Genomic DNA, 230686 nt, shown 5'->3' on the forward strand with positions numbered 1-230686 from the left:
CGAAGCGGGCGTCGACAAGCGTCTCACCTGAAGCAACACAGTCGCCATACAACGAGGCGTGAGCAACCGGAGTCAGGCTGAATAAGGGTAAAGCGATGATCGCTAATTGCTTAAATTTGGCCATAAAGGTTTCCTTATAAAATAGGCGTGTTAACGCATCTTGAGGTTTTTCTGAATTACACAAACTTGGTGGATACCTTTAGAAAGTATGTTTACGCTAAATTATTATTATCTAATGTTATAATTATCTGACTGACATTGTTTGTGATAAATAAGGAAACTAATTGTCAGGTATGTATATTTACCTGTTCTAATAAAGGGGTTTATGTTTTGTTTGTTGTTTTTTTAGCGTATTGATCGCTGTTTTTTATTCTTTTGCTGAAATTATCAAAATGAAAAAATAAAGTCCATATAATTTTCGTTCGAGCGTGTTTTTATCTGATTGATGCTAATGTGAACAAAGGAAGTTAAATGAAACACCCGTTGATGAGTTGTTATGAATGCTAACGAAAGAGGCTTGCTATGGGGATAAACGGGCTATTAATGAAAACTGAGTTATTTAATTTATTATTATTTAGCGATAGCTAATGTTTTGGTAAATAAAACTATCGGCTTGGTTTTTATGTCATTAGGCGGATGGTGCCGATTGTCAGTGTTTAACGTTGTGTGAAAATCTTTTTCCTTCTGAATAACCTTACCTTATCCCTGATCCTGATACCGGATATTTTTACCATGGCTAATAATTGAAACGACTGAGTCATCAGTGAGTCACTACACTGTCTGTATTGTGTCGCTTGTATGCAGACTAATGACAGGTATCGGGCGTTGTGTCAGAACTAAGTGGACCTTACTGGCCTTAGTGCCGGTATGTATTGCTGCGCCTGTGACTCACTCGGCATGGCGCACTGTCGCCTCGGCAGGATTGCATGATACCCGGGTTGCCGAGGCAGATTCAGATACCCTGGGCGTAAATCTTGGTCTTCGTCTCTCCTATACCGGTGCTGAGCATCTGGCCGGGCAAACCGGGGTGATAGCTCATTATGATCACGATATTGATCATCTGGACCCGGATCACGACCCTTTTTGGTTTATGGCAAGCGGCTCGCTCTCTCAGCCCATGATTCGTCTGGGTCATTCTGGGGTAACAATCGGCTGGCGGACAGATGTCAGCTGGCTTCAGAATACGGTGTTCGGGTTGGAAGAGACGCTGCAGGCACAATTGGGGATCGGATTGGATTATCAGCGTCAGGCTGACGCTGTCGGACTGGCGCTGGGCGGTGGCTACTACGGGCTGGAATGGGATGATGATGTCCCTGAAGCCCGCGGCTATAGCCGCGAAGCACTGAAGCGCAGCAGTGACGCACTCGTCTGGAAGCTGTTTTTTCAGCGTTCAGTCAAGACGGAGCTCAGCTGGGACGGGTACTGGCAGCAGTGGCGGGATCAGGATGACTGGCTGGAAAATCAACTCTTTCTGGCAATTCATTACCCGGTAAACCATTCTGTAATGGACAGCCTGAATGTGTCAGTATCATACACCCGCTATAATCTGGCGCCTTACCGTCTCCAGGGTAAAGCGCCGATCCTGCCCTGGGACGAGAACCTTTTATTCAGGCTCTATGCCGAGATCCCGCTCGCTTGGTAAGATTTCGAATGGTGGTTCTGGCGTCACCGCTAAGGCTTGCAGCAGGTTGTTTGCCATGGCTTCAGACGCCAGCAAACCCCGGCAGTTGGCCCAGTGATTGCTGTCAACTTCAATCAGCTGCCCGCTGGAAACGGCCTTGAGCGATTGCCAGGCGGGTTGTTGCTGCCACTGATTCAGAAGACTGTCTGGCTGCAGATGGCCAGACAGCAGAATGTCGGGATCCATGCTGGTGATATCGTCAAAAGTCAGCTGTCTCAGCGCTCTGTCTTCTTCGCCGACTTTCTCGGGTACCGTCAGCTTGAGCGCTTTCAAGACGCCGCCAGGATAGGCGGCTCCGGAATAGGCATATAAGCCATTTTCGGATGCCACAGCGAAAAGCACACTTCTACCCTGATAGTCGCTGAGTGCGTCTGCCGCACCTTGCATGATGTTTTGGTGCTGCAGAAGCCGTGCCTGCATCACCTCGGAATGGCCTGCGATATCACCAATCTTCAATGCGACATCCAGATTTTCCTGATAGGTCTCACCGCGGGATGCCAGCAGTACAGTCGGGGCAATCTGGCTGAGTGCGGCATACATCGCCTGATGCCGGTTCACATCGGCGATAATCAAATCCGGCTTCAGCGCGGTGATTTTTTCCAGGTTCGGTGTCGCTCTGTCACCGACAGAGACCCAGCCCTGCAGCTTCGCCACGACCGCAGGGTGCAGATTGAGCGGATCATTGTCATCGGCAATCCCCACAGGACTGAGGTCAATCGCTGCCAGTGCATCAGCGAAGGCATATTCCAATGTGACAATTCGCTGGGGCGGTGTGTCCAGGGTAAACGGGTTCCCAAGACTGTCAGTGATGGTCGTGGAAAAAGCTGTGGGGCTGGTAAAAAGGAAAAGAGAAAAGGTTATCCAGCGCAAATATCCCAACAGTGACATGGTACTCCCTTAAAAGTCAGAGAAAAATTTTACTTTTACTTGATAATGAAGTGCTTTTCATTGCGCGTCATTCTAATGGCTTTTGTTGCCAGTACAAGGGGGAGTGGTGGGCCGGCCATGAGTATTGGATCGTGATCAATGCCTGTTGCGCATATTTTTCTGACAGCAGAGAAGTGAGAAATACACGACATTCCTGCGTATGAAAATGCGGCATACTCATGCTAACACATTGAATTTCAGCTCATCTTAGCTAGCTTTTACCTTACGGTCTGTCTTGGAGTGGCGTTAAATGAAATCTGTCTGGTCTTTACCCTTTCTGGTGCTGGCGCTCATGTTACTGGCCGGGTGCGATCATCGGCCATCGTCGCAGGCACTGGGGACTCTGGAGCGCGATCGTATTACATTGACGGCCACGGCAAATGAAATCATCCGCGAGATGCCCGTCGCAGAAGGTCAGCCAGTCACAGCCGGAGAGGTGCTGGTCAGGCTGGATACCACCCGGCAAGCCGCGACGCTGGCGCGAGCCAAGGCTGAGCAGGCCAAAGCAGCGGCCTACCTGCTTCGGCTCACCAATGGCGAGCGGGTAGAAGATATTGCAGCAGCAAAGGCGCAGCTTGAGCAGGCGAATGCCCGTTTGACGGACGCGGAAAAAACCTATGTGCGCCGTGAGAGTCTGGTGCGTCAGAAGTTGATCAGTGTGGCCGAGCGGGACACGGCAAAAGCTGAGCGGGACAGTGCCAGGGCGCAGGTGGCTGCGGCGCGGGAAAATTTCACCAAGCTGACCCGGGGCGAAAGAATTGAAGATATTCAGCAGGCGCAGGCGGAACTGGAAGCAGCAAAAGCCAATGTGGCTCTGCAACAGCGGATTTTCAATGATCTCACGGTCGTAGCAACCCGCGATGGTATTTTGGACAGCCTGCCCTATAACCTGGGCGAGCGGGTGCCCATGAGCGCTGTGGTTGCTGTCATTCAGGCCAGCAGTCAGCCTTACGCCAGAGTCTATGTCCCTGAACCTTACCGGGTTGCCTTGCAGCCGGGCAGTACGGCAAAGGTATATGTCGATGGCGTTTCAGAACCTTACGAAGGCACTTTGCGCTGGATAGCGACTGAGCCGGCCTTTACCCCTTACTACGCACTGAATGAAGATGACAGGGCGCGGCTGGTTTATCTGGCGGAGTTCGATTTGTCGGATGCCGGATCCTTACCTTCCGGCGTACCGGTTCAGGTGGAGATGTCTTTTGAGTGATCTGGCAATCAAGGCAACCGGTCTGACGCGGCGGTTCGGCGATTTTACCGCCGTGAACAAGCTGAACCTGCATGTTCCCAAAGGCAGTATTTATGGTTTTCTGGGGCCAAATGGTTGCGGTAAATCCACCACGCTGAGGATGTTAACCGGGCTGCTGAGTCCCAGTGAGGGAGACATAGATGTGCTTGGGTTGCGCATTCCCGAACAGGCGGAAGCGCTCCGGATGAAAATTGGTTACATGACGCAGAAATTTTCCTTGTACGAAGATTTGTCAGTCAAAGAAAACCTGCAGTTTATCGGCCAGATTTTTGGCTTGCCCGCCAGAGCGCTGAAACCCAGGGTGGCAGAGCTCGGCAGCGTTTATCACCTGAATGAATTGATGAAACAACGGGTGGGCAGCATGAGTGGCGGGCAGAAACAGCGGCTTGCCCTGGCAGCGGCTGTGATGCATAAACCCGATTTACTGTTTCTGGATGAACCGACCTCTGCGGTAGATCCCCAGTCGCGGCGTGATTTCTGGGAGCAGCTTTTTGACTTGTCTGACGCAGGCACCACCATTTTGGTGACCACTCATTACATGGACGAGGCTGAGCGCTGTCATGGCCTGGCAATTATGGAAGCCGGTGAAATCAAGGCAGACGGCCCGCCTGATGCCTTAATGGCGCAGATGGGGGTCAGTGTGGTGGAAATCAAAGCACCGGGACTTCGGCAGATCAAAGACAGGCTACTGGCTCTGCCGGCTGTGGTGTCTGCTGCCCAGTTAGGGATCCGCTTGCGTGTCTTGGTGCGCGCAGATGAGCCTGATCCTGTGGCCTGGCTGAAACGTCAGATTCCCGAGCTGGCGCAGGCTGAGCTGGATGCCGTTCGCCCCAGCCTGGAAGATGTATTCGTCACCAGCACGGGGCGCAAATGATGAATGCTGTCACCGCCAGTCTGATCAGAATGAAAGCAATTCTGGTGAAAGAGTTTCGCCAGCTGTCCCGGGATAAAATTACCTTCGGCATGGTGGTGATGATCCCCCTGATACAGCTGTTGTTGTTTGGTTTTGCCATTAATACGGATGTACGCAATATCCCCGTTGCGATTGTGGACCAAAGCCAGTCGCAGTATGGCAGGGTGATTACCGAAGCGGTGAAGGCCACTCAGGTGGTGACTGTAGTGGCCCGTTATGCCACACCCAAAGAAGGGGAGCGAGCCATTACCGCTGGGACAGTCCGGGGTGTACTGGTGCTGCCAAGGGATCTGGATCAGCGGCTGGCACAGCACAGAAAAGCCGGGCAATGGCTGGTGGATGGCTCAGATACCATGGTCAGTTCTGCCTTGCTGCAATTACAGAATATGCCGGTCGATCATCTGGTGTCGGATTACAAAGCGCAGCAGTCGAGTGTGATGACGCCGACCTTCGAAGTCGCGCTCTATTTCAACCCGGAGCGGCGAACGGCGGTCAACATTGTGCCGGGCCTGCTGGGCGTCATACTGACCATGACCATGATTTTGTTCACTTCTGCGGCGATCGTCCGCGAGCGGGAACGAGGCAACCTGGAGCTGCTGATCACCACGCCCGTGCATTCCCTTGAACTCATGATGGCAAAGATCGCGCCTTATATCGTGATCGGTCTGATTCAGGTGGTGATTATTCTTGGGCTGGGGCACTACATTTTTGCGGTGCCGATCAATGGTCCGGTCAGCCAGATTCTGTGGGGCACCTTGCTGTTTATTGCGGCCAGCCTGACCCTGGGACTGGTGATTTCGACCATTGCCCGGACTCAGCTGCAAGCCATGCAGATGACGGTGTTTATTCTGTTACCTTCGATTCTGTTATCCGGCTTTATGTTCCCGTATGAAGGAATGCCCGTGCCTGCTCAGTGGATTGCAGAGATACTGCCTGCAACCCATTTTATGCGGATGATCCGGGGGATCGTGCTGCGCGGCGCCGATGTGGCCGTCTTGTGGAAAGATGCGCTCTGGCTGCTGGGTTTTACCCTGTTCGGATTGCTGCTGGCTTCCTGGCGGTTTAAGAAAACGCTGGACTGACCCGGATCCCATATTCGCAACATCCTGAGTCTTTGGTGGAAAATGACATCGCCAGGAACGATGGCGGACTGATATCATCCTGTGCGTTGAGTCGGGTCGCCAAATATTCGGATATCAGGGGGTAATGTGGGTCGAGGCGTGTTTCTGTCAGTGATGTCTTCTTGTCTGTTCGGGGCGCTGTATTACTACTCAACCTTGCTCGATCCTCTCAATGGTGAAGCGATTTTCAGCTGGCGTCTGTTACTGACGTTACCTTTTCTCACCGCCTTTCTGCTGCTCAGTAAAGAATTGTCGCAGGTGGCTGCCATCGTGTCGGCCGTCCGCCAGCGTCCTCTGTTATGGCTGGGCTTACCCTTGTCGGCATTTTTGCTGGGTGTTCAGTTCTGGCTCTTCATGTGGGCCCCGATCAACGGGCGCGCGCTGCCGGTCTCCCTGGGCTATTTCATGATGCCGCTGGTGATGGTGGTACTGGGCCGCTTTGTCTATCAGGACAGACTGAGCGGCTGGCAGAAAATTGCAGTGGCTTTTGCTGCTGTTGGCGTTGCCTACAAGCTTTGGCTTTCAGGAGGTTTATACTGGGAAACCCTGGTGGTTGCGATAGGTTATCCCGGCTATTTTATGCTGCGGCGTAAACTCGGCACAGACAGCCTGGGGGGCCTGTGGTTTGATATGGCGATCATGATTCCGCCCGCCATCTGGTGGTTATTTGTCGAGCACGAAAGCCTGAGCGTTTTTGCTCAGCATTCGCAGCTGAGCTGGCTCATCATGGGGCTGGGTGTCATCAGTGCTTTTGCAGTCGGCAGTTACATTGTGGCGAGCAAACTGCTGAGCTTCAGCCTGTTCGGATTATTGAGCTATGTAGAGCCTGTGTTGCTGGTGGTGGTGTCACTGGTGCTTGGGGAAAGTATCGGCGAAGGAGAGTGGCCGACCTATCTCTTGATTTGGATGGCCGTTCTTTTTCTGATTCTGGATTGTGTGCGCCAGATCATGACCCAGAAACAGGTGCAATTGGCAGTAAAGGTGAAAGAGTGAGGCATGCCTGCGTATTGCAGGCATGCCGGGAAGGGATTAATGATCCAGATACAGGAAGTTCTGCCAGCTCTTCATGCGGATCAAAATCTTACGCATCACCGCCAGATGATGCGCGTGATCTGAATACACGGCGATTTCCATATTGGCCCCTAAAGGCAGTTGGTATTCACTGAGGTCGTCTATCATTTTAAACCTGACCAGCGGCCGGCCCTGACGCATTAACATATCGGTGCCAATCAGTGTGCCTTGCGCCTGTGCCTGACCTTCACCAATCGCGGGTAATACGTCGATAATTTCGGCTTTGAAGGTTTTCCCGGGAATGGCGCGGAAAATGATGTCGGCTTCATAGCCAGGTTTGAGGCGCAGCAGGGAGTTCTGACGGAAAGCACCTATGATGAAGTCATCGTTGGTGTTGATAAAGGTCATCACCGGACGCAGTGGCAGTGGCACCGCCATCATGCCAGGGCGCAGCAGCACCTGAGTAACAAAACCATCCGTAGGCGCGCGAACAGTCGTCGAATCCAGATTAAACCGGGCTTTGGTCAGCTGGGCCTGGATTTGAGCAACAGCCGTGTTCTCGCCATTGATGTTGGACTCATAAGCCAGCTTAGCCCGGCGCTCATCAGCTTGCGCGGCTTCCAGGGCGGCTTCGGCGCTGCGGTAGAATTGCTCACGGTTATCAACATCGGCTTTGGTGAAGGCGCCGCGTTTATAGCCTGTGGCATAACGCTGGTACTGCTGATAGGTGCGATCGCGTTCTGCCTGCGCTTTGATGCGGGTTGCCATTGCCGCTTTGTAGCTGGCTTCCTGTCCGAGTACGTTTTGCCGGGTTTCTGCAAGCTGGGCTTCCAGCCGGTCAACTTCGGCCTGGAAAGGCGTGGGATCAATTTTGAACAGTATGTCGCCTTGCTTGAGCGGGGCGTTCGGGGTGACAGGTACCTCAATCACCTTGCCGCGTACGTTCGGCATAATAGGTGTTGAGACAAAATATTCTCCGCCCAGGCTGGTATGCGGGTGATTATAGTTCATGAACAGAACCAGGGCACCGACAAGGACGATACCGCCAAGTACCGCAGTCGGCACTGTCCATTTATTTAGCGGAATACGGAAAACTTTGAAGATAAAAATACAGATGGCCGCGTAAGAGAGGACCAGTAACGTTTCCATTATTGATTACCCTCAGTGTTATTATTGCTGTTATTCATAGGCTGTTGTTGTTTTAACGCGGTAAGTTCTGATTGCAGTAGCTGGAGTTGCATTTCCATTTTGGTTAACTGGGTCTGAAGTAATACCTGCTCATCATGAACCTGTTTGAACCCCCAGCCTCTTTCTTTACGCCACAGGGTTGCCCATATCCATAAAAATGGCCACAGAGCATGTAATGTGAATAAACTTACCCAGCCAGCATAGTGAATGGCATCCTGATGAGGATGTTCTCGCTCTTTGGCAATCTCGTAAGGAATATCGTGAATAGCTATGATGCCGTAAAACAAAACAAGGGCTACAAAAATAAGTAATCCCAATGCAAAATAATCCAAGAACATATATTTACCGTCAAATTTGAACCATGATCTCAAGAATATAGCTAATAAATAAACTTAGCAATTATGAGGTTATTTGTCTTTCAGGTTTAATTCAGATTACATCAGGCCAGCATGAGAAGCTGGCCTGGAAATATAGTATCAGATTAATTGCATAGTTCAGCTATTAAGATGCATCTTCAGCGGCTTTTTTTGCCTGATTAATCCAACTGTTAAACTCTTGCTGGTGAGACTGAATCCAGCCGTTAACATGGTTTTCTATGTCTTTCTGGGAATTCTGGCCCTGACTCATACGCATATTCTGAGCACTGACATCATTGATATTCAGTGTCATCACTTCAAACAGTTTGGCCGCCGCCGGATTGTCTTCTGCGAACTGTTTGTTGGCCACAATGCGCATGCTGTTCATTTCAAAGCCGTAGTTTTTACCGTTCGGCAGGGCGGTATCCACGTTTTCCCGCTCGCCCGGTAATGACGAAAACGGCACTTCCAGCCATACCACATCTTTGCCCGGTACCAGCACACCGCTGACCCAGTAAGGGGTCCAGGTGTAGTACAAAATGGGCGAGCCATTGCGGTAGCGTGAGATGGTATCGGCAATGATGGCGGCGTAATTACCCTGGTTATGGGTGACTGTGTCGCGCAGCCCGTAAGCATCCAGTTGGTGTTCGATCACCCCTTCACATCCCCAGCCCGGGTTACAGCCGGTCAGATCGGCTTTGCCGTCTCCGTTGGCATCAAACAGCTTTGCCAGCTTAGGGTCTTTCAGCTGACTGATATTGGTGATGCCGTATTGTTCGGCGGTTTTTTTATCAATCAGGTAGCCCTGGGCGGCGCCGGTGATGTAATAGCCTTGGCGGTAGAATTTGTCGTCCCCGCCTGATTGGATGAACTTATCTTTATGGAGTGGTGCCCAGTTCACGGCCAGGAAAGTGGCGTCGCCATTGGCAATCGAGGTGTAACCCACGTTGTAATCCACCTCTTTGGTGGGTCTTACGTCGTAACCCAGCGCTTCCAGCGCTTTATTGACGATCAGTGTCTGGAAGGTTTCTTCCGCTACTGTACTTTGTACGGGCTGTACGGTAACGCCTTCGCCGGGTAAATCGGCTGCCATTGCAGGAAATGAAAAGGCACCGGCCAATATGGCCGCGCTTAGTGAAAGTGACTTCCGGGACCTTGTCATTGTCTTCTCCTTAGGGTTGTGAATGTGTTGTCAGGTTTGGAGCCTCGTCTTTTTTGAACCGACGGTATATGAACCCGATAGGGCCATGTTCATACCAGTGGCGGTAAGATCGGCCACGTTCGGATGCCCCCATCGCCTGTGTAAGCCGGTCGAGCAGGATAGCCAGAATGACAATACCCAGCCCGCCAATGGCTGCCAGGCCCATATCCAGACGACCAATACCGCGCAGTACCATCTGTCCCAGCCCGCCAACGGCTATCATGGAGGCAATCACGACCATGGACAGCGCCAGCATCAGGGTTTGGTTAACACCGGCCATAATAGTGGGCATAGCCAGCGGCAACTGAACCTTATAGAGCATTTGTTTCGGGTTCGCGCCAAAAGAATGGGCTGCTTCAATCAATTCTTCAGGCACCTGACGGATACCCAGAATCGTCAGCCGGATGATGGGGGGCAGGGCGAAAATGATGGTTACCACCACGCCGGGCACATTCCCGATACCAAATAACATCACTATAGGTACCAGATAGACGAAAGCCGGGGTTGTTTGCATCGCATCAAGGATCGGCCTGACAATTCTGGCGGCTTTTTCACTCCTGGCCAGCCAAATACCGGTCGGCAGTCCGATCAGTAAACAAAAGAAGACAGATGTCAGCACCAGCGCCAGCGTGACCATTGCCTGATCCCAGGCACCAATGGCACCAATCAGCAGCAGCGAGACGACACTGGCAATGCCCATACGCGGTCCGGCAATCTGCCAGGCCAGGATCATGATCAGAAAAATCATCAGAAGTGCCGGTGTGTTCTGTAACGTGGTCTGAAAGGCAGTGAGAATGTAATCAATCGGCACACTGATAGCCTGAAACGCTGGCCGGAAGTTAACAACCAGCCAGTTGATGCCGTCTTCGACCCATTGATCAAACGGGATCAGGGCATCCTGAAACGGATGTATCCAGTCGATGGAAGGGTCAACGGGTGTTGAATCTGTGGTATTGAGCCAGTCGGAACCTGAGTTAGGCGTCGAGGTCGCTGGATTGCCCCAGGGATCGGTATTGCTGGTGTCTGTACTGGACCAGGGGTCTTGTGAGGCAGGTGCTGACGGGGTATCCGTTACCGGCGCGGAGGGTTCTGGGCGATTTTCCTGGCTCATATCAGGCCTCCCGATCTAGAGTCTGTAACAGGCGAGCTTTTGTAATAACACCATGATAAACCTGGTTTTCATCGACAACGGGTACACCATAGGGCAGGTTGGCAACCCGACCTATCAGCTCACCCACAGGGGTTTCAGGCAGGAAAGTTACGGTATCGTCCAGCAGTGCCTGAGTCAGGGTTTGACCTGATTTACTGGCCGTTTGCAGTGTGTCTGTCGATACCAGTCCGACATACAGGTTGCGGCGGTCGACCACAATGCCGAACTCCCTGTCATTATCATTGAGCAGTTTCAATGCGGCGCGCGGGCCGTCCGTTTCAGTTTTTTTAATCACAGTGACCTGATGTTTGCGCGCGACGTCTTTGGCCGTAAAGACATGGGTGACATCGACGCCCTTAAAGAAAGATCGCACATAGTCATTGGCCGGGTGATGGAGGATTTCATCCGGTGTGCCTATCTGAACCACTTCACCATTTTGCATAATCGCAATCCGATCGCCTATCCGCATGGCTTCATCCAGATCGTGAGAAATAAAAACAACCGTGCGTTTGTCATCGCTTTGCAACCGGATGAGTTCGTCTTGCATTTCGGAGCGGATCAATGGGTCAAGAGCAGAAAAAGCCTCGTCCATCAGCAGGATGTCCGGATCATTGGCCAGTGCTCTTGCCAGACCGACCCTTTGCTTCATCCCCCCGGAGAGCTCGTCCGGATAGGAGGCTGCGTACGCCTCCAGCCCAACCCGTGCCAGCGCCTGGAGTGCGGTGTCGTAGCGGGTGGCTTTATCGACGCCTGCGAGATCCAGACCGAAGGCGGTATTGTCAATCACCGTCATATGGGGCATTAAGGCAAAGGACTGGAAGACCATGCTGATATTGTTGCGCCGCACGGTCCGTAATTCGTCCTCGGAGATGCTGGCGATGTCTTTGTTATCCAGCAGCACCTGGCCGCTGGTGGGTTCGATAAGGCGGTTCAGCAGGCGAACCAGCGTTGACTTTCCTGAGCCGGAGAGGCCCATGATGACGAAAATTTCGCCCTGATGAATCGTGAGCGTGGCATCTTTGACGCCGACAGTCAGGCCGGTTTTTTCAAAAATGGCGTCCTTATCGAATCCCTGTTCCAGTAACGGAAACGCCCTTTCCGGGGCGCGACCAAACACCTTGCAGAGATTTTTCACTTCCATTTTGACAGTCATAAATGAGGGGGTCCGCTATAAATTCCTTACAGATAAAATGTTTCGCTATCTAAGTAATTATGGCAGCTGATTGAGACAGGGTCGGGTTTAATTTGCCACGTACTGTGTAATCGCTCAGTGCGATTTATTCTTTTTATATTTTCAAAACAAATGAATATGGACGAATTGAGCCGTGCGCTGAGGGTTATTGTGTCTGGTTAGACAACGATTGAATCCGGCCGGTTTTGAGCGGAAGTGTCACCAGAAAACAGTTCTTTTCTGCCGAAGACTGCGATTCCAGTGAAATCGTGCCGCCATGCAGTTCAGCGATGTCGCGGATGATCGACATGCCCAGTCCGGCGCCATCGCCGCGTTCTGTGTTGGCCCGGAAGAATTTTTCGAAGATACGCTCGCGAATTGCTTCAGGAATGGGCTGACCTGAATCGCAGACACGAATCTGGACCTGATCTTCCCCCTGTGTCTGAACTCGGATATTGATGTCCGCATGCCCGCCGGCATAGCGGATGGCATTGTCGATCAGGTTGCTGAACAGGCTGCGCAGAAGCGGCAGATTGGCTTCAACCGTGAGCGAGGTCGGGCCATCAAGAGACAGGTTCTGTTCTTGCCTTAATGCGAAAGGCGCCAGCGAAGCAATCACATCACGCAGGCATGCCATCAGATCAAGCGGCTTGAACGAGAAGCTGTTGCCGCTTTCGACTCTGGCCAGCATCAGTAACTGCTGAATGAGGCGATCAGTTCTGTCGATCCCTTTGAGTATGTGACTGAGGTCATTTTGCAGCTCGGCCGGGTTCTCGCTGGACAGGGCGTTTTCCGCGTTGAGTCGCAGGACAGCCAGCGGTGTTTTCAGCTCGTGTGCGGCTGTGTGGGTAAAACGCTTTTCGCGCACCCAGGCTTTATCAAGCTCTGACAGCAGGTAATTGAGCTGATCAATCAGGGGTTTGAGCTCAACCGTGGGCTGTGACACTCTGATCGCATGCAATTTATTAATGGTTCTCTGTGAGAGGGCTTGCTGGAGTTCTCCGACGGGCTTCATGACATAGTTCACCAGCAGAATAATGGCCAGCGCCAGACAGGGAATCAGCAATAATTGCGGAATGCCGGTGGAAAAAGCAATTTCATCAATCAGCTCATCGCGGATTGCTTGTTTTTCAGCCACCACCAGAAAAGCCGCATCCTGGTTGTTGTCGTGAAATGGCAGACGAATCTGAAAACTTTGCCAGCGCTGGTCATCAAAGGTCATCGGGTGGTAACCAATGTTATCGGGAGTCGACAGCGGGTGCTCGGGTGCGCTGGGAGAGCGCAGTAAAACATTTCCCTGAGTGTCGAACAGCTGGAACATCAGCTTCTGTTCATAGGGGTGGCCGTATGGGGTCGGATCATCGTCACTGACATTGGAATGGGAATGGTTGCTGATGCCCTGATACCAGTCGTCATAAAACTGCGCCATTTGCTCCGGCGGCATTTTCAGCAGTTGCGGTGCACTGAGTGCCAGGAGTTTTGCCGATTGTCCCAGCCGGGCATCAAAGATCTCATCAATTTCATGTTTGGATTCAGCAAAGATCAGGCTCCATGAAATGGCAATCAGCACAGTGGCAGCCGCCACGGTCAGGGTGATCAGCCGTTTTTTGATGGAAAGCACAGGTTTGGTCTCAGCGGTTTTCAATGATATACCCTACGCCGCGAATATTTTTAATCACAGGACTGCCGAGTTTTTTACGGATGTTGTGAATATGCACTTCAATCGCATTATCGCTGGCCGTGTCATCCCAACCGTGCAGTGCTTGCTGGAGTTTGTCTTTACTCATCACCCGGCCCGCCTGTGTGACCAGCGTGCTGAGGATCTTGAATTCATTGCGGGTGAGTTTCACCGGCTGGCCACGAAAGCTGACGTCGTTATTGAGCAGGGATAAGGTGAGTTCCCCTAACTGGATTTCTGTTTCAGTGCTGCCAGACAGCCGACGGATCATGACCCGCAAGCGGGCCAGCAGTTCTTCCAGTGCGAAGGGTTTAACCAGGTAATCATCTGCGCCGCCGTCCAGTCCTTTGACGCGATCGTCTATCCCGTCGCGGGCGGTGAGTATCATCACAGGAAGCTGGTGGCCTGCGCGGCGAATCTGCCGTAATACCTGTAAACCGTCGATATCCGGCAGGGTTAAATCCAGAATCACGGCCAGAAAGTTCTCGGTTTTCAGGGCAAGTTCAACCCCAAGACCATGCTGTAACCAGTCAACGGTGTAACCACGGCGGCTCAGTGAGGCCACCATGGATTCACCCAGCATCATGTCATCTTCGATTAATAAGATGCGCATCGGTTATTGCAGCTCCTTCAGTTTTTGCCGGATTTCCAGTTGTCTTCCCGTATCGGCCAGTTTGCGACCGGGGCGAGGCTTGGCCTGACTGGCTTTCTTCAGATAGTGAATGGCATCATCACGGCGTCCGTTTTGGGCCAGAAAGTCGCCATAAAAGTAATTCGGATCGATACCGTTCGGGTTGATTGCCAGTGCTTTTTTCAGCAGCGCCTCAGCTTTGTCGTCATCACCAAAGCCAATCGGCCAGCCCGGTACCTGATAGTATAAGGTGCCCAGACTGGTGTAGGCCGAACCATCGAGCACATTCGGGTCGGTATGGATCACATCTTCTAACAATGACTTCGCTTTTTTTACCAGTGGCAGGGCACTCAGTCCACCTTTTACGCCGGCCAGGCTGCTCTGATTAATTGCCAGCCAGACTTTGAGATCGGCACGGGTTGGTGCCTGGCGCAGGGCTTGCTCATTTCTGATGATGACCTGATTGAGGCACTTCACTTTATTGTCTTTATTCAGGATATCGTACTGACATTTTGCCCACTGCTGCTGGATATCACTGAGTTCATCTGCAACCGCCAGGCTGCTGAAGCCCATTGACAGGCCGGCGAAACAAGCCATGGCCAGCAGGGATGCGACCGGTGAAAAGGTGAATGTTTTCATATTGCCTCCAATGAGATTAGATGACTTCGGCTTTGATGAGGTACTGGCGAATCGTTTTACTTTGTTTTCGGATGGCGCTGGCGACCGGCGCGGGAAAGATCTGGTTGACTCTGACCCAGAGTTTCTCCGGCCATCCCAGCCAGCGAACTTGTGTTTCTTTGATAAGACATTGCATCACCTGCTCAGCAACCCAGCGGGGATCATCAATTTGATTACCCAGTTGCTGATTAAGCTCAGTGACTGCGGCTGAATTGAGTGTGGTGTCAGTCGCACGGGGGGCGAGGTACAGCACTTGCACGCCGGTTCCGTCCAGCTCACGGTGCAGCGCTTCACTGAATCTTTGCAGTCCGGCTTTGCTGGCACAGTAAGTGGTGTAGCCGGGATAGCCGATTGCTGAAAATGTCGAGCCGATGTTGAGGATCAGCGCTGGACGGGAGAGCCAGTTCAGGGCCTGTTGGCACAGAAGAACCGGCACGGTCAGGTTCAGGTGAATCTCATTGCTGATGCTGGCTGGTTCACGTTGCGACAGACTGGCAAAGCAGTTACTGCCGGCATTATTAATCAGGCCGTGAATCGGCGTGCCTCCCCGTTTCCATTGCTGGCAGGTCTGGTGAATCGTTTCAATGCCTTGCGGTGTACTCAGGTCTGCCACAATCAGGCGATGTGAATCAGGCTGGTTCAGTGAAAGCTGCAAGGCTCTGAGTTTGCTTTCATTGCGACCAACCAGAATCAGGCTGGCGCCGGCGTCGGCCAATAGAGCGGCAATCTCAGCGCCGATCCCTCCACAAGCGCCGGTCAGCAGCAAGCGTTTATTGTTGATATCCATGCAAGATCTCCTGTGCACCTAAAGGTAACCTATGGTCTGATTCGTGCTGCTTGGGTAGGGGCAGGGAAGCCAGCATCTGGCCGTAAAGGTCATAGACCATATTGGCGCTTTCGATAATGGCGCGTTGATCTGCGGGATCGTCAATCCGGTTCATCAGGCTTTCAAAGGTCTGAATATGGCTCTGATCCAGCTCACTGTGTGACTTGAGATAGGTCATGGCATTATCAGGCAGGCCGAGTACTTGCTGGATCTGCTGAGCAATCTGACCCCCAATACTGACACTGGTCCCTTCCAGCACCCAGACCATGCCGAACAGTCCCATCGGATTACGACGGTCTATCTGGTGATAGAGGTAGGACACCATGAGTTCAATCGCGGCACTGACCCGGCCAACTCCCTGATTTTTGCGAACCGGGTCGGGATCTCCGCCGCAGGCTGCAATGTCGTTCAGAATCCAGGCCTGATGGCCCATTTCTTCTTCAATGTAATGCCCCAGGGCCTGACGAAGCCATTCGTCGTTTTCGGGTAATTTGCTGCCGCAAGCCATCAGCAGAGGCACCGTATGTTTGACGTGATGATAAGCCTGCGTCAGAAAAGCCAGATACGTCGTGTGATCAATCATCCCTTGCTGGCAGGCCGCAAAGATGGAGGCATTTGTCATGCGGCTGCGGGCGGCTTCTGTTTCTGTTCTCAGGGTCTGGAAAAATCCCGAATTCATAGGGGGGTCCTCATGGGTCTTGTACGAAGTGAGCGCAAGGCGGTCTGGCTGTGTGGCAGCGGTGTAAACGGACAATAACGGCCGGCGGTTGAGCGAGACCTGTGCCGCTTTCTGAGCGACGAGCAGGGCAGGCATAAAGGAACGATGCAGCGCATCGCGTTTGGGGCGGCCATTGGCCGTCATCAAGCCCGGGATATGAGACAGTGGCTGGTCTGTGATGATCAGATTGCCGATTCGGGCGTAATCCGGCAGCTGTTGATTCAGTGCTTGTATCGCTGGCAGCACCGAGTCCGGTGACTGACTGAAAAGGATGCCGCTCAGCGTGAGTTGTGCGTCACCAATCACCACCATGCCAAACAGCGAGGGAAATGCCTGGGCTTCCGATTCAATCCATTCTGGCGAGACATTCCGGCCAAAGCTGGTGATCAGCAGGTTCTTGCGCCGGCCGGTGATATGGAGAAATCCGTCGTCATCCAGATAGCCTGTGTCACCTGTGTTGATGAGGTCTGGGCTTGGTTCTTCCCCCAGGTATCCCAGCATACTGTTGCCGCTTACCTGAATGTCGCCCTCGGCCGTGACGCTGATTTTTGAATGGGGAAGGGGGCGGCCACAACTACCGGGTTTGCTGGCACCGGGCAAATTGAGACTGACGACAGAGCCGCACTCAGACAAACCATAGCCTTCATAAGCCGGGATATTCAGCGCATGTGCCTGTGCCATCAGGGCGGGGGCAACCCGCGCGCCACCGACCGCCACAAATTGCAGTGACCTGACCAGCGCCGGCTGCTGAGTGGCAATCTGACAAAGCGCCATCAGCAATGCCGGGGTCAGCACCAGACTCTCTGGCTGATGTTCGGCCAGCACCTGCGCGAAACGCACCGGATCAAAGGTACTGGATCCCGTCAGGCCAACCGACTCTCCCGGTAAAATCACCGAAGTTGCACCCAGCAGCAGTGGCACATACAGACCGGTAATGTTCTCCAGCAAGGTTGTCAGCGGCAGCATGACCAGATGTTTTCTGGGACGGACACTCGGGGTGATCGCATCGGCTAATGCCTGGCTGGTGGTCGCCAGATGATGCGGACTCAGGCAGACCCCCTTCGGCTGGGCGGTGGAGCCTGATGTAAAAGTGACTTTGCCGGTCTGAGCTGGGAATGCGGCTGACCGGCCGGGGGATGCAATCCGGTAAAACGGCAGACTGGCAATCTTAGCGGACCCGGTCTGATCGCCGGTGAACCAGTGTCCCCAAAGTCCATCAACCTGTGACGCAGTGAGCAGGTGCCGGATTTGTTGGTCAGAGAAAAAATCCGGCACAGGTATCAGCACTTTTTCTGCGGCCATGGCCGCCAGATCGGCAATCGCCCAGGCCGGTCCATTCTCGGTTTTGAGGGCCAGACAATGAACCTTTTGCTGGTTCAGCGAGTGGGCAGCCAGAGCAACCTCATCAGCCAGTTGACTGAAACTGAGGTGGGTGGCTTCACCGGTATCGGGATCGCGTCCCTGAAAAGCAATCTGCCGGGGCGAGGTGTCCGCGAGTTCAAACAAGCGACTCAGGATCAGGTTATTCATGCCTGTCCTCCCTGAGTGGAGCTGATCGCAGACAGGGATGTCTGCTGCCGTCGGGTCAGGGTTTGCAGGCCAGCTGCCAGATTGCCTCCCGAGACTCTGGGCTGGTGACAATAATAAGTGCCCCAGATTTTTTCCGCATCAGGAATGCGATCAGCTGATGCATCAGCAAGTATGTGAGGGGTTAATCCCAGCCGACGCATCATGGCCTGCAGTGGCCCGGTCGCGGTGAAAATACACCAGTGATAACCCAGGTTGACCAGATAGTGGGCTATCAGGGTGAAGTGCAGAGACGACATCCCGTTAGAGAATGCCGCAAGCTGTCCGAATTCAATCAATTCGCAACGGGAGACCGTCAGGCCCAGTTTTTCTGACATCAGCCGATCGGCAGGCTGATCCAGATACTGTTCCAGAAACAGCGGGCCTGTGCCGGCAGACTGGTAACCACACACGGACAGCAGTTGATTCTGTGCATCGACCAAGGCCAGAAAATCAGGCATAAAGGTGTTGATACGCGCCTGAAAGGCAGAAGCATAGCGCGAGGCGACATAAAATTCTGTTTTCTCACGCAAAGGATGATCTCTGTCAATATGCATCAGAGTGAGTTTGTTAGCATTATTCTGATTCATCGCACACTTCCCTTTAAGGTATGTATACACACCTTAGAAAGGGAAACTTAAGACAGACTTAAGACATAAAATTAATCATCGAATCTTTGCGCCTTTTCAGTCGCCATGAGGTGATAGATTGATTTTAGTTATGTTTCCTCTCTTTAATATTTGTGACCTTGCTCCTGATGATTCAAGTGGTACGTCCAGATTATTGAGGGATATGTCAATTTCTTACAGGAAATTAACGTTTAACATAAATGTCACATTGAGATTTATTCTTGTCATATTTTGTTGCGATGATGACCGCCAAGGAAAGGAGTGTAGAAGCGCAATGAACATGAAAATTCGAGCCAATCATCTGGAACCTATGGGATTTGAAGAGTTTTCCCGTTTAATCGATATGATGCCGGCTTCTCGCAGTCCTGTGAAAGTTGAGCCGCTGCTGGGCAAGGTGCTTACCCATCACTCGGGTGAAGCACGGGAAGGGAAGATTGTGATGCTGTCGTCCGGTACAACTCAGTGGCCGAAACGCCTGCGCACTGTGAACGGGTGTTAAGTCAGGCGTGTGACGCAGACAACGCTAGATCAGGGATGATTATTTCTTTTCCAGGCTTAACAGGTAATTCCTGAGATTTACCCCTCTGTTTGTGATTCCCAGTTTGTTGCGTAAGCTGTTTCTGTGGTTTTCTACTGTCTTGCGCGCCACATTCAGGGTACTTGCAATTTCCTTACTCGACATCCCGCCTCGAATAAATTCTGCAACCTGTAGCTCCGACGGGGTCAGCACCTCCAGCAAACGGCTGTTCATCCCCGGCACATCGCTGAGCAGGTTTTCCATATTGGATTTTACGATCTCAAGGCACATTTTCAGTCCGGGATCCTGCACCTGCTTCAGGCGGGCTTCTACTTCCGGTAAATGAATCTCGCGCACTTCCCGCTGTAAATGCTCAGGCAGATGCTGCTCCGATGCCGTGGTCAGGAAACTCAGGGAGCTGGCAAGCTCGTTGATGATCTTATAATCCTGCTCTATGGCTGACAGTTTCGGCTCGGCTGCATGGTCGTCCTTGGCTTTGATGTGCAGGCAATAGACAGCAGGCGCATTTCCCTCTTGCAGACACAGTGTTTCGAAGGTCAGGTTGGCGACAGAGAATCGGCATTGATCGGTTTGCTGCTGCAGTACCGCGCGGATCTGCGCAAGATTCGCCGGGCCGACCAGGAAAACGAGATCATCCAGCTGTTTGAGCGTGAGTGTGGCAACCGGGTAGTTACTGGCGATCACCTGCTCATTGCGATCAAAGGCAATGAAGTAGATATCGTGATGCGCCAGGATTTGCTGGTAAATGCCGGCTGTGACCTGGGCTGTGCTGTTGTTTTGATTCGCGGTGTGCTGACTCATGTTTCCTGGATACCTCGTCGGCGACTGACCGCGGCCTTGGTCAGTCTTACCCTGCCATGATACCCAGATTTTACCTATCAATCACCTGGCATTTTTGTTTATAGGTATTTAGTGAGTAATTTATCTCATTCCATTGTGTGTTCTCTCCTGCGATTGGCCTGATGAATGATTTATCTGTTGATTTTTCAATCATTAGTGTGATTGTTATCACTATGTAAAAACAATGTGTCGCGATCTTGATCGCATTAAATACCTAAAAAACACCTATATTAATACTCATGTAATACTCAACACACAGGTGGGACAGGGAATGAAACTGAAGAAAATCGCTCAGGTATGCCAAACCTTAGGCTTCTCAGCGCTTTTGGCGGTGGCTATGCCGTCATTAGCAGAAGTCACTTCAACGCAAGGGCCAAACGGAGAAACAGCCACGCCTTACACTGAGGTGACATTAAATGCCTCGCAAGAAAGTGCGATTAAAAGCAAGGATTACACTGCGGCGATTCTGATGCACAGCACCTCAGATTGGTCGAACGCCCTGATTGATGGTGCGAAAGACATGTTTGCCGAACTCAATATTGATGTCGTGGCCGTGACAGACGCGGAATTTGATGCCAACAAGCAAAAAACCGATGTCGAAACCACCATGGCCATGAAGCCTGACATTCTGATTGCGCTGGTGGTGGATCCGGTTTCCGGCGCGGCGGCCTTTAAGCCCGCGGTACAACAGGGCAGCAAGCTGGTGCTGATCAGTAACCTGCCCAGTGGTTTTGAGCACGGTAAAGATTATGCCGGTATCGTGACCGATGATTTGTTCCAGATGGGGAAACTGGCCGCCGACATGATTGCCAAAGCCGTGGGTGACAAAGGCAAAGTCGGGTTTATTTATCACGAAGCCAATTATTACGTGACGAATCAGCGTGATCAGGCGGTCCTGACCAATCTGCAGAAAAACTACCCGGGTATCGAGATTGTGGCAAAACGCGGGATTGCCAATGCGAATGACGGCGAGGTGGTTGCCTCGGCACTGATTACCCAGTACCCGGATATGACCGCCATTTATGCCCCCTGGGACAGCATCGCCGAAGGCGTAGTTGCGGCAACGCGCGCCGCAGGTCGTAAAGACATCAAAGTGGTGACCATGGATCTCGGTGCTGCCAACGCGCTGGATATGGCTAAAGGCCGAAACGTTGCCGGTATCGTGACCGATTTGCCTTATGACCTGGGCCAGACCCTGGCCCGCATGGGTGCGCTGGCAAAACTGGGTGAATACACGCCACCTTTTGTCACTGTCAGTGCCAGTGCCGTGACCCGCGACAATCTGGCGGATGCCTGGCAGCAGGCGCTGCGCCGAGAAGCACCGGCTTCCGTGCAAAAAGCCCTGCGTGACTAATTGGAATGACAGGTATGCCAGGGTGCAGTCGGCATACCGTTTGAAAGAGGTATTCAATGGAAGTGAATGCAATTGAAGCCCGTCGCCTGAAAAAAGGCTTTGATGGTAATCCGGTGCTTAAAGAGGTGAATTTCACCCTGAAAGCCGGAGAGGTCCATGCCCTGGTTGGCCAGAATGGCGCCGGTAAATCGACTCTGGTCAAACTGATCAATGGTTTCCATCAGCGGGACGGTGGTGAGATCCGTCTTTTTGGCGAAGCGAGTGCTTTCGCGACTCCGAAAGAAGCCCAGGCAAAAGGGATTGCGATGGTCTATCAGGACCTCAGTCTGATCCCCAGCCTGAGTGTGGCGGACAACATTTTTCTGACGCACTCAAAGCAGCGCTCTGCACTGATCTCCAACCGGGAGCGAGTACGCGAGGCCGAACCGATACTGGCAACACTCGGGGTCGATATCGATCCTCGGCAGAAAGTGGAGACCTTAAGCGTCGGGGAGCAGCAGTTTGTTGAGATCGCCAAAGCCATGGCGATGGATGCCCGCATCCTGGTGCTGGACGAACCGACGGCCTCCTTGTCGAACAATGAGATTAATGCGCTGTTTGCGGTGATTAAAAATCTGAAAAGCAGAGGCATTTCAATTATCTACATCACGCATTATATGAGCGACATTATGCGTATCTGTGATGCGGTGACTGTGCTCCGGGATGGTTATACGGTTCTGGAAACTCAGACCGCAGACACTTCAGTGGATGCGCTGGTCGAAGCCATGCTCGGCAGTAAGACAGACACGGAATTTGTCTGGGATCGGCCTGTCGCTTCGCACTCAGCAACCGTGCCCTTGTTAGAGTTGCGCGATGTGACAACTGCTGATCTTGATGCGGTCTCGCTCAAGGTGATGCCGGGTCAGGTGGTTGGTCTGGCTGGGTTACTGGGCAGCGGCAGAACAGAAATTCTGGAAGCCATTTATGGCTTAACGCCTGTTTTAAGTGGCGAAGTGCGGGTAAACGGTCAGCCGGTGAAGATTCACTCTCCCCGCCAGGCCATTGAAAACGGGATCAACATGGTGCCGGAAGAGCGCCGTTCGCAGGGGCTGGTGCTGGATTTCTCTGTCGAAGATAACGTTTTGATGGCGTCGTTTGACCGGATTTCCCGATCCATGGTGCTGGATAAAGCCAAAGGCCAGTCCATGGTGGAAGATACCATTCAAAAACTGGGGGTGAAGACCACAGGAGTGTCTCAGCCGGTGCGTTTTTTATCCGGCGGTAACCAGCAAAAAGTGGTCATTGGTAAGTGTCTGTCCACCGACGCGAAAGTCCTGCTGCTTGATGATCCGACCTTCGGCATAGATATCAATGCGAAGTACGAAATCATGAAAATTGTGAATCAGTATGTCGCTCAGGGGAATGGCGTGATTTTTGTGTCCAGTGAATATGCCGAAGTCGGCAGTTTCTGCGATGTAATTTATGTGGTCAACAAGGGGCGGATCGTTCGCCATTTCAGTGGCCAGCGGATGACGGAAGACGCACTGCTGGCAGCAGTGCAGTAAGGATAAGGAATTGCGTATGAACGAGAAAACACTTCAGCCGCCACGGACAAGCCGCATTAACTGGCGCGATTACATTATTTACTTTGTCTTTATCGGCATCTTCATCTTCTTTTCGGTGATGCTGCACGATAAAGGATTTCTCACCTCAGTGAACCTGATGAACATTGCTCGTCAGACCGCAACCATTGCCATTATGGCGGTCGGCATGACCTTTGTGCTGAGTGCGGCCGAAATTGACCTGTCGTTTGGTGCAACGGTTGCGTTAGCCGCCATTGTGTCAGCCCTGACACTGCAGGAAACCGACAGCATTTTGCTCGCGGTGTCTGCCGCCCTGATGGTGGGGACCATGATAGGTTTTGTGAACGGCGTCTTTGTGACTCAGGTGGGGATTCCATCTTTTCTGGTCACGCTCGGTACCACAGGTATTATCACGGGCATTGCCCGCTGGTCGACGTCGTTGCAGTCAATTCCGATTGACAATGATACCTATACCTTCATTTTTGGCTCCGGCGACATCGGCCCGTTTTCCATCCTGTTTATCTGGACCATTATCGTCACCGTCATCGGCGCCTTTGTGCTGCGCAATACCACTTTTGGTAAGCATGTGCTGGCGACGGGGGGCAACAAAGTTTCTGCCATGTATTCAGGGATCAATGTCAACCGTATCAAGCTGTATGTGCTGATGCTGAACGGTTTTCTTGCCGCGTTGGCCGGTATCTTGTACTCAGGTCGTCTTTACAGTGCCCGTTACACCTTAGGTGAAAACGATCTGATGCTGGTGATTGCTGCCGTGATCATCGGCGGTACCAACCTGTTTGGCGGTAAGGGGACTGTGATCGGCTCTGTGATTGGGGCGCTCATCATGGGCATGGTCAACAATGGCTTGATTCTGATGGGGCTGAATGTCGATCAGCAACTGATTCTGCGCGGCATTATTGTGATTGTGGCGGTGACTTTCACCATGGGCCAGATTCGCCAGTTACGTAAGAAATAACGTTTTTACTTTGATTAAGGATGATGGGGAGAGAAACATGGCTGCAGAAACACAAGTGGCGGAGCTGATTGCTGGCTGGACACTCAAGGAGAAAGTGGGTCAGTTGTTTATTCTGGCATTTCCCGGCAAGTCTGCCGAAGCGGCACGTAAGATGGTGGCCGAGTATAACCTGGGGGGATGTTACTTAAGCCAGGATAACGCGGAAACCTTCACTGAAGCGCATCAGCTGAATCAGTCGCTGGATGTCATCGTCAAGCACCACCACCGCTTACCTTTGTTACTGGGCGTGGATCAGGAAGGCGCCTGGGGCGTTCTGGTGGGTGAGTCGACGACCGGACCGGGCAATCTGGCGCTGGGAGTGCCGGACACGGTGACGGGTACAGAGCGCATGTATCAAGTGATCGGTGATGAAATGCGTTATGCCGGTTTTAACTGCATTCTTGGTCCCTGCTGTGATGTGAACTTTAATCCGGAATCGCCGATCATTGATACCCGTTCGTTTGGCGATCAGCCAAAGAAAGTCAGTGCCCATTCTGCTGCTGCGGTTCGCGGATTACACCAAGGCGATATCACCGCCTGTGCCAAGCATTTTCCCGGCCATGGTGACACGCAAGGGGACACCCACAGGGATATTCCCCGCGTCGATAAATCGTACGATGAGCTGAAAGCCAATGATCTGGCGCCGTTTCAGGCCGCGATCAATGCCGGCGTGGATCTGGTGATGACCAGCCACATTCTTTATCCGCAGCTCGATGACACTTACCCGGCGACACTGTCATCAGTGATCTTGCAGCAGGTGCTACGCAAGGATATGGGATTTGACGGCATTATTATTTCCGACAGCATGAACATGGGCGCCATCCAGCATCATTACACGCCGGTCGAAGCCGCCGTCCGGGCCATGCAGGCCGGGATTACCATGATCATGCTCTCAGAAGAGCATTATGATCATTCAGAGGCGTATCTGGATAAGCAACTGGCGATGATTCACGGTGTGATTGATGCCGTGAAATCTGGCGAACTGTCTGAGCAAGTGATTGATACCGCGTTACAAAAAGTGGTGCGCTTTAAACTGGATAAGCTGCTGCCCATGCCGTTGTTCCACAAAGTGTCGATGCCAGCCAGCCAGATCGTGGCCAGGAATGCGGCAGAAGCGGCGGTGACCTGGGTGCGTGGCGGCGTAGAGACCAGTGGCCAGAAACTGTACGTCATCAATGCCACGCCAGCGGCCAGTTACCATAACCTGATGAACCCCCGAGGGATTGGTCCGAATCAGTCTCAACCGGCTTATGAGGCATTCATCCAAACCCTGCGCCAGACCGAAGCAGTGTGGCAGGAGGTCAGTGTTGACCAACTCCCTGACAGCTGCAGCGATGGTTATCTGGTGGTGATTACAGAAAATCATCCGTTGCCCGGTGAAGACTTTGATCAGGTGCAGGCTCAGCAACTGGTTCAGCAACTCAGTCAGGACTTCAGCAATCTGATCGTTGTGGCATTGCGCAGCCCGTATGATCTGCTGCGCTATCCCAGCGTCTCTCACTACCTCTGTGCCCACTCGTCCCGTCCTGAAAGTGCTGCCGCGGCAGCCAGGGTGCTGGCAGGTGAGCACGCAGCCGGACATGGCTGTGCGGTGAGCCGGGTAGACTAGCGATATAAGAATAAAGATAAGCGGGTTGAACTCGCATTAGCAATCAAGGTTCCTTGAGATATCTCTCCCGGCACTCTGTGCCGGTTTTTTATGTCAGAGATAAAATCTTTCATTAAGAATTAATTGCGATACATCATCACGGGAAAACTCAGCTAAGCTTCTTTTGAACGTGGTCAATTCCGATGAGAGGAGTGAAAAATGGGTATTATTTCCTGGATTATTCTGGGCCTGATTGCGGGTGCACTGGCCAAATGGCTTATGCCGGGTGAAGATGGCGGCGGCTGGATTGTGACTATGGCTCTGGGGATTGTCGGTGCTTTTGTCGGGGGCTGGATTGGCAGCTTAATTGGCCTGGGGCCAGTTACCGGGGTGAATATTGGCAGCCTGATCACCGCAACCCTGGGGGCATTTATTGTCTTGCTTGTTTATAACAAGTTTATTCGTTCTTAGTTGTTTCTCTCCTGACCAATAAGCCGCTCGTGTTGAGCGGCTTATCCGTCATCGTGCAGGGTTACGCGGCAGGCTCGGCGGATGGCTCAGTAGGGTGTTCCTCCGGTGCTTGTGGCGCGGCTTCCGCTTGTATTATCGGTTGAATGAGCTCAATGGCGGTGGCCGGAGACTCGGGTGTCTGGCTTGATTTTTCCGCCGGATGGCTGTTAACGGTCAATTGGGCAATTTGCTGGATCAGCAGATTCTTTTCAGCCACATGCTGGCGCTCCAGTGCGGCAATCTGAGCTTTCGCTGCCACCAGTGAGGCAGCCAGCTCATCACCGCGCTGGGTCTGCTCTGCCAGCTGGTTTTTGGTTTGCGCAAAGCGGCTGGCTTCATCGCCTTGCTGATTCAGGGTTTCATGAATTGTGGTCACCAGTGTTTTACCCTGATCTGGAATGGGCTGATTACGCAGGTCATCTGTGCCCAGCGCCTGACTGATCGACAGCAGAATGTTTTCATAGCTCAGAATGTGGCGCTCATAATCACTGGTTTTCATCGCTTTCAGCTGTTTGACAACATGCGCGATATGCCGGGTGTGTGCCAGAGCGAAAGCCGTTGCGTCCGCTTTTTGCTGAATCAGGCTTTTTGCGCGGGGTTCAGCGTGAATGAACGCTTCTGTCGCCTTGAGCGTCGTCTCGGCATGCCTCAGAGTTTCGGGAGCATGCTGTCCGGCCTGTTCGTTCTTGAGGCGCTGGAGTGCTTTCTGACTGTCCGCCAGATAAATCGTTGTTACTGTATCCACTTCTAAAGCGCGCTGTTGTCGTAACAAATCCGCCTGACCTTGAATGGCGCTGTCATGGTCATTTTCAGCGATGTCATCCACGAGCTTTTTCAGCTCTTTTTCAGCTTGAGCCATGGCCTGAGGGAAATAAGCCGTGGCATTGATTCGGTTTAACTCGCTGCGGTTACTGAACGCTTCGCTCAGTATTTTCATGGCTTCTGCTTGCGTGTGTTTGGCAGATTCAATCTGCTGGCTGAACTGGGTTAAGGCTTCCTGGGTTGCTTCCAAATAGGTTTTCGACGAAAAAATCCCAATGGTGTCGTTCGCCTTACTGGAATCCAATTCATATTCACTGAAGTATTCCTGTGCATCGTTCAGCGACGTTCTGGCCTCATGCATGGTCTCTGTGGCAAACCAGGTCAGTTCGCCGCTTTGTGCAAAAGTCTGTTCGGCTGTGTTGATTTTTGCCTGCATGTCTTTTATCGGATCAATGCTGGTAGCAGTGGTGCCGGCATTTGTTTCAATGGTTGGACTGGCAACTGATGCTGAGTCTGAGGCGCAGCCGGCTAAGAGCAACAAGCTGGCAATACTGGTGAGTTTTATGCCGTTCACCACAGAAGGTTGGAATCGTTTGGTCATTCTTCTTTATCCCTGGAAAAGCAAACCACCATCAGGTATCCGTTCTGATACTGGCTGATTCATTATTCTTATCAATCTGAACCGGTATTTTAGAGAAGAACAGAATGAATCTGAATTGATATATTGCTTTTTAAGATAAATAAAAATCGCGATTATGAAACGACGGGGTTTATTTTATTTTTCGTCATTATTTTGACGGCCTAAGCTTATTCATCGCTTTTTCGTTGCAGTTTCGCTTGCAGATCGGTTTTGACGATTTCCAGCGCGGCCAGTGCCAGTTCGGGGTCAACCTTGTTGGTTTCCAGCAGATAGATCAAATCCACCGCCAACTGCACTTCTTTCGGGGCGTCGGTGAGAGAATGTTTCACTGTGTTTGGTTCGGTTGACTGTGTCGGTTGTTTTTTGTTCATCATGCATCCTGAAAGTCAAAAGCAATATCTGGTGCGGTGAATTGTTTATCGGGTTGATGGACGGCCAGCGCTGCCCAGAAGAGCTGGGCATGGATATGAACCAATTGCTGGTGATCGTCACGATATCCGCCTCCGACCACAGCGGCAAGCGGGATGTTGTTCTCGTGGCACTGGCTGATGACAAAATGATCCCGCTGAAAAATACCCTCAGTGGTGACGTTAAAATAGCCGAGTGCGTCGTGCTGGTGGATATCCACCCCGGCATCATAGATCACCAGATCAGGCTGATGCTGTGCCAGCGCCAGTGTCAGCACAGCTTTGAAGGCTGATAAATATTCATCGGTATTTGTGTCGCGCGGTAAGGCTAAGTCAATGTCAGAGTCAGGCTTGCGCGCCGGAAAGTTTTTGTCGCAATGGACGGAAAAGGTCAGGATATTGTCATCATTGGCCAGTAAGGTGGCGGTCCCATCTCCGTGATGGACATCGCAGTCAATGATCATGACCTTATCAATCTCAGGCCGCGTCAGGGCATGACGGGCCGCCAGAGCCAGATCATTAACCAGACAGAAACCACTGCCGAAGTCATAGTGTGCATGGTGATAACCGCCACTTAAATGCAGACTGATACCGTACTGACAGGCTAAATCTACAGTCATTCGTGTGCCGCCTGCCGAGGTCAGGGTCCGCTCGATCAGCTGCGGACTCCAGGGAAAACCAATCCGGCGCATTTTTGCTGCGGGCAAGGTGTTGTTGATCAGACTGTCAATATACTCGGCCTGATGCAAGGTTTTGAGGAGATCGGGCGTGACTGCTTCTGGCTGGAAAAAAGCCACATCAGCCCATGTTTCTATCTGTTTTTCCTGAGTGAGATGCAGGAACAAACGTTCATATTTGGTGATAGGGTATCTGTGCTTTTCTGGCAGAACCAGCTGAGAGTACACCGGGTGATAGACGAGTGGCAGCATAGTTACCCTTTGCGTTCAAGCTGTAGGATTGCCTTTTCAAGGCGGGTCATGGCCTGCTGGCAGCGGGCAAGCCGGCCTTCCAGTGCAAGCAGTTGTTGCTGCAAAGGCTGACGTGAACTGGCTTGCGGTGCCTGTTCCAGCGCAAATGCCTTGTCTTTCACCATCGCGGCAAGCCGCCTTTCCCAGTCCTGATGCTGCGCCAGTTCATCGTACAGCTCATGCAGGGTTTTCCGTTGTTTGACCTGGTATTTCGGCTCGGACTCACGAATCTGCTTGGTGGCCATTTCCCGCTGTACCGCTTGGATCTGGGCCAGAATTTTTTCGCAGACATAACGGGCTCTGGTAGCGTGTAACCGGCCGGATGCCTGCTCGTTTTTCAGTGCCGCAATTTCCTGCTGAATCTCGCGAACACAGGGGACCAGCAAGCGGGACTGGCCGTGAAATAATTGTTTGTCAAAAAGAGGTTTACTGCTTTCTTTGCGCTGATGATCCAGTGCTTCGGCAGGAGAGAGCAGCTTGTCAACCAGATCAGAAAGGCGATGGAGATCGTTCGTCATCGCTGTTTTTCCTCTTATCGTTTTCTTCGTTTAAAACCAGGCTTGCCAGGCCAGCCGGATGGCCAGAATAACCACCACGGTGACAAATACAGGTCGAATGAACTGACTGCCAAAGCGAATGGCAGAGTGCGCGCCAATGTAAGCGCCGAGCATCAGGCAGACGCCCATGGTCAATCCAAGGGCCACATTGATATGACCGAGTATGGCAAAGGTTATCAGCGAGGTCAGGTTGCTGGTGAAGTTCATGGCTTTGGCCAGGCCTGAGGCCAGCAAGATGTCCAGTCGATAGAGCGCCATGCTCGACACCGTCCAGAATGCTCCGGTTCCCGGCCCGGCTAAACCGTCATAAAACCCCAGCCCCGTGCCTTGCAGCCACTGTTTACGCTTCAGGCTGGCATTGGGCTCTGGCAACTTGTGACTGTCAGCTTTCGGGTGCGGATGCCAGATGGTATAAATTGCTGCTGCAAGAATGATCAGCGGGAGCACTTTCTCCAGCCAATCAGTACTGATGATATTTACAACCAGCGTACCTGTTACGGCGCCGATCAGGGTTGCCACAAACGAGGCTTTCCAGAACGCCGGGGAAAACAACTGCTTTTTATAGTAAGTCAGCGCGGCAGTGGAGGAGGCAAACGTCGCCGCCAGTTTGTTGGTGCCTAACGCGATGTGCGGTGGCAATCCTAACGACAACAAGGCCGGGACGGTCAGCATGCCGCCGCCGCCAGCGACCGCATCAATAAAACCGGCAGCCAGCGCTACCAGACCGAGAATGAGCCACATACCCGGATCTATCATTTCAATCATTAATTATTCATTTTTCTTTGATGGTGTGTTCAATTACGCGCTTAAATGGCGGCAATGAATCAAGCAGTGCTTTGCCGTAGCGCCGTGTGATGATCCGTCTGTCGAGCAGCACAACTCTACCAAAATCCTGCTCTTTGCGCAGCAGTCGGCCCACAGACTGGATCAGCTTCTTACTGGCTTCCGGTACGGCAATCTGTAAAAAGGGATTGCCGCCCCGGCTCTCTATGTATTCCGCATGCGCTTCCTCAACTGGTGAGGTCGGAACGCCAAACGGTATTTTTGTGATCACCAGATTTCTCAGAAGATGCCCGGGTAAATCGAGGCCTTCTGAAAAGCTGCCGGTGCCGAACAGAATGCTGGCTTTGCCTTGTTCACAATTACTCTTGTGTTTATCCAGCAGGATTGTACGTGACTCCTCGCCCTGTACCAGCAGTTCCCAGCGGTTTTTTTGACAAAGCGGCTTTAAGGCTTCGGCAACCTTGTTCATCTGCCAGTAGGAAGAGAACAGCACCAGGCTGGCCGTTTCGCCTTCAAAATACTCAGGTAAGGTTTCTATCAGTAAGTCAGTGAATTGCTCTGCCTGTGGCTCGCATTTCATCTGCGGGATCACCAACCGGCCGTTATTCTGGTAATCAAACGGCGAGGCGAGGGCGAGAAAGCGTGTTCCTTCCGTTTCGCTGATCCCGGCCTGGCGGCAGAAATAACTAAATTGATTCAGAGCCCTGAGTGTCGCTGACACTAAAATGGCACCTGCTGCCCGGCTCCACAGGAGCTGATCGAGACGATAGCCGATTTCCAGCGGGGAGACCTGAACGATAAAATCCCCGTCCTGCTCCGGGTTTTTTTCCAGCCAGCGCGCTAACGGGGCGCCCTGATCTTTGATGGGTTGCGCCATGAGCGACCAGACTTTCTCCAGATTTTCAAGCCGCTGCAGATAGTGGCCTGATTCTGCCAATGCCGGCTCTGCACTGCGCGCCGGTACTTCGTCATCTTTCAGGCGCTCCGTGATCATGTCATGCATTTTTGCCAGAGATTGCCTGGCTTTTTTGCTGGCATCACGGCAGCCCTGCGCCTCTTCTGCCAGCCAGGCAGGCAGTTCGCCGTGCGGAAAACGGTAACTGCCGTCTTTGCTGAAGACCGCTGGATCGACCTGACCAGCCAACTGGCGTAACGTCGGCACTAAGTGCTGGATGGATTCCTGCAGGGTATTCTGAAAACGGCCAGCCTTTTGGGCGTCAGCCAGATCAGCCAGCTTACTGACCGACTGATTGAGTTTTTCCAGCCAGTTGCTGGCACCTTTCAGGCTGGCGGCCGCAGCGGAAAAGTCCCTCGCCACTTGCGGCAGGTGGTGCGCTTCGTCAATGGCATAAATGGTGTGTTCAGGCTCTGACAGGATAATGCCACCGCCTAATTCCAGATCGGCCATCAGCAGCGCATGGTTGGCAATAATCACATCGGCTTTATCCATGTGCTCTCTGGCTTTCGCAAAAGGGCAGCTTCTGTGTTTGGCCATGCCGGAATTGCAACTGTGCTTATCCGAGACGATTTGCTGCCAGACACGATCCGGTACCACTGTGGGCCAGCCGTCTCTGTCACCATCCCACTTTCCCTGCTGCCAGGCAGCAAGCATCCGCTTGAGTAAACCGAGATCGGACTTTTTCGGCTTCTCCTGCCAGAGCGCCAGCTGACTGTCGTCCTGGCCGACACAGCTGGCTTCAAGGCGATGACTGCAACAGTACCGCTGACGCCCCTTCGCCAGAATAAAACTAAATTCTTTCGGAAAAATTTGCCTGAAAAGCGGTAAATCCTTATGCACCAGCTGCTCTTGTAAGGCAACGGTTGCCGTCGCGATCAGTACTTTTTTGTTATTGAACAACGCGAATGGGATACAGCCCATCAGATACGACAGAGACTTGCCGATACCTGTACCAGCCTCTGCAACCAGCATGCGCTGTTTATCATGGTATTCGCCCGAGAGCGTTTTCGCGATTTCAGCAACCAGATAGTTTTGCGCACGACGAGGTATAAAATGCTCAAGTTGTGCACTCAGGTTGGTATAGCACTGTTTAATATCAGTTTTTATCTGGTTGTGAAGCATGATTGAAACTTAATGTCGGCAGGGCCCGCCATTATAACACGAAGCTCTGAGCGTGGGCATCTTGGTGAGACTCGTGCATTTTTGACTTGAAATGGGATTCTCCTCACGAAATAAGATTGAACCCTGGTTGAACGACGTATTGTTAACTACTTGATTAATGTGATTATCTGTTTTTGTTGTTTTTAGTGGATTAATATTCTGTATTGTGTGTGTGTTCTATGTTTTTGTGGCTATAAATTCTTTTATTTGGCGCTATTAAGTAACCATTAAATTCCATGTGATAAGTGTGTGCTTGTTAAATTTCTGCTAAATTTTTCTCATAACTTATTGAAATTAAAGGATGTATGAAAAATTTGTTGTTACACAGTGAGAATTTGACATGGTAATAATTTCTCTGTCAGGATGAGTTCCGCAAGTTACGCCATCCCGGCATGGTTTTGCATGGTCAGGTTTTTCTGAACCGCACACAGGCTGCCGGGAAGGGATATAAAAAAACAATAGGGATTCTGGAAATAGGAATTCCATCCATAAGAAAAGGCAGTGGATATCATGAAAAAAACGCTAATTGCACTATCTGTACTGGCTGCAGGCTCTGCAAACGCCTCTGTAAACCTGTTGGATCAAGACGGTGTTCTGGTTGACTTGTCAGGTACTGCTGAAGTTCAGCTGTATCAAGGCATTCAGTCTAAAGATGCAGACGTTGATCCAACTGTTCGTCTGGACGACGGTGACATCACGCTGAACACAACTGTTCCAGTGAACAACAACCTGAACGTGGTTGCTGGCCTGAGCTTTGACCTGGCTGCAACTGACAAGTCTGGCGCAACAGGTGACTTCTTTGTTGACGAACTGTACGCTGGTTTCCAGGGCGCTAGCTTTGGTACGCTGACTTTCGGTCGTCAGTACCTGATCTCTGATGATGCTGGTATTGGTAAAGATTACGAGTTGGGTAAAGAACAACTGGGTCTGGGTCCAACTCAGGGCAGTGAAGTAATCAAGTACGTTTACGACAACGGTCAGTTCTACTTCGGTACGTCTTACGACATCAACGCTAGCGAAGAAGTTAAGACAGAAGTAAATGGTGTAGAAGTCGTTTCTTATCCGAAGAATGGCGGCATCTGGGATGCACGTCTGGGTGCCCGTTTCGGCGGTCTGGACGTTCGTGGCTACTACTACACATCTGAAGATGTAAACACCAATGGTGACGTAGACGGCTACAACATCGAAGCTGAATACGTATTTGGTGCTGTTGCTCTGGCAGCCTCTTTCGGTAACGTTGACATTGAGAATGTTGGCGATTCTGACGTAATCGAAGCCGCTGGTTCATACACCATGGGTAAAAACACTTTTGCCCTGGGTTATGTCTATGCCGATGCTGACGAAACTAACAACGTTTACGCTAACGTGACTCACCAACTGCACAGCAACGTGAAGTTGTACGGTGAGCTGGGTTGGGCTGACGGTGATATTAACGAATATGACCTGGGTTACGTTGCTGGTATCGAAGTACTGTTCTAAGAACGGTTTCTACTAGTACACAGATATTGCAAAAGCCGCCGTTTGGGCGGCTTTTTGTTTTGGCGAACAAGATAACAAGACTGATTGGCTATGAGAAAAATTCTATTGATCGCATCGCTTTTGGCGACGCATGTGCAGGCAGCAACTCTTTCGGTAAGCAATGGCATTGAGTTGTTAGTGGTGGACGGTAAAGAAGTGAGTACGTCGCTGTGGTCACGCGCGACAGAGGTGGAGCTGCCTGCGGGTAAGCATCAGGTGGTTTTACGTTATGATGCCGAACTGAAAAACGGCAGCAAGAACACCATGTATACCACCCGGCCTTACTTGTTTGAGTTAACGATGCCGGCGCAGGATGCCCGTATTGAGCTGCCAGCGATGGTTGCTCTGAGTCAGGCTCAGGCTTATTTTCAGCGCGGTCCGGAGTGGACGTTGGTGCTGGCCGATGGCAGCAAACGCGTTTTGCCATTTGTGGAATTACAGGGCGATGGCATTGCAGCCTTCAGTGATATGGAAAAGTTGGTTGCTGAATATAACCGCCAGCACGGGATTACCTTTGAGCAGGGCTATGCCGTTGATCTGCAGCAAGCGGCAGTGGCAGTCGGCCAAGACGGCAGAGTAGAAATTACCGGTGATTCGCTGGCGCAACTGAAGTTGTGGTACAGCAAAGCGAAACCTGAAGAAAAGGCCGCCTTCAAGGCATGGATGGCGAACCAGCCATAAAGGCGAGACGCTGTGGGACAATACCACGATCAGTTGAGGGGCTGGTTATGAGCGCTGATGGTGGTATTTACTGTGTGACTGGCACTGATGGCAGCGGGGCTGCGCGGGGTCCTGCGCAAGCGTGGCTTTATCAATCGGCTCTTCGCAGTCGGTACAAATGCCGTATAAATCTAGTCGTATCGCACAGAGTGCGGCATCAATGGCTTCCAGGCGCCGTGCTTTCGATCTCAGTTCTGGTTCGGCACTGTGCGTGGCCAGCGTCAGTAATTCGTTGATGGCTTTTTCGGGCTGTTCTTTTTCTGTACTGTCAGCACGAATCGCATTCAGCGCTGAATAGAGCTCCACTGACAGTGCCTCATATTCTTGCTCGAGTCGAGTGGACTGCTGTTGCAGGTAATCACGATTCATAGAGAGACTCCTAGGTAAACTGAATCACAGTGTATGCCTAAACGCCTCGCCAATACTGACTTAAGTCAAAGCAACGGCAGAATAACCCTTCTTTTTGTCGGTTTTTGTTATCAACAGAATGCTTTATAGTTCCTTGCTGTTTTTATGTGGCCACTTTGCCACTTTTTTCTATTTTTCAGTACGTTAAACTTTGGAAAAGGAAGATATAATGGAACATGATTTCAAAGAACCGTATAATCTGAATTACTTTATCGGTTTTCTGATTGCGATGCTGCTGCCAACATTGCCTGCGAGCCTGACTTGGCTGGGTATTCTGAGTAACTAATCCGTCAGCAGCGGAAAGCCTGAAACAGGCTGAAAGTAAAAGAGAGGGAATGTGAAACAACTGATCTGGCGAACCCTGTTGCTGGTTTCCGGCTGGTGTTTCGTAATCTTAGGTGTGTTGGGCATTTTCCTTCCTCTTTTACCGACCACTGTCTTTCTATTGTTAGCCAGCGCCTGCTTCATGCGTGGCTCCCCCCGAATCCACGCCTGGTTACACAGCCATCCGAAATTGGGACCCGTACTGGATAACTGGCATCAGCATCATGCCATCAGCCGGGCAGTCAAACGACGTGCTAACCTCACCATCACGCTCAGCTTCGCTTTCTCTATTTTTATCGTGCCGGTCGCCTGGGTGAAAGTTCTCCTGTTTGTGATTGCCATTGTGCTCTTGGTTTGGTTCAACCGTTTGCCTGTCAGGGAAATGGCATGTTCGGAACGCGGAGAAAGCCGTTAGCACCTGTGAGCTCTTACATTTCAGAGTGAAAGTTGCCCCTTCCTGTAAAAATCACTACTATTTGCGCCTAAACTGCCTGATCACAGGCGTCAAATACCTAAACAGACTGCTGTAAATATGCAGCCGGTGGAAAAGACTATGAGCCAAGATACCCTTGTTCAAGATGATTTCAGTTTGATCAAAAGCAGCATCAAGACGATTCCGGATTACCCTAAGCCAGGCATACTGTTTCGCGATGTGACCAGCCTGATGGAAGACCCGGCCGCATACGGTGCGACGATGCAAATTTTTCATCAGCAGTTCAGTGACAAAGGGATTACCAAAGTGGTTGGCACTGAGGCTCGGGGCTTTCTGTTTGGCGCTCCGCTGGCGCTTGCTCTGGGTGTCGGTTTTGTACCAGTGCGCAAGCCGGGTAAATTGCCGCGCAATGTGATCAGTGAAAGTTATGAGCTCGAATATGGTCAGGACACGCTGGAAATCCACGTAGATGCCATCGTTGAGGGCGATAAAGTACTGCTGGTTGACGATCTGCTGGCAACTGGCGGTACCATTGAAGCCACCACCAAACTGGTTCGCCGTTTGGGCGGCATTGTGGAAGATGCGGCTTTTGTGATTAATCTGCCTGAGATTGGTGGTCAGCAGCGTTTGCGTAATCTGGGTCTTAATGTCTTCAGTATCTGCGATTTTGACGGCCATTAATGCATCCGTTTTGTTGACAATCAGGGGATGTAGATTTTCAGGTTCATCTGTTGCCACTCACAATCTGGAATGAGAAACATCCCCTTGAGTTCTCTCGCGCCTTTTACCTCCCTGTGCTAGCATGGTCGACTGGATTCAGTCTGGCGGATCACCGTCACTGATTGATCGGATTCTGTAGGATTTATCACCATGAGTTACCAGGTTCTGGCTCGGAAATGGCGACCACATCGTTTTGACGATGTGGTGGGCCAATCCCATGTCCTGACAGCCCTGACCAATGCGCTGACACATAACCGACTTCATCATGCTTACCTGTTCAGCGGCACCCGCGGGGTGGGTAAAACGACCATTGCCCGTCTGTTCGCTAAGGGGCTGAACTGTGAACAGGGCATTACTGCATCCCCCTGTGGTCAGTGCCACACTTGCCTGGAAATTGAGCAAGGGCGTTTTGTTGATCTGCTGGAAATCGATGCCGCTTCCCGGACTAAGGTGGAAGACACCCGGGAACTGCTGGACAACGTGCAGTACAAACCGGCACGGGGGCGCTTCAAGATTTACCTGATCGATGAAGTGCACATGCTGTCTCGCCACAGCTTTAATGCTTTACTGAAAACGCTGGAAGAGCCGCCAGAGCACGTCAAATTTATTCTGGCGACCACAGATCCTCAAAAGCTGCCAGCGACCATTCTTTCCCGTTGCCTGCAGTTTCATCTCAAGCATCTGGATAATACGCAGATCCAACAGCAGTTGAGCCATGTCCTGACAGAAGAAGGATTAAGCTTCGACAGCAAAGCCTTAAGCCTGCTGGCTCGGGCTGCAGAAGGCAGTATGCGTGATGCCCTCAGCCTCACCGATCAGGCGATTGCGCTGGGCAATGGCCAGGTGCAGTCTGACACAGTGGCGGCTATGCTCGGCACGCTCAATACAGAACAAGCTCTGTATCTGCTGGAAGCGATGGCACAGGGACAGGCTGAGCCTGCGATGGCCTGCCTGGCAGAGCTGGCCGCTGTTGGTGTGGAATGGGATAGCTTGCTGAGTGAATTGGCAGCGCAACTCCATCGTGTGGCGATGTATCAGGTGTTACCGGCTGCGCTTGATTTGTCTGCACCCGATGCCGACAGAATCGTCCAGCTGAGTCAATCCATGCCGCCGCAAGATGTCCAGCTCCACTATCAGATTGCTTTGCAGGGACGTCAGGATCTGCCTTTAGCACCGGATGGCCGTACCGGGCTGGAAATGGTATTGCTGCGTATGCTGGCCTTTCGTCCCGTCACTGCAGGCGCATTAACCCCGCAGGCAGTGCCAGTACCGGCATCAGCCCCAGCGGGGCGTCCGGCTGCGCCTCAGACAAGAACGGCACCTCAAGGCATGCCACCGGTTCGACCGGCAGTGCAGCCAGAAGCGGCAAGGCCAGCACCTGAAGGTGACTCACGGCCGCAATCAGTTCCGGCACCTGCGCCTGAATTGCAACCGCCGTCTCAACCTGAGAGAACTGGACTGCCGCCTGAGCACAATCCGGCGCAATTGGCCACACCACAGGCTTCATCCCCGGCATCCGGGTTGCTGGCGGCAAGAAATCGCTTGCGCAGTCAGAGCCGGCGAGGCCAGGAACTCGCTGAACCAAAAAAGACTGAACCGGCGTCGGTGAAGAAACCTGCTTCCAGTGTGCTGGAGCGGATTTCGAACCAGCACGCCGGTCGTCGTTCTCAGCAGGCAGGAATGAATCACGGATCGCCGGTTGCTGAGTTGCCGGCGACAGAGCCGGCCAAAGCCGAAGATTATCAGTGGCAACCGACGAGTCAGCCTGAGCCTGAGATCCAGGCGCCAGCCGTGATCGCGCCCACCGAGCTCAAGCAAGCGCTGGAGCACGAAAAAACACCCGAGATGGCAGAACAGCTTGTCAGTGAAGCGGCAAAACAGGATAGTTGGTCAGAGTTGGTGACCCGGTTAAATACGGATCGTTTGGTACAGCAACTGGCATTAAATTCTGCGATGGAGCAGCAGGGGAGTGATCTGACACTGTATCTGCGTCCGTCTCAGCAACATCTGGATACACCAAAAGCCAGAGCTCAGTTAAGCACAGCGCTGGCTGAGATACTGGAACAAGAGATAGAATTACACATTAAGCCTGGTGATAATGGACGTACCCCCCTCGAATGGCGGGAGTTTATTTATCAGCAGAAACTGGATCAGGCGAAGACAAGTCTGCAGCAGGATCCTCACGTGACTTTCATCTGTCAGCGATTCAGTGCTGTTCTTGATGAAGAGAGCGTAAGACCCTTATAAATTAACCAGACCGATAGAGAGAGAAGATATGTTTGGTAAAGGTGGTATGGCGAACATGATGAAGCAGGCGCAGCAGATGCAAGAGCGTATGCAGCAAATGCAGGAAGAAATCGCCAACATGGAAGTGACAGGTGAAGCGGGTGCCGGTATGGTCAAAGTGACCCTGACCGGCAGTCACAGCGTTCGTCGCGTCGAGTTGGATGACAGCTTGATGGAAGACGATAAAGACATGCTGGAGGACTTGATTGCAGCGGCTTTTAACGATGCTGCCCGTCGTATCGAAGAAGCACAGAAAGAAAAAATGGCCAGTGTGACCGGCGGCATGAACCTGCCCGCTGGCTTTAAGATGCCATTTTAATCAATGCGTACCAGTCCGTTACTTGAGCAGTTGATGGACGCGCTGCGCTGCCTGCCCGGTGTTGGGCCAAAATCAGCGCAGCGTATGGCTTTCAGCCTGTTGCAACGCAACCGTCAGGGGGGCCTGCAACTGGCTGATGTGCTGGGGAAAGCCATGACGGAAATCGGTCATTGCCGCGACTGCCGCACGTTTACGGAAGAAGACGTGTGTGCGATTTGCGACAATCCCCGTCGCCTGGAAAATGGCCAGATTTGTGTGGTGGAAAGCCCGGCAGATATTATGGCCGTTGAAGCAACAGGGCAGTTTTCAGGCCGGTATTTTGTGCTGATGGGTCATCTGTCGCCTTTAGATGGCATCGGTCCGAGCGATATCGGGCTGGATGTGCTGGAATACCGCTTGCAGAATGAACCCATTGCTGAGCTGATCCTGGCCACCAATCCGACGGTTGAAGGTGAGGCCACGGCGCATTTCATTGCTGAGCTTTGTCAGGCCTACCAAGTACCTGCGACCCGGATCGCACATGGTGTGCCGGTTGGCGGCGAACTTGAGCTGGTGGATGGGACAACCCTGTCGCATTCTCTGGCTGGCCGGCAGAAGCTGTATTAACGCTTTTTTTCCGTATTCCGACGTACTATGAATAACCGACGCTCATCGTCGGTTTTTTTTCCTTACAGGTTGGCGTTCAGCACCTGAGATCGGGTATTCAGCCCGGTTAACAGTAAGGCTTTTTCACTCAGGATATCAATCCGGTTACTTTGCTCCGCATTGAGCTGAAAATACTGGTTGATGGCGGTAATTTGTTTCGGGGTGAATGCATTTTCATCGCCGGTTTTCAGCTCATTAAAGTGGGTCGGCCGAACCTGCAAATAACCCCCACTGACCTCCCACCGGCCGTATTCAGTAATCGTCAGGTGAAGCTGGTCTTGTGCTTCATTGAACAGCGTAACCCGCGTAACCCGGGAATATAACTGGTTGGGCATATACACAATATGGCTGGTTTCAGTGGTCTTTTTCAGATTTTCAAGCCCCGGTACTTCTGTTGAGGCTACCTCTGTGACTGTGTACGACTGCCAGTTGTGCGCAGTCAGAAAACGGGAGATTTTATGGTCACTGCTGAAGAAATAGTAAAGGCTGCTCAGAGTTACCAGACTGAGAATGGCAATCACAGTCAACACGGCATACCTGTATCGTTTACGCGGCTGGGTTAGTGGACTGAACATGGCAACTCCTTTTCTCTGTCGAGTGTCACGATTGTGAGTGTCATATTATTGCGGTAATCCGCAGGTCGATAAATCAGGTTCATCCACAACTGATTATGCGCGCCGCCGGTCACAATGATTTTGGTTGGCGCGGCAGATTGTGTGTCGCTGGATGTCTGGATGTGGGAAGAAACGCATTGCTTAATCAGGGGGTGCCATTCTTGAGCAATCTTAATCTTGTTGGGGATCAGAACGGGAATGTCGCGGATCATAAACGCATTGTAGAAGGCGCTGGATGAGGGAGGAGGAGCCAGGTAGGCCCAGAGCGGTACGGCAAGACACAATATCAATGCCGCCAGGGCGCTGATAAGGTAACTGGGATACCGGCGCGTCACTGCTGGGGGCGTTACAGGTCTTTCTGACGGGATAGACAGTGTGCCGGGCGCATCGTCAGGCTGATACTCAGTGACAGGGACAGTGGCGCGTGAATCTGTGATGTCATCTGGTGTTTCCGCCTGTATATCTGCGGGGATATCCGCAGTGACTGCAGCATCAATCCGGTCGACGCTGGCAATCATCTGATACCCGCGTTTGGGAATTGTTTTGATAAAAGCGGGTGAGCGTGTGGAGTCTTGCAGATATTTACGCAAAGTAGAAATCGATTGGGTCAGGCTTGAATCATCCACCTCAAACCCTTGCTCACGCCAGATAAAATCATGCATCCGCTGGCGGGAAATGATGGTTCCCGGCTCCTCAAGCAACAACTGTAATGCCCGGCTTTCATTGATACCTAAATAAATCGTTTCTTCCGGCTGAATCTCATCGGCCAGGCTATTGTGTTGGGGGGAGAAAGTAAATCTGTTGCCAATCAAAAATTTACAATGCGTATGATCCATTACCAGCCTTTTGGTGACTTGCGACTCGTATATCATAGACGTCTGTTAGTCTGTTGAATAGCGAAGCGGCTGACTTTAGAGCAGTCTTAGAATTTTTTACAGCAAGGCTTGATTTAAGCTGAACCGACCATATCTAGGTATCAGTAATGAGGTAAACCTGGATTACGGAGTTCAAATGAGCGAGCAAACCTTGCAAAAAAACAAAGAAACACGTGGCTTTCAATCTGAAGTAAAGCAATTGCTTCACTTAATGATCCATCAAATCACTAAATAATTACCAACTTAAACCAATACTAAAGATATCGATTGTTATTTACTGTTTTTAAAGCGCTTATTATCTCAATTTCAAACCGTGAACCTTTCATCAGATATCATCAAATAACCCCTTAAAACGCCTTCTATCATAGCGATTGTGTACCAATTTTTGTACCATGGTGGTAACTGGCATGAATTTGGTACACAGTATGGCGCTATCCGCACTCACGCTAAAGAATCTACATGGCAAAGAATACTCAGGCAAGCCTGAACTGGCCGACGAAGGCGGTTTGTCTATACGAGTTTCACCGAAAGGTAAGATCAGCTTTCAGGTACGTTATCGACTGAGTGGTAAACCCGTTCGGCAGAAAATTGGTGACTATCCAGCAATGAGTTTGCGGGAGGCTCGAAACGAACGTGACAGCGTTATGCAGCTAGTAAAGGAAAACCGAGATCCAAGGCGGGAAGCAGGGAGCAAGAAGCCGGAAACTCTAGGGCAGCTAATTGACTATTGGTACATAAACTACTGTGTACCAAACCGAGACAAGCCAGATAACATCCTACACCGCATTACTACTATGATTCCCTCCCACTGGATGAAGGGAAACGTGAACGGTTTCAGCATTGATGACTGGCGAGAATTGTTTAAGGACATGGCTGATACAAATTCTGAAAAAGGGAATGGTAGCGGCTACGCATTCAACTCAATCATTGAGTTGCGCTCAATCGCTCGATATGGTGTTCGCCAAGGCTTGATGCAAAACATACATTTTGAAACTTTAAGACCAGGTGATTTTGCCAAAGACTACATGCCTGTAGAGCGCTACCTGACACCGTTAGAAATAGGCAAAATATGGCGGAACATAGAAACACTATCGATGCAGATTCGTAACCAGGCAATCCTGCGGTGCTTAATCGTGTTTGGTTGTCGGGTGGGTGAAATTGCTCTGGCCGAAAAGAAAGAGTTCGATCTTGAAAACCTCATTTGGACGGTACCAAAAGAGCACGTAAAAGGAAAAAAACGCGGCGTTGTGAGGCCAATACCAGAGGGTTTGGTTCCATATTTAGAACAGTTACTGAACGAGACTGAAGGGAATCTGGTTTGCCCATCCAGAGTGAACCCATTAAAGCCAGCATCCGTTTCGTCACTTAGTAAGATAGCCGTTCGGACAGCGCATGATTTAGGGCTGGATGAGTTTGACAACCACGATTGGCGACGTACTCTGTCTACGCATTGGACAGATCTCGGAGCACCAATTTACCTATCTGAGAAAATGTTGGGCCACCACTTGCAAGGCGTAATGGCTGTTTACAATCGTTCTGAAATGCTCGAAGAAAGAAGAAAATGGGTCAATATTTGGTTTGAGGCTATTGAAGGGTGGGCTAGATTGTATTAACTCATATAATATCTCACAGCTTCGGTGGTGTAACTTGACCTAATCGTACAATCTGTATAACAGCACCATTAAACTCGCTTCTGGATATAAATGTGTTAGTGGTTTTACTAATTTAGAAACATATGAAATGTCTCAAGTAATATGAGCCTCTAGTCTGCTGATCAAATTCATCTTTCCACTCCATTTTCAGAAATCTCGACGATGAGTTGGTACGCGTCATGTATTTTCAGGCTTTTAAGTAGCAACGGCCAGCAAATAATTTTACTGGCGCGCTGGGAAGATACGTGAAACGTTGGTTGTGTTGGACAGGTTTAAGCGGGAATATCAGTGAATATGATCCGAACGATGTTGTGTGCGTTTAAGCCCCCCGATGACAGCCAGGACGATGACTAACATCAGTAACAAAGGCGGTTCAGAGATTTCCACTGAGGATGCAGACCAAACCGCAAAAACAATTGAGGGGCTCAAAGTGTAGTCGTTAGAATTCAGGGCATTCAGTGGGGGGACGATATTGTTATTCTGTAAATTGTTACCCACGGATACGTATTCGAAGATATGTGGGGAGAATGATGCAATCGTGAATGGGGTATAGATACGACACAGATCTGGGTCTTCACATCCTAACGTCAGATCAGGTGATGAGTCGAATTGTCCATCGATGCCATCAAGGAATACGGTGTCTAACAGGGCCTGAGAGGCGGCCGTTGCCGCAGAAGACGTTGTAAAATAAAAATCCGTGGAGGAATCGCAGCCGTTGAACAATTCAATACAAGTTCCATCCATGAACTTTACATCAAGTAGTGTTCCCTCGACCTCAACATTCCAAGCCCCGGTGAGTTGTCCCGCACCATTAATTTGCAGGATCGGTGTGGCTAGCACCGGTGTCACTATAAATGAAAATAACAAGAAAAAAAGTCCACGTATTTTACTCATCGTATTCACTCCAATCATGAATGGGAGTTCAAATGTATGCATAAATCGATCCATCACTTACAATCAATGAGTTATGGGGTTTTTGACTCATAAGTGTAAAAAAAATCGGCATTTTTGTTTTTTATTGTCGTTTTTGAATGTTGCTGTTGAGCTAATCGTTGCCTGGCGAAAGGGGCGAATTGAACATTGCGCCTACAACAAAAACAGAAGGTCAGCCGCTGGCTGACTTTCCGCAGTTGGAATAGAAAGAGAAAATGTATAGCTATATGGCATTATTAGGCTGGGAGTGAGCTTTAGCACTAACGTACAATAGGGCAGAACCGGCAGATTGAGTCCAGACTAATCTGGCGAATTAGCCCATTGAGTTCACATAATTTACTACATCAGGAATGAAGTAACGCCCAGGATTAGAATTCCCCTTTGGTGCCGGAAACCCCTTTTTACGCCAGCGCCATAGCGTCATGGTGCTAATTCCGAAGAAAGCTATTACCTGAACGCTGGTCACAAACATGCATTTCGGTGGTATGCCTAACGCTGTTTTGAAGTCAGCGATAGATATGTTCACATCAATTTTATCAGCGGTATTCATTGCACTAATCTCATTGCACGATTGGTTTGGAAAGCCGGTGGTCAATCCGGCTTCAGTTATTTATTTTGGTGTTTATTGCTAATCAGCCAGGCGAGGTAAAACACTGCGCAGCCCAAGCCATAAATTAGCGGGGACAGGTATTCCATCAGCCAGCCCTCTGCGTAATATCGTGGATGCGAACACGGTTCAGGGTGTGCCAGCAGCGGGCGTCGCCTTTGAACAGGCCGCCTTCACGCAGTTTGCCGCAGCCTTCAGGCAGGCATTCGCCGCAGTATTGGCAGTTGCCCAGTTTTTCGCGAATTCCCGCGATATCACTGTGAACACGGTGAATTAGCATTTGTAACCCTTCGGCGTGGCCGCAGGGTGGGTTAGGATGTGAGAAGAACTGGCAGATCGCATCTAGCTTTTCGACTTCCACTTTCTCTAAGGGCAGAGGAAAGGTTGTGATTCCGCTGGCCTTGCGGTTCTCGCGTAACTTCTGGGCGCGCTTTCTTCCTTGCTCGCGCTTTTTATCTTCAGCTTTCATGCGGCCTCCTTCTTTGCTTTTGGCTTAGATTTTTTGGCCGGAGACACCATAGCCTTGGCTTTCGCCAGGCAACTTTCGAAGACTTTGCCCTTTTTGAAAGTGCAGGTGGTGCGGTAAAAGCGAAGGGCTTCGTTTACACCTAAATCCACCTCGCTTGAACCGTAGCCTTCTTTATCTAAAGCAGCGGCAACGTTATTACAAATAAATGCTTCAATGCTGTTTCTTACTGGTTCTCTCATTGCACGATTCCTTATGGTTGAATACTGGCACTCAAGGGAGTGCCTTGCGGTGTGGTCAGCACTGCTGTATTCTTTGTCTTGAGCCTGAGGGTTCATTGCACGAATGGAAACCCCGCTTGGTTTGGTCACTGAGTGGGGTTTTCTGCTTAATGAAGCGCCATTTCCCGCTTAAAGGCTTCGTCAATGCTAGCGGCCATGTGGCCAATCTTTTCAAACTGACGAATGCAAGATTCATCAACGCTTACGTGGAAGCCATAAAAGAAGCTCTCTAACTGCTTATCCATTTCTTGTATCTTGAGTTTTAGTTCGTCATTGGCAGGTAGACGGGATTCAATGATTTGCATTTCTGCCCGAGCCTGAGCAAGTTTGTTTATTCCGCTGGCAAGCTGAATAAATTTGGCGGTATTTAGTGTTTTCATTTGTTTTTCCTTTCTGATTGGGGTGGTCAGCCCTGATTTAATGTAAATTTCTCATTGCACGAGATGGTTAATTTTTTGTGAGGCGCTATTTCAAACTAGTTTTTATTTTCGATGACTTGTGACTGAGTATTGTCATGGTGTTATTCCCAAATTGATGCCCGTTTTTAACCACGTTTTTTTTCGTGCTATCCTTTTGAATTCAAACTAACAAAAGGGAATAAAATGTTAGGGACAATTGTGTACATCATTCCACGTCGCGGGATGTTTGCCATCAAGTCAGACGATGGATCCTTCACGGTTTCTGAGCACATTGATACGTGCAACCTGGAAGTTGGCCAGCGGGTTCGTGGCCCTCTGGATTCTCTTGGTTGTGAGACGCTGTACAACATTGATGAGCAGGAGCACTTTGAGGTTTGCAACGAGTGGTGTCAGCTTTCAGAAGCTCAGGCTCGTAGTGCGCTTGCTCAATTTCTTTGATCTTCCGAAGGATTGCCCCGCAAGCATTTTGAGCACCGGCTCGGAACTGAGGATGCATTTGTTGGTGCTCTGACAATTCAGGATTGTTTGGATACTTTTTAGGGCAGAAGGCTTGATTCACCTGCTCAACATGGTGACGAAGTTTATCTAGCTCCGGTGTTGATGACGGTATTGCAATATCGGACCCGAATGATAGATCTACGATTACTTCGCATGAGCAGCTACTGTTTAATTGAGCCTGCGTTTTATATGCCTCATCAATTGCGAGTACATAGCCCCAAATACCGGATGATTTGATATCTTTCTCCCGGTACAGGATGGTGTTATCCCGTTGTACATTAATTACATTGATCAACTCCGATAAAGCCAGGTGCATGCCATGAAGACTTAAGCGGACGGTACGGCCGTTCGTTGGACTAGGGCATTGCTGTGCTGCTTCGAATTCATTCCGTGCGTTCATTTCGGTCTCCTAATTTGAAGCGGGTGGTCAGCCCGCGAGTTCATTACACGATTGCAAAATTATGCTGCGAGACGTCTCGCAAATGTCTACCTAATCAGTAACTTCCGTTTGTATCCGATAAATCAATCGTTTAACTTTCATCCCGCACATAATTCCTAAGTGTGTATTCTTCGCTATCAATGTCCTTGCTGTTTGGCAAGGCACGACACTTCGGTGTCGTTCTTAAGCCGCTGGGAGAGTAATCGCTCTCAGTGGCTTTGTTTTATTCCGAACTAATCCAGAGATAATCAAAACTTTAAGTTATAAAAAGACTATAACCTAAAGTTGTTTTGGTCAATACTTAAAGTTATATTTTGGTGCTTAACAACAGTCGAACTGCGCTTATATATATGAAAAAAAAGAGTTTTCTTGGTCTTGATTTTTTGGTATGAAGTTGATTTGAGTGATCAAGGGGAGTTGCGAAATAATGAAAACAGCTGAAGAGAATAGAGTGGCAAACTCACGTAAACTTGCTGCAACTGTTGGGAGCTTGGCGAATTTTTCCGATAAGATAGACAGGTCTGCAACTCAAGCAAGTCGATTTATGGGTAAAAACCCTACGACAATAATTGGCCCGAAAATGGCACGACACATAGAGACTTGCTTCGGTAAGCCTGAAGGTTGGTTAGATGTAGATCATTCTCACACTTTTGATTTTAATGATATTTTTGCCAAACGGCTCAATGCTGCCTGTGATAGGGCTGAAATTCCAATAAGAGGAAGAGCAAGATATTTTCAAGATCGGTTGTCTGAAAAAATTACGATAGTCGCAATTCGCAGATGGTTTCTGGGGGAAAGTACTCCAGATACAAAGCGGCTTCCTGAGGTTGCGTTGATCGCTTCCACAACCGTTGAAAACCTTTTAGGCTTGGAAGCTGTTAGTCATTCTCATCAGGAAATTGTTACTATTCACCGAATACCTGTTATCCAGTGGAAAGATATTGAAGATTTTTGCAACTTTGGGACGAAAGCAGTTGAGCCTATTGAGGAGTTGTATTACCCCAAATCTAATATTTCTTTAAAAACTTTTGCGCTAAAAGTTATTGGTGACACAATGAGTAGCCCTCATGGTAAAAGTTTTATTGAGGGCGATATTATTTTCGTCGACCCTCAAATTGTGCCGAAGGTAGGTATGAGAGTAATAGCAAAAATAAAGAAAGGCTTTACATTCAGAGAGTTGGCTCATGATGAGCTTGGTCAAAAATACTTGAAACCACTAAATTCACATCATCAACCTATATTCGAAGAGTCGCTAGACATACAGGGAGTTGTTATCGGAAGCTTCTATTTTGAGCCACCTTACTCTTTGAAATAACTACCAATTACAACACCACAAATTTCTATGCCTTCTTCAATTATTAATTCATGAGAAGGGTTTGGATTGAGTGGTTTAAGATAGAATTCACCAAAATCATTCTGGGCTAGTTCTTTAAATGTATGTCCTTTTGAAGTTCTGGCAACAACTCTATCGCCAGGCGCAGCAGTTTTCAGTGGATCTACAAAAATAATCGTTCCTTCTGGATAGCTACGTCCATAAGGGTTTGTCATTGAATCGCCAACTACTCTTAGAGCAAACGTTTTTTCTGATGCGTTTTTCTCTGGGCAGATGATTAACTCAAAATCATCAATATTCATTTGTGTTTCAGTATTACAAAAATCGCCAGCTCGTACCCAAGAAACAATCGGCACTTCCCGAACGTGCGGTATAACTACATAGTTTACACCAGGTTCACGAACTACATTTTCTTCATTCGGAGCCCAATGTGGTGGGTTTATTCCATAGATTAACCATTCGGGAGACACTCCCAAAAGCCCTGCGAACATCTCAAGCCTTCTAGGTTGAAGTGTTTTACCAAGTTCAATCTTGGAAACCATTACTTGAGAGGTATGCGCCTTCTCTGCCAACTCTAGCTGTGACAGTCCTTTGTGGATGCGCGCTTGCTTAAATCTATCTTTTAGTTCCATTTACTCATCATACAACATTAAGTTTTGAAATGAGCAATAGCAAAAAGTTTTGAAAGAGCTAAAACTTTAAGTTATATTTCATTTCAGAAGGAGGTGTCTATGTATGCTAATGCCTTAAGAAAAGCCATTGGTAACTGCAATGGTCAAAGCCAATTGGCAGAAAAGGTTAACCAAGTGACTGATAAAGATAAGTATTTGAAGCAATTCAATATCAGTAAGTGGATACAGATGGGGCGAGTTCCGTCTGAATGGGTATTGGATGTAGAAAATGCATCCGGTGTTCCATGCTGGGAACTCAGGCCAGATCTTTATCCGCCAAGTCGCTTTGCTAATGCAGCCTAGGTTAAGAATAGAACATTAAGTAATCAAAAGCATGAATGCTGTATTTCAACCAGTAAGGAGAACAACATGCAGAGCTTAAAAAGCGTTACACGTAACGCTGTGGAAGGATGGCGCACAGAGGTGTCGAAAAACTTCATTGCCTCGAAAATTGCGCATTTCTATCACAAATTTGATTTGGCTTCGGAATCCGACGCGCAACGCAAAGTGCTGCTGAAAGTGCCGGGGGCCGACGACAAAAACAACGAGCAAAATTTCTGGCGTTATCTGGAAAAGCCAAGCGATGAAGCCAAAGCAACCATCATGGATTTGCTGCCTGCCATTCTGGCTGCGCTACCCAAAGCTCGCGGCTGCCAAATGCTGAACACCTTTCTGAACCCGTTAGGGTTTTCTGTCGCGGTGATTGGCGCCAATGAACATACCGTTAACCGGGATAACCTGCTGGCCGCGCTGAGCAAAGAAAGCTCCGAGGCACTGGTATCTGTGTTGAAACTGCCTGAGAACGCATCGCTTGACCAACTCCGCACCGCTTACAAAGAAGTGCAGGAGAGCGCCGGTTCTCATGAGCCACTGCTTCAGTACCTTGAAGCGGAAATGACCCGTAAAGCTGCCTGATTACAGGAATTCGTGCAATGAATCTTTTATTTAAAACCATTAACGGACAGTCGTGCTGGGTGCTGACCACACCGCGTGCCGCTGTCATTATCAGCCGGGCCGAGGCTGAACATATCTACCGTACCAAAGTGCAGCAGGCGAGGTTAGCCAATGTCCATTAAAGTGATGACCATGGTGTGGGACTCGCCGGCCTTTTCTGGCAACACCAAGTTGATCATGTTGTGCCTGGCAGACTACGCGAACGATGAAGGGCTGTGCTGGCCCAGCATCGATTCCGTGGCCCGCAAATGTTCTCTTTCCCGTTCAACGGTAAAAGCCCAGCTGAAGAAGCTGGGCGAACAGGGCGTGCTATCTGCGCAACGCAGAAAGAAAACCACTGAAGAGGGTACGAAAACCAACGACACCAACCTGTATCAAATTCACATTTCGGTACTGAAAAACACCTTGGAAGAGGGGGGCGAATTTAACCCTAGGTCGAAATCTGACCTAGGTCAGAATAGCGCAGGGGGTAGGTCGAAATCTGACCCCAAACCGTCATTAGATCCATCAGATATTAAAGATCCCCCTAAAGCCCCCCTTAGCGAACATTCTGAATCGAATTCAGAACCAACCGCTGAAGGCAAAAAACGAAAGCGATCGGCAATCAGCCTGCCGGATGATTTCACTGTGACCGACGCCATGCAGCATTGGTATGCCGAGCAGGGTTTCACTCTGAGCATTCAGGCAGCCACACAGCAATGGCGAGATGCCATGCTGGCGCGGGGCCAGAAGTATTCCGACTGGATTGCCGCCTGGCGGAACGGTATGCGCAATGCCAACAAATGGGCCAGTGAACGCGGAGGCAGCCAGCAGCAGGGCATGTTCAGCCGTATGGGCCGCAGCGATGGAAACTATGGACCACCGGAGGGTTACCGATGAACGCATTTCAACGCCTGCAGGCCCGGGTGCCTGCGCACATCAAACCGTATACCGCTGAGCAAATGGCGGCGATTCGTCAGCAGGAGGCCGAGAAAACGGCCAGTAAAATTCGTAACGAACACCTTGCCGCAGTGGCAGCGAAAGCCGTTGGCCGTAGTGGTATTCGTAAAAAACACATCCACTGCCGGTTTGAAAATTACTACACCCACACACCGCAGCAGCGGCAGACGTTTGCTGAGGTTCGCCGCTGGTTTGATGGTTTTCTTGCTGGGAAATCAGGCGGGTTTATTTTTGCGGGTACCAGTGGCACTGGCAAAAACCACCTGGCTTGTGCCATGGGTAACGAGCTGTTGAGCCGTAAGCGTTCGGTGTTGGTGATCACTGTGGCAGAGCTGATGAGCAAATTCCACGAAGCCTACAGCACCAAGAACACCACCGAGGCCGCGATTATCCGGTACCTTTCGGGCGTGCATTACCTGGTGATTGACGAAGTGGGCCGCCAGCGCATGAGCGTGAATGAGCAGGTATTGCTGGGCCGGATCATTGATGGCCGTTACCAGAACGAACTGCCAACCGGCATTCTGACCAACCTTGAACAAAACGACCTGATCGCTGTGCTGGGCGAGGCATCGGTTGATCGCATTATGGAAGACGGCGGCGCGTGGCTGAGCTTCAACTGGCCCAGCTACCGCCGCAACAAACACATGGAGAAAGCAGCATGAACGAGCAGCAAGAAGCAATGTTACTGGAACTTCGCGGGCTGGCCGTTCGTGCCGCCATTCGCCATGTGGTTATGTTTGAAGGTATTGAATACCGTTCGGCCATTAAGCTGATCGCCGAGCACTGCAATGTGCTGTCAATGGATGTGGTGAAGTGGCGGGAATTCGGTGTGCCATCAGACAAGGTTGATTTGTTGTTGGAACTGTTGAACCGGTATTCACCATGGGCACGCCATCAGCTGCGGCCACGGGTACGCGAAGCGGATATCTGGCTACGTGTGGAAGCGGCACAGGAAGAACAGGCGAGGGCAGCGTAATGGCTATTCTGATTCGGTCCCGTACTACCGTGGACGATAAAAACCGCTGGGGCACGCAGTGGAAATGCTTTTGGGATGCAAAAGCCCTGTATGGCCGTGAGTTCAACCTTGATGTGTGCGCGGAACCGGAAACCGCCAAGGTTAACCGGTTCTATACATCGCTGGAATGGTTGGAAGAAAAGGCCGGAAACTATTTCAAACGTGGGACAGGTTTTGGAAATACCTTCTTTAACCCGCACGCTAAAATTGTGGGGTTCGATGCCTTGCAGCAAGCATGGGAGCCGCACTGGTGGTGTAACCCGCCGTTTGATATGAAGATGCAGTTTGTTGCTAAAGCAGCCGCTGAGGCCAGAGCCGGAAACCCGGGCATGATGTTGTTGCCCTATGAGCCGTTAACCGGATGGTGGCAACAGGGCATAGAAGGTGTGGCGGCAGCTGTGTACGAGCCAGACGGGCGTTATAACTTCCTGAGAACAGACGGCGTAACCCAAAAGAAAGGCGCGAACTTCGGTAGTGTGTTTGTGCTGTTTACTCCTGGTTATTTCCCTATCACACAGCGGATTCGGTTTAAACGCGGGATAGCGGAAGATTTAACGATCAACTTTCGGGAAAAGCTGGAGGTAGCAGCATGAGAATTGAAAAACTCATAGGGAAGTTTGGCCTGAAAGGCATTAACTATGCCCCCAGTACCGGAGGCAGGGCGCTGTTAACGCTAGAAGAACAACTGGCGATTGTAGGGTTGCAATGGCGGGTTTCGCCTGCAGGCTGGTTGCTGCTGTTTGAAGAAGTGCAGAGCGATGAAGCTTCACGCAAGCAGCTGATTCAGATTCTGATGGGCGAAGCGAACCGGCTGATGGAAAACTGGCGCGGCACCTACCCGGATAAGGCACTGATTGCGTTAGCCGTAACGGCGATTGCTGAGTGTTCACAACAGTTCGGAGCGCTCTGCCCCGAATGCAACGGCACTGTCTATACCAAAAACAAACGCCGGATCACCCGCAAGTGTCCAGCCTGCAAAGACGGTCGTGTACCCTGGACCAACGAAACCCGCTTCGCCAAATTTGCGCAGGTATTACCCGTTCCCTTCAGCCGGTTCAACCGTTACAAGCCGATACTGGAAGAGTTAGTGCGTTGGTTGAACGACGGGAGGACAGCTGCCTTGCTATCGGTTCAGCAACAGATTGAGCTGGAGGAAAGGGAGGCGAGGAAAGTGGCTTGAGGCCAAATAAGGCTTAGCGGGGCTAAGCCTTATCCTTTCTGTTTGGCATTCGCATATCCATTGAAACTAACTGTAGGTTTGACTGAATTTGATGGCGATGGTTCTCTGTATCGTTCAGCTAGAGTCATTTTCCGACCGATGACACATCCACCTCCCCAGCCAGCTGAAGACCGTTTGAGGCGCTGTGTCCAACCTCGTTCAAAGTCGTCGTACTCTCGGCTGTTTGGAGGGTATGGATTGTGATAGTGAGGGCCGGAATTAAATCCTTCATCATACGCATCGCTGTGGCTGCTCATGAAATTCAATCATTATGCAATTTGTTGATTTAGGGTGAGTATCGTTAATCGTATTAGAAATTGGCGTATCAATTAGAATTGAATGCGGAATTCCCTGTTGAATCATCATAGCACCTTTAATTCTGTACTTTTTGATTATGGATATGCTACAGGCATAGTAAAAGAATAATCACCCGTATGGGTGAAGATTAGGTGCGGAGTTCTTTGTAAGATAACACTGTAAAAACGAATTCTCCTTAATGGAGTGGTTGTTGAAATAACGATTAATAGGAGTTTGATATGAAAGGCACAATGTTTTTTCTGTTCATGATTATTAATTTCCCATTAATGGCTGGCGATGCGGATATAGATGTAATTAACGGCAATCCAGCTGAGGTTGGAGAGTTTCCAAATATGGTTTTTCTGGAAATTGACCTTGAAAATGGGTTTGTATCAAATTGTGGTGGGACTTTAATACAAGATGAGTGGGTTCTTACTGCAGCACATTGTATTTATAATGAATTCGGGAAAATATATAGTAACATTGATGTGATTATTAATGAGCTATATATCCCACCTTCGAATTCAAATAACATTTATAGCTCAGCTGCTGTTATACCTCATCCGGAATATGATCCTACTTTAGATATTCCAAATAAATTCAGGGATGACATAGCTCTGATATATGTTCCTAATCTTTACAAGTTAATAAATTCTTATTTGCCGTCTTTCAATTTCGTGGAGTCAATACCATTTAGTGATTTGGAACTTCAAATAGCAGGCTGGGGTATTACTGAAAGTGGAATGGCATCAAGTAATTTACAAAAAGGTTCAGTTGGAATGTTGAATTTTTTACAATGCTTGCCATTTTGGTCTGGTTTACTTGATAATTTACCAAATGTTGTATGTATAGAAGTGATTAATGAACAAACTGCATGCTTAGGTGATAGTGGTGGACCTTTATACACATCATTAGAAGGTAAGCAAATTCAGGTTGGAATTACGAGTTTTGGTGATGGGAGTTGTAGTAAAGGAATTGTTCCTGAATTACCAGCAGTATATACAAACGTATCTAGTTATATTGACTTTATAAATGGGGTAATAGTAGATAATGGTGGTCAACCTGTTGAAGTAATTGATGAAGACATTAGGCGAAGTGCTCCACCATCAAGTGATTCAACATCAGCTGATGATTCTGGAGGAGGGGCTTTTGATTGGTTTGTAATATTAATAACTTTAGTATTCCTCTTTAAGTATCGGTTTTTCAAAGTAAAAAAATAGTCAGCATTAGAATAGTCTCAAATATCTGAGACTATTCTCTATTTTAAGACATCATTAGTTTTTTTAATGCATATAATTGATAGTTAATAGAATTTTTGATTAAGAATGCACATGAATATTGAATTATTTTCTGAGTTGGTTCGGTATTTATATGATGGAATGATTAAAGATGATTATAGTGAGTTTTTGAATTTACTGAAAGATGTTACGAGAAGTAATAAAGCGGTATTGTGTACGGGGAGTGATTTACATCTAGATGTTGATAGTGAATCTTGGAGGGAGCCAATACATTCATGGTTTGATATTGTTGAGGATGATCCTTTAACAAAAATTGCATTGTCATTGAAACCAGGTGTACTAATCACTACCACCCCAGCGATACATGATTGTATTAATGGCACTAAATTTCATAAGATTTACAATGATGTGGAAGCGTATCATGTATCTGGTTTTCATAATGTTATTAATAATATCCCTATTACTCTATCGATAAACAGGTCTAAAAGTCACCATGAGTATAGTCGTGACATTAATAATCTTATTAGCGTTCTGTCTAAACATGTTTCCCAATGCATGTTAATTAAAAGTGGCAAACAAAATCATGAGTTTAGAAAGAATTTGATACTTCCATTAATGGAGTTTTGTAATTTTCCAGTATGCGTGCTAGACGCAAGATGTAATATTATCGATATGAATTCAAATTTTTGCAAATGGGTGATTGAAAGAAGAGGGGATATTAACACATATAAATTGAACTTTCAGTTTCATTCAGATCAAGCTCTCCTTGAGAGGAATGTTAATCAATTTAATTTTATTGGGTTTAGCGAGTTCGTATTACATGATGGTTCACTTATTAGGCTGCTTCCAGCTCCATCTGAATCGGGTAAGACCCGGATTTTTTTGACGATTGTTTCTTACCATACAGTAGATACTGAATGGTGTATAAAAGCCTACAGCCTAACACCTAAAGAGAAAAGGCTTGTGGACGGGTTAATTGATGGATTAAGTTTGCAAGAATTTTCAGAAAAATATTATGTATCTATGAATACAGTTAAAACGCAAATGAAGTCTATCTTTAGAAAAACAAATACACACTCTCAGCAAAGTCTGATTGCCAAAGTTCTGGGAAAAACTGTTTACTAAACCTTTGAAATTTCGATGTGGTTCTTAGAGCTTCTTGAAATTACACAGCTTTGAATCCATTCGTATATATCTTCTTGGTTGATAATGACAGGTATTCTATGATGAACAGGTTTACAAATCTCATTCGCTTTCGTGGTCAGCGTTACAAGCAACGGCTGTTCACCTTCAAACCAGATACCGGCCATGTAGAGTGGCTGTCCTTCAGGGTGGCTAAAAAAGTACTTCTGTTTTTTGGTACCACCTTCATCACGCCATTCGTACCAACCTGAGCAGGGCACAATGCAACGATGGGTTTGCATGGCACTGCGCCAGGTGGGTTTTTGCATAGCAGTTTCTGCCTGTGCGTTGATCAGCAGTTTCTTCGACCAGTTGGGCTGAATGCCCCAGTGCATGTCCAGCTGCTCCAGGCCATTCGGGCTGCTGATCACAGTCGATACTTTTTGCGTTGGCCGCAGATCGGAATTTTCTTCCGCTTCGAACCGAATGCGAAGCTCGTCCGATACCTGATTGTTCAGCATGTTAGCCAGAATGTTGAGCCGTCCGCACATGGTATACCTCCATTTGAAATCGCTAATATTGAACTTGATCAGTATTGACCAAGAGCAAAACTGTGCCCACAATGATACTGTATAAATAAACAGTATATCCAGTATGAAAGTAATCCCAATATCAGCAAGTGCAGGTATAACAGGCTTTGAAAGCCCTGCTGCCGATTATCAACAACTACCTCTGAGCTTAGATGAACTCTTGGTGGAGCACCCGAGTGCGACATTTATAGGCCGAGCTTGTGGACGCAGTATGGAAGGCGTGGGCATTTACGATGGTGACATTCTCATTGTTGATCGTCATGTGCAGGTTCAAAACATGGATGTGGTTGTTGCGAACATCAACGGTGAGTTTGTTTGTAAGCTGGTTGATACCAAACAGCGGCGGCTTTTATCGGCTTCGCCTGGCTATCCACCTATGTGGATTTCTGAAGTAGATCAGTTCTCGGTCGAGGGAGTCGTTGTGCGTTCTATTCGCTGTCACCGCCAAAGCCGGCTGCTAACGGAACAATAAGTATGTATGCCTTAGTTGATGCGAACGCTTTCTACTGTAGTGCTGAGCAAGTTTTCAGGCCGGATCTGCGCGGCCGTCCGATGGTTGTTCTGAGCAACAACGATGGCTGTGTGGTTGCCGCGAATCGGCAGGCTAAGGAGGCTGGCGTTGAGAAGTTCAAAGCCTACTTTGAAATGCGGGCTATGTGCGAAGCGCGGGGCGTGATTGCCTGTTCTTCAAACTATGAGTTGTATGGTGATCTCTCCGCGAAAATGATGCAAGTGATCGGCAGGTTCGCTCCTGAGCAGCATGTGTATTCTATTGATGAATCGTTTCTGGCATTTCATCGTTGTGAGAAAGCGATTCCAGATTTGTTGGTGCATGGCCAGCAGCTGCGGCGAGCTGTGTGGAAAGAATGTCGGCTGCCCGTTTGTGTTGGCATTGGCCCGACGCTGACGCTGTCAAAAGTTGCAAACCATGCGGCTAAAAAGGTTGAGGGTTACCACGGTGTTTGTGTGATCGACAACGAACCGCAGAGAACAGCGATATTGGGGCAGATGAAAACGTCAGACGTTTGGGGAATTGGCTCCCGGATTCGCAAGCGGCTGGAATTCATGGGAATCAATACCGCGCTACAGCTGGCAAGAATGCCGCCGGGCATTGCCCGTAAAGAGTTCAATGTAGAAGTCGAGCGTACTGTCCGTGAGTTAAACGGGGAAGTCTGTAAAGGCTGGGACGAAGCAAGAGCAGACAAGAAGCAGATATTCAGCACGCGAAGTGTTGGGGAACGCATTACTTGTCCGCAAATGTTACGTCAGGCGATCTGCAAACATGCTGCAATTGCTGCTGAGAAACTCAGGCAGCAGCAATCGCTGGTACGTACAATGATGGTCTTCGCTGCGAACTCACCGTATGACGAAAAGCCGCAAGGCTTTAAGACGGTATACCGATTTGCTTTTCCAACAGACGATACGGTGGCGATCACGAAGGCTGTTGCAGCACAACTGGCAGCACTCTATAAGCCTGATGTGCGGTACTACAAAATCGGGGTCGGTTTCATCGACCTGACCAGCGGCAAGCACAAGCAAGAAGACTTGTTTGATGATTCACCCAGTAACCCGGCCCTGATGAAAGCGTTCGACGGGTTGAATCAGAAGTACGGCAGCGGGGCGTTGTTTCTGGCTGCTCAGGGCATCGATCCCCGTTGGGCAATGAGGCGAGAATTTCTCTCGCCTCAGTACACCACCAAGTGGCGGGACTTACCGAAGGTGCGGTGTTGATGATTAACCTTTTAGTTTTTTGTTGATGGCTTCAACTATGTTAGTCAGAAGTTCGCTTAACGGGCCAGCAACAGTTACGCTCTGTTGTTGAACCTCTTGCTGATTGTTAAAAGTAAACTTGATTAATGTAAGCATTAATGTAAGTCCAACACCTAACATAAATGCAACTAAAGTAATGATTGAGCCGGCTGACAACATAGGATCCATAAGACTTTTCTTTGCAGGAGCATTTTTTTGTGAAGGCGTGTCTTTGCTCGCTTGTTTGCTTTCTGATGACTTTTGAGGTTGAGAGTCAGTAGATTGGTGGTTACTTTGTAGAGTTACAGATTGTGCAGATTGCATTTGCAAATCTTTAATATGGCTGATGGATTTCGTTGTGGAGCAAAGCCCTACAATCAAAAATGCGACAGCAAGAAGCATCACAACGGCAAAAGATACACCTTTTAGCCATAGAAAAGTTGTCTGTTCTTTTATTCTGAAATCAACTTCTCTTTCATTTTGTAACGATGTGCCTGTAGGTAATGGACCATCGCTCAAATCAGCACTTGGATCAATCGTCCCAACACTGCTTGCTGGTATAGTTGTACCTGCCTGATCATCATCAATTGCCATCAAAAAGGCCCTCATTTATTAGAGGGCCTTAGAGTATATGGAATATCTCTGGTAATCAATTAATTAGGCGCTAATTGATAGAACACCTAAGTTTTTGAGTCTGAATTGCATCGCAACTTGAGATACTTTGAAGTGGCTTGCAAGCTCTACAATTGAGGAAATTTTCAAATTATAAATAAAGTGCCGAATGGCATCATCCGGCATGAGTAACTCGGCAGCAAAGTTGTTTGCTTCTCTTTCTTCCCAAGCAACAGAGTCAGTAGAGAATGACCCTGGATAATCTCTACGTTTACCTGCTCCTGGGTAGACGTGTCCTAGTACATGGTGTCCAATTTCATGCGCAAGAGTGAATCTCTGTCGGTTGGGCGAATCACATAGGTTTGCATAGGCAAACTTACGCCCATCATCTGTTACTTCAGCATAACCGCTGAGTGACTGCATTTCGTCTAAACCGGGATCAAAAGGGGATATATACCCTACATCGATGCCAAGATTGCTTGCTATAGCCTCAATATTTACAGGAACACGCCTATCCCAATATTTATCAAGGACTTGCTTAACTGCTGGCATTCCCATTATTTTTCTCCTAATGGCACAAATAGCACAGTGGTATGTTCCTCTGTGCTTGGTACCTAGTCTTTTGTCGTGCTCTTTAGCTCATCTACACAAACTGTGTGAATCACACAGATCGTCTAATTGACACAACGTAAATTATAGCAATTAGAAAAAAAACTCAATTTTTTTGATAAGAATTACTGTGTAAAATCACAGTGTTGAAATTCACATTTTAAATGTGATTCATGTCACATGATGCATACATCTAGTGCCTGAGTGTTGACACTCACCCCCAAATGAAGCAAAATTCCCACAGTGCAAAACCTCGCCCACTCGGCGGGGTTTTTTGTTATCTGCTGTTTTGTCTCTTGTCAGACCGCCATTCCGGCGGTTTTTTTATGTCTGAAATTCGCCTATGAAAGAGAAAATCATTACTTGGTTCGCCTACTTCTGGGCGGGTTTCACTGGCTTTTTTTCGAGCCTGTCATTCAACGAAGTGGGCGTGCTGGTTTCTATTATTGCCACGCTCATCACCATGTTTGTGAACTGGTATTACAAACGCCGCACCTTGCAGGTACTGGAAAACCACCCGGATACAAGGAAAGCCTATGAACAAATGGAAGACTAGCGGCGGCTGTGTAGTCGCCGTGGTGTTGGGGCTGGTGTTCACCACAAATACTGAACTGAAAACCAGTGAAAACGGTTTAAAGCACATTGCTGATTATGAAGGCTGCATGGTCGCAGCTTACCAATGCAGCGCCGATAAATGGACATTAGGGCTGGGCCACACACAAAACGTGAAAGAAGGCGATGTGGCAAGTTACCGCGACATGGCCGACTGGTTTATTGATGATGTTCAGTTGGCAGAGCGGGTGGTTGATCGGCTGCTCAACGCCAATGTTAGCCAGGCCCAATACGATATGAGCGTCAGCTTCGTATTCAATTTGGGCGCTGGGAATTTTGCTCGTTCCACCTTTCTGAAAAAACTAAATGCTGATGATGAAACGGCCTGCGATGAACTGACCCGCTGGGTGTTTGTGAACGGGAAAGATTGCAGGGTGGCTGCCAACAACTGTGCGGGGATTGTGAAGCGCCGCCAGTCTGAACGGGAGATTTGCCTCAATGGTTACTCGGTTCAAAACCTACGGACTAGCAGTACTGGCGCTACTGTTGGCCGTCGTATTTATTGATAACTGCCTGACCACCCGTAAGCTGAAAGCCGCTCTGGCAGAAAAGGCCAGTGTCGCGCAGCAACTGACGCAGGCAATTTCCGTCAATCAGTCGATGGAACAAACCGTGGCATATCTGGAAGCCGTCGCAGCGCGTGAGCGTTTGGCTGCTGAACAGGCAGCGCAGCAACGTAAGCAGTGGGAAGCCAACGCCACACAGGCCAGACAGCAAATAGACAAGGATATTGCCAATGCGGAGTGTGCTGATTTGCCTATTCCTGGTGCTGACCGCTGGGTGTACTACCACCAAAACGCAGGTGGTGACGCAATACAAAACCAAACTGATTAAACCGCCTGCCACTTACTTACTTTCCTGCACTCAGCCATACCATTCACCACCGCAAACCTGGGGCGATGCCGCAAGGCGCGATCCTGTCTGGCTGATGTATTTCGATTTATGTGCATCTCGCATTGAAAATCTGCGTCGGTGTTATGACGACCCCGAGCAGTGCGGAACCTTGCCCGAGGGGATCAATGAACAATGAAAAACGCCTCTGGAATTTATCGGAGCTGGAAGCCTTCGGGCTGAACCGGGCAACGATTCGCAAACGATTTAAAGCCGTCGGGCTTGAGCCAATGGCAACCGGCCCGAAGAACGCGCCGCTTTACGATGTGATTCAGGCGGCCATGCATTTAAGCCAACGCCCGGTGAAGCAAAGTGATGCACCGGATCTGATGGGGTTTAAAACGGCGGCTGAGTTGCGTGCATTTGTACAGGCTGAGCGGGAAAAACTCAGCTTGGGAAAAGATGCTGAGGACTTGGTCACCCGTGAGGCCCATGAGATTGAAATTGCATTGTGTATTGCCGGGGTAAAGAGCTTTAAAGAGAAGGTTATTACCCGCATTGAATCGGCAATTCCGACTGCCACCCCTCAGCAACTTGAGGACTTGGAGCGGTTATTTAACTTTGACCTGAAGGCGGTGGCCGATGAGCTTGAAACAGTTTGATCCACGTCTGGGTGTGAAATTTGCCGATGCTGCTGAGATTCGCCGCAGCCTGGCGTACTTGTGCCGTCCCTCTGATAAAACGCCCGTTGAAGCCGCAGATGACGAGCTTTGGATTTCAGACGGCACCGATGTGACCAAGTTTTTATCCAGTCAGGTTCCTTATATGCGGGAGCCGATGAATTGTTTATCTCGCCGGATATATGAAGCCGTGATTGTCGGTGGTCCCGCCCGGAGCGGCAAAACCAAAGCCATGGTGGAAGGTTGGATCAACTATGCCGTGACTCAAGCCCCGGGCGATATGCTGCTGATTTACAGCACCAAAACCAAAGCTGAAGAAATGTCGAAGGTCGATTTAGATCGATGTTTCAGTGCTACGCCGGGTATTGTGAAACTCCGAACCGGGCGTAAATCCGACGATAACCTGACGTTCAAACGCTTCAAGAACGGCATGAACCTGAAGCTGGATTCAGCGACGGAAACGTCTTTATCTGCCAGTACCTATCGTTACGCCGGGTGTTCTGATTACGACCGTTCAGATGAGTCGGTTGGGCAGGAAGGCAGTAAGTTCCAGCTCATGCTGAAGCGGATTCAAAACGCAAAGTCTTCCGGCATGGCGATGGCGGAAAGCTCTCCCGGCCGGATTGTCCGGCACCCTAAACCGGTGGAACAGTTAGGGCCGCACGAGGTGCAACCCTGTGGCGGTATTGCTCAGCTTTACAATACGGGTGACAGGCGTCGCTTTTACTGGCAATGCGATGATTGTGGTTTTTATTTTATGCCGCACTTTGAAACCCTTCATTGGGATGATGACTATCAAGATCCGCAGGATAAGGCGAAGAGTGCGCATTGCCGTTGCCCTCGTTGTACACACCGAATTGATGAAGTTCAAAAGCAGGATAAAAGCCTTGCTGGAAAATGGTTCCGGGAAGGTGCGATTGACCAGTACGGTGAAGAAGTCACCGATGAAGATCGTATCCGCCAGTCGAAATGGGCTTCGTTCTGGTTTGAAGGGGTGGTTGCCACTTATCAAAGCTGGGAGAACCTTGTTTACCGTTACCTGACGGCGCAAGCGCTTCATGATTCCAGTGGTGATGAAGAAACCCTGAAATCCTTTTTTAATATCGATGTCGGGCGGCCTTACATTCTGCAATCTCGCGGGCAGGATATCGGTGCTCATGAACTCCAGCAACGTGCCATGGCGCATCCTTATGACAGGGGTGTGATTCCTTTGGGCGGGCGCTTCCTTATCATGACTGTGGATGTACAGGGCGGTAAGTCAAACCCGCGGTTTGTGGTTCAGGCGCAGGTGTTTGGTGAGGGGTTACAACGCTGGGTGATTGATCGCTTTGAAATTCTCACTACACCGCACCGAAACGGTGACCGGATTAATCCGGCTGTGTATGCAGAAGATTGGGATTTACTGATCGATCAGGTGATGCAGAAAACCTATCCGCTGGCTGATGGTTCAGGGCGGGTGATGAAACCGCTGATCACCCTGTGTGACTCCGGTGGTTCTGGAGATACGCGGGATAACAAATCGACCAGTGTTACCGAACTGAGTTATCAGTTTTACAACCGCCTGAAGGGCAAAGGTTTGTCTCACTTGTTCCGGCTGCTCAAAGGGGCCAGCCGCGAACAGGATAACCTGGTGAAAGAGAGTTATCCCGACAAGCGCAGCAAACACGCCCACGGTGAAATTCCGCTGTTGATCCTTCATACCAACCGTTTGAAAAACCGTGTGTCTGCCAGCTATGAGCGGGCAGAATTTGGCTCGCGCTATTTCTGGCTGCCGAGCTGGGCGGAGCGGGATTGGTTTGATGAACTCACGGCCGAGTATGTCGACGAGAAAGGCAACTGGCAAAAACCGGAGCGGGCCAGAAATGAAAGCTTCGACCTGTGCGCTTACGCTGAAGCGGCGATGCATTACAAGGGCGGGGATGAAATCAACTGGCAGAACCCGCCTGCATGGGCGGCCGACTGGCAGTTTAACTCTAACGTGGTGGATGCGGATCAGCAGCCTGTGTTTGAACGGCAGGTGCAACCGCGCCGCAGGCATTCAAGAGGTATTTTCGGATGACAACGAATCGTGAGCGCCTGCAATGGTACCTGGACGCTGAACGGAAAATTCTGAATCAGCAGGCGGTGGAAACCGCCGAAGGCGAGAAAATGACACTTGCCAGCCTGGCAACGGTGCGGCGGGAAATTGAAAGATTACAGGGCTTGATAGCCCGGGAGCAGCAGGGCGGTCGCAGCAGTATGATCAGGAGGAACTACCTTGAGTAATGCCAACCTGATTGATCGCTTTGTCGGGTTCTTCAACCCGAAAGCCGGGTTGCAACGCACCCATGACCGCATTCTTTTAAACCGGTATCAAGCCGCACTTCCCCGAAATCCCAATACGCGCAAACCCAACCGGAAATCGTCCGGGACAGCAAATCAGCTCAATCGCGATGCCAAAGCCCTGATGCAGCGGGCACGGCACTTTGATGAAAACAACCCGTTTGTCACTGCGATTCTGGATGAATTGTGCGCCAATGTGGTTGGGCCGAACGGCATCATGATTGAACCGCAGCCACTCAACAAAGACGGCGAAGTGCATGTTGAGTTTGCGCAGGCGATCAGCAAGTGGTTAGAGCTGTATTCCCTGAAGCAGAACATCGACAGCGAGCATTCCCGGGCAGAAACCGAGTGGCTGGCTTGTCGTACCTGGCTGCGGGACGGGGAAGTATTCGGGCGCTATTACATGGGCGTTCACCCGGACATTCATTACCCGACTCGCACGCCGTTTGCGGTGCAGCCGTTTGAGCCTGATTTCATTCCGCATCATATCATCGAGGAAGAACGCGGGTTGATGGAGGGCATTCAACGTAATGCTCTGGGCCAGCCATTGAAGTACTTGATTCAGAAAAATGCATTGGGTTTTGATTTCGTGGAGGTGGATGCCGCTTATATGGCTCATTTGAAATTTAGCCGGCGGCTGAATCAGAACCGGGGCGTTTCCTTGTTGCATTCGGTGATGGACCTGATTGCTGATCTGGAAGATTACGACCAGAGCGAGCGCATCAGCGCGCAAATCGCCAGCCGCTTCAGCTACTTCGTGAAGAAGGATGGTGCCGCGTTTGGTGAAGGGGATGGCTTCAAAGGGGCGGGTGACCCGGTTGATATGACGCTGGGTTATGGGAACTCGTTTGAACTCAGTCCGGGTGAAGACGCGGGCATTATTGAGTCGAACCGCCGGGAGGCGATGAGCAACCCGTTTCGCGAGTCTCAAATGCGTATGGCCAGTGCCGGGGCCGGGGTGAATAACTCCAGCGTGACCCGGCATTACACGGGCAGTTATTCCGCTGCACGGCAGGAGCTGATTGATTCTTTCACTCGTTACCGGGTGCTTCAGCGCAAGTTCGTCACCAGCTGGACCCGTCCGCAATATCGGCTGGCGTTGCCTATGGCAGTACTGGCAGGCGAGCTGAAGGTGCCGAAGGATGTTGACCGCGAGTCAATTCTGAATGCGATTTATCAGGCTCCGGTAATGCCGTGGATTGATCCGGCGAAAGAGATGACCGGCATTGAGAAAGGTACCCGCCTTGGCCTGCATTCTCTCAGTCATTCGCAGCGTGAGCGCAACATCAACCCGCTGGCAACCCGCCGAGAAATTCAGGCCGAACGCAATGCAATGAATGATATGGGCATCGTGAGCACGGCAGACCCGGCCCATAACCTGGTCAAAAACATTCAGCAAGAACAGAGAGGCGAGCATGCCAAAGAGTAATAAGTCATGGTTCACCCTGAAAAATCAGGGTGAGGGCCAGCCTGTGAAAGTTTGGATTCACGGCGATATTGGTGCGTATGACATTGAAGCCATGGATTTGATCCGTTCATTGCAGGTGGTGGGTGAGCAGGATGTTGAGCTTCGTGTGCAAAGTTACGGCGGCTCTGTGTATGAAGGGCTGGCGATGTACAACGCCATTAAGGCCCACAAAGGCAAAACCATCGGGATTGTAGATGGCATTGCGGCATCCGTTGCCAGCTATTTTTTGATGGCGTGCGATGAAATCCATATGCCGGAGAACGCCACGCTGATGATTCATGACCCGATGATTGGGGCGTGGGGTGGTGAGCAGGATTTAGAAAGTGCGCTAACTCAACTGAAAAATGCAAAGCAGACGTTGGCCGAAGCCTACGTCGAGCGCAGCGGACAATCACTGGAAGATGTGCTGGCCGCAATGGCGGCTGAAACCTGGTTTACCGCAGAGCAGGCGCTGGAATTTGGACTGATTGATCAGGTGATTGACCCGGTGAATCTGACGAACTGCCTGAAAGCATTGAGCTCTGACGCTTTGAAAGGCTTCACGCATCCCCCGGCTGATTTAGTGAACCATTTGAAGCCGGTACCGGAACCAGAAAATGAACCCGAGCCGGAACCCACGCCGGCTCCAGAGCCGGACAGTTCCGAACCTTTACCGCTGGCCGCGAGCGCGGCTGTAACTATTCCCTCGCAACAGGTAAACAACATGCCAAAACCAATTGATTCAGCATCACTGCAGGCGGCAGTGAAACAGGAAAACGCACGTCAGCAGGCGATTCGTGTGCTGTGTGCTCAGCATAAGGTCAGTGATGAACTGCGCGATGAAATGCTCAATGATATGGAATGTACGGAAGCACACGCGGCTCAGAAAATTCTGGTCAGTTTGGGCAACAGTTCAGCCAATGGCGCTGATCCGCAACCCGTGAATATCACTTCAGCGGTGCATGCAGGAAACGGCAACATCACGAAAGACGCTTTGCAAAATGCGCTGCTGGCTCGCTGCTCGGTGGCCGAGCTGGAAAAAGATAACCCATACAGTCTGAAGTCTTTGCTGGATATGGCGGAAATCTCGCTGGGGAAAGATGCCAAGGCCTGCAGTACTAAGAATGAGCTGGTGGCGCGGGCATTCAACAGCCAAGACTTTTCCGGGATTATCACGGAAGGGGTTCGCACCGTGATGCGTGAGGAAGCCAAGCTTCGCCAGCCGCTATTTCGGGAGCTGGCAAATACCGAGAACCTGCCGAACTTTAAAGAAACTGACATGGTGACGGTGAACGATGCACCGGACCTGATGGCAGTATCTGAAGACGGCGAGTACAAAACAGCCATGCTGACCGGCTCAGGTGAGAAAATTCAGCTGGCGACCTTTGGCCGTGAAATCTCATTCACCCGACAGGCAATCATTAACGATGACATCGCGCTGGTGTCCAAAGTGCCGCGTAAGTTTGTGCAGGCAGCCTACCGACTGGCGGACAAATTATATTTCAATGCGATCTTGGCAAGTGCCAAGATGGGCGACGGGAAAGACGTTTTCCTTGCGCCGCAGAATAAGGGCTGGGGCAACCTGTTCAAAGACATTGCCGCTGGTGATTATGCAGCGTTGGTAATGGCGCTGCATAAGTCTTTTGCCACAGCGGTGAGCAGTGGCGGGGATGCGCTGGATCTGCGCGGTGAGATTTTGCTGGCGAACCCGGACCATGCCAGTTACCTCGAAGCAGTGCTGAATACCGCGAGTAAGCCGGATACTTTCAATCCGGGCTACAAGAAATTCGGCAAAGTGATTGAAACCGCACGACTGGCCGACATTAACGGCGCGATTGCCCTGACCGGGAAAGACTTTGATAGCGTACTGATGGGCTTCCTTGATGGTCAACAAGAGCCTTGGCTGGAAACCCACGAAGGTTGGTCGTCTGACGGAGCCAAATTCCGAATTACATATGACCTGGCTGCCAAAGTGGCAGACCGTCGCGGGCTGGCAAAAGCAACGTTCAAAGCCGCCGCTTAAGTGCCCTGAACTATTCCCTCAAAGAGCGCCGATTTGGCGCTTTTCTTTTTTAGGAAACCTGACATGCATATTTCTGAAGGTAAGAAAATCGACATTGTTGCCCCGGCTGGTGGTGCGACCAAAGATATCCCGTTGCTGTATGGCAATTTGGTTGTGGTTCCGAACCTGAGCGGAACTGCTGGCGCTGTGATCTCTGCGCGATACACAGGGCACTTTGATGGCCCGATTAAAGCGGGTGATACACCTGCTTTTTTGGGAGAGTTTGCCTATTTCGATGAAGGTGAATTTACTAAGACGCAGCCGCAAGGCGCTGGAAAGGTCACTGCGTCTGTGGGTGTGTTTAATGACGGCGGGGTGTTGCTGACGGGCGAGTTGGTGACACCTGAAGCCGCGGCCTAATGGCTGCCTTTGATGAGGCCCGTGCGTTGTTGCGGGCTTCTGTACTGGATTGTTTTAGCAATGCGATGCTGGCAATCACACCGGATGGCACGCCGTTACCTGTTCGAGGGTATGTTCGCCCTCAGGAAACAGAGGGGCGCACCGTGTACTCACTGATGACGAATGATGAGCTGCCGGAACTCTCTACGCTGTCATACAAAGGAAAGCTGTATCAGCTGGTGTTTCAGGGACCGGCACGCGGCCGGGGTAACGATGAAAGCCAGTTGATTCGGCAATACACCATGAACCTCAAAGAAACCGGGGGGAGACGTGGTTGGTCTGAATACGCAGATGGTGGTTGATACCGACTTTTTAGAAAAGTTTAAGCACTTGCCGGATGAGCTAAATAAAGCTGTTCGCCGGGCAATCCGTTCCGTTAATAACTGGTTCAAGGCAGTGACGATGGCGGAACTGGGCTTTGAACTTAACATTGAAGCCAAATCATTCCGTACCCGTTTTCGGGTATATCAAAGCGGCCGCACCTCCAAGCTCTGGGTGGGTGTGAGGAAGATTGGTGTTCATCGTTTGGGCAAACCAGTACAGACAAAATCTGGTGTGCAGGTCGGTGAGCATTTTTTCGATGGTGCGTTTATCAACCCGATGGATAGCGATCAGCTTTTGGTGTTCCGCAGGACCATGAAAGGGCGTAAGTCTATTCGTCTGGTCACCATGGATATTTCTGATCAGGCAGAAGAGATTATTGATTCGTACTTGCCTGATCTTAATCGCAAATTTGAGGAGCATTTTCACCGTGAATTCCGATACGTTCTTTCGGGTGCCCAGTGAGTGGGTGAAGCATGTGATCAGCTCGCTGGAGCAATCCCTTTCTATTTCGATTCAGAACGCATACCGCAGATCGCCCGTTGAACTCAGTGAAACAACGATCAGCTATCAGGTGGGCGAAAGTGAACCGGTGAATCATACGGGAAACGATGGCCGCAAGCTTCATGACATTGAGCTGCGGTTTCTGGTGGAAGTACCGACCTCGACCGATTTCGATTTAGAAGCGCTGGATGCTTCAACACGGCTGGAGCGCGAATTGCTCAACCAGCGCTTTGGTTGTTTTGATGATACAGAAGAGAGCCGGTTGGTCTCGAATGTGCCGCGCAAGTTTGACCCCACTCTGGGTGTGTTCATGCGGGTGGTGACCCTTAAGCAGCGCATCTACATGGGCCCAGTGGATCACTTTGATCTGGAGTTTTGCGGGAGTGACTTGAATGCTGCATTTGGTGAATCGCCTGCTGTCACTGGAACGTGAGCTGCTGAGCTTAAAGCAGGAAGTGGAAGAAAACCGCCGGGCTGCTGCGAATATCATCCGGCTGGGCTACGTGAATGCGGTGACCGAAAACGCAGTGAATGTGACAACGGGGGATAACCTGGCGACAGGCATCCCTTTTTTTGTGCTCGCGTCCGGCCGGGTGTCGCAATACCGCAGGCCAAGCCTTGGCGAACAATGCTTGCTGCTGAATTTGGGCAGCGGGGACAACCTCAATAATGCGGTGGCTTTGATGGGGCTGCCTTCCAGCCAATACCCATGCCCGACCACCGCAGAAAATGAAGTGATGACGGATTACGGCAATGGAATGACAGAGCTGTACGATCTGGATTCAGGACAACTGACTGCGAATTATCCGGGCGGTCTGATCATCAATGCGGATATGACGCACACCGGGAATATGGAGCATACGGGCAATGTGAATCGAACCGGCGACACCATCCTGACTGGAAACACGGTTAGTACGGGTAACTTTAATCACATGGGTGGCTTTGCTGTTGCAGGTGGTCCCGGCGGCGGGGCTGCAACGATTTCAGGCGGTATGGCGATCACCGGTGGTGATGTGTCCGTTGATGGCTTGAGCCTGACGCAGCACCACCATGATGATGCTGAAGGCCGACCAACCAGTAAGGCGAAGCCTTGATAGGAACAGCATGATAGGAATAGACCCGAAAACAGGGCGCACCGTAACAGGTTTGCAGGCGCTGGCCTGTCGGTTTGAACGCATCCTGACTACGCAGGTGAGCAGCCGGATAAAGCGCCGCGGTGTGGGGAATCGGGCCATTGCTTACTTAGGAAAATTACAGGACCCAACCACGGCCATGATAGTGCAGAACCTGACACTGGAAGCACTGGCCAGCCCGGTAAATGGCTTGCAGAGTTTTAAGGCTTCCCAGTGCCGGGCTGTACCCACAGGAAAAGGGTTTCGGGTAGAAGTCACAGGGCACTGGCAGGGCCAGCCATTCACGTTAAAAGGTGGTTTATGAATATCCCAAATGCGTTTCAGGTACCGGATTTTGAAACGCTGCTCGCTGAATATAAACAACACGCTATTGATTACCTGACGCAGAAAGACTCGGATAAAGCTGCCGAGGTGGCAGAAGCCTTTGCCAATGAATCGGAGCTGCTGGCGCAGATCACCCAGGCGTTTGTACTCAAGCGCATTGCAGAGATTCGGGAGCAGAATTACTGGGCATTGCAGATGTTTCGTAAGTTCGTCACAGATTCTGACATGGTGGATTTGCTGGCGCTGCAGTACAACCTGAAACGGCAGGTACTGGAGCCGGCGGATGACTCGGTGTTTCCGCCGGTGCCGGCGGTAATGGAATCTGATAATGATTTACTGCGCCGGTTTGACCTAGCTCCTTACCAGTTTCACACTACAGGCACGCGTATGGGATACAAGTTCCATGCCCTGACGCTGGATGAGCGGCCTACCATTACGCTGACCACTGAGCCCCATGCCCTAGTGATGCGTTACGACTTCCCGAACCTGACACGACCCATGCCAGTGAGGGATGCGGTGGCAAAAACCCTGATCCCCCACTCAGGCCAGGTGCATATCGCGGTACTGAGCCGGGAATCACCGGATGGCACCGCGAGTGACGCACTACTTAACCGGGTGAGTGGGTACCTGAACCGCGACGACATCGCGCAGGAGTCTGACGAATTGATTGTGCAGTCGGCCCGCGCCAAACCGTACCGCATTGAGGCCACCTTGATTACCGGGGGTGACCCGTTGCATGCGGTGTCGCCGAACGAGGCGAAAGCCGCCGCCCAGGCGTTTGCGGACAGTGTCCAACAACTGGGTGGATTTGTGGACAGGCTGAAACTGGGCGACGTGCTGTACAGCCTCAGCCCCAAGCGCGTGATCTTGCAGAATCCGGCGGATGACATCGAGTGTGAATGGGATGAAGCGCCGTATTGCACGGAGATTGTTATCCATGTCCAAGTCGCCTGATTTTGTGTCGGTGCAGCCGGAAAACCGCTCCACGTTGGAAGAAGCGCTGGAGTACGCCTGGCACCGACTGATTGAAAACACCGAATGCCCATACCCGCTGCTCAAACAGCCCTTACATACCCCGAATGCTTTTGTGGCTTTGCTGGCTGCAGAGCGTGGCGTGCTGGACTGGCAGCCGGATGACTCACTGGCCCAGCAGCGACAGACCGCACACAGGGCATTTGAAATCCACCGCAAGGCAGGTACCCGGCACGGGTTAAAAGTGGCGCTGGATGTGCTGGATTGTGATTTGGAAATTACCCCCTGGTACCAAATGGAAAACTCGCCTGGCCCATATCACATTGACGTGATTGCCTGGCGGCGTAATGAAGCGGTCAACAAAAAGACTGCTGACAGGGTGCGGGCCCGCATTGATAACACTAAATCAGAGCGGGACACTGTATCCCTGACGCTGGCTTTTGGTCTGGATTCTGGCTTTACCGTGGCAGGCGCGGCCCACCGTGCCCTCACGCACTCTGATGACAGCGCGACCGGCAACATGCCGCCGGTGGCTCAGCCGTCCGGCTCTTTGTGTCTGGGGGGCGGGCAGTATCAGGTGGCGGTGTCGGATGACAACGTCCCGGGCGCTTTACCTCCCTCTACGGTGTGCGTGGGCACTTTATTTTTTTATGGCGCAATCCATGCGTGGGTTGTGTCTGATCTGACCCCCGGAGCAACTGCATGACAACACCTGTCGTTCAATACACCAAAGCGGGCCTGGCTGAACTGATCAGTGCCAAAAACCAGGGCATTAAAGGAGCCATCAAGTGGATTGCCGCCGGTAGCCGCAGCTACACGCCAAGCGCTGGCCAGACTCGGCTTTATGACGAAAAACAACGCGAGCCAGTGTCTGATTGGGAAGACATCAGCCCGACACAAATTCGCATGGCAGCGGCCTTTAAGGGCAATAAAGAATACGAAGTGCGCGAGGTGGGCTTTTTTCTGGAAAGCGGCACCCTGCTGGCGGTGTATTCGGTACCTGGCGAACTGCTGGCTTATAAGTCGGCGAACGCGAGTTGGTTACAAAAGTTCACCCTGGACATTTCCCCTCTGCCCACGAACAGCGTGATGGTGGAGCTTGGTACAGAAAACCTCAACCTGCTGATCACGGAAGAACTTGCCACCCTGGCGGCGGCCAATGTGTCGAACATGGCTCGCCATGTGGGCCTGTTGTTCCGCGTCATGGATTTGGAAAATCACCATGGATAATTCCCCACCCGACCTGCGGATTGGCAGAGGTACCACCTTTCGTTTTGAAACCAGCTGGATGACGGATGATCCCGATAACCCGGCGGTGAAGCTCGACGGTTGCACCGCTGTGTTCGCCGTGGCGGACGGAAATGGCACGCGGCGAGTGGAATGCTCCACGGCCAACGGCCTGATCCGCATTATCCCCAAGCCAGACGACGAAAGTGATGTGATTGAAACCACCATTACCCCGGCGCTCACCGAGGGGCAGTTACCTTCCGACTGGCAGGGGGCGCATTACGAGCTGAAAATTACGTTCCCCAGTGGCGACGTGTACAGCATTTTGCGGGGTGCGGCGCTATTGCTTAAGGGGGCAGCATGAATATCACACAAACAGTCACCCTATGGCGTGAGCGGTTTGTGACGGTGCACCTGCCCACCATGGTGGTGCAGTACCGCGAAAAGCAACCTGCGGGCCTGCAAGTGGTCACGGTCGGCGCGCAGGGTCCGGTGGGCACGGTGGCTGAGGAAATTCTCAGTCGTGTGGAAGTTGTCGAAGCGGCTGCGCAAACGGCGACGCAGACAGCGGCCACGGCGTTGCAGGGCTATGCAGACAACCGGCAAAGCCTAGATGACGTGATCACAAAAATGACCAACCGTTTTAACTATCACGCTGGGGTTATCTCAGCTTAAACCCACAAGGGGGAGGAATGTCACTCACCACCAAAATTGAAGGCATGATCGCCGCCGTGAATAACCTCATGGGGGTGATTGATGGCAAGTTAAGGGGCAAGGCGGAAGCCTCGGACGTTTACAACCGCACTTACCTGAACGACTCAGCCAACACCTTGGGAGCTAATGCCGCCACAGCCAACAAACTGAAAGTGGCCCGCAGCATTGACCTTGCTGGGGATGCGTCCGGCAGTGTGTCGTTTGATGGTTCGGGCAATGTGACCTTATCCGTAACCGTTCCAACCCTTGACGATAAAGCCAACAAAACTGACACGCTCACCCCGGCGCAGATTGATGCCCGGATTGAGCAGGTGATCGGTGCGGCCCCGGAAGTCTTGGACACCTTGCAAGAAATTGCGGATGCACTGGGCAACGATCCGAACTTTGCGGCCACCATGACCGCAGAACTGGCAAAGAAAGCCGACAAAACCACGGTTTTCACCAAAGAAGAATCAACCACTAACTTTCTGGGTAAGAGCGCCAAGGCGGCGGATTCAACCCTGTTTGGCGGCAATGCACCAAGCCATTACGCCACCGGGGCTTCCCTCAGCGCACTGGAACAGGAAGTGGGTGACGCATTTACTCAACTTGCTACGTCATTCAACGATGGCGCGGCACAAATTAACGCAACTGGGAGTTAATGAATCGATGAGCTTAGAACAGCAAGTGAGCGCGCTGGTATCAGCGGCGAATAACCTCACATCAACTGTGAATGGTAAAATAAATCAGATTGATGCCAAAGTTAATGAAGCGACGGCTAAAGTCCCGGAAGCTATCCGCAAGGAAGTAAACAAAACTTTCTACATTGATGCCGCCAATGGCAATGATAATTATGGTGGCTCAGAAGCGAACCCATTAAGAACCATTGATAAAGCAGTAAGCCTTGGCATGGCCGGTGGTAACGTTACTTTATTTTTGCGCCGAGGTCAGGAGCACATCGGACCGTCGAATTTTATGCTGCAAAGTGCAGCTGGCAAACTTAGTTTAGTCATTGGGGCTTATGGCTCTGAGTTGACTCGTCCATTGGTTAAACCAGCAAAATCCTATTATTTAGATGATGCAAACAAAGTTTTAGCTACCTTTGCACGAAGCTCTGAGTCTCGTAGTATCAATATTGCTTTTCGCTTTGTTGATATAGAAACAGCTTCGCTAGCAGATGGTGAAGGTCATTTTGCAGACTATGGGGCATTCTTTTGTCGAGGTGGCGGCCAGGAAGAGTTGTTTGAGTTTAACGTGGCTTTTCATGAATCAAGAATCACCATTAAAGATACATTTTTATTTGGTGGTTATGTTGGTTTGGTTAAGCTTCGCATGAACAAAACAGATATTGTAAAAGCTGATGGCGCAAAAGTGGACAAGCTATTTGTTGGTTATGAAGGTCGAGATAGATATCCGAAAGTTATTGACGGCAGTCGTGTGACAGTCACAGGGTTCAACGTTCAGACAATGGAGCATGTTTTCTGTATTAGTCCGGCGGAAAAAGACTCTATCTACAACGCTGACAGTATCGTTTTTTCATAAGGAGTGAAAAGTGAAATACGTTGATTTTAATGGTAAAAGAATCTATTCGCCTTCACCTGAATCCCTAAAAGAGATGGGATTCCCAGATGATGATGTCACTCAGATAATGTCAGCCTACCAATGGATTGATATCCGTGAAAAACGAGATGCATTGATTACGGAGACAGACTGGACACAAACAGGCGATGCACCTATATCTGCTGAAAAAAAAGCTGAGTTTACGGCTTATCGTCAATTGTTGCGCGATATTCCGCAAACCTACAGTAATCCTGATGATGTGGTTTGGCCGACTAAGCCAACGATTTAAAGCACGAAAGTAAGAAAGCACGAACGCCGCGTAAGCGGTTTTTTTATATCTGAATGTTGGCAGAGAGACTCAACATGAAAGCACGTATCGACCCAATCACCATAGTGGTGATCAGCATTTTGCTGGGATGGGGCTGGACTGAGCTGACTCATGAGCCTGTATGTGAACAAACCATTGTCAGGCAGGGCAGCGAGTACACCATTCCCATTCAGTGCGACACCATTCCACAATAAATCCCGACCCGCCCATTGGCGGGTTTTTCTTTATTAACCAACAGGAAAAGCACATGGCAACCCCGAAACAACAGGGGCGGCAGGATTACCCGATCCTGCAGAAGTTCCGATTGAATGGCCGCTGGTACGACACCAGCGAAAAAACCATTGCGCTGCTGCCTGCTCAGGCTTCTTTTTTGCTGTTGAACGGCAAAATTGGCAAGCCTTCGCAGGTATTGGCAAAGCAGGGAGATAAATAATGCTGACACCGATTCAGGACTTTGAACTCAATGGCGCGGAGGTGAACACCATTGAGCCGTTGCCCAGTATGGGGCCGTTGGCACTGCAGGTGGTTCACTTAACCGGGACTGCGCCCAATAAGGCCGGACACTTGGCATTCAACGAACCCACACGGCTTTGGAATTATGCAGATGCGATGCTGGCGCTGGATTCAACCGGTACCCGGCAAGGATCGCTGCCCAACGTGGTGCGCTATTTGATGGAATACGTGCGCTGTATTCTCTACGTCACAATTGTGCCAGAAGGGGCGACTGCAGCCGAAAATGAGGCCAATGTGGTTGGTGGTGTGGAAGCGGCAACGGGGGCGATCGCCGGTTTGGAAACCGTCAAGGGCTGCCCGGAGACGCCAACCGTGATTGCTGCACCAGGCTTTAATAGTAAACCTGTGGGCCAGAAGCTGGCATTGCTGGGGCGTGATATCCGTTGCCGCCCAGTGCTGGATGGACCAAATACCAACGATATGGCCGCTGCGGAATTCGCGGGGGAATTTGGTGCTGAAGGGACGGGGGAAGACAAGCTGTGCATAATTGATCCGTGGTTTCTGAAAACCTACGACGGGGCGCAGGTGCTGATGCCTGCCTCGATTGCACTGGTGGCGGCCATGGCATCAGTTGAAGGGTATGAGAGCCCGCATAACCGTGGCGTGCTGTGTGATGAAACGGCGCGGAATGTCTCCTACAAAATCAATGATAAAACCACCCAGGCCAACTTCCTGAACAAGCATGGGGTTGTCACCATTGCCCGCACGCGCATGGGTGGTTATTCGATCATCGGTAACCGAACAACCACGGGCCGCTTTATTGCGCATGTTGGGTTGGAAGATTTGCTGGCCCGCAAGCTGGAAGAAACCAGTCAGCCGCTGATGGGTAAACTGCTCACCGAAGAATTCATGCGGCAGGTGATCGACCGACTGACGAACTGGGGGCAGAGTCTGGTGCCGAATGTTATTCCGGTATTCAAAGCGTTTTTGCACCCGAGCAAGAACAACCTGGAGAACTACAACGCGGGGCGCTGGTTCCTGTGCGTGAATTATGGCCGTTATTCACCCAATGAGCACATGGTGTATGAGCTGAGTGTGGATAACGGATTGATTGAAGCCTGGCTGGAAGAGGTGGTGAATGGCTGATCGTATTCGACTGCGGATTGCGGCACAGGTTGAGTCTGTGCCTTTGGTGAATGAGATTGTTGAATTCACCCCGCCGGAAATTAAAACCAAGCTGGCCAGCAATGAAGGGGCGTTCGTGGCCTCGGAAGATGCTGTTGGCATAGAAAAGCTGAGCTGGTCGCTCAAAGTGCGCGGTGAGCACGGAAAGATTGCCGCAGCACTGGGCCGTTACCTCATGGGTAATGCACAAATCAACGTGGTTGAGAAAGGCAAAAGCACTGAAAATATCCCGTACACGGAAGAGTTTTCTTTATATGGCCCGATCACCGGCATCAAGAAAGACGCGCTACGGATGGGCGATAAACCCACGGTCACCATTGAAGGTACCTGCAAGGCGTTTACTCAGCGTGATACGGGCGCGGTGATCCACGATATCAACGTCGATACCGGCAAAACCATCGTTGGCGGCGTCGATCTGATGGGCGAAGCCGGTATTCAAGGTTAACTATTCTCCACAATTAACCAAGCGCCTGCGGGCGCTTTTTTTGTATAGGCAGATGATGAAAAAGACCAGCACACTTCCATTTTTCAAACGTAATGACAGCGCCATTTTGGAGCTGAAAACCCTGTCCGTTGAGACATTTCGCGCACTGCCTTTCATGGGTGTAGACGGCACCATGTCGGCCAAGCAGCACTTTGCCCAGCGCAAAGCGGCAATCATGGCTTGTACCGATCTGACGGCTGAAGAATTCGAGACGTTCACCGCGCCTGATTTTAACCAGCTCTACAGCGATATTGCCGCTTTCATCCTGAAACCGTCTGATGAACTTCGCGATCAGCCTCTGACGGGCAAAGACTTCGAATTCACTTTGCTGTTTCCGTTTGAAAATGAGCTGGGTGAAACCATTGAGCACATCCGCTTTAAAGTGCCCAAGGTGGCGCACTCTGAAGCCTTGGCGGAAATCACCGATCAGCATGAGCGGGAAGACTTCATGTTCCGCGTGGTCTGTGGCCTGGAGAAAACCGATTTCAACCGCATGGCGATTAACGATTACCTGGCGATTAAGCCGCAGGTCGGCGCTTTTTTTCAACAGTCGGGGGACTTCTTTCGCCCGACGACGTTGAAAGCCTCATTGATCTGATCCCGATGCACCGCAACACCACAGAAAGTGAGCTGCGCCAGTGGCCGCAGGATGTGGCGATGCGTCGGTACGAAATCATACTCGCCAAGCTCGGAGTGAAGCGATGAGCGAAAAAATTAGCTTCGTCCTTGATGCCACAGTCAAGGGCACAAAGGATATCGTCACCACCACAACGGCCACAGAACGCCTGACCCAATCGTTAGAAACTCAACGTGGTGAACTGAAGTCACTCAACCAACAATTGAGAGAGGTGAAGGGCTTTGAATCGGCGATTGCACGGGCCAAAAAGCTCAATGAGCAGATTGATAAGTCCCGGGAAAAGCATCACCAGCTGGGAAAGGCACTGGCGGAGCAAAAAGCCCAGTCGGCCAGCCTGCGGGATGAATACCGCGTCGCGCAGCAGGAAGTGAAAAAGCTCTCGTCTGCGATGAAAAAAGCCGGGGATGAGGGCGCAGGTGAACTCAAGCAAAAGCTGGATCAGGCTCAGGGGAAAGTCTCTGCACTCAGCCAATCCATGCTGGAAGGTAAGCAGAAAACCAACGAGCTCAATGCTGCCTATAAGAAGTCCGGCACTTCGTTAAAGACGCTGACCGAGAAGCAGGACCAGCATCGGATCAAAACCAACGGACTGGCGGCAGAGCTGAAAAAGGCAGGCATCAACACCAAGCGGTTTGCTGATGAGCAAAAGCGGCTGGATTCTCTGGCTGAAAAAGCCAATGCCACCCTTGCCAAACAAAACAGCCGGCTAAAGGAAATGCAGTCCATTCAAAGCCGGATTGATCACCGCAATACCAAGCTGGGCGAGATTGGCGGGCAGGCCACAAGCCTGGCGGTTGCCGCTGCGCCTGTCGCGGCAACTATGTGGTCAGCGATGAAAAACGAAAGCTCTTTTGCTGACGTGAAGAAGGTGGTCGATATGTCGCCCGAGCAGGCGGCGGATCTGCGTTCGTGGTCGCTGAAAACCTCAAGTAACACGCCCATGAATGCCAACGATATTAACGCCATGCTGGCAGCGGGTGGGCAAAGCGGCATCAAAGATATTGGCGAGCTGCAACGCTTCGTGCTCGATTCCGCCAAGATGGGCTTGGCTTTCGATATGGAAGCCGGAGACGCCGGGCAGACGCTGGCAACTTTTAAGGCGGCGCTCGGGTTAGATCAGCAAGGTGCTTTAGGGCTGGCTGGCCTTTCCAACCACCTTTCAAATAACTCCAACGCCAAAGCAAAAGACATTGCCGCCGTTATGGCCCGGGAAGGGGCATCGGCTAAAGCATCTGGTTTTAAAGTGAACGAATCCGCCGCACTGGCGGCTGCCATGCTCTCTACTGGGATGAGCGAAGAACGATCCGCTACGGCGTTGAAAAACATCTCCGGCCGCCTGACCCTGGGGGATGCGGCCAGCGGGACTCAGAAAAGTGCTCTGGCGGCAATTGGCTTTGATTCGCGTTCCTTGGCTTCGTCCATGCAGCAGGATGCGTCCGGCACGTTGTTGGAAGTGCTGGAAGCCATCAAAAACGCTCCATTAGATGAGCAAAGTGCCCTCATTAGTCAGATTTTCGGGGAAGAAGCCAAAGGCGCTGTTGCTGCACTGGCAGGCAATACCAAGAACTTCACCGATGCCCTCAAACTGGCGAATGAAGGGCAGGATGTTCACATTCAATCTTTACAGAAAGAATACGACGCCAGGATCAACACCAGCGAAAACGGCGTGAACCAGTTCATTAACAAGTTGAATCGCCTCAGCGTGGTGATTGGGACGGCCTTGCTTCCGGCCCTTAATTGGGTACTGGAGCCGCTGGGCTGGATAGTTGATGGCATTGCCGATTTTGCTGAAGCCAATCAGGGCTTAACAGCCGTTGTGGGTATTGGTGCCGCCGCCTTCATTGGGCTGAAAGCGGCCTTGCTGGCGGGTAAAGCCGCATCCCTCATTTTTGGCAATACGCTGGATAAGGGGCGCTTGTTCCGAAAAGGCTTGAACCGGGAAACTGAAGAAGGCGGCCGGATTGCAGCGCGTGCTGCTCGGCAGTGGAGCCGGTTAAATGCGGCCGTTGCTTCTGGTCGTGGTCCTTCAGGCGGTGGGGGCGGATTAGGTGAAAGAGTTCGCTCCCGAACCCGCACACTACGTGCCCGGGGCGGTCGTGGGCTAGGTGGTTTGCTCCGCCGCGGGTTCAGCGCGATTAATCCCAAAGGGGCAGCGTTGTCGCTCGGTGGTGGCGCGGTTGCCATGATGCCCATGAGCGCACTGGCGGAAAGTGCGCTAGAGATTGGCGGCGACGTAGCAGAATCCGCCGGAAAAACGGGCCTCTCGTCAGTGCTCAAACCGCTGGGATTTGCCATGAGCGCCGTGGACGTTGCCCAAGGGCTGGCCAGTGGAAACATGGAGCAGACCGGGGCAGCCGTTGGTGATTTGGGTGGCTCATTGGGTGGGGCCAGTCTGGGGGCGGCCATCGGTACCGCTATTTTGCCCGGCGTCGGTACTGTGCTGGGTGGCATTGCCGGCTCCATCATTGGTGGTATGGGTGGCGAGATGATCGGCGGTTGGTTTGGCAAAAAGCTGGAATCACCAGACCAGATTGCAGAGAAAGTGAAATCCGTCGAGCAGAAAGAAGCGTTAGCACGGCAGCAACCGCCTGTGCATTTTGCCCCTGTCATTCAGGTGAATGCCTCACCTGGGCAAGACCCCAAAGATATCGCCCGGGAAGCCATCCAGCAGATGAACGATCAATACGCCTCGCTTATGGGTGGCAACACCATTTCAACGCAATTGGGCTATGCAGCCATTGATCAGGGGTAGAGGGGAAGATGCATCACTTAGTGATTGGTGAATTTGTGTTTAGTGTCGGGGGCAAAACGCCCCTGACGCGTTTTAACCGGACAACACCTGGTGCTTTCAGTGAAGTGGCGATCATTGATGGCGCCCGTTCTGAACGTACCGGACGGCCGCTGGAATCTATCGATTTATCGGCAAAATGGCTGCAATACGGAGCCACAGCCAAGGTGGACAAGATCCGCGCTTTGATTGATGAACCTCAGCAAGTCAGCGACGGCCAAGGCAACAATCTCGGGCGCTGGACTATTCGCAACCTCACCGAAGGCAAAACCGAATTTATTCACGATGGCCGGGCCATGGTCACCGACGTACAGCTGCAGCTGTTGGAGTACCGCAATGAAGATTAAAGCCCCCGGCGGTGAGCTGGTGACAGACTTTCTATTTAAGCAGCTCGGGCAGGATGATGATGCCCTTGAAGCTGCGTTTTATAGGCTAAACCCGCATGTGCGGGGTGAGCTTTTCACCGCAGAGACATACGTGCTTCTGCCGGAAGCCACCCGTATACCCAATGTGAAAAAGGTAACAAGGAGCTGGGATTGATGATCACGTTAGAAGGCAAACATGCCGACATGATGATGTCGCGGCTGAAAAGCTGGCGGCTGGAAGATGGCAACGGACTGGAAGGGGATTCCCTCACGCTGGTTCTCAACTCAGACGATATCGACGGCTTGCCGCCCAAAGGTGAGCAGTACCTGGTGAAATTGGGTGAGGTGGTGCGCGACACCTTTCAGATCTCAAAGCGCAGCTTTGGCCTGTCGCCCCGGGAAGTCACCCTTGTGTGCACCGTGGCCCCATTTTCAATTAAAGATTCAACAGGCTACCGGGAACGCAAAAGCGCGAGCTGGGATAAAACAACATTGGGCCAGATCGTCAGTGACTGTGTGACACCACATGGTTATGCCATTTTTGTTCACCCCAGATTACAGAAAATTGAAATCGAACATATCGACCGAACCGACGAAAGCACGCAACCATTTTTATCGCGCCTAGCGAAACAGTTCGATGCGATTGCCAAGCCGGTCAACGACACCTTTGTCGTGGTGCCGATTGGTGAATTGAAATCGGCTACGGGCAAAGCGATTGAAACCATCACACTTTCATTGCCGCAAGGCAACCAACCCGGCAGTGCTCAGTTTGTGAATGTGAGTGGTGATCTTGATGGTCGGAACAATTTCAACGGCGTCCGGGCTTTTTATGTATCCACAAATGATGGGACAAAACAGGAAGTGAAGGTGGGAGCTAGCCCGTTCAAGTTACTGGGCAAAGACAAGAACAGCAAAACCGAAGCTGAGCAGGCCTGCGCTGCAGAGCTTCGGAAGCTGCAACGGGAAGGGCGCAAGCTGACTATTGATGCTCCGGCGAACCCGGCCGCGTTTGCCGAAGGGCTGATTGTGCTCGATGGCTCTTTTCCTTCGGTTGCTGCCGGAACATACAGCATCGACCGGGTTTCCATCTCTGGCCAGGGCCAGCAACCGAACCGAATGTCTATCAACGCAACGTTAACGGGCGACATGCATGAATAACCTGAAACTCAACGCAAACGCATACAGTGCTAAAACCATCTCTTTGAAAATCTCCGACACCCAAATCAACAAGCACCTGCGCGATCCGCGTATTCATCAGCTCAAAGATGAGCGTTGCTCGCTGTACCTGAAATTCAACAAGAAACGCATGGGCGGTACCTGGGTGCTGATGGAGTACAAAGACGGCAAGCAGTTTGGACACCGAATTGGCAAATGGCCGGCTTTACCTGCCAAGCACATTATGGAGGTGGTTGGACACGCAAAGAAGCAGCTTTCGTCAGGAAAACCGATTGACTACAGCGGCTTTGAAACCGTTGATCAAGTGGTGAACTGGCACATTGAGCGAGAGTTTAAAATCAAGCAATCGTCTAAGGCGCGGCTCAATAACCTGAAAAGTATGGGGGAGCTGCATCTGTGCAGTATTTTCGAAGGTCATCCGGCATTAAAGCTCGAACATCAGACGATAGACAGCAAGCTCATTCAGCCCATGTTTAAGCAGGGATATTCGGTGAGCTATGTGCGGGCCAACTTCAACTTACTGAAAACGGCTTATTCAACGGCAAAACGTCTCGGACAGATCAACTCCAACCCCTTAGTGGGTGTGGGATTTAAGCAGTTTTTTGGTGAAACGTTCTCGGTGTCGGCGGCGCAAGTGAAAGGGTGCAGACTCAATACCGACCAGATGCCGGCACTGCTGATGAATGCTCAGCAGCAACTTCCCATGGCACGCATGCTGGTGACGATGATTGCCGCCCATGGTTCGCGAATTGGAGAAACACGGATGGCGAATTGGCAGCACATTGATTTCACTCGGCGGTGCTGGTCCATCCCCAAAGAGAACACTAAGAATGGCAAGGCGATGGAATATCCGTTAACGCCTGGCATGGTTGAATTGCTTCGCTCATATCAGCAGTGGCTGTTTGAGCTAGGTTACAAAGGCAACTTTTTGTTTCCGGCCAGTAAAAAGGATCAGGACCCAATTTACAGTGCTGCTGCCTGTGAGTGGGTGAAGTCAGTTTCGAAAGGTCAGTGGACGTCCCATGACATCCGGAAGCGGGCAAGGTCAATCTGGCTGGAGCTGGGCATTGATTACATCATCTGTGAGTCATTGCTGAACCATTCACGGGATATGCTGGATCAAGCCTATATCCACACGCACATGACGCTGCAGAAGAAAGAAGCGCTGGAAACGTACCACAACTGGCTGAATTCCTGCTGGCAAGACTGGCTATTACCTATTTCGATTTCTTCACGCATAGCCGCTTAGGCTTCTCTTCATTTGGATCAATTGAAGATCCTCCGATAAACCTTACAGGATGATTCAAAAATGGAAAAAAATGCTCAAATCGGGCAGATCGACGCTCGTCTGGTGCAAGCTGCACGCCTGGTACCGCAACAGGTTGGACAGGTGAAGCTGAGTAAAACGCAACTGCGAGTGCTGCAGGCAATGATAAAAGGTGAGCAGGTCACACCGTCACAAATTGCGGAACGTTGCGACCTGTCGAACTCATGGGCGAGTACGTTACTGCGGCGGCTTTCTGAAAAAGCCTATGTCACCCGCCAGGCATTTGCGTGCCCTGCGGGTGGGGTTGAATACGTGTACGTTATCGCCTGACAATTCATATCAATCAATTTTTCGATTGCGATATTTACGCTGATATTCTCTTGCCCGATCTGCATCACGACCATCAGCGCGCTTCGCACCAGGCGGTAACTGTTCATGCGGGATTTGGCTGGCGCGTTCTGCCTGTGCTGCTAAATCGAAGTCACGTCGCTGACCTCGACCAGCCGTTCGTGCAATGTCAGAAGCGGAAGCTAGGTGCTTTGTGTCAATCCGCCCCTCTGTCCGCATCCGCAGCAGTTTTTCCCGCTGTTGAGCGCGATAGGTTTGGCCAGCTAACGGTGCGCTCACCGGTAGGTTGTATTTCTCACGGTATTCCTCAGAGGTCATGTGATGCGTGCGGCGTATGTGGTGTGGTAGAAAGGCAAATGTCCTGCCACATTCCAAACATTTAATATGTTCATGGCTGAGGTATTCAGCCACCTCTTCGGCGCTGGTAAACATCAGTAACCTAGACGTTCCACTAGTGCTAGTTTCTGCGCGTAGTTGGCAGTTGAGAGTTTCTGATACAGCGAGGTTGCAGCCGCATCATTCTCAGCATAGCGGTCACTGTCCATAATCTCCAATTGCAGGCACTCTATCCAGCTTGGTTCAATGAATGACCCCTGACAAACGTTGTGTAGCACTTCAATCTCTTGTGGTGTTAATTCGATAGCATCAGAACGCAGCAGGTGTTCATAGCGATCCCATATCTGATTTAGCCTTGCGGTAACCCCCTGTTTTGATCGCTCTAAATTTTTTCGAAGCGTAGGGGACGGGGTAAATGATGGATTACGTGAAATTGTCATTAGTCCTCTCTCAACAATTAGCCCGGCGCTTGGCCGGGCATCGAATGTTCAGGTGTTATAGCCAAGCGTCCAGCTCGTTCAAAGCTGTCTCCAAGTCGCAGTCATTGCGAAACATGAATTCAATGATCTCTTGTTCACGTTCAATGTCTGCAGCTTCAAAAAAACCGTCATTTGTGTAAGCAACTTGTGCGTCGTTGATAGTATTGAACTTTGTCATATTGGTATCTCCTTTGCCTCACCCACATTATGTGCTTCGGCTCTCTGAGTGGGTTTCGGCCCATTGCCTCAACCTCTGATAAACAGTGTATGACAGGTGTCATACACCTGCAAGGTATGCATTGGGTTTCTTGTGTGATTCATCTCACGATACAAACTGAAATCCGAATACAAAAAATAGGTTCTTCTGGAGCTGTAAACCCTGCAAACGAGGGCGACCCCCGCGATAGAAAAAATTTTCGGCCGCTATGGTCATCACCAACAGGTGCCCAGAGCGGCCGTATTTGTCGTTACTGCTTCTGATGCGTTATGCGTAACGCGTAATTTTTTCCTCTTCACTTACAACGGGTTCTGCATCAAAACTGGATGTTTTAGCGTTTATCTGCTTCGCTTTAAGTGAGGCGTAATCAGCAAGTAACTCAATGAGACTATATTCAAACGAATTTGACTCAATATGCTCAGTCAGAATGCAGAGCGTGTTTGATATACCGTTGAGAGCGTGTGTAGCATTGTTGATTCTGTCTTCCATGTAATTTCCAACTGAAAGTTTAACGATATCAATGTGATGTAACTTTATGATTGTTTTCGTCAGAAAGGTTACTCAACTGTGTGAACAACTGAAAGGGGAAGATTTCCCCAATAAAACAGGCAAAGTTGATCTGTCTTGCAAACATTTGAAGAAAATAGCAGTTTCCTTCATCAGCTAGCTGACCACTACATCACTGCGAACCATATAATCTTACTGTATGACAAGTTTGGTAAACAAATGGGCAGAGCAGCGAAGTTTCAAAATTGTGTAGGTGTTGATTCGTTGGCTGATGTTCAAGAAGAACTGTGGAAAAACCATCCCAGGCTTGCTAACTCGTACGAACAGCAAGTGGAGTTGATATTGTCTACTGCACGTCCCATAGTCACAATTGATTACATTCGAAGCCGAGATTCAGTTGGATCAATCATTAAGTTTTATAAGAGGCCGATTAAGTCTAGATCCCAGATTGTTGGTGTAGAGTTTTGTGGTTTTCAAGTCTTGGCTGCTGATTTGTTCGTGACACAGCTTCTTAACCTTCCCACTAGAAACCCATCTCGGCATGATATAAAAATATCCGAAATTGATGCCCAGATACTGCTCTTGATCAAGCATGGTTATAATGCAAAATTTGCTGGCGAAGTTGTGAATATTTCTCATAAAGCCGTGAATAAGCGGCTGGAAAGGCTGATGGTGATGCTGGAATTGTCCTCACGAATTGAGCTTATTGAAGTGTTACGTTCTGAAGAAATGCTGAGAATAATCATTGATAAGCTGGTGACCGTTTCTCATTCTAAATTGCTTAGTTCTCTATAACTCAAGATCATAGCGTTATTCGTAACGGAGCACTTGAAAACTAGATAGACGGCCGCATATCTAATCCCAAGCGTGACACTAACAAACTGAAATGTGTACCAACTTGTGTACCAGTAAAAACGTTGGGATAGAGATATGACAGAAAAAACCATTGAAAAACGAAGTTTTAGCTCTGATGTATCTAACATACTTCACTTAATGATCCACTCATTGTACTCAAATAAAGAGATATTTTTACGGGAGCTGATTTCCAATGCTTCCGATGCGGCTGACAAACTGAGGTTTCGTGCCCTTTCTGCCCCAGAGCTGTATGAAAACGATGGCGAGCTGGCTGTTCGTTTGTCGTTTGATGAAAAAGCAGGCACAGTCACGATCAGTGATAATGGTATCGGGATGACCCGCGATGAGGTCATCGAACACCTGGGGACGATTGCAAAGTCCGGTACCAAAGACTTTTTCTCCAAGCTCAGTGAAGATCAGAGCAAAGATTCTCAGCTGATTGGCCAGTTTGGCGTCGGCTTCTATTCTTCATTCATTGTTGCCGATGCTGTGACCGTCAATACCCGTGCTGCGGGCGCGGCTGCCGATCAGGCGGTCAGTTGGTATTCAACCGGTGAAGGCGATTATACGGTTGAGGATATCGAGAAAGCAGGCCGTGGTACCGAGATCATTCTTCATCTGCGTGAAGAAGAAAAAGAATTCCTCAGCGAGTACCGCCTGCGCAATATCATCAGTAAATATTCGGATCACATTGGCATTCCTGTGCTGATGGAAACGGCTGAACACGATGAAGAAGGCAAGGAAACCGGTAAGAAATGGGAGCAGGTCAATAAAGCGCAGGCGTTATGGACCCGCAGTAAAGCTGACATTTCAGATGACGAATACAAAGAATTCTACAAACACGTCTCCCATGACTTTGCCGAGCCGCTGAGCTGGAGCCATAACCGCGTGGAAGGTCAGCAGGACTATACCAGTCTGCTGTATATTCCGTCCAAAGCGCCGTTTGACCTGTATAACCGCGACAGCAAACACGGCCTGAAACTCTATGTGCAGCGTGTCTTTATCATGGACGATGCCGAGCAGTTCATGCCGATGTACCTGCGCTTTATGCGTGGTCTGATTGACTCAAATGATCTGCCGTTAAATGTGTCCCGTGAAATTCTGCAGGACAACAAAGTGACTCAGGCGCTGCGCAAAGCTTGTACTAAGCGTGCCTTGTCTATGCTGGAAAAGTTGTCGAAGAAAGATGAGTATGCATCCTTCTGGCAAGAGTTCGGTCAGGTACTGAAAGAAGGCGTGGCGGAAGATTTCGCGAATCGCGAGAAAATTGCCGGCTTGCTGCGTTTCAGCTCAACCCATAACGATACGTCTGAGCAAACCGTTTCTCTGGCCGATTACGTCAGCCGGATGAAAGAAGGCCAGGAAAAGATCTACTACATTACTGCAGATAGCTTCAAGGCGGCAAAAAACAGCCCTCACCTGGAACAGTTCCGTGCTAAAGGCCTGGAAGTTGTCCTGATGCACGACCGCATTGATGAATGGCTGATGGGTTATCTGCCGGAATTTGACGGTAAGCAGTTCCAGTCTATTACCAAGGCGGGTCTGGATCTTTCCAAGTTCGAAAACGAAGAAGAGAAAGAAGCGCAGGAGCAGACAAAAGAAGAGTTTGCCTCGGTTATTGAACGCACCAAAACGTATCTGGGCGATCGTGTGCAAGATGTTCGCGCAACCTTTAAGCTGCAAGATACACCGGCTGTGGTCGTAACGGATGAAAATGAAATGGGGACACAAATGGCGAAACTGCTGGCTGCGGCCGGGCACGAAGCGCCGGAAGTGAAGTACATTTTTGAGTTGAATCCGAAACACCCAGTCGTGAACCGTATGGCCGATGAAGCGGATGAAGACGCGTTTGGCCGCTGGGTTGAGATGTTACTGGGGCAGGCAATGCTGGCTGAACGAGGCTCGATGGAAGATCCATCCCAGTTCCTTGCTGCCGTAAATAAGCTGTTGGCACAGCCATAATCACTCACGGGCGCAGAGGCAATCTGCGCCCGTTTTGCTTCAAAGAGTATGCTGATACAGAATGTAATCGTTTCGCTTCCGGGGACGCGGACTTGCGAGTATGGTCTAATCAGTGTATTTTTCTGACTTTCCAAAACTCCGGCTAATGACTAGAAAAGGGGATCAAGATGCGCATCATTCTTCTGGGCGCTCCAGGTGCAGGTAAAGGCACACAGGCACAATTCATCATGGAGAAATTTGGTATTCCTCAGATTTCGACGGGTGACATGCTGCGTGCGGCAATCAAAGCGGGTACTGAGCTGGGTAAACAAGCGAAAGCCGTGATTGACGCAGGTCAGTTGGTGTCTGACGATATTATTCTGGGTCTGGTCAAAGAGCGTATTGCTGAAGACGACTGTGCAAAAGGCTTCCTGCTGGACGGTTTCCCACGTACGATTCCTCAGGCTGATGGCCTGAAAGAAGTTGGCGTGGCAGTGGATTACGTCATTGAATTTGACGTTCCAGACAGTGTCATTGTTGAACGTATGGCGGGTCGCCGCGTACATTTGGCATCCGGCCGTACTTACCATGCGGTTTACAATCCACCGAAAGTGGAAGGTAAAGATGACATCACTGGCGAAGAGCTGGTGATCCGCGAAGATGACAAAGAAGAAACAGTGCGTGCACGTCTGGGTGTATATCATAACCAAACGGCACCGCTGATCAGCTATTACAGCAAAGAAGCCGATGCTGGCAACACTACATACATCAAAATTGATGGTACACAGCCCGTTGCTGATGTCAGTGCAGAGCTGGAAAAAGCTTTGGCTTAATCGATGATTGGTTATGTTCACCGGTTAATCAGGTGAACAGACAGGATGGACAAAAAGCGGGAGGTGAACAGCCTTCCGCTTTTTTTATACCAATAACAGTGATACTCAGGGCAAATCAATTGCTTAATGGTACACTATCCTTGTCATTGAATAACAAGATGAACTGCAGGTGATGATGGAGAATAAAGGCATTGGCGTACTCTTGGTCAATCTGGGTACACCGGATGAAGCAACCCCGGCAGCAGTAAAACGCTTTCTGGGCGAATTTTTGAGTGACCCCCGTGTTGTCGATCTGTCTAAGTGGCTATGGCGACCGGCACTCTACGGCGCCATTCTGCCGATTCGTTCACCCAAAGTTGCGAAACTGTATCAGTCGATTTGGCTTGAGGAAGGCTCGCCGCTGATGGTCTATTCGCAGCGACAACGCGATGCGCTGGAGGCAAGGCTGAACATACCGGTCGCTTTGGGGATGACGTACGGGAACCCCAGCATTCAGTCAGCCTTATCGATGCTCAGCGATCAGGGATGCCGTAAGGTAATTGTTTTACCCTTATATCCGCAGTATTCGCGCACGACAACAGCTGCCGTGTTTGACAAAGTGGCGCGCAGCCTGAAGCAGACGGATTACTTGCCGGAGCTCAGGTTTATCAACCATTATCAGGACCACCCTGGCTATATTTCGGCGCTCGCTGAATCAGTCACGAATGTCTGGGCTGAACATGGAGAGCCCGATTATTTACTGTGTTCTTACCATGGCATTCCCAAACGTTACGCGGACCTGGGCGATCCTTATCCCGAGCACTGTAACCAGACAACCGCACTGCTGGCGGAAGCACTGGCGATGCCAAGAGACAAGATGAGCATGAGTTATCAGTCGATTTTTGGTCGTGAGGAATGGCTAAAGCCTTATACCGAGCCAACGATTATTGAATTGGCCCAAAAAGGGGTTAAGCGGCTGGATGTGATTTGCCCTGCTTTTTCAGTCGATTGTCTGGAAACCATCGAAGAGATAGCGGAGGGCTGTAAAGATGCCTTCATCAATGCCGGTGGTGAAACCTTTAACCTGATCCCCTGCCTCAATGATAACAGTGCCCATATTGCTATGATGGAAAACCTGATCAAACAGCATATTCAGGGCTGGTAACCTTTTCTTAACTTCAACACATTCCATGATCTGGCTCGCACTTATTGTTCGGGCCATTTCTTCACTGAACTATATTTTGTGATATCATCCGCAAGTTTTTTCTACCCGGCAGCGCGATATCATGAAATTTCCTGGTCAACGTAAATCAAAACACTATTTTCCCGTCCATGCCCGAGATCCGCTTCTGACTCAGGCCAGCAGCAAACCGCTTGAGCGTACCCATGTCGTAGGCATAGACCAAACGCTGGTGGACATTGAGGCTTGTGTCGATGATGAGTTCCTGAATCGTTATGCGCTGAGCAAAGGACATTCTCTGGTGATCGCCGAAGACGCCGCAGAAGCGCTTTATCGTGAACTGAAAGAAAAAGACCTGATTCGTCATGAGTTTGCGGGTGGAACAATCGGAAATACGCTGCACAATTATTCCGTACTGGCGGATGATAAATCCGTGCTGCTGGGCGTGATGAGCCAGGATATCCAGATTGGCAGCTATGCCTATCGTTATCTGGTCAACACCTCCAGCCGTATGGATCTGAATCACCTTCAACCGGTGGACGGGCCGATTGGTCGCTGTTTTGCCCTGATCACTCCAGACGGTGAGCGAACGTTCGCCATCAACGAAGGCCGGATGAACCAGCTCGAACCGGACAGCATTCCGGAATCGATTTTTGAGCGTGCCTCTGCGCTGGTCTTGACGGCCTACCTGGTGCGTTGCAAAGCAGGCGATCCAATGCCGGAAGCCACCATGCGTGCCATTCAGTATGCCAAGAAATACGATGTGCCGGTGGTGCTGACCCTGGGCACTAAATTTGTGATAGCAGACGATCCGCAATGGTGGCGCGATTTCCTGCGTGAGCATGTTACGGTCGTCGCCATGAATGAAGACGAAGCCGAAGCACTGACCGGATTTTCCGATCCATTACTGGCTTCTGATAAAGCCCTGGACTGGGTTGATTTTGTGCTGTGCACCGCGGGTCCTGTGGGTTTGTACACAGCTGGTTATACGGAAGAGAGCACCAAGCGAACCACCAGTTTACCGCTGCTGCCTGGCGAAATTCCTGAGTTTAACCGCTACGAATTCAGCCGCCCGATGACCAAAGCCGATTGCGAAACGCCGCTTCGCGTTTATTCGCATATTGCCCCTTATATGGGCGGGCCGGAGCGGATTAAAAATACCAACGGTGCCGGGGATGGCGCACTGTCGGCGCTGCTGCATGATATGGCGGCAAACCGTTACCATAAAGAAAATGTGCCAAAATCCAGCAAGCACAGCTACGATTTCCTTGCCTATTCATCGTTTTCTCAGATCTGCCTGTATTCGAATCGCGTCAGCTACGAAGTACTGGCTCAGCACTCTCCACGTTTGTCGCGAGGATTACCTGAGCGGGAAGACAGTCTGGAAGAGGCGTATTGGGAGCGTTGATAGCCCGGTACCAGTGAAAGACAGTGATTTTCATGTTTGTAAAAAACCGCCATTTTGGCGGTTTTTTGTTATCCGGCGTTAGCAAAATTGGTATGAATCCGGGGTAAGCGCTGCGCTAATATTCAGGCAAACGATTTCGTTTGATAGGTTTTGTTAATTACTTTCAGAAAGCCCATCAAAGCGCTTGTCTAGCATGTCGTGGTGAAAACGAGCCGGTGAGGATGATTTTGAACTACGGGCACAAGGGAAAATGAGCCCGGTATTGGTTTGCCTGCTATGATTTTTTTTCAGTCGATAAAATATTTAAATTTTAATTTTCGCTTATTATCGTGGTGTTTTACGTGATTTTCCTGCAATTTAAGCTCAAGTCATCTGATAAAGGAAAGGAGGTAACCTGGAAGTGAGCGGGCAGTGAGATATTTTATCCAGCCTTCATGTTTCAGTTTTTATGTCAGTTGATAGAATTAGCGGGATGTAACTTTGTGACAAATGCAGATATAGTGTGCTCCATCTTGGGGAACTCCACTTTCTGATAGGTATAACCTATTAAATTGAGAGGCCAGGACATCAGCACATTGTCGTTCTGAATGTTATGCTTTGCCGGAATTAGACCCGTCAAACTTGTATACCTGTTAGGGAAAGATAAAGAACATGGTCATACCTGAAAACAGCGATATTGTTATTTTTGGTGCCTCAGGCGATTTAACGTATCGTAAGCTTATCCCAGCGCTGTATCATCTGTATGTAAATCAGATGCTACCTTCTGATTTCTCTATCCTCGGCGTCAGCCGTACTGCAAACAGCGATGAGGAATACAGAGAAAAAGTCCGGGCTTCTCTGGTCAAGACCGAGAAGACGGATCCTGAGAAGTTGGCTGCATTTTGTCAGCATGTTGGATATCAGGCCATCAACACGTTAGATTGTGATGACTATGGTAAGTTGCAACAGCGACTGGAAGAAAAAGCCGCTCAGTCTGCTGCTCCACGTAACACTCTATTCTATCTCGCCACTCCCCCCAGTTTATATGATGTGATCCCGGCCAGTCTGGCAGCTCACGGTCTGAACGATGAAAGCACCGGCTGGAAACGACTAATCATCGAAAAACCGTTTGGTTATGACCTGGAAACGGCTCAGGAACTGGATAAGAAGCTGCACAAGCACTTCAAAGAAAGCCAGATTTTCCGTATTGACCACTACCTGGGCAAAGAAACGGTTCAGAACCTGCTGGTCTTCCGTTTTGCGAACGGTATGTTTGAGCCATTATGGAACCGTAACTTTATTGATTACGTTGAGATTACCGCAGCGGAATTCCTGGGTGTGGAAGAACGCGGTGGCTATTACGAAAACGCAGGTGCGGTGCGTGATATGCTGCAGAACCACCTGCTGCAGGTGCTGGCCATGGTTGCGATGGAGCCGCCTTCGGCCATCAACGGTAACGTGATGCGTGATGAAGTGGCCAAAGTGCTCAATAGCCTGCAACCGCTGTCTGAAGAAGACTTGCGTAAGAACCTGGTTCTGGGGCAATACACCGCTTCTGAATTACGCGGAAAAGAGCTGGCCGGTTATCGTGAAGAGCCGGGCGTTGCGGAAGACTCCCGGACCGAAACCTATGTTGGCCTGAAAGCATTTATCAACAACTGGCGCTGGAACGGGGTACCGTTTTATATCCGCACCGGTAAACGTCTGCCAACGCGTGTCACCGAAGTGGTGATTCACTTCAAGAAAACACCGCACCCGGTATTTGGTAAAGATGCGCCTGATAACAAGCTGGTTCTGCGTATTCAGCCTGATGAAGGTATTTTGATGAACTTCGCCCTGAAACGTCCGGGTGCAGGTTTCAAAACCCAGGAAGTGGCGATGGATTTCCGTTACGACGAACTGGTCGACAGCAATGTGCTGACGGCATACGAGCGTTTGCTGCTCGATGCCATGGCTGGTGATTCCACCCTGTTTGCACGCAGCGATGCGGTTGAAGCTTGCTGGCGTTATGTTCAGCCGATTCTGTCATTCAACCAGGATCCGCATGCCCTGTTTGGTTATGCTTGTGGTACCTGGGGACCGAAAGAAGCCGATGAACTGCTGGCCAGGGATAACCGTCAGTGGCGCTTCCCGTGTTCCAACCTGACTGATACCGAATACTGCGAGTTATAACGATGACTGATCTTAAAATTCATGCTGATGCACAAGCCGTGGTGAAAAGCCTGGCTGACGACATGATGGCCATCAGCCAGCAAGATAAGCCTGTACATATTTCGTTGTCGGGGGGGAGCACGCCGAAGCAGTTGTTTGCCGCCTTGGCCCAGGCGCCATATGCCGAAGGTGTCAACTGGCAGAATTTGCATTTCTGGTGGGGCGACGAGCGTTGTGTTGCACCGGATGATGCAGAAAGTAACTATGGTTGTGCCCAGGCACTGCTGTTTGATCACGTGGCGATCCCGGCAGAAAATATCCACCGTATCCGTGGTGAAGACGAACCACAGGCTGAAGCGAAGCGTTTCGCAGAAGAAATGGCGGCGGTGATTCCGGCTGAAAATGGACTCCCTGTTTTTGATTGGATTTTACTAGGTGTCGGCGACGATGGTCATACTGCGTCTCTTTTCCCGGGCCAGACGGACTATGATGAACCCGGTTTAAGCCTGGTGGCGCCTCATCCGCAAAGCGGTCAGTTACGTGTCAGTAAGTCAGCACGTTTGCTGGAAGCGGCAAAACGAATTTCTTATCTGGTTATCGGTGCGGGTAAAACCGAGATTGTGGCAGAAATCCATTCTCAGCCAGCCGATAGCCTGCCTTATCCGGCCGCCAAGATTCAGGCGCGTCACGGAAAGACAGAATGGTATTTGGATGCAGTAGCAGCCAGTAAGTTAGCGATTGGAGAATAAATGAATGAAAGGTGATATTGGTGTAATCGGCCTTGCCGTGATGGGCCAGAACCTGATCCTGAACATGGATGACCACGGTTTTAAGGTCGTTGCGCATAACCGTACAGCTGCCAAAGTCGACGAATTTCTGAATGGCCCGGCGAAAGGCACTCAAATCCAGGGCGCTTACAGCCTGCAGGAGCTGGTCGATAAGCTGGAAACCCCTCGCAAAATCATGCTGATGGTCCGTGCTGGTGATGTGGTCGACAGCTTTATCGAGCAACTGATCCCGTTGCTGGACAAAGGCGACATCATCATTGATGGCGGTAACTCGAACTACCCAGACAGTATCCGTCGTGTGGATTACCTGAAAGACAAAGGTTTGCGTTTCATCGGTGCCGGCGTATCCGGTGGTGAAGAAGGTGCGCGTTTCGGACCGTCTATCATGCCAGGTGGTGATGCGGAAGCATGGCCATTTGTGAAGCCTATTTTCCAGGCGATTGCCGCTAAAACTGAGCAGGGCGAGCCTTGCTGTGACTGGGTTGGCGAGTCTGGCGCTGGTCACTTTGTGAAAATGGTTCATAACGGGATTGAATACGGTGATATGCAGCTGATCAGTGAAGCGTATCACTTTATGAAAACCGGTCTGGGCATGACTCACGAAGAAATGGAGCAGGCGTTCCGTGACTGGAATGAGACTGAGCTGAACAGCTATCTGATCGAAATCACAGCCGATATTCTGGCATATCGTGATGAAGACGGTGAGCCACTGGTTGAGAAAATCATGGACTCGGCCGGTCAGAAAGGTACGGGTAAGTGGACAGGCATTAATGCTCTGGACATGGGTATTCCGTTAACACTGATCACCGAATCTGTGTTTGCGCGCTGCCTGTCTTCGCTGAAAGGTCAGCGTGAAGAAGCAGAGAAGCTGTTTGGTAAAACAGTCGAAGCCGTTGAAGGTGATAAAGCAGAGTGGCTGGAAGCGGTACGTCAGGCACTGCTGGCGTCTAAGATTATCTCTTATGCACAAGGCTTTATGCTGATGCGTCAGGCGTCTGACGACAACGGCTGGAATCTGAATTACGGTAACGTTGCTCTGATGTGGCGCGGTGGCTGTATCATTCGTTCAGCTTTCCTGGGTAACATTCGTGATGCGTTTGAAGCGGACCCTTCACTGGCGTTCCTGGGTTCAGACCCTTACTTCAAAGCAATCCTGGAAAACGGTATGAAAGCCTGGCGTAAAGTGGCAGCCAAATCACTGGAGATTGGCCTGCCAATGCCGTGCCTGACCTCTGCACTGACCTTCCTGGATGGCTATACGACTGCGCGTCTGCCGGCAAATATGATTCAGGCGCAGCGTGACTACTTTGGTGCGCACACTTATGAGCGTACTGACAAGCCACGCGGTCAGTATTTTCACACCAACTGGACGGGCACAGGCGGCGATACGGCCTCCACAACCTACGACGTCTAATCGTAACGCGCTGCTAAGCCGTTCACAGACAGCAATCAAAAGGAGCCTTTGGCTCCTTTTTTCATTTTGCTATCCAGAGTTCCCGCGCTGTGCTGCGCGTACATTAAGTTGTGATGCAACAGAACTACCCGTTGTTAGTTTGTGGGCACAGTTGTAACAGGTACAGTGTGGCAAGACATAAGTCGATGAGGCAGTAGTGCGGGTGGTAAAAAGGGGAAAGGGGCCTTCCTGGCCCCTTTTTGTTGCCTTTGCGTGCGGAGATAAGGCAGGCAAAGGCGGACGCGCTCTTGGATGGAGTAACGCTCGGTATTAAGCCTTCTGATAGGCTTCGTTGTGGACGGCAGCCACCGCACGACCTGACGGGTCAGCACTGTTTTTAAAGCTCTCATCCCATTCAATGGCTTTGGCACTGGAACAGGCAATGGACGGGCCACCCGGTACACATTTTGCCGCGTCTTCCAGTGGGAACAACTCTTCAAAGATTTCACGATAAACGTAGGCTTCTTTGGAGGTTGGTGTGTTGTAAGGGAAGCGGAAACGGGCAGTTTCCAGCTGCTGATCCGTCACTTTCTCAGCGGCGACGGCTTTCAGCGTGTCAATCCAGTTGTAACCTACACCGTCGGAGAACTGCTCTTTCTGGCGCCATGCGACAGACTCAGGCAGCATGTCACCGAAGCACTCACGGATAATGTGTTTTTCAATCTTGCCGTTGCCGCACATTTTGTCTTGCGGGTTGATGCTCATGGCAACTTCCAGGAACTCTTTATCCAGGAATGGCACACGCGCTTCAATTCCCCAGGCTGCCATGGATTTGTTCGCCCGTGCACAGTCGAACATGTTCAGAGCCAGCAGTTTGCGCACGGTTTCTTCATGGAATTCCTGTGTGTTCGGTGCTTTGTGGAAATACAGGTAACCACCGAAGACTTCATCCGCCCCTTCACCTGACAGGACCATTTTGATCCCCATGGCGCGGATTTTACGGGACATCAGATACATAGGTGTGGAGGCGCGAATCGTTGTGACATCGTAGGTCTCAATGTGATAAATCACATCGCGAATTGCATCCAGGCCTTCCTGAACCGTATAAGTCAGCTCGTGGTGGACCGTACCGATGTGATCAGCCACTTTTTTCGCAGCTTTCAGATCCGGCGCACCTTCCAGGCCAACGGCAAACGAGTGCAGGGTTGGCCACCAGGCATCAGATTTCTCGTCATCTTCAATACGGCGAGAGGCAAACTGCTTAGTGATCGCTGAAATCACTGAGGAATCCAGGCCGCCAGACAGCAGAACACCGTAAGGGACGTCTGTCATCAGCTGACGCTTCACTGCACTTTCCAGGGCTTTTTTCAGTTTGTCTTTGTCTGTTTGAGCATCACGAACCGCGTCATATTCCATCCAGTCACGTTTGTAATAACGGACAGGGGCCTGAGCCGGTTCACCTTTTTTGCTCCACAGGTAATGACCCGGAGGAAATTCGCTGATGGTTTTACACACGGGCACCAAAGCTTTCATTTCTGATGCGACATAATAGTTACCGTGCTCATCATGACCGTGATAAAGCGGGATGATACCAATGTGGTCACGGCCAATCAGGTAAGCATCTTGCTCTTCGTCATACAGAATAAAACCGAAGATACCGTTCAGGTAGTCGAGTAATTCAGGGCCTTTCTCTTTATACAGAGCCAGAATAATTTCACAGTCAGACTCGGTCTGAAACGGGTAGTCGGCAGCCAGTTCAGCACGTAAGTCTTTGTGGTTGTAGATTTCGCCATTGACGGCCAGTACATGGGTTTTGTCCGTGTTGTACAGTGGCTGCTCGCCGCTGTTCAAATCAACAATGGCCAGACGTTCATGGACAAGAATGGCCTTGTCTGATGAATAGATCCCTGACCAGTCCGGACCACGGTGACGCATTTTCTTTGACATTGCCAATGCGGTTTCACGCAGGGCAGATGGGTCACTTTTAATATCTAAAATCCCGAATACTGAGCACATACTGACTACTCCAACATAAAGTTAAACTTGGGAAACAAAGCGATTCAGAAAGGGTTTATTATTTTATCCCTGAGCTTTTGTTTCGTTCTGATTGTTAAAATTGCGTATTCAACAAACAAAAGCAACCAAAAATCCCATATCAATGTAAAAAACTCGTCTTTGGTGAATATTTTTTAATAAATTTGGTTTTAACTGAATGAAATCTTAAATTAGGTGGTTTTTAGCCCAAATACTGAACGGCAACTTTCGCTGCCATTCAGTAACACGCTGCCAATTAAAAGGATTTGATGTCGGTCGTCACCGACTCGCAGACATGGCGAGCAAAACCGTTACCAGCTTCGCGATAGATATTGAAAGCGGCATCCACCCCCAGCTCTCGCAAGGTTGCTTCCTCATCTTCATAGCGGGCAATAGCGGCAATTTTGCCTTTATAGCCCAATTGCCTGATCTGCTCGAGGGCGAAGGTATTCGCCTGACTGTGCGGCATCGCCAGTAAAATTAACCGCGTTTGATGGCGAGAGACCACCCTGGCCCAGAAGTCTGGGTCGGTGGCATCACCGAGAATGACATGGCGGCCTTCTTTGGTGTGCTCTTCAACGGACTCCTCCCGGTTTTCTATGCCGACGACTTGCGGACCAAAGCGACGGATCATTTCTTCATAAGCCCCAGTACCAATACGGCCCATGCCCAGAATAAGAATTTGTTTATTGCCTAAGTCAATCAGCCTGTCATTGCTATTGAGTTTTTCCGGTTCAAATTCTTTAAGCCATCGGGTGCTTTCCATATAGATACGATGGCTGAAACTGTTCAGCGGGGCTGATAGCAGAAAAGAAAGTGATACTGCGATAGCGATGGCGACAAGAAAATCACCCGGTAACCATCCCAGGCTGTAGGCGAGCCCTGCGACTATCAGTCCAAATTCGCTGTAGTTAAAGAGTGTTAAGGTGCCGAGCAGCGACGTGCGTACCCGGAAGTGGAAGCAGTGGAAAACGATGTAATAAAGCATGCCTTTGAGCGGTAATAATGCCAGCAGCAGCAGAGCGAGCCAGAAGCCGGTCCATGTGGCAGGCTCGGCCAGACCAATATTGAGAAAGAAGAAAACCAGCAAAAGTTCTTTGAGGTTAAACAGTGACTTGGACAGCTCTGAAGATTTGGGATGGGCCGCCAGCATCATGCCCATGATTAGTGCCCCGAGATCGGCTTTCATACCCACAAAAGTGAACAAACCGGCGCCGGCAACAAGCGCCAGGAAAATGCCGTACAGTACCAGCATTTCACCATGACCGGCTTTATCCATGATCTTAAACAAAGAGGGGCGCAGCAAGGGCAATGCGAACAAGGCCAGCGCGGTGATTTCTGGCAGTTTTCCGGTTGATGCCGTAATAAAAATCACCGCGAAAATGTCCTGCATGACGAGAATACCGATGGCGATAGTGCCATAGGTTGCGTTTAGCTCACCTTTTTCCTGTAATGCCTTGATGGCAAATACTGTGCTGGAAAAAGAAAGGGCAAAACCCAGTAAGGCGAGCTGTGCCAGTTCAAGCTCGCTAAAGATCCCTAAGCCGAGTTGCTTTAAACCGAACAGGGCCAATGTAAACAGAAGGGTCGTGAGCAGGTTATGTATGGTGGCGCCGGCCCAGACTTCTTTTTGTAACAGTGTTCGGATATCGAGCTTCAGTCCGATACAGAAAAGCAGTAAGGTTACGCCCAGATCAGCAAGTGTATTAATTACAGGGGTTGAGGTGTAACCGAATGAATTTAAAGTAAATCCTGCTAATAAAAATCCAACTAGCGGCGGGAGTTTGGCACGCAGTGCCAGATAGCCGGCGAGAAAGGCGGCGATAATGTAAACCAGATCCATCATGACATGTGATTTCCAGACGATTAATAAGCGATGGCATTTCAATGAGTTGCACTGGTGGGGAATATAACACAGGGCATGTCTCTGGCGATACATGCCCTACAATAAACAGGGTTTTTGCAAGATCAGCCGGGAAAGGGGATCCCGGCCTAGAATTAATCTTCCAGCAGGCGTTGCAGCAGAACGCCATTGAGCATGGCACGCTTGATCATAGAAAATGCACCAATTGTTGGCTGCGTATAAAGCTGAGACTCAACGATAGGCAGTGACTGATGGAAGGTTGACAGCGATTGGGTTTCAACACAGCGGCGAATCGCGGGAAAAACGATATCCTTGGCTAAGGTGATATTGCCCGCCACCACAATTTTCTGCGGATTGAACAGGTTAATGGTCATTGCCAGGGCTTTCCCTAGCTGGTAGCCCACTTTGACCAAGGCCTGGGTCGCCAGTTCATCACCCTGATTGGCTGCCTCGCAGATGGCAGGCATCGTGACATCTTCGAGTTTTTGCAGGCTGCTTGGGTAACCTTGGTTCAGAAGCGCTTTCACATGGCGAATAATTGCCGGATCGGCGGCAACGGTTTCCAGGCAACCAAAGTTACCGCACTGGCACTTCTCACCGAGCGGATCAATCTGGATATGGCCGATTTCACCCACGTTGCGGTTATACCCGAGAAATACCTGACCATTGACGATAATGCCGGCCCCTGTACCACGATGGACACTGACCAGAATTGAATCCCGGCAATCCTGGCTGGCGCCAAAATAATGTTCAGCCAAGGCCAGTCCGCGGATATCGTTACCGACAAAGCAGGATACGCCATATTTATCCGTAATGATATCTGCCAGCGCCAGAGACTCGACCGAGATATTGGGCATGTACTCGACAATCCCTTTTTCCGGATCAATCAGGCCGGGAAGAGTAATGCCGAATGCAATCAGTTCCCTCAGGACGGATTGATTGGCACTGATAAACTGACGGATGTGTTCGAGCAGGCCATCAACCAGTTCTTGTTGGTTTGAGTAGGGAAAGTGATGCGCTGTGCCAGCCAGACTTTTACCACTTAAATCGTACAGAGTCAGTTCAATATAATCGCGGCCCAGGCGGACAGCGACAGAGTGAAAGGGCGCTGCTTCTGTTGTCAGCGAGATGGCTCGCCGGCCACCGGTTGAAGCCTGCTGTGCGACCTCTTTAATGAGGCCGCGTTCCAGCAATTGGCGGGTTATCTTGGTCACGCTGGCCGGGGCTAATTGACTGACGTCTGCCACTTGTATGCGAGAGATTGGGCCTTGCAAGTCAATGAGTCTGTAAACCGCTGCACTATTCAGCTGTTTTACCAGGTCGACATTACCGATTTGTCCGCCATTCATAGTTATGTTTGCTCGTATTTACCGTTAACCACTGTCGCCCGGACACGGAAATCATGATCAAAAATTGCCAGGTTAGCCACCATGCCTTTTTTGATAGCCCCCAGTGTCTTATCCATACCTATGGCACGGGCAGGGTACAGGGTGGCCATGCGAATCGCTTCGTCCAGGGCAATACCTACATGTTCAACACTGTTTTGAACAGCTTCAATCATCGTCAGGGCTGAACCGCCGAGTGTGCCATTTTCATCCACACACTTGCCATCGCGGTAATATACTTTCTTACCGACAAAAATAAAGTGATCTATGTCTGCTCCTGCCGGTGCTGTTGCATCTGTCACCAGAATTAATTTTTCCTTTTTAATTCTGTGGGCTATACGAATATTGGCATAGTCAACATGAAAGCCATCAGCGATGATGCCTGTGTATACCTCAGGCGTATCATAGATAGCACCCACCATGCCAGGCTCGCGGCCAGCAATGGGGGTCATGGCATTGAACAGGTGGGTGGCAAAGGTCACGCCGGCTGCAAAGCCTTTGCGTGCTTCAGCATAGGTTGCATTGGTGTGTCCAGCGGAGACCACGATACCTGCTTCAGCCAGTCGTTCAATATGCTCTGCCGGGGTCAGCTCCGGCGCCAGGGTCACTTTGGTGATGATGTCGGCATTCTCGCACAGCGTCGTGATCATGGCCTCATCTGAACGGCGAATATGCTCGACGCTGTGGATGCCCTTTTTCATGACATTCAGGTATGGCCCTTCCAGATGCAGTCCGAGTGATTGATTCTGGTAGTGTGCTTGATAGTCACGAGCGGCTTTGATCGCAGCCTTCATATCCTCATCGGACGAGGTGATGAGCGTGGGCAAAAAACTGGTACAGCCTGATTTCAGGTTTGCCAGATGCATCGTCTGAATTGTGTCGGCGGTGATCTCGTCATTAAACATCACTCCGCCACAACCATTCAGCTGAAGGTCGATGAAGCCAGGAGACAGGTTTGCTCCGTCAAGATCCTGAGTGGGCATATCAGCAGGTAGCTCTGCCTCAGGACATACAGCGTGAATGTTCACTCCGTCAATAATAACAGCGTGGTTATTCAGCACATCGCTACCTGTAAAAATGCGGCAGTTGGTCAGCGCGTACATGAACACTTCCTATCAGTTAAAGGTGTTTGATGTTTTCTGCTTCCAGTTCCTGGAAATAGCGAACGGTTTTCACTTTCAGTTCCTGTGTGGCAGGGTCATCGCACACAATCAGTGATTTCGGGTGTAATTGCAGCGCAGAGACAGTCCACAGATGGTTCACACAACCCTCTACAGCAGCTTCAAGTGCCTGAGCTTTGTTATGACCTGTGACCAGAATCATGACTTCTTCTGCGTCCAGCAGTGTGCCAACCCCAATCGTTAGTGCATATTTAGGCACTTGTTTGATATCACCATCAAAGAAACGGGAGTTGGCGATGCGGGTATCTTCGGTCAGGGTTTTGATACGTGTGCGGGATGATAATGAAGATGCGGGTTCATTAAACGCAATGTGCCCGTCGTTGCCCACGCCACCCATGAACAGATGGATCTTGCCAAATGATTTAATCTTCGCTTCATATCGCTGACATTCAGCCTGATGATCATCTGTGTTACCGTTCAGCAGATTGATATTTTCTTCTTGGATATCAATGTGATTAAAGAAGTTGTTAAACATGAAGCTACGGTAGGACTCCGGATGGTCGGAGGGCAGGCCTACATACTCATCCATATTGAAGGTCACCACATGCTTGAAACTTACTTCGCCTGCATTATAAAGCTCAATAAGACGCTTGTAGGTGGTCAGAGGGGTACCGCCGGTAGGCAGACCTAGTACGAATGGACGGTCTGCAGTTGGTTTAAATTTGTTAATACGATCAACAATATAGCGTGCTGACCACAAACCAACTTCGTTCGCGTTGTTCAGTGGGATAAGTCTCACGGTAACACCTCGTTGCTAGAAAAGAATATGTGTTAATTTTAGCGGTATATCGCCTTTCTTTCGAATAATAAAATAAGTTTTATGACCGGGCTAGCAAAATCGCTCAAACCCGCCAAATGCTGGTGATTGGGATCACAAATGATAAGGTTTTAATTTGCGGGGCGAAATTAAAGGCATACACTGCAACTTACTTAATCGGGTAGCTAAAATAAGTTATCTCAACCGCATCTAAGAAAACCATAGGGGGAACTAAGGGTGAATATTCTTGGATATTTTCAAAAAGTAGGTAAGGCTTTGATGGTGCCGGTCGCCACGTTGCCTGCCGCCGCAATACTCATGGGTATAGGTTACTGGATTGATCCGAACGGCTGGGGTGCCAACAGCGCACTGGCAGCTTTCCTGATCAAAGCCGGTGGCGCGATTATCGAGAACATGGCTGTACTGTTTGCTATCGGTGTCGCGTATGGTATGTCAAAAGATAAAGACGGTGCAGCAGCGCTGTCAGGCTTCGTTTGCTTTCTTGTTGTCACCACACTTTGTTCTCCAGCGGCCGTAGCTCAAATTCAAGGCATTGATCCAAGCCTTGTGCCTGCAGCATTCGGCAAAATCAAAAACCAGTTCGTCGGTATTCTGGTCGGTATCATCTCGGCTGAGCTGTACAACCGTTACTCAACCGTTGAACTGCACAAGGCACTGGCTTTCTTCAGCGGTAAGCGTCTGGTACCTATCCTGACATCCATTGCTGGTATTTTCCTGGCTTTTATCCTGATGTATGTCTGGCCACATGTTTATGGCGGTCTGGTTCACTTCGGTGAAGGCATCCAGGGCCTGGGCGATGTAGGTGCGGGTCTGTACGCCTTCTTCAACCGTCTGCTGATCCCTGTGGGTCTGCACCACGCGCTGAACTCAGTCTTCTGGTTCGACGTAGCGGGCATTAACGATCTGCCAAACTTCCTGGGTGGTGCCAAGTCGATTGCTGACGGTGTCGCAGTCCCTGGCCAGACAGGTATCTACATGGGTGGTTTCTTCCCTATCATGATGTTCGGTCTGCCTGGTGCGGCACTGGCGATGTACCACACCGCGAGAGCTGAGAACAAAGAGAAAGTCGCATCTATCATGATTGCCGCTGCTTTCGCTTCATTCTTTACCGGTGTAACTGAGCCGCTGGAATTTGCCTTCATGTTCCTGGCACCTGCATTGTATGTCGTGCACGCAGTGCTGACGGGTATCTCTGTGTACATCGCAGCCAGCATGCAATGGATTTCCGGTTTCGGTTTCTCTGCTGGCCTGGTGGATATGGTCCTGCAGTCGAAGAACCCGCTGGCAACTCAGTGGTACATGCTGATTGTTCAGGGTCTGGTATTCTTCGCGATTTACTATGCAATCTTCCGCTTCGCGATTGTCAAATTCAACCTGAAGACACCAGGTCGTGAAGACGCTGATTCAGATGAAGTACTGGCTTCTGGTTCTCAGGAAACAGGTGAGCTGGCAAAACAATACCTGAAAGCTCTGGGTGGCCATGGCAACCTGGAAAACATTGATGCCTGTATCACACGTCTGCGCCTGACGCTGAAAGACAGCAGCCTGGCTGACGAGAAAACACTAAAAGCACTGGGTGCGATGGGTGTGGTGAAACTCGGTTCAAATAACCTGCAGGTTATTCTTGGTCCGCTGGCTGAAATCGTTGCTGGTGAGATGAAGAAAATCCCGGCGTCAGAAGACCTGTCTGCAGTCAAACTGCCATAATCGACAGTTAATCTGATCGCGAAAGATAACTGAAAGTGAGGCCGGCCCGTCAGGGTCGGCTTTTTTTTGCCCTAATCATGATTCAATACACACTAATTGTTGAGTCATGGCCTGTATTTGTGGATCATAACAGGTTCGAAGATCCTTTTAGCGCACGAGGTGTAATTGATGAGTGAATCTGAAGCTCGTCCAAGCAATTTTATCCGCCAAATCATTGATGCGGATTTAGCCAGTGGGAAGCACACCAGCGTCCACACACGTTTTCCGCCTGAGCCGAATGGTTACCTGCATATCGGCCATGCGAAGTCTATCTGCTTGAACTTTGGTATTGCTCAGGATTACCAGGGACAATGTAATCTGCGTTTTGATGACACAAACCCAGAAAAAGAAGACATCGAATACGTAGAGTCGATTAAGAAAGACGTAAACTGGCTGGGCTTTGAGTGGAGCGGTGAGATTTGTTACTCATCTAACTACTTCGATCAGCTGTATGCTTATGCGTTGGAACTGATCAACAAAGGTCTGGCGTATGTTGATGAACTCACACCTGAAGAAATGCGCGAGTATCGCGGCACGCTGACAGAGCCGGGTAAACCAAGCCCGTATCGTGACCGTCCTGTGGCCGAGAACCTGGCACAGTTCGAGAAAATGAAGAACGGCGAAGTTGAAGAAGGCAAAATGTCACTTCGGGCCAAGATTGATATGGCATCGCCGTTTATGGTGATGCGTGATCCTGTGCTGTACCGCGTTCGCTTCGCCACTCACCATCAGACCGGGGATAAGTGGTGCATCTATCCGATGTACGATTTCACCCACTGTATCTCTGATGCGCTGGAAGGCATTACGCACTCGCTGTGTACCCTGGAGTTCCAGGACAACCGTCGTCTGTACGATTGGGTGCTGGATAACATCACGATTGACTGTCAGCCGCGTCAGTATGAGTTCAGTCGTCTGAATCTGGAATACACTGTGATGTCCAAGCGCAAGCTGAACCAGTTGGTCACCGAGCAGTTGGTTTCAGGCTGGGATGATCCCCGCATGCCGACCATTTCAGGTTTGCGACGTCGTGGCTTTACGTCGGCTTCCATTCGTGAGTTCTGTAAGCGCATTGGTGTTACCAAACAGGACAATACCATTGAGATGAGTTCTCTGGAATCGTGTATCCGTGACGATTTGAATGAGAATGCACCTCGGGCCATGGCTGTTCTGGATCCGGTGAAAGTCGTGATCGAAAACTTTGGTGATACCGAGATTCTCAAAGTGGGCAATCATCCGAATAAACCAGAGATGGGCGAGCGTGATGTGCCATTCAGCCGTGAGCTGTACATTGAGCGTGAAGATTTCCGCGAAGAAGGGAACAAGAAGTACAAGCGTTTAGTCTTGGGTAAAGAAGTGCGTTTACGTGGTGCCTATGTCATTAAAGCCGAGCGGGTTGAGAAAGACGCCGACGGCAAGATTACCACGATTTTCTGTACTTATGATGCTGATACGCTGGGTAAAAACCCAGCAGATGGCCGTAAAGTGAAAGGCGTGATTCACTGGGTGTCCGCTGAGAAAGCACTTCCTGCTGAAATTCGCTTGTATGATCGTTTGTTTACGGTACCGAACCCAGGCGCAGCAGAGGATTTTGCATCGACAATCAACCCGGAGTCACTGATCCTGATGAATGGCTTTGTTGAGCCGAGTCTGGCAGCCGCCGCTCCTGAACAGGCATTCCAGTTTGAACGTATGGGTTATTTCTGTGCGGATAACAAAGATTCATCGGCTGATCACTTAGTGTTCAACCGCACTGTGGGTTTGCGTGATTCATGGGCAAAAATTGCTGACTGACAGATTCAGACTGTGATTGCAGCCTAAGATAAAAAAACCAGCCATTCGGCTGGTTTTTTTATCGATGTAAGCGTGATTAATTATTTTCGTTGTGCAGGCTTTCATCTTTATTACAATCACCGGCAGTGCAGTGACCGTACAGATAAAGGCTGTGGTTGGTCAGACGGATATTATAGCGTTCGGCAACCTGCTTCTGGCGATCTTCAATGATATCGTCAGAAAATTCAATGACTTTGCCACAGTCCAGGCAAACCAGATGATCGTGGTGATGCTGGGTAGACAGTTCAAATACTGACTTACCACCTTCAAAATGGTGTCGGGTGACAATGCCGGCATCATCAAATTGGTTCAGCACTCGGTAAACAGTGGCCAGGCCAATCTCTTCACCAATATCGATCAGCTTCTTGTACAAATCTTCGGCACTGATATGCTGGCACTCAGGATCCTGAAGTACTTCCAAAATTTTCAGACGCGGAAGTGTGACTTTTAATCCTGCTTGTTTAAGTGCTTGGTTGTTATCTGACATTCGAGTTTCCTTTGGCTAGCCGTAACAGGAAAATGGAAGGTTACGGTAGTCTTTCTCATATCTGTTCATTATAAGTGACGACAGCACAACAATAAACCTTAATGCTGAATGGGTCTAGGAAAGTTGTGACTTTTATTCGGCTGATATAAATGTTAAAAAGGCATACTATACTCATCGTACCAGATCATAAGGACGTGTAGGTGTGAATCAGTTTTATAAGCCCCGGATCGTGAAATTTGCGCTCAATATCTGGCCACCTTTTTGGGGGGCCGGTATTCGAATTCTGCACATCAGTGAAGATTTCCGGCATGTGGAAATTTGTCTGAAATTAAGGTGGTGGAATAAGAATGCAAACCGAACCCAGTATGGCGGCAGCATTTTTTCACTGACAGATCCTGTCTATGCTCTGATGCTGATGGGGATACTCGGGAAAGAGTATTTTGTCTGGGATAAACAAGCCGAAGTCAATTTTCTCAAGCCAGGTCAGACGGATCTGAAAGCGGTATTTACTATTTCAGATCAGTGTATTGAGGATATTAAGCGCTCAACTGCTCGCGGTGATAAATATTTTCCTGAATTCATTGTCAATGTGTCGGATAGTCAGGGGGACGTGGTGGCTCAGGTCAAGCGCGTGCTGTATGTACGGAAGAAACCACAGTACCGGAATGCGGCACTTGAGGAAGGCGAAAACCGTTCGGGTGAGTGTGTGAGTGAGCAATAAAAAACGCGCCTCGGCGCGTTTTTAACAGTGAGCAGCAAGATTAGTCAGCCAGTTCGGCCAGACACATTTCTTCGTAGATCTGCTTCACCCATTTCTCGACGCGCTCGTCAGTCAATTCTGGCTGACGATCTTCATCAATGCACAGGCCAACAAAATGTTGATCGTCCACCAATGCTTTTGATGCTTCAAACTCATAGCTTTCAGTTGGGAAGTGGCCAACGATGATAGCACCGCGACCTTCAACGATGTCACGCACTGTACCCATGGCGTCGCAGAAATACTCGGCGTAATCTTCCTGATCACCACAGCCAAAAATAGCAACCAGCTTGTTTTCGAAATCAATGCCTTCCAGTTCAGGGAAGAAATCATCCCAATCACATTGCGCTTCGCCGTAATACCAGGTCGGGATACCCAGCAGTAACAGGTCGAAATTTTCAATATCTTCTTTGCTGCTCTTCGCAATGTCTTTGACTTCAACCAGGTTTTTACCCAGCTGCTTTTGGATCATTTTAGCGACGGCTTCAGTGTTCCCCGTGTCGCTACCAAAGAAGAGTCCTACACTCGCCATAGTAGAGATTACCCGTGTTTTAGTTGTTGACCGCCAGCTGCGAGGCTAGCGATGTACAGAAATTGAACAGGCTGCCAGATCATTCTAGCGTTGATTGTTGCCTGATAATAACATTTGTCGGTGACTGTGGCGTCAGTTAGGGGAGAAAAACCTTTATCATTAGGCTTCTCATTACGCATTCTTAGCCAGCTAGCAGGCATCAGCAGAGATTATCCTATCCCCACGCCTTCCATTGTCATCTGAATCACACCTTTGGATATGAATCCAAAGCACCCTAAAAACAAGACCAGCCAGACGATTTTTCGGCCAAATGGTGGCACATTGCCTTGCTTGAGGACATCTTTGATCGCCATACCAATGAAAAAGAAGATGGCTGCGAACAATAAATCAAGTCCGACTGATTCCAGCAGGTCCATGTGCTCGTATAACATCTGTTTCTCCTTCGCAAGATCAGACTTGCATCCGGCGCGCACTATAGCACAGAGAGTCGTGCGTGTTAATTGTTAGGCTGTGTATCCTTCTCTAAAAAACCGAGAACGATACGGTTAACCGTGTCTGGTTTCTCCGCATGAAGCCAGTGGCCTGTATTGGCGACCATATGGGCCTTAGCGTTCGGGAACTGGTTGGCAATGTGTTCGCGGTGTTCAGCCAGAATATATTCTGAGTCCTGACCTTTAATAAACAACGTACGGCCATGAAAGGGGGATATAGCCGACCAGCCCATAATGGTGCTGTAGTTGTTGATGAGTGCGTCAACATTGAAGCGCCACTGGAAGGATTCGTGCGCTTTATACAGAGATTTGAGCAGAAACTGACGCACACCGGGTTCCAGAACATGCTGTGATAAATACTGTTCGGCTTCTTTACGGCTGGTGATCCTTTGTTCGTCAACGGCTTTGAGACCGGCGAATACGTTCTGATGTCTGTGGACCTGATAAGCCACAGGTGCCATGTCGAGCACGATTAGGTGCTCGATCCGCTCACCAGCCAGTTCGGTCAATGCCATGGCTACTTTTCCGCCCATGGAATGGCCAACCACGCTAAAGTTTTGGATATCAAGTTGATTCAGCAGTTCAACTACATCTTGTGCCATGTCTGAATAAGTGAAGTGCTCACTATGCGGGGAGCGGCCGTGGTTACGCAGATCCAGACTAATAACCTGATAGTGCTCCTTGAGTGTTCTGGCCAGCAGACCGAGATTGTCTGCACTGCCAAACAAGCCATGAATAAGGACGACCGTCTGGCCTTGACCCTGTATTTGATAATGAAGATTCACAGACTATTTCTCTTGTTGTTAACGCTTTGCCGTAGAGTATACCTTCGCTTCACGTTATAATCTCACGGTGATTTTTTAACGGAACGATAATGAACACTACGATGAAAACGATTGAGGTAGACGAAGAGCTGTATCGTTATATTGCCAGCCAGACCCGGCATATTGGTGAAAGTGCATCAGATATTCTGCGCCGTTTGCTGCTGGAAGACTCCAATAGTCAGCCTGTCATTCCAGCACGCCCTAAAGCTGCGCAAGGCATTGTGGTTAGCAAAGATGCCGGTAATTTGCCACAGTCGGAAGACAGGGTCAAAGCCATGCGCTCACTGCTGATTTCAGATGAGTTTGCTGGTCAGGAAAGAGCCATTGGCCGCTTTATGCTGGTGCTTTCTGCGCTCTATCGTATCGATCCTCAGGCTTTCACCGATGCGACGGCGATTAAAGGCCGAACCCGCATTTACTTCGCTGACAGTGAAGAAAAGCTGTTGAACAGCGGCAAGACGACGAAACCGAAAGCCATTCCTGAAACGCCTTTTTGGGTGATCACCAATACCAATACCGACCGTAAACGTCAGATGATTGAACAGCTGATGCAAAAAATGCAGTTCACACAGGATATTGTAGAAAAAGTTTGCGGTGAAATTTAACTGTCGCTGATGCGGCTTTATTGACGTACAAGGATATGTTGATGGCGATTCATCCTCGTGCCGGGCAGCAAGCCCGGCAAGAAGACATGCATAACATTCCGGCTCTTGTGGCCAATTATTTTCTGATTGAACCTGATGCGTCGAATGATGCTCAGCGTGTTGCGTTTGGCACCTCCGGTCATCGTGGCTGTGCCGATAAGGGAACCTTCAATCAACATCATATCTGGGCAATTGCCCAGGCGGTTGCCGATGTTCGTCGTGAACAGGGCGTAACCGGGCCTCTGTTTTTAGGGAAGGATACACACGCTTTGTCTGAACCGGCGTTGCTTTCGGCTTTGGAAGTGCTGGTGGCCAATGACGTGAATGTGGTACTGCAGACGAAGCAGGGCTACACACCCACGCCGGGTATTTCGCATGCGATTCTGACGTTTAATCGTAGCCATACAGAAAAAGCTGACGGCATTGTCATCACCCCTTCGCACAATCCTCCGCAGGATGGCGGGATTAAATATAATCCGTCCCATGGCGGACCGGCTGAAGGCGCGATCACGAGCGCCATTGAAAGCCGGGCCAATCAACTGATTGCCGAAGGTTTAGTGTCAGTGAAGCGGGTGAGTATTTCTGAAGCCTTGTCCAGTCATTACGTCACTGAGCAGGATCTCGTCAAACCTTATGTGGCAGATCTGGTGAATGTCATCGATATCGCTGCGATTCAAAAAGCCAAGCTGAAACTGGCCGTCGACCCTCTGGGTGGCTCCGGGATCGAATACTGGCGAGAAATCGGGCGTCACTACAACCTGGATCTCACTCTGGTTGATGAATCTGTGGATCCGGCGTTTCGCTTTATGAGCCTGGACAAAGATGGTGTCGTGCGGATGGATTGCTCGTCACCGTATGCCATGGCGGGTTTGCTGGCGCATAAAGACAGTTATGATCTGGCCTTTGGTAATGACCCTGATTTTGACCGCCACGGAATCGTGACGCCGGCCGGCCTGATGAATCCTAACCATTTCCTTGCGGTCTGCATCGACTATTTGTACCGCCATCGTCCTGACTGGAATGACAAGGTGGCCGTAGGCAAGACCCTGGTCTCCAGTGCGATTATTGACCGTGTTGTGGCGGATCTGGGCCGTGAACTGTGTGAAGTGCCTGTGGGCTTCAAATGGTTTGTTGATGGTCTGTACAGTGGTGAGCTTGGCTTTGGCGGTGAAGAAAGTGCGGGTGCATCCTTTTTGCGCAAAGATGGTACGCCCTGGTCAACCGATAAAGACGGTATTTTGCTCTGCCTGTTAGCGGCAGAAATCACTGCGGTGACAGGGATGAACCCGCAACAGTATTACCAGACCTTAACGGAAAAGCACGGTGAGTGCCGTTACAGCCGATTGCAGGCCGTGGCAAACAGTGCGCAAAAAGCTGTTTTGAGTAAACTGTCTCCAGACATGGTCAAAGCTGACACATTGGCAGGTGATACCATTACCGCGCGTCTGACCCATGCTCCGGGTAATGGTGCTGCAATTGGCGGACTGAAAATTACCACAGAGAATGGCTGGTTCACGGCGCGACCTTCAGGTACTGAAGAAATTTACAAGATCTACTGTGAAAGCTTCAAAGGTGACGCACATCTTCGTCAGATAGAAGATGAAGCACAGAAGATTGTCAGTCACGTCTTTTCTGCCGCTGGCCTGTAAGCCGCTTTTGTTTGACAACCCGTAGCTGTTGCTGCGGGTTTTTTATTGCTCATTATTTGGCCGCTGGATTGTTACGGAGTTGACGGCCGATCATGCTGATGCCTGTCGCGGTTGTGCAGTGGCCAGTGGTCAGGAACAATGAACCAGACCTGATTATCTTCAGCAACACCCTGAGTCGGCACCGTGATCGCCGAAGGTACCATCAGAGTTGGCATTGATGAATAGCTGGGTGGGGTTAACCAGTCTCTCTTGGTGAGGATTTTTAACGATAAGTCTTCTGCCTGGCTCTGGAAACACCAAAGCCCTTTATGAACATCAGGATTGATGGGCAAGGCGGAACCTGATTCTTCATTCCGGAAGTGATCGAAAAGTCTCCCCTGTACGATTAGTCGCTGGCAGGAGGGCTGACCCAGCGATTTGGCATACTGATCTTTGTAGGCCTGATGTTGTGTCATTGCCAGCTGGTGCTGAATCATTTTGTTGATCTTATTATCCAGATTATCCGCTGAGTTTGGTCCCAGCCATCGTTGTTGATAAGCCAGATAAAACTTAATGGCCACTTCCCAGTGTTCTAACTGGTTAGATTGTTTATTGAACACCAGAAAATCAATGGCACCCAGCGTACGTTTTGCTTCGTGTAACTGTATCTCTTCGCCGACAAGTTCAAAATCGGGGTGGTGGTTGATGAGCTGCTGCCACAGCCACTGGTAATAAAATCCGAGTCTTTGGTTGCCGTCGTAATGAGCATCTGCCGGGATGATTGCTCTGTCTCTGAATTTGCCCAGCCACTTATCACTGACCTGATGGTCGACACCTTGCGTTAACACTGGCATATCCAGCACATGGCGAAAATGCCGGATGTTATCGTTGTGTTCTTTTGTTACGTTTTTGTTTATATCATTCATTGAATTACGTCTTAATCTGTATTTAACCGGTTTTTAACACCAATTTTTTAAACAAAAAGGTAGTAAAATTTCAAAAATGAGCTAAAGTATAGAGGTATGACCAGTTGGTTAATCAGGAGGCTATCATGTTTACCCCGTTATCTATGCAACACATTCTTGCACGCCGCACCTGCGTTGTGATCGCCGGTGTGCTGAGTTTTCCGGTGATGGTATTCATGCCTACGTCCGTTAAGTCACGTTTCTATAGTTATCTGCATAAAGTCTGGCTGAAAACCAGTACCAAGCCGGTTTGGTTACAACACTCTGAGCAAGGTGCGCAAGAACTCTATTGAAATAGCACTCAATGAGTAGCTTACTGGTATCACAGATGAAATGCTGCCTCAGGCAGCATTTTTTGTTGTGATTTATCTGCATTATCTGGCCGCTTTTTCGTTCCTGCTGGTTCTGCGGCTTCCGAGTTGGTTAAAATACAAGTAACAGCTCAAAAGGAAGCAAGCATGAACAACCTCAAACTCGAATCATTGTTAAATACATTACTCAGCCCGCACCTGATCAAAGATTATTGTCCGAATGGGCTGCAAGTTGAAGGCCGTAGTGAGGTACAAAAAATTGTAACCGGTGTGACAGCTTGCCAGGCACTGATTGATCAAGCGATTGAAATGAAAGCCGATGCTTTGCTGGTGCATCATGGTTACTTTTGGAAAAATGAACCTTCTGAAATTCGCGGGATGAAATACCGACGGATCAAAGCATTGATTGAAAACGGGATTAACCTCTACGCCTATCATTTGCCTTTAGATGTCCACCAGGAACTGGGTAATAATGCCCAGCTTGCTGACCAATTAGGTATCAAGCATCTGGGAGGACTGGAGCCTGGTAATCCGCACCCGGTTGCCGTTTACGGGGAATTTCCAACGGCGCTGACGGGTGAGCAGCTGGCGAACCGTATTGAGAAGGTGCTCCATCGCAAACCCTTACATATCGGAGAGGGTGGCCCTGATCTGATCAAAACAGTGGGCTGGTGCACCGGCGGCGGTCAGGATTTTATTGATCTTGCCGTTGCGCAGGGACTGGATGCCTATATCACAGGTGAGGTGTCAGAGCGGACGGTCCATACGGCGCGGGAGCAGGGCATTCATTTCTTCAGTGCGGGACATCATGCGACTGAGAGATACGGTGTTGAAGCGCTGGGGGAGTGGCTGGCCGATGAGCATCAGTTTGATGTCACCTTTGTAGATATTGATAACCCGGTGTAAACCAACAAATCACCCGATCAAAAAAGGTTGAGCATCAGCTCAACCTTTTGTGTTTAATCTCAGTAATTGACCAATCACTCACGCTCGTGAAGTGGTTGGAAATCACGTTGCTGATGGCCAGTATACAGCTGACGCGGACGACCGATACGGTTGTTTGGATCACTGTGCATTTCATTCCAGTGCGCAATCCAGCCGATAGTACGGGACATCGCGAAGATAACCGTAAACATTGAGACAGGAATACCAATCGCTTTCAGGATAATACCTGAGTAGAAGTCTACGTTCGGGTACAGTTTCTTCTCAACAAAGTATTCATCAGACAAAGCAATACGTTCCAGCTCCATCGCAACATCCAGCAGTGGATCCTGGATTTTCAGCTCTTGCAGCACTTCGTGACAAGCTTCACGCATCACGGTTGCACGTGGGTCATAGTTCTTGTACACACGGTGGCCGAAGCCCATCAGACGGAACGGATCGTCTTTGTCTTTCGCACGCTCAATAAACTCAGGGATATTCTCTACGCTGCCAATTTCTTCAAGCATACGCAGGCAGGCTTCATTCGCACCACCGTGAGCAGGGCCCCAAAGAGAAGCGATACCAGCTGCAATACACGCAAACGGGTTAGCACCGGAAGAACCAGCCAGACGTACGGTAGATGTCGAAGCATTCTGTTCGTGATCGGCATGCAGGGTGAAGATTTTATCCATTGCACGGGCGACAACCGGACTGACTTCATACTCTTCACATGGCGTTGCAAACATCATGTGCAGGAAGTTTTCAGCGTAATCCAGATCGTTACGAGGATAGATAAACGGCTGGCCAATGGAGTACTTGTAGCACATTGATGCCAGCGTCGGCATTTTTGACAGCAGGCGGAATGCAGTGATTTCGCGGTGCTCGTCGTTATTGATGTCCAGTGAATCATGGTAGAAGGCTGCCAGCGCACCGACAACACCACACATGACTGCCATTGGGTGAGCATCGCGACGGAAACCGTGGAAGAAGCTTGCGATTTGCTCATGCACCATCGTATGGCGAGTGACAGTTTTGCGGAATTGCTCGTACTGGGCGCGGGTAGGAACTTCGCCGTACAGCAGAATGTAACAGACTTCTAAATAATCAGCGTTATTAGCTAATTGGTCGATTGGATAGCCACGGTGAAGCAGCACACCTTTCGCACCATCAATGTAAGTAATTTGAGATTCACATGATGCAGTAGCTAAGAAACCTGGGTCGAAAGTGAAATAGCCAGATGCGCCGAGTTTACGAACATCCAGTACTTCTGGACCTAGTGAGCCCCCGAGAATCGGCAGTTCGACCGGTGCTTTCCCTTCAATATGAAGAGTAGCTTTCTTGTCTGCCATAACAATCTCCTTTGTTATTTTATAATCCTAATCCGAAATCGGATGTGCCGTCTTTGTACAGCTCGGTCATGTTGTTGTCAATTCCTCTTCTCGGGAGTGTGCGCTTGTTAATAACTTTAAGTAAAAGCGGGTCAATATCTCAAACCGTGTTAGAGGTCATGTAACGGGGTTTGTAATTGATTGTTGCGAGGCGTATACTCGGCCGCAGGTCTCTGGTTCTGCCATCGCCAGAAACAATGATAAAGTTATTAGTAATATTAGCGACTTAGCTGAAACGACTTTTGCTTTGCTGTACATACACTTGTGCTATCTAAATGTAGCACACTTGTTGTGCCTTTGTTGCGCTTGTTTTGGCGTATGCATACCGGAGGTTTTATAAAAATAAAACGCTTCTATGGAGCTGAGTGGGCAAAGACCGTGAAAGTTAACAAGCCAAGACCTGTCAACCTCGACCTACAGACGATACGCTTTCCGCTGACTGCGATTTCGTCAATCCTGCACCGTGTATCGGGCGTGATCACTTTTGTTTCCCTTGCCATCCTGCTGTGGCTACTGAACCTGTCTCTTTCCTCTCCCCAAGGATTTGCTGAAGCCGCTGACATCGTGGACAGCTTCTTTGTCAAATTCATCCTCTGGGGTGTGCTGACAGCACTCTTCTATCACATTGTTCTGGGTGTTCGTCACCTGATGATGGATATGGGATATTTTGAAGAGCTGGAATCTGGCACCACAAGTGCGAAAATCAGTTTTGCGATTGTGGCGGTTCTGTCTGTGTTTGCAGGAGGCCTGGTATGGTAAGCAATGTTTCAAGCATTGGACGTAATGGTGTTCACGACTTTATTCTGATTCGTGCAACCGCAATTATCCTCACTCTTTATACCATTTATATGGTGTGCTTTTTCGCTTTTGGCCCTGAGCTGAATTTTGAAACCTGGACAGCGTTCTTTTCAAAACTAAGCACAAAAGTCTTTACTATGCTGGCGTTGGCCTCCGTTCTGATTCATGGGTGGATCGGCATGTGGCAAGTACTGACTGACTACATTAAACCTGCCTTTTTACGTGCAGGGCTGATGTTTGCAATTGTCGCTGTGCTTTTTGTTTATCTGTTATCTGGTTTCTTTATTGTGTGGGGTGCGTAAGTGAGCATTGCAGTTCGAGAGTTTGACGCCGTAGTAATCGGTGCTGGTGGTGCAGGTATGCGTGCTGCACTGCAAATTTCTGAGCAGGGCCTGAAATGTGCACTGCTGTCTAAAGTGTTTCCTACCCGTTCTCACACTGTATCTGCGCAGGGTGGTATCACAGTTGCGTTAGGTAACTCGCATCCTGATAACTGGGAATGGCACATGTACGACACGGTAAAAGGGTCGGATTATATCGGTGACCAGAATGCCATCGAATACATGTGTAAAAATGGCCCGCAGTCCGTCATTGAACTTGAAAAAATGGGGCTGCCTTTTTCCCGTTTTGAGAATGGTCGCATTTATCAGCGTCCGTTTGGTGGTCAGTCAAAAGAGTTTGGTGGCGAGCAGGCAGCGCGAACAGCCGCTGCGGCAGACCGGACAGGCCATGCATTGCTGCACACCTTGTATCAGCAAAACATTAAGCACAAGACAACGATTTTCTCTGAGTGGTATGCACTGGATCTGGTGAAGAACCAGGATGGCGCGATTCTGGGTTGTACTGCCTTGTGCATGGAAACCGGTGAAGTTTGTTACTTCAAGTCCAAAGCGACAATTTTAGCCACGGGTGGTGCAGGTCGTATCTATCAGTCCACGACAAACGCACACATTAACACGGGTGACGGTGTCGGTATGGCACTGCGCGCTGGTGTGCCTATGCAGGATATCGAAATGTGGCAGTTCCACCCAACCGGTATTGCCGGCGCCGGTGTACTGGTTACCGAAGGCTGCCGTGGTGAAGGTGGTTACCTGCTGAACAAAGACGGTGAGCGTTTCATGGAGCGCTATGCACCTAACGCGAAAGACCTGGCAGGTCGTGACGTTGTTGCCCGCTCTATGATGGTGGAAATCCGTGAAGGACGTGGCTGTGATGGCCCATGGGGACCACACATTAAACTGAAATTGGATCACCTGGGTAAAGATGTTCTGGAATCACGTCTGCCGGGTATCCTGGAATTGTCTCGCACCTTCGCACACGTCGATCCGGTGAAAGAGCCGATTCCTGTCATTCCAACCTGTCACTATATGATGGGCGGTGTACCGACTCAGGTTTCAGGACAGGCGATTAAGCAAAACGCAAACGGTCAGGACGAAGAAGTTCAGGGTCTGTTTGCGTGTGGTGAAATTGCCTCTGTTTCTGTGCATGGTGCGAACCGCCTGGGCGGAAACTCCCTGCTTGACCTGGTTGTATTTGGCCGTGCGACGGGCCTGCATCTGGGTGAAACTCTGGCAGCTCAAGCAGAAGCGCGTCCGGCAACAGAATCTGACATCGAAGCTTCCCTGACGCGTCTGAACCGCTGGAACAGCACGCAAAAAGGCGAAGATCCGGTACAAATCCGTAAAGATCTGCAATCTTGCATGCAAAACAACTTCTCGGTATTCCGTGAAGGTGCTGCCATGGCAGAAGGTCTGAGCCAGCTGAAAGAAATCCGCGAGCGTTTGAAAGAAGCACGTCTGGATGACACCTCCAGCGAATTCAACACGCAGCGCATCGAGTGTCTGGAGTTGGATAACCTGATGGAAACTGCCTATGCAACGGCAGTCGCGGCGAACTACCGTACAGAAAGCCGTGGTGCTCACGCCCGTTTTGACTTCCCTGAGCGTGATGATGAAAACTGGCTGTGTCACTCTATTTACAACCCGGAGACAGAACAAATGTCCAAGCGTGATGTAAATATGACACCCGTCCATCGTGATGCATTCCCGCCGAAAGCGCGGACTTACTAAGGGAGGTAACAACATGAAACTGAATTTTTCGATTTACCGTTATAACCCTGATGTAGACAACGCGCCGCACATGAAAGGGTATACGCTGGAAGTGCCGGAAGGCTCCGACATGATGGTTCTGGATGCCCTGATTTTGCTGAAAGAGCAGGATCCATCGCTGTCTTTCCGTCGTTCATGCCGTGAAGGGGTTTGCGGTTCTGATGGCATCAACATGAATGGTAAGAACGGCCTGGCCTGTATCACCCCTTTGTCAGCGCTGATGAATCAGAAAACGATTGTGATTCGTCCATTGCCGGGCTTGCCTGTCATTCGTGACCTGATCATTGATATGGAGCAGTTCTACACCAACTATGCCAAGGTGAAGCCATTCCTGATCAATGACAGCGAGCACCCGCCTGCGCGGGAAAACCTGCAGTCTCCGGAAGAGCGCGCACATCTTGATGGTCTATACGAGTGCATTATGTGTGCATGTTGCTCGACCTCATGTCCGTCATTCTGGTGGAACCCGGACAAGTTTATCGGTCCTGCAGGCCTGCTGGCGGCGTACCGTTGGTTAATCGACAGTCGTGACACAGACACTGAAGCGCGCTTATCTGATCTTGACGATGCATTCAGCGTGTTCCGCTGCCACGGGATTATGAACTGTGTCAGTGTGTGTCCGAAAGGGCTCAACCCAACCAAAGCTATCGGTAACATTAAATCTATGTTGCTGAAGCGGTCGGTGTAAATTTATAGAATTATCGATATGCCAGCAGAGCAATTTGCTGGCTTTTTAGCCCGGCCTAACATCCGGTGCAAGTGGCGATAACAAGTGGTTAAGGGAAAACAATGCAGAACGGCGTTATGAAGGCTTGGCTTGAGTCTTCACATCTGGCTGGCGCCAACGCAACTTACGTAGAAGACCTCTACGAGTTGTATCTAAGCGACCCAGAATTAGTTGACGAAGAATGGCGTCACGTTTTTAGTGAGCTGCCTGTTGTGAATGGCGTTGCTGTTGAGCAGCCGCATTCGCGTGTTCGCGATTACTTCCGGCGTTTAGCGAAAGAGACGACCTTTTTAAGTGCTAACGTCAGCGATCCTGATGTTGATGCCAAACAGGTTAAGGTACTGCAGTTGATTAACGCATACCGTTTCCGTGGTCATCAGCATGCAAACCTGGACCCGCTGGGATTATGGCAGCAGGAACGTGTTCCGGACCTGGATCCTGCGTTTCATAATCTCACAGCGGAAGATTTTGACCAAAGCTTCAATGTCGGTTCATTTGCCGTAGGCAAAGAGACAATGAAGCTTTCTGAGATCTATGAGGCATTGAAAAACACCTATTGTGGCTCAATAGGTGCTGAGTACATGCACATTACTGATACTGAAGAAAAGCGCTGGATTCAGCAGCGCCTGGAATCCGTTGTCGGTAAAGGCACGTTTACTCAGGAAGAAAAGCAGACGTTTTTGGACGAACTGACTGCCGCAGAAGGTCTGGAGCGATATCTGGGGGCGAAATTCCCAGGCGCCAAACGTTTCTCGCTGGAAGGTGGTGATGCTCTGATCCCTATGATGAAAGAGCTGATTCGTGCTGCCGGAAAAAGCGGTGTTCGTGAAGTGGTGGTGGGAATGGCCCACCGTGGCCGTCTGAACATGCTGGTGAACGTTCTGGGTAAAAAACCTCAGGATTTGTTCGATGAATTTGCCGGTAAGCATGGTGAATCCTGGGGAACCGGGGATGTGAAATACCACCAGGGTTTCTCTGCAGATTTCGCAACACCAGGCGGTGATGTACATCTGGCACTGGCGTTTAACCCCTCTCACCTTGAAATCGTGAACCCGGTTGTTGTCGGCTCTGTTCGCGCACGTCAGGACCGTTTGGGTGACAAAGACGGTTCCATGGTACTGCCAATCACGATTCATGGTGACTCAGCAATTGCGGGTCAGGGCGTCGTGGCTGAAACCTTCAACATGTCCCAGTCCCGGGGCTACCGCGTTGGTGGTACGGTCCGTATTGTGGTGAACAATCAGATTGGCTTCACGACCTCGAACCCAATGGACACCCGCTCAACTCAGTACTGTACTGATATCGCGAAGATGGTGCAGTCGCCGATATTCCACGTCAATGCTGACGATCCGGAAGCGGTTGCTTTTGTGACTCGTCTTGCGCTGGATTATCGTAATGAATTCAAGCGTGATGTAGTGATTGATCTGGTCTGTTACCGCCGTCATGGCCACAACGAAGCGGATGAGCCCAACGCGACTCAGCCGCTGATGTACCAAAAGATCAAAAAACACCCAACGCCTCGCAAGATTTACGCGGATATTCTGGTTGACGAAAAGAGCATTGACGCTGAGACAGCGACTGCGCTGGTCAATGAATACCGTGATGCGCTCGACCGCGGTGAGTGCGTCGTCAAAGAATGGCGCCCGATGAAGCTGCATTCAGTCGACTGGGCACCTTACCTTGGCCACGACTGGACGAAAGAGTGGGATAACAAGGTTGGCCGTCAGCGTCTGCATGAATTGGGTCAGCGTGTTTGTCAGTATCCTGAAAGCCACAAACTGCAAAGCCGTGTACAGAAACTGTATAACGACCGTCAGGCGATGGTTGCCGGTGAGAAAGAAGTCGACTGGGGCATGGCTGAAACACTGGCTTATGCAACGCTGGTTGATGACGGTCACCGTATCCGGATTACCGGACAGGACTCTGGACGAGGTACTTTCTTCCACCGTCATGCTGTGCTGCACAACCAGACGGATGCCAGCACTTACATGCCTTTGGCTAACCTTCATGATAAACAAGGCCCGTTCCAGGTTTTCGACTCAGTATTGTCAGAAGAAGCGGTTCTGGCCTTTGAATACGGTTATGCCACAGCAGAGCCAGGTGGCCTGACTATCTGGGAAGCGCAGTTCGGTGATTTCGCGAACGGTGCCCAGGTTGTGATTGACCAGTTCATCAGTTCCGGTGAGCAAAAGTGGGGCCGTATGTGCGGTCTGACCATGTTGCTGCCGCACGGTTATGAAGGCCAGGGTCCTGAGCACTCCTCAGCACGTCTGGAACGCTACCTGCAGCTATGTGCTGAACAAAACATGCAGGTTGTGATCCCTTCAACGCCGGCACAGGTTTATCACATGATTCGCCGTCAGGTGCTGCGTCCGATGCGTCGTCCTCTGATTGTGATGTCACCTAAGTCACTCCTGCGTCATCCATTGTGTACATCCACGATGGACGATCTGGCAGAAGGTAATTTCCTGCCTGCAATCGGTGAGATTGATGCGCTGGATCCGAAACAAGTGAAACGTGTTGTACTGTGTTCAGGTAAGGTGTATTACGATCTGCTGGAACAACGTCGCAAGCGCGAGCAGACGGATGTCGCCATTATCCGGATTGAACAGCTGTACCCATTCCCGAAAGAGGATGTGGAAGCTGCACTGGCTGATTATCAGCACGTGACTGACTTCGCATGGTGTCAGGAAGAGCCGCAAAACCAGGGTGCCTGGTACAGCAGCCAGCATAATTTCCGTGCTGCACTACCTGCAGGTGCGCAACTGGCTTATGCCGGTCGCCCAGCGTCAGCTTCCCCTGCCGTTGGTTATATGTCAGTACACCTGAAACAACAAAAAGCGTTGATTGATGACGCATTGAACACAGAACAATAAACCCAGAGCTGGAACAAAAAGGACAAACTGAGATGACAATCGAAATTCTGGTTCCCGATTTACCTGAATCAGTAGCAGACGCAACCGTAGCCACTTGGCACAAGAAACCAGGTGATGCAGTAAGCCGTGATGAAGTTCTGGTCGATATCGAAACGGATAAAGTTGTGCTGGAAGTCCCTGCACCTGAAGATGGCATTCTTGAAGCTATTTTTGAGGAAGAAGGGACCACAGTACTGACCAAGCAGCTGCTGGGTAAAATTAAAGCCGGCGCAGTAGCCGGTGAACCGACCAAAGATACGACAGCCAGTGCGGAAGCGTCACCGAACAAGCGTACGACTGCCTCTTTGGCTGAAGAGACCAATGATGCACTGAGCCCGGCGGTACGCCGTCTGATCAGCGAGCACGGTATCGACGCATCAGCGCTGAAAGGCAGCGGTGTTGGCGGTCGTATCACTCGCGAAGATGTCGAAGCGTTCGTGAAAAATGGTCAGTCTGCCTCAGCTGCACCTGCAGTTGAAGCAAAAGTGGAAGCGCCACTGGCACACCGCAGTGAAAAACGTGTCCCGATGACACGTCTGCGTAAGCGGATTGCAGAGCGTCTGCTGGAAGCCAAGAACAGTACAGCGATGCTGACAACGTTCAACGAAGTCAACATGAAACCTATCATGGATCTGCGTAAGCAGTATCAAAGCATCTTCGAAGAGCGTCATGGTATTCGTCTGGGCTTCATGTCTTTCTATGTGAAAGCTGTGGTGGAAGCGCTGAAGCGTTTCCCTGAAGTGAATGCGTCTATTGACGGTGATGATATCGTTTATCACAACTTCTTCGATGTCAGCATTGCCGTGTCTACGCCTCGTGGTCTGGTCACCCCTGTGCTGCGTGACTGTGACAAGCTGAGCCTGGCCGAAATCGAAAAAGGTATCCGTGAGCTGGCAATCAAAGGCCGTGACGGTAAGCTGACAGTGGATGAACTGACTGGCGGTAACTTTACCATTACCAACGGCGGTGTATTCGGCTCACTGATGTCGACGCCAATCATCAACCCACCTCAAGGTGCGATTCTGGGGATGCATAAGATCCAGGACCGTCCAATGGCTGTTGATGGTAAGGTTGAAATCCTGCCGATGATGTACCTGGCACTGTCCTATGACCACCGTCTGATTGACGGTAAAGAGTCGGTCGGCTACCTGGTTACGGTGAAAGAGTTACTTGAAGACCCAACACGTCTGCTTCTGGACGTGTAACACTGCGCTTAACGATCCGCCACTGTTCTGAGGTGGCGGTTGTTGAGCCGGATTGATTGACGAAGGAATACCCAAGAGTATTTCAATGGATATAACACGTCCCACAGGGATTAGATAACGGATAGAACATAATGAATCTGCACGAATATCAGGCAAAACAACTTTTTGCTGAGTATGGCCTGCCAGTTCCTGAAGGCTATGCTTGTGATACCCCACAAGAGGCTGCTGAAGCGGCAAGTAAAATCGGCGGTAATAAGTGGGTCATCAAATGCCAGGTTCACGCTGGTGGCCGCGGTAAAGCGGGCGGCGTAGAACTGCACGATACCAAAGAAGGCCTGAAAGAGTTTGCTCAAAAGTGGCTGGGTAAAAACCTGGTGACTTATCAGACAGATGCAAACGGTCAGCCGGTAACCAAAATCCTGGTTGAAGAAGCCTCTAACATTGCAAACGAACTGTACCTGGGTGCTGTTGTCGACCGTGGTACACGCCGTATCGTTTTCATGGCATCGACTGAAGGTGGTGTGGAAATCGAGAAAGTTGCTGAAGAAACCCCTGAGCTGATCCACAAAGCAGCGATCGATCCACTGGTTGGCCCACAGGCTTATCAGGGCCGTGAACTGGCCTTTAAACTGGGCCTGAAAGGCGACCAGATTAAGCAGTTCGTGAAAATCTTCATGGGCCTGGGTCAGATGTTCGCTCAGTATGACCTGGCTCTGCTGGAAATTAACCCGCTTGTGATCACCGGTGAAGGCAACCTGCTGTGCCTGGACGGTAAAATCAACATCGATTCAAACGCCATGTACCGCCAGCCAAAACTGCGTGATATGCACGATGCTTCTCAGGAAGATGCCCGTGAAGCACATGCAGCGCAATGGGAGCTGAACTATGTTGCTCTCGACGGTAACGTGGGCTGTATGGTCAACGGTGCGGGTCTGGCCATGGGTACCATGGACATCGTCAACCTGCACGGTGGTAAGCCGGCAAACTTCCTGGATGTTGGTGGCGGCGCAACCAAAGAGCGTGTTGCTGAAGCATTCAAGATCATCCTGTCTGACGACAATGTGAAAGCCGTACTGGTGAACATCTTCGGTGGTATCGTGCGTTGCGACATGATCGCAGAAGGTATCATTGGCGCGGTTAAAGAAGTCGGCGTCACTGTCCCTGTTGTGGTTCGTCTGGAAGGTACGAACGCTGACCTGGGTCGCGAAGTACTGGCTAAGTCAGGTCTGGATATCATTGCTGCTGAGTCGCTGACCGACGCAGCTCAGAAAGTTGTTGCTGCTGCGGAGGGCAAATAAGAATGTCTGTACTAATTAATAAAGACACTAAAGTGATCTGCCAGGGCTTTACTGGCGGTCAGGGAACTTTCCACTCTGAGCAGGCAATCGCATACGGTACACAAATGGTTGGTGGTGTATCACCAGGCAAAGGCGGTACGACTCATCTGGGTTTGCCTGTGTTTAACACAGTGCGTGAAGCGGTTGAAGCAACAGGCGCAACCGCTTCTGTGATCTATGTTCCGGCGCCTTTCTGTAAAGATGCCATTCTGGAAGCGATTGATGCAGGTATTCAGCTGATCGTAACCATCACAGAAGGTATCCCAACGACGGATATGATCGACGTGAAGGTGAAGCTGGAAGAAACCGGCGTTCGCATGATCGGTCCAAACTGCCCAGGTGTCATCACGCCGGATGAGTGTAAGATTGGCATCATGCCTGGTCATATTCACAAGAAAGGTAAAGTGGGTATCGTTTCACGTTCAGGTACGCTGACTTATGAAGCCGTGAAACAAACCACGGATGAAGGTTTTGGTCAGTCGACTTGCGTCGGTATCGGTGGTGACCCGATTCCAGGTTCAAACTTCATTGATATCCTGAAGCTGTTCCAGGAAGACCCTGAAACAGAAGCAATCGTCATGATTGGTGAAATCGGTGGTACAGCGGAAGAAGAAGCGGCTGCGTTCATCAAAGAGAACGTGACTAAGCCTGTTGTTTCTTACATTGCTGGTGTCACTGCGCCTCCGGGTAAGCGTATGGGCCATGCCGGTGCGATTATCTCTGGTGGTAAAGGAACCGCGGAAGACAAGTTCGCTGCTCTGGAATCTGCAGGCGTGAAAACTGTGAAAAGCCTGGCCGATATCGGTAAAGCACTGAGAGAAGTCACTGGCTGGTAATGACCGGTTCAGCATATGACCTTATCAAAAGCCCGTTATTGACGGGCTTTTTTGCTTTCAGTGTCCCGTCTTCGTGCTTGGCTGGCCAATTAAAAAAGCCCAGTGTGATCACTGGGCTTTTTCTCAATGTCTTGTGCGCACTGGCTTAGTACTTGAAGCGAGTGGTCATTAACAATTGATCACCGTAAACATCGTTAAAGCGGCCTTCGGCACCAATTGAGAACAACTCAGTAGCGTGGAACCGGCCGTAAACAGAACCAAAGGTTTCTTCAATCTTATGGACGTTGATATGACCCAGTTTCGCACCGACTTCAAGTTGCGGGCCTAACCATTGACGAACACCTAGGTTGATTTCCATACCTGTTTTGCCTGTGCTGTCGTTAAACTCGTCTTTGTTCTTGATGTTGCGCGCTTTCAGTTCACCCGTCAGATCGGCCCAGTTGTTGATCGGTGCATGAAAGCCAACACCTAAGGCAAGATCCCAGTCGCTTTCGAATTCAGAATCGATGCTACCGGTTAAATGGGCATTCGGGTGGATAGATTTGCTGAAACCTGCACCATAGGTCAGTGGGCTCAGGCCAATTCGCACTTCTGTATAGTCGTAGCTGAAGTTGCTCATAGTATTAGCTGAATTAGCTTGAGCTGCTGAAGCCAATGATAGGAGCAGGGCACCAGCGATAAACGATTTACGCATGAATCTTCATCCAAAGAGCAAAAAATGAATTGGAGCATTTTAATCAACTCGTCCCTGCAATAACAGGTTGGCCTTAGATTAAGTGCCGGATTACGGGGACAATCGCGTAAAAATGCAGCAAAAATCACATATTTGTGATCATTGACAAATTTTAATGAGCTAGCTTATCACAATCAGGGCCAGAACATTTTTATTGTATTAATTCGTTGCCAGATTTTGTCCCTTGTGCAAAATGATTGAGATTCGACAGCGTGGTGTCGGCGATGTTGGCCAGTGCTTCTTCTGTTAAGAAGGCCTGATGACCGGTGAACAGCACATTGTGGCAGGAAGACAAACGGCGAAAAACGTCATCCTGAATAATGTCGTTGGACTTATCCTCAAAGAATAAATCTTTTTCATTTTCGTAGACATCCACACCGAGTGAGCCGATTTTCTGGCTCTTCAGAGCATCGATTGCATCTTTTGAGTTCAGCAGTTCACCACGGCTGGTATTGATGATCATGACGCCATCGCGCATTTTACTGAAAGCCTTTGCATCCAGCATATGGTAATTTTCCTTGCTCATCGGACAGTGCAGGGTGATGACGTCTGCCTGACGGTAAATCTCGTCCAGTGAGGTATAAGTCGCGCCCAGTTTTATCGCTTCCGGGTTTTCATAAGGATCATGGGCCAGAATGGTCATCCCCAGACCTTTTAAAATGTGCATGGTGGCGATACCGATTCGGCCAGTACCGATCACCCCGACGGTTTTGCCGTAAAAGTTAAAACCCGTCAAGCCATCCAGGGAAAAGTTGGCATCTCTTGTCCGCTGGTACGCACGGTGAATTTTACGGTTAAGGCTCAGCATTAACCCGACAGTATGTTCCGCGATGGCTTGTGGGGAGTAGGCCGGCACCCGAACAACCTGCAGACCGTACATGTTCGCTGCATTGATATCTACTTTATCAAATCCGGCACAGCGCATGGCAATGATACGCACGCCCAGAATAGATAACGCTTCGAGCACGGGTTTGCTCAGATCGTCGTTCACAAATGCGCAGACAGCATCATAGCCGTGGGCCAGTTTGGCGGTTTGCAGATTAAGCTGAATATCAAAGAAACTCAGTTCGTGCCCAAAAAGCTGATTGCTCTTATTGAAAGAAATCTGATCGTATTTTTTGGCGCTGAACACGGCAACTTTCATCATTGCACTCCTTTAATCTGGAATTGTGATCACTTTCCCACAGTGCGCAGCGACTGACAAGCAGATTCATTACCTGTGTTCAGTGATAAAAGTCATTGATCCATAGAGCAAAGATGGTGTTTGTAATACACTCATTGCACTCATCCCGGAATAACTATTGGAAACAAACATGTTAGGTAAAATTGGTGCAGTTGCAGGCGCGGTGGCAGTCGTGTTGTGCTGGCCTCTGGCCGTGGGCCAGATTGGTGAACGTATTTATCAGGATACGGTGGGGGAGTACAACAGCCCTTATGTTTCTGTCACAACAGAAAGTTATGAGCGTGGTTACCTGACCTCGCTTGCGGTTTCGAAAATTGCCCTGAAATCCAGCTGGAAAGAGGTTTTTGAAGAGCAGGGCTGGCCAACAGAATGGCATATTGCGCATGATATTCATCATGGTGTGTTCGGGGTCACTTCCAACAGTACGCTGGTGATTGATGATCAGGTGGCATCTCAGGTTGCGGCTTGGTGGGGCAGTGATGCAGTACCATTACAGTTAACCACTCGCACTGCGCTGACAAGAAAAACAGATCTGGATCTCACCCTGAATCCTTTTGTCTATGACGATGAAAATGGGACTGCGTTTAAATCTGAGCCGCTGACGTTTTCCGGCGAGGTGTCGGCTGATGGTCATGGCAGTTTCAGCTATATGCTAAAAGACGCATTATTACAGACTGTGGCAGATGAAAGCATGCAGGTATCCGGTGTGACCGGTGGCGGGGAAGGTCGCTGGGATGGTCGCTTCTGGATTGGCAATCAACAACTGCAGATTGGAACACTGGCGTTTGCTAATCATGAGACACAAGAGTCCGTCAGCCTGGATCACATCAAGGTTGCTTCTCTCAACACTTTGATTGAAAGCAAAACAGGGACAGAAGAGAGCCCGGCAGTCAGCACCCGTCTGAATAACAGCAATCAGCTCAGTATTGCTTCTCTGACCAGCTTAGATGGGCAGCAATTCCAGACATTCAATATCGATTTGCTGCTGTCTGATCTCGATTATGAGGCTGTCACCCGTCTCAGTGCCCTGGGTGATCAGTTGGATGGCGAATTGTCTTCTTCTCAGGTTCAGGAGATGTCACTGGCGCTGGATTTACTGGTTGCCAAAGGACTGACCGTCAATCTGAAAGACATCAGTGTCGTCGCTCCGGAAGGACCAATCAAAGGAAATGTCCGCCTTACTGTGCAGCCTGGCCTGGCGCGCGCATCCCAGAATCTGGCACAAGTGACCACCAAGCTTGATGGTGAAATGTATTTTGAGTTTCCCTCTGAGTTACTGTCATTGACCGAAGGGCTGGAACCTCAGACCGACCGGCTGGTTCAGAGCGGCGTGTTGACGATGAAAGAAGACAGAGCATTTCTTTCGCTGAAACTGGTGGGCGATAAGGTGATTTTGGGCAATGGCGATCAATTACCTCTGGCTATGTTGATGATGTTACTCCTTTCTTAGGTCCGCATCATCGATAACGACAATGAATAAAATAGAAGGTATCAATTTAGACATTTTGCTGAAATCGACGACACTTAAGGTATCGGCGCAGGGATAAGCACTCAGATTGACATTCTGAACCTGCCTGCGGCTACAGAAGAAAAATTCAGGGGGATACATGGAGTCGATTAAAGTCAGAGATTATATGAACACCCGACCGGTAACCTTCGAAGCAGGGATGTCGTTGTCTAAAGCGTTGGACAAGATGTTGTCGTCCAAGCAAATTGGTGGACCTGTGATTGATGAGTACCGCAGAGTGGTGGGCTTTGTATCTGAGCAGGATTTTATTCAGAAGTTACTGAAAGTGGGTTATCACTGTCAGGACACGCACACCGTCGGTGATGTTATGCGTACAGAGGTACTGACCGTGAATCCGGAGACCAGCATTATTGCCCTTGCGGAAACCATGTCCGGGCAAAAGCCTAAATTGTACCCTGTGGTGGAAGGCGGCAGACTGGTTGGCATTATTACCCGCCGCAATGTGCTTTCTGCTATCAGTGATCAAATCGGGGATTGCTTCAAACACCCGGTTTAACGAGATTTTCAAAGGCGCTGACAGCGCCTTTTTTTGTTGAGGCTGTCTCTATCCTTTCACTCAGCGATTGGGCACTGTAATTAACCCTTGACCTTGGAGCTAACTCCAAGGTTTATATTGATACAGAAGCCACTGTGATTGAATAAGGAATAACAGTATGTGTCATCAATGCCATAATAAAAAACCGCACATCCACGCAGTTAAGCCAATCAGTACCGGCACGAGTGTTCGTGTTGAGCAGGGTTCAGTGACAACCACTGCGACAGGCTGTCTGTCCGCGTCTGTCGCTGCAAGTTGCTGTGAGGGAGCGTGCGATTCCGGAGGCAGTGAAGAAAGCGACCCCGCCCGGCCACGCGCTATCTTGTCAGCACAACCCGATAGCGTGCAGGCGGCAGCTTTGGCCGATATCCGTAAAATTACCCCTCATACCACGCCGTCAGGCTCTGCCGCCACTTCTCCCGAGACAGCAGATATCCCCCGCGATACCGACCGGGAATCCACGCAGGCAAAAAACGCGGCCTCTCAGCAACGTACTGAATCTGAATCTGTTTCTCGTTTTAGCTGGCAGGTGCAGGGCATGGATTGTCCGAGTTGTGCCGCCAAGCTGGAAAAAGCCATTCTTGCCATTGATGGTGTCGAGCAGGCTTCGGTGATCTTTGCGACAGAAAAGCTGGTGGTCGCCGGCATCACATCACACCTGATGCCTCAGGTGGAGGCCACAGCCAAAGCAACGGGCTTCCCATTGCGCCGGTCACAACGGAGCAAGGATGAGCCGGCACCGGGATTCATGCAGACCTATGGCATGCTCGCGCTAACGGCTGCCATGGTATTTGTGTCTTATGTCATCTCAACTCAGTCTGACACCTTGGGGCTGATTGCCTTCTCAGCCACGACTGTGGTGGGATTAATTCCGATCGTGCGTAAAGCCACGCAACTTGCCAGAAATGGTTCGCCATTTTCTATTGAAACCCTGATGAGTGTGGCTGCTGTTGGTGCGCTTTATCTGGGAGAAACAGCTGAGGCAGCCATGGTATTACTGCTGTTTCTGATTGGTGAACAGCTTGAAGGCTATGCGTCTGCCCGTGCCCGCAGCGGGGTAAAAGCCCTCATGGCATTGGTGCCGGAGACGGCGATGCGGGTTGATCCCGATGGCCAGTTACGTGAAGTTGCCGCGGATCAACTCCGCCCCGGCGATGTGATTGAACTGGCGCCGGGCGGCCGGCTGCCGGCGGATGCCATATTGCTGGATAAAGCTGCCAGCTTTGATGAAAGTGCATTAACCGGAGAATCCGTGCCTGTAGAGCGTTTTGCAGGCGAGCGCATTCTTGCCGGTTCACTGTCGGTCGATCATCTGGTGCGGGTGACAGTTGAATCTGAACAGGGGCAAAATGCCATCGACCGCATCCTGCACCTGATTGAAAACGCAGAAGCCAGTAAAGCACCGATAGAACGCTTTATTGATCGCTTCAGCCGCTGGTATACACCCGCGATGATTGTGCTCGCGGCACTGATTGTCCTTGTACCGACTGTACTTTTGGGTCTGTCCTGGGATGAGTGGCTGTATAAAGGACTGACATTACTCTTGATTGCCTGCCCTTGTGCTTTGGTGATCTCAACCCCGGCAGCGATCACTTCGGGGCTGGCTGCCGCGGCGCGTCGCGGCGCCCTGATTAAGGGCGGTGCGGCCCTGGAGCAATTAGGTCAGACGCAGGTTGTCGCGTTTGATAAGACAGGCACTTTAACCCAGGGTAAACCGCGGGTAACCGATGTGCTTGTCTGGCAAGGGGATGAAAAAAGACTACTGAGCGAAGCAGCAGCGATCGAAACCGGCTCCTTACATCCGCTGGCACAGGCTGTGATCGACAAGGCGCGTGGCCAGGAGCTGTCGATCCCACATGCGGAAAACCGCAAGGCACTGCCTGGTCGCGGAATACAGGGGGAAGTTGATGGCACTGTCATCCATCTTCTTGCCCCGGACCGTCTCGATAATCCCAGTCAGATAACGTCCTCCTATCAGGCTGACATCGACAGCCTGAGTGATCAAGGTAAAACCCTGGGGGTTGTGCTGCGCAATAGCGTACCGGTTGGGCTGATTGCCTGGCGGGATAATCTGCGTGAGGACGCTCAGGTGGCTGTCGGCAGGCTCAAAGCGCTGGGCATTCGCAGTGTGATGTTAACCGGTGATAATGGGCGGGCAGCCAAAGCGATTGCTTCTGAAGTCGGTGTTGATTTTCGGGCTGGCTTGTTACCTGAAGATAAAGTGACGGAAGTGGCGCAGTGGAGTCGTGACTATCAAGTGGCCATGGTGGGCGATGGTATTAATGATGCGCCGGCGATGAAAATGGCCAGTGTTGGGATTGCGATGGGAAGCGGTACGGATGTTGCGCTGGAAACTGCTGATGCGGCACTGACCCATAATCGTCTGAACGAACTACCGGACATGATTGCCCTGTCACGGATGACACTGGCGAATATCCGTCAGAACATCAGTCTGGCTCTGGGTCTGAAGTTGATCTTTTTGATCACCACCTTACTGGGCTGGACGGGGCTTTGGGTTGCCGTTCTGGCAGACAGCGGCGCCACTGCGCTGGTGACTGTCAATGCGCTGAGGTTGCTGCGGTTTAAACCGGATGCGTAATTTGACTCTGGTCCGACACTCAGGCTGAGGCAGAGCGACAATCAGAAGGCTTAAGCGCAGGCTTGAGCCTTTTCTTGATGCGGAGTGTAAAGATAGCAATCAGTGAGATTGATTGCTTCAATTAAGCGTCAGCAAGATGAAGGACAAGGCTGAGCAGTCACCTGTTTCACGCAGACCGGCAATTGGAATTATCATCCAGGTTGCATACTAGTGTGACAAATGATCTGTTTTAATGTTTCTGTTGCATTATCACATCCGTTTAATGTGATTAAAATCACTAATATGGTGGCGGTGATCAGCTATGGTTAGCGGGTATTAAGAGTTCAAGTTGTTGAATAAGATCCCAATAAGATAATCGGCCACATACAGTGAGCTAAACAATGAAGGATTGAATTATGTCTGAGACCGCGGTATTCCACCTGGGTGTAACGAAAGCTGATCTTCAGGGCGCTGAAATTGCCATTATTCCCGGCGATCCGGCGCGTGTTGAGAAAATTGCCAACCTGATGGATGAGCCTGAGTTTTTGAACAGCGCCCGTGAATATACCCTGTATCGCGCAAAGCTGGATGGCAAGTCTGTTGTGGTCTGTTCAACCGGTATCGGTGGCCCGTCAACGTCGATTGCTGTTGAAGAGCTGGCTCAGCTGGGAGTGCGGACTTTCCTGCGTGTCGGGACAACGGGTGCAATTCAGCCGCATATCAATGTGGGTGACATGATAGTGACCACTGGCTCTGTGCGTCTTGATGGTGCCAGCCTGCACTTTGCGCCGATGGAATTCCCGGCTGTGGCTGATTTTGAGGTGGCGACGGCGATGAAAGAAGCCTGTGACGCAGAAGACACTGCTGTTCACACAGGTGTAACCGCGTCCAGTGATACTTTTTATCCGGGGCAGGAGCGTTACGACACATTCTCTGGTCGCGTGGTGCGCCGTTTCCAGGGCTCCATGCAGGAATGGCAGGAGATGGGTGTGCTGAATTTTGAAATGGAATCAGCCACTTTGCTGACCATGTGTGCCAGCTCGGGTCTGCGTGCCGGTTGTGTGGCGGGTGTGATTATCAACCGGACTCAGAAAGAAACGCCGGATCATACCACGCTGAAAGAAACAGAAGCACGTGCAATCCGTGTGGTTGTGGACGCTGCTCGTCGTATGCTGAACAAGTAATTCATTGTCAGAAACAGCAAAGAAAAACCGATGCCTGAGCATCGGTTTTTTTATCTCTGCTGAAAGATGATTACAACAGCCGGTTGGCCTGGCCGCCAGCCGCTTTGAACCAGGTATGCAGGTGTTGCTCCAGCTCACCCAGCTGGTCCGGACCTATGATAGCCAGTCCTAAATCTTCAGCCCGTATCAGATCATGGTGACGCAGCGGACGGAAACTCACCAGCATGGCACGCGCCTGCAGGCCGCCCAATAAATCTCGCAGGGATTCCAGCTTGTAGAGGGTATCATCGCCATCGTCGCGCATCCCTTTGGTTTTACACTCAATGATATGCAGTTTGTTATTCACGACAGTGGCGACGTCCAGTTCATTACGGACTTCCCGCTCACCAATCTGGCGATATACCTGAACGCCCAGCGAGTGGTCCTGTATGGTTGGCAGCTTACCCTGAATGGCCCGCACTGTGCTGTGGACCAGATTCTCCAGCCACTCACCGTTGGCAAAACGGCGGGCTTCTTCGTGTTTGAACGTCAGAATGCCGTTGTCGTAACTTGCCAGACCGGTTTCCTGCAAGTCATTAATCAGCAAAGCCAGCTCTTTATAACCTTGCTGTTTGTCGCTCAGTGCCACATCCAGTTTTTGTTCCTTGCGGCAGGTCGTTGCCAGATAGTTCAGTGTTGCCAGTCCCGGGCCAAGTTCCAGCGCTGAGCTTGCCCAGCGTTGACCCAGATCCCAGAGTTGCTGATTGAGCGCTTCCGGGACTGTCGTTTCCGGCAGTTCAGCCCGGGCGCCAAAGATCGTCAGGTAATCGGTGAGCTGAATACGGTCTTCAACCTGCTGTTGCTCCCGGCCGGCCGGGTACAGCCAGCACATCTCATCACTGTAGGGCTCAATGACATAAATCGGCCATTGGTAGCTCCTGAACACCTCATAGGCAGACAGCAAGCGGTGGCGAAGGCCGCAACTGGCATTAAACCAAACTTCGCTGTTTGACTCTTTTAAACGGGTTGCCAGTTCATTCAGTCGCTGGCGAAGGGTTGTAATATTGATGGAATCGGGAATGGTGAAAAATTCAGTTTCAATATCGCGGGGGATCAGGATCGAGCTCAGCCGCTCATACGTTTCCTGTTGCGCTTCTGTGCCGATAAAAATCATCTTTCCGGCCGGAACACCGTGGTCTAAAAGGGAAGTGATCAGCCTGACCGGGTCCTGATCGATAATGCCAACATGAGTAATCATAATTATCCTTTTGTACTTCGGCTGATACCGGCAATAAACCGAGAGCCTGAAACGGCCGACACCAGAAAGTGAGCCAATGTTTATTTGATATGGGTGCAAGAAAAACTTATTTCAAGCACTTAAAGAAAGTATCGGATATCTCAGCCGTTTTTGTTGGCGCATTGTCAATTTGCTGCATTTTTTGTGTGAGGGGATGTTGCGGTATAAAGGCATTGCATTTGTCTCTGAGACTGTGACAATACTGCCTTGATACAGGTTGTGGACGTAAAGCCCTTTTCCCGGGGATGCATTGAACTGAGGGCGCGATGACACAAAAACCGTCACAAAAACTGACCATTCTCGATATTGCTAAACTGGCTGGTGTGGGTAAATCAACCGTCTCCAGGGTACTGACACAGGACCCGCGGGTGAAGCCGGCCACACGTGAAAAAGTGACCCAGGTGATCCGTGAATCCGGCTATGTACCGTCCAAGTCAGCACAATCAATGCGCGGCGGGAACAGCAGGGTCATTGGGATTCTTGTGTCGCGGCTGGATTCACCGTCAGAAAATAAAGCGGTACGGGGGATTCTGGAAGTTATCTATGCGGCTGATTATGATGCCGTGATCATGGAAAGCCAGTTTTGTAATGATAAGACCCGCGAGCATATCGCGGTGTTGGAAAAGCGCAATGTCGACGGTGTCATTGTCTTTGGTTTTTCCGGATTCGACTGCGCGATTTTAGATAGCTTTGCACAGCGTGCGGTTGTGATTGCCGTTGATACCGATTCTGTCTCATCTGTCAGTTATGACAACAAGGGGATGATAACCCTGGCAATGGATCAGCTCACCAGCAAGGGCATGAAGCATGTCAGTTATATTGGCGTTGACCCTGCCGACCGGACAACAGGACAGTTGCGTCTGGACGCTTATCTGGATGTCTGCGCGCAGCAGCACATTGAGCCGTGTTATCGAACCGGCGAGCTCAGCTATGACAGTGCTTACACATTAACAGACGCCGTGCTTTCTGCTCAGACTCAGGCCATTGTCTGTGCCAGTGATACCCTGGCGATGGGTGTGGCGAAAAGGCTGCAAGAGTTAAACCGGACCGATGTCCTGGTGTCTGGCGTCGGGGCAACAGATCTGCTGCGGTTTATGTTTCCCAATACCTTCAGTGTCGATCCCGGATATTTTGACGCGGGTCAGTGCGCTGCCGATCTGCTGTTACAACACCTCCGCCAGGATGCCAAGATTACGCATCTGGTGCAGCGGTCCTGCCTGCCCGTCTGATTGTGTGCCTGAGTATTCAGGCACATCTTTCCCGTTTAACGTCTATTCTGAATAAAATGACACGCTTCGTGAGCTGAAACACAAAATGGGAACATTCCCATTTTCAATGTTTGCTATCGGGTTCATCATTGGGCTTGTTGGTTGGGAACATTCCCATAATAGAAGAAACAATAACAACACCCTGTGTACCTTACGACTTAGACGGATATTGGCATGAGTAAAATAGAGAAGCAGCAGATAGAGCAGCTGGTCGCCAGAATCGGCGGCGAGGCAAACATCGTCAGTGTCAGCCACTGCCTGACCCGGTTGCGGTTTGTCCTGAAAGACCCGGCAGCGGCGAGTGTGCCGGAGCTGGAAACCATTCCCATGGTGAAAGGTTGTTTTACCAACGCCGGACAATTTCAGGTGGTGATTGGTACTGAAGTTGACCAGGTCTATAAGCAACTGAATGCGATGCTCGGTGATAAAGCGGTCAGTAAAGACGAGGCAAAGGTCGCGGCCCGCCAGAATATGAGCTTGCTGGAGCGCGGTATTTCTCACCTGGCTGAAATCTTTGTCCCCCTGCTGCCAGCCATTATCACCGGCGGTCTGATCCTCGGCTTCAGAAATGTGATTGGCGATATCGCCATGTTCGATGGCCAGACCCTGACCCAGATCAGCCCGTTCTGGGCGCAGGTACATGCCTTTTTGTGGCTGATTGGTGAAGCGATTTTCTTCTTCCTGCCTGTGGGTGTGTGCTGGTCAACCGTGAAGAAACTCGGCGGCACACCGATTCTGGGTATCGTACTGGGGGTCACCCTGGTCTCGCCGCAGCTGATGAATGCGTACCTGATCGGTAAACAAGTGCCTGAAGTGTGGGACTTCGGCTGGTTTGTGATTGAAAAAGTCGGTTATCAGGCTCAGGTGATCCCCGCCATGCTGGCCGGTATTGCGTTAGCCTTTATTGAAAATAATCTCAGACGTGTTATTCCGGATTATTTGTACCTGGTGATCGTTCCCTTTATTTCGCTAATCACGGCGGTTGTGCTGGCACATGCCCTGATCGGTCCGTTCGGGCGCATGCTGGGCGACGGTGTCGCCTATGTCGCGAAAGCGGCCATGACCGGCGATTTTGCAATTCTCGGCGCCGTATTATTTGGTTTCCTGTACGCCCCACTGGTGATTACCGGGATTCACCACACCACCAACGCCGTGGATTTGCAGCTGATGCAGGACATGGGCGGCACACCTATCTGGCCGCTGATTGCGCTGTCCAATATTGCTCAGGCATCTGCCGTGGTGGGCATTATCATTATCAGTAAAAAAGAAAATGAGCGTGAGATTTCCGTACCCGCCGCGATTTCAGCCTATCTGGGGGTCACTGAGCCGGCCATGTACGGGATTAACCTCAAATATAAATTCCCGATGTTGTGTGCCATGACAGGCTCAGCGCTGGCCGCAGCGATCTGCGGTGCCACCGGTGTGATGGCCAATGGCATTGGTGTAGGTGGTCTGCCGGGGATTCTGTCCATTCAGCCTCAGTACTGGCTGATTTATCTGGTGGCGATGCTGGTGGCGATTCTGGTGCCGCTGGTGCTGACGCTGGTGATGTACAAACGCGCGGCGGCGAAAGGCAAACTCGAGCAACAGGCACAAACAGCTTAATGGCAATCCCTATAACGGCAGCATTTGGCTGCCGTTTTTCTGTACAGGTTAAGTAACATGACGAAGACAGCGCAGCCCTGGTGGCGAACGGCGACGGTTTATCAAATCTACCCCAAGAGTTTTGCTGACAGCGGCAACAAAGGCACAGGGGATCTGAAAGGCATTACGCAACGTCTGGATTATCTGCAGACGCTGGGCGTGGATGCAGTCTGGCTGACACCGGTTTATGCCTCACCTATGGTGGATAACGGTTACGATATTTCTGATTACTACAGTATCAATCCGGATTTCGGCACCATGGCCGACTTTGAGCGCTTGCTGGATGCCGCCCACCAGCGGGGCATTCGCATCATTATGGACATCGTGGTGAATCATACCTCGACTGAGCACGCCTGGTTTCAGCAGGCACTGGCGGATAAGCACAGCCCGTATCGCGATTACTACATCTGGCACGATGCCGTGGATGGCGGCGAGCCGAATAACTGGCAGTCAAAATTTGGCGGCAATGCCTGGCAGTGGCATGAACCGACCCAGCAGTATTACCTGCATCTGTTTGCCAAAGAGCAGGCTGATCTGAACTGGGAAAACCCGCAAGTGCGGGAGGAGGTGAAACAGGTGATCCGCTTTTGGGCCGACAAAGGGGTGGACGGCTTCCGCCTGGATGTCATCAATCTGATCTCAAAACAGCAGGATTTTCCGAATGATCCTTCAGGTGACGGCCGGCGTTTTTATACCGACGGGCCGAGAGTGCACGAGTATCTTCAGGAAATCAGTGCCGATGTGTTTCAGCAATACGGCTCGGTTACTGTCGGGGAAATGTCATCGACCACGCTGGCACACTGCCAGCAATATTCTGCGCAGGACGGCAAAGAGCTGTCGATGGTGTTTAACTTCCATCACCTGAAAGTGGACTATCCGAATGGCGAAAAGTGGCAACTGGCGCCGATGGATTTTCTGGCGCTGAAACAGCTGTTCAGCCATTGGCAGCAGGGATTACATCACAAGGGCTGGGGCGCCTTGTTCTGGTGTAATCATGATCAGCCCCGGGTCGTCAGCCGGTTCGGTGATGATGGCGTCTACCGTGAACTGTCAGCCAAAATGCTCGCCACGTCGCTGCATATGATGCAAGGCACCCCTTATGTCTATCAGGGGGAAGAGCTGGGGATGACCAATCCCGGCTTTTCAGATATTGCTCAGTATCGTGATGTGGAAAGCATCAATATGTACAGGATTCTGACTCAGGAGCAGGGGCTCAGCGAACGGGATGCGCTGGCGATTCTGGCCGAGCGCTCGCGGGACAACGCCCGCACTCCGATGCAGTGGGACAGTGGTCCCAATGCTGGCTTTACCCGGGGGACACCCTGGATTGACGTTGCCGAGAACTATCCGGTGATTAATGCGGCGCAGGCGCTGGCCGATCCGAGCTCCGTGTTCCACTATTACCGGCAGCTGATTGCATTGCGGAAGACAGTCCGTGTGATCGCAGACGGCGATTACACAGATTTGCTACCGGACGATCAGGCGCTGCATGTGTATCGCCGGCAGCGCGATGGGCAGGTCCTGGTTTGTCTGAATAACTACAGTGCTGATGGGGTCGCGTTCGATTTGAGCGCTTTGTCGGATCTGCCTGTCAGCAGAGGGGAAACCTTGCTGGCGAACTATGACGATGAAGAAGCAGGTGAGATCCGCCTGACCGGCAGGCTGCGGCCTTTTGAAAGCCGGGTTTGGCTCTTTAGCTGATTGGATAACAATCTGAAAAAATGGCCTCACTGGGATCAGGAGGCCATTTTTTTTCAACTGTGATCACGGTCTGAAGTTGGTGCGTTATACCTGCGGTAACTGAGCAATCAGCAGCCAGACGGCCAGCACGATGAAAATACAGCCCATGAATTTATTCTGGTTCGCCCGGAAGCTTGGATTGTTCAATAAGGGCTGCCCGAGGGTGCCCGCCAGCACGACCAGCAGCAGATTAAACGTGAGCCCCATGATGTTCAGCAGCAGACCCAGCGCCAGCATCTGCTCACCTGAGCTGGCTTCAATCTGGCTGGAGACAAACTGAGGCAGAAACAAGACAAAGAAAATCAAGGCCTTCGGGTTGAGCAGATTACTGATGACGGCACGGCGGTACAGGGATCGGGCCAATCCCTTTTGCTGGCCGACGGTGGGAGAGTCAGCCGGTGCGCTGCGCAGACAGTCCCAGCCCATCTTGAGCAGGTATGCACCGCCCAGAAAACGCAGTGCCTCCAGTGCCAGCGGGTTCATGGCGATGAGGGCAGAGACACCCATGGCCGCCAGAACGGTCAGCACCAGTCCGGAAGTGGCATTGCCCAGGCTGGCAAACAGGCCGACGCGTTTGCCATAACTCAGACTTGAGCTGGCGATGAGCAGCATATCCGGGCCGGGAACCAGCAACAGGGCTACCACTGCAGTGAGGTATAAGGGCAGTGTCGTGAAATCAATCATAGTCAGCGAATGTGAATCAGAAAATTGAGAAGGGCGGGATTCTATACCATCTCAGGTATAAATGAAGAAAATATATGCCTGAGATGGTGTGATTGACTGATTTTTTATCAGTGATTGTGTTAATTACATGGTCTTCTGTGCTGTTAAAGGTTCGCTGGCCTGCTGAGTTCTGGCGGCCAGTTTGTTCGCCAGTGAATACAGCTCCGGCATCATACGCTGAATCAGAAACAGTTGCTGCAGGATCAGCCGGACAGACTGATCATCTCCTTCCCGCCAGGTCGCCAGCGCCTGCTCCAGGCTGCTGTCCGATTCCGGCGGCGGCGCGCATTGCTTGTCGGCCAGTTGCTGGGCCAGCGTATCGAGCTGAATATGGATCTGGCTGTGCGCCTGGGCAATTAACTTGTGCGTTTTGTGCTCATCGATCTGCGTGCGGTGCGCACCTAAGGTCGAGATGTAATTCAGCATTGCATGATTGAGAGTCAGAAAACGGAAGCACTCTTCGATAGCCAGCCGGTAGCGGCCCGGCTCTGCCAGCATATTACTGATAGCGGTACTGAGCTGGGCATCGGTATTGTGGGCTTCACGGCGGGCGACGCGGTAGCTCAGGCTGTCTTTTTTACCGATTCGGTATTGCCCGATGATCTGGGCCAGATAGTCGCGGTTCGTCGTCACCGCTGCCGCCATGATTTTATGTAAGCGACGTGCTTGCCAGTCCGGCAGAATATAGACCACAGCCAGCACGGCCAGCAGGCAGCCCAACAAGGTATCGCCCAGACGGGGCAGCACCACAGCAAAACCGGCCCCCAGCTGGTTGAAGCAAAAGAGCACCAGTAAGGTGATAAACCCTGTGGCCAGCGTGTATTTGTGGTTACGGAGGACAAAAAAAGCGACCCCCGCCAGTATCATTAAGACCAGCTGGCCTTCCTGGCCGGGAAACAGATACAGCAGCGGCAGACCGACCAGCAGGCCACCGAGCGTCCCGATGATCCGCTGCGTCAGTTTCTGACGTGTGGCGCTGAAGTTGGGCTGGCAGACAAAGAGTGTCGTCAGAAGAATCCAGTATCCGTGCTGTAAGTCCAGCCAGTGAATCACGCCGTAACCTGCGGTCAGGGCGGTGGCAATCCGCACGGCATGACGAAACAGCTGGCTGTCGGTATGCAGCTGACTTTTTACCCGTTGCCATAAACCGGCGAAGGTATGCGCTTCTGAATCGGCCAGCTCGGTATCTTCCTGCGATTGTGCCGCGTCGGGGTTATTCAGGTTCACAAGCTGACGTTCAATGGTCGCAAGGTTGTTGAACAGATAGTCGAGCTGAGTCAGGAAAGCGCGCCACTGAGGATTATTCTGTGATTTCAGATAAGTGAGAGATTCGTTTAATTCGTCCAGCGCCAGGCTGTTCTCCAGACTGTGCCGGTAATAATGGCCCATCGCCAGACTGCTGCTGATGCTGCGGCATGCCGTTGCCTGTTGCTGCATCAGATCCTGAAAACGGAATAAAATGTCACTGCGACGAAATGCTGCGGCCAGATCCTGATAGCGCTGATGAGAGGAGCTGATCCGCTCATGAATATCCTGCGCATGGAAATACAGGCTGAGAAAGCGATGGCCCCGCTGGTTGTGCTGTACCCGCTTCACCCGGTTCAGCAGCGTCTGCTTGGCCTGATTGAGTGCCGAGACCACCCTGGCATTGCTGGCCGCTGCCTGAATACGTAGTTGCTGCGGATCAAGGTTGTCGACCGGGCGAAACCAGCGGCTTTTATCATCCAGATAATCGGCCAGGGCTGTAAAGACATTGGCCAGACTGTGCTGAACCGCCTGGTTCGGCCAGAGCATCTGCCATAATATCGACAGCAAGCCGTAGCCAATGGCCCCACTCAGCAGCAAGGCGGGCTGAAACCATAAATTCTGGCTGTTTTCGGCGCCCAGCATGGTATAGATAGCCAGCAGCAGAGAGGCAAAAGCGATGCTGGCATACCGGGTGCCCATTGCCCCCAACATCATAAAACCAAAGCTGGATGAGAAGAGCCCGATGGCAAAAAGAATCGGGTAATCAAACAGTAATTCAACCGACATTGAGGCAATCAGGAAACACAGCAAGGTCATGGCCAGCGCTTTGAGCCTGCCGGTCAGGTTGTCATCGGTTTCCGCCAGCGCTGCGGCAATGATACCCAGGACTAAAGGCGTGACAGCCGTGGTGGCATTCAGATACCAGCAGGGTACAACAGCGCCGATTAAAGCTAACGCGACCCGGGCGCTGAGGTGGAGGCGGTCTTTTGCCCAGTAACGTCGAAAAGTGGTCTGCAGAGAAAATGTTGTCATCGGGCATCCGGTCGGTGCTGATCATAAACAGGGTTGTTCATTGAAGCAGCGGGTATTTTTGTCTCAAATTTTACGTAAATAAAGCGCTTACCGCTATGGTCTGTGCCTAGTTCTTGATAATCTTCTCGCTGAGTAAATCAAGGTGTCAGGTAACACAATGCGATTAACGGCCAATTGGCTCGCACAATGGTTAGTGCAGGGCGATTATTGCAGTATCGAGCTGGATGAAGAACAGGTACTTCTTGAAAGCCTGCAAAACAGTGAAGTTCTGTCATTTGATGACTGGGACGGTTCAGTCACGCTTCACCGCGGAGTGCTGTGGGGGGCGATGGAACTGACCTCGGCGGACCAGACGGCAAGCTGGACTGTGCATGGACTGCCCTGGGCCGAGTGTCAGTATTTTGCCCGCCATCTTGTGGACACTTACCGCCAGTGGGCGAAAGGGCGGGTCGAAAAGCTTGATGCGCACCTGCCACAGATGCTGTCCCGCATTGATGCCTTTATCACCCAGCCGGGCTACAAACGCCGTTCCGATTACCTGAACCTGCAACAATCTCTCCATCATGCTTTATCAGAAACCGGCCTGACGGACGAGCTGGCCGCTTCTTTCCGGCCCATGGCGTTTGAGCAGATCTCTCCCTGGCTTGAAGATAATGCCGACTGGGTCAGTGAAACCAATGCGACCTGGATGCAGGAAGAAACCGAGAAGTGGTCATCCTGGTTCGACCGGATTGAATCGTCACCGCTTAATGATTCTCAGCGACAGGCTGTACTGCTGAATCAGGACCATAATCTGATACTGGCCGGGGCCGGTTCAGGCAAAACCAGTGTGCTGGTGGCCCGGGCCGGTTACCTGCTGGCGAGCCAGCAAGCCCAGCCGGACGATATTCTGATGTTAGCCTTTGGCCGCAAAGCGGCGGAAGAAATGAGCGAGCGGCTGAAAGACAAAGTCGGCCGGGAGATCAGAGTGGCGACCTTCCACAGCCTGGGCTGCCAGATCATTCAGGCCGTTGAAGGTGAATTACCGGGCGTGTCGCCGTTAGTCCAGGATGAGCAGGCCCGCAATGAGTGGTTATCCGCCCTGCTCAAAGATCAGTGGCAAAACGACACGGCGGCCAAGCGCTGGCAGAAACACCTGACCCAGTGGCGGATACCGGGTTTTCGTGGCGACAATTCCATCGAAGAACAAGCTCGCAGCGAACCCTTGCTGAACTGGGTGTGGCGTCATATTGAACTGATGGGCCAGCAGGGCGGTAACAAAGCTGAATTATCCGCTTTGATCGATAGCGCGATGGGCACGGGTGATAAAGCTCAGATGAAAAGCGAGCTGGCTCTGCTGTGGCCGTGTTACAAGGTATACAGCCAGCACCTGAAAGCCAATCGCCAGATTGATTTTAACACCATGATCCAGACGGCCACTGACTATGTCAGACAAGGCAAATTTGTTCCGCAGTGGCGTTTTGTCATGGTCGATGAATATCAGGATATTTCGCCACACCGGCTGGCGCTGATCGATGCCATCTGCCAGGTACCGGGCCGGGATCACTTAGCCCCCAGCCTGTATGCCGTTGGTGATGACTGGCAGGCGATATACCGTTTTGCCGGTGCGGATGTGAACCTGACCACAGGCTTTGAGCAGCGTTTTGGTGCTAGCCATGTGATGGAACTCGACACCACTTACCGCTTTAACAACATGATTGGTGAAGTGGCCAATATGTTCATTCAGCAAAATCCGCAGCAACTGAAAAAATCGCTGGTCAGTGTGAAAAAACAGAAGCGAAAAGCGGTGACCTTGCTGGCGCAGGATCTGCTGGAACAGGAGCTGGTACAGCTTGCCTCTAAAGTGAAAAAAGAAGCCAGTGTGCTGTTGCTGGGGCGCAATCACGATCAACGACCGGAAAAGCTGGCCGACTGGCAGAATCAGTGGCCTCAGCTGAATCTGCAGTTCATGACCTGCCATGCCAGCAAAGGTCGCGAAGCCGATTTTGTGTTTGTGCTCAATGTGAACCGCGGCGTGTTCCCGGCTCAGGATCGCGATAAGGGACTGCTGGCTTGTCTGCAGTCAGGCGGTCGCGAAGGCATTGCCGATGCTGAAGAGCGCCGTCTGTTTTATGTCGCGATGACAAGGGCCAAAGAGCATGTCTGGATCTGCGCCAATCCGGAAACGCTCTCACCGTTCGTGAATGAACTGATAGAAGACAGGTATCAGGTGAATAATAAGATCAAAAAAATGAAGCCTTGATACCGGCGCTTCCCGTGGTGCTTAATCCAGCACCACCACCAGTTTTCCACTGTGCTGCTGCCGGTGCAGCAGCAGCAGCCCTTCCTTCAGTTGCTCAAAAGAAAACAGCTTATCTATCATCGGGTCCAGTTTTCCTTCGGCGATCAGGTTGCTCATGCTGTTTCCCATATCAGACAGATGATGGATATCCTCGGGCGCACCGTGCGCATAGGTACCATGCAGCGCCACTTCATGCATGCTGAGTGCTTTTGTCGTTGCCAGTAAGGGGACCTGATTGAATTGATCGGCCACCATGACTATCTGGCCGTTGAAGCGGATCAGCGCACTCATGATACTGCCTGAGCGGGCAGAAACGCAGTCAATCACAGCATGCAGCAGCTTATCTTCGGTGAGTTCAATGATTTTCATCGCGACATTATCATTGTCTGAATCAATCACGGCATCGACGCCATAGCTGAGTAATCGGGCGTGATGCTTTTCAGCGGCAATGGCATACACAGTTGCGCCCGCCAGTTTGGCTAACTGGGCGGCAAAACCACCCACGCCACCGCCGGCACCTGTGATGGCAACCCGCTGACCGGGCTTGAGCCTGAGCTTATCGTGCACAGCCAGCCAGGCACTGTAGCCAGCAGAGGGTAAAGCCGCCGCCTGTTCCACACTGACAGCGGCAGGAAGACGACTGACAGCGCCTGTTTTACAGCAGGCATACTCAGCAAAACCACCGCAATGACGCGGGTCGAGAAAGGTAAACACCCTGTCACCTGGTTTAAACTGGCGCACGTTCACGCCGACCGATTCCACGGTTCCTGCAATATCCATCCCGATGATTTGCGGATAGTGCCAGGTGGCGTATCCCCAGTCTGCCAGCTTGTAGTCAATTGGGTTGAGGCCCATGGCGGCAACTTTGATGCAGATTTCATCTGCACCGGGTTTGGGGCGGGTGGTCCGTGTCAGCTGCAGGCTGTCCAGTCCGTTGGGTTCAGTCAGAGTCCATGCTTTCATAAGCCACCATGCGGGTAACAGGTTGTTTTTGGTATTGATTTAAAGCATATACCTAAACGCCCGGCTTTGCTGGCGAGAAACACGGAAACCAGGTCCGGCGCTCTTCACCAGAGAGGAATGGATGTGTCCCCGCCTGAACGGGGACGATATGAATACGGCGGGGCTATCGCGGGCTGTGATTTGTCCTGATGGCGCTCTCAGCACTCAGGGTGGCTTAAGTCAGGCGTTCGGCCAGGTATGCTTCATAGTCGGGAATTTCTATCGACACGGTTTCTTCCATCATGGTGGAAGCAATCATGAAATTGGCACTGGCACGGTTGGTGGCAACCGGGATATTCCAGACCGCAGCAATCCGGAGCAGGGCTTTCACGTCCGGGTCATGGGGCACGGCATTCAGCGGATCCCAGAAGAAAATCATCATGTCGATTTTGCCTTCGCAAATCAGCGCACCCAACTGCTGATCGCCGCCCATCGGACCACTCAGTAAACAGTGAATCGGCAGGCCGGTTTGTTTGGCAAGCAGATGCCCGGTTGTGCCGGTGGCATACAGGGTGTGATTTTCCAGTTTACTTTTGTGTTCGCTGACCCAGCGCTGCAAGTGGCTTTTGCAGTTATCGTGAGCCACCAGGGCAATATGTTTTTTGGCTTGCATCTGTCGGGTAGTTGCGTGCATGTGTTACTCCGTTCAATCGGCATCATCTCCGTATCACCTGATACTAAGCTTGCTGTGATTCGCTTGTCCAGTGAATATCCCATGCCAGAATCGGATGCCGGCAAAGTTACTCGTTATGGTGAGTGATCAGCTGTTCGAACCGTTCGTGACCATGCAGGGTTTCAAAATCATTTTCTTCTTTGGCCAGTTCACGTAAAAAAGCACTGCCCTGAATCGCCCGCTCCAGATCAGACACGGCCTGATCTTCCGCGCCCAGACAAGCGTATGCACAGGCGCGCTGGTACAGGGCGTTGGCATTGGTGCTGTCCACTTCCAGCACCCGGTTACAGATACTCAGTGCCCAATGGAATTCACGGATTTCCATCGCCGCATCCGCTTTGTGCGTCAGTGCTTCCAGATCGCCCGGTCGCAGTTTGAGGATCTCATCATACACTTCCATCTGCTGCTCAGCAGTTTGCGAGCTCTGTGCTCTGAGCCAGAGATTATGTACCTCATTGATAATCTCAATCTCTTTGTTGTTCTGGGCAATGATCCGGGTTTTACGTTTCAGATCCCGCTCCAGCATCTGGAATTTTTTCTCGTACTGATCTGTGATTTCCTTTAACTGCTGTTCGGCCATTTTCTTGGTATTGACCTTGATTTCTTTCAGCGATTGCCAGCCCACCAGGGCAATGAGCGAGGCGGCACCGGCGATCAGATAGAAAAAATAGGTGACTGTCACATTGGCATAATTGAGCGATTTATCTGCCACTGCCAGTTCGCGGTCGGTAAAAGCGAGGGTTAAGCGACGTTCAAGATCCTGCTGATCCTGGCGCAGCGATTTCATTTCATCAAGAATATACCTTTCCATTAAAGGCTTATCTAACACTGGCTGCTCCGAGTAGGGAGGCGCTTCTTCTGATTCCTGCGCTATGGCAGGCATAGCGAAAAGCAGACAGAATACAGCGGCATACAGCAGTTTCAGCATCATATTTTCCTTGTGAACGGGAATGTACGTGAAAGTAGTAACAAGCATAACCCATTGAGTTCGTTATCTCTATGTAACGGGCCAAAACCTTGTGGTCGGTGCAATTGACCGCGTATTCACAGAGAGGGCTGGATTGACAGCAGGAATGATGCGCAGCGCGGGAGGGCAAAGTGGTATACTCACAGCATTCTCAGTAAAAACAGGTCGAGCACCGTGAGTCAGGATCAGGAAATAGAAGTTGAAGCGCTTGGGATCGAAGTGTCTGCCCAGCCCATCGAGTTATATAAAGTGCTGAAAATTGCCAATGCCGTCGGAGGCGGTGGCGAGGCCAAAATGGCGATCTCCGAAGGTTATGTTGCCGTGAATGGTGAGATTGAACTGCGGAAACGCTGCAAGATTTATGACGGTGATGTCATAGAGTTTAACGGTGAGTTTTATGTGGTGCTCTGTGATCAGCCAGTAACGGAAACGGTCAGTGAGCCTGTTGCCAAGCCCACAGCCTCCAAACCGAAAAAAAACCAGTCGGCGAAGCACCGTTCTGCCAAAGCGGGCAAAAGCTCGCCAGCCGGAAAAGGCGGCAACAAGAAGCCAAATACAGGCAAGTCTGCCTCAATTGGCAAAGATGCCGATCAGCAGACCGGCCGCAAACGCCTGATGTTCTGATTAAACCCGATAGTGACTGTCAGAACCGCGCAGGTTCGGCGCTTTCAAGCCAGGTCATAATAAACGCTGCCACACCGGCAGGCTGATTTAAATCCAGCGCAGGAATCGGGTGAATGTCGCCCGGTTCGCTGGTGGCTATGGCCACTATGTTTGTATCTTTGGGGTACAGCAGAGGTTTTCCGTAATCCGGCCGGTGAATTTCAATTTTGGTGATTGGCTGGTCGCGAAACCCTTCTACCAGCACGATATCCAGGCGGCTGTGATCCAGCTGCATCAGGCAATCTTCCAGTACCGGTTCACGCTTTTGATCATCCGGATATTCAAAAAACAGAATGTGTCGATGCGGCGTCGCCAGCAACAGCTGATCGCTGCCGGCATGGCGCAGACGATAGCTGTCTTTTCCCGCTGTATCCGGCTCAACATCATGATGACTGTGTTTCAGCAGACCAACACGCAACCCATATTGCTTTAAATACGGGATAACCTGCTCAATTAATGTGGTTTTTCCTGCGCCGCTGAAACCGGCGAAACCGATGGCGGGTGTCATAGTAAGTCTTTGGCCTGTTAATGAAAGATTGGCACTAAAATAACATGATAGTCAGTGCCGACACAGTATCTTGCCTGGGCACCTGACGTTTTGCTGTGTCAGATCAAACCGGAGGCTGAAATGGCAGATTTATTGGTATGGCAGGGCGACATCACGACCTTGAATGTGGATGCGATAGTTAATGCAGCGAACAACAGCTTATTGGGGGGCGGTGGTGTCGATGGCGCCATTCACAAAGCGGCGGGTCCGCAGTTACTGGAAGAGTGCCGGCGCCTGCATGGCTGCCCGACGGGTGAAGCAAAAATCACCCCCGGATACCAGTTACCAGCCCGGTGGGTGATTCACACGGTGGGGCCGGTATGGCAGGACGGTAAACAGAATGAGGCTGAATTACTGGCCAGTTGTTATCGGCAGAGTCTGGCGCTGGCGGATGAAGTGGGCGCCGGCACGATTGCTTTTCCCTGCATCAGTACCGGGATTTACGGTTTCCCGAAACAGCTGGCGGCCAGTATTGCCGTGCAGACAGCCCGGCAGTGTCTGGAAGGCAAAAGTACGCCGGACAAAGTGTATTTTGTCTGTTTCAGCCAGGAAGATGCTGAGATTTATCACAGCTTGTTACGGTCTGACTGAGTGTATCAATCCTGCGTCAAGCAGATGAAATAGCGGGTAAAGTATTATCGCGGGTCTACAGTTAATGAGAAGGCAGTCGGTGACACAGTCTGGATGCGCTCTCGGGGTATGAGAGGGGTCTGCAGAGCTGCTGTGTTCACTGAGAGATGTCCGGCTCGGCTTACCGGCAATTTGTAATTGCAGGTAGGGAAGGAACCAGAATGGCTGAGCCGTGGACGACATAAGCATCAGGGAGAGTGCAATGTGGGCAACACTAGATTTTGAAGCGTCAGGCTTATCGGACCAATCCTACCCTATTGAAGTGGGCTATGTACTTCCTGACGGCAACGGGCAAAGTATCCTGATCAACCCACTGACCGCCGGTGATGTCTGGCAGTACTGGGACAGCTACGCCGAGCAACGTATTCACAGAATCCCCCGCAGCGAACTGGAACAGCATGGTATGCAGGTGCTGGAAGTCTGCCAGCATTTGAACAGTGTGCTGGGGCAACTGGACTATGTGTTTTGTGACAGCCAGTGGGATTTGTTCTGGCTGGGGCGGCTGTATCATGCGGCCCATATGCGGCCCTCCTTCACACTGACCGAAATCGGCCACTGGCTGCAGCAGGAAAACGGCATAGAAAGAGCCCGTTTTCAGCGTGCGCTGGAAGCCTTGGGGCCTGCGAGGCACAGAGCCATGCATGATGCCAGGCAGATTTATCAGGCGATCAGCAGCCTGGTGAATATTCCGGGCTGATGTCAGGCGCTGGAGCAAGGGAACAACACAGCGTACAATCAATACAGACTATTGAATTTCAGTCTGTTGGGAGTGCGTTGTGCCAACACCTACCTTAAGAGTTGCGGTATTTAATATCGCCCTGTCTGATCCTGTTGCCGGCCGGATACGGCAGAAGCTGTCGGCGCCGGGCCACGCAAGAATTTCCCGGCTGGCAGCCATGATTCAGCATATGCAGCCCGATGTCCTGCTACTGTGCGAGTTTGACCACCCCGGTGAAGGGGGCGATGACGGTGGCCTGACGGATTTCTGCCGCTATTATCTCGCCGAACCGCAACATGGTCAGGTCGCAATTGATTACCCTTACCGTTATTGCCCGCCTGCGAATACCGGCTTATTGTGCGAGGCGGATCTGGACGGAGACGGGGAACGCACCCTGCCTCAGGATGGTCAGGGCTATGGGTTTCATCATGGTCATTTCAGCTTTGTGGTGCTGTCGCGTTATCCGTTGATAGAAGAGGATATCCGCAGCTGGCAAACCCTGCTGTGGCAGCAGATGCCGGATAACCATATGCCGGAGGGCTATTACAGCCCAGAAGCAATGGCACAGCTCAGGCTGTCATCGAAAAATCACCTTTTAATTCCGGTACAGGTCGGGCACAGGCGATTCCAGCTGCTCTGCGCTCACCCGACGCCGCCTGTGTTTGACGGCCCCGAGCGGCGTAATGCCCGCCGTAACCATGATGAGTTGCGACTCTTAATGGACATTATCAATGATGAAGCCTATCTGACCGATGATCAGGGTAATTCTGGCGGTCTGAACCAAGACACGCCTTTTGTGTTGCTGGGGGATCTCAATGCCGATTTGCATGATGGTGAAGGTATGGTGCTTGCACTCCGGCACCTGCTGTATCACCCCAGAGTTCATCGGGCTGTTGCAGAAGGTAAACTGACCCCGAAAAGCTTGGGCGGGCGATTTTTCCGGCCCTGGAAATTACGCCGGGGCAGAAGTTCGGAGTGGACACACCTGAGCGGTCTGCGGCTCGATTATGTTCTGCCTTCTGCTGATTTCGATGTGCTGAACAGCGGCGTGTTCTGGCCGGATAAGAAAGATCCGCTGCGCAGACTGGTCACTGGCGAAGACGGCAAAGAGCGGGCCGATATCAGCTCTGATCACCGGCTGGTATGGGTCGATGTACGTCTGCCTGCGGTGAAGGACGAGTACAGCTGATGCACAATCTCGACTTATTCGGTGAAGCCAGCTCGCCGGGCGAGTGGATTGCTATTGATGGCGGCTTGCTGTTCTGGGCGCCGGCCTTTTTTACCGTTTCCGACTCAGATCGCTATTTCCGCGCGCTGCGCCAGTCGCTCAACTGGCAGCAGGAAGCCATTACACTGTATGGTCGCCGGGTGATGCAGCCGCGTTTGCAGGCCTGGTGCGGGGAGGCTTCCTATACCTACTCGGGGCTGACTATGCAGCCGGACCCATGGACGCCAGCCTTGCTGCAGATAAAGGCCACCTGTGAACAAGTGGCGAATACCCGTTTTAATTCGGTGCTGGCGAATCTGTATCGTAACGGACAGGACAGCATGGGCTGGCATCAGGATAACGAGCCCGAACTCGGCCCCGCGCCTGTGATTGCCTCGGTAACCTTAGGCGAGACCCGGCGTTTTTTGCTGAAGCATCGTAACACCGGGCAGAAAATTGATTTTCAGCTCAGTCATGGTTCTTTGCTCATCATGGCGGGCCAGACTCAGTCCCACTGGGTGCACAGCGTGCCAAAGACCACTCAGCCTCTCAGTGAGCGGATTAACCTGACTTACCGATGGATTAATACGTAACTGCTCAGCACCGCAAACGTAAAAATGCAGATATTCCGCAGGTTTAAATGACATACCACTGACGTGAACAACGGCGCCTTTGCTATGATTGTGTTGTTAAATCGTTGCGGGGCTGCTATGAATATTCGTCGTTTTGTTGTTTATCTTCTGATTACGCTTCTTTCACTGCCTGGCTGGGCGGCGATGCAAATTTCGCCCAGACCGGCAGAACCGCCTGTACAGCAACAGGTATTGCCATCCTATGCCGATGATGCCGCATTGATACGGCAAACCTTTGAAACCCAGCTGTTTACATTACCGGCATTTAAAATGGGCCATTATGGCCTGAGGATGTATCGCCAGACGATGGATCCCAAATACCAGTCGGCCGTGTGGTCAGACTTGGCACGTGTGGCCAGCCGGCTCAATGCCGTGACGACAGAAATTTACACGCCGGCACAAATAAAAGCCTATTCGGAAGCCCGCGAAGCCAGGTATCAGCGCAAAGACGATGCCCGCAGCGATTTACGTTATCTGGCCACCAGAGATTACCCTGAGTATTATTTTCTGGGCGTCGATCTGCTTGGCTCTATGGCCCGTGCCAATGAATACGGCCTTAAACACAGAGAAGACCACAAATTACGCGACATCATCCGTCGCTATGATTTTGCCCGTTATGCCACCGACCCAGACATGATCCGCGCATGGGCAGCGCAGCTGGCCAATCAGGTTTACTGGTTACGTCAGCTTGGCGAGCAGGACGTGGTTGAGCCTTTTATTACTGCTTTCCGGGCGACCTATCCGGACAGCCAGGATAAACAGCTCAGCGAGCAGCAGTACATGAATAAGATATACGGCATGACCCATATTATCTTTGCGGCATCCTCGTATTATCAGTATCAGCTCAAGGAAAGCGATTTTCAGTGGATTTATGATCACTTTCGCCGCCATATCGACGATATTCTGTTGCATACCAAGGAAGATGTGGTGGCCGAAGTGGGTATCAGCTTCCTGTTAGCCGGCCTGCAGGATGATCCCGTGGTCGAAAAAACGCGCCAGTTCATCCAGAAATCGATCGACCGGCAAACGGGTATGGTGCCGTCAGTCAAAGGCGAAAGCGAGCTGTATGACGGTGAGCACCGCAACACGCTGGCAATCATGCTCCTGGACTGGCGTGGCGTCCATGCCGCCCCGACTGTCACCAACCAGCCGGCTATGTTTGAGAGCCTGCCTTATGGTTTGGTGCCGCGGTAGTAGAACGATTCCCCAGTGATGCCCGTGAACTTGCCTGTGATGTCAGAACAATGATATTGAAGTGGACGTTAACTTGATGCATAAAAGGACAAGCATTTGAAATATATCTGGCTCTCTGTGTTTACGGTGGTGTTTATTTGGTCCGGCATCAATCCGAAAGATACCTTTACCTGGTTTCTTGAAGTATTGCCTGCGCTGATTGGCCTGATCTTGATAGTGTTCACTTATAATACATTCAGGCTCACCCCTTTACTGTACGGGCTGATTTTACTGCATTGCATTGTATTGATGGTGGGTGGTCATTACACCTACGCCGAAGTGCCTTTGTTCGACAATCTGTTCGGGGCCGAAAGAAATAACTACGACAAAGTCGGTCACTTTTTTCAGGGATTTGTCCCGGCGATTCTGGCAAGGGAAATACTCATCAGAAAGCAAATCGTCAATGGCCGGTTTTGGGTGAGTGTGGTTGCTGTGTCTATGTGTCTGGCCTTCAGTGCTTTTTATGAACTCATAGAATGGTGGGTGGCACTGGCGACAGGCGAAAACTCGGAAGCTTTTCTGGGCACTCAGGGCTATGTCTGGGATACCCAGTCTGATATGGCATTTGCGCTAGTCGGCGCTGTATGCGCGACGTTCTTACTGTCCCGCTGGCATAACCGTCAGCTGGTTTCTCTGCATCAAACGAATGAACCATCACAAAGGAATGAATCATGGTGACTTGTTTTTTACGCTACGTGATTGACCCTTATAAAGTCAGCGAATTTGAAGAATATGCCCGGATGTGGATCCCGCTGGTCAATCAATTTGGCGGCCAGCACAACGGCTATTTCCTGCCTTCTGAAGGGGCGAGCAATATCGCGTTGGCGCTGTTCACCTTTCCCAGCCTGGCGGATTACGAAAACTACCGGAAAGCATCCACGACGGATCCGGATTGCCTGCGCGCCTTTCAGTTTGCCGAGGACACCCGCTGTATTATCAGCTACGAACGTAACTTTTTCCGCCCGGTGTTTGGGGATGAATAACACGCTTGCGATCATACGTAGTCTGGCTGCAATGCCAGTGATATTGAATGAGCCGGGATAGATCAGAAGAATGCCAGCCGACACCGGCTGGCATTGTCAGGAGGGGGGAGGTCAGGTATCAGAAGCCGACATTCATGCCAACCCAGTAACGGCGGCCATCTTCCACATAGCCATATTCGTCATAAGTGACTTCTTCATCCAGCAGGTTATAAATGGCGGCATTGACGGCCACATTATCCGTTAACTGATAACTTACCCCCATGTCTAGGAAGGTATAAGACGGTGCTTCCAGGCTGCTTGATGATGGCCCTGTTGTTGGTTCCATCTCTTCACCGTGATAGGTGACTTGCCCCCAGGTCTCTAAGTCAGCTGTGGCTTGCCAGGAAAGATCGGTACTGAATAAGTGCTTTGGCAACTGAACCAGTGGCTGGCCCTTATAGTCGCCCGATTTTTGCTCAGAATCGTTAAAGGTGTAGCTGGCATTCCAGAAGACACTGTCACCCAGTGGAGTGCTGAGGCTGAGTTCGACACCTTGTGTCGTCGCTTCATCGATGTTGATGCGTTTTGTTGCTACGCTGCCACTGCTATTGGTCGGGCCACAACTGGAACATTCGATACGAGAAATCTTATCTTTGAAGTCGTTATGAAAGAGCGTGGCACTCGAATTTAGCCCGTTATCATTCTGGTAGTTCAGACTGACTTCGGTATTTACTGACTTTTCAGGCTGCAGATCCGGATTACCATAGATATCACCGCCGCGGCTGCCTTGTGCCCATTCTGCAGAGGTTTCTCGCAGTGTCGGCGCGCGATAACCTGTAGATACACCGCCTTTAAACACCCAATTTGATGTGATGCTCCAGACACCATAAGCCCGTGGGCTGACATGAGTACCATAGTTTTCATCATCATCGACACGTGCTCCTAAAGTCAGGCTGAATGAGTCGGCAATGGCCCATTCATCTTCAAGAAATACCGCTACACGGTCACTGTCCAGCTCAGTCAGGTCGGAAGCACTGTTAGATGTGTAATCTTGAAGTTTTTCATATTGATATTCAAAACCTGATGTCAAAATATGGGAATAGACTGGCGTAACCAGGCTGGTCTTGAAGACAGTATTTTTACTTTCCATTTCCCGGCTTTTATTTTCCGAGTCTTCATATTTCAGGTAAGTGTTGGATTGCCCGATTGAGCCCCAGTCACCCAGGTGCGTGATGGCGTAATGGGTACGGGTATATTCTTCTAAAGTATCAACACATTCTCCACGGCAACCTTCAGTCGCAACTGACTTACCGACCGTTCCGGCACGGGATTGCTCGCTGATCCCTGCTTCTAACGACATCGCGTGTAGATCATTAAGCTGGTAAGTAAGTTTGGCGTTGAAGCTGTTCAGATCTTTATTTTCATAGCCATTGGTGATCGCGTCTTCATCGCGGACTGTAGTTTGTCCGTTAAATTGTGCGGTGAGATTTTCCGTTAATGGGCCGGTCAGAAAGAAGTTAGCGCTGCGCTCATCACCAGAGTCGCGATTTTCCTGAATGACAGTACCCAATTGGAGATTGCCGAGCCAGTGCTGGTTGTCTTTGCGGGTGATGATGTTGACAACACCGCCAATGGCATCTGAGCCGTACAGTGTCGACATCGGGCCACGGATAACCTCAATGCGCTCAATCGCTTCTAAAGGCGGTAACCAGCCCTGTTCAATACCCGGACCGTCACTATTTGGTCGGGTCTGACGAGATGATTGGCGTTTACCATCAACCAGAATCAAAGTGTACGCTGAACCCATACCACGGATACTGATGTCTTTATTATCGCCACCCCCTGTGATGGTGACACCGGGAACGGTTTTCAGTGCATCTGTGACATCACGATAATATTTATGCTCAAGCTCCTCACGAGTGATCACGCTGATGCTGGCGGGCGCGGTGATTTCTGCTTGCTCGTAACCGGACGCAGTCACTACCAGGGTTTCGGTCACAGGGGATTGTTGAGCGGCCTGTACACTGGCAGCCAATAGTACTGATCCTGTCAAAGTGGAGAGGGGTAAACGATAGCTAGACATTATTTTTTCCATAAATGATAATGATTCTTAAATCTATTTGCGATTATTGCTATATTCGCTGCTACTGACTAGATCAATGAGTGGAACGGGCCGTTCCGAAAATGGGATGAGGATGAAAACAGAACTGCAGGGTATCCGGGCATTTGCTGCACTGAGTCGTTTTCATAGTGTGACTGCCGCAGCAAAGGCATTGAATCAGCCGAAATCGACCATCAGTCGCCGCCTGGCTCAGTTAGAAACTGAACTGGGACAGCGGCTTTTTATCAAGCAAGGTTCACGTCTGATGCTGACACGTGCTGGAGAGGTCTTTTCTGAATACTGTCAGCGTTTACTGACAATGGCTGAAGAGTCACAAAATGCGCTGCAATCACTTAAGCAAAGTGTGGCTGGGGAAGTCACTTTACTGGCGCCCCAAAGCCTGGTGCGAGGCTGGTTAAGGCATGAACTGCATCACTTCCTGGATGCCCATCCTCAGGTCAATATCCGCTTATTTACCGAAGACCGTGATGAATATTTCCAGCACGAGCCGGACATTGTGTTAGCGATTGGGGAGCAGGATCTGCCGGGAACATGGCGTAAGAAAACGCTTGGTTACTGGCAGTTTGGTCTGTATGCATCTCCGCGTTATATCCAGAAATACGGGGTGATTATACACCCAGAACAGCTCCATGCGCATCAGTGGTTGCCGTTTGACAGCGATAAAAGCAATACCGTTTATCTTTCTAACGGGCAGGAGGACTGTGTGGTGATGCCGCCCATCAGCCGGTTAACCAGCGATAACCTGCTGCTTCAGCTTGATTCCATCTCATCGGGATATGGCGTCGGGTTATTACCGACTTGGATTGCCAGTAATTACCTTAAAGCACACCCGGGTAATTTAATGCCCTGCTTACCCGAATGGTATGGCGCAGCCCGCCCAGTGCTGTGCTATTTTGCCGCCGGCGTGCTGCCGCTCAGGGTGCAAACCCTGATCAAAACGCTGAATGAGCATGCCCCGAAAGAATGGCTGGAGCCTATTAACGTGACAGCCCATACCCCTGATAGCTTGTCTGAAGCGGGTTGATGCAGAGTGGATATCAGCACTTACGAGAAGTATAAACACATACGTTTTCCGCCGATTTCGATAACGTTAAAGGGGGTTTCGTAAATCTCAGACAACACATCAGCATCAATCACTTGATCAACCCGGCCCTTAGCAACAATTTGACCTTTTTTCAGCGCAATGATGGTGTCGGAATAGCAGGAGGCAAAGTTGATATCATGAATGACGATGACGACTGCTTTATGTAACTCATGGGCTAAACGCTGAATGGTGTGCATGATTTGCAAAGAGTGCTTGATATCTAAGTTATTGAGCGGTTCATCCAAAAAGACATAATCGGTATCTTGCGCGATGACCATGGCAATAAAAGCAAGCTGACGCTGCCCGCCACTGAGCTCGTCAAGGTATTTATCCTGGATGTTACCGAGATCTAAATATTCGATGGCTTTATCGATCACATCGTTATCTTCTGTGGCTAGGTTGCCCTGGCAATAAGGAAACCGGCCGAAAGCGATAAGCTCCCGCACGGTAAACCGCAGGCTAACGTTGTTAGCCTGGCGCAATACAGATAAACGTTTGGCCAACGCTTTGGTATCCCATTCAACCAGTTCCTTGCCATCAATCCAGACTTCGCCCTCGTCACGCTTCAATAAACGTCCGGCGATAGAAAGCAGTGTACTTTTTCCGGCACCATTGGGGCCAATAATGGCCGTCACTTTCCCTTTTGCAAATTCAGCACTGGCATTTTTCACCACAGGGTGCTCGCCAAAGCGTTTAGTTAAATGTTTTAATTCAATCATCAGGGTTACACCACTTTACTTCGTAACAGTAAGAATAAGAAATAGATGCCGCCGACAAAGTTAATCACTACGCTCAGTGTGGTTTCAAAGCCAAATGCTTTTTCGATAATCCATTGTCCGGTTAGCAAAGTGGCAACAGACATCAAGCCACAGACAGTTAATAAATATTTGTGCTGATAGGTTTTCAGCCATTCCCGGGTCAGGTTTGTGATCAAAAGGCCAAAGAACATAATCGGGCCAATTAATGCGGTTGAAATGGCAATCAGTACAGAGGAAAGTAATAAAACGGTACGCGTTGTTCGTTGAATATCTACACCCAGGCTGGTGGCGTTATCCTGGTCGAGTAAATACACATCAAGCGTTCGGTGAATGTTAAATAACCAGACTGTTACCATAATAAGAACAGGTAATGTCCAATATACTAATTCCACATGAATACTATTGAAACTTGCAAACATATTAGCTTGTACATTGGCAAACTCATCCGGATCCATCAGCATGGTAAAAAAAGACGAACCGTTTTGGAAAAGCTGCCCAAAAATAACACCTAATAAAAGCAGTGAAATAATATTCCTGGCGGAATACCGGAAATAGAGTAAAAACAAAATAAAAGAGAATGCCATCATCAAGATCACGGAGATCGAAAAGTTGATCACAGCATTTGTCATCATCATACTCAGCCCGCCAAACAGGCTTACTACCAACACCTGAATAAGTAAATACAGCGAGTCAAAGCCCATAATACTAGGGGTTAATATCCGGTTATTGGTGATGGTCTGAAAGCAAAAAGACGCCATGCCAATAGCCAAGCCAGCAATGATCATCGCCAGCACCTTGGGAATTCGGCGCGATAAAAAGTATTGGTAGTTGTCTGCCGTTAAGCCATAACCAATGAACAGTGCGGTCATGACTATGCATAAGATCAGCAGGATGAACATTTTATGTTTATCCGTTATCTGTTTATTGATCATGGCGCATTCCTTTCAACACCAGGAAAATAAAGACACTGCCACCGAGCAGGCTGATTACCATGGAGATTGGAATTTCGTAAGGAAATATCAGCACTCGGCCAACCAGATCGCATGCCAGAACCAGAATTGCACCTAACACAGCAGTGCGCGGAATGTTCTTGCGTAGATTATCGCCGTAGAAATGGTTAACCAGGTTGGGAACAATCAAACCGAGAAAGGGCAGTTGGCCGATAATCATCACCACAGTAGCGGCCATAATTGAGACCAGGGCGACACCAATCGTCATCACTTGCTGGTAATTCAAACCAAGATTGATTGCGAAGTCTTTACCCATGCCTGTAGCCGAAATACGTGTTGCGTATAAATAGCTGAAGATGGCCACAGGCAGGGCAACATAGAGCAGCTCATAATTACCTGCCAGGATATTGGCAAAATTAGCAACAGCCCAACCAGACAGATTTTGCAGTGCATCATATTTATAGGCGATAAAGGTTGCCATAGAAGCAATGATATTGCCGAAAATGATCCCGATTAAAGGTACAAAAACCGCGTTTTTAAACTGAATTCGCTGGATAAGCTGTACAAAAAAAAGCGTGCCGATCATCGCTGTAGCAAAAATAAGCCACAGCTGATCGCCGTTGCCAAAAATCACTAAACTTAAGACAAAACCCAACATTGAGCACTCAATGGTGCCCGAGGTTGAAGGCGCAGCAAAGCGGTTCTGGCTGATTTGCTGCATGATAAGGCCTGCGATACTCAGCCCCCCGCCGGCCAGCAATATTGCAAGTAAACGGGGAACACGGCTAGAAATAAACAGTTGCCAGGCATTGGCATCATTATTAATAAGGTGGGCTAACGATACGTTGCCCACCCCGATAAACAATGAAGACAGACTCAGGCAGACTAAAATAAACAGCAATTTAGTCACAACAACCTCGGATCTGATTATTGCGCTTTGCTCAACGCTTCAATGTCTTCAATCATGGTTTGTGTGGCTGTAATACCAGAGCTGGCGACATACCAGGCTGGAATATCAAGGTAAACCATACGATTGTCCTGATAAGCTTTGGTTGATTTGACCAAGTCGTTATCAAAATCCTGGCGGGTGGTACTTTTGCCTTTATTAACTAATTGATCGCGGTCTAAAATCAGCAAGGTGGAGGGGTTTTCCTGGCTGACCAGTTCATACGAGACCAATTGACCGTGACCGCCAGTTTTCTCTGATTTTGTCTCTTTTGCGTCTGTTTCAATGGTGGGTTTAAAGCCGAAATCCTGATACAAGACCGCGAAACGAGAGCCTTCACCGAATGACGTCACATTGCCCCCCGAGCTCATCAGCATGAGCGCGTCCATATTATGGCTTTGGTTGTAGTTTTTGATTGCAGCAAAGCGCTGGTTTAAGGTTTCGATTTTTTGATTGACGACATCCTGTTTATCAAAGATTTCCCCTAAGTCGTGCCACAGCGCTTGGGTGCTTTGCCAGTAATCACTGCCATTTTCCACCGCAAAAACAAAGGTTGGAGCAATTTTAGTCAGCTCTTTAAAGTGTTTGGAACTGCGAGGGCCGACAATAATGAGATCAGGTTTCTGGGTATAAATGGATTCAAAATCGGGTTCAAAAATGGTGCCCGCAGAAGAGACATTATTATCATTATATTGAGTGAGATAGCTGGGTAATGTTGTGCCTTTTGATACCGCAACCGGCTTTATGCCCAGCGCATCAACAGCATCTAACGCACCAATTCCGATCACCACGACACGTGTGGGCGATGTCTCAATAGTGGTTGAGCCCATAATGTGGTCAACGGTGACGGATTCAGCCATGGCAGGCAGCGTGGTTATAACACCGAAACTGATTAAGCCCGCTGTGATCACACCTGATTTAGCGAAACACTTCATTTCCATTTCCTTTACATAATCGATAATTATTATCATTTCGATTACTGTATGGTTTTTGAGGAACAAATCAATATTTCTTATGTAAAGTTACGAAAAGAGCGGTCGGGCTCATGATGACAAATGAATGCGGCCAAGCTTGACTTTTCGCTGGAAATCTAAAGGGAAAAGTGACAAAAGAAATGAGACTGCATTGAGCAGCCTCATTGTTTAGTTATGCTTATTTGTAATGTTTAGTAATAATGTAATAGGGCTGGTGTCGACTGTTAAATGGAGTGTTCGCCACACTCGCGTTTATCATCCGTCTCATGTTTTTCTCTTATCATTCACCTTCATTCTAAACTTCAGTCAGCATTGGGTGTGGTATCAGGTTTGTCGGAGCGTTTTAAACGAACTGAGAGAAATACTTCCCTTTGATTTGCGTCGTGGTGAAGGTTTTGACTCGGATATTGGCTGACCAGTGGTTGATCGGCCAGCCAGCCTTTTGTTTCAGCGCTTTGATAAAGGCAGCCGGCGAGGAAAGCTTGTCCCAGACCTGAGGCAAAAAGACTGCCTGCGAATGGTGCTCTGTCAGGATCACCCCCACTTTGTGCTCTTCAAGATAGGCGATCAGTGCTTCTTCGGAATCGACCTGCAGCAGTTTTGGATCGGAAAGCACTGAAATCTCAATGGTCAGGCTGCTGAGCTGATCTTCGGTCAGCGGCATGAAGCGTCTGTCCTGATAGGCGCTGTCTCTGGCTTTGTTGTGCACTTCAAGGACCAGAGGCTCATTGGCGGTCACGGTTCCCAGACAGCCCTGCAATTCACCGTCAACTTCCAGCGTCACAAAACATGCGCCGTTAGCGAGTAACTTGCGATTGTATAAATCCAGTTGTGGTGGTCGCGGCAACGCTTCAGAGAAATGGCTGCGAATGGCCTCTCTGGCGATATCCAGCAGTTGGGTCATTTCGCCTTTATTCAGGGCCGGTTTGGGTGGTGGCGGACACGAGGTAACTGACATATCCAACGACTCTCTCCTTATCTCCGGCTTCTGTGTCGCCGGAATTTTTGTATTCTATTTGTGTTAAGAAATAGCCTCTTTGCTTTGCCAGTAATAACAAGGTGTTGATCCCGGTCGACCCGCAGGCTTGCTGCGGGGTCAGGCTGGGGTCGAACGTTTCGATCACTGTCAGGGTACGGTGATCGATATCCTGTGCATCTGCATAGGGGTGGTAATGGCTCAGATCACTGCTGATCACCAGCAGGGTGTCGTCCTGCCACAGGGGATCGATCATCTCTGCCAGCCGGGCTGGTGCAATGCGGCTGGTCAGAATCGGCAGCAGGGTAAACGCAGAAAGGCAGCTTTGCAGGAAAGGTAACTGTACTTCCAGACAATGCTCCAGTTCGTGTATACGATCTGATATCTCAATATCATTCAAATGCGACAGCTTTTCAACACCTTGTAAGTCGATTTTGACTTCACCTAACGGTGTGGCGAAATACTGGTCAGCAGGCAGGGCGCAACCGTCAAACGCATAGTGGTGGCTGGGGCCAATCAAAATCACTTTGCGATACTGACTGTGCGCTTTTTTCAGCCAGCGAAACGCATTGGCCGCTACTTTTCCGGAGAACATGTATCCCGCATGCGGCACGATCAGCGCCCTGGGTATCAGTTCAGCGTCACAGGGTGCAGCCAACCATTGCTGAAGCTGTTTTCTCAGCCCGAGCGGCGACGCCTGATAAAACCGTCCAGCCACAGCGGGGGCGCGAATACTCATGGTCTGGCCTTTGTTCTGGGTGATGATTGCAACAAGGTCACGCACTGCTTGCAAGCAAGAACAGAGCGCCACCAACTATAGTTAAGTATAGGAAGGAATCATGACCGGGCTGTGACCAGAACAGCCACCGGAACCATGTTCAGCAACCCAACCGGACAGTAAGCATCGCCATGGCACGACTCAACCCAGCACCGACAGTACAGATTGAAACAGGAAGCGGCTCAGCTGACAGCTGGCCGACTGAGTTCTGGCATCAGTTGGATGATGGCCGGGTGGTGTGTGACGTTTGCCCGCGGCATTGCCGGTTACGTGAGGGCAAGCGCGGTGCCTGCTTTGTACGTATGGCGGAGCATGGCCGGATCGTGCTGACCAGCTATGGGCGCTCAAGCGGTTTTTGTATTGATCCGATTGAGAAAAAGCCGCTGAATCATTTCTATCCCGGCAGCTCAGTGTTGTCGTTCGGTACGGCGGGCTGCAACCTGGGCTGTAAATTCTGTCAGAACTGGAGCATCAGCAAATCGCGCGAAATCGACACCTTAGGCGCCACGGCCATGCCGGAGCAGATTGCCCGTGCAGCCAAGGCGTCCGGCTGCGATTCGATTGCTTTTACCTACAATGATCCGGTGATTTTCATGGAATACGCCATGGACTGTGCGCAAGCCTGTCATGCGCATGGCATTCACAGTGTGGCGGTGAGTGCCGGTTATATCTGTGATGCCCCCCGGCAGGCGTTCTACCGCCAGATGGATGCGGCCAATATCGATCTGAAAGCCTTCACTGAGCACTTTTATCATAAAATCTGCAGTGGCCATCTGGCCCCTGTGCTCGATACCCTGTTATACCTGCGCCACGAAACCCGGGTATGGTTTGAAATCACCACTTTGCTGATCCCGGGTGAGAATGACAGCCCGGCCGAAATAGCGGCGATGTGCCGCTGGCTGATGGACAACCTTGGCCCGGATGTGCCTTTGCACTTCAGTGCTTTTCATCCTGATTTTAAAATGATGGATACGCCGCCGACACCGCCGGCCACGGTTTTGCAGGCCAGACGGATTGCGCTGGAGGCCGGTCTGCATTATGTCTATGTGGGGAATATGTTCGATGAGGCTGGCGACAGTACCTATTGCCCGGGGTGCGGTCAGCGGGTGATTTCGCGCAACTGGTATGCACTGGGCGATTACGATCTGACTGAGACCGGCTGCTGCAAACATTGCGGTTTTCATCTGGCAGGACGCTTTACGGCATATCAAGGCAGTTTTGGCCGCAGGCGGATTCCAATCCAGATTCATGCCTGAAAGTGGATAAAACCAACAAGTCGGGCCCTGAGATTTTACTCCTGTGTTGCTTTGCATTATCTTACCGTTTTTCCGGTACCAAACAGAGAATGTCCCGCATGACGATTGAAGAATTACACCAGTTTCAGAATCTGGTCATTACCCAACCCAACTGTCCTTACTGTGTGAGAGCAAAAGCGATTCTGGATGATCGCGGAACTGATTATACAACCCTGGTACTGGGTCAGCATTTAGAAAAAACCGAGATGGTTACTTTTATCGAGCAAGTGGCGAACACCACAGTCCGCACTGTGCCGCAAATTATCCTCGATGGAAAATATATCGGGGGGCACGATGATCTGGTCGCTTTTTTAGAGCGGCAGGTCGAAGCCGATGCACTTGGTGATTTTGAATTGTGATTAGCAAGGCTCCCGTTGGGAGCCTTTTCTTTATTGATTAACTATTCATTAGGAGGTCGGTATGAGTTTTAACGTCAAAGTCGCCTGGCAGGGTTACTCTCAGCCGGGTGAAGCATTCAGCCGGGATCATCAGATCCAGTTTGGCAGCGGGCAAGCGCTTGAGGCTTCATCCGCGCCGGATTTCAAAGGCAGTGCCGATAAGGTGAATCCGGAAGAAAGCCTGATGGCGGCCCTGTCGTCCTGTCACATGCTGACTTTCCTGGCCATTGCTCATCTCAAGCGTTTGCCGGTTGCCAGCTATCAGGACAATGTCACGGCTGAACTGGGTCAGAACGAGGCCGGAAAAACCAAAGTGGCTGTGATTGATCTCAACCCTGTCATTACTTTTGTGGATGGTGTCGAGGTATCGCCGGAAGTGCTGGAAAAAATGCACCAGAAAGCGCACGACAACTGTTTTATTGCCAACAGCCTGAATACCACAGTCCGGCTGAACGGAAAGGAGTTCACTCATTGATTCAGCTCGATACAGCAATCGTATTAACTGGCCTGTACTGCGGAAAAGTGGCGCAGAAATACGGGATCAGAACGGCCATGGCCAAGCAGGCGGTCAGCGGCAAGTGCTATCTTTCAGCCACCGGACTGGACGGCGATGAATGCGCGGAGCCTAAATTTCATGGCGGTACAGAACGAGCGCTGCATCAGTATCCGCTGGAGCATTATGCATTCTGGCAGCAGCAGTTTCCGGAACGTGACTGGCCAGCCCCCGGGGTGGGAGAGAACATCAGCACTCAGGGGATGACGGAAGAGAAGGTGCGGATCGGTGACCGCTTTCAATGGGGTGAGGCGGTGATAGAAATCAGCCAGCCCCGCTCGCCTTGCTATAAGCTCAGTCGTCGCTGGGAACTGCCGGAATTCTCTGCCGTGATGCAGCAGACCGGGCGTTGCGGCTGGCTTTACAGGGTCATTACGCCGGGATATGTCAGCAGTGATGATCCTTTGGTGTTGATCAAACAAGGAGAAGACAGGTTCACAGTAAAGCGGGTGCTGGACTGGTATTTCAATGATCCGATGAATCTGGACAAACTGCGCCTGCTGCAGGAATGCGAGGCGCTGTCGGTCAACTGGCGCAATACGGTGGAAAAACGCCTGAAAACAGGCGAGCTGGAAAACTGGCATTTTCGCCTCAACGGAGCGGGCTGATGCTGAAAGGGATCCACCATACGGCGATTATCTGTTCCGATTATGCCCGATCGAAAACGTTTTACGTCGATCTGCTCGGGCTGGAGATTGTCTCTGAACATTACCGTGAAGCCCGGCAATCCTGGAAGCTCGATTTAGCCTTGCCGGACGGCAGTCAGATTGAGCTGTTCTCTTTCCCTGACGCCCCGCCGAGGCCAAGCTATCCTGAAGCTCAGGGGCTCAGGCACCTTGCCTTTGCCGTTGAATCGGTAGAGGCCGCTGCACTATGGCTCAATGAGCAGGGTATTGCGACGGAACCGGTTCGTATTGACGAACTGACAGGAAAAGCCTTTACGTTTTTCAGTGATCCGGATGGTTTGCCGCTTGAGCTGTATGAATGTTAATGAGAGGAAAGGACTGTCTGAAATGAATAACGGGCTACTTGGGTAGCCCGTTGTCTGATTTGCAGATGATTACGACAGGGCGTAGCCAATCAGGCTGGCAAAAATAATGCAAGCCCCGCCAAAGACGCCGTATTCGACGCGCTTTTCAACGATACAATCCACTTCTTCTTTTTGAACGGTCAGCATGCTGAAGATGCAGCCTCCCGCCAGAGCAACGGCCAGCACGCCCAGACTAAACAGACCTGCCTGGACGACATCAATCAACGCCATATCAATCCCCTTTTATGAGCCCAAGGTGTATGCATGCTTGTGTTGACCTTTCCGGCTGATAGACAGCCCCGGACGAACTGCATGTCTGATCCCAACCGGAACAATGCCCGCATTGGTCTTTATTTCGGGGCGAATCATACACTTTCTGGCCGCCCGTGTAATCCCGGCGGTTGTAATCAAGGGTGACAAAGCTGTAAAGACGCGCGGATGTTTGTCTGTTGCTTTTTATACGAAGGCCAGTCTTGCTGCAAAGGCAATCAGGACCACACCTAAAGAGCGTTCAATCACGTGCATCTGGCGGTGAAACCACAGACGGGCTTTCTCGGCGGAAAACAACAGGCTGACCAGGACAAACCATAAGGCGGTGACTGCACACATCCAGACGCCGTAGAAAATCTGAATCGTCAGTGGCGTATCCAGGCTGACAACATTGGTGATAATGGCCAGAAAGAACAGCGTGGCTTTCGGGTTGGTGGCATTGGTCAGAAAACCGATGCCGAACGCACGACGTAGCGTCTGATGGCCTGACTCAGGTGTCGTATCGACCGTCGGGGCGTCGCTGGGGGCTGGTTTACTGCGACATAATTGCACGCCGAGATAAACAAGATAAGCAGCCCCCAGCAGTTTGGCCGCGATCAACAGCCACTCTGAGGTATGCATAATGGCGCTGACGCCAAGCAGGGTATAGAGCACGTGAACGGAAAGGCCAGCGCCGATACCGAAGGCAGTCACGATACCGTGTCGGCGGCCAAACCTGAGGCTCTGGCGTACTGTCATGACAAAGTCGGGGCCGGGGGCGACAACGGCCATAAAATGGATCAGCGCCAGGGAAATAAATTCGGGCCAGTATTCACTGAACATTGGTTACATCCTTATTCTTGCTGAGCTTAGCCCACATCCATGATTTGATAACGAACCTGAAGCTTACCTTTTTTCAGCTTGGTTGAAACCCGGATATTTGCCGGGATCTCACCGGTTGCCGCAACATGCGTACCGCCGCAGGGCCAGGCCATCAAATCACCAAAGGCAACCCAGCGTGTGCCGTCTGATTTCGTGTGTGAACGCATGGGCAGATTGGCCGCGATCAGTCGGGTCAGGTGCTGCAATAAAGTGTGTTCGTCCAGCTCGATAACATGCTCGCGGGGGGAGAATTCGACCCGGCATTCGTTCGGCCAGTGATGGGCTTTCTCAGGCTGCCAGCCATTTTGCTGACCAATATTGCCGATCAGGTGACCCAGACTGTGCAGGATGCTGTGGGTGTTTCTGGGCTCTTTATCCATGGCAATCGTGACTGGACCTGTCGGCAGCGGCTGGCTGATCACATGCTGGATAATGTCCCCTGCTTTTTGGGTGTGCAGGACTTGTGCCCGCTCACCACAATGGGTGGTGATGCGGCCTGTGTCGCCGGGCTGGCCACCACCTTGGGGATGAAAGACAGTTTTGTCCAGCACGGCAATCCAGTGTTCGCCTTCCTGAAAGCAGGCGAGTAACTCGGCTTCACAGTGAAGGGCATGTGAATCCAGGTATAAGGCTTGTGTTGTCATCTTGTGCTTCCCTGTCCGCTTGTCTGTCATTCATTGTAATCGTGGCGGCACTACATGATAATCCATCATCAATTCAAATAACTTTTGCGCAGAGCGCATCAATCAGAGGCGGCATGAGCAGCAATAAACACATTGGCCTGATGCAGGATATGGCGATTTTTGTATCTGTGGTGAAAACCGGCAGCTTTTCCGAGTCCGCCAGATTATTGGGTGTGTCGCCTTCTGCGGTCAGCCGCGCGATCAAACAACTGGAGCAGCAACTGGGGGTGTGTTTGTTGCAACGCACCACACGCAAACTGCGGTTGAGTGAAACCGGCCGGACAGTGTACGAGCGCTGTCTGCAGCTGGATGACACCGCACGAGAAGTACTGGCACTGTGTGAAAGCCAGGACAGCTCAGCCCGCGGTGTGGTGAAAGTGGCCGCGCCTAAAGCCGTTGCGCATTCGCTGATTCATCCTTATGTGGCGGAGTTTCTCAGTCTGTATCCGGACATTGATGTGCATCTGGTGCTCGATGATCAGGCGCTGGATCTGATTGAGCAGGAGATTGATATCCTGTTCAGAATTACCCGTCAGCCGCCGCAGGGACTGATAGGGCGCAGCCTGATGCCGATCGATCATGTGCTGTGCGCATCACCGGATTATCTGAGCCGCAGAGGAACGCCGACCCACCCCAAAACGCTGACGCAGCACAGCTGTATTTCACTGGGTGAAAACGATGCGGATTCCAAATGGCGCTTCAGACAGGGCGAAAGCCGGCTGACCGTGCCTGTGACCGGCCGCTACCGGGCCAATCATTCCCGTGTGCGGCTGGAAGCGGCGGAGCAGGGCATCGGCATCGCCAGCCTGCCGGTGTTTGTGGCAGAAGCGGGCATCGCCAATGGCAGCATCACACAGGTGTTGCCAGATTGGGAATTTGAAACCGCCTACACAGGTGATTTGTGGATGCTGTATCCGGCAACGCGCCATATCCCGGCGAAGGTGACCCTGTTTGCAGATTACATTATGGGTAAGTTAGGCCGCTGAGCGAGTGCTGAGGTGCTGTGACATTCGCAGCACAGGTACAAGGGAAAAACAGCCACCCGGGGGCGGCTGCAGTGTGATGGCATCAGCCTGTGATCAGAAGCGGGTATCCACGAAATGGGTCACTGTATCTGTATTATCAGCGACACTGATGTAGCGCCATTTGTCGAAGGTCAGGCAGGGGTGTGAGGTCGAGAACACCAGAATATCCCCGACTTTGAGATCGCAACCGGCCGGCACATTGACAAAGGTATGTTGATCCATAATTGCAGTCGCTTCCAGCCCCTGCACATTCAGCGGCTGACCGTCGCGGAATCCGCGCTCGACAAGAGGCAGCCCGGCATCAAAGGCCACATCCCGTTTACCCATCCCGATCACGGCTTTACAGGCTTCAGGTACAGACAATACATAGGCCCACAGTTCAAGGGCCGATTCCAGATCGCCGCCCAGCTCGCAGGCATAGCCCTGATTGCGTCTTGCCCGGGACATGACCTGCTGCTGGGCATCCTGATAAATCCCTGTGTCGTGGATCAGATAACATCCCGGACGGATGATAGCCGTTAAGTGCGGATGTGCCGAAAACTCATCGGCCACGATATCGTACCAGGCTGAGCCGGCCCCTGTGATAATCGGGCTGTCGACTGTGATCAGCTTTTTCTCGGTCAGCTGTTCAACCAGCATCACGGCATCGCGCAGAAACAGCCGGATCTTATCTTCTGCATCCGCCCCGTGAATCACCCCTTCATAGACCTCCAGGCCGTATAACCTCAGGCCTTTGGCCGCTTGAATGAAACCGGCCAGCGTCTCGACTTCTTCGTGATTACGACAGCCACATCGGCCGCCTGGTACGCCGTATTCAATCAGCACATTGAGCGTGAGGGACGCTTCTGAAAAAAAGCGGCTCAGCTGAGCTGCGTTTTCACAGGAATCCACACAGGCATAGAATTGCACGTCGTGCTGGCGCATCAACCGAGCAATCAGCGCCATATTGGCTTTGCCGACCAATTGATTGGCCATCAGAATGTGTTTGGCTCCTGCGATAGCAGCAGTCTCAGCTTGTGCCGGAGTCGCCACCGTAATACCCCAGGCGCCGGCTTCGAGCTGCTCTGAAAACAGCGCCGGTGTCATTGTGGTTTTACCGTGCGGTGACAGCCTGACCTGATGATGATTAGCGAACTGCTGCATCCAGTTCAGGTTGTTTTTGATCGCCGATTCCCGGATTACGGCGGCAGGCAGGCAGATCTCCTCGTTGATCAGGCTGTATCGACCGTCACTTTTCTCATTGACCCACACACCTTTGGTGCCGGCAGGAAAGATTTTGTGATCGAATTCTTGGTATTTACTAACATGCTTTTTGTTTGCTTGAGGCATTGGTTATTCTCCTAACATAGCCCTTAGGCCTTGCCACATATGGTTTGTGGCGTGTTGATAGTATTCCTGATGTTAGAAACTATCAAACAATACAAGATGAATTGTGCGGTTTCTCACTGTTTATGACCGCCCGTCTTACTAGTATTCACCCCATAGAGGAAAGGCAGCCGTGACCATTGAAGTGGACATTGTGTCCAGAATTACAGAGTGCTTCCCTCAATTAAGAGAAGCAGAAAAAAAAGTTGCCCGCTTGGTGGTAGACGATTTAAGTGGCGCAGCTTCAGCCAGCATCACAGAACTGGCTGAAGAAGCGGGTGTCAGTGAAGCCACGATTACCCGTTTTGCCAAAGCGGTGGGCTGTAAAAACGTACGCGACCTGAAAATGAAGCTGGCCCAGTCACTGGCGGTAGGACAGCGATTCATCCATGAAAGCCCGGATGAGTCGGGGATTCAGGGGGTGTACGAGTCGATTAAGAACGTGATTAATATCAATCGCAAAATCGTGAACGAGGCCGATGTTGCCAAAGCAGTTGAGATCTTGCTGGGAGCGCGTCAGGTGCTGTCCGTCGGCATGGGGGGCGGCTCGACCATCCTGTCGCAGGAGCTGCAATTCAGGCTGTTTCGGATTGGCTTTGCTGTCAGTGCCTACAACGATGGGCTGTTAGCCCGGATGGTGGCTTCAACGGCCGACAGCAAGGATGTGATGGTTGCCCTGTCAGTTACAGGCTACACGGCGGAAGTGGTGGAGCCGGCGTCGATTGCCAAGCAGTACGGGCTGAAGGTGATCGCAATTACCGCGCCGGATTCACCGCTGGCAAAAGTCAGTGATGTGGTGCTGCCGCTGGTCACAGATGAGACCGACTTTATTTATAAGCCTTCAGCGTCGCGCTACGCCATGATGGCAATGATTGATGTGTTGTCGACAGAACTGGCCTTGAGTCAGAAACGACGCTCCCGCGACAGGCTGCGTCGGTTGAAACTGGCGTTAGACAGCCACAGGGGCGGCGATGATCGCCAGCCATTAGGAGATTAACCTGCCAGCCTGAGTGATCATGGCATGGTGGGAATCAAGCATTGAAAGAGAGGAAAACGTATGCAGTTTGAGACCGTGTTCCGCCATGTCACCATTGTTGACGGCACAGGCACTGATGCTTATCAGGCCGATCTTGCCGTCAAAGATGGCCGCATTGCCGCCATTGGTGATCTGGCCGGGTGTGAGGCAACTCAGATCATTGATGGTCAGCATCTGGCACTGTCTCCGGGGTTCATTGATGTCCATACCCATGACGACACCAATGTCATTCGTTATCCCGACTGCCAGCCGAAGATCAGCCAGGGGGTCACCACTGTGATTGTCGGTAACTGTGGTATCAGTGCTTCGCCTGCGATTCTGGCCGGGGATCCGCCAGATCCCATGAACCTGCTGGGTAAACAACAGGACTTTCAATACCCGACATTTGCCGCTTACGCAGACGCTGTTCGTCAGGCGCAGCCTGCGGTCAATGTGGCGGCGCTGGTTGGCCATACCACTTTGCGAAATAACGTGATGGATGATTTGTACCGAGCTGCCAGCGCGCAGGAAATCTCGGCAATGAAAGCGCAGTTAAAGCAGGCGATGGCAGACGGTGCGTTAGGATTAAGCTCCGGTCTGGCTTACGCCTCCGCAAAACAGGCACCGACCGAAGAAGTGATGGCGCTGGCAGAAGAACTGGCGGCATACGGGGGCATCTATACCACCCATATGCGCACTGAATTTGAGCAGATCCTGGATGCCATGGATGAAGCGTTCCGTACCGGTATGCACGCCAAAGTACCTGTGGTGATTTCGCATCTGAAATGTGCCGGTGCCGGCAATTGGGGGCGGACAGTCGAAGTGCTGGAACGAATGGAGTCTGCCGCTCAGCGTCAGGACGTTGCCTGCGATTGCTATCCGTATTCCGCCAGTTCCTCAACCCTGGATCTGAATCAGGTCACAGATGAGTTCGACATCTTTATCACCTGGTCAGAATCTCATCCTGAGCATGCGGGCAAAATGCTGAAAGAGATTGCGGCAACCCTGGGGATGTCGCTGATGGAGACTGCCAAAGCCCTGCAGCCAGCCGGAGCTGTCTATCACTGTATGGATGAAGCTGATGTTGAGCGTGTCCTGAAATATCGCCTGACCATGGTGGGTTCAGACGGTCTGCCCAATGATCCGCACCCGCACCCACGCTTGTGGGGCGCATTCCCCCGCGTGCTGGGCTATTACAGCAGAGAGCGCAAGCTGTTCTCTTTAGAGCAGGCGGTACACAAAATGACAGGCATGTCGGCGAAGCGTTTTGGCCTGCAAGACCGCGGCGTAATTGCGCAGGGCGCGCATGCGGATCTCGTGCTGTTTAACCCGGACACAATTAAGGATGCGGCCAGTTTCGAAAACCCGATTACCGCCGCAGAAGGCATTGAGCTGGTGATGGTGAACGGACAGATCAGTTACCGGCAGGGCCGGGTCAGCCCGCAGCGTCATGGCCGTTTTTTGAGCAGACATCAATCTTGATGGATGGACCGAATTTTTAGCAGTAAACCCTATTGGAGAACAAAGTATGACAATTATTCGTTACGGCGTTGAAGGTGGCACAGGCACCGGCGGTCAGCATCTGCCATTTGCACGTGCGACCCAGGCTGGTGGCTTCCTGTATGTGTCCGGGCAAACCCCGATGACAGATGGTGAAGTGGTTGAAGGCGGCATTGTTGATCAATCACGCCTGGCGATTCAGAACTGTGTCGACATCATGACAGAAGCAGGTTACGGCCTGGAAGATGTGGTGCATGTAAAAGTGGTACTGACCGATTCACGTTATTTCCAGTCTTTTAATAAAGTCTTTAAAGAGTTCTTCGGCGAGCATCCGCCAGCGCGTATCTGCATGGTGTGCGACCTGGTGGTGGATGTAAAAGTTGAAGTAGATGTGACCTGTTACCGTGAAGATCGCCGTTAATTCGCCGAACTTCATTGAAAGATCTGAAGCCTGAAAATCAGTAAGACAATCACTCTGATCTGGAATCTATCAGACGGAGACATAGAAAAAGGGCTGGCAAAGTACCAGCCCGTAAAAAGCAAATTACTGATATTAAAAATAAATAGCAGTAATACATGGGATAACCAAGCAGGTCTATCCCCAAGCAAATAAAAGCAATGACGGATTATAAGAGGTATGGAATGAACAGTACACTCTTTCTCACCGGATTCGGTGCATATGTGGTGTTTATGATCTGGTTGGGATGGTTTGTGTCCCGCTCGCAGAAATCGGGTGAAGATTTTCTGCTGGGCGGTCGCGGTCTCCCATTATTCCTGATGTTAGGGACAACAGTGGCAACTATGGTTGGTACCGGCTCCAGTATGGGGGCAGTGGGATTCGGCTATAACAATGGCTGGGCCGGTGCGCTTTACGGGATTGGCGGGGCGTTGGGTATCCTGCTGCTCGCCTGGTGGTTTGCGCCTGTGCGTAAGCTGAACTTCATGACCATGAGCGAAGAATTGGCTTACTATGTGGGCGCGAATAAAGCGGTGAAAAACGTGGTCGGCTTGCTGATCTTCATCGCTTGTATCGGCTGGCTTGGCGCCCATATTCTGGGTGGTGGCCTGTATCTGGCCTGGATTGCCGATATCGACCTGAACACCGCCAAAATCATCATCGCAGCCGCCTTTACGATTTATGTGGTAATAGGTGGCTATACCGCTGTGGTGTGGACAGATACCATTCAGGCCGTCATTTTGTTTGCCGGTTTTATCCTGATGGCGGTGCTGTCGGTCAATCAGATTGGCGGGCTGGAAAACCTGTACGCTGCCATGGATCCTGCCGCTGTGAGTCTGTTCGGTATCGAGAAACTCGGTGGTCTGCCAGCACTGTCTCTGGCTATGGTTGTTGGTGTTGGGATTCTGGCGACCCCATCTTTCCGTCAGCGGATTTATTCCGGTAAAAATGTGTCTACCATCCGACGTTCCTTCGTGATGTCTGGCGTGCTGTATCTGTTTTTCTCTATCATTCCGGCCATCATTGGTATGTCAGCGCATGCGATCAATCCTGATCTGAATAACGCAAATTATGCCTTCCCGTATATCGCAGCCACAGTGTTGCCTGTCGGTATCGGTATGGTCGTGCTGATTGCCGGTTTGTCAGCCACGATGTCCAGTGCCAGCTCAGATGCCATCGCCGGGGTGTCTATCTTGCTGCGCGATGTCTTCATCCTGTTTACCGGCAAAGTGCCATCCAAAGACAAAATGGTGTTGTACTCCCGTCTGTCGCTGGTGATCGTGATTGGCATGGCGCTGCTGTTTGCCCTGACATCCAATGACATTATCAGCTATATCACCAAAATGATTTCCACCGTGATGTCAGGCATGTTTGTCTGCGGCATGCTGGGACGCTTCTGGCAACGTTACACCTGGCAGGGCGCGCTGGCGACACTGGCCGGTGCATCGGCAGCCTCCTTTGCCATCATCCTGAATGCCGAGTGGGGTGCTTACTGGGGCAATCCGTGTATCCCTTCTGTGATCACAGCGCTGGCCGCCGGTGTTGTCGTCAGCTTGGTCACGCCTGCCAACAAGGTGACGCCAGCTCAGGCGAAAGCCATTCTGGATGCCGAACGTGAAGCGATGGAAAACACTGTTCAGAAGGACATCGGTACGCAAGCGGCTTGTGCGAAATAATTCGCTGAAACTTGTAAAAATGCAGGTCTTTGTGATGAACCAAGGCCTGCATCATGAATTAGGCTTTTATTAGAAGCGGTTAACCTCTGCGACTGGTGTTTGTGAAAGGACTCAGCGGAAGATGTTGGCCGGATCTAATGTTCAATCTCATTGAAGGGTACCCGTGTGAAAATCGCATTTTTTGGTGAATGTATGGTCGAACTCAGCGGCCAGCCACTGCGTCGTACGTTTGGGGGAGACACCTTAAATACGGCGCTGTACCTGTCGCGCCTGGGGCGTTCCCGCCGACTGGATGTCAGCTATGCGACAGCGCTCGGAAAAGACAATATCAGCCAGGATATGCTGTCTGCCTGGCAGGAAGAATACATTGATACGCGGTTGGTGCGGCGCCTGGATGACAAATTGCCCGGATTGTATCTGGTTGAAACCGAACCGAGTGGTGAGCGTCATTTTCATTACTGGCGCAACGACAGTGCGGCGAAGTTCTATTTTGCTTCAGACGTCACGCCACTGGAAAAGTCGATTGTAAACAAAGAGTTTGATGTTCTCTATATCAGTGGTATCAGTCTGGCGATTCTGGCGGAAGAAGCCAAAGCCATTCTGATCACCTTACTGGAAAAGCACAAAGCCAACGGCGGTAAAGTTGTCTTCGATAATAACTTCCGTCCGCAGCTGTGGACGGCGAAACAGGCACAATACTGGTACAAACAAGTGCTGCCTTTTGTCGATATAGCTCTGATCACGGAAGATGACGACCACAAAGTGTGGGGCCAGAGTGACGTGATCGAGCGGTGTCGCGATCTGGGCTGCCACGAGGTGGTCATCAAACGCGGCGCGGCACCCTGTGTTGTCGTGACCGGTTTGCAAAATCGTCAACCCGACATCTGTGAAGTGGCAGCTAATCCGGTCGACAATGTGGTCGACACCTGTGCTGCCGGCGATTCCTTCGCGGCCGGATACCTCGCGGGACGCTTCAGCGGTCAAACCGCCAGCGCCGCTGCCGAACTGGGCCATCAACTGGCCGCAATCGTTATTCAACACCCAGGCGCGATTATTCCGCCTGACGCTATGACAGACATTATGTAAGGAGCTAGAAGTTAATGTCTCAATCCCTGATTGAAAAACTGAAACAATTTAAAGTCATTCCTGTTATCCAAATCAACCGTGTTGAGCAGGCCGTCCCTCTGGCGAAAACCCTGGTTGAAAATGGTCTGCCTGTCGCTGAAGTGACTTTCCGGACCGATGCTGCGGCAGAAGCGATCCGGTTGATGCATGAAGCGTATCCGTCGCTGTGTATTGGTGCCGGCACTGTGTTGAATGCCGAGCAGGTTGATCGCGCGCAGGAAGCCGGCGCAGAATTTATTGTTGCACCAGGACTGAATCCAAACACGGTTCGCTATTGTCAGGAGAAAGGCATTGCTGTGGTGCCGGGCGTGAATAACCCAAGCCAGATTGAACAGGCGCTGGAGCTGGGGCTGAATTTCCTGAAGTTCTTCCCGGCAGAAGCGTCAGGTGGCATCAATATGGTGAAATCTCTACTGGCACCTTACGTTGATGTCAGCCTGATGCCTACCGGCGGGATCAGCAAAGCGAACGTTCGCGATTACCTGGCCGTTGACCGTGTACTGTGCTGTGGCGGAACCTGGATGGTTTCTCCTGCGCTGATCGACAACGGCGACTGGGATGAAATCGGTCGTCTGGTGCGCGAAGCCGTCGAGCTGGTTCGCGACTAAGACAACATTCCTATCTTGTTTGAGTTGTTTGCCACCCTAATCGGGTGGCTTTTTTGTTGTTATGTTGCCGACCCAGATGGATGAAAACGACACTGTGTCAGGTGCCCTCTGGCATCAAACACCAGGGCTAAATTATCTGTCCGGTTCTGGGAGAACTGTGCCATGCAGGCGTTTTTTGCCAGTTGTGTCTGGCTGTGCTCGCCGGTACTGATAACCACATCGATGCCCTGAATGGCTTGCAGCAAGTCCGGTGAAACACTGGCCGGATACTGGCTTAATAAAATAATGTTTTTGATGCCTTTTATCTGAAGACGGTCGACACTGTTACGCAGCAACTCAAGATCCTGTTCCTGTAAGCTGTCAGTTTGATCATGATACGGATTAATTAACGCCAGATAAGCCACCCGCGTATTGCCATACCAGCGAATAAGCGCATCTGCCCGGCCTTTATAACGGTTATAGGCATAGACACCTGTCTCGCTCTGCTTCAGACCAAAATCAATGTTGCTTGCCAATACCGGATAATTTGCCTGTGGCAGCAGGTTTACCGAATCCTTGTATTCTCGCGCCTCAGAGGTAATAGCCGTGATATAAGAAAACGGCTGACGCTCCACATTCGGATTTTGCGCGGAATAAAAGGTGATGCCTTCGCTGCTCGGCAGGGTAACCTGATCAAGATCAGCCTGGCTCGGCGAAGGTGGCAACTGGGTCAGAAAGCGAACCTGCAGATGAGCGCTATCCTGCAGGTCGGGCGTACAGCCTGCCAGTAAGGAATACATCAGAGAGAATAGGCAAAAGATGTAACGGCGCATAACAATATCGGAATGTGATCTGGGTCGCTATTTTCTGCTTTTTGCAAAGAAATGACAAGGGGCCAGGTGACAGGGTGTAATAGCCGGTGGCAGAAAAATCGGTAAATGAGCAAAAAACCAGGCGACTGTTTTTACCTGTAAAAGGGGCTAACTCCCTCTTATAGCGCTGAAAACTCAGCCTGTGCTCATAGGCTACCGGGCAAAAAACGAGAAGAAAAACCCGTTTTGAACGCAAAATAATCACTCAGTTCAAAATGATGAATTTTGCAGTTGACTCGATCTCTCCATTGCGTAGAATGCATCCCGTACCGCAACGGAGGTTAACGACGAAGCGGTCATGGTAGTAAACAATAACCAAATTGGTTTATCAGTTTAAGGCGCGTTGGCAGAGTGGCTATGCAGCGGATTGCAAATCCGTGGACCTCGGTTCGACTCCGGGACGCGCCTCCATTTGCGACACTAGCTCAGTTGGTAGAGCGCAACCTTGCCAAGGTTGAGGTCACGAGTTCGAACCTCGTGTGTCGCTCCAAATTTTAAATCACAACGATAACTTTCGGTGTGAAAGATGGTGTCTGACCCATCGCAATCCAGAATTGCGTGCCCTGGTGGTGAAATTGGTAGACACAAGGGATTTAAAATCCCTCGACGTTCGCGTTGTGCCGGTTCAAGTCCGGCCCGGGGCACCATCAAAATCAACGGCTTACAGGCTAGCGCTTGTAAGCCGTTTTTCTTTTCCGAATGTTTTCCGAATATCTTTTCCGAATATAAATCAGCCTGTCTGCTCGGGCACATTAGCTTTGCTCATGGTTTTGACGATCTGAATCCTGCGATCATAAGTGGCAACCTGACGTTCAGTTTTATGGCCGGAGAATGCCTGTTTCTCTTTTGAGCTGCCTTCATAATCACTGATGTCTCTTCATATTCCTTTACCGCCTTGTTCATTCTGCAGACCACACCTTAATTTGTTTTACACCCGTTTTGCCTTGTTCTAAAAAATGCCTTCTTCGCGCAGTTCGCTTTTCGTTAAATTCAACACGTCACAGCAACAAGCTGTTGCTTCGCAGCTTGGGTTAGGGGGCATGCATGCTTTAACGTCCGCTGAGCTATGCTGGTGGGCCGTTCGCATGAAGTGTATCCACACTTGCCCGAAGCTTCATGGATGACATTTTCAAGCGGGAGGAAGCACACAAGCGAGTTGGACTTGGGGCCAAACGCTCAACCAATGCCAGATACACCGAACTGACGGCTGATGTTGTTGAAAGATTGGAAAATTCCACGACCTGTTTGTAACCCTCCCTACTTTAATGGCAGCCTAAATTAGAGTTTTTCCTGCTTTCGTACCTTGCTAAGTATTCCCACGGGGTCAGATCATCCAGGGCATCATGAGGGCGTTCATCGTTATATTCCTTCATCCATTGTTCGGTTAACTCTCGAACTTCACTCAGCGTTTTAAAAACGTACATATCGAGAAGTTCTGTGCGATAGGTTCGATTAAAGCGCTCAATATATGAGTTCTCAGTGGGTTTTCCTGGTCGAATAAATTCAAGTTCAACTCGATTTTCTTCGGCCCATTCGGCTAACGCTGTGGAGATAAATTCTGGACCATTATCCATCCTGAGTTTGCCGGGCATCCCGCGCCACGCTGTGATACGCTCCAAAACCCGGATGACTCTTGGGGCTGGTAAATTTAAGTCCACTTCGATGGCTAACACTTCGCGGTTAAAATCATCGACAACATTAAACGTACGAAAACGTCTGCCGCAAGCCAGAGCGTCACTCATAAAATCAATCGACCAACAGCCGTTCACCCCGTCAGGACGTGCCAGCGGGACTGGCTCCCGTTTCGGTAACCGCTTTTTTCCTTTGCGCCTCATATTGAGCTTGAGTGAGCAGTAAACACGGTAAACGCGCTTGTGGTTCCATGGATATCCCCAGCGTCTGAGAACTTTAAATAACTTGCCAAAACCATAAGCAGGATATCGCTCTACGGCTTCTTGCAACTTGGCGATGACCTCATCATCTCGATGAGGGTCTGGTTGATATCGATAGACAGAATCACTGATGCCAACTGCGCGGCAGGCCATTCTGAGACTGACCCGAAATTGCTGACGAACATACTCCACGAGTTCGCGTTTAACCGCTGGCTTTACAGCTTTTTTTCCAGAATATCTTTCACAATACGATGCTCAAGGCTGAGGTCAGCGAACATCTGCTTGAGTCGGCGATTTTCATCTTCAAGCTCTTTCAGCCGCTTCACATCGGACGCTTCCATACCACCATATTTCGATTTCCAGTTGTAATAGGTAGCGTCAGAGATACCGTATTCACGACAGACTTCGTTGACCTTACGGCCAGCCTCCACTTCCTTCAGGATCTTCACGATCTGTGTTTCTGTGTAGCGTGATTTTTTCATCATGCGTTCTCCGTTTATTTCAGTGTAAACGGAAAAGCTCTAATTACTAGCGACATGTTTTTCGGGGAGGGTTACATGTTCACCTGCCTATGCTGCTGGTCAATGAACATCAGAAGTTCCACCACAAAGCCAGGGAACAGCAGCATGGCCCGCAGTTGGGGTATGTGAAAGAAACAATAAAAAAGCTTTACAGGTTGGAGCCGTTGTATGAATCAACTAGGTTGAGTGGGCTGATACTTTCTGAGTTTTTAGGCTGTTGCTATGTTTTTTTGGGTTGAATAATTTAAAGAGCGCATTATTTACTAAATTCCAAAATATGTCTCTATTCCTGATAATAGATTCGTCATCGCAACAGATGCAAGGATTAATCCCATCACTCTACTGATAACTGTTGCACCACTTAGGCCGATGATTTTATTTATTTTTCCAGCTAAAATCATCATTATAAATGTGATGAAAAGGACTGTAAGTAGCACAATAAATGTTTGAGCTTGTTCAATAAAGCTGAAGCGCGCATTTTCAGTTAACAGTACTGCGGTAAGCATTGCACCTGGACTGGCAATTGATGGGACGGCTAAAGGGAATATGGCTCTCTCGTGATGATCAGTAACTAACCGTATTTCTTCATCAGGCTTACTTTCACCAAATATCATTGTGAGTGAAAAAATGAATAGAACTATACCTCCAGAGATTTGAAATGCTGAAAGCGGTATCGACATGACTGTTAAAATAAATTCTCCAGCCAGAATAAAAAACAAGAGAATTCCTGCTGCTGCAATTGTAGCATTGATAGCAATCCGTAATTTTAATTTATCATCAATCTGACGTGTCGCAGCGATAAAAACTGGAATCGTTCCTATTGGATCTACAACAGCAAAGAATGCGATAAAAGTAGCAAAAATATCAATCATGGCATATTCCAACATATTGGGGTCGGACTATTTTTTTGTTTAAAATCACACTAATCTGAATGTCACTGAATTTGATAACAATACTACGTTTAGAGGCGATAATTTCGCCTCTGGTGAATGGGATAATTCAGGACATTAATCATCCATATGGCTTTGTCTCGGAAGTTGATGAATTAGCCAATATCCTATACTCATGCTAAGTGCTACGGCTGAAATAGCGAATAGATAAATCGCTTCCATTTGTTCCACATCAATGATAATTACTTTTCGTGAAATTGCCATTAATGCCGTTGCCATGACAATTTTGACATGGATGACATTTTCCCTAAGATAAATTGTAATGTTAATAAATATTTCTATGGCAATTAGGACTGCCATAAATGCACCAAAAGTTGCCAACATATCGGAGATCGTCAGTATATAGACTGGCGGTGTTATAATGCGTTGATAAAGTATCCAGGCTACATCAAGTACCCCCATGAAAATCACGAATACCATGAGGATAGACAACGTTCTTACCGACCAGTGAATGACTTTTTCCAATCTTTTGGATAGTTTGTCATCATTATCTATTTTCATAACGCCTCCATTAGACGTTCAACCCCCACAGATTTCTAGCCAAGCACGGGAGAGTGAAACTCATTTGGTTTAAGAGTTAAAACTGAGCAACTAAGTTGATCCAGCATTGACTCCGCTGTATTGCCTATCAGAAAACCGGCAATTCCAGCTCGAGCTAGCGACCCCATTATCACCATGTCGATAGATTCTTTATCAATAAATGATGGAATTATTTGTTTTGCATCGCCCTCTAACAGCTTTATTTTCCGCTTCACCAAGTTGTTTTCATAAGGCTTCAGTAGTGATTTCATGCGCCCAGCATGATCCTCTCTCATTTTTTTAGCCAAGAGTGCAACATCTAATTGACTGTAACCACTCCACTTGCGTAAGAAACCTTCGGTATCAAGTCGCCAAGCATGTATCAATATCAACTCAGCATCGGTCAGGGAGCAAAACTCCATGGATAATGACAAGATTTTTTCGTTGAACTGGACCTGTTCTTGATTGGATACATCGACGGCTACTCCGACTCGACGTATAGCCATTGGCTTCATGCTGCATGACCAGATTGGTATATCTGATTTGCGCATGAGATGCCGTGTAGTACTGCCATATTGGCAGGGTTTTGATTTCTTCTTTCTATGTGTATCAATAACAATCAAACTTGCCTGTACTTCATGAGCTGCTTTTATGATCTCTATAAAGGGAACACCAATCTTGATAAGTGTTGCGAACTTGATGCTTGGATATTGAGCCCGGAAGGCATGAACATGGTGTTTAAGCGACTGGTGATAGAACTTGGTCGCATTGTCCAGTAAGCCTAATGTGGTGCCAGTATAATGAGATATCTCAATGTACTCATCTAGACCTTCAATCACAGTAAGCAAGGTAACATTGGCTGAGTTTTCATTAGCAAAGTACAGAACTTCCTTAAAGGATTCATCAAGTTGCTGATCTGGTGCGATTGGAAGTAGGAGGTGGCGAAAGTTCATAGCGATTCTCCTCAATACTAGGGTGGTTAGTGTTTCTTGAGGAGGATAATGACCTAGAACAAATATTAATTATAATTAAATAAACACATGCGTTGTATAGACATTCATCTATGGGTCGATATGTTGGAGGGTGGCAGTTATGGCTCAGCACCTGAGAAACAGATTGAATAGCATTAGGCCTTTACGCGTTTTTAGTCATGTTTATGAACTCGGTTCTGTAACACTTGCAGCCCAAGCGCTCAGTCTTACTCAACCTACAGTATCAATCCAATTGAGACAGCTCACAGAAGTCATTGGCTCTCCGCTGTATCAAATGAGAGGAAAGCACATCATATTCACTGAAGCTGGGCATGCCGTGGCTCGTTACTGCCAAAGAATAACCTCTGCTACAGATGACCTAGAGTCTGAACTTGCTGATCTAGTGGATTTAAAGGCCGGCACTTTACGTGTAGCTGTTGTAACATCGGCAAAATATTTCACCCCTCACCTGTTAGGCGATTTTTGTCAAAAATACCCTTTAATAGATATCGTTCTAAAAGTTGGAAACAGAGATACTATACTGAGTCGTTACGAACAAGGTTTAGATGATGTTTACTTGTTTAGTCATCTTGAAAGTGAAATGAATGAGTCAGCGATTAGGTTTTTACCAAATTTACTTTATCCAGTGGCTCACATCGATCATCCTCTGTCACAAAAGAAAGAAATTTCAATCAATGAGTTTTTAACTTATCCGATCTTAGCAAGAGAACCAGGATCTGGAACTCGATTTGCTATTGAAAGTCATCTGAGAAAACTGAACTTATCATTTAAACCAAAGCTGGTTATAGAGAGTAATGAAGCAATTAAACACTGTGTTCTTGCAGAAATGGGACTGGCTATTCTCTCTCAGTATGCACTTTATTATGAGCCAAATGATAATATCACCTACTTACCGGTGGAAACATTTCCCATTGAAACCTACTGGCATATTGTTAAATCACCAATGAAAATTCAAACGCCGTTGTCTAAAGTTTTTACTCAGCATTTATTAGATGAGAAAATAATTTATAATAAATTGTTGTCATCATGAATTTGTGGCGATTGATGAAACTACAATAGAGTGTTTAATACATTTTCATCCTACATTTAAGTGTGTTCTCCACTAGACTATTAAGGATGATAAAGTTAATTACGCTACATTATTAAACCTTGGTTTATATTGGTGTCAGTTTGGGGTCCTACTATAGTTTTGGGATGATTTTCATTCATCCATAACTGAGGCTAGCAACATGCTTATTAAGCGCTGTTCTATTTAGCCCTAATGGAAATTTAATGCTTGACTCAATTGAAGAGTATTTTACAAGCCCAATATCCTGAGGTTAGTGTTGAGGTATACAGAGAGGTAAAAGAGATAGCATGCTCTGATTCTTCAATATTTAAATTAAACTTACTGGATGGTTTCGGGGGATGTGTAGTCCATCTGATCACGAACGATCACTCAATTGTTGACGCAATTTTAGACGCCAATTTCTCCCCACCAGAACCAATGATTTCATTCCCCGACATAAACCCGGATGAGTATGGGAGTTTACAGGGAGATATAGATTATTGGTTTACTTGGCTCTGGGTTCCCTACTGGGAGTCTTTGACACAAGATGAAAGGGCTGAGCTAAATATTACTTCTTCATGGCGGGAGTTTACAGAATTTCGAACAGAAGATGTCTAACTTTCATGCCAGAAAGATATTGTAATTTTTCAGCTATCAACTGAGTCATATATGCCTTTACTGTGAAGCCTCCTACAACAATTTCTGAACCAGGGTAGGTTTACGCAGCAACGAAAAGCATGGTTATCATCATACTGAAATTTTATCTATTCGCTTTTACTAAAGTGCTGATTTTATAATGTTTACTCCAAAATTAAGGTCATATACACGCTTTTTTATATACAGTTATTGGTGTGATTATTTGAGGGTACAGCACTCGGAAGATGATCATGGGCCTGCAACAAACATCGAAAAATGGGACATCTCAGCTGCGATTGGTATGGCGAGTGAAGGCATCCATTCTTATTATAATCAGGTGGCGGTGGCGGTGGCGGTGGCGGTGGCGGTGGCTTTGGTGCTGCTGACAGAGAAATAGACACACAAATTGATGGAGCTAATGCTCATGAATCCAGCCCGGATAACCCCTTTATGGAGAAGAAAATGGATCTTCATAACAACGATGTCGGGCTGCGTATCGGAGCAAGAGGTGGAAGTGATAGCTCTCTTTCCAATGCATGTATGGCTGCACTTCAAGGTGGCGAACTTATGATTATTCAATAGGTAGTAATATGTGGAAAAAAATTTACCTTCTAACGGCAGCACTGGTTCTTTCAGCATGCTCTGAGCAGCAAAGTAATGACGCATTTTTAGCCTTAGGTGATCAAGCATTCAGCCAGAGTGCCTGGAACGAAGCAGATGAATCAACCAGAGGGACGATGGTTTATTCTTTTCTCAAAGAATATAGCGTTACTGGAATGAAAAGCGAAACCTTGATTGATTTGCTTGGTGAGCCAACCGGGTATCATGAGTACGATCATGATCTGCCTTACCTCATTGGCGGAAATGTTCAAAGCCAGTACGGTGAAGGATACTTACTCGTTTTCTTCATCAAAGATGGCATAGTCGATGAGTATCGAACCTTTCCGGCGATTGAGTAGTTTGCTGACTTCAGCTTTCGACTTTTTGCTGAAATTGACGCATCGCTGCCAAAAAATACTAACAATGCACTCAAAAGGATCGTGCATTTCGCCCATAATCCATTTTTCACCTTCAGCGCGATTTCGCAGCAACTAAATTCCAGGCAATTTTTTTCAAACGGAAGAGTGAATTTCAGATTCGGTTTCAAACAGGCAAAGTTTGATATGGCTCCGAGAAGATAATCAGCCTGTCAGAATCACAGTAAAAATCGTGAAAACAACAGCAATAAAAGTGATAAGCACGCCTGCTTTCCGACAATATTTGATGGCGTTGTGAATTATTCATCGCCATGACGCTATGTCTCACTTTCTCCTTTTGGGCAAAATGAATTGTCGGCAAAGAAAGGGGGTGATAAATTCCAAAAACCTTGTTTAACGTTTTCTTATATACGGTCGCAAGATGTGACTGGCTTCCTGAAATAAACTGAAATTGATAATTCTATAAATTAGTTGGTGCGCATGACCATTCAAGAAATGATCTCGATATTGCTCTCTTTTCCAACGAATGTTTTTTTCATTCCCTTTGTCATCTTTTTGGTCGTGATGCTGGTGGATCTGGTATTCAACATAGTGGAAAGTGTCGCACCGGATGTTGATCTGTTTGATGCGGAGAACATTCCGGGGGCGGGTTTGATTCTGCCGCCGATTCTGTCGAAAGTGCCATTAATGGTGGCATTGTGTGTCAGCTTCTTTGTCGGGACCATTGTCTCTTTTTATCTGGCACAAGCACTGAGTGCCGTCTCTGACGCTGGTTGGATGATGGTTGTGGAAGTGGTGTCGATGCCATTGACGGCTTATCTGGCTCTGTTCATTGCTGCCTGGATGCTCAAACCTTTGGCACCATTGTTTGATAAAAAGAAAAGCTTTGCCAGGGTTGATTTTATTGGCCTGAAAGGCCGGGTTCACAGCAGCTTGGTGAACCAGAACCGGGGTGAAGTTGTCGTGCAGCATAACGGCAGCGAATTCTTACTTGATGTCCGGGTGATTGAGCCTGAGATGTCAATGGAATATGGCGATGAAGTGATCATCGTTTCTCAAAACAAAACAACAAAACATTATATAGTAGCGAAAAATAGCTAAGTATAAGGAGTTGGCTATGCAAATCTCTCCAAGCGTTATCTTTATTAGTGCTGGAGTCGGTATATTTTTACTGATTTTAATTTTTCTCACATCCAGATATAAAAAGGTTCGAGGGGAAGGTGATGCGTTGATCGTCAATGGTCTGCATGCCACCCGTGCTTCTCTGACCGGTACTTTCGTCTGGCCGGTCATTAACCAGCACGAATATATGGATATCACACGTAAGAAGATTTCTGTAATTCGTAGCGGCCGTAAAGATCAGGAAGGCGAAGAATACGAAGGTCTGCACTGCCGCGATAATATTCGTGCCGACCTGAAAGTGGATTTCTATATTGGTGTCAATCACGAAGAAGAAGATATCATTCGTGTGGCCAAGCTGTTTACCGCCCATGAAGCCTCGAATATTGAACGCCTGAAAGAACATTTCCAGCCCAAGTTTTCTGAAGCACTGAAAACAGCCGTTAAGCAGTTTGAATTTGAGGAACTGCTGACCAATCGCCGTACGTTCCGTGATGCTGTGGTTGAAGTGATCGGCAGCGAAATGGATGGCTTCAAAATCTATGACGTTGTCATTGATAAAATTGACCAGACGTCACTGGACGCGCACAGCCCGGACAATATTCTGGACGTTGAAGGTATCCGTAAGATCTCCATGATCACTGCGCAAAAGAATACGGAAACCAATGCGATTCGCCAGGATGAGCGCACAACCATCAAGAAGAAAAATGTTGAAGCCGAAGCAAACCGTTTGCAACTGGATAAGCAGGAGCAGGAGAGCATTGCGCGCGCGAAACGGGAAATCGATATTATCAAAGCGCAGGAAGAAGCCCTGTCTTCCGAGAAGCGTGAAGAATACGAACGCGTAACGCAGCTGGCGAAGCTGGAAACCGAAGAAGAAGTAGCCAAGAAACGCGAAAGTGTTCAGATGGAAGTTGAAATGACGCGCATCACCAATCAGCGTCAGGTGGCCATCCAGCAAGAAGAGCTGAACCGCGCCGTTGAAACGGAAAAAGTCCGTACCGCAACCGAAGTGGCAGAGAAAGAAATGCTCAAAGAGACCACAGTCGAAGAGTCTCTGAAAGCGGTGGCGGAAACGCGTTCTCAGCGTGTGGAAATCGAACGTAAGATTGCACGCGAAGAGGAAGAAACCGAGAACCTGCGTGTTCACGAACAAGTAAACCGTCAGAAACGCGTGACGCTCACAGAAGCAGAAGCGATGGCTGAAGCGAAACAGCTGGAATTGCTGGTGGCAGCGCGTGCTGAGAAAGACGCTGCCCGTGAGAAAGCGGAGCGTCTGCTGATTGAAAACGATGCAGCACTGAAGATAAAGACCCGTGATGCTGAAAACGCACTGGCTGTGAAGACCCGGGAAGCGGAAGCGGATCACATTGTTGCAACCAAGCGCGCTGAAGCGGAGTTTGTGGCGAAAGAGCGTGAAGCCGCAGCGAAAGAGCGGATGGCGAAAGCTGAGAAAGAAATGATCAGCTCAACCGGCCTGGCTGAGGTTGAAGTGGAGCGTGAACGCGCATTGGCGATCCGTGAAGTGGGTGAAGCAGAAGCTTACGCACTGCAAAGTGCGGGTGAAGCGGAAGCGCAGGCACTGCGTGCGAAAGGTCTGGCGGAAGCCGAAGCGCAGACTGCTCGTTTCGAAGCGGCTCAGCAGTACGATGAGCACACACGTGAGCATGATAAGTGGGTGATGAAACTACAACAGGATAAAGAGTTGGAAATCGCCCGTATCGACGCGCAGAAATCTGTGGTGGGCGAGAACGCGAAAGCGCTGGCTCAGGCCCTGGCTCAGGCGGATATCAAACTGTTTGGTGGTGAAGGCATGGAGCAAATCCGTCGTACCATTATGGATGCCGCTTCAATGGATGCAAAATTTGCCGAATCTAAAGTACTGAATCCACTGGTTTCTGAATATGTTGAAGGCCTGCGCAGCATGCCTCAGGACATTAAAGACATCCTGGAAAACACAGATCTGAAAAGCAGCGACCTGAGTAACGTTGCGCTGGCCGGTTTGCTGAATTCACAGGGCGGTGCATCAGAATTGCTGAAGAAAATTCAAAGCACACTGAGCACTCACTCAGAAGACAAACTGTAATTTACGTCAATCATCCCACGCTTCCCGCCTCTTATGAGGCGGGATTTATTAGGTAATTGCATGTCCGAAACAACTCAACAAGCGGTGAGCGAGGGTGGGGCGTACGAAATACTGAAATCCCGTCTATTTCAGCAAGGTAAACAGCTCAAGTCCCTGTCTCAAACCTTTAATCATAATCGTCAGACAATCTTTGGCAGCCGGGAAAGTCAACTGGTTGGCAAAGCGAATGTCCAGACACAGGCCCGCTCCATTCCCATCGATATGGCGCAGGTCAATCAGCAATTGCTGTTCGGTTATCAGGTTCATGTCGGCCTGAAATCCTCTCCGTCCCTAGAGGATGTTTTTGGTTTATATCAATTACACGAGCAGGACGGCACGTTCCGGATTGAACCTTTATCGTTGGAAAACAGTTTTCTGACGGATGCCCGTTTTCTGCACGAATTCACCGAACTTTTTACTTACTACAGCGATGCCCGCCTGACACAGATCTCTCGTCAGGAAAGCATTCTGTACATTGCATTCCAGATCGGGATGCGTCCTGAAGACCGTAAAGTCTTCCGTTTCCAGCTCAATGCCAATTCGATTGAATATATTGACTCGCTGGGTAACAAACAGCTGGAAAATGTTCAGCAGCATGACTTTGACTGGATTGCCACAACCCGGGACGATCAGGTTGCGGGTACTCATCCGCACGTGTCGATCCGCGACAAATTGTTTGTCGAATGCATTGGCGGCGATCTGACCATCAAGGTGGAAGACAACACAGATGACGGTAAAGGGATCTACAGTGAATCGGTGGACGATCCGCATCAGAGTGTTGCCGATGCTTTCATTGAATATGCCTTTATTGGTGAGCTGATCGCGTTAAAAATCAAACCGCACCGTGAAAAGCATTCGCGCTATTTTATTTATAACCCGATCAATCAGTCTGTTGTCCGTGCTGATGCGTTAGGACTGAGTGCCAAAGCGCTGCCGGAAGATCACGGTGTGCTGTATTCCCACGGGTTTGTACTGGCCAACGGCGAGAGTAAGCAGTTTGACATGCCGTGGCAGCATCTGAAGTTCTTCCAGAAAATTGCCTCCCCCAACGGTGAAGATATCCTGTATTTCTTCTTCAACATGCTCGAAGGCCACTACGTTGGCTTTACCTATAACATGATTGAGAAGAAGTTTGCGGCGCCGCTGGAAAGCCATGGTTTCAGTTTGTACCCCGATGGCCGGATGCTGGTGTTCCAGTTGTCTGAAAATGCCGAAGCGTCCACTATCCATCCGCTGCGGATCTGGGACACGCCGTTCTCTACCCCGGAACACTATGCCGCGCAGAATGCCAGTGCTGACAGCACCAGCCCGCTGTTTAATCTGGGCAATGCCGAACTGGTTCGTGCCTTGTCTTCCGTCTTGTCAATCTGCCAGCTTGCCCAGACAGAAGATGTCACTCAGGCGGCTTTTGAAGTACTGCTGAAAGAGTGTCAGACCACGCTGGATCACTATCACTGGCTGAATCATCACTATGCGCTGGGCATGGGTGAGGTGATTAACAGTCTGATGGACACGGCAAACAAGATCATCGATGAGTTTGCCAAAGTGCTCCAGATGCAGCGTCATGCTGAAGAGAGTCTGGCTGAGCATCAGCAGGTTGTGGCGGATCTGATTGCGAAAATCAAACTGGCTCCGAAAGAGCAGGCCAATGTGCTGTTGTCCCTGCTGTCGGAGCTGAAAGCGCAGGTGGGTGCGACCATGGCGCTGCGTCAGCAGCACTATATGGACAGCGACAGTGTTGATGGCTTACTGGCGAACCTGCAGCAGCATCGCGAGCAGCTGAACCAGCAGTTACTGGCGTTGTTACAGGAAGAGAAGGCGTATCAGCCGTTTAAGCAACAGATTCACCAAATAGAATCATCGCTGGCGGATGTCAGTAAGACAGCAGACATTCAGGCCCTTCAGCAGCAGGTTGACTCGCTGCGTGCAGACTTGCAGCTGGTGTCTGAAGAAGTTACAGACATTGAAACCGATGATCCGACCCAGTCGACCCGGATTCTGGATCTGACCACTGAAGTCTCCTCGTTACTCAATGCGGTGTCGGCCAAACTGAGAAACAAATCGCAGAGTCTGCAAAGCCATGAAGCACAGGCCGAATTCAGTGCTCAGTTCAAATTGCTGAGTCAGTCGGTCAGCAGCTCGATGGAGCAGGCGACCTCACCGGATGAATGTGATACCCAATTGGCGAAACTGGTGGGTCAGCTGGACAAACTGGAGTCCCGTTTTGCCGATTTCGACCAGTTTCTGGTGGAGATTTACGCCAAGCGTGATGAAATTCAGTCAACGCTGGACAACCACAAGCAACAGCTGATTGCAGCGCAGCAGCGCCGGGTACAGAACCTGATGCAGGCTGCCAATGTCACCATGGGCAGCGTCGAAAAGCGGGTATCCCGCTTTGATGATGTGAAAGCGCTCAACAGTTATTTTGCGACCGACGCCATGGTGCTCAAATTGCATCAGCTGTCGCAGTCGATTCGTGATCTGGGTGACAGCGTCAAGGCCGACAGTCTGGATGCGAAGCTCAAATCGCTGCAAGACCAGTCGTTGCGTTCGCTTCGCGATAATCAGGATATCTTCGAAGAGGGCGGCAAGGTGCTGCGGCTGGGCCGTCACAAGTTCAGCGTCAACCAGCAGGCGCTTGATCTGAGTCTGGTAGAGCACAACAAACAACTTTGCACCCATATTTCCGGTACCGATTTTTATCAGCCCATCGAAGATGAAACCTTCCTGTCGCTGCAGCAAATCGCGCGCCTTGATGTGTCTTCTGAAAGTGACGGAGTTTACCGCGCTGAATACCTGGCCTATTTGATGCTGCACAGTGCGATGAATCAAGCCGACGATCTGTCGCTTGCCCAGCTTTATCAGGCTGGCCGTGATAAATCCTTGTTGCCGCTGGTTCAGCGCTTTGCTGCACCGCGCTACAAAGAAGGGTATGTCAAAGGGATCCACGATCACGATGCCGCTCTGATACTGCAGGGTGTGCTGCCGACCTTTGAACAGGCCGGATTGTTGCGATTCAGTCAGCGGGCGCGGGCCAATGCATTACTCTGGCTGATGATGCAGACGGACGCTGAACTGCATGGCTGGCAGGAAAAAGCGAAAAATGCACAGTTGCTGAAAGAGCATCTCAATTCAGCAGATGCATTCCAGTCGCTGCAGCAAACGCTGGCCGAGTTGGTTCCGGGGCTGGCTGCCATGGAGAGCAGCGATTATCTGATCCGGTTACTGGCCGGCACGGATGGGCGGATTGAAGTCAGTCAGGATGCATTTGAGCTGAGTGAAGATTACCTGCAATTTCGTCGCAGTCTGGGCTGGGCAGGCGAGCAACAGGCGCTGGATGTTGCCTTTGCCGATCATCAGCAATGGCTGAGTGCTTACACCGCTCAGAAATCTTACGGTCAGCCGTTTGTGGTGGAAGCCGCCGCGATTGCGGTCTGTAAAACGCATTCCGAGCGGCTGTTGAGTCCGGTGGACTTCTCACTGGCTTGTCCGGTTGAGGGCTTGTTGGGTGAACACGATCGGGTTCAGGAAGGCAAGCTGACACTGGTTCTGGATGATTTCATTCAGCGAAGCGAACATCACCGCAGCGTGGTGGTCCCTCAGTTTGACGCCTATCTGAATCAACGGACGGCATTGCTGAATCAGGCCAAAGAACAGTTCAGGCTCAGTGAGTTTAAACCGCGTCCGCTAACCTCTTTCGTTCGCAACAAGCTGATCAGCGACAGCTACCTGCACCTGATTGGCGACAACTTTGCCAAGCAGATGGGCACAGTGGGCGACAAGAAGCGAACGGATCTGATGGGGTTGCTGCTGCTGATCTCTCCGCCGGGTTACGGTAAAACCACTCTGATTGAATATGTGGCGCATAAGCTGGGCCTGGTCTTCATGAAGATCAACGGTCCGTCGATTGGTCATCAGGTCACTTCGCTGGATCCCGCCGATGCGCCGGATCAGAACTCAGCGCGTGAAATTGAGAAGATCAATCTGGCCTTCGAAATGGGTAATAACGTGTTGCTGTATCTGGATGATATTCAGCACACCAGCCCGGAACTGTTGCAGAAATTTATCTCGCTCTGTGACGGGACGCGACGGATTGAAGGAACCTGGCAAGGCAAAACCAAAACCTATGATATGCGCGGCAAGAAATTCGCTGTGGTCATGGCCGGAAACCCGTACACAGAAACCGGTGAAGCGTTCCGGATTCCGGACATGCTGGCGAACCGGGCCGATATCTATAACCTGGGCGATATGCTGTCGGATCAGCAACATGCGTTTGAGCTGAGCTTCATTGAGAACTCACTCACCTCCAATCCGGTGCTGGCACCACTGGCAACACGAGATCTCAATGATCTGTATCGTTTTGTCAAAATGGCGCAGGGGGATGGTGTTGCCCTGAGCGATATGTCGCACTCGTATTCATCTACCGAAGCTAACGAAATTGTGGCGACGCTGCAAAAACTGATGCGGGTTCAGCAGACGGTTCTGAAGGTGAATCAGCAGTACATTCTGTCGGCAGCGACGGCAGACGATTACCGCGTTGAACCGCCGTTCAAGCTGCAGGGTTCTTACCGGAACATGAACAAACTGGCGGAGAAAATCGCTTCGGTGATGACGGATGATGAGCTCAATACCCTGCTTCAGGATCATTATCAGGGCGAAGCGCAGACGCTGGCGAATGGCACAGAAGAGAACCTGCTCAAGCTGGCAGAGTTGCGCGGCAATATGAGCGCTGAGCAGAAAGTTCGCTGGGAAGAGATCAAACAGGCTTATCAGCGCAAGCAAATGATGGGTGATGACAGTGACCGGGCAGGACAAGTGGTTCAGCAACTGGCGATGCTGAATCAGCATATCGCACGGTTTGCTCAGCCAGTCAAATTGGAGGATTTGGAATGAACCAGCAACAGTGGCTCGACTGGCTGAAAGCGTCGCTTGACGATGGCCGGCTGGATGACAGCGAGCGGCGTGAATTACAGGCTTCACTGGTGGAAGAGGGGTTATCAGATGATGATCGTGCTTTTTTGCGCAACCAGAGCTTCAAACTGGCGCAACAAGCCATACAGGAAGGGACAGAGTCCCTTGCTGTACTTCGCTGGCTGGAACGTGTCGTGAAAGTGCTCGATAACACCCGCAGCTCTGCCATTGCAGAGGTGGCGACCAGTTGGTTTTCACCGGGGCGTGACTGCGCAGGCGGAATCATTGAGCAACTGCGTCAGGCACGGAGCAAGATTGATATCTGTGTGTTTACGATTGCAGATGATGAACTGACCAAACACATTCTGGCAGCGCATGAACGCGGCGTGCAGGTACGGGTGATCACCGATAACGACAAACTCAATGATACCGGCAGTGATATTGATTATCTGGCACGCAAAGGCGTGGCCGTGAAAATTGATACCACGCCTTATCATATGCACCATAAATTTGCCGTATTTGATGGCACCCGACTCATCAACGGCAGTTTCAACTGGACGCGCAGTGCATCCAGATACAATCAGGAAGACATTACGCTGACGGATGACCGCCGTTTTCTGACAGCGTTCGAGCAGCAGTTCGACGAGCTGTGGCAGCGTTTTCCATGCCATCAGCCGAGTTAAGGAGAGCCAACATGAACGACATTGTGAACCCGGCGCCACAAGCTGCCCACTCAGCCCAACCAACAGACTTATTGGAAGTGACCCCTGAAATCGTTGCCTTGTCAGACAGCTTTGATCCTTTCGACGCTGTTGCAACCATCACATTTGGTAAAGAAGCGCTGGAAAAAATCACCGCATTTTCCGATAACGTGCTGGAGCAAGTTCGGGTCCGTGATACCGGAGATGCCGGAGAAATTCTGCAATCTATGGTGGAGTCGATGGACAGCGCTGCGTTTGATCAGCTCAAAGGTAATAGCTTTCTGGCGAATCTGCCGCTGATTGGTGAACTGTTTGATTCCTTCAAAAAGTTCTCCCGCAGCTTCGATTCGGTCAAGCAGCAGCTTGAGCAGCTGTCGCAGCAACTGGAAGCGCAGGAAGTGAAACTGGCGTACGATATCACGCAGCTGGATGGCCTTTACGATAACAACCTTGAGTTGCTCAAAGGTCTGGAGCACTTCATTGCCGCGGGTAAATACAAACTCAATCAGCTGAACACGGATGTATTACCTGCCTTGCACGCGGCGTCTGTTCAATCCGGCGATGCGCTGGACGCACAGAAATACCGTGACGCCAGTCAGGCAGTCGCGCGACTGGAAAAACGGATTCATAATCTGGAGCTTACCCGGCTTGCTGCGGTGCAAACCGCGCCGCAAATCCGTTTGTCGCAGGAAGGCAATAAAATGTTGATGGAAGATATCCAGGATATCGTTCATAACACCTTTCCTTTGTGGAAACGCCAGTTCCTGATTGCGATTTCCAACTACGAGAAAGAAAAGGCGTTGCGAGTCACCCGCACTGTGAAGGATTACACTAACAAACAGTACGTGAAAAACGCGGAACACCTGAAAGTACTGGAAGAGCAAATTGCTGAAAACTACCAGCGCGGCATTCTGGATATCGAATCCCTGCAGGCGGTCAACCAATTAACGATTGAAACGCTGAACAACACGTTATCCCGCGTCAAAGAAGGTCGTCAGCAACGTGAGCAGGCCGAAAAAGTGATTGCGAAAGCCGAGCAAGAGCTGAAAGTGGCGTTGCAGCAGACGCTTGAATGATGATGTTGGACAGCACAATGGGTGCGCCTTAATCAGAACGGCAGTTAACACTGCCGTTTTTTATGGTTGTGTTTCCTGATGACTTTCAGGTTGCTGAGCTTTAGTCAGTGTGGGGTGGAGTGTTTTATAACGATATAGCGCTACATTCATCGGAATATAGGTCAGAATGAGAAATGAGAACAACGCCATTGCCACTGTCTCTATCGCTTCCAGATCAATAATCATCAAGGTAACGAGACAGGGCCATACCATGAAGAAAGGTGAGAAATACCGCCAAAATTGTGCTGAAAAATATTGAATACGGTATACATAACCCTGTAAACCAATCACAGCGAATAATAAAACAACACAGTCGATAATACTCAGAAGCGTCAGCGCATCCTGATAGGAAAGACGAATCGCCATGATGAGATTATAAATACTGAACCAGAAATATAGTTTCCACAAACGCATAATTTTCAAAATGTTAGACTGCTGTATAGCCTTTATATCACACGGGTTTTAATACCAGAAATTGAATTTAAAACAGTGCGGTTGTGGTTCAATAAAATGAATGTATACTTTGTTTATCAGAATTCCAAAAAGTTGATATCACATTGTTGCTATCAAGCAGTTCACTATAGCGATGAACGAGATCACAAATTCCGCAGTGCTGCCATACCATTAGGTACCTCAGCCATGCATACTATCATGTGTATGCTCGCGTTCATCTGAATAACGTAGAAATAACGTAAAGGCGTCTTCTTATAAAACTATTGAAACTGACTCATTGAGGAAAAAGAAGGGTAATGACTTGTAATTTAAAGTTTCTGTTCCGATCTTATTAAATTTAAATGGCTAACATTTGTTAGCCATTATGCCTGAGTTAGTAATTGGCTTTATTAAAGTTCCTTATAACTTTATATTTTATAAGCTCATTGCTTGCATCAATTACTTCTACTCTGGCGCCTTTGTAACCTATCAGTTTTGATGAGTTTAAATCGTATTCAACATCATTGTTGAATGCAGGTCTTGCATGGTTATTTGAAAATTCTCTATAACCAATGTTAATTTTATTTCCAACTTTTCCACTGTAGATTAATGTCTGTTGAAAAGAGTTACTAGACAACACAGGTTTCTTTTCGCGTTCGAATTTAACATTTTGTTCGCATGCCATTGCATTAATTGCCGTTATAATACATACGGTTGGCTTGTTTTTATAGACCATTATAGCTTGCCACGGATCAGATAATGCAGCTTTATTAATTGAACCACTTTCAGAGTCGTTGCTAGGCATATAAGTCTCTGAATTATGATCTTCTCCCTTCTTTATATAGTATCCAGGTAATAGGTCATAAGACCAACCAATACTGACCATCTCGTGCAAGTAAATTGCATCATGTTCTGCATATTTTCCTTGCTTTAACAAAATATCGCCAACATATGCAATGTTAACTGAGCCTATAGGTGGCTCGCTAATCTCTGTTGTTTCAGCTCGATAGTTGTAATCTGGAGATGCACAACCTCCGATTACACCAGCAATTAATAAAATAAATAGCCTTTTCATGCTTTCTCCACTGCCAATAATTGATCTATTTAGTTTTGAGATAAATGCTTTTATAGCATATTTCTCCTTTTTTAATGTACGTTAAGACGGTAACAATCCGTATTTAGGCGGAAAATGTGACGTTGAGAGTGACGTAAAATTAATCACAACCACTCGCCGACACCCAGAACAAATATGAAAAAATCGTTTACAAATTCACCCCGGTTTGAAGTGGGTTCCATTTTATTGCTCGCAGTTTCACTGCAACTTTGACACCCTCCGTTACCATCATCTATAGGTCATACCTCTTACCAATAACGTATGGCTCATTATGAAAAAATCATTACTCTTCATGCTGTTACCTTTTGCCGCTGCTGCACAAACTGGAGATGCACCTGCTTTACATCATCCATTTGTTCAAACTGTGTCTCAGCCCAGTGCTGTACCTTTGTCGGCGGCGCAGATTGAACAGGTGCAAAGCAGTAACACTTATACTTATGTTCGTTGCTGGTATCGTCCGGCGCAGACGCACGATGATCCGGCCACCACCTGGGAGTGGGCGCTGGATGAAAACGGCGAGTATTACCAGCTTAGCGGTTACTGGTGGTCATCCTGGTCGTTTAAGAATATGTTCTATACTCATACGCCGCAGTCAGAGATCAAAGCGCGCTGTGCAGAAACCTTAGGGGTCAGCCATGACACGGCTGACATGACCTATTTTGCTGCCGATAACAGCTTGTCTTATAACCATTCCATCTGGACCAATGATCTGGGTGTCTTTATGGGCATTAATAAAGTGGTCGCTTTTGGTGACAGCCTGTCGGACACCGGCAATCTGTTCAACGCCTCTCAATGGGTGTTTCCGAACCGCAATTCCTGGTTTCTGGGGCACTTCTCAAACGGTTTTGTCTGGACAGAGTATCTGGCGGAGAGTTTGAATCTGCCGCTGTACAACTGGGCGGTAGGGGGAGCGGCGGGTTCCAATCAGTATGTTGCTCTGACGGGGGTGACAGAGCAAGTCACGTCATATCTTGAGTACATGCAACTGGCTCAGAATTACCATCCGGCCAATACCTTGTTTACGCTGGAGTTCGGGCTGAACGATTTCATGAATTACGATCGCACGGTGGAAGAAGCCAAAGCCGATTACAGCTCGGCCATGAAGCGCTTAACCGAATCGGGCGCTCAAAACATTTTGCTGATGACCTTGCCGGATGCCACCCGTGCACCGCAGTTTAAGTATTCGACGCAGGCAGAGATCGATAAGGTGCAGGCGAAAATTCTGGCCTTTAATGCTTTCATTAAGACCGAGGCCAAACATTATCAGGGCAAAGGAATCAAGGTCGTGCTGTTTGATGCACACCATTTGTTTGAGCAGATTACGTCTAATCCGGCATCACACGGTTTTGCCAATGCCAAAGATGCCTGTCTGGATATTAATCGCAGCTCCGCGGCAGACTACCTGTACAGCCACAGTTTTACCGATGAATGTGCGTATCACGGGTCGGATAAGTATGTGTTCTGGGGGGTGACGCACCCAACCACAGCCACCCATCAATACATCGCCAATGCCATGTACCTGCCGGTGATTTCCACCTTTAACATCAAGCCTTAACGACATACTGGAACTTGGCAAGCAGGGCATTCGCCCTGCTTTTTCAGTGAAGGGAAGGTGATTCAGCCCTCAGTATGGCGAGTTTCCGATGCCAGAGCCTGCGTTGATTCCCGTAAAACCAGCTCCCCGGTATAGGTCTGGTGATGCGTTTGGACGGACTGTTTATTGGCTAAGGCTATTGCCAGTGTCATGGCGTCTTGCGTGAGCCGGACAATAGGTAATGAGACGGTAGTGAGGCTGGGAATGGCATAAGCGGCAGCAGGCTCATTATCGATACCCATTACTGAGATATCCTGTGGCACACGCAAACTGTGATCATGCAGAGCCCGAATGGCGCCGATTGCCATGTCATCGTTACAGGCAAAAATGGCGCTGAAGCTCTGCTGGCTGCCCAGGAGTTGCTCAACAGCCTGAGAACCGCTCGCCAGGGTGTTGGTGCCTTCATGAACCCGGCCGGGCTGCATGGTTATCTGGTGCTGCTCCAGCATTTGCTGATACACCGCATAGCGAATCTGACCGGTTTCGCTGGCTAGTGGGGAAGTAATACAGGCAATGTTGCGGTGGCCGAGATCAAGCAAGTGCTGCATGGCAATCTCTGCCAGTTGACGCTGATCCAAGCCGAAACTGTGCAGAGTGCTATCTTCTGACTGACGGTTCAGGATGATCAGCGGCGGCAGTACGCTTTGCTGCAGAGCAGCCAGATCGGCAAGGCTTAAATGGCGGCTGTAGAGCAATATGGCATCACAGCGCTGACTGGCTAAGGTGGCAACGGCTTCCCTTTCTCCGTCAGCAGTGTTGCGGCTGTTAACCACCAACAGTTTTTTGTTGTCCCGCTGCGTGCTTTGCTCGGCATGGTGCAGAATGCTGCCAAAATAGCTGCTTTGAAAATGGGGCAAAATCAGGCCAATGGTATTGGAGGTATTGGTTGCCAGTGCCTGCGCCAGTGCGTTGGGCTGATAACCGAGAGCTTGCATGGCAGCAAGCACAGCGTCGCGGGTAGCGGCTTTGACCTGCCCGGTGCCATTTAAAACACGTGACACTGTGGCTTTGGAGTAGCCGGTTGCTTTACACACATCGTTTATGGTTGCCATTGCCTGTCCTCTTTATCATCCGGCTACGGACAGTAAGCCGCAGCCGGATGGCGAGTGTAACGAACTTTAGCTGTGGTTAGAATGCTTTATCTGTCGTTACAGGTTTTCACCGTTGCTGGCGATGACGTTCTGGTACCAGAAGAAACTCTTTTTCTTCGACCGTGCCATGGTGCCACTGCCGTCATCATGCTTATCGACATAAATAAAGCCGTAGCGTTTTCGGTATTCGCCGGTTGTGAAAGACACGCAGTCGATGCAGCCCCACGGGGTGTAACCCATGACATCAACGCCTTCAAGGGTGATGGCTTCTTTCACGGCCCGGATATGCGCACTCAGGTAGTCGATCCGGTAGTCGTCATTGATGGCGCCATCATCGCCAACCTGATCAATGGCACCAAAACCGTTTTCTACAATGAAGATAGGTTTCTGGTAGCGTTCGTACAGATCAGACAGCGCAACGCGCAGACCATCGGGATCAATTTGCCAGCCCCAGTCAGAAGCTGGAAGGTAAGGGTTCAGCTGACTGTCTTCAAACAGAGAAGTGGTATCGCCGTCCTGATCTTTTTTCGTAGAGACGATGTTGGTCATGTAATAGCTGATGGCCAGATAATCGGCGCAGCCTTCGCGTAAAATGACCTCATCGTCTGGCTGCATCTCAACCGCGATGCCTTTTCGTTCCCACTCTTTGCGCAGGTAACTGGGATAATAGCCCCGTACCTGAACGTCACTGAACAGGTATTTCTGACGCATCAGTTCCTGCGCCAGCAGCACGTCATCCGGGTGGCAGGTAGCAGGGTAGAGCGGCATCATGTGAATCATGCTGCCGATTTTGAAATCCGGGTTGATCTCATGGCCCAGCTTCACCACTTTTGCACTGGCCAGAAACTGATGGTGCAACACCTGATACATCACCTGTTCCGGATGGTCATGATCGCTGTAGATCATGCCTGAGTTGCAGTATCCCCAGATAGGCAATTTCCAGTTGCGCTGGTTATTGATTTCGTTGAAGGTGATCCAGTATTTCACCTTGTGCTGATAACGCGCCATCACGACCCGGCTGAAGGTCACGAAGAAGTCGACAACCTCGCGGTTCAGCCAGCTTCCGTAGTGCTTCACCAGATGGTTCGGCATCTCAAAGTGAGACAGGGTGATCACAGGTTCGATCCCGTGTTTGAGCAATTCATCAAACAGATCGTCATAAAACTGCAAACCGGCTTCATTGGGTTCTTTTTCATCGCCATTAGGAAAAATGCGAGTCCAGGCAATGGAGGTCCGAAAACATTTAAAGCCCATCTCGGCAAACAGCGCGATGTCTTCTTTATACCTGTGATAGAAATCAACGGCTTCATGGTTGGGATAGAAGTGTTCCGCTTCGACTGTTTCTGTGATCACTCGCGGCACTTCATGGGCGCCTTTGGTCAGTACATCGACCACGCTGGCGCCCTTGCCGCCCTGATCCCATCCTCCTTCAACCTGATGGGCCGCTACGGCGCCGCCCCAGAGAAAATCCGTTGGAAAGCCTTGTTGTGACATCGGTAACCCCCTTGTGATGGCAAAACGATCTCAAGATCAATATTGGATACTGAGCGCAGTGTAGATCATTAAAACCGAAAATGTAACCGGTTTCTGTAACCGGTTTCTTTTTGGTGGGACAGAGAAAGTATTGTGCTTGCGTCTTAGAAAGTGGCATTGGGGAACGCCGGAGAAAGGTGCTGAGGAGCAGGCAATATGCCAACCTGAGTACGTAAATACATTGGCTGACATACTGCCAGGACCTAAGGCGGGAAGCGTTTTTCAGTCTGTGCCTTAGTCGCCCGTGAGCTTAAAGCTGCTGCGGAAGCTATTCAGCGAATGCGATGTCCCTCAGGAACAGGGCAATCTCTGGGAAGAACACCAGCAGTGCGGCTGAAATCAGCAAGATGGCGATAAAGGGGGCAGTGCCTCGCACCACTTCCCAGTAGGGCTTTTTGAACACGGCAATGGCGGTAAAGATGTCACAGCCGAATGGCGGTGTGGCAGAACCAATGGCCACCTGCAAGGTAATAATGATCCCGACATGAACAGGATCGAGATTGGTGGCTTCGATGGCCGGCGCAAAAATGGGTGTCAGCACCAGAATCACCACAATCGGGTCGACAAACATGCAGGCGATAAAAAAGGCAACAGAAATAGAAGCCAGCACACCAAGCGGACCCATTTCATCAATGCCGACCGCATCCAGGATCATCTGAGGAATTTGCGCGAACGAAATAATCCAGGAAAAGCCATTGCCGACACCGACCAGAATGAAAACGACCGCAGTGATCAAGCCGGTGGATTTGGCGATGGCGTAAATATCTTTGCTGCCCAGCGAGCGAAAAACAATGAACTCCAGAAAGACAGCGTAAAGCACACACACAGCTGCGGCTTCGGTCGGGCTGAAAATCCCGCCGTAAATCCCGCCGACGATAATCACCGGAAACATCAGCGGCCAGATGGCGTTTTTAGCCGCATTAATGCGCTCAGACCAGCTGGCTTTTGGTTCTGTGGGCACCTTGTTGATGGTCGCGTATGCCAGACAATAGAGTGAAAAGAAGGCCAGAATCATCAGACCGGGGCCGACGCCCGCAATGAAAAGCTCAGCAATTGAGGTTTCCGAGATGACACCATAAATGATCATCCCGATACTGGGCGGGATCAGAAAAGCAATATCACTGGCGTTGATGATCAGGGCCAAGGAAAAAGAATCGCTGTAACCGGCTTTGAGCAGCTTGGGGCGCAGAGTTGAACCCACGGCGACCACAGTGGCCTGGGTGGAACCTGATACTGCGCCGAACAGGGTGCAGGAAGCCGCGGTACTGATAGCCAGGCCACCCCGGATATGACCGATAAAGGTCATTACCATATCTATCAGGCGGTTGGCTGAGTGGCCGCGGGTCATGATATCCGCAGCCAGAATAAACATGGGGACGGCAATCAGAGAGGCCGGGCGGATCCCGCCCAGCACTTGCTGGATAAAGGTATCCATTTGTCCCATTCCGCCAAACATCATGTAGAAACCGGTCAGGGCGGCGGTAATCAGAGGGATCATCATCGGGAAGCCGATCAACAGCATCACTATCATGATCAGCATTAAGGTCATAGCCATGGTGAATACCTTTTATACTTCATTTTTTATTTCTGTATGTCACTTTCAGTCTTCGTGTACTGGTCAAGCACACCGGTGGAGAGGTAGATATCCGGGCTGGTGGCATTTTTATAGGCGGTCAGCAGGTACTGCACACCTGTGACAGAAAAACCGAGTGGAACCCAGATATATATCCACCAGATTTCAAAACCGAGTGCCGGTAAAATACGGCCGCGCTCAAACACGGACACCACATACTGGAAAGAAAAATAAGCCAGCAGGAACATGATCGCAGCAGTGATGACGGCAATCAGGATCATGACGATTTTCCGGCCGGTGAAAGGCAGCATGTCGTACAACGCAGACATGCGGATGTGGCGGCCATGGCGGGCAGCATAACCAATGCCGGCAAAAGTAATCAGAATGATAAGGATGCGATTGATTTCGCCGGAGAAGAACAGGCCCTGGCCAAAGCCAAACCGCGCCACCACGTTCACGCAGGTGTTCAGGGCCATGAGCAACACGCCTGTGGCAAGCATGAAGGATTCAATTTTACTGATCAGTGTATCGACTTTGCCGAGCACACCGGGCAATTCCGAGTGGTATTCCAATGATTCGGAATCGGACATAACAACTTCCTCAAACAGTAAGGTACCGCCGGTCAGGCGGTACCTCGTACGACTTTATTATTGTTGAGCTGCTTTTAAGTCAGCTTTGAACTGGTCCAGCAGTTCCTGACCGTCCGACCCTGTCATTTCAATAAAGGTTTTTTCTACCTGAGGTGCACGTGCTTTGAATTTGGCAATTTGCTCGGCAGATAAGCGCGTTACCGTGACATCGTCACTGGATTGCTCGATTTTCGCGAGGGACTTCTCAGCCAGACCCGTAATGTGTTTCATGGTCTCACTGAAGGCATATTCCGCCGCTTGTCTTACCATTTCCTGGTCTTCGTCCGACAGGCCATCAAAGAATTTCTTGTTCGCCATCGAAGCTGTGGTGAACCAGCCGTGGTGCGTAAAGATCAGGTTTGGAGAGACTTCGTACAAACCGCCGGACTCAATCCAGAAAATAGGGTTTTCCTGGCCCTGAATCATATTGGTCTGCAGCGCACCGTAGACTTCACCCCAGGGCAGTGGGGTTGGTGTCGCACCAAAGGCTTCATAGGTAGAAGACAGCAGCGGGTTCGTCATGACACGGATTTTCTTGCCTTTGAGCTCTTCCGGAGAAGTAATGGGTTCATCCACCGTCATGACCATTTCGCCTTCAGGGTACATCTTCAGCAGCTCTAAGCCTTGTTCTTCATACAGCGCTGGGAAGTTGTTGTTCACCGCTTTACTGGTTTTGAAGAAATTGATCACGGCTTTCATATCGGTTGGCATCAGATAAGGAATGAAGAAAATTTGTGCCTCAGGAATGAGCGAGCCGGTAAAGCCGGGAGACTGGTTTACAAACTGCAAAATACCTGCCTGGGTTTGTTCCATAATATCGTCTGACTCACCCAGTTCACCAAAACGGTATATTTTCAGATTATGGTCAGAATGCTCTTCAATATAATCTTTAAATTTGTGGGCATAAACGTCCTGGACATCGCCTTCATATTCTTCGTGAGCGTAACGCCAGGTGTCTGCATGAGCCAGAGTGGAAAACCCTAAAGTGGCAGCAACACAAGACAGTGCAGCCATTTGCTTGATATGACGGTGAATCAACATCACGTCCCTCCTTATGGAATGCGTTAATGCCATGTCGGGAAAAATAATTAATCCGTGACGGTTTAACACACGGTTAATTGTGGTTTTTATCCTGTCGAACAGTGGCAATTTTCAGTTTCAGTCCTTTAATACCCTGACAACATTATTGTTTTTATTAAAGTAATTCGTCGGTGTAATGTCTTTGGGTGTGACTTGTGTCACGATTATATGGCTGGTTCTTTCATGCCTCAGATAATACCAATCAATGGGTTGACATTATTTAAAATGGGATTATTCCTGTTTTATGGTTGTTATTTATTTTTAATTGAATGGTTAATTAAAAATAAATAATTCATAAAGCAATGAAGTGATGACTTGTCACTTTTTTCATATTTTTGACTGATTTGTGCAGCTGATTTTAATATTCTCTGTCTATTTTAATCCACTGCTATTTGATTGCTCTGATTTATTCGTCTCAGTGAATCATCTTCAGTGAAAGCAGTGGTGCCAGTGAATTTCCTTGATCATTAAAAACAGGTTAGTTGTCATGTAATGGCTGATGGGCAGAGAAATACTTGGTATTTTTTCAGTTTTGTTCCGTCATGACTCCGAAATGGACAAATAAAGAGAAATGCAGCCTGCGGATGATGTCGCGGGTAATTTTCTGGCAGTCGGTCGGTCTGAGTCTGTCAGTCAATGAACGAATAAAATCGCGATTAGGCATGACTGGGTCAAATGAATTGTGCGCCTGAGTGCTTATTGCTGTGACAGGGCAGGCAAATGCGTCTTCTGATAACCTTGTCATTGGCCTATATACTTTGTGGAACGTGTTCAGCGTCAAGGGCATCTGACACAAGGGCCTTTAAGGCTGTGATTTGGTAAAGAATGACCCTATATCTATCAGTCAGGGTCGATGTTATTGAATGAGGGTAAACAGAATGGCAAATGAATATGTACCACCGAAAGTCTGGACGATGGATGCGGAAAACGGCGGTGAGTGGGCGAGTATCAACCGCCCTGATTCCGGTGCCAGATATCAGCAGGCTTTACCTGTGGGTGCCCATCCACTACAGCTTTATTCTCTGGCCACACCCAATGGCCAGAAGATTACCATCATGCTTGAAGAGCTGCTGGCGTTGGGGGTGACCGATGCTGAGTATGATGCGCACCTGATTAACATCGGTGATGGCGATCAGTTCTCCTCAGGCTTTGTGGCGGTTAATCCGAATTCGAAAATCCCGGCGCTGGTGGATCAATCCGGGCCAAGCCCTGTCAATGTGTTTGAGTCGGGCTCGATTCTGGTCTATCTGGCGGAAAAATTCGGCTACTTTTTACCGGTCGAGATTGCCGAGCGTACCCGGGTGTTGAACTGGTTGTTCTGGCTGCAAGGCTCTGCGCCTTATCTGGGCGGCGGCTTCGGTCATTTTTATGCGTATGCACCGGAGAAGTTCGAATACCCGATCAATCGCTTCACCATGGAAACCAAACGCCAATTGGATGTGTTGGATAAGCAACTGGCAAACAATACCTATATCGCCGGTGAAGAGTACAGTATTGCTGATATGGCGATCTGGCCCTGGTACGGCAATCTGGTGCTGGGCTATGCCTACGATGCGGCCGAGTTTCTCGATGCCGGCAGTTACCCCCATGTGCAGCGCTGGGCGAAAGCCATTTTACAACGCCCGGCGGTACAGCGCGGCCGTATTGTGAACAGAACGTCCGGTGAAGCATGGGAAGTACTGCCAGAGCGCCACAGCGCGGCGGATATTGACGCAGTGCTCAAACTGAAGCCCTGATTTATTCAGCCATAGTTAGCCAGTTTATTCAGCTTTGAAGTGGCAGTGTTGTCTGCCACTTTTTTTATGGTTTTTCGGTGTGCGAACAGACCAATTCAGTGGATCAAATGATTACTGTACTCTGTCTTCCATCATTGGTTTGTGGCCGCGCAGGCGGCTGATGTCCGTCATCGGTGGAATACCAAACAGGCGGCTGTATTCCCGGTTGAAATGGGAGGGGCTTTCATAGCCGACCCGATAACTGGCAGCCGAAGCGTCTATGCCGTCCTGCAGCATGATCCGGCGTGCTTCGTTGAGCCTGAGCTGTTTCTGAAACTGCAACGGCGTCATGGATGTCACGGCTTTGAAGGCGTTGAACAGGGAAGACTGGCTCATGTGGACCATATCGGCCAGCTCCTGAACCCGGATCGGTTCCCGGTATCGTTGCTGAATCATCTCGACCACTTTGCTGATGCGGTTGGCCTGGGTATCCCGGAGCAGGAACTGACGCAACTGAACCCCGACCGGGCTTTTCAGTAGTCTGAACATGAGCTCCCGTTTCAGCAGCGGCAACATGACGGGGACATCTTCCGGCTGGTCGAGTAAGGCCAGGTAACGTTTGAACACCGACAGCATCTCCTCATCAGATGACACGGTTCTGATGCAGTAAGGGCATTTGGTGATGGCTTCGGGCGGTTCGTTCATGACGATCAGTAAATCTGTCAACTCTTTGAGATCCAGCGCAATGCTGATGCCAATATAAGGCTGCTCTTCTGAAGCACGAAGGATTTCACCGACCACAGGCATCATCACAGGCACCAGTAATAGATCGCCTTCCTTGAGCAACAATTCACGCGCCCCGGCCGTAATGCGCTTTTCACCTTGCAGCAGCAAACACAGCATCGGGCTGTAGATAGTTGGTGAGCAGGAGGTATTTTCCGTGCTATGCACCAGTTTAATGTCCGGCAGCGCCGTTTCAGTCAGTCCCGGCCCGTCAATGTGCCGATTCACCAGGTTGATTAATTCTTGTTGGGTAGCCGTCATCGTGTCACTCACCATTGTCTCATCCACATGCGACTATAGAGTATAAGGCAAGCACACTGCTACTGTTTTACCTCAGAATGACAATTAGAGGATTAGGCAAGGATTGTGTAGGAAAAGGCAAGATGTCTGTCATGGCGCCAAATTATCTTTGCTGGACTCAAGCATCTGTTATTTATAACGGTACGGGTAGCGTTGCCTGTTAAATCCGGCTGATTGTAGAAATAGGCAATCATCTCCGAGCTTTCGACAATATCAATACGCTGAATGGGACATAGAATGACAAGGTGAAATCCGATCCTTCTTTGATGGGTCGGGCAAGACATTGCATTTTTCGATTTTCGCGTATCTAAGTCAGAGAGGATTGCCTGATGACCTTATTCACCCCATTCAGAAACGTGTTCAGGAAACAGCTGCTTACTGGCACGTCTGTTTTTCTGCTGTCTGCCTCCGGGACAGCCTTTGGCAATGACTCTCCGGCATCACCACCGCTACCTGCCATCAGTGTGGCGACTGTACTCAGTGAACGTATCATCGAGTGGGATGAATATACAGGTCGCTTGCAGGCCCCCGAGACCGTGGTGCTCAAACCCCGCGTTTCCGGATACGTGACCGAGGTGGCTTACCGCGAAGGCGATCTGGTTCACCAAGGCGATGTGCTGTTCAGCATTGACGATCGTCTGTTTCGCGCAGAAGTTGAACGGCTGGAGGCGCAGCAGGCCAGTTTGCAGAGCCAGTTAAAACTGGCCGAGAGCGAGTTTGTCCGCGCTAAACGGCTGAATGCGACCAAAGCCATTTCTGCCGATGTCTATGACAACCGTCAGGCTGCATTACAACAGGCCAGGGCCGAGCTGGATGCGCTGAAAGCGTCGCTGAAGCACGCGCGGTTGCAGTTGTCATTCACCCAGGTGGTGTCGCCGATTGACGGCAGAGTTTCGCACGCGCAGGTCACGCAGGGCAATTATGTCACCAGTGGCCAGAGCGAGCTGACGACCATCGTCTCGACCGAGCAGATGTACGCCTGGTTTGATGTCGATGAGCAAACCTATCTCAATTATGTTCGCAATCACCTGGTCCGTGTGACAGAAACCCCTGATTCCAGCCCGGTGATGATGGCGCTGTCCGGCGACGCTGATTATTCATATCAGGGGCATATCGACTTTATCAACAACACAGTGAACCAGCAGACCGGCTCAATTCGGATGCGGGCCACCTTTGAGAATAAAGCCCAGATGCTGATGCCCGGTCTGTTTGCCCGCTTACGGCTGATCGCCAGCAAACCTTATGACGCGATTCTGATTGATGAAAAAGCCGTCGGCACCGATCTCAACAGAAAGTATGTCCTCAAACTGGATGACGCCAATGTGGTGACTTACCAGCCAGTGACCTTGGGTGAGAAAGTCGCCGGCTTGCGTGTGGTGCAGTCCGGCCTGACGTCAGAGGACAGAATTGTGGTCAGCGGCTTGCAGAAAATCCGGCCGAGTATGCAGGTTGCGCCGAAAGTCGTGGAAATGGCGACGACAGAACAACTGGCGGATATTCATCGACTTCAGCAATGGCACACAGAAGACAACAGTGTGGAAGGAAGCGGTGTGCTGACCGCCCGTCAATCGACCGACGCACAGTAATCAGGACAGACTATGTTTTCACAATTTTTTATTCGCAGACCGGTATTTGCTTCTGTGTTATCCCTGTTGTTTGTCATTGTCGGCAGTATCGCGGTCTGGCAGTTGCCGGTGACTGAATACCCGGAAGTGGTGCCGCCGACCGTGGTGATCACGGCCAATTATCCCGGCGCGAACCCAGACGTGATTGCTCAGACCGTGGCCTCGCCGCTGGAGCAGGAAATCAACGGGGTGGAGAAGATGCTGTACATGTCGTCGCAGTCCACCGCAGACGGCATGATGACGCTGACCATCACTTTTGCCATTGGCACCGATGTGGATCTCGCTGTCTCGCAGGTACAAAGCCGGGTCGACCGGGCGCTGCCGCGTTTGCCACAGCAGGTGCAGCGGCTGGGCGTGGTGACGGAAAAATCATCGCCGAACCTGACCATGGTGGTGCATCTGTTCTCGCCGGATGACCGCTATGACATGCTGTATCTGTCCAACTTTGCCAACCTCAAGGTCAAAGATGAACTGGCAAAAGTCAGCGGTGTCGGCTCGGTACGAGCTTTTGGCGCCGGCAAGTTCAGCATGCGGATCTGGCTGGACCCCCATCAGGTCGCCGCGTTGAACCTCACACCGTCCGATATTGCCGATGCGATCCGCCAGCAGAACCAGCAGGCCGTGGCCGGCAGTCTGGGGACCCAGCCGGCAAGCCATTCGGATTATCAGTTACTGATCAATGTCAAAGGGCGTCTGTCGACGGTTGAGGAATTTGAAAACATCATCATCCGCGTCGGTGAGCAGGGTGAAATCAGCCGCCTGAAAGATGTGGCCCGGATTGAGCTGGGTGCCGATTCCTACGCGTTGCGCTCCACCCTGAATAATCAGGATGCTGCCGCCATCGGTATTTTTCAGGCGGCGGGTTCGAATGCGATTCAGATCTCCAATGATGTGCGCGCGACCATGGCGCGTCTGGCGCAAGATTTCCCGGAAGGCGTGTCTTACGAAATCGCCTATGACCCGACTGTCTTTGTGCGTGGCTCGATTGAAGCGGTGATTCAGACACTGCTGGAAGCTGTCTTGCTGGTGGTTGCTGTGGTGGTACTGTTTTTGCAAACCTGGCGGGCGTCCATTATACCGCTGGTGGCGGTGCCTGTGTCGCTGATCGGCACTTTCGCCTTTATGCTGCTGATGGGATTTTCTCTCAATGCGCTGTCGCTCTTTGGCCTGGTGCTGGCGATCGGCATCGTGGTGGATGATGCCATCGTGGTGGTGGAAAACGTTGAGCGGAATATCAGTGAAGGCCTGTCTCCGGTCGATGCCACAGTAAAAGCCATGCGCGAGGTGACCGGACCGATTGTGGCGACCACACTGGTACTGGCGGCGGTGTTTATTCCGACGGCCTTTATGACCGGACTGACCGGTCAGTTTTACAAGCAGTTTGCACTGACCATCACCATTTCTACTTTTATCTCCGCCATTAATTCGCTGACCCTGAGCCCGGCGTTATCTGCGCTGTTGCTCAAAGGCCATGATGCGCCGAAAGACTGGTTGACCCGAGGCATGGACCGGCTGTTCGGCCGCTGGCTGTTCAATCCGTTTAACCGCTTTTTCAGTGCGTTGTCGGGCGGCTATGGTGTGGTGGTGCGCAAAGTCATCCGGGCCGGTGCCATTGCCTCGGTGGCGTATGTGGCGTTACTGGGTTTTACCGGCTATCAGTTTGCCACCACGCCGACCGGCTATATTCCGGCGCAGGATAAGCAGTATCTGATTGCCTTTGCGCAATTGCCGAATGCCGCGTCGCTGGATCGCACCGATGCGGTGTTGGAAAAGATGTCTGAGCTGGCACTGGCGCAGGACGGCGTCACCAATACCCTGGGTTTCCCCGGACTGAGTATTAACGGATTTACCAATGCATCTAACAGCGGCATCGTGTTTGTGACGCTGGATGATTTCGACACACGTCAGGATCCGGCGGCCAGTGCCAACGCAATCGCTGCCCGGCTGAATCAGCAGTATGCCGGCATTGAAGAGGCGTTCGTTGCTGTCTTCCCGCCGCCACCTGTGATGGGCCTTGGCACTATCGGCGGATTCCGGCTGCAGATTGAAGACAAAAACGGATTGGGTTTTGAGGCTTTACATCAGGCAACCATGACGGTGATGCAAAAGGCAGCGGCGACACCAGAACTGGCCGGGGTCTTTTCCGGCTATCAGGTCAACGTGCCGCAACTGGATATTGAGGTCGATCGAACCAAAGCGATGCAGCAGGGCGTGAACCTGGATGTACTTTTCCAGACTTTGCAAGGGTATCTCAGCTCAACGTACGTCAATGATCTGAACCTGTTTGGCCGCACGTATCAGGTGAATATGCAGGCGGATCAGGCGTTTCGTCAGGATGCCGCGCAGGTGGGTCAGATCAAAGTCCGCAATGCGCAGGGCGACATGGTGCCGATTGATTCTTTCATCCATGTCAAAGATACCGCCGGGCCGGATCGCGTGATGCATTATAACGGCTTTATGACGGCGGAAATCAATGGTGGCCCGGCACCGGGTTACAGCTCAGGGGAGGCGCAGGCGGCGATTGAAAAAATTCTGGCGGACACTCTGCCGCGGGGCATGGATTACGAGTGGACCGAACTGACTTATCAGCAGATGATCACCGGGGATTCCAACCTGTATGTGTATCCATTGGTGATCCTGCTGGTGTTCATGGTCCTGGCGGCGCAGTATGAAAGTGTCCGCCTGCCGCTGGCGATCATTCTGATTATTCCTCTGACCCTGCTTTCCGCACTCAGTGGGGTGGTGCTCTATGGCGGCGACAACAATATTCTGACCCAGATCGGCTTTATCGTACTGGTCGGGCTGGCGACTAAGAATGCGATTCTGATCGTTGAGTTCGCCAAAGAGCTGCAGGATCGGGGCTATTCGGTGAAAGACGCGATTCTGGAAGCCAGCCGGTTGCGGCTGCGTCCGATTCTGATGACGTCCATTGCCTTCATCATGGGTGTCGCACCCTTGGTGTATTCCACCGGCGCAGGCGCCGAGATGCGCCAGGCCATGGGTGTGGCGGTCTTCTCGGGCATGATAGGCGTGACTGTGTTTGGCTTGTTACTGACCCCGCTGTTTTATTACCTGCTGGCAAAACGAGGACAGCAGAAAGCACCGGTGGCCACAGCGTCCCCCGCACTGGAAAGCGTTCAAGAGGCATCATGAGTGAGCTCTGGCAGGATACATGCGTTGGCATACTGCTGTGCTGTGCGGTCAGTCTCTCTCCTGTGCTTGACCGCTCTGTGTCACCCGAGGGGTTGTTTCAGGCCTCTCCGGAGGCCTCGCAATACGATGGGGGAGCCTGGCAGAATTTGTTGAATTCGGCCGCTCTGAACAGCCTGTCTGAGCAGAGAGCTGGGGCGGCAGAGACAATGATGATGAACGTCTGTCCGGGCGATCAGGGCGGCCAGATTATCTGGCAGCTTGAAGCGTCTGAAATCTGACGTTGTTGCAGAAGGCTCAATGTCCGGCGCGGAGATATTGCAGCGGAGTGTGTCCGGTTTGCTGTTTAAAAAACGTGATAAAAGCACTGTCGCTGGAAAATTCAAGCCGGTATGCCACGTCATTTACCTGAAGATTGGCAGATAGCAGTTCGATGGCTTTCAGTAACCGCCATTGCTGGCGCCAGTCCTGATAAGGCATCCCGGTTTCCCGGATAAACAACCGGCTGATGGTTTTACTGCTGGCGCCAATCTGCTCACTTAACACCTTCAGCGTCGGGGCATTTAGCTGATCCCGGTGCAGGGCACTGAGCCATGCCGTCAGTCGTCTGTCTGATGGCAAAGGCAGGGATAAATAAGCTTCACGGGCATGATGCAGCTCCTCAAAAAATAGCGCGTGTGTCCGTTGCATACTGTCAGCTGGCTTGTCCCACGGCCAGAAAGCCATGCGTTCAATCAGGGCCTGCAGCAGTGGATTTACCTCAATAATTTTTACTCTGTCCTCAAGGTGGGTGGTGAGTCGGGAATCAAAATAGAGCGAACGATATTCCACCACCTGATACATTTCCGCACAGTGTAGTGTACCGGCCGGAATCCATGCCGCCCGGGTCGGCGGTAACACACAGCGCATCCCGTTCAGGGTAATGTTCATGCATCCCTGCGGTGCATAGAGCAGCTGTGCTTTCCGGTGCCTGTGCATCCCTGAATCATGCTTGCCCATCCGGGCAGCAATGCCGATCACCTCGCTTTCAAAGTCATCTGCATCGAAGCTGGTCGATTGATCGATCAAGGCCATGTGTCTTTATCTCGATGTTTTTTGTCTGAGTGATGTTATTGGGACATTATCAGGATTGAGTAGACTTGGCGCATCTTTTCTTCAGATGAGCGAAAAATAATGAATACGCCTCCTGCGTTGTGGCTGATGGTGGTTTTGATCATGTTCCCCCAGATAGTTGAGACCATCTATAGCCCGGCACTCCCGGATATTGCGTCCGGTTTTGGTGTGTCGGTACCTGTTGCCAGCCAGACACTGTCTGTTTACTTCACCGCGTTTGCGGCAGGGGTTGTGTTCTGGGGGCTGATGTCGGACTGGATTGGCCGTCGTCAAGCCATGCTGGCGGGGCTGACGGTCTACGGCGTGGCAACACTGGCTGCGATGCAAACGCAGCAGTTTGAGTTGTTGTTACTGTGCCGGGTACTGGCGGCTTTTGGGGCTGCCGTGGGCTCGGCGGTCACACAAACCATGCTTCGGGACAGTTGTGACAGAGTCGCGCTTGCGAAAGCGTTCTCTTATGTGGGGATTGGTGTTTCTGTCAGCCCTGTGATTGGCCTGCTGGCAGGGGGCGTGCTGACTGAGTATGGCGGATACCCGACTGTTTTTGCCGCGCTGAGCCTGCTGGCGGGCAGCTTGTGGCTGCTTTGTCTGCTGGGGTTGCCTGAGACCAGGCCGGATGTTATTACTCGGCCATCGGTGCTGACGCTGGGCAAACGTATGGCTGTTGATACGCATCTCTGGCGGTATGCAATGCTGGTGGCGGGATTCAATGTGTTGCTGTTTTCTTATTATCTGCAGGGCCCTTTTGTGTTTGCGCGGCTGGGGTACAGTCCGCAGGTGTTTGGTTACAGCGGCCTTGTTCTGGCAGCCGGAACCATCATTGGCAGTTTTCTCAACCGGCAATGGTTGCACCAAGGGCGCGCTCAGCGTGTGCTGATTCAGCTGGCCTCGGGTTTGGCGCTGGCAGGTGCTGCCGGTGTCATGATCTTACAAGACAGCCTGTGGTTTTTGCTGCCTATGCTGCTGATTGTGGTGGGGTACGGCATGGGGATCCCGACGATTCTCAGCCAGTCTTTGCAGGCCTATCAGGCTCAGGCCGGGTCAGCGGGCGCCTTGTTCGGGCTTCAGTACTACCTGCTAATCGGCGTGGGCTTGTCGGTCGCAGGCATCACAGCAGCGTTCAGTGGCTTTCAGATCATCATTGCCGCTCTGATGGTTTTGCTGAGCCTGTCAGGAAAAGCCACGTCTATGGCTGAACAGATTCTCAGGCGCTGATGATTTCGGAAGTCGTTAACGCGTTTCGTGAGCAGGGAACGGATTATGTCATTACCTCAAACCGCGCCATCACGAACTCAACAAACAAGCGCACCCGCATCGGCAGATGATCGCGGTCGCGGTAAAGCATAAACAGGGTGCGGGGTTTGCTGCACCAGTCCGGGAGGACTCTGCTCAGTTCGCCATTTGCGATCATCGGCAGGGCAAAATAGTCAGGCATATAACCGATGCCCAGGCCAGACTGAATGGCATGGGTCAGCATGCGGATTTCATCGACTTCCAGACGCAGGCCTTTGACGGGTTGGTGATCATATTCCGCTCCTGTTTCTGAATGCACCAGCTGCCAGGGCGACATGGGATGACAGAGGATCGACGAATGGTCGTTCAGCATCTCCGGATGCGTGATGGCCTGAACCGGATACTCGGGATGCGCACAGACAATGAAGTGAATGTCTTTGAGCGGACGGGCTATCCAGTTTTCTACCACAGGGCTTCCGACACGAAAAACCACATCCATCGCCTGGGCTTCAATATCAATCAGGCTGTTGGAAAACTGCAGATCGAGCTGAATATCAGGATACTGCAGCAAAAAGTCGAAAAATATATCGCGCAGAAACTGAGAGCCCGCATTGATGGGCGCGCTGATACGAATTTTCCCTTTCGGCTCATGCTTGTCCCGGTGCAGATCTTCCCCGATGTCACTGAGCTCATCAAACAATGTGCTGGAGCGCTCAAAATATTGCTGACCGGTATGGGTGAGTGAAACCCGATGGGCATCCCGGTTTAGTAATCGCAACTGCAGGTCTGTTTCTAGCTGACGAATCCGCCGGCTGAGGGTCGACAGAGGCATACTTAAATGTTCAGCGGCTGTTTTAAAGCTGCCCAGCCGGGCGACGGTACAAAAACAGCGCAGATCGTCGAGAGAATAGTTAGATTTCATATTTGGGATTTACCATGCTGATATTACCTGTTTATTCATATAATGAAACCAATAGACTAGCGGTTATCATGTGACAAGTCATCTGGAGTGACTATGAATGCTTCATCAACAACGAAAGCCGTTGTTCTGCTCATTATCTGTACCTTTTTCTGGGGCAGCTGCTTTCCGATTGGTAAACATGCACTGAATGAAGTGCATGCGCTCACGCTGGTATTCTGGCGTTTTACCATCGCGGCGGTCTGTCTGGCACTATACATTCTGGTGATGGGGGCGGAGCGCTTTGCGTTAACCATCAGGCAATGGATCTGGGTTGTCGCTGTCAGCGCCGTAGGGGTCGGTGGCCTGAACCTCGGACTCTTTACCGGGCTTGAACATACCGCAGCAACCAACGGTTCGTTGATCATGGCCCTCAGTCCGCTGATGACGGCGTTGATCGCCTGTGTGGCCATGCGGTCTTTACCCACCTTGCCGCAATGTTTCAGCCTGGTGGTCAGTTTGTCTGGCGTGCTGATGGTGATCACCAATGGGCATCTGGAAACGCTGCTCACGATGGACATCAATCAGGGTGATAAGATGATTTTCTCCGGTATGCTGGCGTGGAGCTTTTACACCTATTGCAGCCAGAACATCAGCCGCTGGATGCCGGTTATCCCATATACCTTGGTTGGGATGCTCAGCGGTGCAACTGTGATTGGCCTGATGTGTCTGGCTACACCGGAAGTCCACCCGTTTGCAGAGCTGGTGAGCAGTTCTGCCATCGGGATGACGGAAGTGGTTTACATTGGCGTTTTTGGCACGGTGGCGGGTTACCTGTTGTGGCTGAACGGCGTCCGGGAGCTGGGTTCGCCAACCGCCGCGCTGTTCTTTAATTTTGTGCCTGTGTTTGCGGTGCTCACCGCCTACATGATGGGACAGGCCGTGACACAGCTGCAGCTGATCGGCATTGCGATCGTCATTCTGGGGTTACTGTTGCCAAGGTTGCCGGTATTCAGAAAAGCGACGCAGGCGGTATAAATACGAGCCGGGAGTGACATTACTCCCGGCCATGATTACAGCCCCGCCAGCAGCTCATAAGATCGCAGCTTTTTCTCATGATCGAAAATCAGGGCATTGGCCATGATTTCATCGGCCTGGGTACGCTCAGTCAATTCGATCAATCGGGTCCGGACAGTGTCCTGATCACCGTGAATGGATTCCCGCAGTTGTTTTTCGATCTGGTACTTTTCATGGGGCAGCCAGACCGATTCCATGCTCCAGACCGGAGGCGGAATTTTGCCCTGGACGCCGCGTATCATATTCAGAAACTTCTGCTTTTCCGTGGTGCCCAGATACTGCGCTTCGTCATTTGTGTCCGCCACTATGATGTTCACGCCTATCATGACATACGGTTTATCCAGCTGTTCTGAAGGCTGGAAATGCTCACGGTAGATCTGTATCGCGCTCATCATGGCATCCGGTGCGAAGTGAGAGGCAAACGCAAACGGCAGGCCTTTGATGCCTGCCAGCCGGGCACTGTAAGTGCTGGAGCCCAGCAGCCAGATCGGCACAGAAGAGTCTGAGCCAGGGTAGGCCCTGACCGGCTGATTGGGCGAGACTGGCCCCATGAAAAACTGCAACTCTTCCAGCAGTTCATCAAAGTTGGGCTCCATGCGATCCGGATCGCGGCGCAATGCATGCATGGTCGGGTAGTCGGTGCCCGGCGCGCGGCCCAGCCCGAGATCGATACGATTGGGATACAGCGCCTCCAGAGTGCCGAACTGCTCGGCAATCACCAATGGCGCATGATTGGGCAGCATTACCCCGCCCGAACCCAGCCGGATGGAACTGGTTTGCGCACCGATATGGCTGAGCAGCACAGCGGTAGCGGCACTGGCAATATCGGGCATATTGTGGTGTTCAGCCAGCCAGAACCGCTTGTAACCCCATTTTTCAGCATGTTGCGCTAAAGAGACAGATCGCGCGTAAGTGGACGAGAAATCAGCCCCTTCAGCAACAGGGGCTAGATCTAAAATTGAGCGAGGCGGTAGCGTCATGGACCCTTCTTTCATATCAACAATGAACGATTGCCTGACTATGCCTGTTTATTTCAGCTTGGTAAACAGACAGAATATTGCTTCGTGACAGAGTGAATTCTATATCAGTATGGTTCTGAATAATCCAGTGACTTGGCATTAATTTGATTTTCCTAGTTTTATAAAATAGGTTTTGTTGAATGTGAACGCTAAAAACACCACAGTTGTCATTGAGAGCGATAAAAGAAATCCGTCATGAGAGAAAACCTTCATTAAAGTACCACTGACGATAGGGCCAGAAGTACTTCCTATACCCCATAAAACACCAAAGAGAGAGTTGGTCAGGATAAGTTTACTGCCACTGAATATTTCGCTGGCTCTTATTAATGCTAGTGTATAAATACCACCGGCGACACCCCCTAAAAGTATCATGTGAATCCAAATGAATGATGTACTGACAGTGTATGGTATAAATAATATTAATATTAAAGAAGTTATACCACATAATCGATGGATGTTTTTACTGCCAAATTTATCAGATAACCATCCTATTGGGATTTGTAGCAATGCATCGCCAACAAAAATCAAAGTAATCAAAAATGCTGCAGATGACTCAGGGTGACCGTTGTTGACTGTATAAATAGGGAATAAAGAGAGAACGGTGCTGTCAAAAAACGAAAAGCAAAAGACAGCCATGAATAAGGCAGGGGTGATTTTTAAAAGGCTAAATGAAGACCGAAGTCGGATCGTTTTTCTGCTGGTTAGCATAATGCTGGAAATAACAATGAACAGTGATGAAATAATGAGCAGGGAAGAAATGATACTTCTGGGAATCAAGTCATTAAAACCAAAAAATGAAATGAATAAAGGCCCACATAGCTGACTCCCGGTATAACACGTTGTATAAAAACCGATAAATCTGCCTTTGTGTGTATCAGGACTGCGTTCGGCAACCCATGTTTCTCCCAGTATAACGATTACACCACAGCACATACCCATAACTAAACTGAAGAAAAAAACAATCTTCGGATCAGATTGTAAAAGCGATAGATTCAGTGTGACGAGTATGAATAACAAACAAGCTGTCATTGTTATCTTAATAGGAAAACGATGATTAATCTGAGGTGTAATTAAAGATGAGATAAACATCCCCAGAGCCGGAGCAGAAGACATTAAGCCAATTAACTCAATATTTCCTCCTGCGTTGTTCAGTCTCAAAGCTTGAAAGGGAATAAAATAACCGAGTAATGAGCCAACAAGCGAAGAGCTCAATACTACGGCAAAAATAGAGAGATAAAAACTTGATTTTTGGCTCATACTCATTTCCAAAAAATTTACTGATCTTAATGTTTACATGTTTAGTCGCTATCGTACAGTTTTATAATTTATGGGTTTAATACCAGGTGATTATAAATGTCTCGTTGCGGTAATGTATTCCCTTTGATAACTTGCCCGTTGAAGTAAATACATGAAGCGGCTACACCTTGACCGCCATAGGGTGTTGTTCCACGTTCAACGAGATGTAAATCGGTGTTCATCAAAATACTTTCACTTAAATGGATGTTTTTACTTAGCTCATTTTGGATATAGTGACTCGTGCCAAACAGTGAAATATACATTGCATTTGTAGAATATTGTGGTTGTGAGAAGTAGCTATCGAGTTCATCATCTGAGCCGTATGCTTGAAGAAAGAATATTGGAGCAAAAAATTCTTTATAATTCCCTCCTAGCGAGAGAGGTTTCTCAAAAATTGTTGGCTTAATCAAACCATTGATTATATTTATTTCACCACCGTATGTGCAAAATTCTCTGTATTGTTTAAAGATGGATGCTAATTTTATTGAATGGTCAATGTCACTATTGGGACCCACGATAGTGTTGGGATCTTCATAAGTACCCACCTTATGTTCAATTTTCTTTAATTCATCAATTAAGCGCAGTCTGAAGTCATTATATATATCGTTATGAATAAGGATTGAATTGGGCCCTGCACAGTCTTGTCCTTGATTATACAAGACAACACGCTTTGCACTTTCAATAGCTTGATCTATATCTGCATCATGACTGATAACTAATGGGTTATGTCCAGCACCATTTAAGATAAAGAGTGTTTTTTTTCTGAAATGCTTCCTGACTTTCAATGCATTTTCTGGTGTTCCGGTAAAAATGACCGCATCGGTCACTTGAATTCGCTTGCTTACGAAACTTTCTTTATCTTCAAAAGAAACAGATAAACTATTTGAATAGTCTCTGAAGTCTAACGCTTTGAGTAGTTTCTGATAATGTGAATGCATCGCAGTGGGCGGCCGGATACAGGTATCTTTAGACATGAGTGAAGGAATGAAACCAAAACACACAGTGGCATAAAGAGGTTGGTTCAAAGGAAGAAACGATGTAACGCCATGAATTTTGAACTTAAAGTAGTCTTGGTTTTCCTGAATGTTTAAAAGAAGGTCAAGTGATCTGGAAATTTCATCATCTGTAACATTCTTGCACTGATAACTTGAAACTGAGTTCACAATTTCATGGCGTTTACTTTTTAATGCCTGTGCTAGCTTTAAACATTGTTCTTTCACTGAATCAAATGAGATGGCCTCTGAATAACTTGTCTCACTGTCTTCAATAGTATGCGCAGACTTGCTGCCCATGTTTGTTTTTTTATTGCTGCTCGCTTCGTCTATTCCCATTTCTTCAATATAAGTTGTCTCTGACATTTCAACTGAATCCTTTAATCTTCTAATAAACTCTTTGATGCCTGTAATCTCTAACCAGGTAGAAATTCTAGGTCCGTAATTGTTATTAAATAATGACTTGTAAATTATCTCCCATGGGTGATTTTTTGAGTCTTTATTAAATGTGTTCTTATAACAATCATGGACAAGAAGGTAGAGGTTTATATCTTGAATTTTTTCAGTGCTCACTTCTTCTAAGCAAAATGATAATAATGAAATGAATTTTTTCTCTGCCTCTGAAAAAGTTAAGTCAGGTGATTTCGAATTTTTTATTGTCTCAAGAAAATAATTATACGAATATTGAATGGCATCATTACTCATGGATAAAGAGTATCGCCTTAAAAAATCTACAGCTGACTGTAAAGTGTGAGGTTGTGAAGCAGTTAGTATTCTATGTGCTTTGGTGTAAGTAGTAGATAAGTCACTCTTAGCAAGAGCCATATCATTTAATCTAGGTGATAAATTGATATGAAATTTAGAGTTACGCTTTGGATTCTTTTCAAGATAGTTAATTAATGCTTTGTCGGTCAATAAATCTACTGATTTCTCTAAGGAGAACCCATTACCTTTCGACTTTGAAATCTTCTTGCAATTATCGTCTAAAAACAAACCATATTTATAAAGCTTTGGTGTTTCTCTTTCAAGGGAAGTGGCTATTTTGATGGCGATATTTGCAGAGCTGGTGAGATCTTCTCCATGCATTTCAAATCTGATGTCCCGAGCCAGAAGTCGCATAGCCCAGTCAGCTTTCCACTGTAATTTACAATGACCATCAAGTACCGAAGTCGTAATCGGCTCATTGAGAATTTCAGTCGAGTAGAAATCCTTTAACTCGATTCCGTATTCACTACCTGGCTTATTAATTATTTCATTGGCAGGTATTCTGTAGGTCATCTCTCCTTTTATTGGATCAATGTCAATCAAGTGAATATGCTCTATCACTCTTCCGCTTGTTGGTGATATTGGCATGAATATACTGTAAGTCCTTTTTCTTAACGGACCTACCGATTCTTTGCAAATGTTATTAACCACTTCATAATTATTAAGGAAGTTTAATATTTCTTTGTTATACTCCCCAGATTGATAACTTCTGGAGTTCTTTATTGAATTACATTCAATGTTGTATCTCTTGATATGCTCGGATAATTTTGACTCAACCATCTCTGAGAAGCTACTTTTCATTTGAAATGGGTCTGGAACCTGGTTGATGGATTTCCCTATGTAATTGCTCAATAGTTCTTGGTTCGGAAGATTGGAAGGAATTTTCCTGAAAGGGTCTAAATCATCAGAAACTAAGTGGAAATGTACTTTTCTCCCCAGTTTTTCGAGCGATTTTTTCAGGAAGTTTGTTCTTATTATTTCACATAAAGTACCAATGTGAGGGAGACCTGTAGGGCCAAATCCAGCACTTATATTGATTTCTTTATCAGATGGAATGTTACTATCAATCTTCTGAGCTTCAATTTCATACCATTTCAAATTGACTACCTCGACAATAAATGTTTATTCAGTGCTATTGATGAAGCGTAAAATATGGAATAAAAACGGATTAATATTATCTGGTTTTTGGCCTTGATAAGTTTCGCGAGACTAGCAGTAATGAAAAGAATGTAAAATGGCATTTGTTTGCTGTATGAATTCCATCGCAATACTATTTGCATTTAATTTATGTGGTATACATTTTTCTTCGAGTTAAAGCTCACTTATTATTGATTTAATTAAAGATAAAACACTGTGTTTTTCTAACTATCAATAATGGTTGTTTTTGATGAAAGTATAATTTGAATGGAGGGCTATCTTTATCGGGGTAGAGTATAAAATTCTATTTTGGAATTTTTATTCTGATGAAAAATACTGCTATGTCGTTATATTCTGCCCATGGGAAAAAGTTGCTGTAATCAGTCAATCTCCACTTTCGTCTTCGGATAGCATGTGATGTAACTTGCCGATAACTGCACTTCAACTCATGGTAAATAGCTGATTTTCTTAGCGCGAAGCGACACAGAGCGCAAAGTGGGTAAACTTAACTGAAACATCATTAGATTCAGGTGTGAGATCACACGGGCAATCGCGTCATGGCACACCTGAGAATCGTTGCGGGTCAGATCAAGCGCGGCTCATGCTTTATGGCTTTCTTCGGTTTCATGATTCGAGCGCTCAAAAGCCATTTCTTCGTGGATCCTGTCTTCAAACTGCATGAAGAGTTTGAGGTAGTTATTATCAAACCGCTCGCCTTCTTTGGACTCGCCCAGCCAGGCCTGATAGAGACCGGCAGACAGTTCGTCATCGACCCGTTTGTACGCGGATTTCTGTTGCTGGGCCAGACGAGGCGGGTGGCCCAGTTCACGCAGGGCGGCGGCGCCAATTTCCAGCGCGGAATGATAGGTTTCAGATTCAATCACATCGGCACCTGCCTGACGTAGCCGGTAACTGTGGCCCCGGTCATAGGCGCGGGCCAGCACCTTGACGTGCGGATAGCTGTGCTTGATATGTTTGACAAGCATGATGCTGCTTTCCTGATTGTCCATCGCAACCACTACCATAGCGGCCTGTTCTATCCCTGCAGTGTGCAGCAGGTCCGGGCGGGTGGCATCGCCAAAATAGGCCTTGGTGTTGATTCTTCGCATGGTATCTATGATGGTTGACTGGTGATCCAGCACCACAGTTTTCACGCCGTTGGCGATCAGCAGGCGGTTGACAATTTGCCCGAAGCGGCCGATCCCGGCAATGATCACAGTACCTTGTTCATCAATATTATCCGCTTCGCGTTCGTTGGAAGAGTGCTCAAAGCGCGGCAAGATGACTTTGTCGTAGAAAATGAACAGTCCGGGGGTGAACATCATCGACAGCGCAACCACCAGAGACAAGGTTTGCGCCAGCTCCGGGGGCAGTACATGGTTCTGGACGGTGAAACTGATCAGAACGAACCCGAACTCACCGGCTTGCGCCAGACTCAGGGCAAACAGCCAGCGGTTACTGTTACGAATCCGGAAAATCAACGCCAGCAGGAAGAGCACCAGTGCTTTGATCAGCATAATGCCCAGCGTCAGACCAATTACAGTAAAGAATTCGCTGAACAGAATGCTGAAATTGATCCCGGCACCAACCGTGATAAAGAACAGGCCCAGCAGCAGCCCTTTAAAGGGATCGATGTTGGATTCCAGTTCATGTCGGAATTCACTGTTCGCCAGCACCACACCGGCAAGAAAGGTGCCCAGCGCAGGAGACAGGCCAACCAGACTCATCAGGATAGAGACGCCCAGTACCAGCATCAGGGCGGTGGCGGTAAAAATTTCCCGCAGGCCAGAACTGGCAACAAAGCGAAATAAGGGCCTGCTGAGGTAATGGCCGCCAACCACCACAAAGGCGATGGAAGCGGTAATCACCAGTCCATAGGCCCAGCCGGGTAATCCGGCGACCAGGCTCAGTTCTTCATGGTGCTCAGCCGCCGACGCGGCTGCGGATTGTGCTTGCGCAATCAACTCGGGCAAGGCCAGCAGTGGTAACAGCGCCAGCATGGGGATCACGGCGATGTCCTGAAACAGGAGTACTGAAAAAGCATTTTTCCCGCCTTCAGTCCGGCCCAGTCGTTTTTCGTTGAAGGTTTGTAACACAATGGCGGTGGAGGACATCGCCAGAATCAGACCAATAGCCAGCGCCAGCGTCCAGGGGAGTTCGAAAAGCAGCCCAGCGCCGGTAAAAGCCAGCGCTGTCAGGCCAATCTGTAATCCGCCCAACCCGATGAGCCGGTGCCGCATGGCCCACAGTGATTTTGGCTCCAACTCCAGACCGACCAGAAACAGCATGATCACCACACCAAATTCGGCAAAATGCTGAATCGAGGTGGTTTCTTCACCCACTAAGCCGATGACCGGCCCGATGACCACGCCAGCAATGAGATAGCCCAACACGGAGCCCAGCCCGAACCGCTGTGCCAGCGGCACGGCAATGACGGCTGCAATCAGGTAAATAAAGGCATAGATAAGATATTCCGTCATGTTGTTTCCTTTGACTGACGTAGCGGGTGAATGTTGTGTACAGACTGACAGTTATATGTCAGGGAGAGGTATTTTCAAAGGTGTCTTTTGGTGTTGGTGTGAGTGGAGACGTTGAGCGATCAATGATCTCTCGTGGGCACGTCTCACAAAATATCTCACAGCAATGCAGTGATAAAACATGGGGGCTTTGAAGTAAGCTTCAGGGAATAAGAACAAATTTTCCAAAGTGCTGCCGTTGCAAAAACTCAGTCTGAGCTTGCGCTATCTGTGCAAGAGGAAAGGTTTTAGCCACTAACGGTCTAATTTCGTTTTTCTCGATGTAGCGAATGATGTTCGGGAAAACAGGTTCATCCCATGCCGTTGTACCAATAAGAGAGATATCTTTGAGATAGAGTTTACGAAGATCAATGTTTACAATCGGCCCAGCGATAGCCCCTGATGTTACAAGACGCCCTCCTCGTTTCAGTATCGCCAATTGCTGTCCAAAGGTTTCACCTGCAACATTATCGATGACGGCATCGACACTGTTCTCTCCCAGTGTGTGAAGGAGATCGGCATTGCGGTCTATAACGTTATCAACGCCTAATGTTTGTAAAGATTGGTGATTGCTTTTTGAAGCAACGGCAAAAACACGCGCTCCGCGACGTTTCGCGAGTTGAATAGCGGCGGATCCGACCCCGCCAGATGCGCCCATGACTAAAACTGTATCAGAATGCTGGACGTTAGCTCTGTGCAGCATGTTCTCTGCAGTACCGAATGCACAAGGTATGCTGGCGAGTTCCACATCGCTCCATTGCGTTTGAACAGGAAAAACTTCATGAGCGGGCACTTTCACGAATTCAGCAAACGCACCATCAAAGTCCGATGCCATCCAGATGTGATTAAAGTCGTTAAAGCCGTTCGTTCTCATGCAGGGTCTTATCAAGACGCGCTGCCCGATGAGCGGTTTATCTGTGCTGTTCGCTGCCTCTACCACGATGCCGCAGCAATCCGTCCCCTGAATGAGAGGGAAAGGGGTTTCTTTACTCCAGCCACCATCACTTAACGTATTAAAATTACTTTGCTTGGCCATTTCATTCGTCGAGGTGTTTACGTTACCGGAGTACCAACCCATTCGCGTATTGATTTCAGTGTTGTTGACACCTGCAGCAAGTACCTTTATCAGCACCTCTCCGGCAGTAAGTTCCGGAACAGGCATATCTTGATAAACGAGTTTATCGAGACCACCTTGCTCAATAGTGACAACTGCTTTCATTGTTTTATGTGGTTTCATCTCCGAATTCCGGCAAGATAAACGGGTAGTACAGTGTCGAGTCGATAACGCTAAGTATAGTCACCGCCGTAGTTTCGCGGTGAGGTATGAATCATCAACAAAGCAGATTTTCTTCAAGCTGCGGAGATATTGCTTTATCAGGCAGGATTTCGAAGCACTTCCGTTGCAGAAATTGCACAGTATGTCAGTACAAGGTAGCTGGCACTGTATAATCACTCTTCGAGTACAGAAGCTTTAATCTTAGCCATTATTGAAACCCAAAAGCTCAGATAATTGGAAAGTGCCAGGCAGATTGATGAAGGTGAGCGGAGAGGTGTCTGTCGTTGTCACACTTTTATGCTCTTAACAGTTAGTTTGAGCAGCAAAATGGTAATGGTTTTTTTATTACTATGAACTTTCTGAATATAAAAGACACACCGTGCTCAAGCGGACACACCAACAGATCTAAACATCTCTTCAAGTTCAGAGATACGATCAGACCCAGATTATGCGCAATATTGATCTATCACGGGTTACCGATTTGTTCATGGCTGGCGAACCCAAGCCAACAAAAAGGTAACCCTGTTCACTGCACTATATCAGCGCCTAAGCAGAGAGCTCTTTCCGAACAATTTCAGCGCCTGCGCTTAAAGCATTGAGCTTGCCTTTTGCAATTTCACGCGGCAGGGGAGCCATGCCACAGTTGGTACACGGATAGAGCTTGTCGGCATCAACAAACTGGAGTGCTTTTCGCAGCGTATCAGCAACTTCCTCAGGCGTCTCAATGGTATTGGTTGCCACATCAATGGCGCCGACCATCACTTTCTTCCCCCGGATTAGTTCAAGCAGCTCGATGGGCACACGAGAGTTGTGACATTCCAGAGAGATAATATCAATATTCGATTGTTGCAGTTTAGGGAAAATTTCTTCGTATTGCCGCCACTCAGAACCCAGGGTCTTTTTCCAGTCAGTGTTGGCTTTAATGCCATAGCCATAGCAAATATGGACAGCGGTTTCGCATTTCAGGCCTTCAATGGCTCTTTCTAAGGTCGCGATCCCCCAGTCGTTGACCTCATCAAAGAACACATTAAAAGCGGGTTCATCAAATTGAATAATATCAACACCTGCCGCTTCTAATTCTTTGGCTTCCTGATTGAGAATTTTGGCAAACTCCCAGGCGAGCTTTTCACGACTTTGATAATGGGCATCATAAAGGGTATCAATCATTGTCATGGGACCAGGCAGGGCCCATTTGATCGGCTGTTTGGTCTGCTGACGCAGAAATTTAGCATCTTCAACAAACACCGGCTTTTGGCGGCTGACCGGCCCGACGACTGTCGGGACACTCGCCTCATAGCGGTCACGAATTTTGACTGTCTTCCGATTCTCAAAATCAACACCGCTCAGGTGCTCAATAAAGGTGGTGACAAAGTGTTGGCGCGATTGCTCGCCATCACTGACAATATCAATCCCGGCATGTTGTTGTTCATGCAATGACAAACGTAAAGCATCTTGCTTGCCTTCAATGAGTGCCTGATCCTGCAGTTTCCAGGGAGACCAAAGTGTCTCAGGCTGCGCGAGCCAGGAAGGTTTCGGTAAACTGCCTGAAGTTGAAGTCGGTAATAATTTTTTCATCATCAATCATCTTATATTTGGGTGAGTTAAAGAACGTAACTGGCAGACCATTGTTCAAGAATCGCTTGATAGGGTTTGATAAATTGCGCTTCAGCGAATTTTCCCTGCTCAATCGCCAACCGGCTGCGTTCTTCCCGGTCATAAACAATTTGAGTTAATGAATGGTCCTGGTTCTTCAAATTCGGTTGATAGCATTGGCCGGCAGCAGAATTCGCATTATAAATCTCAGGCCGGTAAATCTTTTGAAAGCTTTCCATCGTGCTGATGGTGCTGATAAGCTCAAGATTCGTATAATCACTCAGTAAATCACCATAAAAGAAAAAGGCTAAAGGCGAAACACTATTGGGCGGCATAAAATAGCGAACCTGCAAACCCATTTTTTTGAAGTATTGCTCAGTCAGAGATGATTCATTGGGTTGATATTCAACACCTAAGACAGGATGCTGATTTTCAGTCCGGTGATAGGTTTTATTATCCGAAACGCTCAGGCAGATGACAGGTGGCTTGTGAAAATGTTCTTTATAGATATCTGAATTTAAGAAACATTGAAACAGGTTACCATGTAGCTGGCCAAAGTTATCTGGAATACTAAAGCCGGCTTTGCCTTTATTATGCTCCAGCAGTAAGACACTAAAATCATAATCCCGGACATAAGAAGAAAAGTTATTGCCGACAATACCTTCAATGCGTTGGTTGGTTTTGTGATCAACAATATTGGTTTTCAAAATTTCAATCATAGGAAATGCCTGGCCATCACCTTTGACATCAGCATCGATATTCATGTCAACAGAAATGATTTCAAGTTCGACAGAGTAACGATCGCCTTTGGGGTTATCCCAAGTTGCCAGGGCATTAAAACGGTTGTCAATCATCCTGAGCGTGTTGCGCAGATTCTCCTGGCGGTTATTCCCTCTGGCCAGGTTCGCAAAGTTGGTTGTGATACGAGTATTGTCTAAAGGATGATAGTTCTCATCGAAAGCAATCTTCTTGATCGTAAATGTAAAATCATGATTCATTGTGTTCTGGTATCCGTTTTCCTGAGATGAAACCTGACTGTATGACTTGTGCTTTCTGGACGTGACCATTTGATTTTTATTTGCCCAGTCAGTCGCTTTACAGCCTTTGACTTTCGACTCACCGCTAACGCAGAAGAAACTGTCATCTTGCAGAGAGTGCTAACCACTGAGTTTGTTTATACTTGGGCCATTACATGAATAAAATTGATTTTATTTCATCAATCCATGAGTCACGTTCATGAGTGGTGTGAATCGAGCGATTTCAGCAGGGGGAACTCAGTCAGACAGGAAGAAATGCAGAACGAATGAAAGGCTGCTCGGCAGTGCCTGTGTCCTCTTCCCCTCTAGCGCGACATACAACAAACTCAGAGGTAGAAATTCGTCACCGTACTCGCGGGAATAACGAAGGGAAGTCAGTAATGTATGCCTGACAACGCTTATGCTCAGCAAAGCGTGCCTGACGCACGGCAACTAAAGCGGAAAGATACACAGGACTTACGCGCGACATACCTCATACCCAGACATACCATCAGATCACACCGCTATATAACCTCGGTGCACTGTGGTGCGGCACATGGATTAAATTCAGGTGATTCTGCCGCGCCCAACGGACGGTCATGGCAGTGGGAGCCGATAAGGTCACCAGTGTGCTGATTTTGGCGCGGACGGCTTTCTGAATCAGCTCCAGGCTGCAGCGACTGGTCATCACGGCGAAGCCGGATTGCGGGTTGATGCGGGCAGTCGCCATGGCACCGATCAGCTTGTCCAGTGCGTTATGCCGGCCGATGTCTTCCCGGCAGAGTTGAATGTCTCCCGCGGCATCGACGTATAACGCGGCGTGCAGTGCACCGCTGCTGCGGGCCACTGACTGCGCATCACTGATGCGCGTTCGCAAATTGCGCAGCAGGCTGGCTTGGGGGGGCGGGACTGGCGTGAGCGGCGTTAAGGTCGGTAGTGCCTGTTCAATGGCTTCCACACCACAGATCCCGCAACCGCTGGTGCCTGCCAGTTGCCGGCGATGTTTTTTCAGCGACCAGAAAGCGCGGTTTGAAATCTTGACTTCGGCATGATGGGAATCGCAACCGGTGGTGAGGGTGATGTCGTAAATTTCACTCACCGAGCGAACAATATCGTTACTCAGGCTGAAGCCCTTGACGAAATCTTCAATGTTGCCCGGCGTCACCATCATGACCGCCTGACTGATACCGTTGTAACTGATCGACAGCGCCGTTTCGCTGGCTAACATGGCACTGTGTGTTTCTGCTGCAACATCATCCTCAGCTAATTCAACATAAGTGAACGCATCGGGTGAAGGCGGAGCCGCATTCACATCGGTCATGTCATCGGCTTTGTTGTCAGAGTCACTCATGTTGATGCCTGCACCTGGGGTTGGAAGAATACAGACAGGCTACGCAACAGCCTGTCCCTTGTCCAATGGCTTGTTTGGGTGGACTGATAAGCGCTGCTTTGGGCTTTGCTGTTGTTCTGTTTCTGGTGGTGCTATAGGTCTTCGGATCTCAGAGAAAAGCGGCTAGGCTTAATCATGATGTAAATCAAGTAATTGCTGCGGAGTGTTGATGTTTTGCAGTCGGGGATCGCTCAGTGCGCAGTCAACGGCGATCACATGATGGCGGGTGAGAATCGCCATCAGGCTGCGCTCACCTGAGTGCCAGGCTTGCTGAATTACAGGAAGCAGTTGTTTGGGGATCAGGCTGAACATGGGCTGCCACTGGTTGCCTTGCCGAACCATGACGGGCCGCGGTGTGTCGGCACTGGCGGCAGCCAGAATCTGGTCAACCAGAGATTGGTCTATCATGGGGGCATCGCAGGGGAACAGTAGCAGCCAGTCGTGTTTTGCTGCTGCCAGCCCTTTGAGTATGCCGGTTAACGGGCCGGGAAAGCCGGAGATATCGTCCGTCAGTATATGGTCACAATAAGTGGCGTACTGCTCGGTGTTGCGGTTGCAGGAGATGAGCAGATCATCTGTCAGCGGTCTGACAACATCGCACAGGCTGGCAATTAACGGCCTGCCGCGAAAGGAAACCAGTCCCTTGTCTTTGCCTCCCATTCTGGAACCCTGTCCGCCGGCAAGAAGGAGTACAGAAAAGCAAGGGGGATTAAGTGTCATGGTGATAGCAGCCTGGTAAAAAATACCCCTAAAAAATATAACGTTTCTGCGTGCCAGTCCAATAATGAAAAGGGATGCATAGATAGGTATTCATAGATTTGTATGCGTAGATTTGTACACATGTCAGGCAGGGCTGTTGGCGGGCTGCCGATAGCATTCACTGGCAGCCCGTTTGACTGAGGTGACGAGAGGCTGATGATCAGTGTAGACGGTTTTTAGTGGCGGATAGTTTGTTTTTCTTGCAGATGAAGATAAGAGGGCCAGTCATCAGTGATGTCACAATAAATGCCAGCCTGACAAATTTCTCTCTGGTATCCCGGCAACAGAGCCAGGTGAATTATTTGGTTAATCAGACAAATATTGCTGTTTGTATTTAGAGGCTTTTGCAAAAAAGGGTAAGGTGCTGCCAATGAATACAATCACTGCAACCAGTTCAACCGTTTCATATTCAATCAGTATAAAAGCGGAGATTAAAAAGATCAGCGTGAGCGATGAAATGAGAACTATATGAAAGTAAGGGTGTCGTTTAGAGAATTTCGCATATCCTACAATCATCTTCAGCCTCTTCTATCGTTTAAATTACAGAAAATGCATGTTTCAAAGCACGAACACAGTCGTCAGTGTGAGGTTTTTAAGTTTTATTCTCTGAAGTATATGACAGCTTCAGTTGGATTTCTGACTTTCTGCTCAACAGCGAAAGCCGGGGAGGGATTGCTTGCTGGTGCCCGCTTACCGGGGAGTGGCTGAGAAACTACCTGAACAATGGGAAGGGGTTGATTTGAGTATGGTGCTAAGTTTTTGACGATATAACCTCCCCCGCCCGGAAGCGGGAAGGGGAGGTTCAGGCTTATTTCAGATCAAAACGATCGGCGTTCATGACTTTGGTCCAGGCGCTGACGAAGTCGTTGACGAACTTCTCCTGGCCATCACTGCCGCCATACACTTCCGAGATAGCGCGCAGTTGCGAGTTGGCACCAAACACTAGATCAACACGGGTTGCCGTCCATTTCACCTGACCTGTTTTCCGGTCCCGGCCTTCGAACTCATCGGCGGCGTCCGAAGTCGGTTGCCACTCGGTGTTCATATCCAGCAGGTTGACAAAGAAGTCGTTGGTCAGTACGCCCGGTTTGTCGGTGAGAACACCATGTTTCGAACCGCCGAAATTGGCGTTCAGGGCGCGCATCCCACCGAGCAGCACTGTCATTTCCGGTGCAGTCAGGGTGAGTAGTTGGGCACGGTCGAGCAGCATTTCTTCGGCAGAAACCGTGTATTTGGTTTTCATATAGTTACGGAAACCATCAGCAACAGGCTCAAGCACGTCGAACGATTCTGCATCGGTCTGATCGTCGGTGGCGTCAGTCCGACCCGGTGAAAAAGGTACATTCACGCTGAAGCCTGCATCTTTTGCGGCTTTCTCAACCGCTGCCACACCACCAAGAACAATCAAATCAGCCAGTGACACGGCTTTGTTGCCCGATTGTGCGGAATTGAAGTCTTTTTGAATGCCTTCAAAGGTGCTCAGTACTTTTTTCAATTGTCCGGGTTGGTTCACTTCCCAGTTATTTTGTGGTGCCAGACGGATGCGGGCGCCATTTGCACCGCCGCGGCAGTCAGAACCACGGAACGTCGCGGCTGACGACCAGGCAGTGTACACCAGCTCTGTCACGCTTAAGCCAGAGTTGAGAATAGTTTGCTTCAGCGACGCAATATCACTGTCATTGATCAGATCGTGATCGACGGCGGGGACCGGATCTTGCCAGATCAGATCTTCGGCAGGCACTTCAGGGCCAAGATAGCGCGCTTTGGGGCCCATATCCCGGTGCGTCAGTTTGAACCAGGCCCGGGCAAAGGCATCGGCAAATTCTTCAGGATTGGCGCGGAAGTGTTCTGAAATCTTGCGATATTCAGGATCTTCACGCATCGACATATCCGCTGTGGTCATCATGATATTGACGCGTTTAGAAGCATCTTCCGGATCGGGCGCCTGGTTTTTATCCGTAACGTTTTTCACTTTCCATTGGTTGGCACCGGCCGGGCTTTTGGTCAGTTCCCACTCATTACCCAGCAGCATTTCGAAATAGGTGTTGTCCCACTTGGTCGGGGTCGGCGTCCAGGCACCTTCCAGACCACTGGTGATTGAATCCCGTCCTTTACCGCTACCGTGGGCATTTTTCCAGCCCAGGCCCATTTGCTCAATCGGCGCCGCTTCCGGATCCGGGCCAACCAGCGCTGCATCACCAGCACCATGGCATTTACCAAAGGTGTGTCCACCGGCGGTCAGTGCGACGGTTTCATAATCGTTCATCGCCATACGGGCGAAGGTTTCGCGGACATCACG

227 protein-coding genes, 3 tRNA genes and 1 pseudogene (2 of these 231 cut by a window edge) are annotated in these 230686 nt (G+C 50.0%); 137 read left to right on the top strand and 94 right to left on the bottom strand.

The window, feature by feature from the left end:
• Positions 1 to 124: the 5' portion of a hypothetical protein gene (locus LN341_RS04865; RefSeq protein WP_120510359.1), read on the bottom strand. The gene continues 743 nt to the left of window position 1, outside the view; the window shows 124 of its 867 coding nt (coding positions 1-124); its start codon is at positions 122 to 124; its stop codon lies off the left edge, out of view.
• 684 nt (positions 125 to 808) lie between these two features.
• Between LN341_RS04865 and LN341_RS04870 the strand changes: the two genes are divergently transcribed.
• Entirely contained in the window at positions 809 to 1642 is an 834-nt protein-coding gene (locus LN341_RS04870; RefSeq protein WP_234204185.1) for a hypothetical protein, read from the top strand.
• On the opposite strand, the gene LN341_RS04875 is transcribed toward LN341_RS04870, so the two are convergent.
• On the bottom strand, positions 1604 to 2569 hold the full coding sequence (locus LN341_RS04875) for a Fe(3+) dicitrate ABC transporter substrate-binding protein (protein ID WP_234204186.1): 966 nt from the start codon (positions 2567 to 2569) through the stop codon (positions 1604 to 1606). The two genes, LN341_RS04870 and LN341_RS04875, sit on opposite strands and share 39 nt — an antisense overlap.
• 289 nt (positions 2570 to 2858) lie before the next feature.
• Here LN341_RS04875 and LN341_RS04880 point away from each other — a divergent pair, with 289 nt between their 5' ends.
• The 4 genes from LN341_RS04880 to rarD all read left to right on the top strand — a co-directional run bounded on the left by LN341_RS04880 (position 2859) and on the right by rarD (position 6881).
• The gene (locus LN341_RS04880) at positions 2859 to 3815 is read left to right on the top strand and encodes an HlyD family secretion protein (RefSeq protein WP_046219448.1); all 957 of its coding nucleotides are present in this window, start codon (positions 2859 to 2861) and stop codon (positions 3813 to 3815) included.
• Positions 3808 to 4728, top strand: coding sequence for an ABC transporter ATP-binding protein (locus tag LN341_RS04885; RefSeq protein ID WP_234204187.1), 921 nt, complete (start codon positions 3808 to 3810; stop codon positions 4726 to 4728). Before LN341_RS04880 ends, LN341_RS04885 begins: the two co-directional genes overlap by 8 nt.
• Complete coding sequence (locus LN341_RS04890) at positions 4728 to 5849, top strand: ABC transporter permease (protein ID WP_234204913.1); 1122 nt, start codon at positions 4728 to 4730, stop codon at positions 5847 to 5849. The genes LN341_RS04885 and LN341_RS04890 overlap by 1 nt, the downstream gene beginning before the upstream one ends.
• Positions 5850 to 5975: 126 nt before the next feature.
• Positions 5976 to 6881, top strand: coding sequence for an EamA family transporter RarD (gene rarD / locus LN341_RS04895; protein ID WP_234204188.1), 906 nt, complete (start codon positions 5976 to 5978; stop codon positions 6879 to 6881).
• Between the two features lie 36 nt (positions 6882 to 6917).
• Here rarD and LN341_RS04900 read toward each other — a convergent pair whose 3' ends face one another.
• The 12 genes and pseudogenes from LN341_RS04900 to LN341_RS04955 all read right to left on the bottom strand — a co-directional run bounded on the left by LN341_RS04900 (position 6918) and on the right by LN341_RS04955 (position 18652).
• Entirely contained in the window at positions 6918 to 8048 is a 1131-nt protein-coding gene (locus LN341_RS04900; RefSeq protein WP_234204189.1) for an HlyD family secretion protein, read from the bottom strand.
• Positions 8048 to 8425, bottom strand: a complete 378-nt coding sequence (locus LN341_RS04905) for a DUF3302 domain-containing protein (protein WP_120510366.1) — start codon at positions 8423 to 8425, stop codon at positions 8048 to 8050. Before LN341_RS04905 ends, LN341_RS04900 begins: the two co-directional genes overlap by 1 nt.
• Before the next feature lie 163 nt (positions 8426 to 8588).
• The gene (proX, locus tag LN341_RS04910; RefSeq protein ID WP_370643732.1) at positions 8589 to 9536 is read right to left on the bottom strand and encodes a glycine betaine/L-proline ABC transporter substrate-binding protein ProX; all 948 of its coding nucleotides are present in this window, start codon (positions 9534 to 9536) and stop codon (positions 8589 to 8591) included.
• 79 nt (positions 9537 to 9615) lie between these two features.
• A complete protein-coding gene (proW, locus tag LN341_RS04915) occupies positions 9616 to 10755 on the bottom strand; it encodes a glycine betaine/L-proline ABC transporter permease ProW (RefSeq protein WP_234204191.1) in 1140 nt (379 codons plus the stop codon).
• Position 10756: 1 nt separating this feature from the next.
• A complete protein-coding gene (gene proV, locus LN341_RS04920; RefSeq protein ID WP_234204192.1) occupies positions 10757 to 11947 on the bottom strand; it encodes a glycine betaine/L-proline ABC transporter ATP-binding protein ProV in 1191 nt (396 codons plus the stop codon).
• A gap of 184 nt (positions 11948 to 12131) precedes the next feature.
• Positions 12132 to 13610, bottom strand: coding sequence for an ATP-binding protein (locus LN341_RS04925; protein WP_046219440.1), 1479 nt, complete (start codon positions 13608 to 13610; stop codon positions 12132 to 12134).
• The gene (locus tag LN341_RS04930) at positions 13597 to 14256 is read right to left on the bottom strand and encodes a response regulator (RefSeq protein WP_046219439.1); all 660 of its coding nucleotides are present in this window, start codon (positions 14254 to 14256) and stop codon (positions 13597 to 13599) included. Before LN341_RS04930 ends, LN341_RS04925 begins: the two co-directional genes overlap by 14 nt.
• A 3-nt stretch (positions 14257 to 14259) precedes the next feature.
• Positions 14260 to 14913, bottom strand: coding sequence for a tetratricopeptide repeat protein (locus tag LN341_RS04935; protein ID WP_370643700.1), 654 nt, complete (start codon positions 14911 to 14913; stop codon positions 14260 to 14262).
• Between the two features lie 16 nt (positions 14914 to 14929).
• The gene (locus tag LN341_RS04940) at positions 14930 to 15739 is read right to left on the bottom strand and encodes an SDR family oxidoreductase (RefSeq protein WP_234204193.1); all 810 of its coding nucleotides are present in this window, start codon (positions 15737 to 15739) and stop codon (positions 14930 to 14932) included.
• Positions 15723 to 16457, bottom strand: a complete 735-nt coding sequence (locus LN341_RS04945; RefSeq protein WP_234204917.1) for a TenA family transcriptional regulator — start codon at positions 16455 to 16457, stop codon at positions 15723 to 15725. Before LN341_RS04945 ends, LN341_RS04940 begins: the two co-directional genes overlap by 17 nt.
• Before the next feature lie 630 nt (positions 16458 to 17087).
• Positions 17088 to 18026, bottom strand: a pseudogene (locus LN341_RS04950) (AMP-binding protein); the annotation flags it as partial.
• Entirely contained in the window at positions 18023 to 18652 is a 630-nt protein-coding gene (locus LN341_RS04955) for a thermostable hemolysin (RefSeq protein WP_234204194.1), read from the bottom strand. The gene LN341_RS04955 and the pseudogene LN341_RS04950, both read right to left, overlap by 4 nt.
• A gap of 313 nt (positions 18653 to 18965) precedes the next feature.
• Here LN341_RS04955 and LN341_RS04960 point away from each other — a divergent pair, with 313 nt between their 5' ends.
• Positions 18966 to 19190, top strand: a complete 225-nt coding sequence (locus tag LN341_RS04960; RefSeq protein ID WP_046219436.1) for a hypothetical protein — start codon at positions 18966 to 18968, stop codon at positions 19188 to 19190.
• Between the two features lie 39 nt (positions 19191 to 19229).
• Here the strand turns inward: LN341_RS04960 and LN341_RS04965 are convergent, their stop codons facing one another.
• Positions 19230 to 20030 carry a response regulator transcription factor gene (locus tag LN341_RS04965; RefSeq protein WP_046219435.1) on the bottom strand — a complete coding sequence of 267 codons (801 nt, stop codon included), beginning with the start codon at positions 20028 to 20030 and terminating at the stop codon, positions 19230 to 19232.
• A gap of 376 nt (positions 20031 to 20406) precedes the next feature.
• Here LN341_RS04965 and LN341_RS04970 point away from each other — a divergent pair, with 376 nt between their 5' ends.
• The 5 genes from LN341_RS04970 (at position 20407) to LN341_RS04990 (ending at position 26059) form a co-directional block, all read left to right on the top strand.
• The gene (locus LN341_RS04970) at positions 20407 to 21423 is read left to right on the top strand and encodes a substrate-binding domain-containing protein (protein WP_370643733.1); all 1017 of its coding nucleotides are present in this window, start codon (positions 20407 to 20409) and stop codon (positions 21421 to 21423) included.
• A 56-nt stretch (positions 21424 to 21479) separates the two neighbouring features.
• Positions 21480 to 22967 (top strand): sugar ABC transporter ATP-binding protein, encoded by a 1488-nt coding sequence (locus tag LN341_RS04975; protein ID WP_234204196.1) that lies wholly within the window; start codon positions 21480 to 21482, stop codon positions 22965 to 22967.
• Positions 22968 to 22983: 16 nt separating this feature from the next.
• Positions 22984 to 23961, top strand: coding sequence for an ABC transporter permease (locus LN341_RS04980; RefSeq protein WP_046219432.1), 978 nt, complete (start codon positions 22984 to 22986; stop codon positions 23959 to 23961).
• 37 nt (positions 23962 to 23998) lie between these two features.
• Positions 23999 to 25609: a glycoside hydrolase family 3 N-terminal domain-containing protein gene (locus LN341_RS04985; protein ID WP_234204197.1), complete on the top strand. Its 1611-nt coding sequence runs from the start codon at positions 23999 to 24001 to the stop codon at positions 25607 to 25609.
• 198 nt (positions 25610 to 25807) lie between these two features.
• A complete protein-coding gene (locus LN341_RS04990; protein ID WP_234204198.1) occupies positions 25808 to 26059 on the top strand; it encodes a GlsB/YeaQ/YmgE family stress response membrane protein in 252 nt (83 codons plus the stop codon).
• Positions 26060 to 26120: 61 nt separating this feature from the next.
• Here LN341_RS04990 and LN341_RS04995 read toward each other — a convergent pair whose 3' ends face one another.
• The 6 genes from LN341_RS04995 to dinG all read right to left on the bottom strand — a co-directional run bounded on the left by LN341_RS04995 (position 26121) and on the right by dinG (position 32295).
• A complete protein-coding gene (locus LN341_RS04995; RefSeq protein ID WP_234204199.1) occupies positions 26121 to 27461 on the bottom strand; it encodes a hypothetical protein in 1341 nt (446 codons plus the stop codon).
• A gap of 206 nt (positions 27462 to 27667) precedes the next feature.
• Positions 27668 to 27871 (bottom strand): pleiotropic regulatory protein RsmS, encoded by a 204-nt coding sequence (rsmS, locus tag LN341_RS05000; RefSeq protein WP_046219428.1) that lies wholly within the window; start codon positions 27869 to 27871, stop codon positions 27668 to 27670.
• Positions 27871 to 28836 carry a histone deacetylase gene (locus LN341_RS05005; RefSeq protein WP_234204200.1) on the bottom strand — a complete coding sequence of 322 codons (966 nt, stop codon included), beginning with the start codon at positions 28834 to 28836 and terminating at the stop codon, positions 27871 to 27873. Before LN341_RS05005 ends, rsmS begins: the two co-directional genes overlap by 1 nt.
• Positions 28837 to 28838: 2 nt before the next feature.
• Positions 28839 to 29393, bottom strand: coding sequence for a primosomal replication protein (locus tag LN341_RS05010; RefSeq protein ID WP_234204201.1), 555 nt, complete (start codon positions 29391 to 29393; stop codon positions 28839 to 28841).
• A gap of 30 nt (positions 29394 to 29423) precedes the next feature.
• On the bottom strand, positions 29424 to 30197 hold the full coding sequence (locus LN341_RS05015; RefSeq protein WP_046219426.1) for a TSUP family transporter: 774 nt from the start codon (positions 30195 to 30197) through the stop codon (positions 29424 to 29426).
• Between the two features lie 7 nt (positions 30198 to 30204).
• Positions 30205 to 32295: an ATP-dependent DNA helicase DinG gene (gene dinG / locus LN341_RS05020; RefSeq protein WP_234204202.1), complete on the bottom strand. Its 2091-nt coding sequence runs from the start codon at positions 32293 to 32295 to the stop codon at positions 30205 to 30207.
• A 549-nt stretch (positions 32296 to 32844) separates the two neighbouring features.
• Here dinG and LN341_RS05025 point away from each other — a divergent pair.
• A complete protein-coding gene (locus LN341_RS05025) occupies positions 32845 to 33813 on the top strand; it encodes a porin (protein ID WP_234204203.1) in 969 nt (322 codons plus the stop codon).
• A 90-nt stretch (positions 33814 to 33903) separates the two neighbouring features.
• A complete protein-coding gene (locus LN341_RS05030; RefSeq protein WP_234204204.1) occupies positions 33904 to 34533 on the top strand; it encodes a DUF2057 domain-containing protein in 630 nt (209 codons plus the stop codon).
• A gap of 45 nt (positions 34534 to 34578) precedes the next feature.
• Here the strand turns inward: LN341_RS05030 and LN341_RS05035 are convergent, their stop codons facing one another.
• Positions 34579 to 34941: a hypothetical protein gene (locus LN341_RS05035; RefSeq protein ID WP_046219423.1), complete on the bottom strand. Its 363-nt coding sequence runs from the start codon at positions 34939 to 34941 to the stop codon at positions 34579 to 34581.
• A gap of 376 nt (positions 34942 to 35317) precedes the next feature.
• Here LN341_RS05035 and LN341_RS05040 point away from each other — a divergent pair, with 376 nt between their 5' ends.
• From LN341_RS05040 to recR, 5 genes are all read left to right on the top strand, one after another.
• Complete coding sequence (locus LN341_RS05040) at positions 35318 to 35719, top strand: YbaN family protein (RefSeq protein ID WP_234204205.1); 402 nt, start codon at positions 35318 to 35320, stop codon at positions 35717 to 35719.
• Positions 35720 to 35857: 138 nt separating this feature from the next.
• Entirely contained in the window at positions 35858 to 36418 is a 561-nt protein-coding gene (gene apt / locus LN341_RS05045; RefSeq protein ID WP_046219615.1) for an adenine phosphoribosyltransferase, read from the top strand.
• Positions 36419 to 36607: 189 nt separating this feature from the next.
• Complete coding sequence (gene dnaX / locus LN341_RS05050; RefSeq protein ID WP_234204206.1) at positions 36608 to 38704, top strand: DNA polymerase III subunit gamma/tau; 2097 nt, start codon at positions 36608 to 36610, stop codon at positions 38702 to 38704.
• A gap of 28 nt (positions 38705 to 38732) precedes the next feature.
• A complete protein-coding gene (locus tag LN341_RS05055; RefSeq protein ID WP_046219420.1) occupies positions 38733 to 39062 on the top strand; it encodes a YbaB/EbfC family nucleoid-associated protein in 330 nt (109 codons plus the stop codon).
• 3 nt (positions 39063 to 39065) lie between these two features.
• On the top strand, positions 39066 to 39668 hold the full coding sequence (gene recR / locus LN341_RS05060; RefSeq protein WP_046219419.1) for a recombination mediator RecR: 603 nt from the start codon (positions 39066 to 39068) through the stop codon (positions 39666 to 39668).
• Positions 39669 to 39730: 62 nt separating this feature from the next.
• On the opposite strand, the gene LN341_RS05065 is transcribed toward recR, so the two are convergent.
• A complete protein-coding gene (locus tag LN341_RS05065; protein ID WP_234204207.1) occupies positions 39731 to 40282 on the bottom strand; it encodes a regulatory protein ToxS in 552 nt (183 codons plus the stop codon).
• On the bottom strand, positions 40267 to 41157 hold the full coding sequence (locus LN341_RS05070; RefSeq protein ID WP_234204208.1) for a winged helix-turn-helix domain-containing protein: 891 nt from the start codon (positions 41155 to 41157) through the stop codon (positions 40267 to 40269). The genes LN341_RS05065 and LN341_RS05070 overlap by 16 nt, the downstream gene beginning before the upstream one ends.
• Before the next feature lie 446 nt (positions 41158 to 41603).
• Between LN341_RS05070 and LN341_RS05075 the strand changes: the two genes are divergently transcribed.
• Positions 41604 to 42809, top strand: coding sequence for a site-specific integrase (locus LN341_RS05075; protein WP_234204209.1), 1206 nt, complete (start codon positions 41604 to 41606; stop codon positions 42807 to 42809).
• A gap of 324 nt (positions 42810 to 43133) precedes the next feature.
• Here LN341_RS05075 and LN341_RS05080 read toward each other — a convergent pair whose 3' ends face one another.
• The 6 genes from LN341_RS05080 to LN341_RS05105 all read right to left on the bottom strand — a co-directional run bounded on the left by LN341_RS05080 (position 43134) and on the right by LN341_RS05105 (position 46452).
• A complete protein-coding gene (locus LN341_RS05080; protein WP_234204210.1) occupies positions 43134 to 43784 on the bottom strand; it encodes a hypothetical protein in 651 nt (216 codons plus the stop codon).
• Positions 43785 to 44094: 310 nt separating this feature from the next.
• Positions 44095 to 44331 carry an AlpA family transcriptional regulator gene (locus LN341_RS05085; protein WP_234204211.1) on the bottom strand — a complete coding sequence of 79 codons (237 nt, stop codon included), beginning with the start codon at positions 44329 to 44331 and terminating at the stop codon, positions 44095 to 44097.
• Between the two features lie 145 nt (positions 44332 to 44476).
• On the bottom strand, positions 44477 to 44857 hold the full coding sequence (locus LN341_RS05090; RefSeq protein ID WP_234204212.1) for a hypothetical protein: 381 nt from the start codon (positions 44855 to 44857) through the stop codon (positions 44477 to 44479).
• A complete protein-coding gene (locus tag LN341_RS05095; protein WP_234204213.1) occupies positions 44854 to 45096 on the bottom strand; it encodes a hypothetical protein in 243 nt (80 codons plus the stop codon). The genes LN341_RS05090 and LN341_RS05095 overlap by 4 nt, the downstream gene beginning before the upstream one ends.
• Before the next feature lie 146 nt (positions 45097 to 45242).
• Entirely contained in the window at positions 45243 to 45515 is a 273-nt protein-coding gene (locus LN341_RS05100; RefSeq protein ID WP_234204214.1) for a hypothetical protein, read from the bottom strand.
• Between the two features lie 292 nt (positions 45516 to 45807).
• A complete protein-coding gene (locus LN341_RS05105) occupies positions 45808 to 46452 on the bottom strand; it encodes a hypothetical protein (RefSeq protein ID WP_234204215.1) in 645 nt (214 codons plus the stop codon).
• A 466-nt stretch (positions 46453 to 46918) separates the two neighbouring features.
• Between LN341_RS05105 and LN341_RS05110 the strand changes: the two genes are divergently transcribed.
• The gene (locus tag LN341_RS05110) at positions 46919 to 47806 is read left to right on the top strand and encodes a LexA family transcriptional regulator (protein WP_234204216.1); all 888 of its coding nucleotides are present in this window, start codon (positions 46919 to 46921) and stop codon (positions 47804 to 47806) included.
• Here LN341_RS05110 and LN341_RS05115 read toward each other — a convergent pair.
• Positions 47791 to 48456, bottom strand: a complete 666-nt coding sequence (locus tag LN341_RS05115; RefSeq protein ID WP_234204217.1) for a LexA family transcriptional regulator — start codon at positions 48454 to 48456, stop codon at positions 47791 to 47793. The genes LN341_RS05110 and LN341_RS05115 overlap by 16 nt on opposite strands.
• A gap of 99 nt (positions 48457 to 48555) precedes the next feature.
• Between LN341_RS05115 and LN341_RS05120 the strand changes: the two genes are divergently transcribed.
• From LN341_RS05120 to LN341_RS05165, 10 genes are all read left to right on the top strand, one after another.
• Positions 48556 to 48798, top strand: a complete 243-nt coding sequence (locus LN341_RS05120) for a YdaS family helix-turn-helix protein (RefSeq protein ID WP_234204218.1) — start codon at positions 48556 to 48558, stop codon at positions 48796 to 48798.
• A gap of 66 nt (positions 48799 to 48864) precedes the next feature.
• Entirely contained in the window at positions 48865 to 49410 is a 546-nt protein-coding gene (locus LN341_RS05125) for a toxin YdaT family protein (RefSeq protein ID WP_234204219.1), read from the top strand.
• Between the two features lie 17 nt (positions 49411 to 49427).
• Entirely contained in the window at positions 49428 to 49571 is a 144-nt protein-coding gene (locus LN341_RS05130; protein WP_234204220.1) for a hypothetical protein, read from the top strand.
• A complete protein-coding gene (locus LN341_RS05135) occupies positions 49561 to 50328 on the top strand; it encodes a helix-turn-helix domain-containing protein (RefSeq protein WP_234204221.1) in 768 nt (255 codons plus the stop codon). Before LN341_RS05130 ends, LN341_RS05135 begins: the two co-directional genes overlap by 11 nt.
• Positions 50325 to 51050 (top strand): ATP-binding protein, encoded by a 726-nt coding sequence (locus LN341_RS05140; RefSeq protein WP_234204222.1) that lies wholly within the window; start codon positions 50325 to 50327, stop codon positions 51048 to 51050. The genes LN341_RS05135 and LN341_RS05140 overlap by 4 nt, the downstream gene beginning before the upstream one ends.
• Complete coding sequence (locus tag LN341_RS05145) at positions 51047 to 51364, top strand: hypothetical protein (RefSeq protein WP_234204223.1); 318 nt, start codon at positions 51047 to 51049, stop codon at positions 51362 to 51364. The genes LN341_RS05140 and LN341_RS05145 overlap by 4 nt, the downstream gene beginning before the upstream one ends.
• A complete protein-coding gene (locus tag LN341_RS05150; protein WP_234204224.1) occupies positions 51364 to 51996 on the top strand; it encodes a phage N-6-adenine-methyltransferase in 633 nt (210 codons plus the stop codon). Before LN341_RS05145 ends, LN341_RS05150 begins: the two co-directional genes overlap by 1 nt.
• A complete protein-coding gene (locus LN341_RS05155) occupies positions 51993 to 52583 on the top strand; it encodes a hypothetical protein (RefSeq protein ID WP_234204225.1) in 591 nt (196 codons plus the stop codon). Before LN341_RS05150 ends, LN341_RS05155 begins: the two co-directional genes overlap by 4 nt.
• A gap of 575 nt (positions 52584 to 53158) precedes the next feature.
• On the top strand, positions 53159 to 54139 hold the full coding sequence (locus LN341_RS05160) for a trypsin-like serine protease (RefSeq protein WP_234204226.1): 981 nt from the start codon (positions 53159 to 53161) through the stop codon (positions 54137 to 54139).
• A 111-nt stretch (positions 54140 to 54250) separates the two neighbouring features.
• Positions 54251 to 55282 (top strand): helix-turn-helix transcriptional regulator, encoded by a 1032-nt coding sequence (locus LN341_RS05165; protein WP_234204227.1) that lies wholly within the window; start codon positions 54251 to 54253, stop codon positions 55280 to 55282.
• Here the strand turns inward: LN341_RS05165 and LN341_RS05170 are convergent.
• Positions 55279 to 55800, bottom strand: coding sequence for an SOS response-associated peptidase (locus tag LN341_RS05170; protein ID WP_234204228.1), 522 nt, complete (start codon positions 55798 to 55800; stop codon positions 55279 to 55281). The two genes, LN341_RS05165 and LN341_RS05170, sit on opposite strands and share 4 nt — an antisense overlap.
• A gap of 133 nt (positions 55801 to 55933) precedes the next feature.
• Here LN341_RS05170 and LN341_RS05175 point away from each other — a divergent pair, with 133 nt between their 5' ends.
• Together LN341_RS05175 and LN341_RS05180 are read left to right on the top strand one after the other, a co-directional pair.
• The gene (locus tag LN341_RS05175) at positions 55934 to 56341 is read left to right on the top strand and encodes a LexA family transcriptional regulator (protein WP_234204229.1); all 408 of its coding nucleotides are present in this window, start codon (positions 55934 to 55936) and stop codon (positions 56339 to 56341) included.
• Positions 56342 to 56343: 2 nt separating this feature from the next.
• Positions 56344 to 57600: a Y-family DNA polymerase gene (locus LN341_RS05180; RefSeq protein ID WP_234204230.1), complete on the top strand. Its 1257-nt coding sequence runs from the start codon at positions 56344 to 56346 to the stop codon at positions 57598 to 57600.
• A gap of 3 nt (positions 57601 to 57603) precedes the next feature.
• Here LN341_RS05180 and LN341_RS05185 read toward each other — a convergent pair whose 3' ends face one another.
• Both LN341_RS05185 and LN341_RS05190 read right to left on the bottom strand, forming a co-directional pair.
• Entirely contained in the window at positions 57604 to 58212 is a 609-nt protein-coding gene (locus LN341_RS05185) for a hypothetical protein (protein WP_234204231.1), read from the bottom strand.
• Positions 58213 to 58275: 63 nt separating this feature from the next.
• The gene (locus tag LN341_RS05190; protein ID WP_234204233.1) at positions 58276 to 58788 is read right to left on the bottom strand and encodes an ImmA/IrrE family metallo-endopeptidase; all 513 of its coding nucleotides are present in this window, start codon (positions 58786 to 58788) and stop codon (positions 58276 to 58278) included.
• 394 nt (positions 58789 to 59182) lie between these two features.
• On the opposite strand from LN341_RS05190, the gene LN341_RS05195 reads away from it, so the two are divergent.
• The 33 genes from LN341_RS05195 to LN341_RS05355 all read left to right on the top strand — a co-directional run bounded on the left by LN341_RS05195 (position 59183) and on the right by LN341_RS05355 (position 82939).
• Positions 59183 to 59395 carry a phage holin gene (locus LN341_RS05195; protein WP_234204237.1) on the top strand — a complete coding sequence of 71 codons (213 nt, stop codon included), beginning with the start codon at positions 59183 to 59185 and terminating at the stop codon, positions 59393 to 59395.
• Positions 59376 to 59957, top strand: coding sequence for a lysozyme (locus tag LN341_RS05200; RefSeq protein WP_234204238.1), 582 nt, complete (start codon positions 59376 to 59378; stop codon positions 59955 to 59957). Before LN341_RS05195 ends, LN341_RS05200 begins: the two co-directional genes overlap by 20 nt.
• Complete coding sequence (locus tag LN341_RS05205; RefSeq protein WP_234204239.1) at positions 59938 to 60285, top strand: hypothetical protein; 348 nt, start codon at positions 59938 to 59940, stop codon at positions 60283 to 60285. The genes LN341_RS05200 and LN341_RS05205 overlap by 20 nt, the downstream gene beginning before the upstream one ends.
• A 185-nt stretch (positions 60286 to 60470) precedes the next feature.
• The gene (locus LN341_RS05210) at positions 60471 to 60944 is read left to right on the top strand and encodes a DUF1441 family protein (RefSeq protein ID WP_234204240.1); all 474 of its coding nucleotides are present in this window, start codon (positions 60471 to 60473) and stop codon (positions 60942 to 60944) included.
• A complete protein-coding gene (locus tag LN341_RS05215) occupies positions 60925 to 63021 on the top strand; it encodes a terminase gpA endonuclease subunit (protein ID WP_234204241.1) in 2097 nt (698 codons plus the stop codon). Before LN341_RS05210 ends, LN341_RS05215 begins: the two co-directional genes overlap by 20 nt.
• The gene (locus tag LN341_RS05220) at positions 63018 to 63227 is read left to right on the top strand and encodes a hypothetical protein (RefSeq protein ID WP_234204242.1); all 210 of its coding nucleotides are present in this window, start codon (positions 63018 to 63020) and stop codon (positions 63225 to 63227) included. The genes LN341_RS05215 and LN341_RS05220 overlap by 4 nt, the downstream gene beginning before the upstream one ends.
• On the top strand, positions 63220 to 64713 hold the full coding sequence (locus tag LN341_RS05225) for a phage portal protein (RefSeq protein WP_234204243.1): 1494 nt from the start codon (positions 63220 to 63222) through the stop codon (positions 64711 to 64713). The genes LN341_RS05220 and LN341_RS05225 overlap by 8 nt, the downstream gene beginning before the upstream one ends.
• On the top strand, positions 64700 to 66754 hold the full coding sequence (locus LN341_RS05230) for a ClpP-like prohead protease/major capsid protein fusion protein (protein WP_234204244.1): 2055 nt from the start codon (positions 64700 to 64702) through the stop codon (positions 66752 to 66754). Before LN341_RS05225 ends, LN341_RS05230 begins: the two co-directional genes overlap by 14 nt.
• Before the next feature lie 63 nt (positions 66755 to 66817).
• The gene (locus tag LN341_RS05235) at positions 66818 to 67153 is read left to right on the top strand and encodes a hypothetical protein (RefSeq protein ID WP_234204246.1); all 336 of its coding nucleotides are present in this window, start codon (positions 66818 to 66820) and stop codon (positions 67151 to 67153) included.
• On the top strand, positions 67153 to 67494 hold the full coding sequence (locus tag LN341_RS05240; protein WP_234204248.1) for a hypothetical protein: 342 nt from the start codon (positions 67153 to 67155) through the stop codon (positions 67492 to 67494). Before LN341_RS05235 ends, LN341_RS05240 begins: the two co-directional genes overlap by 1 nt.
• Positions 67463 to 67978 carry a phage tail protein gene (locus tag LN341_RS05245; protein WP_234204250.1) on the top strand — a complete coding sequence of 172 codons (516 nt, stop codon included), beginning with the start codon at positions 67463 to 67465 and terminating at the stop codon, positions 67976 to 67978. Before LN341_RS05240 ends, LN341_RS05245 begins: the two co-directional genes overlap by 32 nt.
• Positions 67944 to 68450 carry a hypothetical protein gene (locus LN341_RS05250; RefSeq protein ID WP_234204251.1) on the top strand — a complete coding sequence of 169 codons (507 nt, stop codon included), beginning with the start codon at positions 67944 to 67946 and terminating at the stop codon, positions 68448 to 68450. The genes LN341_RS05245 and LN341_RS05250 overlap by 35 nt, the downstream gene beginning before the upstream one ends.
• Entirely contained in the window at positions 68410 to 69111 is a 702-nt protein-coding gene (locus LN341_RS05255) for a phage baseplate assembly protein V (protein WP_234204252.1), read from the top strand. The genes LN341_RS05250 and LN341_RS05255 overlap by 41 nt, the downstream gene beginning before the upstream one ends.
• Before the next feature lie 10 nt (positions 69112 to 69121).
• Positions 69122 to 69454 (top strand): phage baseplate protein, encoded by a 333-nt coding sequence (locus tag LN341_RS05260; protein WP_234204253.1) that lies wholly within the window; start codon positions 69122 to 69124, stop codon positions 69452 to 69454.
• Complete coding sequence (locus LN341_RS05265; protein ID WP_234204254.1) at positions 69451 to 70428, top strand: baseplate J/gp47 family protein; 978 nt, start codon at positions 69451 to 69453, stop codon at positions 70426 to 70428. Before LN341_RS05260 ends, LN341_RS05265 begins: the two co-directional genes overlap by 4 nt.
• On the top strand, positions 70412 to 71152 hold the full coding sequence (locus tag LN341_RS05270) for a phage tail protein I (RefSeq protein WP_234204255.1): 741 nt from the start codon (positions 70412 to 70414) through the stop codon (positions 71150 to 71152). The genes LN341_RS05265 and LN341_RS05270 overlap by 17 nt, the downstream gene beginning before the upstream one ends.
• Positions 71149 to 71676 (top strand): phage tail protein, encoded by a 528-nt coding sequence (locus tag LN341_RS05275; RefSeq protein WP_234204256.1) that lies wholly within the window; start codon positions 71149 to 71151, stop codon positions 71674 to 71676. Before LN341_RS05270 ends, LN341_RS05275 begins: the two co-directional genes overlap by 4 nt.
• Positions 71669 to 72037: a hypothetical protein gene (locus LN341_RS05280; RefSeq protein ID WP_234204257.1), complete on the top strand. Its 369-nt coding sequence runs from the start codon at positions 71669 to 71671 to the stop codon at positions 72035 to 72037. The genes LN341_RS05275 and LN341_RS05280 overlap by 8 nt, the downstream gene beginning before the upstream one ends.
• Positions 72034 to 72348, top strand: a complete 315-nt coding sequence (locus LN341_RS05285) for a hypothetical protein (RefSeq protein ID WP_234204258.1) — start codon at positions 72034 to 72036, stop codon at positions 72346 to 72348. Before LN341_RS05280 ends, LN341_RS05285 begins: the two co-directional genes overlap by 4 nt.
• A 17-nt stretch (positions 72349 to 72365) precedes the next feature.
• Positions 72366 to 73028, top strand: coding sequence for a hypothetical protein (locus tag LN341_RS05290; RefSeq protein WP_234204259.1), 663 nt, complete (start codon positions 72366 to 72368; stop codon positions 73026 to 73028).
• 7 nt (positions 73029 to 73035) lie between these two features.
• Entirely contained in the window at positions 73036 to 73908 is an 873-nt protein-coding gene (locus LN341_RS05295; protein ID WP_234204261.1) for a DUF1565 domain-containing protein, read from the top strand.
• A gap of 10 nt (positions 73909 to 73918) precedes the next feature.
• Positions 73919 to 74215, top strand: coding sequence for a tail fiber assembly protein (locus tag LN341_RS05300; RefSeq protein ID WP_234204263.1), 297 nt, complete (start codon positions 73919 to 73921; stop codon positions 74213 to 74215).
• A gap of 74 nt (positions 74216 to 74289) precedes the next feature.
• Positions 74290 to 74448, top strand: coding sequence for a hypothetical protein (locus LN341_RS05305; protein ID WP_234204264.1), 159 nt, complete (start codon positions 74290 to 74292; stop codon positions 74446 to 74448).
• A gap of 53 nt (positions 74449 to 74501) precedes the next feature.
• Positions 74502 to 74687 (top strand): hypothetical protein, encoded by a 186-nt coding sequence (locus LN341_RS05310; protein ID WP_234204266.1) that lies wholly within the window; start codon positions 74502 to 74504, stop codon positions 74685 to 74687.
• The gene (locus LN341_RS05315) at positions 74687 to 75853 is read left to right on the top strand and encodes a phage tail protein (protein WP_234204268.1); all 1167 of its coding nucleotides are present in this window, start codon (positions 74687 to 74689) and stop codon (positions 75851 to 75853) included. Before LN341_RS05310 ends, LN341_RS05315 begins: the two co-directional genes overlap by 1 nt.
• On the top strand, positions 75846 to 76337 hold the full coding sequence (locus LN341_RS05320; protein WP_234204270.1) for a phage major tail tube protein: 492 nt from the start codon (positions 75846 to 75848) through the stop codon (positions 76335 to 76337). Before LN341_RS05315 ends, LN341_RS05320 begins: the two co-directional genes overlap by 8 nt.
• 52 nt (positions 76338 to 76389) lie before the next feature.
• Positions 76390 to 76974: a phage tail assembly protein gene (locus LN341_RS05325; RefSeq protein WP_234204272.1), complete on the top strand. Its 585-nt coding sequence runs from the start codon at positions 76390 to 76392 to the stop codon at positions 76972 to 76974.
• Positions 76975 to 77077: 103 nt separating this feature from the next.
• Positions 77078 to 79765, top strand: a complete 2688-nt coding sequence (locus tag LN341_RS05330) for a phage tail tape measure protein (protein ID WP_234204273.1) — start codon at positions 77078 to 77080, stop codon at positions 79763 to 79765.
• A gap of 8 nt (positions 79766 to 79773) precedes the next feature.
• Positions 79774 to 80148 carry a phage tail protein gene (locus tag LN341_RS05335; protein ID WP_234204275.1) on the top strand — a complete coding sequence of 125 codons (375 nt, stop codon included), beginning with the start codon at positions 79774 to 79776 and terminating at the stop codon, positions 80146 to 80148.
• Complete coding sequence (locus tag LN341_RS05340; protein ID WP_234204277.1) at positions 80138 to 80341, top strand: hypothetical protein; 204 nt, start codon at positions 80138 to 80140, stop codon at positions 80339 to 80341. Before LN341_RS05335 ends, LN341_RS05340 begins: the two co-directional genes overlap by 11 nt.
• Entirely contained in the window at positions 80341 to 81324 is a 984-nt protein-coding gene (locus tag LN341_RS05345) for a contractile injection system protein, VgrG/Pvc8 family (RefSeq protein WP_234204278.1), read from the top strand. The genes LN341_RS05340 and LN341_RS05345 overlap by 1 nt, the downstream gene beginning before the upstream one ends.
• Positions 81317 to 82591, top strand: coding sequence for a site-specific integrase (locus LN341_RS05350; protein ID WP_234204280.1), 1275 nt, complete (start codon positions 81317 to 81319; stop codon positions 82589 to 82591). Before LN341_RS05345 ends, LN341_RS05350 begins: the two co-directional genes overlap by 8 nt.
• Before the next feature lie 60 nt (positions 82592 to 82651).
• The gene (locus LN341_RS05355) at positions 82652 to 82939 is read left to right on the top strand and encodes a helix-turn-helix domain-containing protein (RefSeq protein WP_234204281.1); all 288 of its coding nucleotides are present in this window, start codon (positions 82652 to 82654) and stop codon (positions 82937 to 82939) included.
• Positions 82940 to 82948: 9 nt separating this feature from the next.
• Here the strand turns inward: LN341_RS05355 and LN341_RS05360 are convergent, their stop codons facing one another.
• The 4 genes from LN341_RS05360 to LN341_RS05375 form a co-directional block, all read right to left on the bottom strand.
• Positions 82949 to 83389, bottom strand: a complete 441-nt coding sequence (locus tag LN341_RS05360; protein WP_234204285.1) for a MucR family transcriptional regulator — start codon at positions 83387 to 83389, stop codon at positions 82949 to 82951.
• Positions 83389 to 83733, bottom strand: a complete 345-nt coding sequence (locus tag LN341_RS05365) for a hypothetical protein (protein WP_234204286.1) — start codon at positions 83731 to 83733, stop codon at positions 83389 to 83391. Before LN341_RS05365 ends, LN341_RS05360 begins: the two co-directional genes overlap by 1 nt.
• A 55-nt stretch (positions 83734 to 83788) precedes the next feature.
• Entirely contained in the window at positions 83789 to 83950 is a 162-nt protein-coding gene (locus tag LN341_RS05370) for a hypothetical protein (RefSeq protein WP_234204288.1), read from the bottom strand.
• Positions 83951 to 84256: 306 nt separating this feature from the next.
• Positions 84257 to 84478: a hypothetical protein gene (locus LN341_RS05375; RefSeq protein ID WP_234204290.1), complete on the bottom strand. Its 222-nt coding sequence runs from the start codon at positions 84476 to 84478 to the stop codon at positions 84257 to 84259.
• A gap of 135 nt (positions 84479 to 84613) precedes the next feature.
• Between LN341_RS05375 and LN341_RS05380 the strand changes: the two genes are divergently transcribed.
• The 8 genes from LN341_RS05380 to gnd all read left to right on the top strand — a co-directional run bounded on the left by LN341_RS05380 (position 84614) and on the right by gnd (position 95024).
• The gene (locus LN341_RS05380) at positions 84614 to 85291 is read left to right on the top strand and encodes a hypothetical protein (RefSeq protein ID WP_234204291.1); all 678 of its coding nucleotides are present in this window, start codon (positions 84614 to 84616) and stop codon (positions 85289 to 85291) included.
• Between the two features lie 135 nt (positions 85292 to 85426).
• A complete protein-coding gene (htpG, locus tag LN341_RS05385; protein ID WP_234204292.1) occupies positions 85427 to 87313 on the top strand; it encodes a molecular chaperone HtpG in 1887 nt (628 codons plus the stop codon).
• A gap of 167 nt (positions 87314 to 87480) precedes the next feature.
• Entirely contained in the window at positions 87481 to 88125 is a 645-nt protein-coding gene (gene adk, locus LN341_RS05390; RefSeq protein ID WP_234204293.1) for an adenylate kinase, read from the top strand.
• A gap of 175 nt (positions 88126 to 88300) precedes the next feature.
• Positions 88301 to 89269: a ferrochelatase gene (gene hemH / locus LN341_RS05395; RefSeq protein WP_234204919.1), complete on the top strand. Its 969-nt coding sequence runs from the start codon at positions 88301 to 88303 to the stop codon at positions 89267 to 89269.
• Between the two features lie 121 nt (positions 89270 to 89390).
• Complete coding sequence (locus LN341_RS05400; protein ID WP_046219415.1) at positions 89391 to 90692, top strand: inosine/guanosine kinase; 1302 nt, start codon at positions 89391 to 89393, stop codon at positions 90690 to 90692.
• Positions 90693 to 91343: 651 nt separating this feature from the next.
• Positions 91344 to 92843 (top strand): glucose-6-phosphate dehydrogenase, encoded by a 1500-nt coding sequence (gene zwf, locus LN341_RS05405; RefSeq protein ID WP_046219414.1) that lies wholly within the window; start codon positions 91344 to 91346, stop codon positions 92841 to 92843.
• A 2-nt stretch (positions 92844 to 92845) separates the two neighbouring features.
• Complete coding sequence (gene pgl / locus LN341_RS05410) at positions 92846 to 93571, top strand: 6-phosphogluconolactonase (protein WP_234204297.1); 726 nt, start codon at positions 92846 to 92848, stop codon at positions 93569 to 93571.
• Positions 93572 to 93575: 4 nt separating this feature from the next.
• On the top strand, positions 93576 to 95024 hold the full coding sequence (gene gnd, locus LN341_RS05415) for a decarboxylating NADP(+)-dependent phosphogluconate dehydrogenase (RefSeq protein ID WP_234204298.1): 1449 nt from the start codon (positions 93576 to 93578) through the stop codon (positions 95022 to 95024).
• A gap of 309 nt (positions 95025 to 95333) precedes the next feature.
• Here the strand turns inward: gnd and asnB are convergent, their stop codons facing one another.
• The 5 genes from asnB to nagB form a co-directional block, all read right to left on the bottom strand.
• Positions 95334 to 97019 (bottom strand): asparagine synthase B, encoded by a 1686-nt coding sequence (gene asnB, locus LN341_RS05420; RefSeq protein WP_234204300.1) that lies wholly within the window; start codon positions 97017 to 97019, stop codon positions 95334 to 95336.
• A 274-nt stretch (positions 97020 to 97293) separates the two neighbouring features.
• On the bottom strand, positions 97294 to 98880 hold the full coding sequence (locus LN341_RS05425; protein WP_234204922.1) for a cation:proton antiporter family protein: 1587 nt from the start codon (positions 98878 to 98880) through the stop codon (positions 97294 to 97296).
• A 155-nt stretch (positions 98881 to 99035) separates the two neighbouring features.
• Positions 99036 to 100250 carry an ROK family protein gene (locus LN341_RS05430; protein ID WP_234204303.1) on the bottom strand — a complete coding sequence of 405 codons (1215 nt, stop codon included), beginning with the start codon at positions 100248 to 100250 and terminating at the stop codon, positions 99036 to 99038.
• A 2-nt stretch (positions 100251 to 100252) separates the two neighbouring features.
• Positions 100253 to 101389: an N-acetylglucosamine-6-phosphate deacetylase gene (gene nagA / locus LN341_RS05435; RefSeq protein ID WP_234204304.1), complete on the bottom strand. Its 1137-nt coding sequence runs from the start codon at positions 101387 to 101389 to the stop codon at positions 100253 to 100255.
• 16 nt (positions 101390 to 101405) lie between these two features.
• Complete coding sequence (nagB, locus tag LN341_RS05440; protein WP_120510405.1) at positions 101406 to 102206, bottom strand: glucosamine-6-phosphate deaminase; 801 nt, start codon at positions 102204 to 102206, stop codon at positions 101406 to 101408.
• A gap of 255 nt (positions 102207 to 102461) precedes the next feature.
• Between nagB and nagE the strand changes: the two genes are divergently transcribed.
• Both nagE and glnS read left to right on the top strand, forming a co-directional pair.
• Positions 102462 to 103952 carry an N-acetylglucosamine-specific PTS transporter subunit IIBC gene (gene nagE, locus LN341_RS05445; protein ID WP_234204305.1) on the top strand — a complete coding sequence of 497 codons (1491 nt, stop codon included), beginning with the start codon at positions 102462 to 102464 and terminating at the stop codon, positions 103950 to 103952.
• A 168-nt stretch (positions 103953 to 104120) separates the two neighbouring features.
• Entirely contained in the window at positions 104121 to 105782 is a 1662-nt protein-coding gene (gene glnS / locus LN341_RS05450; RefSeq protein ID WP_234204306.1) for a glutamine--tRNA ligase, read from the top strand.
• A gap of 76 nt (positions 105783 to 105858) precedes the next feature.
• Here glnS and fur read toward each other — a convergent pair whose 3' ends face one another.
• Positions 105859 to 106308 carry a ferric iron uptake transcriptional regulator gene (gene fur, locus LN341_RS05455; RefSeq protein ID WP_046219405.1) on the bottom strand — a complete coding sequence of 150 codons (450 nt, stop codon included), beginning with the start codon at positions 106306 to 106308 and terminating at the stop codon, positions 105859 to 105861.
• A 202-nt stretch (positions 106309 to 106510) separates the two neighbouring features.
• On the opposite strand from fur, the gene LN341_RS05460 reads away from it, so the two are divergent.
• Positions 106511 to 107029 carry a DUF4442 domain-containing protein gene (locus tag LN341_RS05460; protein ID WP_046219404.1) on the top strand — a complete coding sequence of 173 codons (519 nt, stop codon included), beginning with the start codon at positions 106511 to 106513 and terminating at the stop codon, positions 107027 to 107029.
• Between the two features lie 40 nt (positions 107030 to 107069).
• On the opposite strand, the gene fldA is transcribed toward LN341_RS05460, so the two are convergent.
• The 3 genes from fldA to LN341_RS05475 form a co-directional block, all read right to left on the bottom strand.
• On the bottom strand, positions 107070 to 107597 hold the full coding sequence (fldA, locus tag LN341_RS05465; RefSeq protein ID WP_046219403.1) for a flavodoxin FldA: 528 nt from the start codon (positions 107595 to 107597) through the stop codon (positions 107070 to 107072).
• Between the two features lie 209 nt (positions 107598 to 107806).
• Positions 107807 to 108028 carry a DUF2788 domain-containing protein gene (locus tag LN341_RS05470; RefSeq protein ID WP_027252641.1) on the bottom strand — a complete coding sequence of 74 codons (222 nt, stop codon included), beginning with the start codon at positions 108026 to 108028 and terminating at the stop codon, positions 107807 to 107809.
• Between the two features lie 65 nt (positions 108029 to 108093).
• Positions 108094 to 108873 (bottom strand): alpha/beta fold hydrolase, encoded by a 780-nt coding sequence (locus LN341_RS05475; protein WP_234204307.1) that lies wholly within the window; start codon positions 108871 to 108873, stop codon positions 108094 to 108096.
• A gap of 101 nt (positions 108874 to 108974) precedes the next feature.
• Between LN341_RS05475 and seqA the strand changes: the two genes are divergently transcribed.
• A complete protein-coding gene (gene seqA, locus LN341_RS05480) occupies positions 108975 to 109517 on the top strand; it encodes a replication initiation negative regulator SeqA (protein WP_234204924.1) in 543 nt (180 codons plus the stop codon).
• Positions 109518 to 109558: 41 nt separating this feature from the next.
• On the top strand, positions 109559 to 111205 hold the full coding sequence (gene pgm / locus LN341_RS05485) for a phosphoglucomutase (alpha-D-glucose-1,6-bisphosphate-dependent) (protein ID WP_046219400.1): 1647 nt from the start codon (positions 109559 to 109561) through the stop codon (positions 111203 to 111205).
• A 71-nt stretch (positions 111206 to 111276) separates the two neighbouring features.
• On the opposite strand, the gene LN341_RS05490 is transcribed toward pgm, so the two are convergent.
• Positions 111277 to 112110 carry a DUF1853 family protein gene (locus LN341_RS05490; RefSeq protein WP_234204309.1) on the bottom strand — a complete coding sequence of 278 codons (834 nt, stop codon included), beginning with the start codon at positions 112108 to 112110 and terminating at the stop codon, positions 111277 to 111279.
• Positions 112111 to 112235: 125 nt separating this feature from the next.
• On the opposite strand from LN341_RS05490, the gene LN341_RS05495 reads away from it, so the two are divergent.
• Both LN341_RS05495 and LN341_RS05500 read left to right on the top strand, forming a co-directional pair.
• A complete protein-coding gene (locus LN341_RS05495) occupies positions 112236 to 112442 on the top strand; it encodes a DUF2517 family protein (RefSeq protein WP_046219399.1) in 207 nt (68 codons plus the stop codon).
• A gap of 165 nt (positions 112443 to 112607) precedes the next feature.
• Complete coding sequence (locus LN341_RS05500) at positions 112608 to 113366, top strand: Nif3-like dinuclear metal center hexameric protein (RefSeq protein WP_046219398.1); 759 nt, start codon at positions 112608 to 112610, stop codon at positions 113364 to 113366.
• A 74-nt stretch (positions 113367 to 113440) separates the two neighbouring features.
• Here the strand turns inward: LN341_RS05500 and LN341_RS05505 are convergent, their stop codons facing one another.
• Positions 113441 to 114730 (bottom strand): citrate synthase, encoded by a 1290-nt coding sequence (locus tag LN341_RS05505; protein WP_046219397.1) that lies wholly within the window; start codon positions 114728 to 114730, stop codon positions 113441 to 113443.
• Between the two features lie 357 nt (positions 114731 to 115087).
• Here LN341_RS05505 and sdhC point away from each other — a divergent pair, with 357 nt between their 5' ends.
• The 8 genes from sdhC (at position 115088) to sucD (ending at position 124695) form a co-directional block, all read left to right on the top strand.
• The gene (gene sdhC / locus LN341_RS05510; protein ID WP_046219396.1) at positions 115088 to 115528 is read left to right on the top strand and encodes a succinate dehydrogenase cytochrome b556 subunit; all 441 of its coding nucleotides are present in this window, start codon (positions 115088 to 115090) and stop codon (positions 115526 to 115528) included.
• Positions 115522 to 115869, top strand: a complete 348-nt coding sequence (gene sdhD / locus LN341_RS05515; protein ID WP_027252633.1) for a succinate dehydrogenase, hydrophobic membrane anchor protein — start codon at positions 115522 to 115524, stop codon at positions 115867 to 115869. Before sdhC ends, sdhD begins: the two co-directional genes overlap by 7 nt.
• The gene (sdhA, locus tag LN341_RS05520; protein ID WP_046219394.1) at positions 115870 to 117636 is read left to right on the top strand and encodes a succinate dehydrogenase flavoprotein subunit; all 1767 of its coding nucleotides are present in this window, start codon (positions 115870 to 115872) and stop codon (positions 117634 to 117636) included.
• A 13-nt stretch (positions 117637 to 117649) separates the two neighbouring features.
• On the top strand, positions 117650 to 118363 hold the full coding sequence (locus tag LN341_RS05525; RefSeq protein WP_046219393.1) for a succinate dehydrogenase iron-sulfur subunit: 714 nt from the start codon (positions 117650 to 117652) through the stop codon (positions 118361 to 118363).
• 101 nt (positions 118364 to 118464) lie between these two features.
• The gene (gene sucA / locus LN341_RS05530) at positions 118465 to 121278 is read left to right on the top strand and encodes a 2-oxoglutarate dehydrogenase E1 component (protein ID WP_046219392.1); all 2814 of its coding nucleotides are present in this window, start codon (positions 118465 to 118467) and stop codon (positions 121276 to 121278) included.
• Positions 121279 to 121310: 32 nt separating this feature from the next.
• Complete coding sequence (gene odhB, locus LN341_RS05535; RefSeq protein WP_046219391.1) at positions 121311 to 122522, top strand: 2-oxoglutarate dehydrogenase complex dihydrolipoyllysine-residue succinyltransferase; 1212 nt, start codon at positions 121311 to 121313, stop codon at positions 122520 to 122522.
• Between the two features lie 131 nt (positions 122523 to 122653).
• The gene (gene sucC / locus LN341_RS05540; protein ID WP_046219390.1) at positions 122654 to 123820 is read left to right on the top strand and encodes an ADP-forming succinate--CoA ligase subunit beta; all 1167 of its coding nucleotides are present in this window, start codon (positions 122654 to 122656) and stop codon (positions 123818 to 123820) included.
• A gap of 2 nt (positions 123821 to 123822) precedes the next feature.
• On the top strand, positions 123823 to 124695 hold the full coding sequence (sucD, locus tag LN341_RS05545) for a succinate--CoA ligase subunit alpha (RefSeq protein ID WP_046219389.1): 873 nt from the start codon (positions 123823 to 123825) through the stop codon (positions 124693 to 124695).
• 145 nt (positions 124696 to 124840) lie between these two features.
• Here the strand turns inward: sucD and LN341_RS05550 are convergent, their stop codons facing one another.
• Together LN341_RS05550 and LN341_RS05555 are read right to left on the bottom strand one after the other, a co-directional pair.
• Positions 124841 to 125389: a hypothetical protein gene (locus LN341_RS05550; RefSeq protein ID WP_234204310.1), complete on the bottom strand. Its 549-nt coding sequence runs from the start codon at positions 125387 to 125389 to the stop codon at positions 124841 to 124843.
• A gap of 190 nt (positions 125390 to 125579) precedes the next feature.
• Positions 125580 to 126572, bottom strand: a complete 993-nt coding sequence (locus LN341_RS05555; protein ID WP_046219387.1) for a 2-hydroxyacid dehydrogenase — start codon at positions 126570 to 126572, stop codon at positions 125580 to 125582.
• 169 nt (positions 126573 to 126741) lie between these two features.
• On the opposite strand from LN341_RS05555, the gene LN341_RS05560 reads away from it, so the two are divergent.
• From LN341_RS05560 to udp, 4 genes are all read left to right on the top strand, one after another.
• A complete protein-coding gene (locus LN341_RS05560; protein ID WP_046219386.1) occupies positions 126742 to 128061 on the top strand; it encodes a DUF945 family protein in 1320 nt (439 codons plus the stop codon).
• 157 nt (positions 128062 to 128218) lie between these two features.
• Positions 128219 to 128635, top strand: coding sequence for a CBS domain-containing protein (locus tag LN341_RS05565; protein ID WP_046219385.1), 417 nt, complete (start codon positions 128219 to 128221; stop codon positions 128633 to 128635).
• A 157-nt stretch (positions 128636 to 128792) separates the two neighbouring features.
• Positions 128793 to 131273, top strand: coding sequence for a zinc/cadmium/mercury/lead-transporting ATPase (locus tag LN341_RS05570; protein ID WP_234204311.1), 2481 nt, complete (start codon positions 128793 to 128795; stop codon positions 131271 to 131273).
• A 395-nt stretch (positions 131274 to 131668) separates the two neighbouring features.
• Positions 131669 to 132436: a uridine phosphorylase gene (gene udp, locus LN341_RS05575; RefSeq protein WP_046219383.1), complete on the top strand. Its 768-nt coding sequence runs from the start codon at positions 131669 to 131671 to the stop codon at positions 132434 to 132436.
• Positions 132437 to 132506: 70 nt separating this feature from the next.
• Here udp and LN341_RS05580 read toward each other — a convergent pair whose 3' ends face one another.
• Positions 132507 to 133673, bottom strand: a complete 1167-nt coding sequence (locus LN341_RS05580) for a Card1-like endonuclease domain-containing protein (protein WP_046219382.1) — start codon at positions 133671 to 133673, stop codon at positions 132507 to 132509.
• A 305-nt stretch (positions 133674 to 133978) separates the two neighbouring features.
• On the opposite strand from LN341_RS05580, the gene treR reads away from it, so the two are divergent.
• From treR to treC, 3 genes are all read left to right on the top strand, one after another.
• Positions 133979 to 134941, top strand: coding sequence for a trehalose operon repressor TreR (treR, locus tag LN341_RS05585; protein WP_046219381.1), 963 nt, complete (start codon positions 133979 to 133981; stop codon positions 134939 to 134941).
• A gap of 213 nt (positions 134942 to 135154) precedes the next feature.
• Positions 135155 to 136585, top strand: a complete 1431-nt coding sequence (gene treB / locus LN341_RS05590) for a PTS trehalose transporter subunit IIBC (protein WP_234204312.1) — start codon at positions 135155 to 135157, stop codon at positions 136583 to 136585.
• 57 nt (positions 136586 to 136642) lie between these two features.
• Positions 136643 to 138325, top strand: coding sequence for an alpha,alpha-phosphotrehalase (treC, locus tag LN341_RS05595; protein ID WP_234204313.1), 1683 nt, complete (start codon positions 136643 to 136645; stop codon positions 138323 to 138325).
• A gap of 84 nt (positions 138326 to 138409) precedes the next feature.
• Here treC and LN341_RS05600 read toward each other — a convergent pair whose 3' ends face one another.
• Together LN341_RS05600 and yccS are read right to left on the bottom strand one after the other, a co-directional pair.
• Positions 138410 to 139048: a LysE family translocator gene (locus LN341_RS05600; RefSeq protein ID WP_234204314.1), complete on the bottom strand. Its 639-nt coding sequence runs from the start codon at positions 139046 to 139048 to the stop codon at positions 138410 to 138412.
• A 123-nt stretch (positions 139049 to 139171) separates the two neighbouring features.
• The gene (gene yccS / locus LN341_RS05605; RefSeq protein WP_234204315.1) at positions 139172 to 141367 is read right to left on the bottom strand and encodes a YccS family putative transporter; all 2196 of its coding nucleotides are present in this window, start codon (positions 141365 to 141367) and stop codon (positions 139172 to 139174) included.
• 157 nt (positions 141368 to 141524) lie between these two features.
• Here yccS and helD point away from each other — a divergent pair, with 157 nt between their 5' ends.
• Complete coding sequence (helD, locus tag LN341_RS05610) at positions 141525 to 143609, top strand: DNA helicase IV (protein ID WP_234204316.1); 2085 nt, start codon at positions 141525 to 141527, stop codon at positions 143607 to 143609.
• Between the two features lie 21 nt (positions 143610 to 143630).
• On the opposite strand, the gene LN341_RS05615 is transcribed toward helD, so the two are convergent.
• The 3 genes from LN341_RS05615 to LN341_RS05625 all read right to left on the bottom strand — a co-directional run bounded on the left by LN341_RS05615 (position 143631) and on the right by LN341_RS05625 (position 146251).
• Complete coding sequence (locus LN341_RS05615) at positions 143631 to 144611, bottom strand: zinc-binding dehydrogenase (RefSeq protein WP_046219375.1); 981 nt, start codon at positions 144609 to 144611, stop codon at positions 143631 to 143633.
• 214 nt (positions 144612 to 144825) lie between these two features.
• Positions 144826 to 145284 carry a methylglyoxal synthase gene (locus LN341_RS05620; protein ID WP_046219374.1) on the bottom strand — a complete coding sequence of 153 codons (459 nt, stop codon included), beginning with the start codon at positions 145282 to 145284 and terminating at the stop codon, positions 144826 to 144828.
• A gap of 106 nt (positions 145285 to 145390) precedes the next feature.
• Positions 145391 to 146251, bottom strand: a complete 861-nt coding sequence (locus LN341_RS05625) for a hypothetical protein (RefSeq protein ID WP_046219373.1) — start codon at positions 146249 to 146251, stop codon at positions 145391 to 145393.
• Positions 146252 to 146464: 213 nt separating this feature from the next.
• On the opposite strand from LN341_RS05625, the gene LN341_RS05630 reads away from it, so the two are divergent.
• On the top strand, positions 146465 to 146914 hold the full coding sequence (locus LN341_RS05630; RefSeq protein WP_234204318.1) for an RNA-binding S4 domain-containing protein: 450 nt from the start codon (positions 146465 to 146467) through the stop codon (positions 146912 to 146914).
• A gap of 19 nt (positions 146915 to 146933) precedes the next feature.
• Here LN341_RS05630 and mobB read toward each other — a convergent pair whose 3' ends face one another.
• On the bottom strand, positions 146934 to 147461 hold the full coding sequence (mobB, locus tag LN341_RS05635) for a molybdopterin-guanine dinucleotide biosynthesis protein B (RefSeq protein WP_234204319.1): 528 nt from the start codon (positions 147459 to 147461) through the stop codon (positions 146934 to 146936).
• A gap of 120 nt (positions 147462 to 147581) precedes the next feature.
• Between mobB and LN341_RS05640 the strand changes: the two genes are divergently transcribed.
• The 7 genes from LN341_RS05640 (at position 147582) to LN341_RS05670 (ending at position 152903) form a co-directional block, all read left to right on the top strand.
• Positions 147582 to 148091: an O-acetyl-ADP-ribose deacetylase gene (locus LN341_RS05640; protein ID WP_120511842.1), complete on the top strand. Its 510-nt coding sequence runs from the start codon at positions 147582 to 147584 to the stop codon at positions 148089 to 148091.
• A 241-nt stretch (positions 148092 to 148332) separates the two neighbouring features.
• Positions 148333 to 148827: a hypothetical protein gene (locus LN341_RS05645; protein ID WP_120510441.1), complete on the top strand. Its 495-nt coding sequence runs from the start codon at positions 148333 to 148335 to the stop codon at positions 148825 to 148827.
• A gap of 79 nt (positions 148828 to 148906) precedes the next feature.
• Complete coding sequence (locus LN341_RS05650) at positions 148907 to 150037, top strand: endonuclease/exonuclease/phosphatase family protein (protein WP_234204320.1); 1131 nt, start codon at positions 148907 to 148909, stop codon at positions 150035 to 150037.
• Complete coding sequence (locus LN341_RS05655) at positions 150037 to 150648, top strand: alpha-ketoglutarate-dependent dioxygenase AlkB (protein WP_234204321.1); 612 nt, start codon at positions 150037 to 150039, stop codon at positions 150646 to 150648. Before LN341_RS05650 ends, LN341_RS05655 begins: the two co-directional genes overlap by 1 nt.
• A 117-nt stretch (positions 150649 to 150765) precedes the next feature.
• Complete coding sequence (locus tag LN341_RS05660) at positions 150766 to 151881, top strand: DUF3541 domain-containing protein (protein ID WP_370643704.1); 1116 nt, start codon at positions 150766 to 150768, stop codon at positions 151879 to 151881.
• 96 nt (positions 151882 to 151977) lie between these two features.
• On the top strand, positions 151978 to 152598 hold the full coding sequence (locus tag LN341_RS05665; protein WP_234204322.1) for a DUF2238 domain-containing protein: 621 nt from the start codon (positions 151978 to 151980) through the stop codon (positions 152596 to 152598).
• The gene (locus LN341_RS05670; protein ID WP_046219366.1) at positions 152592 to 152903 is read left to right on the top strand and encodes an NIPSNAP family protein; all 312 of its coding nucleotides are present in this window, start codon (positions 152592 to 152594) and stop codon (positions 152901 to 152903) included. Before LN341_RS05665 ends, LN341_RS05670 begins: the two co-directional genes overlap by 7 nt.
• A gap of 118 nt (positions 152904 to 153021) precedes the next feature.
• Here LN341_RS05670 and LN341_RS05675 read toward each other — a convergent pair whose 3' ends face one another.
• Entirely contained in the window at positions 153022 to 154965 is a 1944-nt protein-coding gene (locus LN341_RS05675; protein WP_234204323.1) for a ligand-gated channel protein, read from the bottom strand.
• A gap of 112 nt (positions 154966 to 155077) precedes the next feature.
• On the opposite strand from LN341_RS05675, the gene LN341_RS05680 reads away from it, so the two are divergent.
• The gene (locus tag LN341_RS05680; RefSeq protein ID WP_234204324.1) at positions 155078 to 156028 is read left to right on the top strand and encodes a LysR family transcriptional regulator; all 951 of its coding nucleotides are present in this window, start codon (positions 155078 to 155080) and stop codon (positions 156026 to 156028) included.
• 20 nt (positions 156029 to 156048) lie between these two features.
• Here the strand turns inward: LN341_RS05680 and vctC are convergent, their stop codons facing one another.
• The 6 genes from vctC to amrB form a co-directional block, all read right to left on the bottom strand.
• The gene (gene vctC / locus LN341_RS05685) at positions 156049 to 156807 is read right to left on the bottom strand and encodes an iron chelate ABC transporter ATP-binding protein VctC (RefSeq protein WP_234204325.1); all 759 of its coding nucleotides are present in this window, start codon (positions 156805 to 156807) and stop codon (positions 156049 to 156051) included.
• 5 nt (positions 156808 to 156812) lie between these two features.
• Positions 156813 to 157763, bottom strand: a complete 951-nt coding sequence (locus LN341_RS05690) for an iron chelate uptake ABC transporter family permease subunit (RefSeq protein WP_234204927.1) — start codon at positions 157761 to 157763, stop codon at positions 156813 to 156815.
• A gap of 4 nt (positions 157764 to 157767) precedes the next feature.
• Positions 157768 to 158706 carry an iron chelate uptake ABC transporter permease subunit VctD gene (gene vctD / locus LN341_RS05695; RefSeq protein ID WP_234204326.1) on the bottom strand — a complete coding sequence of 313 codons (939 nt, stop codon included), beginning with the start codon at positions 158704 to 158706 and terminating at the stop codon, positions 157768 to 157770.
• Between the two features lie 17 nt (positions 158707 to 158723).
• On the bottom strand, positions 158724 to 159602 hold the full coding sequence (locus LN341_RS05700) for a siderophore ABC transporter substrate-binding protein (protein ID WP_234204929.1): 879 nt from the start codon (positions 159600 to 159602) through the stop codon (positions 158724 to 158726).
• Positions 159603 to 160059: 457 nt separating this feature from the next.
• Positions 160060 to 160674 (bottom strand): AmmeMemoRadiSam system protein A, encoded by a 615-nt coding sequence (gene amrA / locus LN341_RS05705; protein WP_046219359.1) that lies wholly within the window; start codon positions 160672 to 160674, stop codon positions 160060 to 160062.
• A complete protein-coding gene (gene amrB / locus LN341_RS05710) occupies positions 160628 to 161431 on the bottom strand; it encodes an AmmeMemoRadiSam system protein B (protein ID WP_234204327.1) in 804 nt (267 codons plus the stop codon). Before amrB ends, amrA begins: the two co-directional genes overlap by 47 nt.
• 170 nt (positions 161432 to 161601) lie before the next feature.
• Between amrB and amrS the strand changes: the two genes are divergently transcribed.
• The 5 genes from amrS to LN341_RS05735 all read left to right on the top strand — a co-directional run bounded on the left by amrS (position 161602) and on the right by LN341_RS05735 (position 164707).
• Positions 161602 to 162726, top strand: coding sequence for an AmmeMemoRadiSam system radical SAM enzyme (amrS, locus tag LN341_RS05715; RefSeq protein ID WP_234204328.1), 1125 nt, complete (start codon positions 161602 to 161604; stop codon positions 162724 to 162726).
• A gap of 89 nt (positions 162727 to 162815) precedes the next feature.
• Positions 162816 to 163124 (top strand): glutaredoxin domain-containing protein, encoded by a 309-nt coding sequence (locus LN341_RS05720; RefSeq protein ID WP_046219356.1) that lies wholly within the window; start codon positions 162816 to 162818, stop codon positions 163122 to 163124.
• A gap of 61 nt (positions 163125 to 163185) precedes the next feature.
• Positions 163186 to 163638, top strand: coding sequence for an OsmC family protein (locus LN341_RS05725; RefSeq protein ID WP_234204330.1), 453 nt, complete (start codon positions 163186 to 163188; stop codon positions 163636 to 163638).
• Positions 163635 to 164324, top strand: coding sequence for an MOSC domain-containing protein (locus tag LN341_RS05730; RefSeq protein WP_234204331.1), 690 nt, complete (start codon positions 163635 to 163637; stop codon positions 164322 to 164324). The genes LN341_RS05725 and LN341_RS05730 overlap by 4 nt, the downstream gene beginning before the upstream one ends.
• Positions 164324 to 164707, top strand: coding sequence for a VOC family protein (locus LN341_RS05735; protein WP_234204332.1), 384 nt, complete (start codon positions 164324 to 164326; stop codon positions 164705 to 164707). The genes LN341_RS05730 and LN341_RS05735 overlap by 1 nt, the downstream gene beginning before the upstream one ends.
• 69 nt (positions 164708 to 164776) lie before the next feature.
• On the opposite strand, the gene LN341_RS05740 is transcribed toward LN341_RS05735, so the two are convergent.
• The 3 genes from LN341_RS05740 to LN341_RS05750 all read right to left on the bottom strand — a co-directional run bounded on the left by LN341_RS05740 (position 164777) and on the right by LN341_RS05750 (position 166521).
• Positions 164777 to 164977 carry a hypothetical protein gene (locus tag LN341_RS05740; protein WP_046219353.1) on the bottom strand — a complete coding sequence of 67 codons (201 nt, stop codon included), beginning with the start codon at positions 164975 to 164977 and terminating at the stop codon, positions 164777 to 164779.
• Positions 164978 to 165202: 225 nt separating this feature from the next.
• On the bottom strand, positions 165203 to 165838 hold the full coding sequence (locus tag LN341_RS05745) for a LysE family translocator (RefSeq protein ID WP_234204333.1): 636 nt from the start codon (positions 165836 to 165838) through the stop codon (positions 165203 to 165205).
• 26 nt (positions 165839 to 165864) lie between these two features.
• A complete protein-coding gene (locus LN341_RS05750) occupies positions 165865 to 166521 on the bottom strand; it encodes an alanine--tRNA ligase-related protein (RefSeq protein ID WP_234204335.1) in 657 nt (218 codons plus the stop codon).
• A gap of 113 nt (positions 166522 to 166634) precedes the next feature.
• On the opposite strand from LN341_RS05750, the gene LN341_RS05755 reads away from it, so the two are divergent.
• The gene (locus LN341_RS05755; protein WP_234204336.1) at positions 166635 to 167546 is read left to right on the top strand and encodes a LysR family transcriptional regulator; all 912 of its coding nucleotides are present in this window, start codon (positions 166635 to 166637) and stop codon (positions 167544 to 167546) included.
• 93 nt (positions 167547 to 167639) lie between these two features.
• Here LN341_RS05755 and LN341_RS05760 read toward each other — a convergent pair whose 3' ends face one another.
• Positions 167640 to 168914, bottom strand: a complete 1275-nt coding sequence (locus LN341_RS05760) for an amino acid deaminase (protein ID WP_234204337.1) — start codon at positions 168912 to 168914, stop codon at positions 167640 to 167642.
• 169 nt (positions 168915 to 169083) lie between these two features.
• On the opposite strand from LN341_RS05760, the gene LN341_RS05765 reads away from it, so the two are divergent.
• The 6 genes from LN341_RS05765 (at position 169084) to LN341_RS05790 (ending at position 175331) form a co-directional block, all read left to right on the top strand.
• On the top strand, positions 169084 to 169947 hold the full coding sequence (locus LN341_RS05765; protein WP_046219348.1) for a MurR/RpiR family transcriptional regulator: 864 nt from the start codon (positions 169084 to 169086) through the stop codon (positions 169945 to 169947).
• Positions 169948 to 170007: 60 nt separating this feature from the next.
• Positions 170008 to 171447, top strand: a complete 1440-nt coding sequence (locus LN341_RS05770) for an amidohydrolase family protein (protein WP_234204338.1) — start codon at positions 170008 to 170010, stop codon at positions 171445 to 171447.
• A gap of 46 nt (positions 171448 to 171493) precedes the next feature.
• Positions 171494 to 171886, top strand: coding sequence for a RidA family protein (locus LN341_RS05775; protein WP_027252576.1), 393 nt, complete (start codon positions 171494 to 171496; stop codon positions 171884 to 171886).
• 221 nt (positions 171887 to 172107) lie between these two features.
• On the top strand, positions 172108 to 173598 hold the full coding sequence (locus LN341_RS05780; RefSeq protein WP_234204339.1) for a sodium:solute symporter family protein: 1491 nt from the start codon (positions 172108 to 172110) through the stop codon (positions 173596 to 173598).
• 192 nt (positions 173599 to 173790) lie between these two features.
• Complete coding sequence (locus tag LN341_RS05785) at positions 173791 to 174684, top strand: sugar kinase (protein ID WP_234204931.1); 894 nt, start codon at positions 173791 to 173793, stop codon at positions 174682 to 174684.
• A gap of 14 nt (positions 174685 to 174698) precedes the next feature.
• The gene (locus tag LN341_RS05790; protein ID WP_234204340.1) at positions 174699 to 175331 is read left to right on the top strand and encodes a bifunctional 4-hydroxy-2-oxoglutarate aldolase/2-dehydro-3-deoxy-phosphogluconate aldolase; all 633 of its coding nucleotides are present in this window, start codon (positions 174699 to 174701) and stop codon (positions 175329 to 175331) included.
• Positions 175332 to 175390: 59 nt separating this feature from the next.
• Here the strand turns inward: LN341_RS05790 and LN341_RS05795 are convergent, their stop codons facing one another.
• A complete protein-coding gene (locus tag LN341_RS05795) occupies positions 175391 to 176143 on the bottom strand; it encodes a hypothetical protein (protein ID WP_234204341.1) in 753 nt (250 codons plus the stop codon).
• 376 nt (positions 176144 to 176519) lie between these two features.
• Here LN341_RS05795 and LN341_RS05800 point away from each other — a divergent pair.
• The 3 genes from LN341_RS05800 to LN341_RS05810 all read left to right on the top strand — a co-directional run bounded on the left by LN341_RS05800 (position 176520) and on the right by LN341_RS05810 (position 176829).
• A tRNA-Cys gene (locus tag LN341_RS05800) sits at positions 176520 to 176593 on the top strand.
• A gap of 3 nt (positions 176594 to 176596) precedes the next feature.
• Positions 176597 to 176672 (top strand) — tRNA-Gly (locus LN341_RS05805).
• A 70-nt stretch (positions 176673 to 176742) separates the two neighbouring features.
• Positions 176743 to 176829, top strand: a tRNA-Leu gene (locus LN341_RS05810).
• 615 nt (positions 176830 to 177444) lie between these two features.
• Here the strand turns inward: LN341_RS05810 and LN341_RS05815 are convergent.
• The 4 genes from LN341_RS05815 to LN341_RS05830 form a co-directional block, all read right to left on the bottom strand.
• Positions 177445 to 178556, bottom strand: a protein-coding gene (locus tag LN341_RS05815) for an IS3 family transposase (protein ID WP_234204911.1) whose coding sequence is annotated in 2 segments (ribosomal slippage) — positions 177445 to 178304 and positions 178304 to 178556 — 1113 coding nt in all. Because the reading frame shifts where the segments join, the coding sequence is not laid out codon by codon here.
• Between the two features lie 302 nt (positions 178557 to 178858).
• The gene (locus LN341_RS05820) at positions 178859 to 179467 is read right to left on the bottom strand and encodes a MarC family protein (protein ID WP_234204342.1); all 609 of its coding nucleotides are present in this window, start codon (positions 179465 to 179467) and stop codon (positions 178859 to 178861) included.
• Between the two features lie 135 nt (positions 179468 to 179602).
• Complete coding sequence (locus LN341_RS05825) at positions 179603 to 180046, bottom strand: phosphate-starvation-inducible PsiE family protein (RefSeq protein WP_120510478.1); 444 nt, start codon at positions 180044 to 180046, stop codon at positions 179603 to 179605.
• A 35-nt stretch (positions 180047 to 180081) separates the two neighbouring features.
• Positions 180082 to 181017 (bottom strand): universal stress protein, encoded by a 936-nt coding sequence (locus LN341_RS05830; protein ID WP_120510479.1) that lies wholly within the window; start codon positions 181015 to 181017, stop codon positions 180082 to 180084.
• A gap of 139 nt (positions 181018 to 181156) precedes the next feature.
• Between LN341_RS05830 and LN341_RS05835 the strand changes: the two genes are divergently transcribed.
• From LN341_RS05835 to LN341_RS05875, 10 genes are all read left to right on the top strand, one after another.
• Positions 181157 to 182086 carry a LysR family transcriptional regulator gene (locus LN341_RS05835; protein ID WP_234204343.1) on the top strand — a complete coding sequence of 310 codons (930 nt, stop codon included), beginning with the start codon at positions 181157 to 181159 and terminating at the stop codon, positions 182084 to 182086.
• Between the two features lie 246 nt (positions 182087 to 182332).
• Positions 182333 to 182722, top strand: coding sequence for a hypothetical protein (locus tag LN341_RS05840; RefSeq protein WP_234204344.1), 390 nt, complete (start codon positions 182333 to 182335; stop codon positions 182720 to 182722).
• A gap of 178 nt (positions 182723 to 182900) precedes the next feature.
• Complete coding sequence (locus LN341_RS05845; protein WP_234204345.1) at positions 182901 to 183137, top strand: hypothetical protein; 237 nt, start codon at positions 182901 to 182903, stop codon at positions 183135 to 183137.
• Positions 183138 to 183190: 53 nt separating this feature from the next.
• Positions 183191 to 183322, top strand: coding sequence for a hypothetical protein (locus tag LN341_RS21765; RefSeq protein ID WP_255783069.1), 132 nt, complete (start codon positions 183191 to 183193; stop codon positions 183320 to 183322).
• Positions 183323 to 183330: 8 nt separating this feature from the next.
• A complete protein-coding gene (locus LN341_RS05850) occupies positions 183331 to 183699 on the top strand; it encodes a hypothetical protein (RefSeq protein WP_234204347.1) in 369 nt (122 codons plus the stop codon).
• A 498-nt stretch (positions 183700 to 184197) separates the two neighbouring features.
• Positions 184198 to 184818: a DUF1449 domain-containing protein gene (locus LN341_RS05855; protein WP_234204348.1), complete on the top strand. Its 621-nt coding sequence runs from the start codon at positions 184198 to 184200 to the stop codon at positions 184816 to 184818.
• A 16-nt stretch (positions 184819 to 184834) separates the two neighbouring features.
• Positions 184835 to 186922: a peptidase gene (locus LN341_RS05860; protein WP_234204350.1), complete on the top strand. Its 2088-nt coding sequence runs from the start codon at positions 184835 to 184837 to the stop codon at positions 186920 to 186922.
• A 60-nt stretch (positions 186923 to 186982) separates the two neighbouring features.
• Positions 186983 to 191854, top strand: coding sequence for a DNA repair ATPase (locus tag LN341_RS05865; protein ID WP_234204351.1), 4872 nt, complete (start codon positions 186983 to 186985; stop codon positions 191852 to 191854).
• Positions 191851 to 192555 (top strand): phospholipase D-like domain-containing protein, encoded by a 705-nt coding sequence (locus tag LN341_RS05870; RefSeq protein ID WP_234204352.1) that lies wholly within the window; start codon positions 191851 to 191853, stop codon positions 192553 to 192555. The genes LN341_RS05865 and LN341_RS05870 overlap by 4 nt, the downstream gene beginning before the upstream one ends.
• 11 nt (positions 192556 to 192566) lie before the next feature.
• Complete coding sequence (locus LN341_RS05875; protein WP_234204354.1) at positions 192567 to 193649, top strand: toxic anion resistance protein; 1083 nt, start codon at positions 192567 to 192569, stop codon at positions 193647 to 193649.
• Positions 193650 to 193709: 60 nt separating this feature from the next.
• On the opposite strand, the gene LN341_RS05880 is transcribed toward LN341_RS05875, so the two are convergent.
• Together LN341_RS05880 and LN341_RS05885 are read right to left on the bottom strand one after the other, a co-directional pair.
• Positions 193710 to 194111 (bottom strand): hypothetical protein, encoded by a 402-nt coding sequence (locus LN341_RS05880; RefSeq protein WP_234204356.1) that lies wholly within the window; start codon positions 194109 to 194111, stop codon positions 193710 to 193712.
• Between the two features lie 403 nt (positions 194112 to 194514).
• Positions 194515 to 195195 carry a hypothetical protein gene (locus LN341_RS05885; RefSeq protein ID WP_234204357.1) on the bottom strand — a complete coding sequence of 227 codons (681 nt, stop codon included), beginning with the start codon at positions 195193 to 195195 and terminating at the stop codon, positions 194515 to 194517.
• A gap of 331 nt (positions 195196 to 195526) precedes the next feature.
• On the opposite strand from LN341_RS05885, the gene LN341_RS05890 reads away from it, so the two are divergent.
• Entirely contained in the window at positions 195527 to 196789 is a 1263-nt protein-coding gene (locus LN341_RS05890; protein ID WP_370643734.1) for an SGNH/GDSL hydrolase family protein, read from the top strand.
• A 62-nt stretch (positions 196790 to 196851) separates the two neighbouring features.
• Here the strand turns inward: LN341_RS05890 and LN341_RS05895 are convergent, their stop codons facing one another.
• The 5 genes from LN341_RS05895 to dctP form a co-directional block, all read right to left on the bottom strand.
• Positions 196852 to 197880: a LacI family DNA-binding transcriptional regulator gene (locus LN341_RS05895; RefSeq protein ID WP_234204360.1), complete on the bottom strand. Its 1029-nt coding sequence runs from the start codon at positions 197878 to 197880 to the stop codon at positions 196852 to 196854.
• A 96-nt stretch (positions 197881 to 197976) separates the two neighbouring features.
• Entirely contained in the window at positions 197977 to 199413 is a 1437-nt protein-coding gene (locus tag LN341_RS05900; RefSeq protein WP_234204361.1) for a 6-phospho-beta-glucosidase, read from the bottom strand.
• 307 nt (positions 199414 to 199720) lie between these two features.
• Positions 199721 to 201007, bottom strand: a complete 1287-nt coding sequence (locus tag LN341_RS05905; protein WP_234204363.1) for a TRAP transporter large permease — start codon at positions 201005 to 201007, stop codon at positions 199721 to 199723.
• 26 nt (positions 201008 to 201033) lie between these two features.
• Positions 201034 to 201615 (bottom strand): TRAP transporter small permease, encoded by a 582-nt coding sequence (locus LN341_RS05910; RefSeq protein WP_234204365.1) that lies wholly within the window; start codon positions 201613 to 201615, stop codon positions 201034 to 201036.
• A gap of 57 nt (positions 201616 to 201672) precedes the next feature.
• Complete coding sequence (gene dctP / locus LN341_RS05915) at positions 201673 to 202695, bottom strand: TRAP transporter substrate-binding protein DctP (protein WP_234204368.1); 1023 nt, start codon at positions 202693 to 202695, stop codon at positions 201673 to 201675.
• Positions 202696 to 203612: 917 nt separating this feature from the next.
• Here dctP and yghU point away from each other — a divergent pair.
• On the top strand, positions 203613 to 204470 hold the full coding sequence (gene yghU / locus LN341_RS05920) for a glutathione-dependent disulfide-bond oxidoreductase (RefSeq protein WP_234204370.1): 858 nt from the start codon (positions 203613 to 203615) through the stop codon (positions 204468 to 204470).
• A gap of 111 nt (positions 204471 to 204581) precedes the next feature.
• Here yghU and LN341_RS05925 read toward each other — a convergent pair whose 3' ends face one another.
• Positions 204582 to 205508, bottom strand: coding sequence for an AraC family transcriptional regulator (locus LN341_RS05925; protein ID WP_234204372.1), 927 nt, complete (start codon positions 205506 to 205508; stop codon positions 204582 to 204584).
• Positions 205509 to 205861: 353 nt separating this feature from the next.
• On the opposite strand from LN341_RS05925, the gene LN341_RS05930 reads away from it, so the two are divergent.
• The 3 genes from LN341_RS05930 to LN341_RS05940 are packed head-to-tail and all read left to right on the top strand — an operon-like array spanning position 205862 to position 210588.
• Positions 205862 to 207118 carry an efflux RND transporter periplasmic adaptor subunit gene (locus tag LN341_RS05930; protein WP_046219324.1) on the top strand — a complete coding sequence of 419 codons (1257 nt, stop codon included), beginning with the start codon at positions 205862 to 205864 and terminating at the stop codon, positions 207116 to 207118.
• 12 nt (positions 207119 to 207130) lie between these two features.
• Positions 207131 to 210310: an efflux RND transporter permease subunit gene (locus tag LN341_RS05935; RefSeq protein ID WP_234204373.1), complete on the top strand. Its 3180-nt coding sequence runs from the start codon at positions 207131 to 207133 to the stop codon at positions 210308 to 210310.
• Entirely contained in the window at positions 210307 to 210588 is a 282-nt protein-coding gene (locus tag LN341_RS05940; protein WP_234204374.1) for a hypothetical protein, read from the top strand. The genes LN341_RS05935 and LN341_RS05940 overlap by 4 nt, the downstream gene beginning before the upstream one ends.
• Positions 210589 to 210604: 16 nt before the next feature.
• Here the strand turns inward: LN341_RS05940 and LN341_RS05945 are convergent, their stop codons facing one another.
• The gene (locus LN341_RS05945) at positions 210605 to 211381 is read right to left on the bottom strand and encodes a helix-turn-helix domain-containing protein (protein ID WP_234204375.1); all 777 of its coding nucleotides are present in this window, start codon (positions 211379 to 211381) and stop codon (positions 210605 to 210607) included.
• A gap of 99 nt (positions 211382 to 211480) precedes the next feature.
• Between LN341_RS05945 and LN341_RS05950 the strand changes: the two genes are divergently transcribed.
• Positions 211481 to 212635, top strand: coding sequence for an MFS transporter (locus LN341_RS05950; protein ID WP_234204377.1), 1155 nt, complete (start codon positions 211481 to 211483; stop codon positions 212633 to 212635).
• A 43-nt stretch (positions 212636 to 212678) separates the two neighbouring features.
• Here LN341_RS05950 and LN341_RS05955 read toward each other — a convergent pair whose 3' ends face one another.
• Positions 212679 to 213575, bottom strand: a complete 897-nt coding sequence (locus LN341_RS05955; RefSeq protein ID WP_234204378.1) for a LysR family transcriptional regulator — start codon at positions 213573 to 213575, stop codon at positions 212679 to 212681.
• 93 nt (positions 213576 to 213668) lie between these two features.
• Between LN341_RS05955 and LN341_RS05960 the strand changes: the two genes are divergently transcribed.
• Positions 213669 to 214589 (top strand): DMT family transporter, encoded by a 921-nt coding sequence (locus LN341_RS05960; RefSeq protein WP_234204379.1) that lies wholly within the window; start codon positions 213669 to 213671, stop codon positions 214587 to 214589.
• Positions 214590 to 214624: 35 nt separating this feature from the next.
• Here the strand turns inward: LN341_RS05960 and LN341_RS05965 are convergent, their stop codons facing one another.
• The 10 genes from LN341_RS05965 to katG form a co-directional block, all read right to left on the bottom strand.
• The gene (locus LN341_RS05965; protein ID WP_234204384.1) at positions 214625 to 215608 is read right to left on the bottom strand and encodes an LLM class flavin-dependent oxidoreductase; all 984 of its coding nucleotides are present in this window, start codon (positions 215606 to 215608) and stop codon (positions 214625 to 214627) included.
• 138 nt (positions 215609 to 215746) lie between these two features.
• On the bottom strand, positions 215747 to 216904 hold the full coding sequence (locus LN341_RS05970) for an MFS transporter (RefSeq protein ID WP_234204385.1): 1158 nt from the start codon (positions 216902 to 216904) through the stop codon (positions 215747 to 215749).
• 68 nt (positions 216905 to 216972) lie between these two features.
• A complete protein-coding gene (locus LN341_RS05975) occupies positions 216973 to 219798 on the bottom strand; it encodes an aldehyde dehydrogenase family protein (protein ID WP_234204386.1) in 2826 nt (941 codons plus the stop codon).
• A gap of 638 nt (positions 219799 to 220436) precedes the next feature.
• Entirely contained in the window at positions 220437 to 222317 is a 1881-nt protein-coding gene (locus LN341_RS05980) for a monovalent cation:proton antiporter-2 (CPA2) family protein (RefSeq protein ID WP_234204388.1), read from the bottom strand.
• Positions 222318 to 222516: 199 nt separating this feature from the next.
• On the bottom strand, positions 222517 to 223590 hold the full coding sequence (locus LN341_RS05985; protein ID WP_234204390.1) for an alcohol dehydrogenase family protein: 1074 nt from the start codon (positions 223588 to 223590) through the stop codon (positions 222517 to 222519).
• 585 nt (positions 223591 to 224175) lie between these two features.
• Positions 224176 to 225204 (bottom strand): methionine synthase, encoded by a 1029-nt coding sequence (locus LN341_RS05990; RefSeq protein WP_234204934.1) that lies wholly within the window; start codon positions 225202 to 225204, stop codon positions 224176 to 224178.
• Between the two features lie 26 nt (positions 225205 to 225230).
• The gene (locus LN341_RS05995) at positions 225231 to 226220 is read right to left on the bottom strand and encodes a DUF1852 domain-containing protein (RefSeq protein WP_234204392.1); all 990 of its coding nucleotides are present in this window, start codon (positions 226218 to 226220) and stop codon (positions 225231 to 225233) included.
• Positions 226221 to 226749: 529 nt separating this feature from the next.
• Positions 226750 to 227589, bottom strand: a complete 840-nt coding sequence (gene fdhD / locus LN341_RS06000; RefSeq protein WP_234204393.1) for a formate dehydrogenase accessory sulfurtransferase FdhD — start codon at positions 227587 to 227589, stop codon at positions 226750 to 226752.
• A 168-nt stretch (positions 227590 to 227757) separates the two neighbouring features.
• A complete protein-coding gene (gene mobA, locus LN341_RS06005; RefSeq protein ID WP_234204395.1) occupies positions 227758 to 228288 on the bottom strand; it encodes a molybdenum cofactor guanylyltransferase MobA in 531 nt (176 codons plus the stop codon).
• Between the two features lie 907 nt (positions 228289 to 229195).
• Positions 229196 to 230686, bottom strand: partial view of a catalase/peroxidase HPI gene (gene katG, locus LN341_RS06010; protein WP_234204397.1) — the 3' portion only. The gene runs 720 nt beyond the window's last position; 1491 of the gene's 2211 nt are visible here — the last part of the coding sequence; the start codon falls outside the window, past its right edge; it ends in the stop codon at positions 229196 to 229198.

Origin of the sequence: Photobacterium sp. TLY01 (assembly GCF_021432065.1) — a bacterium.
Lineage (GTDB): Bacteria > Pseudomonadota > Gammaproteobacteria > Enterobacterales > Vibrionaceae > Photobacterium > Photobacterium halotolerans_A.

Excerpts from the sequence above, each read along its gene's own strand:
- LN341_RS05210 (WP_234204240.1), top strand. The coding sequence starts at position 60,471 with ATGAACAATGAAAAACGCCTCTGGAATTTATCGGAGCTGGAAGCCTTC.
- LN341_RS05860 (WP_234204350.1), top strand. The coding sequence starts at position 184,835 with ATGCAAATCTCTCCAAGCGTTATCTTTATTAGTGCTGGAGTCGGTATA.
- LN341_RS05340 (WP_234204277.1), top strand. The coding sequence starts at position 80,138 with ATGAAGATTAAAGCCCCCGGCGGTGAGCTGGTGACAGACTTTCTATTT.
- LN341_RS04940 (WP_234204193.1), bottom strand. The coding sequence starts at position 15,739 with ATGGATATCAACAATAAACGCTTGCTGCTGACCGGCGCTTGTGGAGGG.
- LN341_RS05140 (WP_234204222.1), top strand. The coding sequence starts at position 50,325 with ATGAACGCATTTCAACGCCTGCAGGCCCGGGTGCCTGCGCACATCAAA.
- LN341_RS05500 (WP_046219398.1), top strand. The coding sequence starts at position 112,608 with ATGAACAACCTCAAACTCGAATCATTGTTAAATACATTACTCAGCCCG.
- LN341_RS05345 (WP_234204278.1), top strand. The coding sequence starts at position 80,341 with ATGATCACGTTAGAAGGCAAACATGCCGACATGATGATGTCGCGGCTG.
- LN341_RS04965 (WP_046219435.1), bottom strand. The coding sequence starts at position 20,030 with ATGAGTCAGCACACCGCGAATCAAAACAACAGCACAGCCCAGGTCACA.
- LN341_RS05900 (WP_234204361.1), bottom strand. The coding sequence starts at position 199,413 with ATGTCACAACAAGGCTTTCCAACGGATTTTCTCTGGGGCGGCGCCGTA.
- LN341_RS05890 (WP_370643734.1), top strand. The coding sequence starts at position 195,527 with ATGCTGTTACCTTTTGCCGCTGCTGCACAAACTGGAGATGCACCTGCT.
- LN341_RS05305 (WP_234204264.1), top strand. The coding sequence starts at position 74,290 with ATGAAAGCACGTATCGACCCAATCACCATAGTGGTGATCAGCATTTTG.
- LN341_RS05925 (WP_234204372.1), bottom strand. The coding sequence starts at position 205,508 with ATGGTGAGTGACACGATGACGGCTACCCAACAAGAATTAATCAACCTG.
- LN341_RS05155 (WP_234204225.1), top strand. The coding sequence starts at position 51,993 with ATGAGAATTGAAAAACTCATAGGGAAGTTTGGCCTGAAAGGCATTAAC.
- LN341_RS05135 (WP_234204221.1), top strand. The coding sequence starts at position 49,561 with ATGTCCATTAAAGTGATGACCATGGTGTGGGACTCGCCGGCCTTTTCT.
- LN341_RS05525 (WP_046219393.1), top strand. The coding sequence starts at position 117,650 with ATGAAACTGAATTTTTCGATTTACCGTTATAACCCTGATGTAGACAAC.
- LN341_RS05315 (WP_234204268.1), top strand. The coding sequence starts at position 74,687 with ATGCTGACACCGATTCAGGACTTTGAACTCAATGGCGCGGAGGTGAAC.
- LN341_RS05030 (WP_234204204.1), top strand. The coding sequence starts at position 33,904 with ATGAGAAAAATTCTATTGATCGCATCGCTTTTGGCGACGCATGTGCAG.
- LN341_RS05655 (WP_234204321.1), top strand. The coding sequence starts at position 150,037 with ATGCACAATCTCGACTTATTCGGTGAAGCCAGCTCGCCGGGCGAGTGG.
- LN341_RS05965 (WP_234204384.1), bottom strand. The coding sequence starts at position 215,608 with ATGACGCTACCGCCTCGCTCAATTTTAGATCTAGCCCCTGTTGCTGAA.
- proX (WP_370643732.1), bottom strand. The coding sequence starts at position 9,536 with ATGGCAGCCGATTTACCCGGCGAAGGCGTTACCGTACAGCCCGTACAA.
- LN341_RS05035 (WP_046219423.1), bottom strand. The coding sequence starts at position 34,941 with ATGAATCGTGATTACCTGCAACAGCAGTCCACTCGACTCGAGCAAGAA.
- LN341_RS05285 (WP_234204258.1), top strand. The coding sequence starts at position 72,034 with ATGAATATCACACAAACAGTCACCCTATGGCGTGAGCGGTTTGTGACG.
- LN341_RS05090 (WP_234204212.1), bottom strand. The coding sequence starts at position 44,857 with ATGAAAGCTGAAGATAAAAAGCGCGAGCAAGGAAGAAAGCGCGCCCAG.
- yghU (WP_234204370.1), top strand. The coding sequence starts at position 203,613 with ATGGCAAATGAATATGTACCACCGAAAGTCTGGACGATGGATGCGGAA.
- LN341_RS05865 (WP_234204351.1), top strand. The coding sequence starts at position 186,983 with ATGTCCGAAACAACTCAACAAGCGGTGAGCGAGGGTGGGGCGTACGAA.
- LN341_RS05160 (WP_234204226.1), top strand. The coding sequence starts at position 53,159 with ATGAAAGGCACAATGTTTTTTCTGTTCATGATTATTAATTTCCCATTA.
- LN341_RS04900 (WP_234204189.1), bottom strand. The coding sequence starts at position 8,048 with ATGGAAACGTTACTGGTCCTCTCTTACGCGGCCATCTGTATTTTTATC.
- LN341_RS05910 (WP_234204365.1), bottom strand. The coding sequence starts at position 201,615 with ATGTCCGATTCCGAATCATTGGAATACCACTCGGAATTGCCCGGTGTG.
- LN341_RS05055 (WP_046219420.1), top strand. The coding sequence starts at position 38,733 with ATGTTTGGTAAAGGTGGTATGGCGAACATGATGAAGCAGGCGCAGCAG.
- LN341_RS05080 (WP_234204210.1), bottom strand. The coding sequence starts at position 43,784 with ATGCATACATTTGAACTCCCATTCATGATTGGAGTGAATACGATGAGT.
- glnS (WP_234204306.1), top strand. The coding sequence starts at position 104,121 with ATGAGTGAATCTGAAGCTCGTCCAAGCAATTTTATCCGCCAAATCATT.
- LN341_RS04880 (WP_046219448.1), top strand. The coding sequence starts at position 2,859 with ATGAAATCTGTCTGGTCTTTACCCTTTCTGGTGCTGGCGCTCATGTTA.
- LN341_RS05025 (WP_234204203.1), top strand. The coding sequence starts at position 32,845 with ATGAAAAAAACGCTAATTGCACTATCTGTACTGGCTGCAGGCTCTGCA.
- LN341_RS05790 (WP_234204340.1), top strand. The coding sequence starts at position 174,699 with ATGTCTCAATCCCTGATTGAAAAACTGAAACAATTTAAAGTCATTCCT.
- yccS (WP_234204315.1), bottom strand. The coding sequence starts at position 141,367 with ATGACAACATTTTCTCTGCAGACCACTTTTCGACGTTACTGGGCAAAA.
- LN341_RS05570 (WP_234204311.1), top strand. The coding sequence starts at position 128,793 with ATGTGTCATCAATGCCATAATAAAAAACCGCACATCCACGCAGTTAAG.
- dnaX (WP_234204206.1), top strand. The coding sequence starts at position 36,608 with ATGAGTTACCAGGTTCTGGCTCGGAAATGGCGACCACATCGTTTTGAC.
- LN341_RS05470 (WP_027252641.1), bottom strand. The coding sequence starts at position 108,028 with ATGTTATACGAGCACATGGACCTGCTGGAATCAGTCGGACTTGATTTA.
- LN341_RS05145 (WP_234204223.1), top strand. The coding sequence starts at position 51,047 with ATGAACGAGCAGCAAGAAGCAATGTTACTGGAACTTCGCGGGCTGGCC.
- LN341_RS05775 (WP_027252576.1), top strand. The coding sequence starts at position 171,494 with ATGACAATTATTCGTTACGGCGTTGAAGGTGGCACAGGCACCGGCGGT.
- LN341_RS05280 (WP_234204257.1), top strand. The coding sequence starts at position 71,669 with ATGGATAATTCCCCACCCGACCTGCGGATTGGCAGAGGTACCACCTTT.
- LN341_RS05490 (WP_234204309.1), bottom strand. The coding sequence starts at position 112,110 with ATGAATGATATAAACAAAAACGTAACAAAAGAACACAACGATAACATC.
- LN341_RS05820 (WP_234204342.1), bottom strand. The coding sequence starts at position 179,467 with ATGATTGATATTTTTGCTACTTTTATCGCATTCTTTGCTGTTGTAGAT.
- LN341_RS04905 (WP_120510366.1), bottom strand. The coding sequence starts at position 8,425 with ATGTTCTTGGATTATTTTGCATTGGGATTACTTATTTTTGTAGCCCTT.
- amrS (WP_234204328.1), top strand. The coding sequence starts at position 161,602 with ATGGCACGACTCAACCCAGCACCGACAGTACAGATTGAAACAGGAAGC.
- pgl (WP_234204297.1), top strand. The coding sequence starts at position 92,846 with ATGACTGATCTTAAAATTCATGCTGATGCACAAGCCGTGGTGAAAAGC.
- LN341_RS05495 (WP_046219399.1), top strand. The coding sequence starts at position 112,236 with ATGTTTACCCCGTTATCTATGCAACACATTCTTGCACGCCGCACCTGC.
- LN341_RS05095 (WP_234204213.1), bottom strand. The coding sequence starts at position 45,096 with ATGAGAGAACCAGTAAGAAACAGCATTGAAGCATTTATTTGTAATAAC.
- LN341_RS05555 (WP_046219387.1), bottom strand. The coding sequence starts at position 126,572 with ATGAAAGTTGCCGTGTTCAGCGCCAAAAAATACGATCAGATTTCTTTC.
- LN341_RS05550 (WP_234204310.1), bottom strand. The coding sequence starts at position 125,389 with ATGCGTAAATCGTTTATCGCTGGTGCCCTGCTCCTATCATTGGCTTCA.
- LN341_RS05430 (WP_234204303.1), bottom strand. The coding sequence starts at position 100,250 with ATGAATGGCGGACAAATCGGTAATGTCGACCTGGTAAAACAGCTGAAT.
- LN341_RS05085 (WP_234204211.1), bottom strand. The coding sequence starts at position 44,331 with ATGAATACCGCTGATAAAATTGATGTGAACATATCTATCGCTGACTTC.
- LN341_RS05700 (WP_234204929.1), bottom strand. The coding sequence starts at position 159,602 with ATGGCTGAATCCGTCACCGTTGACCACATTATGGGCTCAACCACTATT.
- LN341_RS05330 (WP_234204273.1), top strand. The coding sequence starts at position 77,078 with ATGAGCGAAAAAATTAGCTTCGTCCTTGATGCCACAGTCAAGGGCACA.
- LN341_RS05165 (WP_234204227.1), top strand. The coding sequence starts at position 54,251 with ATGAATATTGAATTATTTTCTGAGTTGGTTCGGTATTTATATGATGGA.
- LN341_RS05960 (WP_234204379.1), top strand. The coding sequence starts at position 213,669 with ATGAATGCTTCATCAACAACGAAAGCCGTTGTTCTGCTCATTATCTGT.
- LN341_RS05870 (WP_234204352.1), top strand. The coding sequence starts at position 191,851 with ATGAACCAGCAACAGTGGCTCGACTGGCTGAAAGCGTCGCTTGACGAT.
- LN341_RS05100 (WP_234204214.1), bottom strand. The coding sequence starts at position 45,515 with ATGAAAACACTAAATACCGCCAAATTTATTCAGCTTGCCAGCGGAATA.
- LN341_RS05015 (WP_046219426.1), bottom strand. The coding sequence starts at position 30,197 with ATGATTGAAATGATAGATCCGGGTATGTGGCTCATTCTCGGTCTGGTA.
- LN341_RS05150 (WP_234204224.1), top strand. The coding sequence starts at position 51,364 with ATGGCTATTCTGATTCGGTCCCGTACTACCGTGGACGATAAAAACCGC.
- fur (WP_046219405.1), bottom strand. The coding sequence starts at position 106,308 with ATGTCAGATAACAACCAAGCACTTAAACAAGCAGGATTAAAAGTCACA.
- LN341_RS04985 (WP_234204197.1), top strand. The coding sequence starts at position 23,999 with ATGGCTGCAGAAACACAAGTGGCGGAGCTGATTGCTGGCTGGACACTC.
- LN341_RS05740 (WP_046219353.1), bottom strand. The coding sequence starts at position 164,977 with ATGGCGTTGATTGATGTCGTCCAGGCAGGTCTGTTTAGTCTGGGCGTG.
- LN341_RS05895 (WP_234204360.1), bottom strand. The coding sequence starts at position 197,880 with ATGGCAACCATAAACGATGTGTGTAAAGCAACCGGCTACTCCAAAGCC.
- LN341_RS04960 (WP_046219436.1), top strand. The coding sequence starts at position 18,966 with ATGAACATGAAAATTCGAGCCAATCATCTGGAACCTATGGGATTTGAA.
- LN341_RS05680 (WP_234204324.1), top strand. The coding sequence starts at position 155,078 with ATGAAAACAGAACTGCAGGGTATCCGGGCATTTGCTGCACTGAGTCGT.
- sdhD (WP_027252633.1), top strand. The coding sequence starts at position 115,522 with ATGGTAAGCAATGTTTCAAGCATTGGACGTAATGGTGTTCACGACTTT.
- LN341_RS05795 (WP_234204341.1), bottom strand. The coding sequence starts at position 176,143 with ATGCGCCGTTACATCTTTTGCCTATTCTCTCTGATGTATTCCTTACTG.
- LN341_RS05955 (WP_234204378.1), bottom strand. The coding sequence starts at position 213,575 with ATGAAATCTAACTATTCTCTCGACGATCTGCGCTGTTTTTGTACCGTC.
- pgm (WP_046219400.1), top strand. The coding sequence starts at position 109,559 with ATGGCGATTCATCCTCGTGCCGGGCAGCAAGCCCGGCAAGAAGACATG.
- LN341_RS05425 (WP_234204922.1), bottom strand. The coding sequence starts at position 98,880 with ATGGATCTGGTTTACATTATCGCCGCCTTTCTCGCCGGCTATCTGGCA.
- LN341_RS05985 (WP_234204390.1), bottom strand. The coding sequence starts at position 223,590 with ATGAAACCACATAAAACAATGAAAGCAGTTGTCACTATTGAGCAAGGT.
- LN341_RS05940 (WP_234204374.1), top strand. The coding sequence starts at position 210,307 with ATGAGTGAGCTCTGGCAGGATACATGCGTTGGCATACTGCTGTGCTGT.
- apt (WP_046219615.1), top strand. The coding sequence starts at position 35,858 with ATGAGCCAAGATACCCTTGTTCAAGATGATTTCAGTTTGATCAAAAGC.
- sucA (WP_046219392.1), top strand. The coding sequence starts at position 118,465 with ATGCAGAACGGCGTTATGAAGGCTTGGCTTGAGTCTTCACATCTGGCT.
- fdhD (WP_234204393.1), bottom strand. The coding sequence starts at position 227,589 with ATGAGTGACTCTGACAACAAAGCCGATGACATGACCGATGTGAATGCG.
- LN341_RS05580 (WP_046219382.1), bottom strand. The coding sequence starts at position 133,673 with ATGATTACTCATGTTGGCATTATCGATCAGGACCCGGTCAGGCTGATC.
- LN341_RS05370 (WP_234204288.1), bottom strand. The coding sequence starts at position 83,950 with ATGACAAAGTTCAATACTATCAACGACGCACAAGTTGCTTACACAAAT.
- LN341_RS05295 (WP_234204261.1), top strand. The coding sequence starts at position 73,036 with ATGAGCTTAGAACAGCAAGTGAGCGCGCTGGTATCAGCGGCGAATAAC.
- LN341_RS05335 (WP_234204275.1), top strand. The coding sequence starts at position 79,774 with ATGCATCACTTAGTGATTGGTGAATTTGTGTTTAGTGTCGGGGGCAAA.
- LN341_RS05275 (WP_234204256.1), top strand. The coding sequence starts at position 71,149 with ATGACAACACCTGTCGTTCAATACACCAAAGCGGGCCTGGCTGAACTG.
- LN341_RS04890 (WP_234204913.1), top strand. The coding sequence starts at position 4,728 with ATGAATGCTGTCACCGCCAGTCTGATCAGAATGAAAGCAATTCTGGTG.
- LN341_RS05745 (WP_234204333.1), bottom strand. The coding sequence starts at position 165,838 with ATGTTCAGTGAATACTGGCCCGAATTTATTTCCCTGGCGCTGATCCAT.
- LN341_RS05310 (WP_234204266.1), top strand. The coding sequence starts at position 74,502 with ATGGCAACCCCGAAACAACAGGGGCGGCAGGATTACCCGATCCTGCAG.
- LN341_RS05565 (WP_046219385.1), top strand. The coding sequence starts at position 128,219 with ATGGAGTCGATTAAAGTCAGAGATTATATGAACACCCGACCGGTAACC.
- LN341_RS05005 (WP_234204200.1), bottom strand. The coding sequence starts at position 28,836 with ATGCTGCCACTCGTCTATCACCCGGTGTACTCTCAGCTGGTTCTGCCA.
- rsmS (WP_046219428.1), bottom strand. The coding sequence starts at position 27,871 with ATGAACAAAAAACAACCGACACAGTCAACCGAACCAAACACAGTGAAA.
- LN341_RS04970 (WP_370643733.1), top strand. The coding sequence starts at position 20,407 with ATGCCGTCATTAGCAGAAGTCACTTCAACGCAAGGGCCAAACGGAGAA.
- LN341_RS05125 (WP_234204219.1), top strand. The coding sequence starts at position 48,865 with ATGCAGAGCTTAAAAAGCGTTACACGTAACGCTGTGGAAGGATGGCGC.
- hemH (WP_234204919.1), top strand. The coding sequence starts at position 88,301 with ATGGAGAATAAAGGCATTGGCGTACTCTTGGTCAATCTGGGTACACCG.
- asnB (WP_234204300.1), bottom strand. The coding sequence starts at position 97,019 with ATGTGCTCAGTATTCGGGATTTTAGATATTAAAAGTGACCCATCTGCC.
- LN341_RS05675 (WP_234204323.1), bottom strand. The coding sequence starts at position 154,965 with ATGTCTAGCTATCGTTTACCCCTCTCCACTTTGACAGGATCAGTACTA.
- LN341_RS05235 (WP_234204246.1), top strand. The coding sequence starts at position 66,818 with ATGCATATTTCTGAAGGTAAGAAAATCGACATTGTTGCCCCGGCTGGT.
- LN341_RS05875 (WP_234204354.1), top strand. The coding sequence starts at position 192,567 with ATGAACGACATTGTGAACCCGGCGCCACAAGCTGCCCACTCAGCCCAA.
- LN341_RS05670 (WP_046219366.1), top strand. The coding sequence starts at position 152,592 with ATGGTGACTTGTTTTTTACGCTACGTGATTGACCCTTATAAAGTCAGC.
- LN341_RS21765 (WP_255783069.1), top strand. The coding sequence starts at position 183,191 with ATGGAGAAGAAAATGGATCTTCATAACAACGATGTCGGGCTGCGTATC.
- treR (WP_046219381.1), top strand. The coding sequence starts at position 133,979 with ATGACACAAAAACCGTCACAAAAACTGACCATTCTCGATATTGCTAAA.
- LN341_RS05735 (WP_234204332.1), top strand. The coding sequence starts at position 164,324 with ATGCTGAAAGGGATCCACCATACGGCGATTATCTGTTCCGATTATGCC.
- udp (WP_046219383.1), top strand. The coding sequence starts at position 131,669 with ATGTCTGAGACCGCGGTATTCCACCTGGGTGTAACGAAAGCTGATCTT.
- recR (WP_046219419.1), top strand. The coding sequence starts at position 39,066 with ATGCGTACCAGTCCGTTACTTGAGCAGTTGATGGACGCGCTGCGCTGC.
- sucC (WP_046219390.1), top strand. The coding sequence starts at position 122,654 with ATGAATCTGCACGAATATCAGGCAAAACAACTTTTTGCTGAGTATGGC.
- amrB (WP_234204327.1), bottom strand. The coding sequence starts at position 161,431 with ATGAGTATTCGCGCCCCCGCTGTGGCTGGACGGTTTTATCAGGCGTCG.
- LN341_RS05835 (WP_234204343.1), top strand. The coding sequence starts at position 181,157 with ATGGCTCAGCACCTGAGAAACAGATTGAATAGCATTAGGCCTTTACGC.
- LN341_RS05070 (WP_234204208.1), bottom strand. The coding sequence starts at position 41,157 with ATGGATCATACGCATTGTAAATTTTTGATTGGCAACAGATTTACTTTC.
- LN341_RS05505 (WP_046219397.1), bottom strand. The coding sequence starts at position 114,730 with ATGGCAGACAAGAAAGCTACTCTTCATATTGAAGGGAAAGCACCGGTC.
- LN341_RS05265 (WP_234204254.1), top strand. The coding sequence starts at position 69,451 with ATGAATATCCCAAATGCGTTTCAGGTACCGGATTTTGAAACGCTGCTC.
- proV (WP_234204192.1), bottom strand. The coding sequence starts at position 11,947 with ATGACTGTCAAAATGGAAGTGAAAAATCTCTGCAAGGTGTTTGGTCGC.
- LN341_RS04975 (WP_234204196.1), top strand. The coding sequence starts at position 21,480 with ATGGAAGTGAATGCAATTGAAGCCCGTCGCCTGAAAAAAGGCTTTGAT.
- LN341_RS05850 (WP_234204347.1), top strand. The coding sequence starts at position 183,331 with ATGTGGAAAAAAATTTACCTTCTAACGGCAGCACTGGTTCTTTCAGCA.
- sucD (WP_046219389.1), top strand. The coding sequence starts at position 123,823 with ATGTCTGTACTAATTAATAAAGACACTAAAGTGATCTGCCAGGGCTTT.
- LN341_RS05260 (WP_234204253.1), top strand. The coding sequence starts at position 69,122 with ATGATAGGAATAGACCCGAAAACAGGGCGCACCGTAACAGGTTTGCAG.
- treB (WP_234204312.1), top strand. The coding sequence starts at position 135,155 with ATGAGTAAAATAGAGAAGCAGCAGATAGAGCAGCTGGTCGCCAGAATC.
- dctP (WP_234204368.1), bottom strand. The coding sequence starts at position 202,695 with ATGTTGATTCACCGTCATATCAAGCAAATGGCTGCACTGTCTTGTGTT.
- LN341_RS05065 (WP_234204207.1), bottom strand. The coding sequence starts at position 40,282 with ATGTTCAGTCCACTAACCCAGCCGCGTAAACGATACAGGTATGCCGTG.
- LN341_RS05660 (WP_370643704.1), top strand. The coding sequence starts at position 150,766 with ATGAATATTCGTCGTTTTGTTGTTTATCTTCTGATTACGCTTCTTTCA.
- LN341_RS05615 (WP_046219375.1), bottom strand. The coding sequence starts at position 144,611 with ATGAAAGCATGGACTCTGACTGAACCCAACGGACTGGACAGCCTGCAG.
- seqA (WP_234204924.1), top strand. The coding sequence starts at position 108,975 with ATGAAAACGATTGAGGTAGACGAAGAGCTGTATCGTTATATTGCCAGC.
- LN341_RS04870 (WP_234204185.1), top strand. The coding sequence starts at position 809 with ATGACAGGTATCGGGCGTTGTGTCAGAACTAAGTGGACCTTACTGGCC.
- mobA (WP_234204395.1), bottom strand. The coding sequence starts at position 228,288 with ATGGGAGGCAAAGACAAGGGACTGGTTTCCTTTCGCGGCAGGCCGTTA.
- treC (WP_234204313.1), top strand. The coding sequence starts at position 136,643 with ATGACGAAGACAGCGCAGCCCTGGTGGCGAACGGCGACGGTTTATCAA.
- LN341_RS05360 (WP_234204285.1), bottom strand. The coding sequence starts at position 83,389 with ATGTTTACCAGCGCCGAAGAGGTGGCTGAATACCTCAGCCATGAACAT.
- LN341_RS05645 (WP_120510441.1), top strand. The coding sequence starts at position 148,333 with ATGTGGGCAACACTAGATTTTGAAGCGTCAGGCTTATCGGACCAATCC.
- LN341_RS05105 (WP_234204215.1), bottom strand. The coding sequence starts at position 46,452 with ATGAACGCACGGAATGAATTCGAAGCAGCACAGCAATGCCCTAGTCCA.
- LN341_RS04980 (WP_046219432.1), top strand. The coding sequence starts at position 22,984 with ATGAACGAGAAAACACTTCAGCCGCCACGGACAAGCCGCATTAACTGG.
- LN341_RS05350 (WP_234204280.1), top strand. The coding sequence starts at position 81,317 with ATGAATAACCTGAAACTCAACGCAAACGCATACAGTGCTAAAACCATC.
- LN341_RS05980 (WP_234204388.1), bottom strand. The coding sequence starts at position 222,317 with ATGACGGAATATCTTATCTATGCCTTTATTTACCTGATTGCAGCCGTC.
- LN341_RS04955 (WP_234204194.1), bottom strand. The coding sequence starts at position 18,652 with ATGAATCAGAATAATGCTAACAAACTCACTCTGATGCATATTGACAGA.
- LN341_RS04990 (WP_234204198.1), top strand. The coding sequence starts at position 25,808 with ATGGGTATTATTTCCTGGATTATTCTGGGCCTGATTGCGGGTGCACTG.
- helD (WP_234204316.1), top strand. The coding sequence starts at position 141,525 with ATGCGATTAACGGCCAATTGGCTCGCACAATGGTTAGTGCAGGGCGAT.
- LN341_RS05750 (WP_234204335.1), bottom strand. The coding sequence starts at position 166,521 with ATGACAACACAAGCCTTATACCTGGATTCACATGCCCTTCACTGTGAA.
- LN341_RS05185 (WP_234204231.1), bottom strand. The coding sequence starts at position 58,212 with ATGGCAATTGATGATGATCAGGCAGGTACAACTATACCAGCAAGCAGT.
- LN341_RS04875 (WP_234204186.1), bottom strand. The coding sequence starts at position 2,569 with ATGTCACTGTTGGGATATTTGCGCTGGATAACCTTTTCTCTTTTCCTT.
- LN341_RS05240 (WP_234204248.1), top strand. The coding sequence starts at position 67,153 with ATGGCTGCCTTTGATGAGGCCCGTGCGTTGTTGCGGGCTTCTGTACTG.
- LN341_RS05720 (WP_046219356.1), top strand. The coding sequence starts at position 162,816 with ATGTCCCGCATGACGATTGAAGAATTACACCAGTTTCAGAATCTGGTC.
- LN341_RS05600 (WP_234204314.1), bottom strand. The coding sequence starts at position 139,048 with ATGATTGATTTCACGACACTGCCCTTATACCTCACTGCAGTGGTAGCC.
- LN341_RS05215 (WP_234204241.1), top strand. The coding sequence starts at position 60,925 with ATGAGCTTGAAACAGTTTGATCCACGTCTGGGTGTGAAATTTGCCGAT.
- LN341_RS05640 (WP_120511842.1), top strand. The coding sequence starts at position 147,582 with ATGGCAGATTTATTGGTATGGCAGGGCGACATCACGACCTTGAATGTG.
- LN341_RS05935 (WP_234204373.1), top strand. The coding sequence starts at position 207,131 with ATGTTTTCACAATTTTTTATTCGCAGACCGGTATTTGCTTCTGTGTTA.
- LN341_RS05255 (WP_234204252.1), top strand. The coding sequence starts at position 68,410 with ATGCTGCATTTGGTGAATCGCCTGCTGTCACTGGAACGTGAGCTGCTG.
- LN341_RS05355 (WP_234204281.1), top strand. The coding sequence starts at position 82,652 with ATGGAAAAAAATGCTCAAATCGGGCAGATCGACGCTCGTCTGGTGCAA.
- LN341_RS05110 (WP_234204216.1), top strand. The coding sequence starts at position 46,919 with ATGAAAACAGCTGAAGAGAATAGAGTGGCAAACTCACGTAAACTTGCT.
- LN341_RS05290 (WP_234204259.1), top strand. The coding sequence starts at position 72,366 with ATGTCACTCACCACCAAAATTGAAGGCATGATCGCCGCCGTGAATAAC.
- mobB (WP_234204319.1), bottom strand. The coding sequence starts at position 147,461 with ATGACACCCGCCATCGGTTTCGCCGGTTTCAGCGGCGCAGGAAAAACC.
- LN341_RS05995 (WP_234204392.1), bottom strand. The coding sequence starts at position 226,220 with ATGAATCATGATTTTACATTTACGATCAAGAAGATTGCTTTCGATGAG.
- LN341_RS05270 (WP_234204255.1), top strand. The coding sequence starts at position 70,412 with ATGTCCAAGTCGCCTGATTTTGTGTCGGTGCAGCCGGAAAACCGCTCC.
- LN341_RS04945 (WP_234204917.1), bottom strand. The coding sequence starts at position 16,457 with ATGAATTCGGGATTTTTCCAGACCCTGAGAACAGAAACAGAAGCCGCC.
- LN341_RS05560 (WP_046219386.1), top strand. The coding sequence starts at position 126,742 with ATGTTAGGTAAAATTGGTGCAGTTGCAGGCGCGGTGGCAGTCGTGTTG.
- LN341_RS05325 (WP_234204272.1), top strand. The coding sequence starts at position 76,390 with ATGATGAAAAAGACCAGCACACTTCCATTTTTCAAACGTAATGACAGC.
- LN341_RS05175 (WP_234204229.1), top strand. The coding sequence starts at position 55,934 with ATGAAAGTAATCCCAATATCAGCAAGTGCAGGTATAACAGGCTTTGAA.
- LN341_RS05010 (WP_234204201.1), bottom strand. The coding sequence starts at position 29,393 with ATGACGAACGATCTCCATCGCCTTTCTGATCTGGTTGACAAGCTGCTC.
- LN341_RS05195 (WP_234204237.1), top strand. The coding sequence starts at position 59,183 with ATGAAAGAGAAAATCATTACTTGGTTCGCCTACTTCTGGGCGGGTTTC.
- LN341_RS05785 (WP_234204931.1), top strand. The coding sequence starts at position 173,791 with ATGGTCGAACTCAGCGGCCAGCCACTGCGTCGTACGTTTGGGGGAGAC.
- LN341_RS05725 (WP_234204330.1), top strand. The coding sequence starts at position 163,186 with ATGAGTTTTAACGTCAAAGTCGCCTGGCAGGGTTACTCTCAGCCGGGT.
- LN341_RS05825 (WP_120510478.1), bottom strand. The coding sequence starts at position 180,046 with ATGAAAATAGATAATGATGACAAACTATCCAAAAGATTGGAAAAAGTC.
- dinG (WP_234204202.1), bottom strand. The coding sequence starts at position 32,295 with ATGCTTCACAACCAGATAAAAACTGATATTAAACAGTGCTATACCAAC.
- zwf (WP_046219414.1), top strand. The coding sequence starts at position 91,344 with ATGGTCATACCTGAAAACAGCGATATTGTTATTTTTGGTGCCTCAGGC.
- LN341_RS05990 (WP_234204934.1), bottom strand. The coding sequence starts at position 225,204 with ATGAAAAAATTATTACCGACTTCAACTTCAGGCAGTTTACCGAAACCT.
- vctC (WP_234204325.1), bottom strand. The coding sequence starts at position 156,807 with ATGATTGAATTAAAACATTTAACTAAACGCTTTGGCGAGCACCCTGTG.
- LN341_RS05400 (WP_046219415.1), top strand. The coding sequence starts at position 89,391 with ATGAAATTTCCTGGTCAACGTAAATCAAAACACTATTTTCCCGTCCAT.
- proW (WP_234204191.1), bottom strand. The coding sequence starts at position 10,755 with ATGAGCCAGGAAAATCGCCCAGAACCCTCCGCGCCGGTAACGGATACC.
- LN341_RS05375 (WP_234204290.1), bottom strand. The coding sequence starts at position 84,478 with ATGGAAGACAGAATCAACAATGCTACACACGCTCTCAACGGTATATCA.
- LN341_RS05115 (WP_234204217.1), bottom strand. The coding sequence starts at position 48,456 with ATGGAACTAAAAGATAGATTTAAGCAAGCGCGCATCCACAAAGGACTG.
- LN341_RS05760 (WP_234204337.1), bottom strand. The coding sequence starts at position 168,914 with ATGCCTCAAGCAAACAAAAAGCATGTTAGTAAATACCAAGAATTCGAT.
- LN341_RS04935 (WP_370643700.1), bottom strand. The coding sequence starts at position 14,913 with ATGAAAACATTCACCTTTTCACCGGTCGCATCCCTGCTGGCCATGGCT.
- LN341_RS05930 (WP_046219324.1), top strand. The coding sequence starts at position 205,862 with ATGACCTTATTCACCCCATTCAGAAACGTGTTCAGGAAACAGCTGCTT.
- amrA (WP_046219359.1), bottom strand. The coding sequence starts at position 160,674 with ATGTCAGTTACCTCGTGTCCGCCACCACCCAAACCGGCCCTGAATAAA.
- LN341_RS05230 (WP_234204244.1), top strand. The coding sequence starts at position 64,700 with ATGCCAAAGAGTAATAAGTCATGGTTCACCCTGAAAAATCAGGGTGAG.
- LN341_RS05830 (WP_120510479.1), bottom strand. The coding sequence starts at position 181,017 with ATGAACTTTCGCCACCTCCTACTTCCAATCGCACCAGATCAGCAACTT.
- LN341_RS05845 (WP_234204345.1), top strand. The coding sequence starts at position 182,901 with ATGTTTACTCCAAAATTAAGGTCATATACACGCTTTTTTATATACAGT.
- LN341_RS05755 (WP_234204336.1), top strand. The coding sequence starts at position 166,635 with ATGAGCAGCAATAAACACATTGGCCTGATGCAGGATATGGCGATTTTT.
- LN341_RS05905 (WP_234204363.1), bottom strand. The coding sequence starts at position 201,007 with ATGGCTATGACCTTAATGCTGATCATGATAGTGATGCTGTTGATCGGC.
- LN341_RS05320 (WP_234204270.1), top strand. The coding sequence starts at position 75,846 with ATGGCTGATCGTATTCGACTGCGGATTGCGGCACAGGTTGAGTCTGTG.
- LN341_RS04995 (WP_234204199.1), bottom strand. The coding sequence starts at position 27,461 with ATGACCAAACGATTCCAACCTTCTGTGGTGAACGGCATAAAACTCACC.
- odhB (WP_046219391.1), top strand. The coding sequence starts at position 121,311 with ATGACAATCGAAATTCTGGTTCCCGATTTACCTGAATCAGTAGCAGAC.
- LN341_RS05190 (WP_234204233.1), bottom strand. The coding sequence starts at position 58,788 with ATGGGAATGCCAGCAGTTAAGCAAGTCCTTGATAAATATTGGGATAGG.
- nagA (WP_234204304.1), bottom strand. The coding sequence starts at position 101,389 with ATGTACGCGCTGACCAACTGCCGCATTTTTACAGGTAGCGATGTGCTG.
- LN341_RS05885 (WP_234204357.1), bottom strand. The coding sequence starts at position 195,195 with ATGAAAAGGCTATTTATTTTATTAATTGCTGGTGTAATCGGAGGTTGT.
- LN341_RS05075 (WP_234204209.1), top strand. The coding sequence starts at position 41,604 with ATGAATTTGGTACACAGTATGGCGCTATCCGCACTCACGCTAAAGAAT.
- sdhC (WP_046219396.1), top strand. The coding sequence starts at position 115,088 with ATGCATACCGGAGGTTTTATAAAAATAAAACGCTTCTATGGAGCTGAG.
- LN341_RS05620 (WP_046219374.1), bottom strand. The coding sequence starts at position 145,284 with ATGCACGCAACTACCCGACAGATGCAAGCCAAAAAACATATTGCCCTG.
- LN341_RS05130 (WP_234204220.1), top strand. The coding sequence starts at position 49,428 with ATGAATCTTTTATTTAAAACCATTAACGGACAGTCGTGCTGGGTGCTG.
- LN341_RS05200 (WP_234204238.1), top strand. The coding sequence starts at position 59,376 with ATGAACAAATGGAAGACTAGCGGCGGCTGTGTAGTCGCCGTGGTGTTG.
- LN341_RS05780 (WP_234204339.1), top strand. The coding sequence starts at position 172,108 with ATGAACAGTACACTCTTTCTCACCGGATTCGGTGCATATGTGGTGTTT.
- LN341_RS05170 (WP_234204228.1), bottom strand. The coding sequence starts at position 55,800 with ATGCTGAACAATCAGGTATCGGACGAGCTTCGCATTCGGTTCGAAGCG.
- LN341_RS04930 (WP_046219439.1), bottom strand. The coding sequence starts at position 14,256 with ATGCGCATCTTATTAATCGAAGATGACATGATGCTGGGTGAATCCATG.
- LN341_RS05970 (WP_234204385.1), bottom strand. The coding sequence starts at position 216,904 with ATGAGCCAAAAATCAAGTTTTTATCTCTCTATTTTTGCCGTAGTATTG.
- LN341_RS05855 (WP_234204348.1), top strand. The coding sequence starts at position 184,198 with ATGACCATTCAAGAAATGATCTCGATATTGCTCTCTTTTCCAACGAAT.
- LN341_RS05625 (WP_046219373.1), bottom strand. The coding sequence starts at position 146,251 with ATGCTGAAACTGCTGTATGCCGCTGTATTCTGTCTGCTTTTCGCTATG.
- LN341_RS05220 (WP_234204242.1), top strand. The coding sequence starts at position 63,018 with ATGACAACGAATCGTGAGCGCCTGCAATGGTACCTGGACGCTGAACGG.
- LN341_RS05180 (WP_234204230.1), top strand. The coding sequence starts at position 56,344 with ATGTATGCCTTAGTTGATGCGAACGCTTTCTACTGTAGTGCTGAGCAA.
- htpG (WP_234204292.1), top strand. The coding sequence starts at position 85,427 with ATGACAGAAAAAACCATTGAAAAACGAAGTTTTAGCTCTGATGTATCT.
- fldA (WP_046219403.1), bottom strand. The coding sequence starts at position 107,597 with ATGGCGAGTGTAGGACTCTTCTTTGGTAGCGACACGGGGAACACTGAA.
- gnd (WP_234204298.1), top strand. The coding sequence starts at position 93,576 with ATGAAAGGTGATATTGGTGTAATCGGCCTTGCCGTGATGGGCCAGAAC.
- adk (WP_234204293.1), top strand. The coding sequence starts at position 87,481 with ATGCGCATCATTCTTCTGGGCGCTCCAGGTGCAGGTAAAGGCACACAG.
- LN341_RS05120 (WP_234204218.1), top strand. The coding sequence starts at position 48,556 with ATGTATGCTAATGCCTTAAGAAAAGCCATTGGTAACTGCAATGGTCAA.
- LN341_RS05950 (WP_234204377.1), top strand. The coding sequence starts at position 211,481 with ATGAATACGCCTCCTGCGTTGTGGCTGATGGTGGTTTTGATCATGTTC.
- LN341_RS05365 (WP_234204286.1), bottom strand. The coding sequence starts at position 83,733 with ATGACAATTTCACGTAATCCATCATTTACCCCGTCCCCTACGCTTCGA.
- LN341_RS05770 (WP_234204338.1), top strand. The coding sequence starts at position 170,008 with ATGCAGTTTGAGACCGTGTTCCGCCATGTCACCATTGTTGACGGCACA.
- LN341_RS05945 (WP_234204375.1), bottom strand. The coding sequence starts at position 211,381 with ATGGCCTTGATCGATCAATCGACCAGCTTCGATGCAGATGACTTTGAA.